Source organism: Nocardia implantans, assembly GCF_035544775.1.
GTDB classification, from domain to species: Bacteria; Actinomycetota; Actinomycetes; order Mycobacteriales; family Mycobacteriaceae; genus Nocardia; species Nocardia implantans.
Window position 1 is genome coordinate 340,416 of the sequence record NZ_JAYKYQ010000001.1, and the last position, 230,686, is coordinate 571,101.

The following is a 230,686-nucleotide window of genomic DNA, read 5'->3' on the forward strand; positions in this document are numbered from 1 at the left end:
GACCCCGCCCTGATCGATGACGTGATCGGCGGCGTCGTCACCCAGTTCGGCGAGCAGGGCGCGAACATGACGCGGCGGGCCGCGCTGGCCGCCGGGTATCCCGAATCGGTCCCGGCCACCACCGTCGACCGGCAGTGCGGCAGCAGCCAGCAGGCGATCCACTTCGCCGCGCAAGGCGTGATCGCGGGCGCCTACGACATCGTGGTCGCCGCGGGCGTGGAGTCGATGGGCCGGCTTCCCATGGGCGCCAACTTGGTCGGTTCGGACGACATCTCCGGTGTCGGCTTTGCCGAGCGGTACCCGGAAGGACTCGTCCCGCAGGGCATCAGCGCGGAGCTGATCGCGGCGAAGTGGGGACTCACCCGCACCCAGCTCGACGAATTCGCGCTCGGCAGCCACGAGAAGGCCGCGCTCGCCACCAAGAACGGCCTGTTCGCGCGGGAACTCGCGCCGATCAACGGACTCGCCACCGACGAGGGCATCCGGGTCGGCAGCACGCTGGAGACGCTGGCCGCCCTGCGCCCGGCCTACTACGACCCGGCCATGGCCGCCCGCTTCCCGCAGATCGGCTGGGAGATCACCGCGGCGACCGCGAGCCAGGTCAGCGACGGCAGCGCGGCGGTGCTCATCATGACCAGCGAGCGCGCGAAGGAACTCGGGTTGAAGCCGCTGGCCCGGCTGCACAGCTTCGCGGTGGCCGGTGACGACCCGCTGCTGATGCTCACCGCGGTGATCCCGGCGACCAGGAAGGTGTTGCGGCGGGCGGGTTTACAGCTGTCCGACATCGACCTGATCGAGATCAACGAGGCGTTCTCGCCGGTGGTGCTGGCCTGGGCGCACGACACCGGCGCGGATCTGGCGAAGGTCAACGTCAACGGCGGGGCGATCGCGATCGGTCACCCGCTCGGCGCGTCCGGCGCCCGGTTGATGACCACGCTGGTCCACGCCATGCAGGACCGCGGCGCCCGCTACGGCCTGCAAACCATGTGTGAGGCAGGCGGTCTGGCGAACGCGACCATCGTGGAGCGGCTGAGCTGATCCGGTTCACCACCGGCGCTGCGTGTTCGTGACGGTTCGACGCGAGCACGCAGGCCGGTGGCGCGGCCTGTCCCGGACACGCTGTGTCGCAGCGGGCAGCTAGAACGAAACGAGTATCACCGCGATCAGGAAGCCGACCAGCCAGGATTCGAGGATCAGCGGCACCGCGATCAGCGGCGTCCAGGCGATCGGCCTGCGGTCGCGCACTTTTTCCAGAGCGGAGACGACCGCCGCGAGCACCGAAGCCGCGATGCCCGCCCAGGCGATGACTTGCGCCCACCACAGATATCCGGCGCCCCCGCCCTCGGGTCCGTCGCGCAAGAGCACTTCGTAGAGCGGGACGAAAGCGGCCATCACCCAGCCGAATCCGAGGACGACCACCGAACCCGCCGCCACGCGCAGGGCATCGGCCGTTCGCCGCCGCAGGTGCCACGCCATTGCATCAGCATGACTGCTCCACCTGCGCACGGCATCTCAAACGCCGGTGTAGACCTGGGAGGCCAGGGCGAGGCCGCCGGCGAACGACAGCACGATCAGCACCATCGCCAGCACCGGCCAATACCACATGTACCAGCGCTTGACCGCGGCCAGGATGAGCATCCCGGTCACGCCTGCGATCGCGATCGCCGTCCCGCCCCACGACACGGCGAAGGCCCAGCCGAGGTATTCGGTGCGGCAGTTGTCCTGACCGCACGGATCGGCGGCGAAGGCGAAGAAGACGGTGAAATAGGCGGCGGCCAGTCCGAGGACCACCGCGACGCAGTACAGCACGACGGCGAGCACGACGTCCCAGGTCCGCACCGGCCGCTGCCCGGCGGGCGGCCATGACGGCGTGCCGTGCGGCCGAGGCTGCGGAATGCCGGTGTGGATCATGACGCCAACGATCCCGTCTCACACGCCATGCCGGCTCCGGGAAACTACTCGAGTGTGCGTGCGCAATCCCCCGGTCCGCCGTGGCGGCCGCATAAGCTGATCGGCGATGAGCGACTCCGCAGCGCAGAACGTCGTCTACGCCATTCCGATGCGCACCCGCTTCCGTGGCATCACGGTGCGCGAAGGGATGTTGATCCACGGGCCGCTCGGCTGGGGCGAATTCTGCCCGTTCCCCGAGTACGACGACCGGGAGGCCGCCGCGTGGCTGGCCACCGCTCTGGAGCAGGTGACGACCGGCTGGCCCGAGCCGGTGCGCGACCGGATACCGATCAATTGCACGGTGCCCGCCGTCGACCCGCAGCAGGCGCACGCGATCGTGGCCCGATCCGGCTGCCGCACCGCGAAGGTGAAGGTCGCCGACCACCCGGAATCGCTCGCAGAGGATCTGGCCAGGGTGGAGGCGGTGCGTGACGCGCTCGGCAGCAACGGCGCGATCCGGGTCGACGCCAACGCGGTTTGGGACGTCGGCACCGCGGTGCGCCACATTCGGCAGATCGACAAGGCCGCAGGTGGGCTGGAGTACGTGGAACAGCCCTGCCGCACGATCGAGGAACTCGCCGCTGTACGCCGCCGCGTGGACGTGCGCATCGCCGCCGACGAATCCATCCGCCGCGCCGAGGACCCGATGCGCGTCGCGGTCGCCGGTGCCGCCGATATTGCCGTCCTCAAATGCACGCCGCTCGGCGGAGTCCGCCGCGCCCTGCAAGTAGCCGAGGCGGCAGGGCTGCCCTGCGTGGTCTCGTCCGCTCTGGAAACCAGCGTCGGCCTGGCCGCACAGCTGGCGCTGGCGGGCGCGCTCCCCGAACTCGACTTCGCCTGTGGTCTGGGCACTTTGAGCCTGCTCACCGGTGACGTTACCCGCGGCTCGCTCCGGGCGGTCGACGGCTACCTCCCCGTCCTGCGCACCCCGCCCGAGCCGGAACCGGCACTGCTGGAAAGCCATCGCCACCCCGACGCCGACCGCACCGCCTGGTGGGAGGACCGCTTGGCCCGCGTCACCGCTTTGCTCCCGCACACGTAACGGCGCGAGCCCCACTGCTCGGCGTCCGACCTCCCTCGCGAGAGATGGAATCGACGCGCACAGAGCGCGCGACGCCCCGTAACCGGCTGTTCCTGCCCACACGGTCAGCCAGGCTCACCCGATGCGGACGCCGCAGCCGAGCATCGTCGCACGCAAGAGCAACGCCGCCTCGGGGCCGACGACGCCGTCCACGAGCTCCACATAGCGGTCGCAGAACTCCGGGCCGTGCGCGGCCACCGACCCCGCAGCGGGGTCCAGGTGATGCGCCAGTTCGTGCAGGATCACCAGTTCCCGCAGCGCCCAGGCCGTCCCGCCGGTGTGCAGCGGAACCGCGAGGACCGCGTCGGCCGCCTCGTAGTGCGCGGCAGTCGTCCCGGCGCGCGCACGAACGCGCACCGCCACCGCGGCCCGTTCCCAGCGCGCTCGAACCCAATTCAGCGCCAGCACCTTGTCCGTATAACTCTGCACCGATTCCACCGAGGCGAAGCGGCGCTCGATAGGCAGCGTGAGCTGCGAGCCATAGAGTTCGACGGTGCGCACGCCGTGCTCGTCCGCGCGATCGAACACACCGCGTACCAACTGCTCGGCGTCGTAGACCTTGGCGCGCTGGCTGTCGCGCACGGTCATCGAAGCGCGCCCGATCTAGCGGCGGCGCGCATCGACCGGATCGGGATTCCCGCCGGACACGCGCGGGCATGGTCGCTCGATCGTGCCCAGCAGCCCGCGATGTTCACGCTGGTCAACCGCCCTCTGAGGAGGTCAGCTTCCTACGGGGAGCGGGCAGTTCGGGAGAGGTGCCGATCCGGGCCGCCCGGCCCGCGCGATCCCCCGCCGCCCGCGCCGCCGCCGAATGCCCGGCCGACGCCTGCGGCCCGCGCCAGGTCCCGCGCGCCTCCGACGTCTTCGCGTAGAAGTCCGTGAGCTCGATCTCCTTGTTCCGCAGCGCCAGCGCCGTCCCGGCCGCGTCGGCGTCCCCCGGCACCACTTCGGCTTCGACCTCCGCCTTCACCTCCGACAGCCGCCTGCCGATCCGCGCGGCGAAGGCCATCTGGAAATTCAACCGCGCTGTCACACCCGCGACCGGCGCCTGCACCCTGCGCCGGACCTGTCGGCCCCAGCGCTTCTCCACCACGATCTTCTCGACGGTGGCCGATCGGTAAGCGCCCGACTTGATGTACTGGTCGGACGCGCGCACCATCTGCACGAGCAGACTGGCGTAGAGCGCCTCGCAGGTATCGATATCGGAGTCGAACCCGTAGGCGTACACCTGCGTCGAAGTCCGGGCGACGTCGCAGCGCACGTCGTTCGCGGCCGCGATGGCGACGAACAGCTGGACATAGGTGCGCAAACCGCGTTTGCCCGGCTCGCCGATCGGGATGATCCGCTGCACGGGCGTCGGCCTGCGCTCACGTCCGGCGATGTGCGCCCGCGCCACCGCGAGATCGATGGACGACTTCGTGGCCAGCCGCTGAGCCGCGGCGAGAAAGGCTTCGGCCTCGTGTTCGTTGTCGGTCGACTCGGCCTTGCGCAGCAGCCCACCGATGCGCGTGAGCATCCGATCGGGAACCGCGTTCGGCGAAGACATCGCGCCCCAGCCTAGTGGGCGACTTGCGGCCACTGTCCCGCACACCGGATCGACACCATGTATCTTGCCTTGTGCACCGGCAGGGTGTGCTGCCGCTCACGAACGATCCTGGAGTGTTTGCGATGGCTGTGAAGAAGGTGACGTCCCTACGTTCGTCGCTCGTACCGCGGGCCGCGGTGGCCCTCGCCTCGGTCGGGCTGCTGACCGCGACGTTCACCAGCGCCTGCTCCAGCGACAGCGGTGGCAGCCCGATCAGCCAGAACCTCACCGGACGCGGCCCGATCACCTACGTCGAGGGCAAGGACACCACCGAGACCGGCGCGGTCAAGCAGCTGATCGAGCGCTGGAACGCCGCGCACCCGGACGAGCCGGTGACGTTCAAGGAGCAGTCGAACGACGCCTCCCAGCAGTACGACGACCTGGTCGAGCACATGCGCTCCAAGCAGTCCAACTACGACGTGGTCGCCCTGGACGTGCCCTGGACCGCCGAGTTCGCCGCCAAAGGCTGGATCCAGCCGCTGAAGGACTCCTTCGCCATCGACACCAGCGCGCTGCTGTCCCCGCCGGTCGCCAGCGCGACCTACAACAACACGCTCTACGCCGCGCCCCGCAACACCAACGGCGGCCTGCTGTTCTACCGCAAGGACCTGGTGCCCAACCCGCCCAAGACCTGGAACGAGCTGCTGGCCCAGTGCCCGATCGCGCGCCAGCAGAACATCGGTTGCTACGCGGGCCAGTTCGCGCCCTACGAGGGACTGACCGTGAACGCGGCCGAGGTGATCAACGCCTACGGCGGCAGCTTCGTCGGCGCCGACGGCAAGACCCCCACGGTGAACAGCCCGCAGTCACGCGCCGGACTGAAGGTCCTGGTCGACGCCTACAACAACGGCGACATCCCCAAAGAGGCCATCACCTTCAAGGAGCCCGAGTCCAGCAACGCCTTCGCGCAGGGCAAGCTGATGTTCCTGCGCTCGTGGCCGTCCACCTTCGGTGACGTCGGCGGCGAGGCCTCCGCGGTGAAGGACAAGTTCGCGGTCGCCCCGCTGCCTGGCGAGAACGGCGTCGGCGCCTCCACCCTCGGCGGCTACAACGCGGCGATCAGCGCGTTCTCCAAGAACAAGGCCACCGCGCTGGACTTCCTGCGCTTCCTGATCAGCGAGGACGCGCAGCACATCGTCGCGGCGGGCGCGCTGCCGTCGGTGCGCGCGTCCATGTACGACGACCCGGCGCTGATCGCGAAGATGCCGTACCTGCCCGCGCTCAAGGATTCCATCGCCAGCGCGGTGCCCCGTCCGGTGACGCCGTTCTACCCCGCCGTGAGCAAGGCCATCCAGGACAACGCCTATGCTGCCTTGAACGGAACCAAGTCCGTCGACGACGCGATCACCGGTATGCAAAAGGGCATCGAGACCGCGGGATCGTGAGCGGTTGAACGCAACGGACCCGACGAACCCGCAGGAGAGAAACGGTGTCGGATCCTTCGGGAACGGCGACTAGCGTGCCGAAAGACGAATCAGTTCCGGCCAGGCGCGGCCCGGCCGCCAGGCTGGCCCTCGAGCTTCGCCGCTCCGGAAAAGCCTGGGTGTTCGTCACCCCCGTGCTGATCGCCCTCGCGGTCGTCATCGGCTATCCCGTGATCCGGGCGCTGTGGATGTCCTTCCAGAAGGACTCCGGGCTCGACCCGGCGACCGGCATGTTCGTCGAAGGCGGCAACGCCGGATTCGCCAACTACACGCACTGGCTGCTGCAACAGTGCCAGGTCGCGACCGGTGAGACGGTGCCGTGCCCGACCGGCAACCTCGGCTCGCAATTCTGGCTTGCCATCGGGGTCACGCTGTTGTTCACCGTCGTCACCGTCGCGCTGGAAGCCACACTCGGCCTCGGCATGGCCATGGTGATGGGCAAGACCTTCCGCGGCCGGGCGCTGCTGCGCGCCGCCGTGCTGATTCCGTGGGCCATCCCGACCGCCGTCACCGCGCGGCTGTGGGAGTTCATGTTCCAGTACGACGGGGTGGTCAACCGCGTGCTCGGCACGCACATCCTGTGGACCTCCGACCCGTGGCCCGCGCGGATCGCGGTGATCGCGGCCGACGTCTGGAAGACCACGCCGTTCATGGCGCTGCTGCTGCTGGCCGGTCTGCAAGTGATCCCGGCCGACGTGTACGAGGCGGCTCGGGTCGACGGCGCGTCGGCCTGGCAGCGGTTCACCCAGATCACGCTGCCGCTGCTGAAGCCGGCCCTGCTGGTCGCGGTGCTGTTCCGGACCATGGACGCGCTGCGGATGTACGACCTGCCCGCGATCATGACGCTGGGCAACCCGTCCACCCGCACGGTGTCGATCCTGGTGGTCGATCAGGTCCGGCAAGGCCCCAACAGCGCGGCCGCGTTGTCGACGATCACCTTCCTTTTGATCTTCGCCGTGGCGTTCGTGCTGGTGAAGATCCTGGGCGCGAACGCGGTTCGCACCCAGGAAGAACAGCGGGAGGCGCACTGATGTCCGTGCAGACAGCGGAGAAGGCCGTGACCGGGAAGCCCGCCGCGGCGCAGGTGCCGTGGACCAAGCGCCTCGGCTCCGTGCGCCTGTACCTCGGCGCGCTGATCGTGCTGGTCTGGGGCCTGGCGCCGTTCTACTGGATGGCGGTCACCGCGTTCCGCGATCCCGACTACACCTTCGACAACACCCCGTGGCCCACCCACATCACGCTGGAGAACTTCCGCAACGCGTTCGACACCAGCCGCGGCAACGACTTCGGCAAGGCGCTGATCAACAGCATCGTCATCGGCTCCATCACGACCGCGATCGCGTTGGTGATCGGCGTGCTGGCCGCATACGCCCTGGCGCGGCTGACCTTCCACGGCAAGTACGTGGTGTCCGGGCTGATCCTCAGCGCATCGATGTTCCCGGTGGTCGTGCTGGTGACCCCGCTGTTCCAGCTGTTCACCAATCTGGGCTGGATCGGCGAGTACCAGGCGATGATCATTCCGAACATCTCCTTCGTGCTGCCGATGACGGTCTACATCCTCGCGTCCTTCTTCGCCGAACTGCCTTGGGAACTCGAAGAAGCCGCGCGGATCGACGGCGCCACCAAGCTGCAGGCCTTCCGCTTGGTGATGCTGCCCTTGGCCGCTCCCGCCGTCTTCACCACCGCGATTCTCGCGTTCATCGCGGCGGTCAACGAATACCTGCTGGCCCGTTTGCTTTCCAGCGACAAGACCGAACCGGTCACCGTCGCCATCGCCCGCTTCTCCGGCAACAATCCGCTGGTGCAGCCGTACGCGGCGATCATGGCGGCGGGCACCATCGTCACGATCCCGCTGGTCATCATGGTCCTGATCTTCCAGCGCCGGATCATCTCCGGCCTCACCGCGGGCGGCGTGAAGAGCTGAGTTGTTTGGCAGCGCCTGCGGCGCTGCGTGTTCGCGGCCCCTTCATGGCTCGCGTTTGCGCGACCGCCGCTTGCTCCTTCGTCGCGTACGCGGCGGCCGCGCAAACGCGAGCCGGGCCGCGAACGGAACAGGCTCGGTCTCGCTTCGCTCGAAACCCGTAGTCGAGGTGGTGTGGTGACGTTGTCGGGAAGGCTACAGATGGACGGTTTCGCCAGGATTCCGTAGCAAAGTTGGGGTCTCGACGCGTGAAGTCGGACGGCCAGAGGTTGGCCGCACGTCGCGGGCTTCTACGACTGCCCTTGGCACCAGGACGGACACTGCGGTTGTGAGGCGAGCCCGAATGTGCTGACCTTCGATTAGTCACCGGACCTGCACGCGCCTGTTCCCGGACTGCACATGGGGTGTCAACTGCTCGGGAAGTGGAAAGCCGGTGGTGGATGGAGGCGGTAAACTCTGCGTTCGACGCTCTTTTCCGTACGTTCGTGCAGGTGAGTTCGTCCGACGCTCCGGGAGGAGATGATCGTGAGCTCGTTCCGCAGACCGCGTGAACGCAGGCGTGGCGCCAAGGGGGCTCCTCCGACCGCGCCGTATGCCTCGATCGCGGGCTGGCGGGAGCGGCCGAACACGCGGACGCGGCGCGAACGCGAGGCGGCCCGCCGGAAATCGCGACCGCCCGTACCGCGCCCCGCCCAGCCGGATCGTCCCCCACGTAGCCGGGCCGAGCGTATCCGCCGCCTGCTGCTGGCGTTGTTCATCCTCTTCGGCGTGGTGCCCGCGCTGGTGTCCGTGCTGGCGTATTGGAGCGCCGAGATCCCGGATCCGAATGCGGTGCAGACGAACCAGATCGCGACCGTGCTCGCCGCCGACGGCAGCACCGTGCTCGCGAGAATCGTCCCGCCGGACGGGAATCGGACGCCGGTGCCGTTGTCCGATGTGCCGCGCCCGGTGCGCGACGCGGTGCTGTCGGCGGAGGACCGCAATTTCTACACCAACCCCGGCTATTCGACGTCCGGCTTCCTGCGCGCCGCGCGGGACAACCTGCTCGGAAAGGACAACGCGGGCGGCGGCTCCACCATCACCCAGCAGTACGTCAAGAACGCCTTCCTCGGCTCCGAACGCACGGTCACCCGCAAGATGCGCGAGCTGATCATCGCGGCGAAGATGGCGCGGCAGTGGAGCAAAGACGACATCCTCGCCGCCTACCTCAACACCATCTACTACGGCCGCGGGTCGTACGGCATCGGCGCCGCGGCCAAGGTCTACTTCGACAAACAGGTGAATCAGCTGACCCTCGCCGAGGGCGCGGTGCTCGCGGCGCTGATCCGGACGCCATCGATCCTGGACCCGGAAACCCACCTGGCGGACCTGAAGGCGCGCTGGCGGTACGTGCTCGACGGAATGGTCGAGATGGGCGCGCTCGCGCCGGGCGATCGGGACGCGACCGTCTTTCCGCCGATCATCCCGCTCACCCAGATCCCGGACGAGAACGTGGCTCGCGGCCCTGAGGGCCTTATCCGCAACCAGGTGGTGCGCGAGCTGCGTGACTCCGGCATCAGCGAACGCGATTTGAACAAGGGCGCGCTGCAGATCACCACGACCATCGACGCCAAGGCGCAGCAGGCGGTGCTCGGCGCGGTGCGCGACCGGCTCGGCGGGCAGCCGCAGGAACTGCGCGCCGCGGTGGTGTCGATCGACCCGCGCTCCGGCGCGGTGCGCGCGTACTTCGGCGGCTACGACGGCATCGGCTTCGACTTCGCCCAGGCGCCGTTGCAGACCGGCTCGGCGTTCAAGATCTTCGCGGCGATCGCCGCGCAACAGCAGGCCATCCCCCTGACCCGCGTGCTGGACAGTTCCCCGGTGACCGACCGCGGCACCCGCATCACCAACGTGGACGGCGAGTCGTGCGGCAAGTGCACCATTGCCGAGGCGCTCAAACGCTCGCTGAACACCAGCTTCTACCGGCTGACCATGACGATGTCCGACGGCCCTCAGGCCATCGCGGACGCGGCGCACGCGGCGGGCATCCCGGAGGAGCTTCCCGGCGTCGCGGGCAAGACCCTCACCGAGGACGGCGGGAAACCGCTGAACGGGATCGTCCTGGGACAGTATTCGGTTCGCCCGATCGACATGGCCTCGGCCTATGCCACGATCGGCGCTTCGGGCGTCTACCACCAGCCGTATTTCGTCCAGCGCGTGGTGACCGGTGACGGGCGGGTGCTGCTGGATCGCGGCGAGCACAAGGTCGGCGAACAGCCGCCGTCGGGTCAGCAGCGCATCGCCAAGACGATCGCGGAGAACACCGTCGAGGCGATGCTGCCGATCGCGGCCTACTCCAACGGGCACGCGCTGAAGGACAACCGTCCCTCGGCCGCCAAGACCGGTACCACGCAGTTCGGCAGCGACCGGAACAAGGACGCGTGGATGATCGGTTTCACGCCGTCGCTGTCGACGGCGGTGTGGATCGGCACCGATCAGCCCCAACCGATCCGCACCGCGCGCGGAGCCGACATCTACGGCTCGGGCCTGCCCGCCGACATCTGGAAACAGGTCATGGACGACGCACTCGACGGCATGCCCATCGAGCAGTTCCCGGGAACGCAGGCCCCGGGCCGGCCGAATCCGAGCAAGCCGCCCTCCGGCGGTCCCTATGACATCCTGAATCCACCGCAGCCGTCATCGCATCGCGAACCGGTCGTCATCATCCCGCCCAGCCCGCAACCGCCCAGGGAGGTCGAGATTTTCCCGGGCCTGAGCATTCCGGTTCCTGGATAGCGATGATGCTGTGACCTTCCGTGGCCCGGCGGAACGCATGACATGGCAGCATCGTTTGCCAGAGTGAGAGCGAACAGCGAGTGCGTCGGAACGGGCCGACGCCGAAACCGCGAAAACGATGCGGAAGGATATGCGCCCGAGCGACGACAGCGCGGCGCGAGCGAAGGGCCCGGAGGCGGTAGCCTGCGTCACCACGGAGGGCACCGGGACCGACGCCGATTGAGGACAGACGAGACATAGGGGCTACGCCGGTGGATTTCAATGTCGTTGACCAACCCGAGACGCTGGTGGCGGGAACAGTGCTTCGCAGCCCCGCGCTCGCGGTCGAAGGACCGCGCCGCGCGAAAGTCGAAGAGGCGTGGAAGCGCAACCTGGCCCGCAAGCTGCCCGGACCGCCGACCACGGCATATGTCGACCACGCGCCGGAGATCAATTCGTACCTGACCCATATCGTCGGCTACCGCTGCCACAGCTTGGCCGACCTGGAACCCGGAGACGTGCTCGCCCGCGTGCCCGCCGGGCGTTTCGCCCGGTTCATCGCCAGTGGGGACGATCTCGGCGACACCATCGTGAGCATCTGGCGAGCGGTGTGGGACGCGGAGGCCGCGGGGCGGCTCGTACGCGCGTATACCGGCGACTGGGAACACTATCCCGACGCACGGACGGTGGAAGTTTTCGTGGCGGTGGCAGACGATCAGGGCAACGGGTAGGAACAAGACAGTGGACTTCGAGATCGTCACTCTGCCCCAGAGCATGGTCGCGGGCCTGACCGTCCCGCTGGCCGGCCGCGAGGTGACCGCGCGTGACCTCGACCTGGTGAACTTCACCTGGGATCGCTATCTGGCGCGGGAGAAGAACGTGCCGCGCGTGGCGGCCTACATCGGCCAGAACGATCACGCCGTCGCCGTGCTCGGCTACGAGATCGGCGGGATGGACCAGCTGGACCCCGGCGACGTGCTCACCATCATCCCGCAGGGCCGCTACGCCAAGTTCGTCGTCGCCGACAAGCCCTACGACCTGCTACGCACCGCCTGGGCGCAGGTGGCGAAGGCAGAGAACGCGGGAACCATCACCCGCTCCCACACCGCCGAGGTGGAGCGCTACACCGGCCCGGCGTCGGTGGAGGTCTACGTCTCGCTGGACTGACATGACAGCCGATTGTGTACACGTTCGCGTGTACGCTTTCGGTATGTCGGAGATCAGCATTCGGGAGCTTCGTGCCAACTTGGCCGCGCACATCCGCGAAGCGGAAGCCGGTGAGCAGGTGATCATCTTGCGAGACGGTGCGCCCGCCGCGGCCCTGGTACCGCTGTCCATGGTGGAGGCATTCGACGCGGCCGAGGACGAGATCCTGGCCCGCGAAGCAGAGGCGAGGCTGGCGACCGACGAGCCGACCTTCACCATGGCTGAGGTACTCGCCGACCTCTTCGAAGACGACGCGAAGTGAAGTATCGCTTCCGATTCCTGGACTCGGCGCGCCGGGAACTCCGGGCAATCGAGCGACCGGATGCGATGCGGATCCTCACGGCCCTGACGGCGCTGGGCGACGACCCGTACGCTCCGGGTTTGGACGTGAAGAAGTTGTCCGGTCACCACGACCTGTTCCGTCTGCACGTCGGCAGATACCGGGTCGCGTATAGGGTGGACAACGGCGTGCTGGTGATCCTCGTTGTGAAGATCGGCTGGCGCAAAGACGTCTACCGGGGCTGTAGTCGCCGAAGCAGGTCGGCCGAGGGCTTTCGCCGTCGGCCGACCTCTTGCCGGTGCGGTGCCTACTCCGCGCCGATGATGAAGGCTTCCAGCTGGGCGCGCGCGATGTCGTCGGCGAGCTGCTGCGGCGGGGACTTCATCAGGTAGGCCGAGGCCGGGATGACCGGTCCGCCGATGCCGCGGTCCTTGGCGATCTTCGCCGCGCGCACCGCGTCGATGATGATGCCCGCGGAGTTCGGCGAGTCCCACACCTCGAGCTTGTACTCCAGGTTCAGCGGCACGTCGCCGAAGGCGCGACCCTCCAAGCGGACGTAGGCCCACTTGCGGTCGTCGAGCCAGCCCACGTGATCGGACGGGCCGATGTGCACGTCGTTGGCGCCGAGCTCCTTCTTCAGGTTGCTGGTGACGGCCTGGGTCTTGGAGATCTTCTTCGACTCCAGACGCTCGCGCTCGAGCATGTTCTTGAAGTCCATGTTGCCGCCGACGTTGAGCTGCATGGTGCGGTCTAGCTGCACGCCGCGATCCTCGAACAGCTTGGCCATCACGCGGTGGGTGATGGTGGCGCCGACCTGGCTCTTGATGTCGTCACCGACGATCGGGACACCGGCCTTGGTGAACTTCTCCGCCCAGACCGGGTCGGAGGCGATGAATACCGGCAGCGCGTTGACGAACGCCACGCCCGCGTCGATGGCGCACTGCGCGTAGAACTTGTCGGCCTCCTCCGAGCCCACCGGCAGGTAGGACACCAGCACGTCGACCTTGTTGTCCTTCAGCACCTGCACCACGTCGACCGGCTCGGCCTCGGACAGCTCGATGGTCTGCGCGTAGTACTTGCCGATGCCGTCGAGGGTCGGCCCGCGCTGCACGACGACATCGCTCGGCGGCACGTCGGAGATCTTGATCGTGTTGTTCTCGCTGGCGAAGATCGCCTCGGCCAGGTCGAAGCCGACCTTCTTCGCGTCCACGTCGAACGCGGCGACGAACTTGACGTCGCGAACGTGGTACGGACCGAACCGCACGTGCATCAGACCGGGGACGGTCGAGGACTCGTCCGCGTCCTTGTAGTACTGCACGCCCTGGACCAGCGAGGAGGCGCAGTTGCCCACACCCACGATGGCGACGCGAACCTCTGTGGCGTTGTCAGCCTTCTTGACGTCACTCATGGCCGATATTTCCCTCTTTCTGTGGTGCCGCCTTCGTCGATTGCTCCGCCGCAATCAACTCGTTGAGCCAGCGCACTTCGCGCTCGCTTGATTCGAGTCCGAGTTGATGGAGCTGCCGGGTGTAGCGATCCAGCGACCCGCTGGCCCTCTTGATCGCCTCCCGGAGCCCCTCTCGGCGCTCCTCGACCTGACGCCGCCTGCCCTCCAGGATCCGCATCCGCGCTTCCGCGGGAGTGCGGCTGAAGAAAGCCAGATGAACGCCGAAGCCGTCGTCGGTGTAGTTCTGCGGTCCGGTGTCGGCGAGCAGCTCGCTGAACCGCTCCCGCCCGGCCGGAGTCAGCTGGTAGACCCGCCGAGCACGGCGGGTCGCCGCGCCCGCGGGTATCTCCTCGGCGATCAACCCGTCCGCCTGCATGCGGCGCAGCGTCGGGTAGAGCGATCCGTAGGAGAAGGCACGAAACGCCCCGAGCAGGCCGGTCAACCGCTTGCGCAGCTCGTACCCGTGCATGGGCGCTTCCAGGAGCAGCCCGAGGATTGCCAGCTCGAGCACCGGGCTTCACCCCCTGACTGTGTTCAGACCTAACCGATGGATGCGACTTTCCACTATATCGGAGCGATACATCTGTGCACAGTCGTCGGCCTTGTGCGGGCGACGGGCGAGGTCAGGAGGGTAGGAAGACCGCGAGCGGCTCGCCCGCGAAAGTGGCCGTCAGGTATCCGGACGAGCCGCCTTGGCCCTTGACGTAGATCTGCAGTACCGGCCCCAGGTCGACCGGGCCGTTGGAGCCGAAATTCACGATGATGTGGGTGACCGCGCCGTCCGGGGCGCGCATCGTCTGTGGCGCACCGGCCAGCAGGCCGGCGACGGCAGGCACGTCGATCGCGCCGAGGTCGAAGCTGCGCTCCCGTGCTCGGCGATCCGATGTCCGCGAGGCTCGGAAGTCACCGTTGTAGTAATAGTCGGCGGTCTCGGACGCGCTGCCGGGCTTCTGCCGGTCCACGCTGGCATGCCGCGGGTGCAATGTGACCTGGTCGGCGCTCATATCACCGAATTCGGCCCGGTACTCCGCGAGGAAGTAGGCCAGCCCGGCACCGGTGGTCAGGTCCGGAACGTCCTGCGAGAACCCGGGAAGATCGACGCCGCAACGGCTGATCCCCCCGACCATGGCACCCGCCACCAAGGCGACGACGACCACCGACAGCGGAGCCAGCCAGCGGCGCGGACGCCGCCGGTCCACCCGGACCACAGGGGCGTTCGCCAGCTCATCGGGGATCTGCAGGTCACCGATCAACGCGTCGAGCTGGCCGAAGGACTTCGCGCGCATCGCACGGGCGGTCCGCGCGGCGTGTTCGTCGGCGGTCAGCTGGCCGTCGGCCAGCGCGGCATCCAGCAGCCCGCAGACGTCGGCGCGGTCGGTATCGCGGGCACGGATGTCGCTGTATCGGGTCGTCACCATCGCCTCATCCCTTGAACGGCCACACGCGCCGCACCTCGCCCGCCGAGGTCATCACGAAATGGCCGCTCTCTTGGACGGAGTTGCTCACGTGGACCTCGATGACCGGCTGACCGGCGGGAACGCCGTACCCAGCGTACGAACTGCTGTCGTTCACGCTCACCTTGAAATGCGACACGGCGCCGCCTGGAACTCGGGTGGTGGCGGGAGCATCGGCGAGGGCGCGGCCGATCGCCTCGATGTTCAGTGCGCTCAGATCGACCGATGGGGTATCGACCTTGCGCGTGGTGATGTCACGGGACTGCCGGAAACCCCCGCGGTAGTCGTACTCGATCTTCCGGTTCGGCTGACCTGGCACCGCACGGGCGAGCAAGGCGAGGTCGTCGTGCATGGTCAGCTCATCGACCTGGAGATCACCGAATTTCCGCTGGTAGTTGCGCAGAAATGTGGCGATTCCCTCGGTGGTGACCAGACTCGGCGTCGCGACCACCACCGGCTGCACCGCCCCCAGTTCCACCGGAGGGGCTTGCGCCGCGGATCGCGGCTCCGCTTCCCGGGTGACCGCGAGGAATCCGCCACAGGCGGCCAGCACCGCGGCCACGGCGACCGCCGCCCGATACCACCGACGCCGATGCGAACGCGGCGGTCGCGGCGCGGGGGCGACGCCGTGGGGCCGCTGGAGATCCGCGATCAGGTCGTCCAGATCTCCCAGCGTGCGGGCTTCCGCGGCGAGTTCGGTGAGGGCCTCGTGCTCTTCCGCCGACAACTGTCCGTCGGCGCGGGCGGCGTCGAGCAGTTCGCGCGTAGTGGCGCGATCGGCATCGCGCGCTCTGGTGTGACCGGGATAACTTCCGCCGGATCCGGAGCGGCGCAACACTTTTCGCGTGACCGACGGGCGCTGCGCGGCGAACCCGCGCGCGGCGGACGGGGCTTGCAGATCGGCGGTGAGCGCGGCCAGTTCGCCGAGCGTCTTCGCCGCCGCCGCCTGCGCGATCCGGTCGTGGTACTCGTCGGCGCCGAGCTGGCCCTCGGCGTAGGCGGCGTCCAGAAGACCGGACGCGGCGGCGCGGTCGAGATCACGCGCTCGCGTGCGCCCGGATGCTGCGGTGGACACAGACGGATCGTAGTCCGGACAGCGGCGCGACGCGCTGGATCGGCCCGTCCGGGACCGGTCAATCCGCATCAGCCCGGGGCAGCCCGATTCAGACACCGCTACTCTGGTTCTCGTGCGAATTCAGCGGCAAGTTGTCGACTACGCCCTGCGGCGCCGGTCGCTGCTGGCTGACGTCTATGCGGGCCGGGTCGATGTCGCCGAGGTGTGTGATGCGAATCCTTATCTCTTGCGTGCGGCGAAGTTCCATGGCCGGGGGAGCGAGGTCACCTGCCCCATCTGCCGGAAGGAACAGCTGACCCTCGTATCCTGGGTCTTCGGCGACGGCCTCGGGCCGGTCGCCGGATCGGCTCGCACACCCGAGGAGCTTGCGCGACTCGCCGAGACGCGCGAAGAATTCTCGGTTCATGTCGTCGAGGTATGCCGGACCTGCAGCTGGAATCATCTGGTGCAGTCCTATGTCCTCGGTTCCGCGCCGGCACCGCCGCGCCGCCGCACCGGGACACGCGCGAACCGGCGCACCGCCGCCGAATGAAATGCCTGGGTCGTCCCCGGCGGGTGACTCGCGGAGCCGGCATGCGCCCGCCACGGTGACGACTACCGCTGATTGCCACCTGGACCGCTACGAGTTATGGAGATCTTGTCAGTGAATTCGCCCTACGAGCCCTACGGCGATGAGCCACATGGCGGTCGTCCTCCGCAGAGTTCACGTCCAAGTCCCAACCCGTACCAGAATCCCCGTCCCGGCCCGCCCCCCGGCGCCCGTCCCGGCCCGCCGCCCGGTGGCCGCCCCATCCCTGGCGAACCACGCGGCCCCCAGCCGCCGCGCCGTCCTGTTCCCCCGCCGAACGGGCGTCCTCCACAGGGTGGCCGTCCGCCCCAGCCGGGCCGCCCCCCGCAGCCGAACCGCGCGCCGGGCGGCGCTTCCGCCCCGCAGGCGACCCAGCGGATCCAGCGGCCCGGCTCGCTGAGCGATGCGGTGAACGAGCGCAACCGGCGCGGCCCCGCCACGGGCCCGCGTCCGGTCACCGGCGCGCGCCCGGCGGTGGACCGCGAAGGGCGTCGCACGCCCGGCAGCGGACCGAGCACCGGCGAACGCAGGCAGGCCGCGGGAGGCCCACCGTCGGGCCCGCCGCCGCGCCGTGGCGGCAGCGGCGGCTCCGACGGGCCAGGAAGGCGGCAGCCCGCGCAGCAGAAGAAGTTCCCCTGGCGGATCGTGCGCCGCACCCTCTACGTCTTGATCGCGCTGGCCATTCTGCTGCCCAGCGGCATCTTCCTGGCCGCGTACACCACGGTGTCGGTGCCGCAGCCGGGCGACCTGAAGACCAACCAGGTGGCGACCATCCTCGCCTCCGACGGCACCACGGTGCTCAGCAAAGTGGTTCCTCCGGAAGGCAACCGGACCGACGTCACCATCGACCAGATCCCGCCGCACGTGCGCAACGCGGTGATGGCCGCCGAGGACCGCGACTTCTACACCAACCCCGGCTTCTCGATCTCCGGCTTCGCGCGCGCGGCCAGGGACAACATCCTCGGCAAGGAGAGCGCGGGCGGTGGCTCGACGATCACCCAGCAGTACGTGAAGAACGCGCTGGTCGGTGACGAGCACTCGCTGACCCGCAAGATGCACGAGCTGGTCATCTCGGCCAAGATGGCGCGGCAGTGGAGCAAGGACGAGATCCTCGCCGCGTACCTGAACACCATCTACTTCGGTCGCGGCGCGTACGGCATCGACGCGGCGGCCAAGGCGTACTTCGGCAAGCCGGTGCAGGAGCTCACCGTCGCCGAGGGCGCGGTGCTCGCCGCCACCATCCAGCTGCCGTCCAGCCTGGACCCGGAGAAGAACCCCGAGGGCGCGCGAACCCGCTGGAACTACGTGCTCGACGGCATGGTCTCCGGCGGCAACCTGAGCGCGGCCGAGCGTCAGGGCCTGCAGTACCCGCAGGTCGTCCCCCTCGCCTCGACCAGGGACAAGGAGCAGGACTCCGGCCCCGAGGGCTTGATCAAGACCCAGGTGCTCAAGGAACTCGGCGCGGCGGGCATCAGCGAACAGCAGCTGAACACCGCAGGCCTGCAGATCACCACGACGATCGACCCGAAGGCCCAGCAGGCGGCGGTCGACGCGGTGAACAAGAACATGGACGGTGAGCCGGAGAATCTGCGCACCGCCGTGGTCTCGGTCGACCCGCGCACCGGTGCGGTTCGCGCCTACTACGGCGGCAGCGACGGCCAGGGCTACGACTTCGCGAACGCGGGTCTGATGACGGGTTCCTCGTTCAAGGTCGTCGGCCTGGCCGCGAACCTGGAGCTGGGCATCCCGCTGTCGCAGATGTACGACAGCTCGCCGCTGACCGTGAACGGCATCAAGATCTCCAACGTCGAAGGCGAACAGTGCGGCATGTGCACCATCGCCGAGGCGCTGAAGCGGTCGCTGAACACCAGCTTCTACCGGATGGAGCTGGACATGCAGAACGGCCCGCGCAAGATCGCCGATATGGCGTACAAACTGGGCATGCCGGAGACCATCCCTGGGGTCGGCAAGACGCTCACCGAAGCGGACGGCTCCGGGCCCAACAACGGCATCGTGCTCGGCCAGTACCAAGCGCGCCCGCTGGACATGGCCTCCATCTACGCGACGCTGGCCGCCTCCGGCGTCTACCACGCGCCGCACTTCGTGTCGAAGGTCGTGACCGCCGACGGCCAGGTCCTCCTCGACCGTGGCGAAGTAGCCGGTGAGCAGCGCGTCTCCGCCGCGGTGGCCGACAATGTCACCGCCGCGATGAAGCCCATCGCCGCCTATTCGCGCAACCACGGCTTGGCCGGCGGCCGGGAGTCGGCGTCCAAGACCGGAACCGCCCAGCTCGGGGATACCGGCGAGAACCGGGACGCCTGGATGGTCGGTTACACCCCGTCGCTGTCGACCGCGGTGTGGGTCGGAACCGAGCAAGGTGACCGTCTGCGCAACGCCAGTGGCGGCATGATCTATGGGTCCGGCCTGCCCTCCGACATCTGGAAGGCCACGATGGACGGGGCCCTGAAGGGCACTCCGAACGAGAACTTCCCGAAGCCGGCCCCGATCAAGGGACAGGCCGGCGTCCCGGAATGGTCGGCACCGTACACCCCGCCGTCCACCGTCGAGTCGCCGTTGCTGCCCCCGGTGGTGGTCGCGCCGACCCAGGTCGAGATCCTGCCCGGCATCACGATCCCCGTTCCCGGCGTTCAACCCGCTCCGCAGCAGCAACGGCCGCAGCAGCAGCGTCAGTCGGAATCGGGCCCGCTGCCCGGCCAGCCGGTCGCACCGACGGATGGCTCATCGCCATCGGCTACCGGTGCACCACGCCCTGGCAACCAACGCAGTGACAATTCCGGTCAAGACGAGAACTCGAACGGAACACCGTCGACACGCAGCAGATAGTCGATGAAGAGTCGGGGGGGGGCCCCCCGAGGCCGGCCCCCCCCGCCCCGGAGCCCCAGGGAACCCCCACCCCGCCCCCATTTTGCGGTGGCGGGGGGGGGCCCCCCCCCCGGGGCCCCCCCCGACTCGGCTCAGAAGCCAGGTGATCCGCTCACCGTCGATTCGAGCGAATGGGATCACCTATTGGGTGTCTTGTACCAAAAGCCGTTCGGGTCCTGATAGCAGTCCTCGAAAACCCCTTTGTCGCTCAAGCAGTCGGTGAACTTCCAGTAGCCCCGCAGGACCACCCAAGAACCGTCCGAAATCTGTACGCACTTGTCGGCGATCCCTTTCCCACCGAGGCACGCCGCGTAGGACGGATGCCCCGCGCTCGCGTTACCCGCGAATCCGACCAATGCAGCACCGGCAACAACCGCCGAGACAAACAATTTCTTGAACATTTCCACCCCTATCTCCGCGATCGACGCGTCCTCCAAGCACGCCGACGGATCTTCACTCTAACAACCGATCAACGGTCGCCCCAGCGAATATGCGTTCACAGCTGCCCTCTTGGCGCGGGCGATGCCGAACGAGCACGGATCGAGTCGGCCCCGGGCCTGAGCCGAACGCAGGGTAGCCTCGGGTTCCGTGACCGATCAGCAGCTGGTGGAGCCACGGAGGAATGGGAGGGCACCGCTGTCGGACCAGATGGCGCCCGGCGGGGCGTACTACGCCGCCCCTGCTCCGCTCGCTTCTGATCTCCGATCGGCCGACGCGCGGGACCGGCCGAGTCGCAATGATTCGCTCGCCGCGCAACTGTCCACGGTGATCGGCGGGCCGGTCGGTGATCACGCGCTGATCGGGCGGGCGCGGTTCTGGACGCCCATGCGGGTGCTGATGGCGTTCGCCGTGGTGTTCCTGGCGCTCGGCTGGTTCGGCAAGGCGGGCTGCATCCAGCAGACCACCGGCGCGGACGGTCCGACGCTCGACTGGAACAACGGCCGCCAGTACGTGGCCATGTGCTACTCGGACACCGTGCCGCTCTACGGAGCCGAGCGGCTGAACGAAGGCGCCTTCCCGTACAAGAAGCAGTGGACCGAGCAGACTCCCGACGGTGGGCGGGAGACGCGGTACATGGAATATCCCGTGCTCTCGGGGCTCTATCAGTATCTCGCGATGCGGATCGCCAAGAGCTGGGACGCCGCACCGCTGCCCGGCGCGCTTCAGGTGGTGATCTACTTCAACGTCGTCGCGATCGGCCTCGCGATCGCCTGGCTGATCACCGTCTGGGCCTCGGCGTTGCTGTCCGGCCGCCGGGTCTGGGACGCGGCGTTGATCGCCTGTTCGCCGCTGGTGATCGTGCATGCCTTCACCAATTTCGACGCGCTCGCCACGGCCTTCGCCGCGACCGGTCTGCTCGCCTGGGCCCGGCGCAAGCCCGTGCTGGCGGGAGTTCTGCTCGGTCTGGGTGGCGCGGCCAAACTGTATCCCCTGCTGCTGCTCGGGCCCATCCTCGTGCTGTGTCTGCGTACCGAGACGATGCAACGCACCCTGCGCACGCATCTCGGCCTGCGGATACGCGACATCGACGGCTGGCCGACCTTCCTGGCGTGGATCCGGGAGACCCCGTACCGCATCCAGTTCCTCAGCGCCAGGCCGATCGGCGCCGCGTCCGTCACGATGTGCGCCGCGCTGGCCACCTGGCTCGCGGTGAACCTGCCGATCGCCGCGCTGTTCCCGAACGGCTGGCAGGAGTTCTTCCGGCTCAATACCACCCGGCACGCCGACCCGGACTCGATCTACAACGTGATCTCATCGTTCACCGGTTGGCCCGGCTTCGACGGCGCACTGGCCTACGGCGAGCAGCCGGCGATCCTGAACGTCGTCTCGCTGCTGGCGTTCGTCGCGGCCTGCGCGGTGATCGCCTACATCGGCCTCACCGCGCCACGACGGCCGCGGCTGGCGCAACTGTGCTTCCTCGTGGTGGCGGCGTTCCTGCTGACGAACAAGGTGTGGAGTCCGCAGTATTCGCTGTGGTTGGTGCCGCTCGCCGTCCTGGCGCTGCCGCACCGGCGCATCCTGCTGACGTGGATGACCATCGACGCGCTGGTCTGGGTGCCGCGGATGTTCTACTACCTCGGCTTGGACCGCAAGGGCCTGCCCGAACAGTGGTTCACCGGCACGGTCGCGCTGCGTGACTTGGCGGTGGTGGGGCTGTGCGCCCTGATCGTGCGCCAGATCTACCGCCCGGAGGAGGACCTGGTGCGTCGCGACTTCGTGGACGACCCGGTCGGCGGCGTCGTCGACCGCACGCCGGATCCGCTGCTGCCCTGGCTGCCGGGACCGTTGCGGCCGCGACCGGCGCTCGCCCGGAGCTGACCGGCCGCCGCCGGTTCAGGCGTTCACATCGTGCGCAGGAAGCGCGCCTGCCGCTCCGGCTCCTGCGGCAACAGGTCGAGGTCGAGTTGCCACGCGCTGCCGGTCCACGGATCGAACAGCGGTGTGTCGCCGATGGTCGGCAGGTGGCGGCACGACTGCGACAGCATCGCCACGGTGGTGTCGGCCGAATCGGATTCGTTCGCGCCGACGATCACGATGGACAATCCGATCAGCTCGCCGCGCGTGATCAGCGCGCCGATGCGCTGCGCGTCCGAACTCTGGTAGCCGTGCGGGAAGTCGGCGGCCAACAGCACCCGATGTTCGGCGGGCGGCGTGAAAGCGCCACTGGTGTAAGCCAATTCGGCCAGCTCGGCCGCGTCGACGAGCGTTTGCAGCCGCGCCGAGATGTCGGCGTGATCGGTGATCGGCGGACCGTTCAGCACGGGAGCGAGCAGGCCGGTGAAGCCGCCGAACGCGTCGGTCAGGTCGATGATGTCCACCAGCGTGCGCCGCTGCGGCGCCGTGGCGAGCAGTCGCGCCAGCAGCGCGCCCACCACGGGCGCGACCGCACGCGTCGACTCGGCATCGATCCACAGCGGCCGGTTCAGCGGCACCGGAACGCAGTACGGGATGCGCAGCGGCCCACGGTCGAGCGCGTACAGCTCACCGAGCCGGATGCCGTCGCTCGGCGCGGGCTTGTCCCAAGCGGGCGAGTCCCAGGACGCCAGGGCGGGCGGCAGCACTCGGTCGGCCTCGGCGAGTTCACTCATCAGCTGTTCGGCATCGCGCTGGTGGTTGCGCTCGGCGGTGGCGACGAGTTCGTCGTGCCGTTGCTGCGCGGCGGTGCGCGCCTGTTCGGCCGCAGGAGTGTTCCTGGTAGCCGGATCGGAGACGGCCAGCGACAGTTCGTGATCCAACCGCTTGGCCGCGTACTCCCGCGCCGAGACCAGCGCGGCGGACGACCGCGCGGCGTCTTCGAACACCATCCACAGCCGTTCCAGGCCGTGACCGACTTCGAGCGGCGCACCGGCGGCCGCGATCTGCGCGTCACCCGCCAGTGGACCGGCCATGGTGTGCGTGCCGGGCCCATCGGCCTGCTCCGGAGCCGCACCGTCGACCTCGACGCCGTGTGCGGTGAGCAGCACCTCGAGCCCGCCCGCGTAACCCTGGCCCACCGCCCGCAACTTCCACGCCGGACCGCGCCGATACACCTCCAGGCAGATCAGCGCGGTCTCACCGGATGAGGGGGTGATCGCGAATTCGGCTGTCGTGCCGTCGTTCTCGGACAACGTCGCGGTGACCGGCCCGAGTCCGCCCGCTCGCGCGGGTGCGGCCGGGTCGGCGCTGACCACCAGCAGCACGGCCTTCGCGTCCGCCCGCACCTCGGTGAGCGTGATGGTGACCCCGTCGGCCGCCAAAGCGACCCCCGCCGTGGCGGGCTGGTTGTAGAAGACGAAGTCGTCGCTGGAGAACACTTTCAGGTTCTCGGCGACCACCAGCGCGGAAACGTCGAGGGCAGCCTCGGCTTTCGCACTGAAACGAACGACCTCACCGGTCAATGGGATGTTCTGACCGGCCTGCAGTTGAATCACCGTATCCGCCCCGCTGTCCGCCGCCGGTCAACCGTTGACGAGGAACCGGCCGAGCTGCGGCACCGCCTCACCCGGATGCTTGGCCTGGAAGCCCTCACCGAGCGCCTGCAACTTCCAGTCGCTGCCGACCCGGTACAGCTTGGACATGGCCATCGCGGTGAACGGCATGCCGCCCGCGAGGGTGTATCTGGCGAGTTCGCCGTTGTTCGTCCCGTCGACCAAGCGGCAGAACGCGTTCTGCACCTGTTCGAAGGTGTGGCCCTTGTAGGAGGTGACGATGAACAGCAGGGTGGTGACGTGCGCGGGGACGCGGGTCAGGTCGACCAGGATCACCTCGTCGTCGCCCTCGCCCTCGCCGGTGAGGTTGTCGCCCTGGTGGCGGATCGAACCGTCCTTGGAGGTGAGCTGGCCGTAGTAGGCGACGTCCACCGGGTTCATATCGGCGAACAGGATGACCGAGGCGTCCAGGTCGATGTCGACCGTGCGGTTGCCGAACATGCCGCGGCTGCGCACCGGATCCCAGCCGAGACCCATCTTCACGAAGGTCAGCGCGGCGCCTTCCTTGCGCAACGTCACCCGCTGGCCCTTGACCAGGCTGACCGGGCGGTCCTTGCTCAGGCTGACCTCGGCGGGCTGCTGCTGCGGAGGCTGGCCGGGCGGCGGATAGCCGGGGCCGGGAGCGGGCGGCGGCGGGTAACCCGGGCCGGGGGGCGGGTAACCGGGACCGGGCGGCGGATAACCGCCAGTCGGCGCGTACTGCGGCGCCTGCTGCTGGGTCGGATAGGCCGGTGTGGTCGGCGGCGGATAGTTCGGCGGCTGCTGAACCGGCTGCTGCGGAGGCGGCGGCGGGGCCTGCGGAGCTTGCGCGGGCTGGGCGGGAGCGTCATCGACCGTCACACCGTGATCGGTGACCAGCGCGGCGAAACCACCCGCGTAGCCCTGCCCGACCGCCCGTACCTTCCACGCACCCTGGCGTCGGTACAGCTCGAGCGCGATCACGATCGACTCGGTGTTCAACCCTTCGATCCGGTACTCGTACAACTGATTACCGGCCGCGTCCGACACGATCGCGGTCGGGGCGGGGAACATGCCGAAATTGCTGTTCGCGTCGTCGAGGGTGATCACGGCACGGATCTGGTCGATGTCGGCGGGCACCGCGTTCAGCGACACCGCCAGCGACGCGGGCTGGCCCGCGGGCGCGGGCTGCAAATTGACACCGGGGCCGCTGGGCTGGTTGAAGAAGACGAAATCGGCATCGGAACGGACCTTGCCCCGCTCGGTGACCAGTAGTGCCGACAAATCCGCCGGCGCCGTGAGCTGGACGGAGATCACCACGTCGTTGGTGGCCAGCGGACCGTTCTGGCCCTTGGCGAGAGTTGCGGACAAGTTCGACCCTTCGCTTGTCGGTGCGTTCGCCTCACACTCTACGAGAAACGCGCTGCGGGCCGCTCGAATCGAACGGCCGCGCTGCCCCGGCGCCCCAGCGAGCATCGGTTAGGGTGACGGCACGCAGATGGAATACGGCGGTCACACCGTGTTCCCGATCGAGACAGCAGGCAAACATTCCATGGCGCAACTGTTCGAGCAATCGAAGAAGGTGATCGAGGCCCATCTGGCCGGCACCAGTCTCCGCGCGATTTCCGGTTCGATGATCGCCTACGAGGGGAACGTGCAGTTCAAGGCGGCCGGCTTCGGCGGAGGCGACGGCGTGCTCGCCGGGCTGAAGCGCCGGGCCACCGGCGAGAAGCTCTCGCTGATGGAGTGCGCCGGGCACGGACGGGTGTTCTTCGCGGTCAACGGCCAGCACGTCACCGTCGTGAACCTGAACAACGAGACCTTGCAAGTGGAATCGCAACAACTGCTCGCGTTCGCCGGGAACCTCCGCACCGATGTGCGATTCGCCGGGTTGCGCGGTGCGTCCACCGGGCAGGGCCTGTTCACCACGACGGTCTCCGGCCAAGGCCAGGTCGCGCTGCTCTCGGCGGGTGGTCCGCTCATCCACCTGGAGGTCTCGCCGCAGTACCCGTTGATCGTGGACCCGGACGCGTTCGTCGCCGCGCGCGGAAACCTCAACCAGTCCTTCGTCACCGATGTGTCCTGGCGCAGTTTCGTCGGCCAGGACGCGGGCGAGGCGTTCTCGCTGCGCTGGGACGGCCACGGCGTGGTGTCGATCCAACCGGCGGAACGGTAGAGGCGGATGTTCGAGAAGGTCAACGGCAAAGTCGTCAAGGTCGACGTCGGGATGGCGGGCGGTGTGGTCGCCCGCAGCGGCGCGATGCTGTTCTATACCGGCGCTGTCTCCTTTGCTCCGCATCAGATTCCGGGGGCGCAGGGGATGGGGGGCATGGGCGGGCTGATGGGTCTGGCCGGCCGCGCGATGGCGGGCGAGCACGAACGCACCATGCTCGCTCAGGGCAACGGAGTGGTCCATTACGGATTCGCCGGTCTGGAAGTGCACGTGGTGCACATGCAGCCGGGCGCGACCCTGCGCGTCGAGGCTTCGCGGCTACTCGCCAACACCGCCGGGCTGCAGAGTTCGGTGGTCTCGGTGATGAGTTCGGGCGGCGGAGGCGGCGGTGGCCTGATGGGCGCGCTGCGCGGCGCCGCGTCGGGCGCGCTGACCGGCCAAGGCCTGTTCACCACCCAGTTGTCCGGGCAGGGCGCCGCGGTGCTGCTCGCGCACGGCGGCTTCCTGGAACTGCAAGTGGGCGGACCGAATCCGATCGTGGTCGATCCGCAAGCCTTCGTCGCCGCGTACGGCAATGTGCAGACCGAACTCAAGGCGGCGCTGAGCTGGCGGGACGCCGTCGGGCGCGGCTCCGGAGAGGCGATGCAATTGCATTGCGCCGGTCAGGGCGTCGTCTACGTGCAGGCCTCCGAAGAGAAGTTGTGAGCATGTCCCAGATCTTCAGCCCCATGAATCTCGGTGAGAGCGACAACATCCCGGGAAACAACTACGCCTATTGCATCGACATGAACAAGCCGTGGTTCATGCGCAAGGGCGCGATGATCGCCTACTACGGCGACATCCGGTTCCAGGCGCTCACCCACGGGTTGCAGGGCGGACTGCTGCACATGGTGTCGCAGCAGTTCTCGGCGCCGCTGTTCACCGGCGACTACGTCGTCGCGGAGGGGCACGGCAAGCTGATCATCGGCGACCGCGGTTACGACATCAATTCCTACGATCTCGAGGACAACGGCAACCTGACCATCCGGGCGGCGAACCTGCTGGCCTTCGAGCCCGGCCTGTCGCTCAACCAGTCCATCGTGCCCGGATTCCTCACCTTGATCGGTACCGGCAAGTTCCTCGCCTCCTCCAACGGGCCGGTGATGTTCGCGGAGCCACCGCTGCGCGTCGACCCGGAGTCGCTGGTCGGTTGGGCGGACTGCCCCTCCCCCAGCCACCACTACGACGAGGGGTGGATCTCGAACTTCCTGGCCGCCGGCGCGGCGCGCTTCGGCGTGAACTCCGGTGAGGAGCGCCAGTTCGAGTTCACCGGCGCGGGAACCGTGCTGATCCAGTCCAGCGAGAAGGTGCTCAGCGACTCCGTGCTGGTGCGCACCATCGAGGGCCAGATCCAGAGCGGGATCACCGTCGGCGGCCTGCAACGATTGCAGGGAATCATCGCGCAGCAGTTGGCCGGGCATCAGCAGTACTGAAACGCGGAGGTAGCGCGATCGGGTACCCGGATCGCGCCGCCCACTGCGGCCGCGGGCGTACCGCGTATTCACTCGCAAGGCGGATTCGCGGCCCGCTGTCGATATCCTTCATTTCCGGCCTCGATCACGTACCGGCGTAACCGTGTGCGAACAGCTGTCCGACATCGGCCGTGACTTCGATGTTCACGCCGGAATCGCGTCGGCCCAGCGAAACGGCCTACCTCGGCACGCTCGGGACTGTCTGTGCGTGGCAGCGACTGAGCCGGGGGCACGAACCGCGTCGGAGCAACTTCGCCGCCTGCGCGTTTACTCACGGAGAGAGAAGGATTCGCGACGGGTCGGTGAACTCGTATCGATCTCCGCCGTGGGTGGTGACGGTCGGCGGAAAATCGAGGGATGGCTGACTTGGCGCTCTCGCCGCAGCGTCGCACGGCGCTGACGGACCTGGTGCGAGACGAATCCTCTTTCGCGACAGCGTATCCACGAGTTGCCGACTACTGGTCCACCGCGGGCCGGTTGCCCGGCACCGGTGACGAGATCGCCGACGCCACATTCGACTTACACCTTCTGCACTACATGACCGGCGGCGCGAGCACGAACCCGTACTGGGACATCGTCGCCGCCGCGGTGTCGCCCGGCCCGGCGGAACGGGCGAACCGCGCCGAGGTGAACGGTGGGAACCCCAAAGGCAGTGCACGACTGGCCTATGCGCAGATCGTGTTGCAAGCCGCGTACGCCTACGCGATTCCCTCCCCCGCAACGCTGCGCTGGGTCGGCGACGTCGCCCAGGGCAGGCCGATCTTCGAGGTCGGAGCCGGACGCGGTTACTGGGCGCATCAGCTCACGCGAATCGGTGTGCCGACAGATGCTTTCGACTCGCATCCGCCCGACCGTGCGACGAACTCGGCGTTCCCGGCCGCGGCAGGACAAACCGCGACCTGGCATCCCACCGCGACGCCGCCGTCCACACCGGACGATCTGGTCGCCGCGCACGCCGACCACGCGCTGTTCCTCTGCTGGCCGCCCGGCTGGGAGAACCCGATGGCCTCCACCACTCTCGCCGCCTACCAGGAGGCGGGCGGGTCGTCGCTGATCTACATCGGCGAGGCCCGCGGCGGGCGCACGGCCGACAGCGCGTTCTTCGACCTGCTCGAGAAGGAATGGACCCTGCTCGACCAGGACCCCGGCTATGTCTCCTGGTGGAATCTCGGTGACCGCGCGCAGTGCTGGCAGCGACGGTGACGGGTCAGCTCGCCCGCAGGAATTCCCACGGGTCGTGCGCGCTGATCAGGGTGACCTCGTCCCCGTGATCGCGGTGTAGTTCGCGCAGCCGCGCCTGGGTGCCCAGCCGCAGGTCGTGGTGGACCTCGGAGCTGGTCTGCACCATATCGAGCACCGGGTGCGGCTGCGGGGCGGCGTCGAGTTCGCGATGGTAGTAGTACGCGTCACCGCAGTGCAGCAGCCAGCGGTCGCCGTCTCGGACGGCGACTCCCGTGTGGCCTGCGGTGTGCCCGCCCAGCGGGATCAGCTGGAAGTCGCCGGGCAGGTCCTTCGGTTGAATCGCGTTGAAGCCGAACCATTGTCCGGTCGGTTCCGACGGGTAGGCCACCCAGTTCGGATCGTGCGCCCAGTGCGCGGAGCGGTAGCGGAAGCTCGGCGCTTCGGCCTGCGCCGCCGCCAGTTCGGCCGCGAGGACGTGGACCCGCGCGTGCGGGAAATCGGGCAGTCCGCCGCAGTGGTCCACGTCGAGGTGGGTGAGAATGATGTGCCGGACGTCGGCGGGGTCGTAGCCGAGCCGCTCGACCTGCCGGATCGCGGTCTCGTCCTCGGCGAGCACGGGCTGGGCCATCGCCACCCATTGCGCCCCGAGCGTGCCCGCCGGGTCGCGCACGTCGTCCAGCCCGATCCCCGTCTCGATCAGGACCAGGCCACTGGATGCCGTCTCGACCAGCAGGCAATGGTTCACGGCGTTGGCGGGCGCGGGTCCGTCGTAGGTGGCCTCGATCTGCCGAACCGATCCGCAATTGAGGTGGTGAATCGTCATGCGAGCTAGTCTGTGACTTGAAGCGCGGTTCAAGTCAAGGAGACGAGATGACCGACGTCCTGCTCGATATCGCCGAGGTCGGCGAACGAACCGGCCTCGCCCCCTCCGCCCTGCGCTTCTACGAGAAGCGCGGTCTCATCGCCGCGACCGGCCGCAACGGCCTGCGCCGCACCTACCACCCCGACATCCTGAACCGCCTAGCCCTCATCTCCTGCGCCCGAGGCGCCGGTTTCACCCTCGCCGAAATCGCCCGCTTCCTGCGCGCCTCCCCCTCCGACGCCGAACTACGCGCCCGCATGGCCGAAAAAGCGAACCAACTGGACGAGGACATCACCCGCCTCATCCGCATGCGCGACAGCCTCCGCCACGCCGCCACCTGCACCCACGACCCCCTGGTCGAATGCCCGGACTTCAAATCCACCTTCGACCCCGCCGCCGACGTGGTGTGAGTGCACGAGCCCGTCCGACCGAGAGGATCCGTCACATGATCGAGGGGCGATATCACCAGCCGAGCAGTACACCGATGCCGTCCTGGCTATTCGGAAGGCGTCGGGGCTGCCTTGATGAACCAGTTGATGATTTCCTCGCCCGCGAGGATGCCGGTGGCTCGGGTGACGGTGAGGTTGGGGTGGGTCCAGTTGAGTTGTTCGAGTTCGCCGTGGCGGGGGCGGATGGCGGAGTCGGCCGCGCGCAGCATTTCGGCGTCGAGGGCGCCGTCGCCCGCCGCGAGGGTGCGGGCGTCGTCGGCGAGTTCGCCGCTTTCCCAGAGGCGCTTGCGCACCTCGTCCACCGCGCGGCTCTTGCAGACGGCCTGCGGCATGGTGTAGATCTTGCGGCCCTGCTGGGACGCGGACCAGCCGCGCGGACGGCACCAGTCGTCCCACTCGGCCAAGAACCCCTCGGGAACCTCCTTGGGCTTCACCACCAGGTAGCAGAACAGATGATCGGCCACGCGGAACTTGGTGACCCAGGAGTCATCGATGCGGGTGTGCAGTTCCTTGCTCACCTCCGACAGCGTGGCGCCCCCCGCGCGAACCTGGGCGTCGATGCCGATGCGCCAGCTCAAATCGGGCACGCCGTCGACCAGGATGTTCCCGCCGTTGCTTGTGATCGCGTAGCGCCACGGCGCTCCGGGCAGGCGGATGCGGTCGAACTGTTTGATGGTGCGGGTGGTGGTGGGAACGACGGCGGCGGGTTCGGTCAGGGTCTGCATCCGTAGCGCCGCGGTGGTGGTCATGAACGACAGCGGCGCCCCTTCCAGATGCTCCACGCAGACCGTCGGCACGTCGGCGGTGGTGCTGATGGCGTTACGCGAGTAGATCATCGTCCGGTCCAGGTCGGTCGCGATCAGCGCGCGTCTTCGGCGGGTCGGCGTGGATAGGTTCACTGCTGCACATCCTTGATCAGTCCCATGCACGAATATGCCAGGTCGGCGACGACTTCGACCGGGACGCCCCTGGCCGAGGCCAGCATCCTGATGTGCGCGTGCTCCGGCGCGTCCGCCTCGCGTACCAGCACCCGCCACGGCACCCGCCGCAGCAGCACCCGTGTGGTCTCGCCGACCCCTGGCTTCACGAAGTTCACGCTGGGAATGCCGTATCGCTGCTGTACCTGCTCCACCGACGTCCAGCCGGTCCAGGTGGGCGTCCGGTCGCTCGCGCGGATCGCGGCCACCTCGGCGGGCACCCGGTCGCGCACCGCGTCGAACGCGCCGCTCACGGTGTCGAGCAGACGCCCGGACACGTCGTCACCGGCCAGTTCGCGGTAGAACTTGGCGCCGTGGAACTCGCCCGGCCCGATCAGGGTGTCGTTCAGGACCGTGCGCGAAACCAAGCCGGAGACCGTCGAGTTCAGGCAGGCCGACGCGATGAGGAAGTCGTCGCGGGTGCCGTAGGTGCGCACGCAGTGCCCGGGATCGGCCAGCACCGCCAATTCGTCGTCGAACCGCGGACCGCCCGCGGCATGGTAGGCGTCCAGCGCTTCGGTCAGCTCGCGGGTGATCGCGCCTTTGCCGGTCCATCCGTCCACGAAAACGACCGAGGACGGATCGTGATGCTCGGCCAGATAGTCCAGCGCCACGGCGTCGATGCCGCGATCCCGCACGATCGACACCGCGTAGTGCGGCACCTCCAGGCTCGGGCGCCGCGCCCGCAGCCAGCGGCGCATCAGAATGCCGACCGGCGTGCCCGCACGCGCCAGCGAGACCAGGACGATGTTCTCGCCGCGCTCGGCGATCACCAGCTCCGACACGGTCGCCACGGCCAGCGCGAGCCGTTCGGCGCTGGCGGCGAGCACCTCGTCGAACAGCGCCCGGTACGACGCGTCGGGCTGGTACTCGATCGGCAGCGACTCCGCGTAGTGCGCCTTCCCGGCCTGGATCCGCCGTTCCCGCTCGGCGATGTCGGCTTCCAGATCGATATCCGACAGGTCTTTCAGCAGCCAGGAGACCTCTTCGGCCGCGTAGGAGCCGAACTCCGGTCCGTGCAGTGGGGCCGGTAGCGCGCCCACCTCGGTGCTCGTCATACCCGGCTCCCGTTCGACTCCATGCGCTCGGCGTGCAGCCGCCGCGGGTCCGCTTCCGGCAGCACCGCGAGCAGGACGTCGGCCCCGGAAGCGGTCAGCACGTCGATCAGCCCGTGCTCGGCCGTCAGCTCCGCGGTATCGGCGGGCGAGTCGACCACGACGACGAGCACCGGGTCGGCGGCCGGGCCGTCGCCCTCGGCGCCACTGTCGACGCCGTCGTCCGAGATCGCGACGGCATCGCCGTGCGACGAACCGGTGAGCAGCGTGCCAAGCCCCGCGAGGTCGGCCTCGAACAAGTCGAGCGAGGTCGCGGGCCACTGCGCGTTGTACAGATAGCGCGGCGCGGCGTCGCCCGGTTCGGGCGCGACGAACCGGAATCCCCGCCGCAACGGATACCCCGGCTCGTCCAGCACGTACGCGGGCGATCGCGTGGTGGTCTGGAAACGCGTGGACGTCCCCGACTCGGCGAGCAGCGCCGCCAGCCGCAGGGGCAGGTACATCAGCTCCTCGTGCCCGAGCACGATGACGTTCCGGCCGGGGAAGTCGGCGTCGAGCCGAGCGGCCAGCGCCCGTCCCGCGTGCGCCAGCGCGGCCTCGAACGCGCCGGTTTCGGAGGCGAGGATGCCGTGCCTGCCGCCCTCCGGCACAGCGGCCGGCCAGGGGAGTTCGACTCTCCCGAACGAACCGGTGTGCCCGGCGGTCGGGTTCAGCCGAGGTTCGGGAAGCGCGCCGACCGCGTCCACCAGCCCGTCGGGCAGCGACGCGCGGCCGGTGGCGAGGCACACCGTGTCGATGCGCGCCCCGAGTTCGGCTGCCACGGCATCGAATCCAGCCCGCTGGGCATCGGTGCGCAGATCGACCAGCGACGCGAGCACATAGTGCGTGCGGGGCGCGAAGGCGTGCAGTGCCCGCACCGCGTCGATCGCGGTGTCACCGGTGGAGATCTCGTCGTCCACCAGCACCAGCGGCAGATCGTTGACGAAGATGTCGGCCGGCGCCGGTTGCAGCAGGTGGGAAGTGGCGTGCGAGTGTCCCTCCTCGAACCCGGCGAGCGTCGTCGCGTGCGGCACCGCGCGCCGGGTCGAATGCAGATAGCAGCTCGCGCCGATCCGCGCTGCCACGCAATGGCCGAGACCGGTTGCGGTCTCGGCGAATCCGAGCACGACGGCTGGGCGCTCACCGAGCACCGCGCGGACCAGATCGCCGAGGTGATCGCCCGCGCCGAGCACCACCCGCGGATCGGTCGGCAGGTGCTTGCCTAGCACGGTGGAGACCAACAGGTGCGCCCTGCGCCGATTGTTGTGGCGCACTCCCGGCCGCACCAAGGCCGTGATCGGCAGCCGCGCGGTGCGCAGCCGGTCCGGTGCGCCGCTGGTGTCGTGATGCAGTTCGATGCCGAGAACTTTTGTCGCCCAAGGTGTTCGGTTGTCGAATTCGGTAGCGGCCCGGCTCATACGGTGACCAACGCCGTCAGCAGATCCACGAACGACACTCCCTTGTTCGCCACGCCGAACACCCGCGCGCGCAGCAGTGTCTGCCGCGCCCAGCTGCGATGCGGCCGCATCTCGTTCATCTTGTTCCGGTAGCCGGAGGCCGCAACGCCGCCGACGTCGTCGCGCAGGATGTCCAGCGCGTCCGAGTACTCCTCGTGCGTCACCACCGACAGCGCGTGCACGGCCGCAACGTGGGACGGGTGGATCACCGTCTTGCCCTGGATGCCGTTGGCCCGGTCCAGTGTGATCTCCCGCAGCAAACCGTCCAGATCCCGGCTGACCAGGTACTGCCGGAACGGCACCGCGTCGGATTCCTCGAACGGCGCGGTCCGCAGCAGCGGACGGAACATCCGTTCGTGATCGGCGAAGTACTCCCACACCGGCCCCGTGATGACGAAACCGGTCCCGTCCGCGCGCCCGAGGTAGTTCACGATGTCGGCGATCACGTCGGCGACCACGCGCACGTCGTAGATGGTCAGGTCGCGGTCGCGGCGGATGCCGAAGGTCGAGCACATGTCGGTCGCGCCGACCCGCACCGCCAGCACCCGGTCCCGGTGCGCGGCCAGCAGCGCCGCGATCTGGGTCAGCTCGTAATCGCGGGTCTCCCGGTGCACCAGCCCCGCCGACTCCAGCACCGGCATTCCGTACAGCGGCCGGTCCACCCGCTGGGCCGCCACGTTCAGCGCGTTGAGGTACTTCGGCCCGGTGACGCTGTCGAACTTCGGGAACACGAACCCGGTCAGCACCTTGGCTCCCGGCCCGAGTTGCTCGATGAGCTCGGTGATCGTGTCCGCGTCGCGCACCCGCACGAACAGCAGCGGGTTGGCGTCGTGGCTGCCCGCGAGCAGATCCAGCGCGGCCACGGTCTGGCGCTTGGCGTACTCCACTTCGTGATCGGCGACCGCGTCCTCGAGGTCGATCACCATCGAACACACGCCGTGCGCGGCGCGCCTGCCGATCGTCTCCGCGAGATCGGGCCTGGTCGCCGGCGCGTACAGCGTGGCGCCGAGGCCGATGGCGAGCAGCTCGCGATCGGTGTCGTCGTCGCCGAACGCCTCGGGCTGCCGGTGGAAAAGACGCCTCGCCTCTGGGCCGTGCAACTGCCGGAAGTGGCGCAGCGGCATTCGCTTCCGCAGGGAAACCTCCTGCTGGACGGCGATGCCTGCGGTCATCGTTGCCCCATCCTCATTCTCGTCGTGGTCCTGATTGTTTTCTCATTCGATCCACTACCCCGGCTATGAATTCGGTGACGGCATCCAGTTCCGCCACATAGGCCCAGTAGTCGGGGTGGCGCCCCGACAGTGTTTCGCTGATTCGGTCGATTCGCGCCGCTTGCGCGTCGAGGACCGAACCCCATTCGGCGACCAGCCCGCGGCTCACCGCGAGCATCTGCGCGTCCCGCAGCCGGAATCGTACGGCCTTGGCGTGTTCTTGCGGGTCGGACCGGATCGCACGCAGCAGGGCCAGCCGCTTGGTGACGGCGTCGACTCGCTGCTCGGCCTCGGCGAGGAACCCGCGCGCGGATGTGGTCAGTTCAAGTGCAAACTCCGGATTGTTCTCTGCCGCCGCCGCACGCGCCCTGCCCAGGGCCGCGTCCGCGGCCTCGATGGCTCGCTGGCTTTCCCGCTCATTGTTAGCCAGATCGGCCGAACTCGCAGCATTGAACTCGCGCAGCAGCGCCGAGAACGCGGGCGCAACGCCTTCGGCCCTGGTCCGGACGGCGGCAATGCGGGTTGTCACCGACGATATCGCGGTGTTCGCCGCCGCCGCCCGAGATGGCGCCTGCGCCAAAGCATCCGCCAGCTCCTTGGTGACCGTCTGGAGACGGATCGCGGCCTCCCGCACGGTGCCACCGGGTGCGTCTGAACCCGCCGCCTCCAGTGTGACCAGCGCCTCATCGACCGCGGCGGCGTGCCTGCGCACCGAGGGATAGTCCGCGAACTCCGATTCGGCGGCCCGCCCGCGCACACCGGCCGCGTCGGCCTTCACCCGCTGGACCAACTGCGGCACCGCGCCGAGCACCGCCACCGCCTCTTCCAGCTTGCCCTGGTCGCCGCGATAGAACTCGTCGACCGCCCGCGCCGCGTCGGTCAGTTGCCGCACCGCGGCGTCGACGCGTTGCCTGCCCTGCGGCACCGGAGGGCCGCCCTGCTGCGCGGCGTCCAGCTCCGTGCTCAGCGTCAGGTACACTTCCGCGGCGCCATAGCACCTGTGGCGCACCGGTTCCCAGCGCGCGCCCGTGCGCCGCTCGGGGAAGATCTGCTCGGCCGCGTGCACCGCCGCCTCGGCCGCGCTCTGGCGGCGATCCATGTCCAGGAACGCGGTCGCGAGCGTCGTGCGGGCATGCTCGATCCACTCGTCGTTTCCCGACGAACGGAACCATCCACGCCTCCGGCCTGCCACGCCCCGATGGTAGGAGATGTTCCTGTTCGCCGGGGGTTACGCGGGTTCCTACGCAAGTTCGCGGAAACCTACTACTGTCGATGGCGTCCCCGGCGATTCGGACATGCTGGGAACCAATGACGGACTATTGAAAGGGAATCCCGCATGGGTGTCAGTTTGTCCAAGGGCGGCAATGTCTCGCTGACCAAGGCGGCGCCTAACCTCACCGCTGTTGCGGTCGGCCTGGGGTGGGATGTGCGGACCACCACCGGCACCGACTTCGACCTCGACGCCAGCGCCATCGCCACCGGCGCGGACAAGAAGGTCCTGTCCGACCAGCACTTCGTCTTCTTCAACAACCTGCGTTCCCCCGAGGGCTCGATCGAGCACGCGGGCGACAACCGGACCGGCGAGGGCGAGGGCGACGACGAGGTCATCAACGTCGACCTGGCGAACACCCCGCCCACGATCGAGAGCATCTTCTTCCCGGTCTCGATCTACGACGCCGACTCCCGGTCGCAGTCCTTCGGCCAGGTCCGCAACGCCTACATCCGCGTCGTGGACCGCAGCAACGGCGAGGAGCTCGCCCGCTACGACCTCACCGAGGACGCCTCCACCGAGACCGCCATGGTCTTCGGTGAGCTGTACCGCAACGGCGCGGAGTGGAAGTTCCGCGCGATCGGCCAGGGTTACGCCTCCGGCCTCGCGGGCATCGCCCGTGACTACGGCGTGAACGTCTAAGGAACACTTCGCCGTTCACAGGGGGCCCGGCTACGGGCCCCCTCGTCGTGCGACCCAGGCATGCCGGCGCCCTGGGAGCAACGTTGGACAACCGGCGATCCAGCGGCCACCCTGGTAGCAACCGTCGCCGCCTCGTTCTTCACTCACGAAAGGTCCCAGCGTGGTCCTGCGCATATTCGGCATGTCCCTCGTCGTCACGGTGCTGTCGCTCGTCGTCGCCGTCGTGTACGGCGGACCGACCGCCCTCGCGCTCGCCGCGATCCTCGGCATCCTCGAGGTGTCGCTCTCGTTCGACAACGCCGTGATCAACGCCACCGTCCTGGAACGGATGAGCGCGTTCTGGCAGCGCATCTTCCTCACCATCGGCGTGCTGATCGCCGTGTTCGGCATGCGGTTGGTCTTCCCGCTGGCGATCGTCTGGATCACCGCGGGGCTGGATCCGGTCCGGGCCTTCGACCTGGCCCTCAACCCGCCCCCGGACGGCGCCCTGACCTTCCCCGACGGCAGCCCCAGCTACGAGAAACTGCTCACCGACGCGCACCCGCAGATCGCGGCGTTCGGCGGCATGTTCCTGGCCCTGCTGTTCCTCAACTTCATCTTCGAGGAACGCGACATCACCTGGCTGAGCTGGCTGGAGCGGCCGCTGGCCAAGGCGGGCAAGCTGGACATGCTCTCCGTGGTGGTCGCGGGCGCGGGCCTGATCCTCACGGCGGAGTACATCGCCGACGAGGCGCACCGCTCCACCGTCCTGGTGGCGGGCCTGCTGGGCATGATCACCTACATCGCGGTGGACGGCCTCGGCTCCATGTTCCACACCGAGGAGCACACCGAAGGCGGCCCGTCCGAACTGGCCAAGGCCACCGGTAAGGCGGGCTTCTTCCTGTTCCTCTACCTGGAGGTGCTCGACGCGTCGTTCTCCTTCGACGGCGTGATCGGCGCGTTCGCCATCACCTCCGACCCGATCATCATCGCGCTCGGCCTCGGCCTGATCGGCGCCATGTTCGTCAGGTCGATCACGGTGTACCTGGTCCGCAAGGGCACGCTGTCGGAGTACGTCTATCTGGAGCACGGCGCGCACTGGGCGATCGGCGCGCTGGCGGCGATCCTGCTGGTCTCGATCGGCGTGCACATCAACGAGATCGTCACCGGACTGGTCGGCGTCGCGTTCATCGGCGCGGCGTTCATCACCAGCATCGTCCGCAACGGCCGGGCAGACGAAGAGGAACTGGACAGCGAACGGGAACCGACGCCGGTAGGCTGAGGCCTGGCAAGCAGCCGAAGACCCGTTGCGGCAGCGGCCCCATCCCGAAGGATGGCCGCTGCCGCTCTCGTTTCCACAGAGGGGGGATCGCGCCATGGGGATCAACGACAACCCCGGCGGCGTCAACCTGTCGAAGGTGACTCTGTCGAAGGCGACACCGAGCATCAACCTGACCAAGCCCGGTGAGCAGCAGGGCACCATGCGGGTCAACCTGAACTGGTCGAGCGGCCCGCGAGGATTCTTCCGCCGCGCCAAGGCCATCGATCTGGACCTCGGCTGCCTCTACGAACTGTCCAACGGCGCCAAGGGCGTCGTCCAGGCGATCGGCGGCAACTTCGGCACGCTCGAGGGCGAGCCCCACATCCGGCTCGACGGCGACGATCGCAGCGGTTCGGCCGCGGCGGGCGAGAACCTGCACATCGATCTGTCCCGGCCCGAACTGTTCCGGCGCATCCTGATCTTCGCCTTCATCTACGAGGGCGTGCCCAACTGGGCCGCCGCCGACGGTGTGGTGACGCTCTATCCCACCGCCGGTCCGCAGGTCGAGGTCCGCCTCGACTCTCCGGTGGACGGCGCCCGCTCGTGCGCTATCGCCCTGCTGCAGAACCAGGGCGCCGGGATCACCGTGCACCGGGAAGTGCACTACGTCCACGGCGCCCAGCGCGAACTGGACCAGGCCTACCAGTGGGGCATGCAGTGGCAGGCGGGGCGCAAGTAGGTCAACGCGTCACCGGCGCCGGCTGCCGCCCGACCACCGGCGACGTCGTCGGCTTGCGAGCGGCGAACACCAAGCCGACCAGGCCGACAGCCAGCCCGGCGACCGTCAGCGGTCGCAGCGGCTGATCGATCAGCAGCCAGGCCAGGATCGCGGTCACCGCGGGCGTCGCGAAGAACAGCTTGCCCACCCTGGTCGCGTCCCACCGGCGCAACATGGCGTTGAGCAGCAGGAACGCCGCCATGGAGTTCACCAGCACCATCCAGGTGAGCGACCCGGCGAACCGGCTCATGTCCGACACGTGCACTTGGCCCGACAGCCAGGCCAATGCCCCCGCGATCGGCGCGCTGACCGCCACGTGCAGCGCCGTGGCCGCTTTCGGATCGACGGCGGGTGTGAACCGCTTCTGGTACACGGTGCCGATGCTCAGGCCGAGAAGACCCGCCACGCACAGCAGCAATCCGGTCAGGGAGAAGTGGGATCGGTCGAACACGGCGAGCGCGACTCCGATACCGCCGATGCCGAAACCGAACCACTGCCGCATCGTGACGACTTCGCCGATCAGTCCGGCGCACAGAGCGATGACCACCGGATTCAAGCCCTGCACCAGCGCGATCACCGCCGCCGAGACATGTTCGGCCATCGCCGTGTAGAACGCGCCGAACTGGACCATCTGCATCAGCAACCCGGCGACGAGCACGTGACGCAGCTGGGCGCCTTGCGGCCAAGTCGCCCGCGCGATGCAGGCGTAGGCCGTCAGCAGCACGCCCGCGACGGCGAAGCGCACGAACAGCACGAACAGCGGCGGCGCGGCGCCTACCCCGATCACCCCGGCGATGAACGCACTGCTCCACAGCAAGACGAACAGCGGCTGCGCGGCCACCGTCGCGAATCGGTTCTGCACGGAACCTCCCTTGAATAACCACCTTGGGCGGTTATCACCGTGGCACCCGGCCCACTAACCTGTCAAGACGGTTACTATGAGCACGTGTTCACCTTCGTGAGCGGCAACCTCGCCCTGGACTTCGCCGGCACCGTCAAGGGGCGCTCGACCACGTTCGAGGACGTCCTCACCAGCCCCGCGGCGCTGGCCGACTGGTTCGTCGCCGCGGGGCTGCTCGACAGCCCTCCGCTCAGCGACGCCGGCACCCTCGCGCGGGCGGTGCGCCTGCGCGAGGCGGCCTACCGCATGGCGCTGGCCGGCACCCGGGACAGCGCCTTCGATGAAGCCGACCGCCGGACCGTCAACGAATTCGCCGGCAGCGCCCCACCGGCGGTCAGCCTGCGCGCCGATGGCACGGTCGTCCGCTCCGGCGACGCGGACGCGGCCTTGGCCGCCGTCGCGCGATCCGCGATCGAGCTGCTGGGCAGCAGCGCACTGGTCAAAGAGTGCGGTCGCACCGCATGCACCCGGCTGTACGTGGACACTTCCCGCGGCGGCTCACGCCGTTGGTGCGACATGACCCTGTGCGGCAACCGCGCCAAAAGCGCCGCCTTCCGCGCCCGGCACGGTGGGCACTAGACCACCGGGACCAACTTGCGCGAGCCGGGCTGCGGCACATGGGCAGAGGTCGAACGAGTTCCGCGCGGCGCCGCCCACAGGAAGACGAAGAAGAAGACGATCAGCAGACTCGCGCGCCCCCACACACCGAATTGGACGATGCGCTCCATCAGCTCGACCGAGGTGCCCTGACCCATCGAGTAGAAATAGCGGAACACTCCGATGCCGATGGCCGCGTCGGCGACGAGATAGCTGCCGATCAACCACCAGGGAATCCGGAGCAGCACCAGGAACGGCACCAGCCAGAGGGTGTACTGCGGGGAATGCACTTTGTGGAGCAACAGGAATCCACACAGCATCGCACCGCTCACACCGACCCAGGGAAATACGCCGGTGGTCAGATAACGCCGCCAGCCGAGCACCATGGCCAGCGCGAACGCCGCGAGCACCAGCACGGGCGAGGCGACCGAGACCACCTGCTGGAACGCCGCCTCGCTGCGCGCGTCGGGACCGAACATCGGCCGAAGTCCCCAGTACCAGATCGAATTCGTGGTGATGTCGGCCTGACGCAACTGCTGGAACGTGATGGACGCGCGCCAGCCCTCGTATCCCACCAGGGCGAACGGCAGGTTGACCACGACCACGGTGCCGATCGCCGCGGCCGCGGTGAGCAGAGCGCCACGGACGTCCGGCTCGCGATCACCGCCCTCCGCGTCGCGCTCGCCACCGCCGGTCAGCACGTAGGCCAGCAAAGGCAACACGAAGATCCCCGGATACAGCTTGAGGCAGAATCCGAGCCCGAGCAGCACCGCGGCCGCGATGCCTCTGGTACGCACGGAGTAGCGGGTCAGCGCCGACATCACGTAGACGGCCGCGACCGCCGTGCACACGACCGGAAGCTCCCAGTTGTGGAAGGCATACAGGACCAGCGGCGGTCCGGCCGCCCACAGCAGGGCCGCGCCCCCGGCCAGACGGGCCAGCATCCATGCGGTCAGCAGCGCGAAGGGCGCCAGCAGCAGCGCCGAGTAGCGCAGGAAATCGGCGTCGTTGTCCGCGCCGACCGCGCCGATCCACATCAGCACGCCACTGAGCACCGGATACTCCACCGCGCCGCCGACCAACGCGCCGCCGTCGGTGATGCCGCCGCTCACATATGGAAAGACGTGCTCGTTGATATCCCGGCCGAGCCAGAGGAATTGGATGTCGGAATAGCAGACGTCCGAATCCTTGACGACGTCGAAAACCGTGCTGCGCCCGTCCCGGTCGAACGGCGCACCCGCGCAGCGCGCCTTGTTCGCATAGGCCAGCGCGAGGACCAGGCCGCAGAGCAGCACCACCACCACGGCGAATGCCGCGCGGCGTCGCACACCACCCGCGGGCAGGTCGCTGGCGGCGAGTCCGGTCGGCATGGATCCACCCTAAGCGGACGCTCCCGGGCGTGGCGCCGTTCCCCTTCCAACGGATGTGAACGCGGCCGCCCGCCGCATGGCGCCGGGGCGGCTCGCCGGGGTGATTTCACTGCTCAGCCGCCGCTCATGTAGCCTGTTCGGGTTGCTGACGCAACGACCCTCCTGCCACGGACCGTCCGTGGCCGTTTCCTAGTCCACAGGAGGTGATTGGTCCGTGCGTCATTACGAAGTGATGGTCATCCTCGATCCGAGCCTGGACGAGCGCACTGTTGGTCCGTCGCTGGACAACCTGCTCAGTGTCGTTCGCACCGAGGGCGGCAAGATCGACAAGGTCGACATCTGGGGCCGCCGCAGGCTCGCCTACGAGATCGCCAAGCACGCCGAGGGCATCTACGCCGTGGTCGACCTGACCGCCGAGCCCGCCACCGTGAGCGAACTCGACCGCCAGCTCGGTCTCAACGAGTCGGTGCTGCGCACCAAGGTTCTGCGCCACGACAAGTAGTCCGGCAACCCTCGTTTGCGTCGGAGCCTGTGCCTAGGCTCTAGCGCAACAGCGAGACGCGGACTGCACACCGAGCAGGAGGAACCACATGGCAGGCGACACGGTCATCACCGTCATCGGAAATCTGACGGCCGACCCGGAGCTTCGATTCACACCGGCGGGACAGGCGGTGGCGAATTTCACCGTCGCGTCGACTCCCCGTGTGTTCGACCGTAATTCGAACGAATGGAAAGACGGCGAAGCGCTGTTCCTGCGCTGCAATATCTGGCGCGAGGCCGCGGAGAATGTCGCCGAAAGCCTGACCAGGGGTTCCCGTGTCATCGTGAGCGGACGACTCAAGCAGCGCTCTTACGAAACCCGCGAGGGTGAGAAGCGCACGGTCGTCGAGCTCGAGGTCGACGAGGTCGGTCCCTCGCTGCGCTACGCCACCGCGAAGGTCAACAAGACCAGCCGCGGCAGCGGAGGCGGCGGCTTCGGGTCCGGCTCCGGCGGCGGTGGCGGCTATGCCTCCTCCGGTGGTGGCGGTGGGCGTTCCGGCGGTGCCGAGGACGACCCGTGGGGCAGTGCGCCCGCGGCAGGCTCCTTCGGGGGCAGCCGCATGGATGACGAACCGCCGTTCTGAGAACGGCCACAACGGCCCGGCCGATTCGGGCCATCACTGATTACGGAGTACAAGACCATGCCTAAAGCGCCCGCGCGCGAAAAGGTGCTGAAGAAGAAGGCTTGCTCGTTCTGCAAGGAGAGCAAGACCGGAAGCGTCACGATCGATTACAAGGACACGGCGTTGCTGCGCAAGTACGTCAGCGACCGCGGCAAGATCCGCGCCCGCCGCGTCACCGGCAACTGCGTGCAGCACCAGCGCGATATCGCGGTTGCGGTCAAGAACTCGCGTGAGGTCGCCCTGCTGCCTTACGTGTCGACGGCTCGCTGAGAAAGGGAGGCACGCCAATGAAGTTGATTCTTACCGCTGATGTGGACAACCTCGGTGCCCCCGGCGACACCGTTGAGGTCAAGGACGGCTACGGCCGCAACTACCTGCTGCCGCGCGGCCTGGCGATCGTGGCCAGCCGTGGCGCGCAGAAGCAGGTCGAGGGCATCCGCCGGGCGCAGGAAGCCCGCCGGGTGCGCGACCTGGACCACGCCAACGAGCTGAAGCAGGCCATCGAGGGCCTGGAGTCGGTCTCCCTGGCGGTGAAGACCGCCGGCACCGGCAAGCTGTTCGGCTCGGTGACCCAGTCGGACGTCGCCGCGGCTGTCAAGGCGGCGGGCGGCCCCGTCGTCGACAAGCGCAGCATCGAGCTGCCGAAGGCGCACATCAAGACGACCGGCAAGCACGGCATCGCGGTGCACCTGCACCCGGACGTGGTGGCGAAGTTCGACCTGACGGTCACCGCCGCCTGATTCAGGGCATCACGTCGAGGACCACCCCCGTCTGTGGACGGGAGTGGTCCTCGATTGTGCCCGCTGCTAAGCGCTGATTAGTAGCCAATCATTTGCCGAATGAGCGAGAGCGTCATTCGGGACAATCTGGGCGCCATCGCGTACTCCACCGGCGCCCGGTTTACCCAGCCTGTGGATTACTGGCGGAACCGACCGTTCGCAATGTGATTCAGGTCATATGCGGCTCACGTGCTGTTAACCCAACACGCCCGGCTGTTCAACTTGGACGACACGCCGGTGCTTTCTTAATCCACACCTGGAAAAACGTGGAAGCCCATGTCTATCTGCGTATTTGACCTTGTCGGACTGGGTTTTCCCCAAGTTGTACACAGGGGGTGCACACGGTTGGGTGAACTCTCCCCAAGTTATCCACAGCTGTGTGCACAGGACGGTTTGGTGCCCGCCCTGCGGGTCGCCTAGGTTCGTCGCATCGCTGCGCGCCGACCGCTCCCCAGCGCGCGCACGGACCGGTGCCGCGGCGGTAGCTGGAGCCCTGGTCAACGGCTTGGACGAACGTGTCGGTGCCCGGGAGTAAAACGAGTCGACAGGGTGCATCCCGGTCGCGGGGTAGAGAGGACGGTCGAGTCTGGTGACAACCACCGATGACCGCGGGCACACGGATTTCCCGCCCGAACCTCCCGGCGAAGATTTCGGTCGCCAGCCTCCGCACGACATGGCGGCCGAGCAGTCGGTGCTCGGCGGCATGCTGTTGAGCAAGGACGCCATCGCCGACGTGGTCGAGGTGCTTCGGCCCGGCGATTTCTACCGCCCCGCCCATCAGGCCATCTACGACACGATCCTGGATCTCTACGGGCGCGGGGAGCCCGCCGACCCGGTGACCGTCGCCGCGGGCCTCGACCGCCGTGGCGAGCTCAAGCGCATCGGCGGCGCGCCCTATCTGGTCACGCTCACCCAGACCGTGCCAACCGCGGCCAACGCGGGCTACTACGCCGAGATCGTCGCCGAGAAGGCCATTCTGCGCCGCTTGGTCGAGGCGGGCACCCGCATCGTCCAGTACGGCTACGCGGGCGCCGACGGCCAGGACGTCGCCGAGGTGGTCGACCGCGCCCAAGCCGAGGTCTACGAGGTCACCGAACGCCGCACCAGCGAAGACTTCCTCCCCCTCGAAGAATTGCTCCAGCCGACGATGGACGAGATCGACTCCATCGCCAGCCGCGGCGGCATATCCCTCGGCGTCCCCACAGGTTTCACCGAACTCGACGAAATCACCAACGGTTTGCACCCGGGCCAGATGATCATCGTCGCCGCCAGGCCTGGAGTTGGTAAATCGACGCTGGGAATGGATTTCATGCGCAGCTGCTCGATCAAGCACGGCTTGGCGAGCGTCATCTTCTCACTGGAGATGAGTCGCACCGAAATCGTCATGCGGTTGTTGTCGGCGGAGGCGAAGATCAAGCTCGGGGATATGCGGTCCGGGCGGATGAGCGACGACGACTGGACCAAGCTGGCGCGGCGGATGAGTGAGATCAGCGAAGCGCCGCTGTTCGTGGACGATTCGCCGAACCTGACGATGATGGAAATCCGCGCCAAAGCGCGACGGCTCAAACAGCGCCACGATTTGAAACTCGTGGTGGTGGATTACCTCCAGCTGATGACGTCGGGCAAAAAGGTCGAATCCCGTCAGCAGGAAGTCTCGGACTTCTCCCGTAACTTGAAACTGCTGGCCAAGGAACTCGAAGTGCCGGTGGTCGCGATCAGCCAGCTCAACCGCGGTCCCGAACAGCGAACCGACAAGCGCCCCATGGTGTCCGATCTCCGCGAATCGGGCTGCATGCCCGCCAGCACCCGCATCCTCCGCGCCGACACCGGCGACGAGACCACGCTCGGCGACCTGCTGTCGAGCGGGGAGCGGCCGTTGGTGTGGTCGCTCGATGAACGGATGCGGATGGTTGCCCGACCGATGGTGAAGGTGTTCTCCAGCGGGCGCAAAGAAGTGTTCCGCCTGCGCCTGGCATCGGGCCGAGAAGTGGAAGCGACGGGAAACCATCCGTTCTTGACCTTGGATGGCTGGATTCCGCTCGAGAAGCTGTCGGTCGGCGACCGACTCGCCACTCCTCGTCGGGTACCGGAGCCGGTACACACGTCGCGGATGCCCGATGCCGAGGTCATCCTGCTCGCCCACATGATCGGCGACGGCTCCTGCGTGAAGCGGCAGCCGCTGCGCTATGCCAGCGTCGATGAGGAAAACCTGGCGGCGGTCACCGAAGCAGCGACGCATTTCGGCGTTACCGTCGCTCGTGACGACTATGCGGCAGCGAGGGTCACGACGCTTCGGCTGCGCGCTCCGAACCGACTTGCGCGCGGCAAACGCAATCCGGTTGCCGCGTGGCTGGATGAACTGGGACTGTTCGGTCTGCGCAGCTATGAGAAGTTCGTACCCAAGCGCGTCTTCGCGCTTCCGAATGATCAGATAGCATTGTTCCTGCATCATCTCTGGGCAACGGATGGCTCCGTGCGCTGGGATGCGAAGGGACGTCAGGCGAGGATCTACTACGCATCCACCAGCCGCCGCCTGATCGACGATGTAGTCCAATTGCTGCTGCGCTTGGGCGTGCACGGCCGCATCAAAAAAGTCACCAAGTCCGGCTACCGGGATTGTTGGCATCTCACTATCGACGGCGCGGAGAATCAGACGATCTTCCTGCGTGACATCGGGGTGCACGGCGCACGGGGGCAGTCCGCCCGAGCAGCCCTTGCCCAATTGGAGCCGATGACACGCAATACCAACGTCGACACGGTTCCCCGCGAGGTTTGGTCGAAGGTTCGTACGCTGCTGAGCGCCAAGGGCATGACGCACCGCGAATTCTCGGCGGCGATGGGTTCACGTTTCTGCGGATCGACGATGTGGAGGCACTCGCCCAGTCGATCCCGGCTGGCTCGGGTGGCAGCAGTGCTGGAAGACGCAGAAATCGAAATGTTCGCCACGAACGATGTCTTCTGGGACAAGATCGTCGACATCACCAGCCTCGGTGAGCAGGACGTCTACGACGGCACCGTGCCAGGAACACACAATTTCGTCGCGCAGGGAATCTCGGCGCACAACTCCCTGGAACAAGATGCGGATATGGTCATCCTGTTGCATCGTCCCGATGCTTTCGAGCGCGACGACCCGCGCGGCGGTGAGGCGGACCTTATTCTCGGCAAACACCGTAACGGTCCTACCGCGACAATTACTGTCGCCCACCAATTGCATTTGTCGCGGTTCGTGGACATGGCGCGCGGCTGAGTTCTGCCGGCGATGAGCATCGGGGCGCCGTGTGCGTCCCGATGACCTCGCGGCGCGGCGTCGTCGCCGGTCGACGACGCCGCCGAGCGGTGCTCCGACGCGCTGGGTAGGCGGAAGACGCTTCGGGGTTCGAACCCTTCCATCCGGCATCAAGTAACGCTCAGGGCCCCGGCCACGACGTCCTCGGTGACGTATGGCCCGTCGGGGGGCTTGTCCGTCCACTTTGTCGGTGTATGGAATGGGAATCAGGACATGGCTCTTCGCGAGTTCTTCGCGCGGCATCGTATCGCTTCGGCGGTGGCCGCACCGGCGGCGTTGGGAGTGGCGGCGGTCGTCGTCGCCTCGTTGGCGCTGACCTCGACGCCGGAAACCAGGGATACGCGGCTCACGACGTCCGTCACGGAATGCCGCGACATGGTCACCATCTCGGTGGCCGGTCGCAACGACACTCCGGTGGAGGGCACCACCAAGATGCTGGTGGACGCGAACGGCAACCCTTTGCCCGCGGCGCTGTCGGGCGATCACAGCAGCGAGTGGGTCGATCCGGTGGTCAACGCACCCGCCGACGACGTCGATCCGGACGCGTACGCCGCGGTCTACATCGCCTATCCGGCGAATATGTCCACCTATGAGGACGCCGTCAACGCCGGTGTCGAGAACACCGAACGGGTGATGCGGGAGATCGCCCAGGCGTGCCCCGACACCAAGTTCTCGATCGTCGGATACAGCGAGGGCGCCGACGTCGTCCGCCGTGTCGCGATGAAGATCGGCCATCAGGAACCCGGCCAGGACGGCGCCTACGGGATCGTGGACCCGGACGACGTCGTCGGCGTCGTCATCCTCGCCGATTCGGGCCGGTCGGCGGGCGACGGGCCGTTCCCCGGATCGAAGGACCCGTTCGGCAATCCGGACGGCTTCGACCAGAAATATCAGAGCGGCGCCAACCCGGTCCCCGGACAGGGCGCGGTGCAAGGAACCAGCGGCGACTTCGGCGCGCTCAACGGCAAGATCGCGTCGTTCTGCTCCGACGGCGATCTCACCTGCTCGGCGCCGCAGAACATCTCCCTGCTGCAGTTGGTGGTCAATGTCGGCAGGCAGTTGAACGTCGACGCGCTCGAGCGCGACGGGCTGACGCCCGCGACCGGGCAGGACGTCGCCGTGGTCCTCGGCCGGATCGCGATGGCGGCGTTCGCGGACATCCAGTCGCAGCCGAACTGGATGCAGAGCGACGAGACCTTCCTGCAGGTGCTGTTGCGGGTGTCGGATCCGGCGTACAAGCCGGGGGAGAAGAAGGCTCCTGCGCAGGCGGAGGCGATTTCCACGAACGAGATGTCGCCGCTGGCCTACCTGCCGCAGAAGGTGCTCAACGAGATCGTCGGACTGATCGTGACGAACCAGAACACCATCCCGGTGATCCTGAGCGACCCGTACAACCTCACGCTCGGGCCGAACCACACCGGTCACCACTTCGACTACTGGGACGACGCCGATCCCGCCGCGGGCAAGCCGCTGACCTCGGCGGAGTACGCCGCCGCCTGGCTCACCCACCTGGCGAAGCAGGCGCAGGCCGGCAAGCAGGTCGACCCGACGTCCAAGCCGCAGGCGGCGGATCTGGCCGCCGTGTACAAGGCGGTGGAGACCACCTCGGCGGCTCCGACGACCGAGCCGGCCAAGGCGTCGACCACGTCGCCGAAGCCGACCAGCGCCGCGCCCACGACGACCAGCGCCGCGCCGACGACGACCGGTACCACGGAGCGGCCGACGGCGGCGCCGAGCTCGAGCACCACTTCGGCGCCGGTGGTCACCACGCCGCCCGCTCCGGCTCCGGTCGCGGCTCCGGTCGAGACGACCAAGCCCACCACCACGGAATCGACCACGACGACAACGCAAGCGGCGCCGACCACGACCGCGAAACCGTCGAACTGATCGACCCACGGGCCGCGATCACAGCCTCCAGGCGTGGTCGCGGCCCTCGGCGTCTTCGCTCAGACCAAGCCGCCGTTGGCGCGAATGATCTGGCCGTTGACCCAGTGGCCGTCCGGACTGGCCAGAAACGCCACCACGGCGGCGATGTCGGCCGGTGCGCCGAGTCGTTGCAGCGGCACGGCGTCGGCGAGCCGGGCGATGGTGGCGTCGTCCTTTCCGTCCAAGAAGAGGTCCGTTGCGGTCGGGCCGGGCGCCACCGCGTTGACCGTCACGTCCCGGCCGCGCAATTCGCGCGCCAGGATCATGGTCAGCGCCTCGACGGCACCCTTGCTGGCGACGTAGGCCCCGTACGTCGGAAACGCGGTTCCGACGACCGAGGTGGAGAAGTTGACGATCGCCCCGCCCGGCCGCAGTCGGCGCGCCGCCTGCTGGTCGACGACGAAAGTGCCGCGAATATTGGTCCGGTGCAGGCTGTCGAGCACGGCCAGATCGAGCTCGGCCACCGGCGCGAGATGCATCCGGCCCGCCGCGTGCACCACGACGTCGACGCCGCCGAATTCGCTTTCCGCCCGGTCGAACACCGCGGCCATCGCGGATTCGTCGGCCACGTCCCCCTGTGCGGTCAGCGCCACGCCGCCCGCGCCGCGGATCTGTTCGGCGGCGCTGTCGGCTTCGGCGGCATTCGACGCGAAGTTCAGCACGACGGCGCACCCGTCACCGGCGAGCCGTTCGGCGCACGCGCGGCCGATGCCGCGCGAACCGCCCGTTACCACTGCGACTCGGGCAGGCCCGCCGCTTGTGTTGGCCACCGGTTGCCGTTCCTTTCGTTCGCCGAAGCTGGGAGACGCCCGCCACCAGGACGAACGACTGTTGACGGGTTTTCCTGGGAGTGGCCAACCCTAACAGCGTGGTCATGCGGATTCGCCCGCCAACGCGCGAGGGGTGCGGCGTAATCGGACGCACCGTTGGCGTACCGCCCGACGGCCTCGTCAGTCGGGCACGCCCCGGAGGTGACGGCCGAGCACTTCGATGCGATGACGCTGGATCTGCGTGAATTCCTCGGGGTGATGGATCTCCACGCTCAGCCGCCCGTCGAACGTGCTGATGACACAGGTGCCGCCGCCGGGTTGCTGCGGGCGGCGTCCGGTCAGATCCGGCTTCGCGAGCATGGCGGAGTGGAAGTCGTCGATCCGCAGCTCGTCCTGTTCCGGTAGCGGCGGGATGGTGCCCCAGTTGGTCGCGATGACCACGCCCGGCAGAGCCGGGCGCGGCGCCGCCGCCATGTCGGGGATGCTCAACGGGGTGCGCTGCACGATGCCGGCGGACAGGCCCGCGTGCAGCGCCGCGCCGATGCCGCGGGCCGATTCCACCAGCGTCACGTCGGATGCGGGGGAGAGGTAATTGGCGAACCCGAGAACGTTGGTCCCTTCGGTGGCGCCGATTCGCGGGGTGACCCTGGTCCGCAGGTCGACGGAGTACAGGTAGAGCAGGCCGGTGAGCGGCAGTTCGCGAATCTGGGCTTCGGTCCGCAACAGCGCGGCCGACACCAGGCCGTGCACCGTGACGTTCTCGCGGTGCCCGACGGCGACCAGCGCGGTGGTCTCCTCCCGGGTGAGCAGGCATCGGGTGGTGCGCAGCGTCGGGTAGTCGTCGTCGCGCGGCGGCGGGACGTGCGGCGTGGCTGCGGTGTTCGCGGCGCCGGGCAGCGCCATCTTCTCGATGCCGCGCGCCGCGAGCAGGCGCTCCACCGGGTCGGGGAACGCGTGTACCGGCGCCTCGGGGGTGGCGCCGCCGACCGCGGCCCGATACCCGGCCCAGAATTCGGTGACGATGACGAACGCGTGGAAGGCGTCCGCGATGCTGTGATGGATCACGAGGGTGACGCTCGCGGTATCGCCGTCGCGCACCACGCAGAGTCCGCAGACGCCCGTGCGCTGATCGAATTTCGCTCCGGTGAGCGCCGATTCGGGATTGCCGTCGGCGACGAAGATCTGCGGCGTGGCGTCCGTCGCGACGAAGACGCGACCGCCCTCCGCGGACGACTCGATGCGGGCGCGCAATATCGGGTGCGCCCTGGTGACGGACTCGAGGGCCGCCGTCAAGGCGGGCAGGTCCAACCGGCCGGATACCCGTGCCGCGTAACCGATGAAGACCTCGCCCGCGGCGAACATCTCCTCGCTCGGGGCAAGCCGGCGGATCACGTCGACCACGATGATGTCTTCCCTTCGTTCCGGGCGAAGACTAGCCCGAACAGCGTTGTCCGCGCGCACCATTCGCTCAAATAGGACTAATGGGACACGGATCCGTGCTCACCGGCCTTACCGGGGACGGGAAACCGGATCTGTCGGATGATCCGATCACCTGAATAAGCTCGCAGTGGTCGAAAGCGAGCGGAGCATGTTCCCAACCCCCGACACCGAGTCGGTCACCGTCGGTCCGCATCGCGGAGCGGTCGCGCGATGACCCGCCGCGGGTGGGCGCTGTTCCTGGCGATGGGCGTGATCTGGGGCGTGCCGTACGCGATGATCCGCGTCGCGGTAGTGGATCTCGATCCGATCGTGGTCGCGTTCGGCCGCACGCTGATCGGCGGTTTGCTGCTCCTGCCGGTCGCGCTGTACACCGACGCGCTGGCGCCGGTGTTCCGGCGGTGGCGGCCGCTGCTGCTCTACACCCTGGTGGAGATCACCGGGCCGTGGTTGCTGATCGGGTACGCCGAGACCACGCTGCACAGCTCGACGGTCGGCCTGCTGATCGCGGCGGTGCCGCTGATCGCCGTGGTGATCGTGACCGCGCTCGGCCACGACCGGTTCGACGCGCGCCGGGTGGCCGGTCTGTTCGTGGGGTTCGCCGGTGTCGCCGCGCTCGTCGGCTTGGACGTCGACCTGGGGAATCCGGCCGCGATCGCCGCGATCGGGCTGACCACGGTCGGCTACGCGGTCGGCCCGATCGTCATCAATCGCGCGCTGGCCGATCTGCCCCCGCTCGGTGTGGTGACCGCATCGTTGCTGCTGGCGGCGGTGATCTACGCGCCGTTCGCGGGGTGGCTGCGCCCGTCGCACCTCACCGCAGACGCGGGTTGGTCGGTGCTCGGGCTCGCGGTGGTCTGCACCGCCGTGGCGTTCCTGTTCTTCTTCGCGTTGATCGCCGAGGTCGGCCCTGCCCGTGCCACGGTGATCACCTATATCAATCCCGCGGTGGCGATCCTGCTCGGCGTCACGGCGCTCGGCGAGCCGCTGACCGCGGGAATGGCGATCGGCTTCCCGCTGGTCATCCTCGGTTCGGTGCTCGGAACCGCGCGCGGGCGCGGCGAGGCGAGCACGGACCTCGCCGCGCCCCCGGCACCAGAGGCCGCCGTCCCATTACCCGAGAAGTAATCGCCAGGAGGGGCGGCACTGCCGAGAATCGGTTGCGCGCCGCGTGATCGCGCGGCGGGTGTGCGAAAGGACTTCTCGTGTCAGTCACCGTGCCCGCCACTCGAGCGGTGGTCGAAGAGTTGTTGCGGCGAATCGCTTCCGGAGACCCGGACGCGGTGGCCGAGTTGTACGCCGAAGACACCGACTGGCAGCTCGATTGGCCGGAGGCGGAGCACGGCCGCGCGGCGACGCCCTGGATCCGGCACCGTCGTACCCGCGCCGACGCCGCCGAGCATTACCGCTCGCTCGCCGAACACCATGTGCCGGAGGACGTGGACACCCGGGTCGAGCGGGTGCTGGTCGACGGTGCGGACGCCGTGGTGCTCGGGGAGATCCGGCAGACCGCCCGCCGCACCGGCCGCGCCTATCGCGCGCGGTTCGCGTTGCATCTGACGGTGCGAGACGGTCTGATCGTCCGGCACCACGTCTACGAGGACAGTCTCGCGGTCGCCCAGGCATTCGATCCGGGGGAGTAGGTAATACGCTGCTCGGGATGCTGCATCCGACGGAAGACTTCGCAGACGAACATCCCGACGTGGCCGTCACCCGCGCCGCCTACGACGACGTCGCCGATCTCTATACCGAGCTTTTCCGGGACCACCTCGCCGGCGCGGTACTCGACCGCGCGATGCTCGGCGCGTTCGTGGAGTCGGTGGCGCGCAAGGGTTCCGGGCCGATCGCCGATCTCGGTTGCGGCCCCGGACGGCTCACGGGCCATCTCGCGTCGTTGGGGGCCCAGGTGTTCGGCATCGATCTTTCGCCACGCATGCTGGAGCTGGCCCGCGCGGAACATCCACAGCTGCTTTTCGCGCAAGGGTCGGTGGAACAGCTACCCATAGGCGACGAGGCGCTCGGCGGCATCGTGGCGTGGTACTCGTTGATCCACCTTCCGCCGGATCGCGTGCCGCACGTGTTGAGCGAGTTCCATCGGGTACTCGCAAACAAAGGGCACGTGTTGCTGGCCTTCCAAACGGCAGACCAGCCGGATGCGGTGGAAGCCTTCGACCACAAGGTGACTCGCGCCTATCGGTGGGCGCCGAAGCGTCTCGCGCGCCTGCTCGGTGCCGCCGGGTTCACCATGATCGCTCGGATGGTGCGCGAGCCGGATCCCGAGGAGCGGTTCGGGCAGGCCTACCTACTGGCCGCGAAGGTTCGGTGACATACCGAACACGTTCCATCCGGTCCGGGTGAGTCCGTCTCCGGGTAGGTTTGTCGTGTCGCGGCGGCTTCACGGCTGCGCGGGCCCGCCGACAACGTGGTCGATCGAACTCCGAACATCTTCACCATGTCGTCAGGGGGCGACTCATCATGGAATTCATCGCGCCGGTCGATGCCGTCTTCTTGCTCGCCGAATCCCGGGAACAGCCGATGCACGTGGGTGCGCTGCAACTGTTCGAGCCGCCGGAGGACGCCGGGCCGGATTTCGCCGCACAAGTGCACGACAGACTGGTGGGCAACACCGACGTCGATCCGGCCTTCCGCAAGCATCCCGCCACGATCTTCGGATCCCCGCAGATGGCGTGGACCTATGCCGACGACGTGGAACTCGACTATCACGTGCGGCGGCTGGCCGTCCCTGGGCCGGGGCGCATGGACCAGCTCGTCGAGCTGGCCGCCGGGCTGCACAGCAGTCTGCTCGACCGGCACCGCCCGCTGTGGGAGTTCCATCTGATCGAAGGGCTCGCCGACGGCAGGTTCGCGCTGTATTCGAAGATGCATCACGCGTTGATCGACGGCGTTTCCGCGCAGCGTCTCCTGCGCCGCACGCTGACCAGCGATCCGGGCTCGAGTGTCACACGGGTGCCGTGGCACCTGCCTCGGGGCAGGCGCGGGACGCGGTCCGGTACGGGGAGCGCGGCGCGCAATCTGGTCGCCGCCGCCACGTCCGGCGCGTCGGTGCTGCGTGCCGCGCGCACCGCGCTGGCGCGCCAGCAGCTGACCCTGCCGTTCGCGGCGCCGCGCACCATGTTCAACGTCCCCATCGGCGGCGCGCGCCGCGCGGTGGTGCGGTCCTTGCCGTTGGAGCGGTTGCAGCAGGTGAAGAAGGCGACCGGCGCGACGCTCAACGACGTGGTGCTCACCATGTCGGCGGGCGCGCTGCGACGGTATCTGCTGGAACGCAACGCCCTGCCGGACAAGCCGCTGGTCGCGATGGTGCCGATGTCGCTGCGCGCCGAGGACGACGAGGAGACCGACGGGGTGAAGGTCGGCGCGGTGCTGTGCAACCTCGGCACCGACATCGCCGATCCGCTCGGCCGCCTCCAGGTGGTCGCCGCGTCGATGCGCGACGGCAAGGACGTGTACCGCACGCTGTCGTGCAACCAGACGATGGCGTTGTCGGCATTGATGCTCAGCCCGCTGGCCCTCAATCTCGTGCCCGCGCTGATCCCGTGGACCAATCCGACCTTCAACATCGTGATCTCCAACGTGCCGGGGCCGCGCGAGCCGATGTATTGGAACGGTGCGCGGCTGGACGCGAGCTACCCGCTGTCGATCCCGTTCGACGGCCAGGCGGTGAACATCACGCTGACCTCCAACGCGGGCAATCTCGACTTCGGCGTGGTCGGCTGCCGCCGCAGTGTGCCGCAACTGCCCCGTCTGCTCGATCACCTGGAGGCCTCGCTCGCCGAACTGGAGCGCGACACCGCCTGACCCGGCAGCGCATTCCGCAGAAAACTAGAACGTGTTACTGTCGAGGCATGGTGCAACGGCCAGTCGACGAAGCCGCAGCCGCTTCATGGCGATATCAGCGGCTCGCGGCGGACTCGACGCGCGGCGACCGAGCCGAGCCGAGCGCCACTTATGCAACTCGTTCTAGTACATCTGCGCCGCGCCGTTCGCGGCGGAGCAGTTAGGGAGACCAGCACGCCATGCGTACCGAAATCTGCGAACGGCTCGGGATCGAATTCCCCATCTTCGCCTTCACCCACTGCCGCGACGTGGCGGCCGCGGTCAGCAACGCGGGCGGACTCGGCGTGCTCGGCGCCGTCGGCTTCACCGCCGAGCAGCTCGAGGTCGAGCTGGCCTGGCTGGACGAGCACGTGCAGGGCGTCTACGGCGTCGACCTGGTGATTCCCTCGAAGTACGAGGGCAAGGGCATCGATGGGCTGAGCCCGGAGGAACTCGAGGCCAAGCTGGCCGAGTTGGTCCCGCAGGGGCACCGCGACTTCGCGGAGAAGATCCTCGCCGACCACGGCGTGCCCAAGCTGCCCGAGGACGAGCACCACAACCAATTGCTCGGCTGGACCGCCACCACCGCGGGGCCGCAGGTCGAAGTGATCCTGCGGCATCCGAAGGCGAAGCTGGTCGCCAACGCCCTCGGCACCCCGCCGGAGGACGTGATCAAGCAGGTGCAGGATTCCGGCCGGTTGATCGGCGCGCTGTGCGGTTCGGTCAAGCACGCGCTCAACCACAAGCGCGCGGGCCTTGACTTCGTGGTGTGCCAAGGGACCGAGGGCGGCGGTCACTGCGGCGAGGTGTCATCGATGGTGCTGTGGCCGCAGGTCATCGACGCCGTCGGCGACCTGCCGGTGCTGGCCGCGGGCGGCATCGGCAACGGCCGCCAGGTGGCCGCCGCGATGGCGATGGGCGCCGCGGGCGCGTGGACCGGCTCGGTGTGGCTGACCGTCGAGGAAGCCAACGTTCCGCCCGCCCAGATGCAGACCTACATCGACGCCACCAGCCACGACACCGTGCGTTCGCGCGCATGGACCGGCAAGCCCGCCCGCATGCTGCGCAATGACTGGACCGAGGCGTGGGAGCGGGCCGACACCCCGGATCCGCTGCCGATGCCGCTGCAGATGATGGTCGCGCTGGACGGCGTGAAGCGCGGGCACCGCTATCCGGAGGCCGCCAAGGACGTCAACTTCAACCCGGTCGGCCAGATCGTCGGCATGATGAACCGGGTGGAGCGGTCGGCGGACGTGGTCAACCGCCTGATCCAGGAGTACGTCGAGGCGTGCGAGCGTCTCAACAAGCTCAACGGCGGAGCCTGAGTCCCGGCATAGGTTCCGAGGCGGCGATGCCGCGCGGTGCGGCCGCGCGGCGTCCAGCCGGTGGAGTCCGGGATGATCGCACCGGCGTCGAGGCGGCCACCCTCGCGCCGATGCGATCGCCGGTGCACGGCTTCGGGTCGATCGCACGGCACAGCAGGGCTCGCCGCTTGTGCTGCCGCTCAGACGTTTCGGCGCGGTCGGTCCTTCCACCGCAGGCCGAGCACCTTTGTCGATTCGGGATCGATTCATCCCATTCGCACCATGCGGTGTCTGGGTCGGATCTCGGCGCAGAACCCGGCGGCAGGGACATTTTGGAGGCCCTGAGCGGACTGGGTCGAGAGAGCCGCCCAAGCACGTCTCAGACAGATTGTGCAGCGTACGAAACGGCTAGGCGGTCGCGGCCCGATGCTCGTCGGCGCTTTCCTCGACGCCGACCACCAACTCCTCGAAGCGCGCGACGACCTTCTCGTGGTACATGCCGAACAAATCCTCGAACAGCGCCAGCTGAGCCTCGCTCGGCCCCGATCCGGAGTCCCACACCGCGGCCAGCGCCCGCCAGACCAAGACGTGCAGATCCGGCGCGCCCGCGAAGTACGCCTCGACCGCCTCCGGCACCTCGAGCACCGTCTCGCCGATCGAGTTCAAGATCGCGCGCTGCATGGGGAGTCCGAGCGCGGTCAGCAGCCTGCGCACGAGCGCGACCTCGAGCGCGAGCATCTGCCGCAAATCCGGATCCTGCTGACGCGCTATGGCTTCGAGTTCGTCGATGGTGGATTTCGTTTCGGCCGAATCGATCCGCTTTTCCCCGCCGGTGTAGGCGAGCAGCGCCTCCAGCACGAGATTGCGCTCGACATCCACGAGGTCGCGGAACATCTCCATCGCGATGTCGGGCATGGGAATCGAGAAACGGAACAGCTGGCGGTACACGTCCACCCCGCCCGCCTCCCTGACGTCACGGATCGTGAATCCCTTGCCGCGCCTGGCTTCGACGAAACCGTACGACTCCAGCCTGCCCAGGGTCAGCTGCGCGGTCGCGCGGTTCATGTCGAACTCCTCGGCGACCTGACGTACCGACGGCATGAGATCCCCCGGTTGATATTCCCCTGCGGCAACCCGGCGCGCCAGCTCGTCGGCAACGTCGGCGACCACCGTCTGGGATCCCATCGAAGTCACCTTTCGACTACTTTCGAAATACGTCCCAGACAGTCTAAGCCCTACTGTCCGGTACTGCACCTGTGTCACACTTGTGCCCGCGACTGTGAGGTGAGTCATGACCATCCGGCCCATCGGAGAGCGCCCCGAGGAGGGGGCGGCGGGCAAGCGATCCCGGCTTTTCGCGTCGCGTTCCCACGGTAAACCACCTGTTCACGGTGCTGTTCGCGGGGCCAAGCTCGCCGCGCTGCCGATGGCGTTCGCCGGAAGGCAGGCCGCGGGCCTCGGCAAGCGGGCACTCGGCAGATCGGCCGAAGAAGTCAATCGCGACATTCAGCTCCGCACCGCGCAGCACATCTTCGAGGTGCTCGGGGAGCTGAAGGGCTGCGCCGCGAAGCTGGGGCAACTGCTGGCCATCTACGAGCTGGCGCTGCCCCGGGAGCTGGCCGAGCCGTACCGGATCGCGCTCAGCAGGTTGCAGGACGCCGCGCCCGCGATGCTGCCGCACACCGTCCACGCCGCCATGGCCGAAAGCCTCGGAGCGCGATGGCGTTCGTATTTCCGCGCGTTCGACGATCGGCGCGCCGCCGCGGCATCGCTCGGCCAGGTGCACCGCGCGATCTGGCACGACGGCAGACCGGTCGCGGTCAAAGTGATGTATCCCGGCGGCAGGCAGGCGGTGGCGCGCGATCTGGACCACCTGCGTCGGATCTCCTATCTCGCCGCGGTTTTCCTGCCTGGCGCGGACATCGCGGCGGTGACCGAAGCGATCTGCGCGTCCGTCGCCGGGGAACTCGACTACGCGGCGGAGGCCGATCATCAACGCGCCTTCGCCGCGGCGTACGCCGACGATCCGGACTTCTACGTGCCGAATGTGATTGCGCAACAGGGCGACGTGCTGATCAGCGAGTGGCTCGACGGCACGCCGGTGCCGCGCGTCGTCGCCTCGGGCACCAAGGCCGAGCGCGACCGGGTCGGCATGCTCATGGTCCGCTTCGTGACTTCGGGCTGGGCCAGGCACGGCCTGCTGTACGCCGATCCGCATCCTGGCAATTTCCGCGTGCTTGCGGACGGCAGGCTCGGCGTGATGGATTTCGGCGCGTGCTGCGCTTGGCCGCCGGAGGGCTTCGGCGAATTGACGCTCGACTGCTGCAAAGCGATATTCCGCGGCAGCCCTGGCGATCTGGCGGACGCAACGCGCAGACACGGGTTCGTGGAGAACGGACGCGCACTCGACAGCGATGCGCTCTACGCCGCGATCACTCCGTGCGGCGAGCCCTTCCGGCACCAGACCTACCGCCTGACCACCCGCTGGTTGCGCCGGCAAGTCCTGCGCGCCACCAATCCTCGATTGACCAACGTGGTCCGGCAGATGACCATGCCCGCCTACTTCACGCCGTTCGCCCGCTCGTTCCTCACGCTGGTCGGCGTGCTCGGTCAACTGGAGACCGAAGGTCCCTATCGCGACGAAATCGTCCGCTGGATACCGGAATTGAGCGAGGCGTTCGTCTCGGACGAGACAGCGCGGACGGCCGCGCAGACGGTGGATCTCGCCGCCGCGCGGAGGAGACGCGCCGAGGTGGGCAAGCGGGATGTGCCAACCGGGTAATTCGGATCACACTGTGACACAAGGGAGTTCGACCCAGAGCACGTTGATGCGTCGCGAACGCGAAAAATAGGCCATTCTGTCTGAGACAAGTACGATCGCATGGCCCGGTGGTCGAAAATTCAACGAGTCACCGCCGCAGCCACGCGCGCCACTGCGGAGCGATGAGCGCGGCCATCTCCTGGTAACCAGCGGCCCCCGGATGCGCCCCATCGCCCGCGCGGACGTCGGCGGACCACACCGCGCCGGCGCGCAGGGGTTGGTGCACCCGCACGTACGGCACGTGCGACCCGGCGCAGACCTGGGCGAACCGTTCGTCCAGCGCGGCGGTGCGGGCGTTGTGCTCGTCGTCGGCGATCGGCGGCGGAGCGACCATCAGCACCGGCCATCCCCGCTCGGCCGCCTGCGCGATCAGCTCGCCGAGGTTGGCGACCGATTCCTCGGGCGCCACCCGCGAACCGCCGTTCTCGTGCATGGTGTCGTTCACGCCGAACGACAGCACGACCCGCGCGTCGACACCTTCCGGCAGGCGGGGCGCGCACTCCGCGCGGAAGCGCCGCAGGATCTCGGCCGAGGTCTGTCTGCGCACCCCGAGGTTGTAGGCCGTCAGCGGGACCCCTTCCGCGTGCGCGAGGGACACCAGCCTGCCCGCCCACCCCAGAGAACCCGGGTCGCCGACACCGGCGACGAACGAATCCCCCACGAAACACACACGCAGATCACGGCTCACCCGCGTGATCCTGACAGGCCGGGACCGGCCCGCGAGTTCCGGGTACGGGCAATATGATCACGGAGGTTCGACCGGGAGGGAGTTATGGTGACAACCGAGCCGGAACTCGCGACACCGCCGGTTCCGCAGTGGTTCGCAGAGTTGTTCGCCCATCGACGCTGGATCCGGCGCAGCAGGCCCTTTCCGCACGTGTACGCCCGCGACGTGTTCGTTCCCGAGTTCTATCGACGGCTGGCCGAGGAAGTGGATCGGGTCCGCGCGCGGCGTCCCGAGTTGTTCGCGCCGGTCGCCGCCGGCTACAGCGCCGACGGAATCCGGCTGGCCGATCTGCGCGACGGCCCGCTCGCGGTGTTCTCCTCACGGGAGTGGCACGACCTGGTCGCCCGGCTCGGCGGCGTCGAAGCGACCGGTGACGTCGAAGGGTCGTTGCACCACCACGGTCCGGGCAGCCCGTTCGGCTGGCCGCACAACGACTTCAATCCGGCCTGGTTCCCCGGTCCGCCGCCCGGACCAGGCGAAGTGCGCCTGCCCGACGCCACCGTGCATACCAAGACCGGCGCACGCGCGCCCGGCGTCGTCGCGCGCGAAACCGTGCGCGCCGTCGCGGTGCTGTTCTATTTGGGCAATCCGGGGTGGGCACCGGGCGACGGCGGCGAGACCGCGCTGTACGACCACGTCGCCGAAGGGTCGGCGCTACCGTCGGTGACCCTCGTCCCGCCGCTGGACAATTCGCTGCTGCTGTTCGAGGTCACGCCGCGCACCTGGCATACGTTCGCGGGCAACAACGTCGACGACCGCAACAGCGTGGTGATGTGGGTGCATCGCACCAGGGCGGACGCCGAGCGGCGCTGGGGAGGAGACAAGATTGTCCACTGGTGAACGCCGCGTCTGCCTGCTCACCGGCGCGAGCGGCACCCTGGGCGACGCCTTCTGCCAGGCCTACTACCGCGACTACGACATCGTCGCCGTGTGCCGCACCCGCACACCCGCGGTGCCGTCGCAGCTGGAGTGGTACGTCGATCCGCTGGCGCCGGACGCGGCGGTGCCGGAGAACGATGCCCGCGTGTTCGTGGTGCGATCCGATCTGACCCAGCCGGGCGAAGTGGAACGGGTGGTCGACCTGGCGCTGGCCCGGTTCGGCCGGGTGGACCTGCTGGTGAACAACGCGGCGCACGTCCGGCTGCACCCGGGCGGCATCGTCGACGGCGACGCCGGATTGGAGGACTTCGATCCGCATTTCGCGCTCAATGTCGCCGTGCCACTGCGTTTCGCGGCGCGCTTGGCGCAACGATGCTGGTTGCACGCGGGCCAGGAGAATCGCGCGCGCAATCGCAACATCGTCAATGTCTCGAGCATTTCCGGCTCGGAGGTCTATCCCGGGCAGACGCTGTACTCCGCGTCGAAGGCCGCGCTCAACCAGCTGACCCGCCATATCGCCGCCGAGTTCGCCGAGTTCGGGGTGCGCGCGAACGCCATCGCCCCCACCACTTTCCCGGCATTGGTCCCCACCGAGCAAGTCGCGCGGGCGATCGTCGAGCTGGACGCGAGCGCGGTGTCCGGTGGGGTGTACGGGGTCGGCGTCGAGCCGGAGCGCGCGGACGGATCCTCGCTCCGGCTCGCCGGACCGTGATTACTCGCTCGATGCGAGGCCGGTGGCCTGCTCCGACAGCGTCCAGAGCCGTCGCGCGAGATCGGCGTCGAGCGCCTGCTTGTTCTTCGGCGGCTCCACATCCAGCCGGTGGAAGTACTGGCCGTTGATCGCCGCGCCGTCGGCGGTGGTGGCCAGGTGCACCAGCGGCTCGGCGCCCTTGTCGGGCTGGAGGAAGAACGGACGCCCCAGCGGCGAGCGGATGAACCAGCCGAGGCCCAGCGGCGCGTTGTCGTAGACGCGGGTGGCGACCGCGCCGGGGTGGAAGGCGGCGGTGGTGAGGCCGGTGCCCTCGGTGCGGCGGGCCAGCTCCCTGGTGAACAGGATGTTCGCCAGCTTGGACGCGCCGTACGCGCCGAGCTGGTTGAACGAGCCGGTCGGCGCGTTGGCGGTGTCCAGGTTCAGTTTCGCCATCCGGTAGGTCGTGCTCGCGGTGTTCACCACCCGCGCCCGCGCCTGGATCAAGCGCTCCAGCAGCAGGTTGGTCAGCAGGAACGGGGACAGGTGATTGACCTGGAAGGTGAGTTCGTTGCCGTCGTCGGTGACCGTCCGCTTCGGCCACGCACCGCCCGCGTTGTTGGCCAGCACGTCGATCCTCTGGTACCGGTCGAGCAGTTGATCGGCCAGTTTGCGCACGTCGTCGAGCCGGGCGAAGTCGGCGACGAACGGCTGCGCGCCCGCCTTCGCCGCCACCTCGGCGGTTCGCTCCGGCGATCGGCCGACGACGGCGACGGTGGCGCCGCGCGCGGCGAGCCGCTGCGCCGCGGCGGCGCCGATGCCCGAGCTCGCGCCGGTCACCACCACCGTCTTTCCCGTGAGGTCCTGGTCTTGTGTCTGTTCCCGCGCTGCCATCGCTGCCTCTCGCACATCGGTTTACGTGACCCGATCGTCTTCGGCTCGCGCCGGTTCGGCAAGCACCGACGCGCGGGAGTAGTGCTCGGCGATCTCGTCGCTGGTGGTGAGCCACACTCCCGGGTGGCCCGCCACGTAATCGAGTGCCTCGTCCAGGTACTTGATCCGGAACGCCTGCCCGATCACGAACGGGTGCAGGGCCAGCGCCATGACCCGCCCGCTGCCGGCCGACTCGGCGTAGAGCTGGTCGAGCTGATCGCGCACGATCCGCACGAACTCCGGACCGCTGGTGGCCTTGCCGAGGAACAGCGTGTTGTCGTTGAGTTCCACCGAGTACGGGACGCTGAGCAGGCCGGGTACCGACAGCGGATAGGGCTGGTCGTCGTTGGTCCAGTCGAGGACGTAGCCGAGGCCGAGTTCGGCCAGCAGCGACGGGGTCTGGAAGGACTCGGTGAGCGCGGGCCCCATCCAGCCGCGCGGCCTGCGCCCGGTCGAGCGTTCGATGGTCGCGACCACGTCGGCGAGGTAGGCGCGCTCCTCGTCCGCCGGAACGTCGGGCTGGAAGATCGAGTTGTTCTTCCCGTGGGCGACCCACGCCCAGTCCCGCCGCACCCCCGCCGCCACGATCTGTGGATTGTGTTCGACCACATCCGAATTGAGCAACGCGCTGGCCCGGATGCCGTGCCGGTCGAGCACATCGATGACCCGCCAGATGCCGACCCGAGGCCCGTAGTCGCGCCACCCGTAGTTCAGCGGATCCGGCGCGAGACCCAACGTGCCGGGAAAGATGCTCGTGGACGGCCGATCCACCTGATAGTGCTCGACATTGAGCCCGACATAGAACGCCACCCTGGCGTCACCGGGCCACCGCAGCGGCGGACGATCGACGATCGGGCTGTAATCGAAGAGTTCGTTGTCCATGCCCTCATGCTGAAACTTGACACTGGTGTGAGGATCAACCGTGGCGGGAGTGACGTGCGGCACACCGCGTCGCCGGGCGGAAGACGGCAGCGGTTCCGCGAGCCTCAGCGCGTGCACCGGCCGGTATCGTGCAGCGAACGCAACAACTGATCTCGTACGCACCTGGGCAACTCATCGGGACGCCCAGAAGGGGAGTGGCGCCCGACGCAGACCTGGACACGAATCTCGCGGCTCTCGACCGGTACGGCCCGGAGAGCCGCGGAGGCGGGGAGCGGCTCCAGCGCCACCCAACCAGTACGGCCTGAATACCCGGAGAGGCGGACCAGCATGCGAGTGGACGGGCGGGAGATCCCGGTCACGGGAAGCCTGCTACAACCGCTGATCCGGCGCACCAGTGACATCGTCCGGGTGGTCCTCGCAACGCTGTGGGTGGCGGTCGTGATCGCGGCCTCCTTGATCACCCGACCGGAATGGCTGGCCCTGGAACGCTCGGTCTCCAACATCGTCGGTTTCCTCAATCCGGACCAGTCGAACCTGGTCTATCTGGTCTACGGCATGGCGATTCTGGCGCTGCCGTTCGCGATCCTGATCGAGCTGATCATCGGCAGGCAGTGGAAGCTGCTCGCCGGCTACGCCGCGGCCGGCGTCGTGGCGGGCTTACTGCTGTCCATCACCGGCACCGGTCTGTCCGCGCCGAAATGGCATCTCCAAGTGCCGGACCGGCTGGACACCTTCCTGTCCCAGTTCCTCGACGATCCGCGTTGGATCGCGATGATCGCCGCGATGCTCACCGTGGCCAGCCCGTGGCTGCCCATCCGGCCGCGACGCTGGTTGTGGTTCCTGCTGCTGGCGTTCGCGCCGATCCACCTGGTGGTCAGCACCGTGGTGCCCGCGCGGGCGATGTTCGGGCTCGCGGTGGGCTGGCTGGTCGGCGCGGTGATCGTGCTCGTGGTCGGCACGCCGGCGCTGGAGGTCCCGCTGGACGCGGCCGTCCGGGTGCTCGCCCAACGCGGTCACACGGTCACCGGATTCACCGTCGTGCACCCCGCGGGCCGCGGGCCCTTGGTGCTCGCCGCCGCCATCGAAGGGCCGGAACGCGAGCTGATCGTCGAGCTGTTCGGCAAGAATCAGCGCAGCTTCGGCGCGCTGCGCCAGGTGTGGCGCTGGCTGACCTTCCGCTCCAGCGAGACCGCGGCCATCCACGGTTCGATGCACCGCGCGGTCGAGCACCGCGCGCTCATGGCGATCGCCGTCGCCGACCTCGGGCTCGGCAGTTCCAGCCCTGTCGCGGTCGCTGCGCTGTCGCGTGGCTGGATGCTGTACGCGCTCACCCAACCCTGCGGCACGGCGCTCACCGAACAGTCCGCCGAAGTGCTGCCAGGGGTGTGGCAAGCGCTGGACGCCTTGCAGCGCAAGCAGATCTCGCACGGCGACCTGCGGCCGATCGATATCCGCGTCGCCGACGGCGTCACGCTGTTCGGCGGCTTCGGCAACGCCGAATACGGAGCGTCGGACGCGCAGCTGCAATCCGACATCGCCCAGTTGCTGGTGACGACCACCGCGACGTTCGGCAAGGAGCCGGCCGTGCGCGCGGCGATCGAAACCATCGGCGAAGCCCGGGTACTCGCCGCGGCGAGCCGGTTGACCAAGTCGGCCATACCGACCGGCATCCGCAAAGCGGTTCCGGAGTGGAAGACCGCGCTGTCCGACGCCCGCGAGGAGGTGCGCAAACAGACCGGTCAGGACCGGATCGAAGCCGAGCAGATCACCCGGTTCTCCCGCAAGCAGATCATCCAGCTGGTGCTGCTGATCGGGCTGGTGTACGTCGCCTACCCGTTCATCAGCGCCGTGCCGGCCTTCTTCACCCAGCTGCGCACGGCGAACTGGTGGTGGGCGCTGCTCGGTCTGCTGGTCTCCGCACTGACCTATGTCGGCGCGGCGGCGGCGCTGTGGGCGTGCGCGTTCGGCGCGGTGAACATCCGCAACCTGCTCGTCATGCAGGTCGCCAATACCTTCGCGGCCACCACCACGCCCGCGGGCGTCGGCGGACTCGCGTTGAGCGTGCGGTTCCTGCAGAAGGCCGGGATCGGCACGGTGCGCGCGACGGCCGCGGTGGCGCTGCAACAGGCGGTGCAGGTGATCACGCATATCGGCCTGCTGCTCGCGTTCAGCATCCTCGCGGGCACCTCGGCGGACCTCTCGCATTTCGTCCCGGATGCCACCGTGCTGTATCTGCTCGCCGGCGTCGGGGTCGGGATCGTCGGCGCGTTCATGTTCGTGCCGAAACTGCGCCGCTGGCTGAACAACGCGGTCCGGCCGCAGTTGCAGGAGGTCATCGGTGAACTCGCGGAGCTGGCCCGCGATCCCAAACGGTCCGCGGTGATCATCGGCGGATGCGCGGCGCTCACCGTCGGCATGGCGGGCGCGCTGTGGGCCAGCGTGCAGGCGTTCGGCGGCGGCACCACTTTCATCACCGTCACGATCGTCACCATGATCGGCGGCACGCTCGCCGCCTCCGCGCCGACGCCGGGCGGTGTCGGCGCGGTCGAAGCGGCGCTGATCGGTGGTCTTGCCGCCTTCGGCCTGCCCGCCGAAATCGCGGTGCCATCGGTGCTGCTCTACCGCGTGCTCACCTGCTGGCTTCCGGTGTTCTGCGGCTGGTTCGCCATGCGATGGCTGGCGAAGAAGGACCTGATCTAGGCGGGTTTGACGGCCAGCAGGACGCCGGTCGCTGGGCGCACCGTGACGAACTCGATCTCGTCGAAGCCGTTCGCGCGCAGCACGTCCCGGTACCGGCGGATGTCGACAGCCGCCAGCGGGTCACCGTGGTCGTGCGAAGTGTCGTGGGCGCGGTGGGCGGCGAAACGCGCCATGACGCGCACAGCGGCGGAGAGCACGGGTCCGGTCGGATGCGCGTCGGCGAGCAGGAGCCGACCCCCCGGCCGCAGTACCCGGAACATCTGCGCGAGCGCGGCGGGACGTTGTGCCGCGTCGATGTGGTGCATCGCGAAGGTCGAGACGACCAGGTCCGCCGACGCGTCGGGCAATGGCAGCGACTGTGCCGCGCCGACCTCGAATCGGCAGTTCGGCAGGTCGCGTGCACGCGCGGTCGCGTAGTCCACCATCTGCCGTGCGGGATCGATGCCGACCACCCGGCCTGCCCCGTGAGCCAGCAATCGAGCGAAATCGCCTGGCCCGCAGCCAACGTCGACGATGTCGGCGCCCGGGGCGGGCCGCGCCAGGCGGGCGAGGCGGGCATTGAGGCGGTTGGCGCCGCCGAGCAAGGTCACCTCCTTGAGGAGCCGATAGCGCCGCGGCTGCGTGAGCAAGATACCGACGTCGTCGGCGCCGTCGTCTCGGGAGGGGATACGGGACTTCTGTTCGTTTTCGGCCATGTGTTCAGGATCCCGCTCCCAGACCGGGATCGCCAGGCACAATGTGGTGAAAACCGTCCGGAATCGGACGGAAGCGAGACATTCGTTCAGGAGAGAAAGTGCCGTCGAGCGGACACAGCACAGCTGACCGCACCGATCGCCGAGTCCGGCGCACCAGGGACTCGCTGCATCGGGCTCTGGTCGAGCTCATGATCGAACGCGGCTACGACCGGATCACCATCAGCGAGATCTTGACCCGCGCCGACGTCGGCCGCTCGACCTTCTACGCGCACTATCGCGACAAGGACGATCTGCTGCTGCGCAGCTGCGCGGAGTACTTGCGAACGGCGATCACCGCGGCGAACCCGGGCGTGCAGGACGATGATCCGCTCGCACCGGTGCACACGTTGTTCCGGCTCGCCGACGGAAGCCCCGAGGTCTACCGGGCGCTGCTGCGCCGCAAAAGCGGGGCCGTGCTCCTGCGGACGACCATCGATGTCGTGACGGAAGTATTGGGCGAGCGGCTGCGCGAGCGACTGCGACTTCCACCCGCGGAGGTCGCCACGACGGTCACCTTCCTGTCTTGGGGCGTGACCGGCCTGCTCAACGCGATCGCCGAGGCCGATCCGCCGCTCTCGGCGGACGAGGCCTATCGCCGTTTACTGCTCCTGGTCGGCCCCGGGCTGACCAGCCGGGTCGGCGGCGCTTCGGCTGGTTCGCCGAGCTCTTAGCGGACCTCTCCGTTGGACCGCGCATCAGAGAGCATCGGCCGATTCCAGCGACCGCGCCTCTGCGGGCCGACTGCTCGGGAAGAGAAGCTGCTCAGCCGCCGATCAGTTGCAGCGCATCCGCGGCGCGCACGCTGCCCGCGGTGACGAGCTCCAGATTGGCCAGCGCGGCCTCGTGGGCTTCCGGGGTGGCGGCGGCCAGACAGTCGGCCACCGGATGCACCGTGAAGCCGAGATCGGTGCCGTGCCGCGCGGTCTGCTCGACGGTCAGATTGGTGGCGACGCCCGTGACCAAAAGCGTCTCGATCCCTTGATCGGTCAGCCACCGCGGCAGTTTGCTGCCCGCCAGGCCGGAGAGTTTCTGGTTGTCGAAGACTTCCGTCGGCTGCGCCGCCATCTCCGGAATGATCGCCGCCCCCGGCGATTCCGGACGGAACTCGGTCTGCGCCGCGCCGACCGAGCGCATGAATCCGGTGTTGCGCACCAGTTCGCCCTCACCGATCGGAATGGTGAACCGGGTGAAGACCACCGGCAACCGAGCCGCGAGCGCCGCGGCGTGGAAGTCCGTCGCCCGCGCCACCACACCCGAAACCGCCACGGGCGCGGCCAGCATGGGACCGAAGAAGCCTTCGGGCCGAATGACATTCACCTGCCAGTGCAGCGCCAGAACGGCGGCGCGGATGCGTCGGATCGCCATGCGACGACCTTACGCACCCACGCCGCGCGCATTGTCCGATTCACGTGAAACCGAACTCACCGCACGCTCAGGACGAATACTCCTCGCGCAACTGGACTTTGACCACCTTGCCGCTGGCGTTGCGCGGCAGCTCGGGCAGCAGCACCAGATCCTTGGGGTGCTTGTAGCGCGCCAGGTTCTCGTTGAGGAACGGCTCCAGCTCTTCCAGGGTCAGCTCGTCGTCCGGGTCGTGCAGGGCGACCACCGCGACCGGCACCTCACCCCACTTCTCGTGCGCTCGGCCGACCACCGCGGCCTCCCGGATCTTGGGGTGCGCGAACAGGACGTTCTCCACCTCGGCGCAGTAGATGTTCTCCCCGCCGGAGATGATCATGTCCTTCTTGCGATCCACCACGTAGATGAAGCCCTCTTCGTCCTGGCGGACCAGGTCGCCGGAGTGGAACCATCCGCCAGCGAACGCCTCGGCGGTGGCCTCCGGCTTGTTCCAGTAGCCCTGCATGAGCGTGGGGCCGCGGTAGACGATCTCGCCGACCTCACCGGGCGCGACGTCGTTCATCTCGTCGTCGACGATCCGCGCCTGGATGGTCGGGATCACCTTGCCGACCGAGCCGAGCTTGCGGATCGCGTCCTTGCCCTCCAGCACGCAGGTGATCGGCGACATCTCCGTCTGGCCGAACACCGCGACGTTGAACGCGTTCGGGAAGCTCTCGGCCATCGCGCGCAGCACGGTGTCGGAAGCGGGCGCGGCGCCCCAGCTGAGCACCTCCAGCGCGAGCTTGCGGTCCTTCACCGTCGGGTGGTCGCAGACCAGCTGCCACTGCGCGGGCACGCAGAACGCGGAGGTGGCCTGCTCCCGCTCCAGGGCGTCGAGGAACTCACCGGCGTCGAAGGCGCCGAGCGGATGCAGCACCGTCTTCGAGCCGAGCATGAAGGCCGGGGCGAGGCTGCCGAGCCCGGCGATGTGGAACAGCGGCGACGTGCACAGGCCGACCGAGTCCGGCTCCAGCGCCAGCGCCCGGATGCAGGTCAGCGCCTGGGCGTTCATGTTCGCGTGGGTCAGCACCGCGCCTTTCGGGCTGCCTGTGGTGCCCGAGGTGTACATGATGAGGCTCGGGGTGTCCTCCGGGATGTCCAGCGGAGTGTGCGGCTCACCCTCCTCGGCGATCAGGTCGTCGTAACCGATCGCACCGTCGCCGGACGCGCCGCCGATCACCACGAGGGTCTCCAGGGCGGGCGCCTGCGCCCGCACGGCGGCGGCCAGCGGCTGCAGCACGGTGTCGGTGACCACCGCCTTGGCTCCGCTGTCGCCGACGATGTAGGCGACCTCGGGCGGCGTGAGCCGGAAGTTGACCGGGACCGCGATCGCGCCGAGCGCGTTGATGCCGAACACGGCCTCGAGGTATTCCGGGTAGTTCAGCGCCAGGATCAGGACCCGGTCGCCGAACCCGACGCCACGACGCGCCAGTCCGTCGGCGAACTTCAGCGACCGCTCGTGCAACTGCCGCCAGGTGGTGTCCGCGCCGCGGAACCGGAGCGCGACCGCGTCCGGGCGCATCTGCGCGTGCACGGCGAGCTGGTTGTTCCAGTGGTTGCGCCGCGACCTGATCGGCTCGTCGAGCGCTGCTGCCCCGGTGGTCATTGCCACGAACTCCTCTCGGACCGCCATCGGCCCGCCGGGATGTCCGACGGCGGCGACGGGCTGAATCGCGTGCAGAATAACAACTAACTTAAACGCCCGGCAAGAGATTGCGGAATGAATCGGGGTTAATCAGCCCGACCGGGGTCACACGCACGGGTCCGGATCTTCTAGCAGGCCATTTGCGTAACTGTACGCCGATGACGAAGGCGAAGCAGCGTCGAGGAAGATCATCGAATATGCGAACGTCGGCTCACTTGTGAGTTGAAGGCGGAGCGATTCTCGTGTCACCATCGACGCCAACGGGCGAACCGGCACGCCCGCGCGAGGTATAGGAGAAGCGCAATGCTGCGGACCAGGTTCACCGAGAAGTTCGGGGTGGAGCACCCGATCGTCCAGGGCGGCATGATGTGGGTCGGGCGGGCCGAGCTCGTCGCGGCCGTCGCCAACGCGGGCGGGCTCGGCTTCATCACGGCCCTGACCCAGCCGACCCCCGACGACCTGCGCCGCGAGATCGCGCGCACCAGGGAGCTGACCGACAAGCCGTTCGGCGTGAACGTCACCATCCTGCCGTCGATCAACCCGCCGCCGTACGCGGAATACGTGCAGGCCATCATCGACAGCGGGGTCAAGATCGTCGAGACGGCGGGAAGCAACCCCGAGCCGTTCCTGCCCTACTACAAGGACGCGGGCATCAAGGTGCTGCACAAGTGCACCAGCGTGCGGCACGCGCTGAAGGCCGAGCGGATCGGTGTGGACGGGGTGAGCATCGACGGCTTCGAATGCGCGGGCCATCCCGGTGAGGACGACGTTCCCGGCCTGGTGCTCATCCCGGCCGCCGCGCGGGAGCTGAGCATCCCGATGATCGCCTCCGGCGGCATCGCCGATGCCCGGGGCTTGGTCGCCGCGCTCGCCCTCGGCGCAGACGGCGTCAACATGGGCACCCGGTTCCTGTGCACGCAGGAGTCCTCGATCGATCAGAAGGTCAAGGAGAAGATCGTCGCGAACTCCGAGCGCGACACCCAGCTCATCTTCCGCACCATGCGCAACACGGCGCGGGTGGCGGACAACGAGATCAGCCGCAAGGTCGTCGAGATCGAGAAGTCCGGCGGCACCTTCGACGACGTGCGGGATCTGGTGGCGGGAGCGCGCGGCCGCCGCGTGTTCGAAGAGGGCGACCTGGACGCGGGCATCTGGTCGGTCGGCCTGTGCCAGGGCCTGATCCACGACATTCCGACCTGCGCCGAGCTGATCGGCCGCATGGTCACCGAGGCCGAGGAGCTGATCACCGCTCGCCTGGCCGAGACCGTGGTGGTGGGCTGACCCGCGCTACCGGGCCGCGCGGGCGGTGACGGCCGCGTAGTCGTGGCTCGCGACGAGTTCGATGCCGTCGGGCAGCGCGTGCAGGCGGTGGATCGTGGTGAAGGCGGCGTCCCGGTCGGCGTCGAACAGCTTGCCCGGCATCGGCGCCTTCTCCCGCAGCAGATCGACCTGCAACTTGCTCCAGACGGCGTCGCCCGCGAACAGCACGCGGGTGCCGTCGTCCACCGCGAGCAGCACGCCGATGCTGCCCGGGGTGTGGCCCGCGAGATCCACCAGCAGCACCGAACCGTCGCCGAACAGGTCCTTGCTGCGCGGGAAGGTCAGCACCGGGGGGCCGTCCAACTCGAAACGGTCGAAACGGCGCCCCCGCAGCGGGCCGCGCGCCACACCGGCCGGCGCGTGCGGGCCGCCCATCGCCCAGTCGTACTCGACTCCGGGCAAGCGGATCTCCACCGAAGCGGGCAGCTCGAGCAGGCCGGAGACATGATCCCAGTGCAGGTGGGTCGGCACCACGAAATCGATGTCCTCGCCCGCCAGGTCGTGTGCCGCGAGCGCGTCGGACAGCCCGAGCACCGGCTTGTCCGGCGCGACGAGCAGCGGTACCGGGAACGGCAGTTCGGGCAGCACCCGCTCGTGCACGCCCGCGCACAGGGCGGGATCGACCAGGAAACGCGCCTTCGGATGCTCGACCAGGAACGCCGCCATCGACAGCCGCATCGCCCGCAGGCTGCGCACGCCCTCGGCCACGATCGTGGTCGGCGCGGACATGGTGGCCTGCGTCAGCACGGTCAGCCCGACCGTGGCGCCCGGGGCGGGCGGCGGCACCACTTCGAGGTTCGCCAGCAGGGCCGTGTCGGGGCGGCGCGGCCGCAACAACCGGCCCGGCGTGGCCGCCAGCGCGGCGCAGCAGCGCAGCAGGGTGGGCAGAGTCGGCGTGCGCTCGGCACGGGTGGCGGCACCGCTGTCCGGTTCGGTCACGATGCCACGGTATGTGATCACGCCGGTTCGCGAAAGAGCCGGGCAGGCAGCGGATATGCGTCCTTGCTCAGGGCCGATTCTCCGGCATAATCGCGGGGGTACCGTTCTCGAGCGGGTGACGACAGCCGGGGAGACGGGGAGGGAGGACGCGATGCGGCCCGGTCTTCCGGACGGGCACGGTGGTGCACAGCAGCACGACGGTTCGCTCGGCGGTAGCCGACGCACCGCGCTGACTCGCGCCGCCGTCCTGGCGGTAGCGGATCTACTAGGCGTCGACGCCGCCTCGGTGTCGACCAACTCGCCCTTTTCCGATCTCGGCCTCGGTTCCACCCAACTCGCGAGGCTGACCGCCCATCTCGAGGACGCCATGGGAGTCGAGGTTCCGCTGACCGCGATCTACGACCATCCGGACATCGAGCAGCTTGTCGAGTATCTCGCGATGCGATGAGCAGCGCGGCTACTGCTTCCGTCGGCTCGCATCCCCCCGTCTCCATCATCGGCATCGGCTGCCGGCTGCCGGGAGCGGCGAGCGTCGCCGAGTTCTGGCAGCTGTTGACCGAGGGCACAGACGCCACGTCCACCCCGCCCGCCGGGCGGCTGGGCGCGCGGCGTGGCGGGTACCTCCGCGATGTCGAGTCCTTCGACAACGACTGGTTCGGCATCTCCGACCGCGAGGCCGCGGTGATGGACCCGCAACAGCGGCTCGCGCTGGAAGTCGCGATCGAAGCGCTCGACGACGCGGGGATCGGCTATCGCACGCGGGGCTCCGGCGCGGCCGTCGTCTTCGGCGCGTCGGGGTACGACCACGGCATCGCGGTGCTCGGCCGGGCGGGCCACGACGCCCCCTTCGCGGTGACCGGGTCGGCGCTCAGCATCATCGCCAATCGATTGTCGTACGTGCTCGACCTGCACGGGCCGAGCCTGGTGCTCGACAGCGCCTGCTCGTCCTCGCTCGCCGCGGTCGACCTCGCGGTCCGGCTGCTCGCCGACGACGCCGTGCCGTTCGCCATCGTGGGCGGCGTCAATCTCGTTCTGCTGGAACACACTTCGAACTATCTGGCCGAGGGTGGCTTCCTCTCACCCGGCGGGCGGTCGACACCGTTCGACGTCTCCGCCGACGGCTACACCCGCGGCGACGGCTGCGCCGTGGTGATTCTGCAGCGCAGCGCGGACGCGATACGCGAGGGCAACCGGGTGTACGCGGAGATCGCCGGAAGCGCCGTGGGATCGGACGGACGCTCCAACGGCATCTACGCGCCGAACGGACGCGCGCAGCAGGAGACGCTGCGCGCGGCGTGGGCGCGGGCCGGATGCCCGCCGAGCAGCGCGGACTACATCGAATGCCACGGCACCGGAACGCCTTTGGGCGACGCGGTGGAGGTCGGCGCGCTCGCAGCCGCGCTCGGCGACGGCGCGGACGGTCCGGTCTGGATCGGTTCGGTGAAGTCGAACATCGGTCATCTGGAGGCCGCCGCCGGAATCACCGGGATGGTGAAGACCGCGCTGTCCATCCACCACGGGGTGATCGCCCCGACGATCAACGTGCACACCGAGCACCCGCTGCTGCGTCTGGCCGAGCGCGGCCTGCGCGTACCCACCGAGCCGGTGGACTGGAGCCGGGTGCCCGCGCCGGAGCGCGTCGCCGGCGTCAGCTCGTTCGGATTCGGCGGCACGATCGCGCACCTCGTGCTCCGCGGCGTCGCGCGGACCCGGTCGGAAAACGACGCGCGCTTCCCGATCCTGCTCCCGCTCACCGCACGCGACGACGAGGAACTGCGCGAACGCGCGCTGCGACTGGCCGACGAACTGGACCGGGCGCGGCCGTCCCTGCCCGAGTGGGCCGCCGCGTCGGCGCGAGCGCTGCCCGAGCAGGCCAGGGCCGCGATCCTCGCGCACGATCACGCCGACGCGGTGCACCGGTTGCGCACGCTCGGAGGCGGCGACGCGGCGCTCGGCATCGTGGCCAACCGTCGCCGTGGCGGGCTGCTGTTCCTCTTCTCGGGACAGGGCGGCCAGCATCCCGAGATGGGCCGGGCGCTGGCGGCGCGGTACCCGGTCTTCGCCGCCGCGCTCGCCGAGGCGACCGACGCGATCGTGACGGCGGGCGGACCGCGGGTCTGGACGCCGCGGCACGGTTTCACCGCCGCGGGCGAGACGCAGGCCACCGACCTGGTGCAGCCCGCGTTGTTCGTCTTCCAGGTGGCATTGGTGAAACTGCTGGCGGCGTGGGGCATCCGGCCCGATGCGGTGGCGGGTCACAGTCTCGGCGAGATCGCGGCGGCTGCGGTGAGCGGCGCGCTGAGCCTCGCGGACGCGGCGCGCGTGGTGGTGCTGCGCAGCGCGACCTTGGCGCATCTGGACGGGCGGGGCGCGATGGCGGTGCTGGAGGCGGCGCCGCAGGACGCGGCCAAACTCGTGGAGCCGATGCGGTCGGAAGTGGCCGTAGCCGCGATCAACGGCCCGAGGTCGGTGGTCGTGTCCGGCACACCGCGCTATATCGACACGCTGGTGCGGCGGGCCACGCGGCGCGGAATTTTCGCGCGCAGGCTCGCGGTCGACTTCGCCGCGCACAGTCCGCAGGTCACCACCGTGCTCGCGCCTTTCGTCGCGGCGTTGAGCGAGATAACCCCGCTTGCGCCACGGCTGCCGGTGTATTCGACGGCGCGGCGCGGCGCGAAACTCACCACCGCCGCGATGGACCGCGACTACTGGGCGGAGAACGCCGCGGGCACGGTGCAATTGGCGGCCGCGCTGGAGCGTGCGGCCGAAGACGGCATCTCCACCGTGGTGGAAATCGGCCCGCATCCGGTGTTGCCGGCGGCGGTGCGAGAGTATCCGGACTTCCGCGACGGCACGCATGCCGTGGCACTGCGCGACGACGAGGTGAGCGGCTTCCTGACCGGCGTGGCCGGGTTGTACCTGGAGGGGAGGCCGATCGACTGGTCCGCGCTCGGCGCCTTCGGCACGCCGGCGCCGCGGCGATGGCGCAAGCGGAGATTTCCGCTGCTGACGGCCGGGCCGGCGAGCGCGCATGTCCCCGAATCCGCCTTCACGGCAGAGGATCTGACCGACCACGTAGTGCAGGGTGACAACATCGTGCCCGCCGTCTTCTGGCTGCGAAGACTGCTGCGACTGGCCGGGGACACCGTCGGCTCGGCCACCCTGGCGGACTTCGCCGTGCACGAGAAGACCGATCCGGGCGTCCTGCCCGAGGTCGTCTATCGCGGGCCCGGCGTGGAGGAAAGCGTGCGGGCGGAGGTCACGGGCACCGGGACGCTGGCTTCGGCCCGGCCCGCCGGTGACCCCACACCCGCGGATATCGTCGCATGGATGCGGGTGGTCGACGCAAACCGGGCCGCTCGGCATCACATGCGCGTCATCACCACCGGCGTCTTCTATCAGGAATTGCGCCGCAGGCGGCTGGAGTACGGTCCCCGGTTCCGCACACTGCGCGGCATCGCCGCGGGCGCCGGACGCGCGCTCGGCCTGTTCGACGCCGCCGAATTGCATCGCACCGCGACGCTGGACGGCTGCCTGCACGTGCTCGCCGCCGCGGTGTTCGACGAATTGCCCACGACGTCGATACCGCTGCCCATCGGCATCGACTCGGCCTGGCTGTCGCGTGAACCCGATCGCCACGTGCTCGAGGTGCACGCCCTGGTCCGCGAGCGCGGCGACACCGGACTGATCGGCGACGTCATCGCGACCGACCAGCACGGTGTGCCCTGTCTGGCTCTGTCCGGTGTACGCATTCGCTACGCCGATCCCGCTGACGAGGACGGGCTCGGCGTCCTGCGCACCGCGCCCGCCGGAAACGCGACGCGCAAAGCGCCCTTCCGCCAGGAGACCTGGGAGTCACGCGACCTCCGTTCGCTCGGCGACGCGCCTGAAACCCGCGTACGAAGGGCGGTGGTGGTCGGCGCCTCCGACCTCGCCGTCCGGCTCGCTCGCGCGCTCGACGCCGAGCTGCCGACCGAACGGATCGCGCGCGAGCCGGACGACGCGAGCCCGCTGGTCGGTGCGGTGCTGGCCGGGCGCACCGGAGGCCACGCCGTGGTGGCCGTCTGGCCCAACGGTTCCGGCGCGAGCGAGGGTGATGACGTCGCGGCGGCGGCCGGTCGTGTCCTCGAACTGCTGCAACTGATCGCCGCCCACGACGCCACCGCTTCCGTGACAGTCGTACTGCCGCAGGCGGACACGGCCCGCTCACCTTCGCGGTCCGATGAAGCCACGGTGACGGCCTCGGTCGTCCCCGCGGCCATCGCCGGGCTGGTGCGCTCGCTGCAACTGGAGACCGGTCGCACGGTGCGCCTGGTCTGGGCCGATCCCGATCCGAGGAACCTGCCGCTGCTCACCCGTCTCGTGACGACCACCGACAGCGCCGTGCCCGACGAGCTGCGCCTGTCGGCGGGCGAGATCGCGGTGCGGCGCTTCACGCCCGCGCGGCCGCGCGCCGTGCCCGCCGTCGGCATCGACGCGAACGGAACCTACGTCGTCACCGGCGGGCTCGGCACGCTCGGCTCGGTCGCCGTGCGCTGGTTGCTCGACGCGGGCGCGCGCGACGTGGTGGTGCTGACCAGGGCGCCGCGCCCGGTGCCCGCCCTGCTCGACGGCTTGGAGGACCGCATCGTCGTGGTGCGCTGCGACGCCGCCGACCGGGACGACCTGGCCAACGCGCTCAGTGACATCAGGGCCTCCGACTCGGTGATTCGCGGCGCCGTGCACGCGGCGGGCGTGCTCGAGGACGCCGAGTTCGACACGATCACCACGGGGCAGCTGGCCAGAACGTTCCTGCCCAAATCCACTGCCGCAGGCAATCTGATCGAGCTCACCGCGACCGACGCCACCGATTTCGTGTTGTTGTTCTCCTCGGCCACCGGCGCGCTCGGTGCGCCGGGCCAGGCAGCGTACGCCGCCGCCAACGCGGCGATGGACGCTCTCGCCCAGCGTGATCCGGGTAGACGGATCGTGAGCGTCGGCTGGGGGCTCTGGGATTCCGGCCTCGCCGCGGCGGCGGGCGGCGCGAACCATCTCCGGCGTGCGGGCGTCGGCGCGTTCGACCTGCCGGGCGGAAGCGCCATACTGTCCCAGGTCCTGCGCTATGACGGCCCATACCTGCTGGCACTGGAGCACACGCCGACGACAGACACTTCCCCGATCGCGATGCGATTGACGAATCTGCTGGCGCCCGTATCCCGTTCCGATCCCGCGCCCGCGCCGGCCGCGAGCGAGCGCACACCCGAGCCCGCCGAACCACTGACCACGATCATCCGCCGCATCCTGGCGAGCACGCTCGACCTGCCCGCCGAGCATATCGACCCCGCGGCCGACTTCAACGACCTAGGACTCAGCTCGCTGCTCGCGATCGAGATGCGGCGAAACCTGGAAGCGCGCCTGCGCGTCCGGATCGCGACCGCCGAGTTGTTCAAGCACCCCACCATCACCGCTCTCGGCGCCGCCCTGCTGGATCGGGTCGCCGCGAACACCGGAGACACCTCGTGACCCACGCCGACCACCCGGCGGCCAACGGTCTCGCCACATCGGTGGCCGCATGGGCCGCCACCCGGCCGGACGAGCCGGCCTTCACCGAATTGCGTTTCCGCGTCCACGACCGCAAGCCCGTCACGCTGACCTACGCGCGCTTGCATGCGGCGGCGGGCGCGCTGGCCGCGCGGCTGCGGCAGGAGGGCGCCCCCGGCGACCGGGTGGGCATCCTCTGCGCGCACGGCGTCGACTACGCGGTGGCGTTTCTCGCCTGCCTGTACAGCAATCGGGTCGCAGTGCCGCTGTTCCCGGCCGCGGGCGCGCGCAACCGCGACCGCCTGCATGCCGTCTTGGCCGATGCCAGGCCCACGCTCGCCCTGCTCTCCGCGCACGACGAGATCACCGCACCAATCCTGGGCGACGCCCTCGGCCGCGTGCTCACCTTGCCCACGCATCCGGCTGTGCCGGAATGGGATTCGGCCGCGCACACCTCGGTGGCGACGGCGAGCACGGCCGCGCGCCGCGCGGGATCACCGGATACGCGGTTCGTCCCGCCGGGCGCGAATTCGCCCGCGCCGGTGATTGATCCGGTGTGCGACGAGCTGGCCTATGTGCAGTACACCTCCGGATCGACGAAGTCGCCCGCGGGCGTCCGGGTCACCCACGAGAACCTCGCGGCGGCGTTGACGCAGCTCGGGTACGCCGTGTCGGTCGCGAAGGACAGGCCGATCGTGACCTGGTTGCCGTTCTTCCACGACATGGGTCTGATCCTCGGCCTTTCGCTGCCGCTGTTCCTCGGCGTGCACGGCATCACGCTGGCTCCGGCGGAGTTCGTGAAGCGCCCCGTCCGCTGGCTGCGCGCGATCGCCGACTATCGCGCAGGCACCACGGGATGCCCCAACTTCGGATTGCAGCTCGCGGTGTCGGGCACCACCCCCGCCGAACGCGCCGGGCTGGACCTGTCCGGATTGGACCTCGTGCTCAACGGCTCGGAGCCGGTCCGCGCCGACGCACTCGCCGAGTTCACCGAGACCTTCGCTCCGTACGGATTCCGTCATCACGCGCACACCCCCGGCTTCGGCCTGGCCGAGGCCACCCTGACGGTCACCATCTGCGATCAGCGCGAGGACCCGGTATGGCACCGTTTCGACCGGGCCGCACTGTCGGAAGGACGCGCGGTCGTGCAGCTGGCGGACACGTCCGAAACCACGGAGGGCGTGTCGCTGGTCGGGTGCGGCGCACCCGCCGGACAGCAGGTGCGGATCGTCGACCCGATGACCGGGGCCGTGCTGCCCGCCGGACGCGTCGGCGAGATCTGGGTGGCCGGCGACAATGTGTGCGACGGATACGCGGGCAGACCGGATGCCACGGCGGAGGTGTTCGGCGCCACGGTGCCGGGAAGCGCCGCCCGCTGGCTGCGCACCGGCGATCTCGGGTTCCAGTACGACGGCCAGCTCTACATCGCGGGCCGCCGCAAGGACGTCATCGTGGTGGACGGGCGCAATCACTATCCCGCCGACATCGAGGCGACGGTGCAGGCATGCGCGCCCGAGATCCGGCCCGGGCACGTGACGGCGTTCGGGTACGACGACGGGCTGCGCGAAGACCTGGTCGTGGTGGCCGAACTCGGTGCCGTCGATGGCCGCGAGCCGCTCGAACTCTTCGCTTCAGCCCGGCGCATCCGCACCGCGGTTGCCGCGACTCACGAGGTGATGCCCGGTGCGGTACTTCTTGTTGAGCCGGGACGAATCCCCAAGACCAGCAGCGGAAAACTCCGCCGCGGCGAATGCAGGGCGCGTTACCTGGCGGGCCGCCTCGATCCGGTGGCCATGATCTGACCACCCTGCTTCCGTTCAGTGCTCGTCTCGACCCATGAGACGGTCGGTCTCGCGACGCTCACGCTTGGTCGGCCGTCCCGCACCGCGGTCGCGGCGGGGCAAGCTCGCCAGGATTTCGCGCGGGGGCGGAGGCGGACTGCGATCGATCAGGCACTGCGCGGCGATCGGAGCGCCGACGCGCTTGGTGATGATCCGCTCCACGATGACGATGCGCTCGATGCCGCCCACACGGACGCGCACCTCGTCACCGGTACGCACCGGCTGCGCGGGCTTGGCCGTCGCGCCGTTCACCCGGACATGCCCGCCACGGCAGGCCTCCGCGGCAGCGGACCTGGTTTTGAACAGGCGCACCGCCCAGGTCCACGAATCGACGCGGGCCTGGGTCGCGGTGCTTTGGATGCCGGATTCGGCGCGGGCCACTCGTTAGACGATACGGCGTGCGGTGACCACCATGTCGGGGCGCAGCGGCGTGTAGGACACCGGCGTACCCGTCTGTACGGCGTTCAGGAGCTTGTTGTCGCCCGCGTAGATGCCGACGTGACCGCCGCCGTTGGTGATGACGATGTCGCCCGGCTTCAGCTCGTTGTAGGCGACCGGAGCGCCGACGTGCGACTGCTCGAAGCTGGTGCGGGGCAGCTCGACGCCCGCCTGGCGGAACGCCCACTGGACCAGACCCGAGCAGTCGAAGGAACGGGGACCCGCCGCGCCCCAGGAGTACTGGGCGCCGACCTTGGTCTTGGCGGCGTCGAGGGCGATGTCGCCCGGGCTGTTGTTCTGCTGCTGGCCGAACAGGCCCGGCAGCATGGGCGCGAAATTGGGGGCCTGGGGAGCGACCTCTTGCGGCGCCTGGGCAGGGGCGGCGGGAACGGCCGCGAGCGCCTGCTGGATCTGCTGATTGAGCTGCTGAACCGGCTGTTCCCACTCCTGCGGAACGTCGAAATTGCCGACACCGGGAACGTTGATGGTCGCGGCCATGGCCGGAATCGCAGGCATGGCGCCGGTCGCGGCCACCGCACCCATGACAATCGCGCCCTTGACGGAATTCGGAACCCGAGAATCCCGTTGCAAGCTGTGTTTACCCACCGAGCTACGTCTCCGATCTTACTGCTCTCCCGCCGACCGGGTTAGCTGACGGGTTCGGGCCGGGAGAGCGGCCCTACCTCGCGGCCGGAATCGGCCTCGAGGATTCACCCCAGACGAACCTGTGGGTCCCCGGCACGACAGCCGAGACCGATTGGCCCCGACAGCCGTTAAGGCGGTAACTAGTGGCGCCGTTTCTCTTACGAAGCGACTGGTTCCACTAAGTCACGAAGAGATTACGGTGCCGACGCGATGTTGTCCAGCGCACAGAGCTGCATCTTTTCCATCACGGCGGGAACGCCGATCGGATCGGCGGAAAATCGCCGTCGGGCGAAGGTCACGAAGCGGTCTCGCCGCCCTGGGCGAGGACACCGAACGGGGACGCCTCGCCTGTCCAACCGCCCGGCTCAGCGTCGCGTCCCGTGCACCGCGCGTTCGAGTTCGTCGATCCTGCGGCGCGCCTCGGCCAGCTCGACCTCCAGCTTGCCGAGCGCCATGACCAGCGGACCGACCGCGAGATCGGCGACCAGCTGGGGATCGTCGTAGCCGCGCTCGATCGCGATGAGGATGTTGGACCGGATGCGCTCGGCCACCGTGGCGCCCGCCGGAACGTTCCAGGATCCGACCACCTCGGCGAGGTCAGCGGTAGGTGGTTCGTCGGACATGCCCCTCCGTTCCCGCGCCGCCCTGCCGCGCGACCATTCTGGCGAACCGCCACCAGCCTAGAGAACCGGCGGCGAGAGCAATAGTGCAATACGAAACGCTAAGGCTTTCTAGAACACGCCGTAGATGCGCCCAGATTATCCGGACGAAACGCGCTACGGTGTCGGGGCATGGACCCCGTGCGGAACCCGTATGCCCCCGGCGCGGGACAGCGCCCGCCCGAATTGGCCGGGCGCGACAAACAACTCACGGCTTTCGACATCGTGCTCGAACGCGTCGCGCGTGGTCGGCCGGAACGCAGCGTCATGCTGACCGGCCTGCGCGGCGTCGGGAAGACGGTGCTGCTCAACCAACTTCGCTCGGCCGCGATATCGCGAGGTTGGGGCACCGGCAAGATCGAGGCGCGTCCGGACCAGGAACTGCGCCGCCCACTGTCCTCGGCGCTGCACATGGCTGCGCGTGCGATCGCGACGGCGCACCGCAATCCGGAACGGGTGGACGACTTCCTCGGCATACTCAAGGCTTTCGCGCTGCGGGCCACCGCGGACAAGGGCATGCGGGAGCGCTGGCAGCCCGGCATCGACGTCCCCGCGGTGAGCGGCAGGGCCGATTCCGGCGACATCGAGATCGATCTGGTGGAACTCCTGGTGGAGGCCGCGGCACTGGCCGCAGACATCGGCGTCGGCATCGCGATCTTCATCGACGAGATGCAGGATCTGGGTCCCGCCGACATCTCCGCGATCTGCGGCGCGTGCCACGAACTGAGCCAGGACGCCGCGCCGCTGATCGTGGTCGGCGCGGGCCTGCCCCACCTGCCCGCGGTGCTGTCCGCCTCGAAGAGCTATTCGGAGCGACTATTCAGCTATCACCGCATCGACCGCTTGGACCGGGAATCCGCCGATCAAGCGCTGATCGCGCCCGCCCGGCGCGAGGACGTGAAATTCACCGACGAGGCGCTGGACGCGCTGTACAGCAAGGCGGATGGCTACCCGTATTTCGTACAGGCTTACGGCAAGGCCGTGTGGGATCAGGCGCCGGAGAGCCCGATCACGGCCGAGGACGTGGAGGTGGCATCGCCCGCGGCCGAGGAAGAGCTCGCGGTCGGGTTCTTCGGTTCCCGCTACGAGCGGGCTACGCCCGCCGAGCGGGAGTACATGCGGGCGATGGCCGACCTGTCCGGCGACGACGGCCCGGTGGCGACCGCGGCGGTGGCCAACGAACTCGGCCGCAAGCCCGCTTCGCTCTCACCCGCCCGCGACGGCCTGATCAAGAAAGGTCTCATCTACTCCGCGGAGCGCGGCACGATCGGGTTCACGGTGCCGCATTTCGGCCGGTATCTGCGCTCGGTCTGAGCCGGGCCGGCCCTGCGGGCAGCGGTGGATTGCTGCCTATTCGCCCCTCTTTCAAGATCGCTAGATATTCGTAGATTTATCTCGACCAGCGGGCCTACCGGTGAGTAACAAACCCTCCTACACTCGAATGTGATCCTGATCACGCCCGAGGGAGGACATCATGGCGACAGCCGCGAAAGTCGACGCCACCGAAGAACAGGCCCGCGCACTGGTCGAGGAGTCCCGCGAAACGAGCTGGGCCAAACCGTCCTTCGCCAAGGAGATGTTCCTTGGGCGTTTCCGGCTCGACCTGATCCACCCGTATCCGCAGCCCGGCCCCGAGGATGCCGAGCGCACCGAAGCGTTCCTGTCCCGGCTGCGCACGCTGTGCGAGTCCATGGACGGGTCGGTGATCGAAGCGGAGGGCCGGATCCCGGACAAGTACGTCAAGGGCTTGGCCGAACTCGGCTGCTTCGGCCTGAAGATCCCGCAATCGTACGGCGGACAAGGGCTGTCCCAGTTCGGCTACAACCGAGCGCTGATGCTGGTCGGCTCGACGCACCCGAGCCTCGGCGTCCTGCTCTCCGCGCATCAGTCCATCGGGGTGCCCGAGCCGCTCAAACTGGCTGGCACCGACGAGCAGAAGGCCGAGTTCCTGCCCCGCTGCGCGGCCGGGGCGGTCAGCGCGTTCCTGCTCACCGAGCCCGACGTCGGCTCCGATCCTGCCAGGATGGCCAGCACCGCGACGCCGACCGACGACGGTGAGGCCTACCTGCTCAACGGCGTGAAGCTGTGGACGACCAACGGCGTGGTCGCCGAGCTGCTGGTGGTGATGGCGCGCGTGCCCAAGAGCGAGGGGCATCGCGGCGGCATCTCGGCGTTCGTGGTCGAGGCCGACTCACCGGGCATCACCGTCGAGCGCCGCAACTCCTTCATGGGCCTGCGCGGCATCGAGAACGGCCTGACCCGTATGCACGACGTCCGGGTGCCGAAGCGCAACCTGATCGGCCGGGAGGGCGACGGCCTCAAGATCGCGCTCACCACGCTGAACGCGGGCAGGCTCGCCATTCCGGCGTTGTGCACCGCCGCCGCCAAGTGGTCACTGAAGATCGCGCGGGAGTGGAGCACCCAGCGGGTGCAGTGGGGCAGGCCGGTGGGCGAGCACGCGGCCGTGGGCCAGAAGATCGCGTTCATCGCGGCGACCACGTTCGCGCTGGAAGCGGCGCTGGATCTGTCGGCGACCATGTCCGACGAGGGCCGCAACGACATCCGGATCGAGGCGGCGCTGGCCAAGCTGTGGGCCAGCGAGATGAGCTGCCGGATCGCCGACGAACTCGTGCAGATCCGCGGCGGCCGCGGCTACGAGACGGCGGCGTCGCTCGCCGCGCGGGGCGAACGGGCCGTCCCCGCCGAACAGTTGGTGCGCGATCTGCGGATCAATCGCATCTTCGAAGGGTCCAGCGAGATCATGCGGCTGCTGATCGCCAGGGAGATGGCCGACGCGCACATGGCGGCGGCGGGCGCGCTGGTCGACCGCAAGGCCGAGTTCAAGGACAAGGCGAAGGCCGCGGTCGGCGCGACGGGTTTCTACGCCAAGTGGTTCCCGCAGCTCGCGGTCGGCGCGGGTACGGTGCCAGCGGCCTACACCGAGTTCGGGGTGCTGGCCCGGCATCTGCGCTTCGTCGAGCGCAGTGCGCGCAAGCAGGCCAGGTCGCTGATGTACGCGATGGGCCGCTGGCAGGCGGGGCTGGAGTACCGGCAGAACTTCCTCGGCCGGATCGTCGACATCGGCGCCGAGCTGTTCGCGATGTCGGCGGCCTGCGTGCGCGCCCATGCCTTGCGTGCCGCGGACGCGCCGGAGGGCAAGGCGGCCGAAGAACTGGCCGACACCTTCTGCAGGCAGTCGCGGCTGCGCGTGCGCGAGTTGTTCGACGCGCTGTGGGAGAACACCGACGACGACGACCGCACCCTGACCCGCGGCGTGCTCGACGGCCGCTACGAATGGCTCGAGGACGGCGTGCTCGACCCGAGCGAGGGAACCGGCCCGTGGATCGCGGAGTGGCAGATGGGGCCGTCGACCGAGCAGAACCTCCTGCACCCGTTCCTGCCGTCCACACGCCCCGGCGCGAAGGCCTGAGTGGCAGCGGACCCGCCGCGCGCCCGTCAGTGGCCGGGGCGCGGCGGGCTTATCGCCCACTATTTGCCACTATTGAATTTTCCCTAGAAAGCCGCAGATTCTTCTCGCGGGTCGCGAACCAAGGTGGCCCGTTAGTGGTCAGCTAGCGTCCGTGGTTTTTCCTGTGCGCGTGGCGACAGCTGCCCCATCCACCGGCGGCGTCGGTTGGACAACGTGTGCGTAACGGCAGGTGTAGGGGGGTAACGGCGCGGAAATCCAGTTCGACAACTGGGCAGGAGACGCCGAACATGCGCCTCGCCCACAGGAGGGTGCCATGTCCACCACCATCGCCCGCCGCGCCGCCGATCACGACGGCCACCGCGTCACGGTGTCGGCCGCAGACGGTGTCCCCCTCGCGGTCCGCGTCTTCGGCGCCGACGACGCCCTCGCGAGCGTCGTCTTCGTGCACGGCCACTGCCTGCGCACCGAATCCTGGACCTCCTTGCGCCAGCACCTCCTGCGGCAGTGGGGCGACGACGTCAGGATGGTGTTCTACGACCATCGCGGCCACGGCGAGTCCGGGGCGGCGCATCCGTCGACCTACACCATCGAGCAACTCGGGCACGACCTCGACACCGTGCTGCGGACGGTCGCGCCGACCGGTCCGGTGATCCTGGTCGGCCACTCGATGGGCGCGATGGTCGTGCTCGCCTACGCGCGGCTCTACCCGCAGGCCATCGGCACGCGGATCGCGGGCGTCGGGTTGCTCGCCGGCGCGGCCGCCGGGATCACCGAGGCCGGGCTGGCGCGCCTGCTGCATCGGCGCGCGGTGAACTCGCTGCAAGCCGCCGTCACGCACGCCCCGCGGGTGATGCAGGCGTCCCGGCGCCTGACCCGCCGCCTCTTCGCGCCGATCCTGCGCGAGGCCGAATTCGGCGCCGGGAAGGTGAACCCGCGGATGGCCGCGCTGGCCACCGCGATGCTGAACGACACCCCGCTGGTGACCATGGCCGGATTCCTGCACTCGCTGATCACCTTCGACGAAACGGCGACCCTGCACCACCTCGGCGCCGTCCCCGCGCTGGTCCTTGCGGGTTCGGCCGACCTCATCTTCCCCTTCGCCCACTCCGTGGCGCTGGCCTCGCAGCTGGCCGGTGCCGAATTGGTCCGCCTGGAAGGGGCCGGGCACAGCGTGCTGCTCGAACGAGCCGACGAGGTCGCGCTGTCCATCGTCGGGCTCGCCGAGCGCGCGTTCGCCGTAGCGCGGCCCGACGCCGGCTACGCCGCCGCTGGCTGAGCTTCGGCAATCCGGCGGCAACCAGCGGATTTCTCCCTCGCACGAGCCAGGAACAAATTCTTTCGGTACTGTGTTGTAGATCACGTTGTGTGGTGGGTCACACGGCTGGGTGCAGCGCGGTCCAAGGCAAACGGGCAACCGTGCGTCACTGCACCGAGTTCGCATGTCCGCCAGGGAATCAGGAGGTATCGATGACTCGCAGCGAATTCGCGGAACTACGCTACGCGGTCGGCCAGCTCCGGCAATCCATCGGCGTACTCCGCAGCCAGTACGGTGACGCCAGCACGGTGCGGCGGTTGGAGAACGACCTCGAGCGGCTCGTCATCGACGCCGACGAACTCGAGCAGTCACCGCCGCCCGAGGTGCCGCGCCGGACGCAGGACGTCATCTACGTACCGGACAGCAAGTCCGACGAGGCCGCGTGGATGGGCGCGCAGGACGAGGGGCTGGGCTTCCACTCCCGTCCGCGGACGAAGTAGTCCCCGGTGGGCGGCGGGGTAGCCGCCCACCGCGGCGTCCATGCCCGCTACGGCGGCGCTCAGGGCTTCCATCCAGCGCCCACGCCGAGCGCGAAGACACGGCAACGCTGTGAGCGTTCTGAGCACGTCGGCGTTCGAGGCCGCACCGGCCCGCCGCGGCACACCGTGTGCCGCGTCCGTCACGGCGTCGGGCATGTCGCGTCCGCCCCGGGACAGGTCACGACAGGCCACGTCGCATCCACCGCGACACAGGTCACGACCCATCCGCCCCGGCATCGGGCATGCCGCGTCCGCCCCGGGACAGGTCACGCCGCCTCTGTCGCGGCACCTGCCGGGCGACGGTTGAAGAGGCAAATCCGGCGCTCCCATTCGCCCTGCTCGAAACTCATTTCGCTGCCTCGGACTTCGAAAAGTCCGGTTGGCCCGGAACTTCCGGGAGACATACCTGAGCCCTGCCCGATGTGGCGTAAATCATACGGTTGACGGCGGGGCGGGTTTGTCGAGACCCCGCTCGATCAATAGCGGACGTGTCGTATGGTGCTCAGCATCACATTCGATTGCGGAGGTACCGATGACCACCCGCACACAAGATCAGCGAGGCATCCCCCTGTGAGTGCCGCACCGACCGCCGCCCCCGAAGCGGGCACCGGCGTATTCAGCAGAACAAGGGCCCGGATCTCGGATCGCACATTGCGCACCGACCGATGGTGGATCCCCCCACTCGTCACGGTGCTCGGGCTCGCCGCGTTCGTCATCTACGCGACGATCAGATCGTATGTGCGTACGGCATATTGGGTTCCTGACTATCACTATCTGACCCCCTTCTACTCGCCGTGCCTGAGCACTTCCTGCGTCGAGGGCTCCAGCCATTTCGGCACCCCCTTCGGCGAGCTGCCCGCGATCCTGCCACTGGGCTTCGTGGTGCTGCCGTTCCTGCTCGGCTTCCGGCTGACCTGCTACTACTACCGCAAGGCCTACTACCGGTCGGTGTGGTTCTCCCCGCCCGCCTGCGCCGTGGCCGAGCCGCACGCCAAGTACACCGGCGAGACCAAGCTGCCGCTGATCATCCAGAACGCGCATCGCTACTTCTTCTATGTGGCCGTGGTGGTCTCGCTGATCAACACCTATGACGCCGTCGTCGCCTTCCACGGCAAGACCGGCGGCTTCGGTTTCGGCCTCGGCAATATCGTGTTGCTGCTCAACGTGATCCTGCTGTGGGCCTACACGCTGTCGTGCCACTCGTGCAGGCACATCGCGGGCGGACGGCTCAAGCACTTCTCCGCGCATCCGGTGCGCTACTGGTTCTGGACTCAGGTCTCCAAGCTGAACACCCGGCACATGACGCTGGCCTGGACCACCCTCGGCACGCTCGTGCTGACCGACTTCTACGTCATGTTGGTTGCCAGCCAAACGATTTCGGATCTGCGGTTCATCGACTGACCGCCTCATCGAGGAGTTTTTCTGCATGGCAGAAGTGGAACGGCACAACTACGACGTCGTCGTGATCGGAGCGGGCGGCGCCGGACTGCGGGCGGTCATCGAAGCCAGGGAGCACGGCCTGTCCGTCGCGGTGGTGTGCAAATCGCTGTTCGGCAAGGCCCACACCGTGATGGCCGAAGGCGGCTGCGCGGCGTCGATGGGCAACGCTAACGAAAAGGACAATTGGCAGGTCCATTTCCGGGACACGATGCGCGGCGGCAAGTTCCTCAACAACTGGCGCATGGCCGAATTGCATGCCCAGGAAGCGCCCGATCGAGTGTGGGAACTGGAGACCTACGGAGCGCTGTTCGACCGGACGCCGGACGGTCGCATCAGCCAGCGCAATTTCGGCGGCCACACCTACCCGCGGCTCGCGCACGTCGGCGACCGCACCGGCCTGGAGATCATCCGCACCATGCAGCAGAAGATCGTCTCGCTGCAGCAGGAGGATTTCGCCGAGACCGGCGACTACGAGAAGCGCATCAAGGTCTTCGCCGAATGCACCATCACCGAATTGCTCAAGGACGGTGACCGCATCTCCGGCGCGTTCGGTTACTGGCGCGAATCCGGCCGCTTCATCCTGTTCGAGGCCCCGGCGGTGGTCCTTGCGACCGGCGGTATCGGCAAGTCCTACAAGGTGACCTCCAACTCATGGGAGTACACCGGCGACGGGCACGCGCTGGCACTGCGGGCGGGCGCGACGCTGATCAACATGGAGTTCCTGCAGTTCCACCCGACCGGCATGGTGTGGCCGCCCAGCGTGAAGGGCATCCTCGTCACCGAGGGCGTGCGCGGCGACGGCGGGGTGCTGAAGAACACCGAGGGCAAGCGGTTCATGTTCGACTACATTCCGCCGGTCTTCAAAGGGCAGTACGCCGAGACCGAGGAAGAGGCCGACCAGTGGCTGCGTGACAACGACTCCGCGCGCCGCACACCGGACCTGCTGCCGCGCGACGAGGTCGCCCGCGCCATCAACGAGGAGGTCAAGGCCGGGCGCGGCACCGAGCACGGCGGCGTCTACCTCGACATCGCTTCCCGGATGCCCGCCGAGGAGATCGTGCGGCGGCTGCCTTCGATGCACCATCAGTTCAAAGAGCTCGCCGACGTGGACATCACAAAGGAGCCGATGGAGGTCGGCCCGACCTGTCACTACGTGATGGGCGGGATCGAAGTCGATCCGGACACCGGTGCGGCCACGGTGCCCGGCCTGTTCGCCGCGGGCGAGTGCTCCGGCGGCATGCACGGGTCCAATCGCCTGGGCGGGAACTCGCTGTCCGACCTGCTGGTGTTCGGTCGCCGGGCCGGGCTCGGGGCCGCCGCCTATGTGGAACAGCTCGGCGAGCGTCCGTCGGTCGCGGAGGACGACATCACGAACGCCGCGCGGGCCGCCGTCGCGCCGTTCGATCCGCCCGCCGACGGCAAAGGCGAGAACCCCTACACCTTGCACACCGATCTGCAGCAGACGATGAACGACCTGGTCGGCATCATCCGCAAAGAACACGAGGTGCGCGAGGCGATCGACAAGCTCGCCGAGCTGCGCGCCCGGTTCCGCCAGGTGACCGTGGAGGGCCACCGCCAGTTCAACCCCGGCTGGCATCTCGCGCTCGACTTGCAGAACATGCTGCTGGTCAGCGAATGCGTGGCGCACGCGGCGCTGCTGCGGACCGAGAGCCGCGGCGGTCACACCCGCGACGACTACCCGTCGATGGACCCCGACTGGCGGAACAAGCTGCTGGTGTGCGCGGTGGATCCGGACACGGCCGGCGACCCGATTCCCGGTGTCACCGTGACGCGCAAGGATCAGATCCCGATGCGATCGGACCTGCTCGCCCTTTTCGATCTCGGCGAGCTCGAGAAGTACTACACCCCGGATGAACTCGCCGGGCACCCGGCCGCGGCCGGGCATTCGACGGAGCGAGAGGCGTAACGATGGGTTACGACGCCAAATTCCGCGTATGGCGCGGCGATCTCGACGGCGGAGAACTGCAGGATTTCACCGTGCTGGTGAACGAGGGCGAGGTGGTGCTCGACATCATCCACCGCCTACAGGCCACCCAGGCGCCCGATCTGGCCGTGCGCTGGAACTGCAAGGCGGGCAAATGCGGTTCTTGTTCGGCCGAGGTGAACGGGCGGCCGCGGCTGCTGTGCATGACCCGCATGTCCACCTTCACCCAGGACGAAGTGATCACGGTGACGCCGATGCGCACCTTCCCCGTGATCAAGGACCTCGTGACCGACGTGTCGTTCAATTACGAAAAGGCGCGCGAGATCCCGTCTTTCACGCCACCCGCCGATCTCAAACCGGGCGAGTACCGGATGAAACAGGTCGACGTGGAACGTTCACAGGAATTCCGCAAGTGCATCGAGTGCTTCCTGTGCCAGAACACCTGTCATGTGGTTCGTGACCACGAGGAGAACAAGAAAGCGTTCGCCGGACCCCGCTATTTGATGCGGATCAGCGAATTGGAGATGCACCCGCTCGATGTCGGCGACCGGACCGAGCTCGCGCAGGACGAGCACGGGCTCGGGCTGTGCAACATCACCAAATGCTGCACCGAGGTCTGCCCCGAGCACATCAAGATCACCGACAACGCGCTGATCCCGATGAAGGAACGGGTGGCCGATCGCAAGTACGACCCGCTGGTCTGGCTGGGCAACAAACTGTTCCGCCGCTAGTCGCCGGACAACCGGCCGGGGCGATCCCCGGCCGGTCGGCGCACCCTTACAACATGGCCACGACACCGAGGGCCACCACCCACACCAGCAGGCCGACGAGCAGCGCCGACAGCAGCGAGCTGGTGAGGACGAAGACTCCGACCGCCGATACCGCGAACAGCAGCGCGACGATCAGCCATTCCACCCAATCGTCCGGCCGCAATTTCCGGTACCGGGGATGGGAACTCTTGAGCCCACGGTCCACAGACATTGGGCTACCCGTATCCGGCCTCGGCAAACGTCTTTCCGTTGCCGAAAATGTGTCATTCCGTGATCTCGAAGGCGGGCGTGCCTCAGCGTGGCCGGTCGAACTCACCGTCCTGCACCCCGGCGGTGAAGGCGGCCCACTCTCCCGGCGTGAAGATCAACACCGGGCCCTCGGGGTCGTTTCCGTTGCGCATTCCCACATGCCCGTCGGCGAGCAGGGCCACTTCGACGCTGTCGTTTCCGGAACCGTCTCCGGCTTTCCGCCACGTGGCGCCGGTCAGGTCGATGTTCGCGTTGCCTTGAATGCTCACGAAACGGACTCCTTCGCTGTCTGCCGTGGGGAGACGTACGGACCGAGAACCCAGCACCATCGCTGGACATACGCACGCGCGCCCGATAGTACCGCCGCCGCCGGGCGGGCACCGGCGAAAAGGCCGGTACCCGCCCCACGATCCGGTGGAATCTCCCGGTGCGGCCCCCGCCCTCAGCGGCGGCGCGGCGCGGGCTCCGCCCATGCCCGAATGGCCGCGACCACCACTCGCCCGGACGGCCGAAACCTGTTGCGCGGCGGCACGATCCAGGAGCGGATCGCGCCGACCGACGCCGTCGGGGACGGCAACGCGATCGTCGACCCGGTGCGCGACACCGAGACGTTGAGCCGGAACAACTCCGCGAACAAGCGCGTATCGTTCTCGGGCAGATCCGGCGCGATCAGGAAAGTCCAGCGATTGGAGCGGGGATGCGCCAGAATCGGGCCGAGCCGCACGCTCTTGCTCTGCATGTGCGCCTTGACGGCCTGTCCCAGGCCGCTCGGCATGGTCAACGCCCACACCGACCCGGCGCGCATCACGATCCGGCCGAGTTCGGGCGGATCGACGACGGCGGGCAGATCGCACTCCCGCCGGTAGAACTGGCATCTGGATCGCGGTGTATCCCCCAGTGGCCTCTGCTCCACTGACAACCCCCTGCAGTTGTGTGGTTCGACGATGAGGTGCGCGCCATTGCGAACCCCTTCGGCTATCGCTCACGTACCGATGTGAATGCGGCGACGGCCGAGTGTGGCGCGACAACCTCTAGTTTTGCTTTTCCCCGCCCCGCACCGACTGATAAAGAAGGGGCAAAACTGCGGAAAAGTGAACGCGCGGAGGGATCAGTGCCAGGTGTGGTCGGTCAGCGGGGTGCGCGGGCCGAACTTCGGCTTGTGGAAGTGGCCGCTGATCTCGAGCAGGCGGATCGCCCGGTAGCGATGCGGGCGTAGCGGTTCCAGATATTCGACCATCGCGTCATCATCGATGGGACGGCCGAGCAGCGTCCAGCCGACCGCGGCGGCGAGGTGGTAATCGCCGACCGACAGCGCGTCCGCGTCGCCGAAAGCCCGCTGCGCGATCTCCGCGGCGGTCCACACCCCGATACCGGGGACACTGCGCAGCATCCGCGCCGCCTCGACCGGATCGACCCGGGCCGCGCGCTCCAGCGAATCGGCGATTCGAGCCGCGCGCACGATGGTCTGGGCACGCTGCGGTCCGACATTGGCGCGGTGGTAGACCCAGGAGGGGATGCGCCGCCAAGCGTCCGCGTCCGGCGGCAACCGCATACCCTCCGGCACGGGGCCCGGCGCCGGTTCGCCGTACTGCCGCACCAGTTTCCGCCACGAGGCCCGTGCGGAAATTGTGTGCACCTTCTGTTCCAGCACCGACGGCACCAGCGCTTCGAAGACCAGGCCGGTGCGCAGCATGCGCAGGCCAGGAAAGCGGCGGTGGGCATCGACGAGCTTCGGATGATCCGGGAGGAATGCCGAGACGTCCTCGTCCAGGCAGAGCATGTGCTCGAGACCCGCGAGGAATTCCGCCGCGCCCGGACCCCACGCGTGGGCCTGCACGGTGAACGGATCGGACTGGGCCAGGCGGTAGGTGACCGGACCGGTCGGCAGCCGGGAAGCATGCCAGTGCGCGCCGTCGGCCGTCACCCGGTGGCACGGGTCGCCCGCGCCGCGACCGAGGGGGGCCAGCGTGCAGGCCAGATCGATCGGCCGATCCGTGGTCACGGTCCGGCTGGCTCCCGGCTCGACCGTCACGCTGCGCACCGGAATCATTCTGCCCGGTGCGCCGCGCGGCGCCGCGTCCGCCTCCGCCGGGCGGGGCGGATTATCATCTGAGCCACACCAAAGGCTTTTCATACCGATCGCACATAATTATGGATTCGTAATACGATGTAACGGCACGAGATTAGCGGCGATATTGTTTTAGTTCGGCAAATATCTGGCTGTAGCAATGACGGAGGTTCTCTGATGATCACCAATGTGCTCAACTGGTTGCTCAACGCCTGGGGTGGGGTTTTCGCGGGCAGCTCGGGCTACCAGATCCCGCCTGGCACCTTGCCGTTCGGCAGCTGAACCACGCGGGCGCCCACCGGCCCGTCGGCGGGCGCTCGAAAGCTCACCCTTCCAGCAGGAATTGCGCGATATGGCGCGCCCGTCGCCCGGAAAGGGCAGCGGCCTGCGTGCGACAGGAGAAGCCGTCGGCGAGGAAGAGCGCGTCCGCGCCCGCGGCGCGCAGGGCGGGGAGCATGCCGTTCTCGGCCACCGCGACCGAAATGTCGTAATGGCCCGATTGCATTCCGAAATTGCCCGCCAGCCCACAGCAACCGGTGATTTCCGTCACCGTCACACCCATGCGGGCTAATAAACGGCGATCGGCATCGAATCCGAGAATCGCGTGCTGGTGACAATGCGGTTGAACGACCACGCGCCTGCCGGTCCGCCGCGGCGGGCGCCAGGTCGGCTGTTCGGCGAGGAACTCGGCCAGGGTGCGCACGGCGGCGGCGGTCCTGGCCGCTCTCGGATCGTCCGGCAACAGTTCCGTCAGGTCCGCGCGCAGGACCGCGGTGCAGGACGGCTCCAGCCCCACGACCACGCCGCCCGCGTCGACGTGCTCCTGCAACGCGGTCAGCGTCGCCCGCAACCGCGCGCGGGCGCCGTCGAGCTGACCGGTGCTGATCCAAGTGAGTCCGCAGCAGACGCGCCGCTCGGGGATCCGCACGCGGTAGCCCGCCGCGGCCAGCAGCCGTGCCGCGGCCAAGGCGATCTCCGGGTCGAACGCGTCGGTGAAGGTATCGATCCACAGCATCACCTCGCCGGAGACACCGCTTCCGACCCGCTCTTCGGGCGCGTAGGCGGACTCGGCCAGCCGGTCGCCTTCGTCCAGATCGCGCCAGATGCGGCGGAAGGTGCGCGGGGCGAGGCGCGGCACGTCGCGGCGCGGGTCGATGCCCGCGGCCCGCAACCCGGCTCGGCGCAGCGCGGTCCGGCCCGCGAGCGCGTTGACGACCCGCGGCATCCGGCTCGCGACGGACAGCCATCGAGGCAGCCAGCCCAGCGCATAGTGATCGACGGGCCGGAGCCGGTGGCGGTAGCGGCGATACAGCGTCTCCGACTTGTAGGTGGCCATGTCCACACCCGCGGGGCAGTCCGACCGGCACGCCCGGCAGGACAGGCACAGATCCAGCGACTCGGCGACGGCGTCCGACGACCAGGGCAGCGCGCCGCGCGCCACCTCTTGCAGCACCCTCGCCCGCCCGCGGGTGCTGTCCTTCTCGTCCCGGGTGGCCTGGTAGGACGGGCACATGAAACCGCCGTCGGCGCGACATTTGCCGACGCCGACACAGCGATGGACCGCGACGCCCATATCGCCGTCGTCCTCCGCGAGCAGGTAACCCTTCGACGCGGCGACGCGACCGAGTCCGGCCAGCCGCAGGTCGGCGTCGATCGGCCGCGGTGCGACAAGCACGCCGGGGTTGAGGATGTCGCCGGGGTCGAACAGCGCTTTGTACCCGGCGAAGACCTCGAGCACCGCGGGGGAGTACATCGCCGCGAGCAACTCGGAGCGAGCCCGGCCGTCACCGTGCTCGCCGGACAGCGAACCGCCGTGCCGGACGACCAGCTCCGCCGCGTCGAAGAGGAAGGCGCGGAAGCGGTGCGGCGCGTCGGCGATCGGGAGATCGAGGCGGACATGGATGCAGCCGTCGCCGATATGCCCGTACAGCAGCCCGTCGACGCCGTGCTCGCGGGTCAGGTCGGCGAAATCGCGCAGGTAGGCGCCGAGCCGGGCAGGTGGGACGGCAGCGTCCTCCCAGCCGGGCCAGGCCGGCTGCCCGTCCGCCGTGCGGCCGGCCAGCCCCGCCCCGTCGGCGCGGATTCGCCACAGTGCCGCGGCGATGCCTGGATCGGTCACGATCCTGCTGTCCACCGCGCCCGCCGTCCGGCACAGCCGCTGCGCGGCGGCCAGCGCCTCGGCCCGCGTCGCGCCCGCGGTCTCCACGAACAGCCACCCACCGCCGCGCGGGAGGTCGGGCACCGTCCCCCGGTGCGCCCGCACCACGTCCACCAGCCGCGCGTCGATGCCCTCCACCGCGATCGGCGCGCAGGCCAGCACGGCGGCGACGTCGTCGGCCGCGGTGGCGATGTCGGGGTAGCCGAGCACCGTGAGCACGGTGGCCGCCGGCAGCTCGACCAGCTCCACGGTCGCGCCGAGCAGCAGGCCGCAGGTGCCCTCGCTGCCGACGAACGCCTTCGCCGCCGACGCGCCGCGCTCGGGCAGCAGGTGTTCCAAGCCGTAACCGGATGCCTGGCGGTCGAAGCGGCCGAGATCGGTGCGCAGCACCGCGAGATTGGCCCGGCTGAATTCCGCGAGACCAGGCACCGCGGACAGGTCGGCGGCCAGCGTGCGCTCCGTGCAGGTGCCGTCCAGGATGCGCAGCTCGCGCACCGTGTCGGAAGTGCGGCCCCACGCGACGGCGCGCGGTCCGCACGCGTTGTTGCCGATCATGCCGCCGAGCGTGCAGCGGTTCTGCGTCGAAGGGTCGGGCCCGAAGCGTAAGCCGTGCGGACGGGCCGCGCGCTGCAACTCCGACAGGACCACGCCCGGCTGCACGGTGGCCAGGCGCTGGTCCGGATCGATCGACACGACCCGGTTCATATGCCTGCTGAAATCGAGCACCAGCCCGGGGCCGATCGCGTTGCCCGCCACCGACGTTCCCGAGCCGCGCGCGGTCACCGGCAGCCCCTCGGCTCGGGCGAATTCCAAGGTATTCGCTACGTCGTCGTCGGTACGGGGGAAGACGACCGCCGCCGGGAGGACCCGATAGTTCGACGCGTCGGAGGAGTACTCCGCCCGCCGCCGGTCGGAGGTGTCGACCGCACCATCGATCCTGCCGCGCAGGGCCGCCATCCGGTTCACTGTGTTTATTCTTCCAGCGCCTGCGGCGCTGGGTGTTCGCGGCCCTCTTGTGGCTCGCGTTTACGCGACCGCCGCTTGCTCCTTCGTCGCGTGCGCGGCGGCCGCGCAAACGCGAGCCGGGCCGCGAACGGCGGATGCTCGGTCTCGCTTCGCTCGAAACCGGTGGTGGGGGTGCGCTGGGCGCGTCGGTTGCGGAGCCTGCCGCCCAGGTGCGCGATTCACAGTGGCCGATGACAGGGCGGTCGGCACGCGTGGCCGACCGCGGACAAGGTGGTCCTGGAGACCACCGACCCTGACGGTGAAATATTCGCCCACAGCGTCACCCACTGGGCGCGCCGATTGCCAAGCCCGCTGCGCGAGTGCACGGCCCACAGCGGCCGACGACAAGGCGATCGGCACGCGTGGCCGACCACGGACAAGGTGGTCCTGGAGACCACCGACCCTGACGGTGAAATATTCGCCCACAGCGTCACCCACTGGCGCGCCGATTGCCAAGCCCGCTGCGCGAGTGCACGGCCCACGGCGGCCGATGACAAGGCGGGCGGCACGCGTGGCCGACCGCGGACAAGGTGGTCCTGGGGACCGCCGACCATGGCGGCACGTGTTCGTCTACGGCGTCGGACCTCTACAGGCGGTGCGAAAGGATTGTGGCGGCGCTGGCTGTCCGGCGTTCCAGGCCCATGCGGTCGTGCCGGCTGCTCGCCGGATCGAGACTTGGGGGAAGCGGCGCATCTGTGCGTGCACGCTCGGCGGTATGCGTCGGTGACGAATGCTTCGCCGACACGCCGCGCCGATCGCCCTCCGCCGTTCCGAGGCGGGCATGCCGGCGGCGTTCGCCGGGTGTTCGCCGCGCCGGTTGCGCCAACGTCATTCGCGTCAGGGGCGGTGGGAGGTTCGGGGCCTCGGCCGGTTTCGCTGTGGGCGGAAACCCTCGGCTGACGGAATCGACTTGAACTCAACCATTGTTGAGGTCTTAGTGTCGGTGGCCAGGTCTTGGATGGGTGGGGAGCGAAGAGGGAGTACGACGTGAGCATCGAATCCGTGGCGTGGAGCCAGATGTACCGGCGGGCGAACGCGCCGCAGGAACAGCGGCCGTTCCGGCTCGCCACCGCGCGGCGCATCCTGCGGTTCGCCGCGCCGCACCGGCGGCGGATCGGCGCGTTCCTGCTGTTCAGTGTGGTGTCGGCGGTGCTCGCGGTGGCGACGCCGGTGCTTGCGGGCCGGGTCGTCGACCACATAGTCGGCGGGGCGGCGCCACGGGTGGTGGTCGTTCTCGCGGCGGTGATCGGCGTGCTCGCGGTGTTCGACGCGGGGCTCGGGGTCGCGATCCGGTGGATGTCGGCGCGCATCGGTGAGGGGCTCATCCTCGATCTGCGCACCGCCGTGTTCGACCACGTGCAGAAGATGCCCGTCGCCTTCTTCACCCGCACCAGGACCGGCGCGCTGGTCAGCCGCTTGAACAACGATGTGATCGGCGCTCAGCGGGCGTTCAGCGACACCCTGTCCGGCGTGGTGGCCAACCTGGTCACCCTCGCGCTGACCCTCGGGGTGATGATCAGCATCTCGTGGCAGATCACCTTGCTCGCGCTGGTGTTGCTTCCGGTGTTCGTGTTCCCGGCGCGCCGGATGGGCAACCGCCTGGCCGACTTGCAGCGCGAAGCCGCCCGGCTGAACGCGGCGATGAGCACCCAGATGACCGAGCGGTTCTCCGCGCCGGGCGCGACGCTGGTCAAACTCTTCGGGCGGCCGGAACAGGAGTCCGACGAGTTCGCGCTGCGGGCCCGCCGGGTGCGGAACATCGGCGTGCGCACCGCGATGCTGCAAACGGTCTTCGTCACCTCGCTCACCCTGGTGTCCGCGCTGGCGATCGCCTTGGTGTACGGCCTCGGCGGCTGGTACGCCCTGCGCGGGCAGCTGGACGCGGGCGCGGTCGTGGCGCTGTCGCTGCTGCTGACCAGGCTCTACACCCCGCTCACCGCACTGGCCAGCGCCCGGATGGAGATCATGGCCGCGCTGGTGAGCTTCGAGCGCGTCTTCGAAGTGCTCGATCTGAAGCCGCTGATCGAGGACGCGCCGGATGCGAAACCGGTTCCGGAGGGCCCGGTCGCGGTGGAGCTGGACGCGGTGAGCTTCGGCTACCCGTCGGCCGACAAGGTGTCGCTGGCCTCACTGGAGGACGTGGCGAATCTGGACACCCGCGGCGGGGTGCAGGTGCTGCACGACGTGTCGCTGCGCGCCGAGCCCGGTCAGCTGGTCGCGCTGGTCGGCTCGTCGGGCGCGGGCAAATCGACCATCGCGCAGCTTGTCTCCCGTCTCTACGACGTCGACGCGGGCGCGGTGCGGTTGAACGGCGTCGACGTGCGCGAGGTGACCACCGGATCGCTCCGCGACACCGTCGGCCTCGTCACCCAGGACGGGCACCTGTTCCACGACACCATCCGCGCCAATCTCCTGCTCGCGCGGCCGGAGGCCACCGAGGACGAACTGTGGGACGCGCTCGAGCGCGCCCGGCTGCGCGACTTGATCGCGTCGCTGCCGGACGGGTTGGAGACCGTGGTCGGCGAGCGCGGCTACCGGCTCTCCGGGGGTGAACGCCAGCGCCTGACCATCGCCCGCCTGCTGCTCAAGCAGCCGCGTGTGGTGATCCTGGACGAGGCGACCGCGTCGCTGGACTCCACCTCGGAAGCCGCCGTGCAGGAGGCGCTGTCCGAAGCGCTGGAGGGCAGGACCGCGTTGGTGATCGCGCACCGGTTGTCCACCATCCGCGCCGCCGACCAGATCCTGGTGCTGGAACAGGGCCGGATCGTGGAGCGCGGCACCCACTCCGAGCTACTGAACGCCGATGGCCGCTACGCGGAGCTGTACCGCACCCAGTTCGCCGAGGAACCCGTCACGGCCGCGGCCTGATCCGTTGTCGGGCTAGCTCGCCGTCTGGTCCGCGGTACAGGTGGTGTCGGCCTCCGGCAGGGTTCCCGCGCCGAAGTAGGCGTTGATCGCGTTGTTCACGCAACTGCTCAGCTCCGGCCGGAACGTCATGTGAATGCGGACGTCTTGCAGGCTGACCAGGCGCGACGCCGACAGGTACTGGTGCAGCCGGACGCCGTGCGCATAGGGAGTGCGCGGATCGCCCGTCGCCTGCACGATGAGCGCGGGCACGGCGTTGCGCACCACGGTCGGCGGCTCCACCGGGCGCGGCCAGAAGGCGCACGGCTGGATATTGCCCGCCAGCGCACCGAACACCGGCTGCGTGGCGCGGTTCTCCTCGATAGTGCGCCAGTACCAGAGCGGATCGATGGGCGCGCTGACATCACCGCAGGCGATCTCCGCGAGGACGGAGTTCTCGTTGTCGCGCAGCGCCGCCACGATGGCGCGCAGCCGTGGCGTCTGCGCGGTCGTGGGCGGACCGCCCGCGGCGTCGGCGAGTTCGCGCACCGTCGCGGCCAACGGCTCGTTCAGCCGGAAGTTCCACAGCAAGGCGTGCAGGATGAACGGCAACCAATGGTCGTCGATCGCGAATCCATCGATGACGATCGGCCTGCGGTTGGCGATCCGGACCAATTCCTCGATCTTCGCGCGCACCTGCTGCGGCGTCGCGCCGAGCCGGAACTGCTCGTCCCTGGCGGCGGCCCACACCGCCCAATCGTCCAAGGCGATTTCGTCGGCGGGTCCCCAATCCTGGACCAAGCCCGTCCAGTACCGATCCGGGTCGATCGCGCTGTCGAGCACGATCCGATCGCTGCGCTCGGGGAACATCTGGGTGAACACGGCCCCGAGGTACGTGCCATAGGACAAGCCGTAGAAGTTGATCTTCTCCTCGCCCAGGGCGGCCCGCACGACGTCCATGTCCCGCGCCGTGTTGCGAGTGGTGAACTGCGGCACCAACTGCGGATCACGAACGACGCAGCTCGCGGCCATGCCCGCGGACTGAACGGTGTCGTGCGCGAAGCCCAGCGGATCCAGGCCCGCCGACCGGACCATCTCGCCGACCGGCCAGCCGCACCGCGGGCTCGAGGTGGATTCGCCGACGCCGCGCGGGTCCAGCCCGATCAGGTCGTAACTCGCCAGCACGTCCGGCGACAGCACGTCGCCGAGCAGATCCACACTGTCCAGGCCCGGCCCGCCGGGACCACCCGGATTCGACACCAGGATGCCCCGCCGCCGCGCCGGATCGCTCGCCTTCACCCGGGATATCGCCAAAGTGATCGTGCGACCGCCCGGCTGCCCGTAGTCGAGCGGCACGACGACGTTCGCGCACTCGCCACCGGCCTTGTCCAGATTCTCGACGCCGCACGGCTTCCACTCCAGCGGCTGGTGATAGAAGCGGTCCAAGCCGTTCGCGCGCGAGTCGTTCACCGGATCGGCCCGGCCGTACGCGGGCGCGGCGAGCAGCGCGGACGCCGCCACTATCGACATCGAACGCCAGAACAGATTCGCGGACAAGGAAGTTCGCCTCTCGACCGGAGCGAGCACGGAGATGATGCGGAAGAACCGTATCGGATCGGTGCTCGCGACGGCGGCAACGACTTCCCCCGCGCGGCGGGGTCGGGTCACGACCGGTGCCGGGATGTCGGCGAGGCCCTGCGGCTTCCCCCGCGCGGGGTCCGGTCGAGGTCAGCCGCAAGATCGGCGCGCCTGTCGCATCTGGGCGCGTCACCGCGCGACGCCGCTTGCGCCGGAGCCGAGGACCTTCGGTCAGAACTCATTCATGACGCCGAGCACGGTGCGCCCCCGATGGCTGCCGTCGCGGATGGAGTGCAGCACTTTCTCCACATCGGTGATCGGCGCGTAGTTCTGCAGCGCCGAAAGATGCTGCGGGCGTAGTTCTTTGCCGAGCTGTGCCCAGACCTCCCGACGGCGATCGATGGGCAGGTTGACCGAGTCGATGCCTTCGAGGGTGACGCCGCGCAGGATGAACGGCATCACCGTGGTGGGCAGCTCAGGTCCGCCGGTGAGCCCGCTCGCCGCGACCACGCCGCCGTAACCGATGGCGCTGAGCACGTAGGCCAGCGACGCGCCGCCGACGCTGTCCACGGCCGCGGCCCACCGCGCCTTGGTCAGCGGCCGCGGCTTGGCGTTCGGGTCCTCCGGCAACCTGCCGATCACCTCGTTCGCGCCGATCTCGCTGAGCAGATCGTTCGCGTCGGTCTTGCCCGTGGACGCGATGACCTCGAAGCCGAGGCCGGAGAGGATGTCGATGCTCACGCTGCCGACTCCGCCGGTCGCGCCGGTGACCAGCACCGGGCCCGCGTCCGGCATGAGGCCGCGATCGAGCAGGGCCTGCACGCTCAGGGCAGCGGTGAACCCGGCGGTGCCGAGCGCGGCGGCGTCGCGCAGGCTCAGCCCATCCAGCTTGACCACCCATTCGGCCGGCACCCTGGCGTATTCGGCGAAGCCGCCGTTGTGCGAAACGCCGATGTCGTAACCGTGTGCGATCACCTGGTCACCCGGCGCGAAATCGTCGTCGGCGGACTCGACCACCTCACCGACGAGATCGATGCCGGGGACGATCGGGTAGTCGCGCACCACACCGCCGCCCTTGGTGATCGCCAGACCGTCCTTGTAGTTCGCGCTCGAGTAGTGCACCTTGATCGTCACGTCACCCGGCCCGAGGAAATCCTCGCCGACCTGCTGCCGGGTCAGGACGATCCCGCTATCCGATTCGTGTGCCACCATCGCCCAGAACTCCATGCGGACGAGCATACGAGCGTAGGGACGGGTCCGGGAGCTACTGCGGCAGGAGTTCCAGCCGCACGCCGAGCAGACGAACCGGGCGGTCGAGGTCGAACCGTTCGACGATGCGCAGCGCCGTCTCGGCGATTCGCGCGACGTCGATGGTCGGTTCGGGCAATTTCTCCTGTTTGCTGCGGGTGTAGAAGGTGTTCGTGCGCACCGTCACCGAAACGCGGGTGCCGATCCGGCCCGCCGCGGCCATCTCCTCGGCGACCTCGGTGGCCAGCCGCGCGACCTGGGCGCGGATCTCGCCGGGATCGGTCAGATCGTGCGGGAAGGTCTCGGATTTGCTGCGCCCGATCGGGATTCGCGGTTCGGTCGTGACGTCCGTATCTCCTTTGCCGTGGCCGAGCACCCAGAGATACGGACCGGTGTTCGGCCCGAATTCGGCGGCCAGGCGATGCCGGTCCGCCGCCATCAGCTCGCCGACAGTCCGAATGCCGAGTTCGGCGAGCCGGGCGGCGATGCGGCTGCCGATGCCCCACAACGCGTCGGTCGGGCGGTGGGCCATGACCTCGGTCCAGTTCGCGGCCGTGAGCCGGAAGACGCCCGCGGCGGCGCCCGCGCCGGCGGCGGGCTCGGCCGAGGACTTGCCCGCCGACTTGGCGAAGCCGGTCGCGAGCTTGGCGGTGAGCTTGTTGTCCCCGATGCCGATCGAGCAGGTCAGCTCGAGTCCGGCGATGGCGTCGCGCACCTGCCGCGCGAGGGCTTCCGGATCGTCGGTGTCGGCGGCGAGGAACGCCTCGTCCCAGCCCCACACCTCGACCCGTCCCGGAAACGTCCGCAACAGGGCCATGACTTCGTCGGAAGCGTCCTCGTATGCGGCCATGTCCAAGGGGAGGAACACGCCGTCGGGACACTTGCGCTGGGCGCTGCGCAGCGGCATCCCGGCCCGCACGCCGAACGCGCGCGCCGGATAGGACGCGCAGGTCACCACCTTGCGCGGCTCGCTGGGATCGCCATTGCCGCCGACGATGACCGGCAGTCCCCGCAGTTCCGGGTGACGGCGGAACTCCACCGCCGCCTGGAACTGATCGAGGTCGACGTGCAACAGCCATCTGGCCACATGCCGTTCTTACCGCAGGGGTGCGACACACCGGTCTGGATTGCGCCGATCGCCCGCCGACCGGCAGCACCGCGCCCTCGCGCACCCTGCCATTGCGAGGCCGCAAAAACAGAACTAAATTCTGGTCATGAAGATTCGAGATCGGTTGCTCTTGGCGGCCGAGCGCCAGTTCGCCGAGCACGGCGCCCTCGACGCGACGCTGACGCAGATCCGCGCCGCGGCGGGCGCCAGCGTCGGCGCGCTGTATCACCATTTCCCGGACAAGTCCGACCTGTACCGGCAGGTCTGGGCCAACGCGCTGGCGGACTATCAGGAGCATTTCTGGGCGGTGGTCGGTGACAGCGCCGACGCGCGCGAAGGCGTCGTCGCCGGCGTGCACGAGCACTTGCGCTGGGTGAGCGAGAATCAATACCGCGCCACCGTGCTCACCGCGGCGCGGCCGCCAGGGGTGCGCGAGAGCGAGGGCAATCGCCGCTTCATGTCCGACGTGACTCGGTGGTGGCGCACGCACGCTGGGTACGGGGCGGTGCGGGATCTTCCGATCGACCTTGTCTACGCGCTGTGGCTCGGCCCGGCGCAGGAATACACGCGCCAGTGGCTCGGCGGGGAAATGCGCCTCGCCCCCGATCGAGTCGCGGGGGAACTCGCGGATGCCGCCTGGCTCGCCCTCGCCGCCGACCGCCCCAGAGCCGCGAAAGAGATGTCCCGATGACGACCACCATGACCCTCGACCTCGACAGCGCCAAGAAGATACTGGCCGCACAGCCCTTCGCGAGCCTGGTCGGCACCGAGATCACCGCGTTCGGCGACGGCGCCGCGACCCTGGTCATCCCATTGCGCCCGGAATTGACCCAGCAGTTCGGCTATGTGCACGGCGGCGTGCTGGCGTACGCGGCCGACAACGCCCTCACCTTCGCCGCGGGAACGGTGCTCGGCGCGAACGTGCTCACCGGCGGCGTCACCATCACCTACCTGCGTCCCGCCGCGGGCGAACGATTGCGCATCGAGGCAACTGTCACGGGGGCGACGCGCCGCCAAGCGGTGGCCCACTGCGAGATCTACGCGGAAAGCCGTGACCGCGAACCGATCCTGTGCGCGGTGGGCCAAGGCACGACGCGGCTCGCGGAAACCGACCTGACCGGCACGAACGGCTCGTAACCTCGCATCGAGCGACGGCCCTTTCGCAATACGAAAGGCCGGGCACGGAATCGTTCCCGTGCCCGGCCCGTCAGCCCAGGTCAGGCAGTCGCCGCGAAGGCGGGCCCCAACGCGGGCTCGGCCACCGGCTCGATCGCGTAGGCCAGGATGTCGGCCACATCGGCGACCGGCCGGACGTCCAGCGCGGCCAGCACCTCCGCCGGTACGTCGTCCAGGTCCGGCTCGTTGCGCGCCGGGATGAACACCGTCTTCAATCCGGCCCGCTGGGCGGCGAGCAGCTTCTGCTTGACGCCGCCGATCGGCAGCACCCGGCCGTTCAGCGTGACCTCACCGGTCATGCCGACGTCCGATCGCACCTGACGGCCCAGCGCCAGCGACACCAGGGCGGTGACCATCGTGACGCCCGCCGACGGTCCGTCCTTGGGCACGGCGCCCGCAGGGAAGTGGATGTGGATATTGCGATCCAGCACCGACGGCTCGATGCCGATCTCCTCCAGGTGCGAACGCACGTAGGTCAACGCGATCTGCGCCGACTCCTTCATCACGTCGCCGAGCTGGCCGGTGAGCGTCAGCGAGCGCTCGCCCTCGGCGGCGTTCGCCTCGATGTAGAGGACGTCGCCGCCCGCGCCGGTCACGGCCAAGCCGGTGGCCACACCGGGAACGGCCGTGCGTTCCACCGAGTCCGGGGTGAAGCGAGGACGACCCAGGTAATCCTTCAAGTCGTCCAGACCGATCGTCAGGGCCCCCGCGCCGACCTTCTCCTCGTAACCCAGTTCGGGGTCGTACCCCGATCCGGCCTCGCGCTCCGACAGCCGCGTGGCCGCCTTGCGCAGCGCTTTGGCGATCAGCCGCTCCATCTGCCTGACCCCGGCCTCCCTGGTGTAGTTGGCGGCGATCTCGCGCAGCGCCTCCTCGGTCACCGACACCTCGTCGGCGGTCAGGGCGTTGCGCTCCAGCTGCCGCGGCACCAGGAAGTCGCGCGCGATGGCCACCTTGTCGTCCTCGGTGTAGCCGTCGACGGTGATCAGCTCCATCCGGTCCAGCAGCGGGCCGGGGATGGTCTCCATGACGTTCGCCGTGGCGATGAACAGCACGTCGGACAGGTCCAGGTCGAGATCCAGGTAGTGGTCGCGGAACGTGTGGTTCTGCGCCGGGTCGAGCACCTCGAGCAGGGCGGCCGCAGGGTCGCCGCGGAAGTCGGAGCCGACCTTGTCGATCTCGTCCAGCAGGACGACCGGGTTCATCGAACCGGCTTCCTTCATGGCCCGCACGATCCGGCCGGGCATGGCGCCGACGTAGGTGCGGCGGTGCCCGCGGATCTCGGCCTCGTCGCGCACGCCGCCAAGAGCCACGCGGACGAACTCGCGGCCGAGAGCGCGCGCCACGGACTCGCCCAGCGAGGTCTTGCCTACACCGGGCGGGCCGACCAGCACCAGCACCGCGCCGGACCCGCGTCCGCCGACGACCTCAAGGCCGCGGGCGGCCCGGCGTGCGCGGACGGCCAGGTACTCGACCATGCGGTCCTTGACCTCTTCCAGGCCGTGGTGGTCGGCGTCCAGCACCGCGCGAGCGGCCGAGACGTCGGTGCTGTCGGTGGTCTTCACCGTCCACGGCAGCTCGAGCACGGTGTCCAGCCAGGTCCGGATCCAGCCGGATTCCGGGCTCTGATCGCTGGCTCGCTCCAGCCTGCCGACCTCGCGCAGCGCCGCCTCGCGCACGGTGTCGGGCAGATCGGCTTGCTCGACGCGGGTGCGGTAGTCGTCGGCGCCGTCCGGCTCGTCCTCGCCGAGTTCCTTGCGGATGGCGTTGAGCTGCTGGCGCAGCAGGAATTCGCGCTGGCTCTTCTCCATGCCCTCGCGCACGTCTTCGCTGATCTTCTCGCTGATCTCGGCCTCGGCGATGTGCGCCTTGGTCCACTCGATCAGGGTGGTGAGTCGCTCGGCCACGTCGGGGGTCTCGAGCAGTTCGCGCTTCTGCTCGGAAGTCAGGTACGGGGCGTAGCCCGCGGTGTCGGCGATGGCCGACGGATCGGTCAGCTGATTGACCGCGTCGATGATCTGCCAGGCCTCACGGCGTTGCAGCACCGAGACGACCAGCTTCTTGTATTCCGCGGCCAGTTCCTTGGTGCGGCCGTCGGCGGCGGGCGTCTCGACCGGCTCGGCCTCGACCCACAGCGCGGCGCCGGGACCGGTGACCCCGTGCCCGATCTTGGCGCGCCGTTCGGCCTTGAGGACGGCGGCAGGAGCGCCGCCGCGCATCCGGCCGACCTGTTCGATGGTGGCGACCACACCGTAGGTGGCGTAGCCCTCGGTCAGCCGCGGCGCGAGCAGCACGGCGTCGGTCTTGGCGGCGCGCGCGGCGTCGATCGCGGCCTGCGCGGATTCGTCCAGTTCGATGGGCACGACCATGCCCGGCAGCACGATCGGATCGGTGAGGAACAGCACCGGCAGGTTCTGTGGTGTAGTCACGTTCTTCGACCCTTCCAAAAGTTGAGCGATGCCTACTCAACCCCGGGGCGAGTGGGTTTGTTCCGCCCCGACCGGTCCGTTCGCTGACGGCGAAGTCGCGGCCGGCTTCGCGTTGACACCCCGTCCAAGGCAATGAGAACGTTGTGACCTTGGTATCTCATACCGGCGGTACCGCCGGATCGGCTTAGGGAGTCCCATCGATGTCGTCGCTCGCCGCTGGCGTGTTCATCGACTGGGAAAGCCTGACCGGGCAGCCGAAGTTCGTGGTCGACCTGATCACGTTCCCGATCTTCAGCGCGCTGGCGGGATGGCTGACCAACTGGACCGGCGTGCTGATGCTGTTCTGGCCGATCGTCTTTCGCGGCATCCGCATCCCCGGTCTGCACGTGCTCTACCCGTATTTCCCGCGCCGGGTGCAAGTGCTGCCGACCTTCTCCGGTGACGGCCGCCGCCTCGGATTTCAGGGCTTCATCCCGGCGCGCGCGGAGAAGATGGCCAGCATCTGCGTGGACAAGGCCCTGATGCGGATCGGCAGTCCCAAGGACTTCATCCACGAACTCGATCTCGACGGCATCGCCGACTACATCGCGGTGCTGGCGCGCGAGCAGGTGCGCCCACTGGTGGACGAGCTGATGTACCGGGAGAACCCCGACCTGTGGCGTACGGTGCCGCGCGCGGCCAAGCAATTGATCTACCAGCGGGTGGATCGGGAACTGCCCGCGCTGTCGCGCCGCGCGTTCGCGTCGCTCGGCGACAACGTCGACCAGTTGATCGGCATCAAGGGCTTCGTGATCCGCTATCTGCAGGACAACCCGGCCATCCTCAAGGACCTGACCACCACCATCGCGGCGCCCGAACTGCGCTTCATGGTGCGCATCGGCTTGCTCGGCGCGCCCTTCGGCGTGCTGCTGGCTCTGTACCTGCATGTGCACCAGCAGATTCCGGTGCTCGGCTGGGTACCCGGGTGGGTGATCGTCCTGCTCGTCTCGGCGGCGATCGGCGTGATCGTGAACGTCATCGCGGTGAAGATGGTGTTCGAGCCGGGCGACCCGCAACCGAGGTACAAGTACCTGTGGAAGCAAGCGCTGCTGGCGAAACGGCAGCCGCAGGCGGCGACCGATCTGGCGCACATCCTGGCCTACCAGGTGCTGACGCTGCCGAATCTGTCCAAGGAGCTGCTCGACGGCCCGAACGGGGACAAGACCAGGCAGTTGCTGGAACGCTTGATCGCCGACGAGATCAACCGTCAGCTCGGGCCGACCACCACACTGGTGCGGGCGGCGCTGGGGCGTCGTCAGTTCGACAACCTCACCGTCGGCGCGGCGGGCGCCGCCGTCGGCTTGGCGCCGACCCTCGTCGAGGACGAAGAGTTCACCCGGGAGCAGGCCAAGACCATCGATGAGTTCGCCGCGCGTAAGCTGCGGCGGCTCACTCCGGGGGAGTTCATGGAGATGTTCTACGCGTCCGTCGAGCAGGACGCCTGGCTGCTGTATCTGCACGGCGCGGTGCTCGGCCTCGTCGTCGGAGCCGCCCACCTGCTCCTTTTCGGCTGGTAACGGGCCCGTCGTCCCCGAGATAAAACAAGCATGCTTGCCTTTTTTTGGGCTCGCTGCGATGCTGGACCACGGTGGCGCACGAGGCGGTGGGCCCGGACGGCAGGGGCACAGATGGCTGACCTAGAGGCTTTGCTCGGCGATTTCGCCGACGAATGCGCGGACCTGGAACGACTCGTCGCCCCGCTGGCGCCCGAGGAATGGGCCCGCGCCACACCCGCGCCCGGCTGGACCATCGCTCATCAGATCGGGCACCTGGCCTGGACCGACGAGATCGCGACGATCGCCACCGCGGACGCAGCCCGCTTCCAGCAGTTGCTGACCGAGGCCGGGCCGCGCGCGCTCACCTTCGTCGACGAGGCCGCGGAGAAGGCCGCGACCGAACCGCCCGCCGAGCTGCTCGACCGCTGGCGGCGTGGGCGCGCCTCGCTCGCCGCCGCGCTGCGCGCCGTGCCCGCCGGCGCCAAACTGCCGTGGTTCGGCCCGCCCATGAGCGCCGCGTCGATGATCTCCGCCCGCATCATGGAGACCTGGGCGCACGGACAGGACGTGGCCGATGCGATCGGGGTGCGCCGCTCGCCCACGGCGCGACTGCGCACCGTGGCCCATATCGGCGTGCGCACCAGGAACTTCGCCTACACCGTGCACGGAAAGAACCCGCCCGCAGCGGATTTCCGGGTGGAGCTCACCGCGCCGGATCGCACCATCTGGTCCTGGGGACCGGAGGACGCCGAACAGCGGGTGACCGGACCGGCGCTCGACTTCTGCCTGCTGGTGACCCAGCGCCGCCATCCGGACGACCTGGCACTCGTCGCGTACGGCGAGGACGCCGCGGAATGGCTCACCATCGCACAGGCTTTCGCGGGTCCGTCGGGCGAGGGAAGGACGGCGGGCCAGTTCACCTGACCCGCCCACACCCGACCCGATCGACGATGATGCGGGAGCGGGCGAGCGCCACACTTGGGTGCGCCGTGTTCATGTCGACGGCCGGACGCCGTTGGCCGGGTGTCTCGAGGTGGCAGTCGAGAATGGCGCTCGCCAGCTATCCGATATTTACCCGCCCGTGCGCTCCCGGAAACATCCGCGCAAGACAGACCGGGGCGCGTCGGCTCGTGCCCCCGCCCGCGCCCTTTGTGATCCTGCTCTCTCCGATGCGGTATGCCCCACGACCGCACAGGTAATCTGGTCGCGCGTACAGCTTTCCACGGTGCTGGTCGCCTGTGGGGAGCGGCGTCGCAGGGAAAGGAGCGCATCGTGACAGCACACCGGCCTGCCCAGGTCGCACGGCATGCCGCCGTCGTGCTCGCCGGTGCGGCCAGCCTGAGCCTGACCGTCGCGGCGGGCGCGTACATCGTCCACCAGATCGCCGATACGCAGCGCCCCGATACTCCGATCGCCGCGCCGGTCACCCCGGCCGCCCCGGATGAGCCCCGCCACGGACACGGCAGGGACTTCGATCCCGTGCTGACCGGCAACAGTTTCGTCTTGTCCGCAACGGTTTCCGAGTCCCATGTCGCCGAGCCGGAACAGGTTGAGCAGCAAGCTGCTTCGCTTACCACACCTCCTGCCCGCACCCCGGTGGGCGGTACGGTCCGGATCGGCGACGCCTACGTCGGGGCGCGAGTCGCGGAGGGCGAGGCCGACACGGTCTCGGTCACCGTGGACACGAATGCCTTGACCATGCTCACGGGTCTGCTGCACTCCGATTCCAGGCCGGAGCCGAATGCGGGCAACGTGACCACGATGCGCACCGATCTCGATACCCAGCGGGGCGAAGTGCGAGTGGCGTTCTCCGACCCGAGTCTGGGCGAGCACGGCGTTCAGCTGGATCGTCACCCCGCCCCGAAGGGAACCGACGAGCGCGCGCCCGCGCGCGGTGCGGCGGATTCCACCGTGGTGTGACCCACCGCTTACCCTGCTCGGCATGAGCGCCTACGACTTCTGCGTCATCGGCGGCGGCATCGTCGGAGTGGCGACCGCGCACCGGATCCTGGCGCGCCATCCCGGTGCCAGCCTGGTGCTGCTGGAGAAAGCAGAGCGCCTTGCCGTCCATCAAACCGGGCACAACAGCGGCGTCATCCACTCCGGCATCTACTACCCGCCGGACAGCCTGAAAGCCAGGCTGTGCCGCCGTGGTGCGCGCTGGACCAAGGAGTTCGCGGCGGCACACGATATTCCACACCGGGTCTGCGGCAAGTTGCTGGTCGCCACAGACGACGCCGAGTACACGCGCATGCTCGCACTGCACGAGCGATCCGTCGTCAACGGGGTGGATGTCGAGCTGATCGACGCCGCCGAACTCGCGCGGCGAGAACCGAACGTCACCGGTGTCGGCGCGCTCTTCGTCCCGGACACCGGTATCGTCGACTTCACCGCGGTGACCGAAGCGCTGGCCGGGGAAGTGCGCAGCGCCGGAGGCGAATTCGTGTTCGGCGCCGAGGTCGCGACGCTCACCGAGACATCGGACGCCGTGACCGCCGCCGGACCGGCCGGCTCGTGGACGGCGCGTCGCCTGGTGGTCTGCGCGGGGCTGCAAGCCGACCGGATGGCACGGGCGGCCGGACTGCGCACCGACTTTCGCATCGTTCCCTTCCGCGGGGAGTACTACCAGCTGCCGCAGGAACGCAACGGCCTGGTCAGCACGTTGATCTATCCGATTCCCGATCCCGAATTACCTTTCCTCGGCGTGCATCTGAGCCCGACCATCGACGGAACGCTCACCGTCGGCCCGAACGCGGTGCTCGGCCTGTCCAGGGAGGGCTACCGCAAAGGCAGCGTCGACTTGCGCGACGCACGAGAAGTGCTCGGCTTCAGCGGCTTCCACCGCGTCGCCAAGGCGAATGTGCGCACGGGACTGCGTGAGCTGCGCAATTCGCTGTTCAAGCGGGGATACCTGGCACAGTGCCGCCGCTACTGCCCGGAGCTGACCCTCGCCGATCTGCTTCCCCGGGAAGCCGGAATTCGCGCACAGGCGGTCTTGCGCGACGGCACCTTGGCGCACGATTTCCTGATCGAACGCACCGAGCGCTCGGTGCATCTGCTCAATGCCCCCTCACCTGCGGCGACCTCGGCCATGCCGATCGCGGAGCACATCGTCGATCAGCTCTGAACAGGCGTGCGAGGCCGGTTCTCCCAAGCAACCACTCGGTCGCAATCTTGCGATTGCATGCACCAAATCGCCCAGAGCTCTCGAATAAAGAGGACAGCTGTAGTACTTTTGACGCCAGTCGTGGGACAGGGAGGGCCTATGGGCCACATCAAGTACGCGAGTGACGTCGGAGCGCCTGTCGAGGTCGCTTTCAACTACACCGACAACCATCTCTTCGTACCGGATTGGATGTTCGGCATCGCGGACTTCGTACCGACCGGCGACCGGGACCGCGGGCTCGGCGCGGTGTTCGCCGTCAGCAGCCGCCTCGCGCTCTGGCAACCGACCACCACCTGTGAGATCACCGAATACCGCCCCAACGCGGTGATCGGGTACACCCTGCGCGGGCGTTTCTCCGGCACGCTGCGGCTGCGCTTCGACCCGCTCGGTTACGGACGCTCGGTGCTGACCTCGGAGGCGGAGTACAGTCCGCCTCGCGGGGCACTCGGGCGTCTGGGCGCAGGCTTGGTGGACGCCGCCGTGAAATCGGCGTTGCGGCGCACGGAGTCGCGGCTACGAAGGGAGATAGAAGAATTCCACGGTACCGATCTTGTCGGTCGGATTGCGTAGGGTGCCAGCCATGATCATCGTGAGCACCGACGGATCCTGCCTCCGCAATCCCGGCGGCGCCATCGGCTGGGCTTGGGTCAATCATCAGGGCTCTTCGGCGAGTGGGGGAGCCGCGTCGGGAACCAATCAGGTCGCGGAGTTGCGCGCGGTGCTGGAAGCGATCGTCGCCCATCCCGGATCCGAACCCCTGCTCATTGAGAGCGATTCGCTCTACGCCATCAAGTGCGCCTCGGAGTGGGTGTCGGGGTGGCGACTCAACGGCTGGCGCACCTCGACCGGTGGCGCGGTGAAGAACGTCGAACTCGTCCGGCAGATCGATCAGGCCATCGCGAGCAGGCCGGGCCCGGTCCGGTTCCGCTGGGTCCGCGGGCATGTCGGCAACTACTTCAACGAACAGGCCGATGCGCTGGCCGGAGAAGCGGCTCGGCAGGCCGCGGTCACCGCGGCTGTCGCCGAGGCGAACACCGTGGAAATGCTCGCGGTGACTGTGGAGGAAACGCCGACGGCGCCGGAAGCGCCGAAGGACAAGGCCGCGGGGAAGGCGGCCGCGCCGTCGGCGCCACAGGCTTTGACGCTGTTCTGATCGCGCGGCGAAGCGCCGCAGGCTGCCCGAATGACCTCCGGCGGTGGTGGCTCGGCCCACCGCCGGAGGCGCTCGGCTAGTTGCCCGGCTGCGGTGCGGGCTGACCAGACGGTGCGGGCTGCGGAGTGCCGCCCGGCGCCGGAGCACCGCCCGGTGCGGGAGCGCCAGGCAGGCCGGTGCCCGCGCCCTTCAGCATCGGCGAATCGAGCTTCTCGACCAGCCACTTGTCGCCCGACTTCGACAGCTGGGCGATCACCACGACGAACTGCCGCTCGGGGTTGGCCTGAGTGAAGTTGGTCCGGTACTGCGTGAGGGTCACCAGCACCTTGGCCGAGGTCTTGTCACCGGACTGGTAGCCGCACTGCACGTCGTCGACCCACGACTTGACCTGCGCCTGCACCATGGCGTCCTTGAGCGCCTTGGTCGCGTCGTCGAACTCCTTGAGGAACTCGCCCGAGGAGCCCGCCTTCACCGTGGCGAAGTAGTCGTCGAGGTTCTTGGAGTAGTCGTAGACCGAGACGTCCTTGCCGAATTCGCACGCGGCGTTGGTGGAGTCGCGGATCGCGTCGAGCTTGTCGCCGCGGTCCTTGCCCTGCAAGAAGAAGACCACCACCGCGGTGATCGCCGCGACCGCGAGCACGCCGGCCACGAACGCGGCCACCAGCGGAAGCGACGTGGACTTCGCGGGCCGCGCGGGTGCGTCCTTGCGGGACTCGCCCTTCGCTGTCTGTTGCTTCGCGCCTGCCTCGGCCTTGTCTGCCTTCTCCGCCTTGGACAGGTCGGGCGTCGCCGCGCCAGCGGCGTCCTGCGACTTCCCGGTCACCGCGTCGGTGTCCTGGTCGGAGGCGGCGGCCGTGGTCTCGGCGTCCTTGCCGGTCTCGGCGTCGTCGGTAGACATCGATAAAACCTGCACTTTCCCGGCGCGCGTCGGTGCGCACCGATTGGCTTCAGTGGTCCGCGACAGCGAACCTCGAGCGTTCCACCGGCGAGTATGCCCGGCCGGCGGGATGACCGCAGGGCCGGGTACGTCTCACCGCACCGGAGGCAGCGTCCGCTCGTTCGGATCCACACCCGGCGGCATGTGCGCGCCGTTGTTCGGCACGTCCGGCCGCGGAGCGTTGGCGGCGCCGCGGATCTGCTGACCCGGCGGCGGGTTCTCACAGTAGTTCCACTTCGGGATCGTGCCGTCCTGCACGACCTCGTTGCGGATCTTCGGGGTGTTGTAGGTGCAGAACGGCCGCGGCCAGATGTCGATCATCGCGTGGAACTCGCCGTCGTGCGCCGGAACGCCGAGCGCTTCGCCACCGACCGCGAGCGAGGGGAACAGCGCGCGCAGCGCGGGCAGCCGCAGCTGCGCCGCTTTCGTGATCGCCTGGAAATTGGTGGCCAGGCTGGTGATCGGATCGGCCGTCTTGTCCACCACCGCACCCAGGCTGGTGAGCTGGCCCGGCGCCTGCTCGAGCACTCGTTGCAGTTCCGCGTTGGCGTTGTTGAACTGCTCGAACAGCACGCCGGAGTTGCGGGTCAGCGTGGCCAGATCCGGTTGCGCCATGGACGTGGTGTTCGCGATGGTGCGCAAGTTGGTGATCAGGTTCGTGGTCTGCGGCAGCAGCGAGTCCAGGCCCGCCATCGCCAAGCTGATGCCGTTGACCAACCCGCGCAGCTGATCCGGGCCGCCGCTGAGCGCGATGTCCAGCTCGTTGAGGATGACCTGGAAGTGATCGGGGTTGATCTGGGCGATCAGGGCGCTGGCGTTGTCCAGCACCGACCACACCGGCGTGGGCGTGTGGATCTTGTCCGGATTGAACTTGATCACCGCGCCGTTGGCCAGATACGGCCCCTGCTCGGCGTTCGGCCGGAAGTCGATGTACTGCTCACCCGCACCGGACAGCGCCTGCACCGCGATCTGGGTGTCCACCGGGATCTTGTACTTCGACTCGATCTGCGCGGTGGCGGCGATGGACTGGCCGCGATCGGTCAGCTCGATCGAGGTCACCTTGCCGATGCGCCAGCCGCGTAACGTCACGTCGTTGCCGGGCTGCAGACCACCGGAGCGGTCCAGATTCACCGTGACCGTGTAGTCGGACCGCAGCGGGTTCACCCGCATGACGTTGATCATCAGGTACGCGGCGCCGACCAGCAGCACGAGCACAAGACCCAGGTTCGACAGGAAGATCTTGCTGCCGAACAGCTTGCGCGCGGAGGTCATCGCTGTCCTCCCGCCACTCGGCTCTGGACCAGTTGCAGCACCTGGATCAGGCTGCCCGCGAAGTCCTGCAGGTCGTTGAGGTCCTGGATCTTGCCGTGCTCCGGATCGGTGAGCGCGCTGATGTCCAGGTTCGTCGCGGTCGCGTAGACCGCGAAGCTGCTGCCGCGGAAGGTCGCGTCCACCTTCGGCCGGATCACCCGCAGCCGGTCCAGCAGGACGCCGAAGCCGTCACCGGTCTTGGCGATCGCGTCCATCAGCTGACGCGTGTTGTCCAGCAGTCCGTTCAGGGTCTCGGTCGAGGTGTTCGCGTAGTCGCCCAGGGCGGCGCTGGTGGTGGACAACTTGGTGAGCAGATCGCCCAGGGCCCGGTTGTTCTCGGCGATGGCGCCGATCATCTGCGGCAGCGTGTCGGCCACCTCGCCGAGTTCCGACCGCCTGCCCTCGATGGTGTTCGCGAGCGTGCTGAACTCGCCGAGCACGCTGTCCACCCGCGCGGAGTTGGCGTTCAGACTGCCGACGACGCCGGTCATCTCGGTGATCAGGTGAGCGAGCTGCTCGCCCCGGCCGCCGACGATGGAGTCCAGCTCCGAGCCGAGCTTGGAGAGGCTGGCGATGCCGCCGCCGTTGAACAGCATGGAGACCGAGATCAGCAACTGCTCGACGGTCGCGCCCGCGGAGGTGCTGTCGATGGTGAGGGTGTCGCCGTCGTGCAGCATCGCCGCCCCTGGCTCGGTCTTCGGCTTGGACACCGCGACGAACACGTCACCGAGGGGAGTGGCCTGCCGCAGCTCCGCCGTGCTGCCCTCGGGCAGCTCGATGTCCTTGCGGATGGTCAGGTCGACGATGGCCTGGAAGTTCTTGGTCTTGATGTCGGTGACCACCCCGACATCCGAACCGCCGATCTTCACCTTCGCCTGGTCGGGCAGGTTCAGCGCGTTCTCGAAGACCGCGTGGATGGTGTAGGTCTCCCCGCCCTGGCCCGGTTTCGGCAGCGGCAGCTTCTCCACGGTGAGCCCGCAGCCGGAGGTGACCGCCACACCGGCCACCGCGGCGACGGCGACCAGCGCCCTGCGTGCCTTGATCGTCATTCGGTACGTCATTTCGTCAGTCCGAGCAGTGCGGCGGTGAGCCCGTAGTCGGGTCCGAAGTCCTGCATGTTTCCGGTGCGGCAACCATCGGCCTTCATCTGGATGCGTTCGCAGAACAGGCTGACGATCTCACCCGACAGCGCGGTGCCGATCACCGCGTGCAACCGGACGTGCCCGTGCTCGCGGTCGATGATGTTGTCGACGTTCTGCATGACCATCGGCGCGAGGTCGGCGACCTCGGTGAGGCCGTAGGCGTTGTCGCGCAACTGCTGGGTCACGTTGGTCAGGCCGGACATCGTGCCGGACAGCTGATCCTGGTACTGCGTCAGCGTGGTGCTCGTGTTCCGCAGGAAGGCGAGCAGCTGATCCAGTGTGGCCTGCAAACCGGGAGCCTGTTCGGCGAGCAGGCCGGTCATCTGGGTCACCCGGTTGCTGAAATCGCGCACCGACTGGTCGTTCTCGGCCAGCATGGTGGTGAGGTCGTTCAGCTTGATGATGATGCTGGAGATCGCGTCCTTGTTGTCGACGCCGACCCTCAGCGCGCTGGACAGCGCGTTGAGGGTGTCGCGGATCTTCTCGCCGTTGCCGTTGAGCATCGGGTAGAGCACCCGGCCCGACAGCGGGCCGATGCCCTCCTGACCCGGCTCCGGCTTCAACGCGGCCGCGAACTGGTCGATGGTCCTGATCATCGTGTCCAGCTCGACCGGCGTCTTGGTGCGGGCCTTGGGCAGATGATCGCCGTCGGACAGGGTCGCGCCCCCGGTGTAGACCGGGGTGAGTTCGACGTGCCGGTCGGTCACGATGGACGGCGAGACGATCGCGGCGATGGCGTCTTTCGGGATCTTCACGTCCTTGTCGATGGACATGTGCACCTCGACCAGCGTGCCCTTCGGGACGATCTTGTCGACCTTGCCCACGTCGAGCCCGAGCACCGTGATCGGGTTGCCCTCGTAGATGCCCGCGATGTTGTCGAAGTCGGCGGTGATCTGCAGGGTGTTGCCCAACGCGTCGTTCACCGAACTCGGCAGCAGCGAGCAACTGCCTACCGTCAGTGCGGCGGCGCTGATCAGGACCGTCTTCGCGACGGCCGCCAGCGGAAAGCCCGTGCGGAATCTCATCCCTGGCACCCCTCGATGACTTGGGCGAAGCACAACCAGTTGTCCGGGAACAGCCACGGCAGGCCGACATCGCCGTACGGACCGCTGCCACCCCAGGAGTTCGCCAGGTAGCGCAGGGTCGGCGGCATGATCGACAGCATCCGGTCCAGGTTGTCCTTGTTCTTCTGCAGGCCCTCGGCCATGGTGTTCAGCTGCTGGATGGTCGGGCCGAGCTGATCGTTGTTCTCCGCGCCGATCGCCTCCAGCTGCTTGGTCAGCGTCGCGACGTTGTCCAGCAGCTGGCGCAGCAGCGCTTGGCGCTCCATCACCCGGTTGGCGATGGCCTCGCCCTGGGTGATCACCAGCAGGATGCTGTTGCGGTTGTCGCCGAGGATCTGGGTGACCCGGTCGAGGTCCTTCAGCAGGGTGTCGACCTCTGCCTTGCGGCTGTCGATCACCTTGGCCAGCGCGCCGACGCTGTCCAGCGCCTGGGCGGTGAGCTGGGGCGAGCCGTTCATCTGCTCGTTGATCAGGTTCAGCGAGTCGGCCAGCTTCTTGGTGTCGAGCGCTTCGAACTTCGGGGTGCCGACCTGCACCACGTCGGCCAGGTTGTACGGCACCGAGGTGTTGGAGACCGGAATCCGCTTGCTCTTCAGCCCCGAGCCGTCGCCCGGCTCGAGGTCGACGTACCGCGCGCCGAGCAGCGTGGCCATCTTGATCGACGCACGCGCGTCCGGGCCGAGTTTCACGTCGTCGCTGACGCTCAGCGTGAGCAGCACGTGACTGCCCTCGAGTTCGGCGCCGACCACCCGCCCGGAGGACACCCCGGCGATGTTCACCTTGTCGCCGACCCTGATGCCCGCGGCCTGCACGAATTCGGCCTTGATCGACTGCTCGCCGACGCCGATCAGCTTGTAGACGCTGGACACCAGCAGCAGCACCACGATGAGGGCGCCGCCGATGATGCCCAACCAGAAGTACCGGTTGCTGTCGAACCTGGACCTGAGTTTCGTCATCATGGGCGGCACACCGCCGAGTGCGAGGTGCCACCGATCTGGGAGAACAGACCGCGGGGGAACAGCACGCCGTAGAGCGACACGTCCAGGCCGCACAGGTAGGCGTTGGCGTAACCGCCCTCCGAGGTGTGCCTGCCCGCCGCCGACAAGACGTTCGGCAGGTCGATCGCGGCTTGATCGAGCTTGGCGCCGTTGTCCAGCAGCAGCGTCAGCGCCGCGCTGGTGGAGTTCTGCGCGTTGCGCAGGCTCGGCTGGATCCGGTCGAGCATGCCGACCACCGACGTGGTCGCGCTCGCGATCTGCTCGGTGGAGGCGAGCAACGACTGTCCTTGTTCGTACAGCCCGCCGATCAAGGCCCGGGTCTGGGTCACCAGGGTCTCCAATTCATCACCTCGTTTCGCCAACCCCGACATCACGCCCGACAGGTTGGTGATCACATCGGACAGGATCGCGTCCCTGCGCTGGAAGTCGGTGGCCAGCTGGGCGGCCTGGACGATGAACGCGCTCAGCGAGACGCCGTCACCCTGCAGTGCCTGGATGAACGTCTCCGACAGCCGGTTGACCTGCTCGGGCTGCAACACCTGGAACAGCGGCTGGAACCCGTTCAGCAGACCCGACACGTCGAACGACGGCTCGGTGCGATCGATCGGGATGGAACCGTTGTTCTTCAGCGGCGCCGGATTCGACGCCTTGCCCGGAGCCAGCGCCACGTACCGCTGACCGATCAGGTTCTGGTAGCGGACCAGCGCTTTGGTGTCGTTGTAGATCGTCTGGTCCCGCTGCACCACGAAGGTGACCTTGGCGACCGACTTCTTGAGGTTCGCGTCGCGGCCCAGCTCGATCTTCTCGACCTTGCCCACCCGGACGCCCGCCATGCGGACGTCGTCGCCCTCGTGCAGGCCGAGCACGTCGGAGAACGTGGCGGAGTAGGTGTAGGTGTCGCCGCTGACGATGCGCGCCAGCGTGTTCCACACCACCACCGTCACCAGGATCGATACGATGGCGAAGATGCTGAATCCGATCAGCGGCTTGCGAATGCTCATCGGCCGGCACCGTTGTCGGACACCTGCATGGTTCCGCCCTTCAGGATCGTGCTCAGCAGCAGGTATTCGGCTGTGGTCGGCTGGCGGCCGAGCAGCGCGGTGATCGCGGCGTCACCCCGGTAGGAGATCGGCGCCGCCGACGGGGCGCCCTCCGGCGCCGCGGCCGGAGCCGCGGGGGCCGGGGCCGGCGGGAGCAGGCCCGGCGGCAGCATCGGGAACAGGCCCTCGAGCGGGGTGCCCGCGAACGGGGCGGGGGCGCCGCCGGTCGGGGCGGCCGCCGTGGCGCGGTTCGGATCCGGGGTGGTGACGCCGGGGATCAGCGGCAGACCGGGCATCGGCACCACGGGAGGAAGTCCGGCGGCCGAGGCCAGCGCGCGCGGCTTCAACTGCTCCGGCAGCTCGCCGACATCGGCGACGGCGGGAGCGGTGTAGCAGCTCGGCCCGACCATGTCGCCGTAGCGCGGGCAGTCGGCCACGGTGTAGGGCCGGTACGGGGTGAGCGTGATGCCCGCGTCCCAGACCTGCTGCTTCTGCGGACCCCACTTGAAGGTGGTGTCCATCCGGCGCATGGTCTCGCTGAGGTTCAGCAGGCTCCTGGTGATCGCGTCCGGGTCCGCGGCGAGCGCGCCGAACATGTCGTTCGTGCCCGCGGTGACCTCGATGCCCACATTCGGGTTACGGGCGAACAGCCCGTTCACCGTGTCGATGGTTCCGCTGGTGCCGGTGATCAGCGAGACCAGCTCGCTGCGCCGGTCGGCGATGGTGCGCGCGGTCTGCACCGAGCTGCCGAGCACGTCGACCAGCTCGGGCGCGGACTGGTTGAGCGCGTTGAACGACGCGGAGAAGTCGCTGAGCAGCACACCGAGATCGGGAATCGACTCGTCGACGGCGAGCAGCCAGCGGTCCAGCCGCTCGACGGTGGAGCCGGGCATCCGGCCGCTGCCGTCCAGCGCCTGGGACAGGGTGCCGAGCACCCGGCCGAACTGCACAGGGTCGATCTTGTCGAGGATGTTGCGGACCGTGGTGAGCGTGTCCTGCAGCGCGATGGTGCCTTTGCTGCGGTCCTCCTCGATGACCGAGCCTTCGTGCAGGTACTGGTCGGCGGGACCATTGAAGACGAGTTCGACGGAGGTGACGGCGAACAGGTTGCTCGGCACCACGCGAGCGGTCACGTTGGCCGGGATGTCACCGGCGAACTCCGGCTTCATCTCGATCCTGACCTTCTGCAGCTCGCCCTTGGCCGCGACGTCGACGGTCTTCACCGCGCCGACGAGCACGCCGCGGAACTTGACGTCGGCCTGCTCGGGCAGACCGTCACCGGTGGTGGTCAGGTTCGCGGTGACGTTGACCTTCTCCTGGAAGTACCCCTTGTAGCGCAGCATCAGGACACTGAGCACCAACGCGAACACGACCAGACCGCACACGCCTGCGATGAGCAGCTGCCGCATCGTGGGCCCGCGCCCACTGGGATCAATGATCATGTGGTGTCTACCCCGAGATACGGATGCCGGGGTTGACACCCCAGATCGCCAATGTCATGAACAGGTTCGCGAAAACGACCGCGATGATGCACATCTTGATCGCGCGGCCCGCGGCCACGCCGACGCCCTCGGGGCCACCGGAGGCGAAGAAGCCGTAGTAGCACTGGATGAACGTGGTGATCGCGACGAACAGGATCGCCTTGATCAGCGAGTAGATGACGTCGGTCGGGACCAGGAACTGATAGAAGTAGTGCTGGTAGGTGCCGGTGGCGGTGCCGCCGATCAGCTGCACGGTCAGCGAGCAGGAGACGTAGGCCATCGTGAGGCCGAGGCAGTAGAGCGGGATGATGGCGACCATCGCCGCGAACATCCTGGTGCTGATCAGATACGGCAGCGGCCGGATGGCGATGGACTCGAGCGCGTCGATCTCCTCGGAGATGCGCATGGCGCCGAGCTGCGCGGTGAACCGGCACCCCGCCTGGGCGGCGAAGGCCAGCGTCGCGAGCAGCGGGCCGAGTTCGCGCGTCGTCGCGAACGCCGAGATCGCACCGGTGATCGGACTCAGGCCGAGCAAGTTCAGCGAGTTGTAACCCTGGATGCCGACGGTCATGCCGCCGAACGCGCTCAGAATGACGACGACGCCGATGGTGCCGCCGCCGACGACGAGATTGCCGTTGCCCCAGGTGACGTCCGAGAGCAGGCGCCACACTTCCTTGGGGTAGTGCCGCAGCGCCAGCGGAATCGAGCCGATCGAGCGCAACAGGAAGAACACCTGGTGGCCGAGCCTGGCGAGCCAATCGACCGGAGCCTGCGCGGATTTCCGGAACGCTTGCAGCGGCCGCAACAGCGGCGGTACATAGGTTGATGACACCGGCTCAGACCACCTGTGACGGGAATAGTGCGTTGTAAACCTGGGTGATGATGAGGTTCACCCCGAACAGCATGATGGCGGAGCTCACCACCGCGGAATTCACCGAGTTCGCGACACCGCCGGGACCACCGCGGGTGTTCAATCCGGTGTCGCACGCGATGATTGCCGCCAGCAGACCGAAAATGAGCGATTTCGCCAGCGCGACAAGCAGATCGGTGGTCACCGCGAACGAAGAGAAGGTGCCGACGTAGGAACCCGGCGTACCGTTCTGCGCGAAGATATTGAAGATGTAGCCGGTCAGGAAGCCGACGAAGACGACGAAGCCGCACAGCAGCACACTGACCAGCATCGCGGCGCCGAGGCGCGGAGCGACCAGCCTGCGCATCGGATCGACGCCCATCACCTTCATGGCGTCGATCTCCTCGCGAATGGTGCGCGAACCGAGATCGGCGCAGACCGCGGAGCCGACGGCGCCCGCGATCATCAGCGAGGTGACCAGCGGGGCGCCCTGCTGAATGATGCCGAGGCCGTTGGCCGCGCCGATGAACGAGGTGGCGCCGACCTGTCCGGCGACCGAGCCGACCTGAATGGAGACGATGACGCCGATCGGGATGGCGACCAGCAGGGTCGGCGCCGCGGAGACACTGGCCATGAAGGCGCACTGCCGGACGAACTCCCCGAACGGGAAGCGCTTGCGGAAAATCGAGACGAACAGTTCGGCGACCGCGGCGAAGCCCATCGTGATCTGCCTGCCGAAGGTCTCCAGCGATCGCTTGGGATGATCTTGCCAATAAGATCTCGTCCAATCGACCGCACCACTGAACCGTGACCCTGATGGTGGACTCTCGGTCGACTGCACTGGCTGATCCTCCTCGACGCCGGTTGGTTGCCCCGACGACTCGTTTGCTTGACGCACCTTACTACGGAGTAGTGCAGAACACACCATCCACTTGTGATCGCAGTCATAGATGTCTGTCACCGCCGCGGAAAAGCAATGGTTGAGGCGCAGAACATTGGGAACGACCCCAAAGGTGACCAGTCGAGCTCTGGCACAAGCTACAGCCGAACTGCGGGAATGCTCGATCGCTTCCGGCGATTCGGCGAATTACTTCGGATAATTCTCATCGAAAATCAGATTTGTTTCCGGAGACCAACGCGACGTCTCCTTACTATCACCGAGACACTAACGGTCACCCGCTTTTCACAATTGCGATAGCTAATCGCTATTGGGCGCATAAGATACATTTGGTCACGGTTGTATGAAAGTGGATTGAAGCGCAGGGCAGTGGGGACAACCCCCGTAGTGGTGACGCGCCCGAGACCGATTACTGACACGATGGGTGCGACAGATTGATATCGTGCGGGCTTCCGACGTCTGGAGGGACATGTTCAGCAAACTCGCCAAGGTGGCCAATGCCGCCTTCGCCGTCGCCCTGGGCGCGGCGCTGCTCGGCACGGGCACAGGGGCCGCTAACGCCGACCCGGGCCCGCCGGTGTTGGGCGGTGGATCCGGCATCATCATCGACAACCAGTTCGAGTGCACGGTCACGACGGTCGGCCACGACAACGCGGGACGTCTGGTCGGCCTGACCGCGGGTCACTGCGGCGACCCCGGCGCGCAGGTCTACGCCGAAGCCGATCGCGGCTCGGGCGTGATCGGCCGTTTCGTGTACTCCAACCACGATCTGGACTACGCCGTCATCCAGTTCGATCCGGGCAGGATCACGCCGGTGAACCGGGTCGGCAACGTGACCATCACCAATCTCGGCGGACCGGCCAACTTCCCGCAGATCGTCTGCAAAGAAGGGCGCACCACCGGCAACACCTGCGGTATCGCCTGGGGCGACATCTTCCGGACGAACGTCGAGACCTGGAGCCAGATGTGCGTCGTGGAAGGCGACTCCGGCGCGCCGGTCGTCGTCGGTTCGACGCTGGTCGGCATGGTGAACGCCTACCTGGCCATCGCGTGCTTCGGTCCCGAGGTCGGGACCAACATGAGCGCGATCATGGCCGACATCAACGCGCGCGGCGGCGTCGGCGCGGGGTTCCTCCCGATCTGAGCGCCGGCGACACGGCGATGAGCGGCCCGGACGCGAGCTACGCGTTCGGGCCGCTGATTTTTTCGCTCGGCGCCACCGCGGGGCCCGTGACCGCGCACTGCGGCATGCAATCGACGCTGTCGAGGGTGGCTGCGTGCCGCACCGGACGCAGCAGCACGGCGGCGAGCACCGCGCCGATCACCAGCAGCCCGGCGCACAGCCACATCGCGGTGGCGAAACCGTCGTCGAAAGCCGCCGGATCACCCAGCGCACCCGAGATGCCCGCGAGTCCGGGCAGCGCCGCCACCGCGAGCAGTTGCGCGGTGCGCGCGACGGCGTTGTTCACACCGGAGGCGATGCCGGCCTCGCTCGCGGGCACCGCGCCGAGCACGGCGCCGGTGAGCGGGGCGACCAGCGCCGCGAGCCCGAGCCCGAAGACGAGAACACCGGGCAGCACATCGGTGAAATACGTGGTGTCGGGTCCGATCCGCAGCAACAGCACCAACCCCGCCGCAGCCAGCAGCGGTCCCGCGGTCATCGGGATGCGCGGCCCGTGCCGCTGCGCCCAGCGCCCGGCGGGAGCCGACAGCGCCAGCATGATCAGCGTGATCGGCACCGTCGCGACGCCGGACATCAGCGGCGTGTACCCAGCGACCAGTTGCAGTTCCAGCACCAGCAAGAAGAAGACGCCGCCGAGAGCGGCGTAGACCGCGAGCGTCACGAGATTCGCCGCGGTGAACACCCGCGAGCCGAACAGCGACGGAGGCACCAGCGGGTGGTCGCTGCGCAGTTCGATCGCGACGAAAGCCAGCAGCAGCACGACACCGGCGCCGATGAGCACGGGCACGGTGTCGATCAGTCCGAGAGTCAACGCACCGAGAGCCAGCGCCACCACGAGCGCGCCGGGCACGTCCAGTTCCGGGGCGGCGTCGGGATCGCGGCTCTCTGGCACGTGCCGCAACGCGACCAGCACGACGACGAGGGTGAGCGGAACGTTCAGGAAGAAGATGGACCGCCAACCCGCGAGCTCGATGAGCCAGCCGCCGAGGAACGGCCCCAGCGCGCCCGCCACCCCGCCGAAGCCCGACCACAGGCCGATCGCGGCGCCTTGATCGCGGCGATCGATGGACGATGAGATCAGCGCCAGACTGCCCGGCGTGAGCAGCGCGCCCGCGACGCCCTGCAGGATCCGCGCCGCGACCAGCAGTTCGATGGAGGTCGCGACACCGCACAGCACCGATGCGACCGCGAAAGCCGCGGTTCCCCAGACGAAGACTTTGCGGCGGCCGAGCTTGTCGCCGAGCGAGCCGCCGAGCAGGATGAACGACGCGAGGGTGAGGGTGTAGCCGTTCAACGTCCACTGCAACCCTGCGACATCGGTCTCCAGCGATTCCCCGATCCGCGGCAGCGCGATGTTCACGACCGTCGCGTCGAGCGAGGCGACCGACGAGCCGAGGATGGTGGCCAGCAGGATCCAGCGACCGGTGCCCGACCGCAGCCGCGGTAGCTCGGTGGTGCTCACCCACCCAACCTAGCGGCAGGCAAGCGTTGGGAAGTCCGGCTCAGAGTTCCTGGACGCAGATGACGAAACGGCGCTTGTCGTAGACGTATCCCGTGCCGCTGCCGCAGACGTTCACGTCGTCGGCGCTGTCCACGCGCTTGACCACCTTGACGCCCTTCACCGGCGACGAACCGGTGCAGTCGATGCGCTTGGGGTCGTCACCGCCGACGTCCATGCAGCCGCCGACCACCCAGTCGATGTCCAGGCACAGCGCGCCCTGTTCGATGCCGTTGATCGTCTCGGCGTAGTAGTTGTCGGCGTCGCTGCTGCACTGCGAGCTCTTCGCCGCCTTCGCGATCACCTTGTAGTTCGACTCGCGGCTGCCGCACGACGCCTTCTCGATGGTGGCGTTGGTGGTGGTGCCGCCGAGCTTCACGCAGTCGCCGATGCTCGCGTCGAAATCGGTGCTTCCGCTCGGCTTGCTCGTCGTCGGCTTGCCGGTGCTCGGCGTGGGCTTGCCCGAGGACGGCTTCGGCGTGTTGGTCACCGACACCGCGTCGATCGTCCCGTCCACCGCGGGCTGTGCGGTACCGCTGACCGTGGAAGTACAGCCGACCAGCGACAATCCGGCCGCGACGGCCAGTCCGGCGAAGGCGAGACGCCCCCAGGTCAGTTGACGAGACACGTACAGTCCTCCCGAGCTGTAACGCCGGCGAACTCACGCCCCCGTAATCCGAAGTTGCCTTGGCTGCGCTTGAAATACCACGCCATGAATACACCATCGACCGAGCGCCCGTCGAGCCGGAGCCGGAAACGAATCGCGGCCAATGGCTCTGGGTATGGTGGGATTTCTGGTGTGAGAGGAGCCCCCCGGTGAAGCTGATCAGCGCAATCGTGTGTTCGACCGCGGCGATCGGAGGCTCCCTGGTCGTCCCTGGCATGGCCGCCGCCGCCGACGTGCACTGCCGATCGGAAGGCGGAACCGATATCACCCGCATCAATGGGGAGACGGCCTGCCGCGCGGCGACCGATGACTACGGCCTCGCCACGGCCAGCGGGATCGACGGGGTCGGCTACGCCAACGCGACCTCGGGCGCGACGGCCATCGGCATCGGCGCGGCGGGGGGCGTCGGCGCGAGCGAGGGCGCGGGCGGGGTTCCCGTCGCGCTGGGCTTCGGCCCTGATGCCGTCGCGATGACCTCGACCACAGCGCCGGGCGTGCGGACGTTCGCGATCTCGATCGCGCTGGAAGGGTCGCGAGCGGGGGTGGAGACCGCCGAGCAGGCGGTCGTCTGCCTGGGCGCGGCGGCCTTCGCGTGGAACGCCGACAGCGGCGACGCGTGCATTGCGACGCCTTTTGGGCTCTGGCAGACCCATTGAACGGGTTACCCTGGTTGACCAGCCCGGATAACGGCGGTCAGGAGGTGACCCCATGGTTTCGGCAATGGCGGCGGACGATTTCGAGCCCGCCGATGCGCCAGGCGGGAAGCTGGCCGCGCCGCACGAGATGCTGGTCGATCCGCGTTTCATCCGGCTGGCCGATCAGTTCTTCGGCCTGTTCGCCCAGCCCGCTCGCGGCGGCGGGGCGCTGGCGGTCTACCTCGACGGCAAGCCCGTGGTCGACATCTGGGCAGGCTGGGCGGACAAGGAACGGCGCTGGAACGGCGATACCGTCGCGCTGACCTTCTCCACCGGCAAGGGCGTTGCGTCCACCGTCGTGCACCGCTTGGCCGAACGCGGGCTGATCGACTACGACATCCCGATGGCCGAGTACTGGCCGGAGTTCGCCGCGCACGGCAAAGACGACATCACCGTCCGTGACGTGCTCTGCCACCGCGCCGGTCTGCACCGGGTGCGCGGCCTGGTTCCCGGGCGGGAAGGAATCCTGCACTACGACGCCGTGGTCCGTGCGCTGGCCGACAGCCCGCCGGACCCCCGCCGCATCCGCACTTCCGGCTATCACGCGATCACCTTCGGCTGGCTGGTCGCCGAGCTCGTGCAACGAGCGACGGGAACGCCGTTCACCGAGGTGCTGCGCACCGAGATCGCCGAGCCGCTCGGCCTGGACGAGTACTGGTTCCGCGTTCCGGAATCCGAACGGCACCGGATCGCCAAGATCTATCGCCACCTCGGCCCGCCGGGTGTCCGCTGGAACACCGCCTCCTCGGTGCTGTCCTGGGTGCGGCCGGTGCGCGGGCTGGCCGAGGCGGGGATGCCGGAGAGCTTCGACGAGCTGGTCCGCGATCCCCGCGTGCACGACTCGGTGATGCCGGGCTGGAACGGCGTGTTCTCCGCGCGCGCCCTGGCGCGGATGTACGGCGCGCTGGCCAACGGCGGCATGGTCCACCCGACCGGTTCGGACCGGAAGACGCGCGGCCCCGAGCAAGGCGGGCGGTTCCTGGCCCCGCGGACGATCGAGACCATCAGCCAGGTGCAGCCGACGCACAGCCGGGACTACGTGCTCGGCGTGCCGATCCACTTCACGCTCGGCTACCACCGCCCGGTCCTGATGTCCAAGCAGCAGCCACGGCACGCGTTCGGCCACTACGGCGTCGGCGGGTCCGGCGCCTACGCCGATCCGGATCTCGGCATGTCGATCGCGTTCGTCACCAACGGGCTCGGCAGCATGGTGACCGCGCTCGGCGACGCCAGGCTCGCGCGGCTGGCGGCGACGGCGCAGGCGACGGTGCGCAAGCACAAGCAGACCGCTGGCTAGCGGCGAACCGCCGCGGCCGCGGCCTCGTGTTCTCGACATGGAGGTGCGCATGCCACGAACCGAGGCGGGTGCCCGCCGCGGCGGACCGCGTGTGCCGCGCGCGACCGTACTGCACGCGTTGGCCGCAGGGGCCGATTTCGACCGGTACTTCCACTGGCGCAGGGCGCGGGAAGGCGACCCGTTCTATGTTCGATTTCCCGGTTTCGGCGCGGTGCTGTTCACCGGGACGGCGGTCGGCGCGAGCGAGCTGTTCCGTTTGCCGGTCGATGGCTCCGAGCCGCCGCGTCCGAATCCGATCGAACCCATGGTCGGCGCCGCCTCGATGATCCTGGCTTCGGGCGAGCGCCATCGCCGCGACCGCGCCCTGCTCACCCCCGCCTTGCACAGTGCCCGGGTACGGGAGCACGGCGAGCTGATCCAGGAAGCCACCGAGCGGGAACTGGCCGGGGAGAGCGGTCAGCGGTGGGCGACGGGCGCGCGCATCGACGCGCGGGCGGCGGCGCGGGCCCTCACGCTGCGCGTCATCGCGACGGTGGTGTCGGGTGCGCGCGACCCGCGGCGGCAAGCGGAGTACACCGCCGCGATGAGGGACTTCCTCACGGCGTTCTCCGGGCCGTTGCTGCTGGTGCCCGCTCTGCGCCGCGGGCTGCACGGGCACGGTCCGTGGGACCGGTTCCGCGCCGCGCGCGAGCGATTGGATCGGCTGATCAGAGCCGATATCGCACACCGGCGCGCGCACCCCGCCGCATCGCCCGCCGACCTGCTCGATCTGTTGCTGTCCGTCTACCCCGACGACGACGAACTGTGCGAGCAGATCCGCACCTTGCTCGTGGCCGGGCACGAGACCACCGCGACCACCCTGGTCTGGGCGCTGTTCCGGCTGCACCGCGCACCCGAGGCACTGGGCAGGCTGCGGCGGGAGTTGCGGGACGCGGGTCGGGACGCGGGCCCCGCGGAGCTGGCCGCGCTGCCCTACCTCGACGCCGTCTGCCAGGAGACGTTGCGGCTGCACCCACCGGTGCCGATCGTTCTGCGCCGGCTGACCGAGCCCTTCACGCTGCGCGGCGTCGGGCTCGCGCCCGGCGACACCGTGGGGATAGCGGTGCCATTGCTGCACTCCGATCCCGAAGTGTGGACCGACCCGGGACGCTTCGACCCGGGACGCTTCGTGGAGCGCCGCTACCGGCCGTTCGAGTTCGCGCCGTTCGGCGGCGGCCATCGGCGCTGCGTGGGCGCGGCCCTGGCGGACTACGAGTTGCGGATCGCGCTGGCCACCATCCTCGCGCGGGTACGCCTGCGACTCACCCCGCGGTACGCGCGCGGACCGGTCCCGCTCTCCGTGCCGCACAATATCGCGAGCGGTCCGCATCGTCCGATTTCGTTCGACGTGATCAGTGAGCTTCGTCACTAATGAGTTTGCTGTGAGCCATCTTTCGGGAATCGAACGCCTCCGGCCGCGGAGCGCCCGATCCGTCGTGACCGGCAGATTTGCCCGCTTCGATACCCGATCGACGTCTTTGTGATCCATACCACTACAAGCGCGTGTGCCGAATCATTCTGAAACGCCGGTAGCTTCCACACGCGCCGGGACGGTAGGAATGGACGACGGGTCGGGCCCTCGATACCAGTGGGGCGCTCTTCTGGCACCGTGCTGAAATGAAATATCTCGCTGCGCGGCGTACGCGTGCGCGCGAGAGATGGAATGGACGAGAAACCTATGCATGCCGCTTTGCACACCGGGTCGTCGCCTGCTCCTCGCAAGGGAGCGCGGCTAGCCCGCCGGATGCGCGAGGGCGTCCTGCTGTCCGCCGCGATCGCGGCAGCCGGTGTTCTGCTCGTCGCGCCTGCCCAGGCCGAACCGCTCCCGGGGATCGGCACCGGCTCGGCCGCCGCCGCCACCGAGCCCGAACCACAGGCGAACTTCGCTCCGCCCTCGATCAACATCGCCGACGGCGAGGTGGTCGGCGTCGCACAGCCGATCATCATCACCTTCAAGGAACCGGTGACCGACCACGCCACCGCCGAGAAGGCCATCAAGATCACCTCCTCGAAGCCTGCGCCAGGACACTTCTACTGGCGCGGCGACAAGCAGGTGCGCTGGCGGCCGGACGAGTTCTGGCCGGACAACACCGACGTGCAGGTGCAGGCGGGCGGCACCACCAGCTCGTTCCGCATCGGCGACGCCTTCGTGACCACCGCCGACGACACCACCCACACCATCACCGTCACCCGCAACGGCGAGGTGGTGAAGGAGATGCCCACCTCGATGGGCAAGCCCAAGCACGAGACGCCGAACGGCACCTACATCGTCGGCGAGCAGCTGCGCAAGATGACCATGGACTCGTCGACCTACGGCGTTCCGGTCACCGACCCCGAGGGCTACAAGCTCGAGGTCGAGTACGCCACCCGCATCTCCAACAGCGGCATCTTCGTGCACGCGGCCCCGTGGTCGGTCGCCCAGCAGGGCGTGTCCAACGCCAGCCACGGCTGCCTGAACGTCAGCACCGAGGACGCCAAGTGGTTCTTCGAGAACGCGCGTCGCGGCGACCCGGTGATCGTGCAGAACACCCAGGGCGGCACGCTCAGCGCGAGCGACGGTCTCGGCGACTGGAACTGATCATTCGGTAACCCCTGATCGGCGCGAAGCCGAACATTACGATCAATTGCTCGAAGTAGCCGATCGTAGTGTTCGGCTTTTGCTCTACTTGGCCCGTGCGCGAGAAGTTCAGCGCGGCGGCGGGCGAACGTAACCGGCTGTTTGCTCCGGTCCGTAGAGTCACCGCCGTGCGTACCAGGCCGGAGCGAGTACTGCCGCAGCCACCGGGACGCGGTCTGCGGCACCGCCCCTGGCGGGACTACGCCCTGTTCCTGGTCTTGGTGCTGCCGAACCTCGCGCTTCTGGCGCTGTTCGTCTACCGGCCGCTGATCGACAACATCCGGCTGTCGCTGTTCGACTGGAACATCTCCGATCCGGTCGCCACCTTCGTCGGTTTCGACAACTACCGCGAATGGTGGAGCAGGCCGGATTCCTGGGACATCGTCACCAACACCGTGGTGTTCACCCTCGCGGCGGTGGTGGGCAGCATGGCGCTCGGTCTGGCGCTCGCGCTGCTGCTGGATCGGAAGCTGTTCGGCCGCAACGTGGTCCGCTCGGCGATCTTCGCGCCGTTCGTCATCTCCGGCGCCGCCATCGGCGTGGCCTTCCAGTTCATCTTCGATCCGAGTTTCGGCCTGGTCCAAGACGTGCTGCACCGGCTCGGCGTGCACGAGGTGCCGGATTTCTACCAGAACCCGCGCTGGGCGCTGTTCATGGTGACGGTGACCTACATCTGGAAGAACCTCGGCTACGCCTTCGTCATCTATCTGGCCGCGCTGCAAGGCATCCGGGCCGACCTGATGGAAGCCGCGCAGATCGACGGCGCGAGCCGCTGGACGACGTTCACCAAAGTCCTCCTGCCGCAATTGCGCCCGACGACCTTCTTCCTGTCCATCACGGTGCTGCTGAATTCGCTGCAGGTCTTCGACATCATCAACGTGATGACCCGCGGCGGACCGCTCGGCACCGGCACCACGACCATGGTCTACCAGGTCTATCAGGAGTCCTTCCGCAATTTCCGGGCCGGTTACGGCGCGACCGTGGCGACCATCATGTTCCTGGTGCTGCTGATGGTGACGCTGGTGCAGGTGCGTGTCATGGATCGGGAGCAGCAGTGAATCGACAGCGCGCGGTGACGCTGCTCGGCTACGGCGCGATGGCGTGCGTGCTGATCATCGTGGGCGTTCCGCTGTTCTGGATCTTCATCACCTCGTTCAAAGCGCGGCCGGACATCTACGTGCAGCCCGCCGTGTACTGGCCGCACAGCTGGCACCCGGAGAACTACCGTGAGGCCACAACGACGTTGCCGTTCTGGACTTTCCTGCGCAATTCGCTGATCGTCACCGGCATCGTCTCCGCGGTGAAGTTCGTGCTCGGCGTGTTCAGCGCGTACGGCCTGGTGTTCCTGCGCTTTCCTGGCAAGACGGTGGTGTTCCTGGTGATCATCGCGGCGCTGATGGTGCCCAACCAGATCACCGTGATCTCCAACTACGCGCTGATCGCTCAGCTGGGTTGGCGGAATACGTTCCAGGGCATCATCATTCCGCTCTGCGGTGTCGCCTTCGGAACCTTCCTCATGCGCAACCACTTCCTCTCGCTGCCCTCCGAGGTGATCGAGGCGGCGCGGATGGACGGCGCCAACTGGTGGCGGTTGCTCACCCGGGTGGTGCTGCCGATGTCCGGGCCGACCATGGTCGCCTTCGCGGTGGTGACGCTGGTCAACGAGTGGAACGAATACCTGTGGCCGTTCCTGATGGCCGACGACACAACGGTCGCCACCCTGCCGGTCGGCCTGACCCTGCTGCAGAACACCGAGAACCCCAGCGTCACCAACTGGGGACCGGTCATGGCGGGAACGCTGCTGACCATGCTGCCGATCCTCGTGGTCTTCCTGGTGCTGCAACGCCACATGATCAAAGGCCTCACCTCCGGTGCGGTCAAGGGTTGACAAGGAGAAACCACGTGTCCACTGCACAGTTCCCCGCGCTGACCCGGCGCGGATTCCTCGGGCTGACCGGCGCGCTCACTGCGGGCGCCGCGCTGACCGCGTGCGCGGGCACCGGAGGCGGCGGCAAACAATCCGGCGACGCCAAGACCCTCACCTTCTGGTCCAACCACCCGGGCACATCGAAAGAACTCGAGGCCGAGCTCATCCGTCGCTTCCAGGACAAGCACCCCGACCTGACGGTGCACCTGGTCGACGCGGGCAAGAACTACGAGGAGGTGTCGCAGAAGTTCAACGCGGCGCTGTCGGGCGGTGACCTGCCCGACATCGTGGTGCTGTCCGACGTCTGGTGGTTCAACTACGCGCTGAACGGCACCATCGAACCGCTCGACGGCCACTTCGCCGACGCGGGCGTGCGGCTGGACGACTACGTCGACTCGCTGGTCGCCGACTACCAGTTCAACGGCAAGCACTACGCGCTGCCCTACGCCCGCTCGACCCCGCTGTTCTACTACAACAAGGACGTGTGGAACCGGGCCGGCCTGCCCGACCGCGGTCCGCAGAGCTGGCAGGAGTTCGACGAGTGGGGGCCGAAGGTGCAAGAGGTGGTCGGGGAGGGCAAGCTCGCGCACGGCTGGGGCGATGTGAAGAACTACCTCGCCTGGACCTTCCAAGGCCCGAACTGGACCTTCGGTGGCGCGTATTCGGACAACTGGACGCTGAAGTTCACCGATCCCGGCACCATCGCGGCGGGCACGTTCCTGCGCGACATGATCAACACGAAGAAGTACGCGGGCATCAAGCCGCAGATCGCGGTGGACTTCGGCACCGGCGTGATCGCCTCGACGATCGCCTCGACCGGCGACCTGCGGGGCATCCAGAAGAACGCCGAGGGCAAGTTGACCGTCGGCACCGCCTTCCTCCCGCATCCGAACGGACCCGGCGTCACCACCGGCGGCGCGGGCCTCGCGATTCCGGCGCGCCTGTCCGACGAGCGGAAAGTGAACGCGCTGAAGTTCATCGAGTTCGTCACCAACCCGCAGAACACCGCGTACTTCTCGCAGGGCACCGGCTACATGCCGGTGCGCAAGTCGGCCGTGGACGATCCCAGCCAGCGGGACTTCCTGGCGAAGAATCCGAACTCGAAGGTCGCGATCGATCAGCTGCCGCTGACCAAGTCGCAGGACTACGCCCGCGTCTTCGTGCCGGGCGGTGACCAGATCATCGGCACCGGCTTGGAGCAGATCGGTCTGCGCAACGCCGACGTCGCCGCCGCGTTCGCGAACGTGACCAGCCAGTTGCAAGCGATCATCGATCGGCAGATCACGCCCAAGCTGCCGAAGTAGCGCCCGTCCCCGAGGAGACCGACAAGCATGGCCACCGTGCAGTTCGACAGCGTGACGCACCGGTACCCCGGCGCGCAGGCACCGGCCGTCGACCAGCTCGAACTCGACATCGCCGACGGTGAGTTCGTCGTGCTCGTCGGTCCGTCGGGATGCGGCAAGTCGACCAGCCTGCGCATGCTCGCTGGGCTGGAATCCGTTGCGCGCGGACGCATCCTGATCGGCGGCAAGGACGTCACCGGGTTGCCGCCGCGGGCGCGGGACGTGGCGATGGTCTTCCAGAGCTACGCGCTGTATCCCAACATGACCGTCGCGCAGAACATGGGCTTCGCCCTGCGCAACGCGGGCATGAACAAGACCGACACGCTGGTGCGGGTCCGCGAGGCGGCGAAGCTGCTCGAGCTCGAGGACCTGCTCGATCGCAAACCCGCCCGGCTGTCCGGCGGGCAGCGGCAGCGCGTCGCCATGGGGCGCGCCATCGTCCGCCGGCCCCAGGTGTTCTGCATGGACGAGCCGCTGTCCAACCTGGACGCGAAACTGCGGGTGAGCACGCGCGCGCAGATCGCGGCCTTGCAGAAGCGGCTCGGCACCACCACGGTGTACGTCACCCACGACCAGGTCGAGGCCATGACCATGGGCGATCGGGTGGCGGTGCTGCGCGAAGGCAAGCTGCAGCAGATCGCCGCGCCGCGCGTGCTCTACGACGATCCGGTGAACACCTTCGTCGCGGAATTCATCGGCTCGCCGGGCATGAACCTGCTGGAAGCGCCGGTGCGCGACGGTGCGGCGGGGCTCGGCGACCTGCGCGTTCCGCTGCCGCCCGCCGCGAGATCCCGCGACCGGGTGGTGGTGGGGGTACGGCCGGAGTCATGGGAGGTCACCGCCGAACCCGCCGACGGCCTTGCGGTCGACGCCGAGCTGCTGGAAGAACTCGGCGCGGAGTCGTTCGTCTACAGTCACGGCATCGCCGCGGACTGGAGCAGCCGATCCGGGAAGGTGGTCGCGCGCGTCGACCGCCGCTTCCAGGTGCGGCTCGGTGACCGGCTGTACCTGCGGCCCCGGGCGGAGGACGTCTTCTTCTTCGACGCCGCGACCGGGGACCGCCTGCGCTGACCGCAGCGCGGCCGAGACGGTCGCAACGGACAGCCTCGGCGCCGGGAATCACCAGATCTTCACGCGCTCAGCGGGTTCCAGATACAGCGCGTCGCCGGGTTCGACGCCGAACGCCTCGTGGAAGCTGTCGATATTGCGCACGACCGCGTTGCAGCGGAACTCCGGCGGCGAATGCGGATCGGTGGCCAGACGCCGGATGGCCTCCTCCGTCCTGGCTTTCGTGCGCCATACCTGCGCCCACCCGTAGAACACCCGTTGCAGGCCGGTGAGCCCGTCGATCACCGGCGCGGCGGCGCCGCCCAGCGAGATCTTGTACGCCTCCAGCGCGATGGACAGGCCGCCGAGGTCGCCGATGTTCTCGCCGATGGTGAACTGGCCGTTCACCGTGTGCTCGTCCGGCAACTCCTTGGGGGAGAGCACGTCGTATTGCTCGATGAGAGCGGTCGTCCGCTTGGCGAATTCGGCGCGGTCCTCGTCGGTCCACCAGTCCACCATGTTGCCGTCGCCGTCGTACTTCGCGCCCTGGTCGTCGAAGCCGTGCCCGATCTCGTGGCCGATCACCGCCCCGATGCCGCCGTAGTTGGCGGCGTCGTCGGCGTTCATGTCGAAGAACGGTGGCTGCAGGATGGCGGCCGGGAAGACGATCTCGTTCATGCCCGGGTTGTAGTAGGCGTTGACCGTCTGCGGGGTCATGAACCACTCGTCGCGGTCGACCGGACCGCCGAGTTTGTTCAGATCCCGATCGTGTTCGGCCGCGTAGCCTCTGCGGTAGTTGCCGACCAGGTCGGCCGGGTCGATCACGAGGCCCGAGTAGTCCCGCCACTTGTCCGGGTAGCCGATCTTCGGGGTGAACTTCTCCAGCTTCGCCAGCGCGGCGACCCGGGTGCCCTCACCCATCCATTCCAGTTCGGCGATATTGCGGCGGTAGGCCTCCTGCAGATTCGCCACCAGCTCGACCATGCGCGCCTTGGCCTCCGGCGGGAAGTGTTCGGCGACATAGAGTTTGCCGACCGCCTCGCCGAGCAGGTCTTGCACCAGCGTGACGCCGCGCTTCCAGCGCTCCCGGTTTTCCTGGGCGCCGGTGAGCGTGCGGCCGTAGAAGTCGAAGTTCTGCTCGACCACGGCGTCGGTCAGGTACGGCGCACGCGAACGCAGCACTCGCCAAGCCGCCCACGCCTGCCAGTGCGCGAGCGGCTCTTCGGCCCACAGCCGCGCGAACGTGCGCACGTAGTCCGGCTGGTTGACCACCAGCTCGGCGAACAGCTCGGGCCCCGACGCGTCCACGCCTTCGGCCAGCGCGTCGGTCCACGCGACCCAGTCGAACTCGGGGTTGTCGGCGGCCAGCGCCTCGAAGGTGGTGAGGTTGTACCTGAGCTCGGCGTCCCGCCTGCGCACCACGTCCCAATGGCCTGCGGCCAGTTTCCGCTCCAGCTCGAACACGCGCGCGCCGACGGTGCCGAGTTCGTCCGGCAGCAGGCCTGCGACCTGCGGGTCGGCGGCGGCCAGGGCGAACATGCGGTCGATGTGCGCGATGTACTTCGCCCTGATCTCGGCGAACTCGTCCTGCCGGTAGTACGACTCGTCGGGCAGGCCGAGGCCGGACTGGGTGGCGTGCGGGAGATAGCGGTTGGAGTCCTTGTCGTCGGTGTCGACGTAAACGGCGACCGCGCCACCGATGCCGGTGCGCTGCAACCGGCCCAGCAGCGCCGCGAACGCCCCCTTGTCGCCGACCTCGGCGATCGCCGCGAGTTCGGCGGCGATCGGCGCGAGCCCGGCGGCGGCCACCGCGTCGGTGTCCATGAAGCTGGAGTACAGGTCACCGATCTTGCGGGCCTCGCTGCCTGGTTCGGCGTCGGTGGCCGCGGCATTCTGGATGATCGCCTGCACATCCAGCTCCGCCTGGTCGTACAGCGCGCGGAAGGCGCCGTCCACCGCCCGGTCGGCGGGGATCTGATGCTGCGCCAGCCACTTGCCGTTGACGTGCGCGAACAAGTCGTCCTGCACCCGCACGTCCTCGTCGAGGTAGGACAGATCGATACCGGAAGGACGGGTCAGTTCGGAAGTCACGGTGTCCAGTATGCCGACAAGCGCGCCCGTCGGCCGTGGGCGAGGACCACGAGCCGTCCTTCCGAGCCTGGTCGCAGCGATCGACGCGGGGAACGTGCGAGGCCGCTCATCCGCCTCCGGCCGAGCGTTGGTGGGTGTGCGCCCTACGGGGAATCAAGCGGGCAAGACGACCCGATCGAATTCGCCGTCATGCGCGCCGAGCAGGAAGGCATCCCACTCCTCCGGTGTATAGACGAGGGTGACACCGCCGTAGGTCAGTGCGGTGTGCCCATCGGCTGCGGGGTGCGCGCTCAGTTCGCCGTCCGATCGCCCGTGAGTGCGCACCGCGTCGAGGAACGCGGTCCATTCGGCTGCCGTGACGGTGATGACGGGCTCTCCGGCGGGGCGGTTCGCCGGGTCGCGGCGATATTTGCTGTCCCGGATGAGCACCGCATCACCATCGAACCTGACCTCGACGCATTGGTTGCCGTTGTTCGATCTGGTCGATGTGAACCAGCCGGTGCGTACCGGCCGTACGGTGCTGGCCATGGGCAGGATTTTACACGCGGGAATAGCGCCTGATCAGGGCCAATGAGTCCGCTCGCGAGAGCGACTGCTCCATCGCCCGCAGGTAGGCGAAGCGCAGATCGCGGACCAGATCCGGGTCTTCCACCGCCCCGCCGAACACCGCGCTCTCCACCCAGCCGAACGTAGGCAACTGCTCGCCGGCGAAGTCGATGAGGTGGAAACTCGATCCGCCGAGCACCGCGCCCGCGGTGGCCGCGAACGGGATCACCCGCACCTCCACGGTGTCCAGTTCCTCGATCAATTCGGCCAGATAGGTCAACTGTCCGCGCAGCACGTCCGGACCTCCGGTCTGCTGCAACAGCGTGCCTTCCCCGAACACGGCGGTCAGCTCCACCGGATCCGCGCCGCGCAGCCGCTCCTGGCGCCGCATCCTGATCGCGACCAACTGTTCGACCTGGACCGGGCGGATCATCACATCGGCGCTGATCAGCGCACGCGCGTAGTCCTCGGTCTGCAACAGGCCGGGCACGACGAGGCTGTCGTAGCTGCGGATGCTCTGCGCGCCGTATTCCATGCCGTACAGCCGTTGCAGCTCGGGTCCGATCAGCGCCGAGGACTTCGCCCACCAGCCGCGCTGCTTGCTGGCCTCCAGCAGGGCCAGCAGTTCCACCCGTTCCTCGGCGTCGACGTCGAGCAGTTCGAGGACCGGGCCGATGGTCTTGGCGGTGAGCACGCGCCTGCCCTTCTCGACGTGCGACCAGTTGGCCGGGGTGAAGCCCACCCGCCCGGCGAACCCCGCGGAGTCGAAGCCGCGCTGTTCCCGCAGTTCACGAAGCCGAAGCACCAGCTCCCAGCGGGCAACGGTCGGCGAGACGGGTGCCATGTGACGGGATGCTACGCCCCCCTCCGGCGCGCGGCGCGGTGACTATTGTCAAGCGACTTGCCCAGGACTAGGGTCGAGACAGCGATCGATTCTTCCGAGCACGCGTCCCCACCACTGCGAGGCGAGGTTGTTCGTCATGGGTACATCGCGCATCGAATCGGGCAGGCATCTCGCGTCCACGGATTTTCCTTCGATCGAGGACGCGTTCGCTCGCTGCCGTCGCTATCGCGACGAGCACGGGCTGTACGCACTCGTGGACCCGATCCTGGGTCGCATCATGCTGGAGGTCGGCTCGGTGGGAGCGGTCGTGATGCCCGCCGCGTTCGGCCGCCGGGTGCTCGAGCGGTTGGCCGCCGGACCCGAACCGCGGCCGGGCCCGATCATCGCGCATCCGCGCGCCCACCGCTGGACCTTCCTCACCGGCCCCACCGACAACTCCTACCTGGACACCGCCCTGTTCGCGGACCTGTTCCGGATCTGCGCGTCGATCGCGCTGCCTGGCAGCCACATCGTGCTGCCGTCACCCGCCGACGAGCACGGCGGCTACCGAACCTGGGTCGTGGCGCCCGACGGCGACTTTCGCCGTGCCTTCGCCGAGGTGATCGCCACGACCCTGGCGTGCGCCGCGGCTACCGGGGCGTCGGCGCGGGCGCCGGAGTGAGGGTGACGCTGTACTTGTCCTGCAACTTCTGATTCCACTCGCGCTCGCACTGCTCGATCTTGGACTGATCGTTGTTCGCCTTGTTCACGCAGTCGATGAAGTCTTTGCCACCCGAGTTGACGAAGAAGCTGTAACCCACGACGGTGAGCAGCACGGCGCCGATGATGCCGAGCGCGCCGAGGACGATGCCGGTGATCGCCATGCCCATGCCGCCCGCGGTGCCCGCACGCGCTTTGAACACGGCGACGATGCCGAGGATGACCGCGAAGATGCCACAGGCGTAGCCGCCGATCACCGTCCAGAAGAACAGCAACGCCAGGATGCCGAGCACCAGCGCGGTGATCGCCAGGCCACGGCCCTTCGGCGATTCCTGCCAGTAAGCGGGCTGGCCAGGGTACTGACCGCCCGGGGGCTGTGGATATTGCCCCGGCGGCGGGTACTGGCCGGGCGGCGGGGGCGGATATTGCGACATGGACTTCCTCTCCGTCGGTGCCTCGCGATGCTCGGTCCGGACGAGGTTGGCCCGGGGGTGCGCGGCGGTCGCCTACTGATCGCACTTCCCGCGGACGGATGTTAATGCCGACCGGCTACTGGGCGCCGAGCCGTGCGTGCATCTCCCAAACCAACACTTCCGAAGGCTGCCGCGCGACCACCCGTTGTCCGCCCGACCTGGTCAAACGCACCGCGTCCCCCTCGTACAGCGGGCCGACGCCCTCCATGTCCACCTCCCCGCGCGCCACGAACAAATGCAGATACGGCGCATCGGGTAGGTCGATCACCTGCTCGGCGCCCGGCTCCGCGCTCGCCATGCGCGCCACGTGCAGCGCCGAATGGCTGCTGTTGATGGCGATCGCGGTGCGATCCCGGTAGCGGGGCAGACCCGATGCGACCGTGACCAGACCACCTTTCGCCAGCTCGTCGTCGATTTCGAGCTGCTGGTAGCCGGGGGTCAGGCCCGGCTCGTCCGGCACGACCCACATCTGCACGAAATGCACCGGCTGCTCGTGTTCGGCGACGCGGCCGTCCAGACGCCACGAGTCGTTCTTCTCCGAATGCAGGATGCCGGTGCCTGCGCTCATACGCTGGGCCAGGCCGGGATAGATGACGCCGCTGTGCCCGAGCGAATCCTGATGCACCAGGCTGCCGCCGAGCACCCAGGTGACGATCTCCATGTCCCGATGCGGGTGGGTGTCGAAGCCTTGGCCGGGGGAGACGATGTCCTCGTTGTTGACCAGCAGCAAGCCGTGGTGGGTGTTGTCGGGATCGTAATGTTCCCCGAAGGAGAACGAATGCTTCGAATCCAGCCAGGAGACCCGCGTCTTCATGCGGTCGCCGCCACGGTGGACATCGATGTGTGGTGTCGTGAGTGTGGACATCATGGTCCTCCTCTCGGGACCGTGCACCGATCGCCATTCAGGGTAGGAGCACTTCCACCGCGGTACTCCACATTCCTAGTAAATTGTGCCGCACTCGGCATTTTACGCGAGCGACCGGAAGGTGAACGGGAGGCGAGCAGAACCAACCGGTACGTCGAAACGTCGGGCCACCTCGTCGGATATCGCGGCCCGTCCCCGATTGCCAAGCGCCACAACGACAACCGGAGGTAGCGACGTGCTCGACCCCGATGACCTCGCCCTGATCGAACAGCAACTCCGCAGCGAAGCGCACCGCGATGGCATCGCGCATTTCGTGGTCGGCGTCGCCGTGTTCCGCGCGGGCAGGCTTCTGGTGGTGCGCCGCGTGGCCGACGACTATCACGGCGGTATGTACGAACTGCCCGGCGGTGGCGTCGAATCGGGGGAGACATTCGCCGAGTGCCTCGCACGGGAATTGCTCGAGGAAACGGGGCTGCGGCTGCGCGCGGTCGTCGACTTCCTCGGCGGATTCGATTACGCCACCAGGACCAAGTCGAAAGTGCGGAAATTCAGCTTCGTGGTGGCGGCCGAACCGGGCGATGTGGCCCTCGCGCCGGGCGAGCACGACGCGTTCGCCTGGATCGACGCGGACTCGGTGGACGAGCTGCCGATGGCGCCGGACATGCGCGCGACGGTCAGCACGCTGTTCGACCGCGTCTGACCCGCCATCGGCGCCGACGCGCGCGTGTGCGGCCCAGTCGGCGAACACAGTACGCTCGCCAACGTGTCGACTGGTCACGCCGATGGCCGCACTCCCGCGGAGCAACGGCCGGGTGGGCTGCGCGCAACACTTCGGCAGAGTTCGGGCGTGTCGCGGCTGGCCGTGGTGCGCTTCGCCGGGCAATTCGGCGACGGGATGTTCCAGGCGGCGCTGTCGGGGGCGATTCTGTTCAACCCCGAGCGGGAGACCGATCCGCTGGCCATCGCGGCGGGCTTCGCGGTGCTGCTGCTGCCGTATTCGCTGATCGGGCCGTACGCGGGCGCGCTGCTGGATCGCTGGGACCGGCGCACCGTGCTGTTGGTCGCCAACGTGCTGCGCGCGGTGCTGATCGCGCTGGTCAGCGGAGGACTGCTGGCCGGAGTCGGCGAGACGCCGCTGCTGTTGCTGGCGCTGGCGGTGGTCGGCGTCAGCAGATTCGTCCTTGCGGGCGTCTCGGCCGCGCTGCCACGAGTGCTGGCCCAGGCATGGCTGGTGTCGATGAACTCGGTGCTGGCCACCGTCGCCTCCGCGTGCGCGGGTGCAGGCGCGGCCGTCGCGGTGGGCGTCATCGGACTGATCGGGGCGGGAGACTTCGCCTCGGCGGTCGCGGTGGCGATCAGCGGCATCGGGTCACTGCTCGGCGCCGCCCTGGCGGCGGGGTTCCGGCCGCGCGTGCTCGGCCCGGCCCCCGGCACGGCGGCAGGCGAGAACACCGTGCACGCGATCGCCACCGGTCTACGTACCGGGGCCACGGCGGTGTGGGAATCGCGGGCGGTCACGACGGCGATGCTGGGCATCGGCACCCATCGGATCGTCTTCGGCATGAATACGCTGATCATGGTGCTGGTCCTGCGCCAGACCCCGGTGGACGGCTCCGGACTCAGCGGCGGCCTGGTCGGATTCGGCGTCACGATCGCCGCCACCGCCGCGGGCATGCTGGTGGCCGCCGTCGCCGCGCCGCTGCTCATTCCCCGGCTGGGACGGGCGCGCACCGTGGTCGCCGGTCTGATCACCGCGATGCTCGTGCAATTGACGCTGGTCACGCCGATCGCGTTCGCCGAATCCGGCGCCGCGGCGCAGCGTGCGCACGAACTTCTTCTGATCGGGGCGTTCCTGCTGGGTCTCGCCGGGCAGACGATCAAGCTCACCGGTGACGCGACCATGCAGATCGACATCGATGACGCCCGCCGCGGCCAGGTGTTCGCGTTGCAGGACACGGTGTTCAACGTCGCGTTCGTGCTGGCGATCGCGGTGGCGGCCCTGATCGTTCCGGACGACGGCCGATCGGCGATCGTGGTGCTGGCCGGAGCCGCGATCTACGCCGCGGGAATCGTGGCCATCGCGGTGAACACGCGCCGCCGCGCGGTCAGCTGAGCGACGGGTCGTCGCCGCAGTCGCGCCGGTCGCGGTTCGACCAGTGGGCGAGGTGCTCGGGCAACGCACCCGCTTCCGGCAGATCGGGCTCAGGCGGCGAACCCGATGATCGTGCCTGGCCGAGTAGATGATCCGGCCCGTCGGCGTCCGTGCGCACGATCCAGTCCAGCGGCTCGTTCGCCGTATCACCGGGCAGACCGGTGATCTGGTGGTTCCACGTGCCGAGGCCGGTGGGATCGGTGAAGAAATGGTCGAGCACGCCGTCGTCGTCGAGATCCAGCGCGGCGATGCCGGCGCGGCCGCAACCGGCCGCGTCCCACAGCGCGTCGTCGGCGATGCCGTCGCCGTCGAAATCCAGGCGCACCGCGTCGGCGGTGCCCGCATCGCCGAGGGTGAGGTCGGCCTCGCTGGTCCAGACGTGCACGGGTCCGTCACCGGTACCGAACACGTACTCGATCTCGTTCATACGTCGTTGGACGCACGCGGCGCGGCGCCGGTTCCATCGCGCGGAGCTTTTCCTTCGCCGTCCCCCGTTCGCGGTGGTTGTTCCGGTAAGTTGGCACGTCAGCAGCCGACCGACAGGAGTCAACACGACATGGGTTCTCCGGTGCACCACCTCGACGCGGTACGAGAACTGCTGAGCTCCGCCGAGTCTCGGTCCACCGCCGGGCATCCGATCGCCTGACGAGCGCGACAGGGCCGGCCTGATGCGCGCATCCGGAAGCAGATCGCCTTATGCACCCGCCTTCTTCGGCGCACTGCTCGCAGGCGCCTTGGCCGTGCCTGCGCCCACCGCGCAGGCCGCACCCTTTCCGTGGGCGCCACCGCCGGTCAACAGCTGCGGTGAGGTCGGTTTCGATCCGCTCAACCGCGAGCCCGATCCCGCGCAGCCGCCGCCACCACCGCTGCCGCCGCAGATCGACATCCCTGTGCCGATCCCGGAACTCACTCCGGTCCCGGTGCCCGACCCACCGCAGGACAACACGCGGATCGTCCCGGAACCGCTGCCGGAGAATCCGTGCGACAACCCGTGCCCCGACATCAGGGACTACCCCGAGCATCCCGAGCCCGATCCCGATCCCAGCCCCACGCCCGAGACCGGCGCCGACGAGAAGACCGGTTCCTCCGGCTCGGCAGCCGGACCCGATTCGGGCAGTGGGTCGGGCTCCGCATCGGGATCCGGTTCGAGCGATGGCTCCGGCTCTTCCTCCGGGTCCGGCTCTCCGGTCAAGCTGCCGCGCATCGAGTTCAAGCCGGAGACCGAGCCGATTCCCGTCCCTGTGCCCGGCGGTCCCGGTGAGGAGCCGCAGCCCGCGCCGCCGCAGGTGGTGCATCCGGCCGAGCCAGGCCCGCTCGCGGCCGCGGTGGCCGCGCCCGCGGTCGAGTCGGTACGGCTGGTCGGGCAGGTGACCGGGCACGGCTCGGACAACCGCACCGACATGCGCTGGCAGGTCGACGGCACCGATCTCGGCCTGATGTGGGAGACCCGACCCGGTGAGGTCGCCGTGGTGTTCGGGGACACCTTCGGCAAGGGCTGGGGTGTCGGTGGCGCGGGCAACGACGACCAGGACTGGCGCAGCAACGTCATCGGTTTCAGCACCGACCGCGATCTGGACGACGGCCTGACGCTGGACACCTTCGCGCAGGACAGCCGCTGCCACGCGGCGGAGATCCTGGGCAGTCGCAAGGTCAAGAACTGGGAGACGACCACCATCCCGACCTCCGGGTTCGCCGTCGGTGACCGGCAGTACCTCAGCTACATGTCGGTGAACCGATGGAGCCGCATCCCGGGTCTGTGGTGGACCAATTACGGCGGCCTCGCCTATTCCGACGACCGCGGGCGCACCTGGCGCAAAGACCAGCACGCCAAGTGGGAGAACCTGTTCGGGCTCGGCAAGTTCCAGGTCGCGGCGATGGTGCCGCAGGGCGACTACGTCTACATGTTCGGCACGCCCAACGGACGCATCGGCACGATCGCGCTGGCGCGCGTGCCGAAGCACCAGGTGCTGAACAAGTCCGCCTATCAGTACTGGGTCGGCGGCACCTGGGCGCCCGCCGCCGAGAATCAGGCCACCCCGCTGGTGCTCGGCATCGCCAGTGAACTGTCGGTGCGCTACGACCGGGAGACCGAACAGTGGCAGATGGTCTACCTGGATTCGGCGCGGGGCGCGATCGTGCTGCGTACCGCGGCGAGCCCGCAGGGCGCGTGGACGGACGCGATACCGCTGGTGTCCACCGCCGACTACCCGAAGTCCTACGGTGGCTTCATCCATCCGTGGTCGACCGGCGAGGACCTGTACTTCATGCTCTCGGCCTGGGACAGCTACAACGTGTATCTCATGCACGCCCGGCTGCGGCCGAACCCGGGTCAGCCCGCGCGCACGAATCGCACCGGCTGACCTGGCCGCGTCTGCGCGATGGCGTCGACGTCGGCATCGACGACCACCGCGATCACCGGATAGCCGCCGGTGATCGGGTGATCGGCCAGGAAGACCACCGGTTGTCCGCTCGGCGGCACCTGGATCGAGCCGAGCGCCATGCCTTCGGTCGGCAGTTCGCGGGTGACTTTCCTGGTCAGCGGTGGCCCGACGCGGCGTTCCAATCGGGCGCCGATCCGGTCGGTGTCGGTGGAGATCGCCCATTCGCCCGCGAACAAGGCCGCGGCGTCGGCGAACCAATCGTCGCGCGGACCGAGCACGGCGCGCACAGTGACCACGCCCGCGGGTAATCCGGCGACCGGGGCGAAGTCCACAACCGGGATCGTGTGCGGAGAAGACCCGACCGGGAGACGATCACCCTTCCGCAAAGGTTCCGGCCCCAAGCCGGACATCGTGTCGCGACTGCGGGAACCGAGCGTCTCCGGCACGGCGATGCCGCCGCGCACCGCGATATAACTGCGCAGTCCGACGGACGCGTAGCCGAGCCGCAGCTCCTGTCCCGGTTCCAGTTCCAGCACACTCGCGTGACCCACGGGCCTGCCGTCGACGGTGGCGGGGGCAGGGGCGCCGGTGACCGCCAGCATGACGTGCTCTTCCGCGTGCAGCGCTAGACCGCCGAGCAGCACTTCGACGGCCGCGTGCCCCTCCGGGTTGCCGACCAGCCGATTGGCCAGCCGCAGCGACCCGCGGTCCGCCGCTCCCGCTGGACCGACGCCGGAATCGAACCAGCCCGGCCGCCCGAGATCCTGGATGGTCGCCAGCGGGCCGACCGCTTCGACGACGATCATCAGCCGTCCCTCGCGTCGAGGAATCGAACCGTGGCGCCCGCGCGGATCAGCGCGGGCGGGTCGCGCTCGGCATCCCACATCCTGAGGTCGGTGGTGCCGATCAGTTGCCATCCCCCGGGGGTGCTCCTCGGGTACACCGCGCTGTATCCACCCGCGAGGGCGACCGCGCCCGCCGGAATCGATGTGCGCGCCTGCGCTCTGCGCGGCACGGACAACCTTCCGTCCGGCGCTTCCAGATAGCCGAAGCCCGGCGCGAAACCGACGAAAGCGCACCGCCACAGCGTTCCGGTGTGCGCCGCGATCACTTCCGCGGTCGTCACCTCCAGCATCCGGGCCACATCGTCGAGGTCGGCGCCGTCGTAGCGCACCGGAATCGACACCGGTTCGGTGCGGTGGCCGGAGGATGTTCCACGGGAAACAGCGTCCGATCGCTCGGCGTCCAGGGTGACCAGCAGCGTGGTCAGCGATCGGCGGACCGCTTCGGCAGCCCGCGGCGAATCGAGCGTCAGGAGTACCGTTTCCGCGGCCGGAAGCAGATCCTGCACGCCGGGTACCTGGCGCTCGCGCAGGGCGATGACCAGCGCCGCCACCATGTCGCGGCGATGCGGAGTGACCAGCAGCGCCCGGTCACCTGCCGACCGGATCGCCTCCTCGGCCGCCCGCCGCTGCGCGTGGGTCACCGCGCCCGTGGTCTTCATCTCCTCACCTCTAGCCGAAGGGCTCCACCGGCACCCCGACTTCGTCCAGCGCGGTGCGGATGTGGCGAGCCATCTCCACCGCCGCGGGCGAATCGCCGTGCACGCAGATACTGGCGGCGCGCACCGCGACCTCGCCGGAACCGTCCGCGGTGCGCGCGGCTGCGGACTTCGCGATCGAGATCGCCTGAGCCACCGCCTCTTGCGGACCCAACACCGCCCCCGGCGTGCCGCGCGGCGCGAGCGAGCCGTCGGGGGTGTACGCGCGGTCGGCGAACCCTTCTCCGACGAAGCGCACCCCGGCGGCTTCCGCGGCCGACTCCAGCTGGGTGCCGGCCGGGCCGAGCAGGGCCAGCCGCGGGTCGTACTCCGTCATCGCGGCCAGTACCGCGTCGGCCAATTCTCGATCGCGCGCAGCCGAGTGATAAAGAGCCCCATGCGGTTTCACATAGCGCACCCGGTCACCGGCCGCCTTCGCGAAAGCGTCGAGGCCGCCGATCTGATACAGCACCTCGTCGCGCAGTTCCCCGGGTGCTACGGCGATCGCACGCCGACCGAAGCCGGCCAGATCGCGGTAACCGACGTGGGCGCCGATCCGCACTCCCTTCGCCACCGCGAGCGCGCACGTCTTACGCATGATCGCGGGGTCGCCCGCGTGGAATCCGCAGGCGATGTTCGCGCTGGTCACGATGTCGAGCATGGCGGCGTCGTCGCCCATCGTCCACGGGCCGAAGCCCTCGCCGAGATCACTGTTCAGATCCAGCGCCATCTGCGTCCTCCCAGCGGTGTGTGACCATTTTCGATTCTCGTGCTCCAGCGTTGCCGCGGGCAAGGACCGCGGGTCCACGCGACCTGGGTCACAACCCACCGGTCTCGGGCCGCGCGCCAAGTACGCTCGATCCAATCATGGCCACGTATTTCGATCCGAAGTCCTGGTCGCCGCTGCGGGCCGTCGATCTCGGAAAGCGCCTGTTCGATCAGTCCTGGCTGGAGCAGTGGGTCACGCTCAGCACGGCCTGGATGGATCCGGTCGCCGACCTCGGTGCCGGCACCGTCACGGCGCTGCTGCCGGACGTGCTGATGACCATGCTCAGCGAGGGCATCCTGAGCCGGTTCGGCGGACAGGAAGTCAGCGCCACCCTGCTCGGTCACGATCTGCACGCCACCCTGCAGGTGTTGAAGGTGCGCAGGCGCGGCGCGCACTTCCAGACCAAGACCGTGCTGTCGCGGCTGCGCTGGGACGATCACCCGATCGAGTCCGTGACGGTGATCGCCCACGGCGTACGCCTGATCCCGGGCGTGCCGACCAAAGTGCGTACCGCCCGGCTCGATCTGATCGGCACCGTCACCACGGCGGCGCTGGTCGGATGGCTCAACACCCAGCCGTTGGACTGGGAGCTGGACGTGCACCCGAGCGGGCTGATCCGGGCCAGGCACCGCCGTCGGCTGGTCACCGCCCTGGTGGACGCGACGGTCACGGACAACCGCCTGGATATCGCGGTGCGCCGGGTGACCTGGCTCGGCTTCCGTGTCCCGCGGCGCATGATCGACGTGCCCGCCCTACCGCTCGAGCAGCTGCCGAAGAACGCGCGGATCGTACGCGCCGCACGGGAGGGCGACCTGATCCGCTTCCGGGTCGAGCTGCCGGAGATCTCCGGGTCCTTCGACCTGGCCCAGATGCGCTCGGCGATCCTGGCCGGCACCACCCTGATCGTCTTCTGACCTGCTCAGCCCTGCGTCTTCCACCACTCGAGCAGCGCGGCCTCGGCTTCGTCCCGGCTGAGCGGGCCGTGGTCCAAGCGCAGTTCTTTCAAGTGCCGCCAGGCCCGGCCGACCTCAGGGCCCGGGGGCAGGCCGAGCAGCTCCATGATCGCGTTGCCGTCCAGGTCCGGGCGGACCTTGGCCAGATCCTCCTGCTCGCGCAACCGCTCGATCCGCGCTTCCAGCTCGTCGTAGGTGGCGCGTAGCGCGGCGGCCCTGCGTTTGTTGCGGGTGGTGCAGTCGGCCCGGACCAGTTTGTGCAGGCGGGGGAGCAGCTCGCCGGCGTCGGTGACGTAGCGGCGCACCGCGGAGTCGGTCCACTGGCCCTTGCCGTAACCGTGGAAGCGCAGGTGCAGGAACACCAGCCGGGCGACGTCCTCGGTGAATTGCTTCGGGTACTTCAGCGCGCGCATCCGTTTGCGTACCATCTTGGCGCCGACCACCTCGTGATGGTGGAAGCTGACGCCGCCGCCCGGCTCGTTGCGCTTGGTGTCCGGCTTGCCGATGTCGTGCAGCAGCGCGGCCCAGCGCAGCACCAGGTCCGGGTCGCCCTCCTCCTGGTCGATGGCCTGTTCGAGCACGGTGAGCGAATGCCAGTAGACGTCCTTGTGCTGGTGGTGCTCATCGATCTCGAGCTTCATCGCGGGCACCTCGGGAAGCACCCGTTGCGCCAGTCCCGTCTCGCACATGACGTTGATGCCGTCGATCGGATGCGCGCCGGCGATCAGCTTGTCCAGCTCGACCCGCACCCGCTCGGCGGTGATGCGGTCGATCTGATCGGCCATCGCCGTGATCGCGGCGCGCACGCGGGGATGCGGCTCGAACCCCAGCTGGGAGACGAACCGCGCCGCCCGCAGCATGCGCAACGGATCGTCGTTGAACGAATCCTCCGGCGCGGCAGGCGTGTCCAGCACCCCGTCGAGCAGGGCGGTCATGCCGTCGAGCGGGTCGACGAACTCCAGCGCGCCGTCCGCGCCGATCTTCACGGCCATCGCGTTCACCGTGAAGTCGCGGCGCACCAGGTCTTCCTGGAGGGAGTCACCGAAGGTCACCTGCGGGTTGCGCGACACCCGGTCGTAGCTGTCGGCGCGGAAGGTGGTGATCTCCAGTTGCTGACCGTCCTTGGCCGCGCTGACCGTGCCGAACGCCAGACCTCCTGTGTCCCACAGATGGTCCGCCCACCCGCGCAGGATGCCCTGCACCGCGTCCGGCCGCGCGTCGGTGGTGAAATCCAGGTCGGTCCCCAGCCTGCCGAGCACCGCGTCCCGCACGCTCCCGCCCACCAGGTACAACTCGTGCCCCCGCGCCGCGAACATCTCACCCAGCGGCGTCAGCACATCCGACAGCCCCCCGAGCGTCACCGCCGCGGCGGCCAGCAATCGGGTACGTCTATCCAGCACAGCGTCCTGGGACCTCGGCGCAACCACGAATGAGCAGCTTACCGAGCCATGCCAACAGCGATGGCAGCCAAGCCCCACGCAGCAGCCCAGATATATAAGGACACCGACATGAGCCCAGCCAGCGGCGTACGCGCACCCCGCAGCCTCCCGTCGAATCCGTCCACCGGCTACTCAGCCCAGCTCACCCCACGATCGTGGGGCGAAGCGAGACCGAGCACCTGTCACGCGGGCATCGTTGCCCCGACCGAACGAGCACCCTCTCCGAACCGCGCACCCCGCACACCCAGGCCCGACAATCGAACGCGCTCAGCTCACCTCCACCACGACTTTCGAGCGAAGCGAGACCGAGCATCCGCCGCGCCGAAGGCGTGGCCAAAACAACACAGTAGGATTGCCAGGTGTCTCCGGCCGATCGTGCGAACAGTCGACGCCGCCAGCCTCGGCGCCGCGGTTCGGCCGCCAATGCCGCCAATGCCGCGAAGCCACGGATGCGCACGGTGCGGGAGACTTCGGCGGGTGGACTGGTCGTAGACGGCCTCGACGGTCCTCGCGAAGCGCGCAGCGCGGCCCTCATCGGACGCACCGATCGTCGCGGGCGGTTACTGTGGTCGCTGCCGAAGGGACATATCGAAGAAGGTGAGACCGCCGAGCAGACCGCGATCCGCGAGGTCGCCGAGGAGACCGGCATCAACGGTGTCGTGGTCGCCGAACTCGGCAGCATCGATTACTGGTTCGTGACCGATGGTCGGCGGGTACACAAAACGGTGCATCATTATCTGCTGCGTTCGGTCGGTGGCGAACTGTCCGACGCCGACGTGGAAGTGACCCAGGTTGCCTGGGTTCCGTTGAGTGAACTGGATTCTCGGCTGGCCTACGCCGACGAGCGGCGGCTGGCGGAGATGGCGAACAAGCTGATCGACCGGATGGAGACCGGCAAGCGATGACGCGTGGACTGTTCCGGATCTTCGTGGCGGTCCTGACCATCCTCGGCCCGGTGACGACGCTGCCACTGCTCGATTCCGCGGCGGCCGGAGCGCAGCCGACCGGGTCCGGCACCTCGACGAATCCCAAATTCTTGAAGCTGTCCCTCGATTCGGTGACGCCGACCACAGTCACCGCGGGCAGCGATCCGGTGCTCACGGTCGCGGGCACGGTCACCAACATCGGCGACCGTGTGGTGGACGACGTGAGCATCCGGGTGCAGCGGGCGGCGGCGATCACCACGCCGGTCGGCTTGCGCGCCACTTTGCGCCTCGACGAGGTCAACTACGACGTGAACGGCGACTTCGAGGACGTGGCGGAGCGGCTGAACCCGGGGCAGCGCAAACAGTTCACGTTGAGCATCCCGCTGCGTTCGGAGACCGGCGCCACCTCGTTGCGGATCACGGAGCCTGGCATCTACCCACTGCTGCTGAACGTCAACGGGGAACCGGCTTACGGCACGCAGGCCAGGCTCGACGACGCCAGATTCCTGCTCCCGGTGCTCGGCGTGCCACCCGCTCCCGGCGACGAGGCTCCGGTGCCCGCGCCCACCGACGCTCCGGTGGCGACCACGCTGCTGTGGCCGCTGGCCGACCGGCCGCGGCAGGTCGGGGGTCATCCCGGCAGCGTGGACGGCAAGGTGGAGCTCACCGACGACGAACTGGCCGCCTCGCTCGGCAAGGGCGGGCGACTGGATCAGTTGCTGGCCGCGCTGGAAGGGACGTTGACCACGAGCGGGGGCCGCAACGCCGAGCTGGCCTCGGCGGTGTGCCTGGCCGTCGACCCCGACCTGCTGCTCACGGTGCGCGCGATGACCAGGGGTTATCGCGTGCTGGCCAGCCCGTCCGATCCCGATGGCGCGACCAGGGCGGGCGCAGGCGCCGAGCAGGCCCAGACCTGGCTGGACCGGTTGCGCGCGCTGGCCGGGTCGATGTGCACCGTGGCGCTGCCGTTCGCGCAGGTCGATCTCACCGCGTTGGCTGCGGTCAACGATCCGGCGCTGTCCGCGCGCGCGCTCAACGAACCCGCCGAGATCATCGATTCGATCCTGTCCACCCGATCGGTGCGCGGGGTGAGCCTGCCGGATTCCGGCAGCATCGATGAGGGGGCGGGAGCCCTGTTGAGCAGTCACGGTTTCGGCACCGCCGTGCTCGCCTCGACGGCGGCCGTTCCGCAGGGCAGCGTGGACTGGGCACAGTCGAGCAGTGAGAGCGGCCGGTCCACCGCCGGTGCGAACGAGGCGCTGTCCAGCGCGGACGCGGCGGTCCCGGAAGTGGTCCGGCTGCCCGACATCACCGCCAGCCAACCGGCCGGACCGGCGCCGCAGGTCACGGGCAGTCCGGCGCCCGCAGCGAGTGCCCCCGCGCCCGCCGCCGACCCCGCTCTGCACGCGGTGACGTTCGACATCTGGTCCGCGACCGCGCTCGCGGCGGTGGGCTCGAATCCGCCGACCCCGCCGTTCACCCCGTCCCGGGTGCGCTACGACGTGACCAACGATTCGCGCGCGGCGCGCTTGCAGGACGCTCTCGGCGCGATTTCGTGGAGCGCGCTGCATCCCGAGGCCAACCGGTCCCGGTCGCTGCTGCTCGTCCCGCCACAGCAGTGGGGCGCGAACCGGGACGAGGCGACCGCACTGCTGCGGCAAGTCGACCAGATGCTGCGCGGCAACCTCGCCACCGCGCGTCCGTTCCACGATCTGGTGGCGCTGCCGCCGGATCCGCAGCCCTATCAGCTGGACTACCTGACGCAGGCCGCGCAGGACGCGGTGCCGGACCGATTCCTGCCGCCGGTGCGCGAGCAGAGCCGCCGGATCACCGAGATGATGCGCGCCTTGGTGGACGTGCCCGAGGCCGAACCGACGCCGCACGACTTCCTGACGCCGCTGCGTGACGACCTGTTGCGGGTGCTCAGCCTCTCGGATCGGCGGGCGGGCGATGCCGCCCCGCCGGACACGTTCGCCCAGCGTCGGCTGGACCAGAACACCCGCACGATGGACAAGCTCTATCGCTCGGTCACCGTGCTGCCGCCGGGCGGGGTGTACACGCTCGCGTCCGAGCAGAGCCCCCTGCTGCTGGTCGCGCGCAACGATCTGCCGGTGGCCATCCGGGTCAAGTTCCGGATCGAGGCGCCGAACGAGACGAAGATCACCGATCCCGGCGAACAACAGCTCCCGGCCAACGGGTCGCGGTCCTTCCAGATCCCCACGGAGGTCAGCGACAGCAGGAACCTCGTCATCCCGATCTCGCTCACCACGCCGGAGGGCGTCGCGCTCGGCAATCCCACCCAGGTCTCGGTGCGTTCGAATGCCTACGGCAAGGCCTTGGCGATAATTACGGGATGCGCCGCACTCCTGCTGCTCCTGCTGGCCGGCCGCCGTTTGTGGCGCCGGTTCCGCGGGCAGCCCGATCCGGCCGACGAGGGCTTCGATCCGAGCACCAGGCGCCGGGTCAACCGCTACCGGCGTGCACGCATGCGCGTACTGCGGGCGCAGGAACAAGAGCAGGAGCAGTTGCAGGAGACGCGGTGACCGATCCCGCTTCGACTGGACCGGGTAAACCGCCGCGACCTGCGTCGATGCGGGGTACCGCGTTGTCGTGTGGCACGGTGGAGGACAATCACGGTGTTGCCGAGCCGGTGCGATCCGGACCGGGACCACTGACAGAATGTTCGCCGATCACGGCGAACCATTGCGGCGAGCCGCGGCTCACCGCACCGATGGGGGTGCGGATATCCCGGCTGGTACAGGAGGCATGATGAGCGACGATGACATATCGGCTCATCGCCCTCGACCAAGCGACCGGCTCGACGGGCCACCGGTTCGCCGGGCGCCGGCCGCGCCGTGGGAACGCGGCCCCGCTGCGGCCGAAGCCGAACACCAGGGTGTGAACGGCGGTCAGTACGACGACGGCCAGGCGCCGAGGGTGCCGCAGATCAGTCGTCCTCCGGCCGCGCCGCAGCCGCGTCCTGGTCAGCACATGGCGCCGCCGCCACCCGCCGGGCAACCGAGGCCGCCCGTGCCGCCACCGCCGCGTCCCGGGCCGGTACCGAACCCACGGCAATATCCCGCTCCGCCGCCGGCGGCCGGACCCGGCCAGCCCCGGCCGGTCCCGCCCGGCCCCGCTCGCCCTGGGCCCGCGCCTTCCGGTCCGCCCGCAGGCGCGCGGCAGGCTCCGCCGCCTCTCCCGCCGCGGGCGCCGCAGCCCGGAGCGATCCCGGCTGCTCCACGCCCTCCGCAGTCCGGCGCCATTCCGGCTGCTCCACGCCCTCCGCAGTCCGGCGCCATTCCGGCTGCTCCACGCCCTCCGCAGTCCGGCGCGATCCCGGCTGCCCCGCGGCCCCCGCAATCCGGTCCGATCCCGGCGGCGCCACGCGCACCCCGTTCCGGAGCGATTCCGGCTGCCCCGCGGCCCCCGCAATCCGGTCCGATCCCGGCGGCGCCACGCGCACCCCGTTCCGGAGCGATTCCGGCTGCCCCGCGGCCCCCGCAATCCGGTCCGATCCCGGCGGCGATGCCCGCCGTCCCGCCGGAATCCGATCGGGTGCCGCCGCCGCGCTACGCCCCGTCGCAGCCGCAGCAGTTCCCGCCGCCGCGGCAACGACCGGCCGCCCCGGTCCGGCACGAGCCCGCGCAACCGGATCGCCCACGGACGAGTGAGTGGCCGGCCGCCACCGCCACCGAGGAGCCGCCGAAAGCGGAGGCTTCGAAGCAGAGTGCGACCTCCCGGCTGCTGAGCGATTCGGGGTCGATCGCGTTCGCGACGCTGATCAGCCGGATCACCGGGTTCGGCAAGCAGCTGCTGCTGCTGACCGTGCTCGGCCCCGCCATCGCCAGCGCGTTCACCGTGGCCAGCCAGATCCCGAACATGATCGCGGAACTGGTGCTCGGCGCGGTGCTCACCGCGATCGTGGTGCCCACGCTGGTGCGCGCGGAGCAGGAGGATCCCGACCGGGGAGCGGCCTTCGTCCGGCGCCTGGTGACCGCGGCTTTCGTGGTCCTCGCCGCTGCCGCGCTGCTGGCGACCGCCGCGGCGCCGGTGCTGACCACATACGTCTTCCTGCCCGACGACGGCCAGGTCAACACCGCGCTCACCACGGCGCTGGCTTTCCTGCTGCTGCCGGCGATCCTGTTCTACGGCATGTCGGCGCTGCTCACGGCGATCCTCAACACCCAGCAGATGTTCAAACCCGGCGCATGGGCTCCGGTGCTGAACAACCTGGTGGTCCTCACCGTGCTCGGGTTGTACGTCGTGATGCCGGGTGAGATCACGCTGGACCCGGTCCGCATGAGCGACCCGAAGCTGCTGGTGCTCGGCGTCGGCGTCACGCTGGGTGTGGTGGTGCAGGCGGTCAGCCTCGTTCCGGCGATCCGCAGGGCGGGCATCGACCTGCGGCCGCTGTGGGGTATCGACGATCGCCTCAAGCAGTTCGGCGGCATGGGCGCGGCGATCATCCTGTACGTCTTGATCAGCCAGGCGGGTTTCGTCTTCGCCACCCGCATCTCGGCGCACGCCGACGAGGCCGGCCCGGCGATCTACAACAACGCGTGGCTGCTGCTGCAACTGCCCTACGGCGTGCTCGGCGTCACGGTGCTCACCGCGATCATGCCCCGGCTGAGCCGCAACGCCGCCGCCGACGACACGCCCGCCGTGGTCGACGATCTCTCCGCCGCCACCCGGTTGACCATGATCGCGCTGGTCCCCGTGGTCACGTTCTTCACGCTGGCCGGTCCGCAGGTCGGGCAGGCGCTCTACGGCTACGGCAATTTCGGATCCGACGCCGAACGTCTCGGACTCGCGGTCAGCTGGTCGGCGTTCGCGCTGATCCCGTACTCGCTGGTGCTGATCCACTTGCGCGTGTTCTACGCCAGGGAGCAGGCGTGGATTCCCACCTGGATCATCCTCGGCATCACCGCGGCCAAGATCGTCTTCTCCGCGCTGGCCCCGGTCGTCACCGACGCCGAGCACGTGGTGGTCGCGCTCGGCGTCGCCAACGGGCTCGGCTTCGCGGTCGGCGCCGTGGTGGGCGGTTTTCTGCTGCACCGCAGTCTCGGTGACCTGCGCATGGCGAACGTCGGCCGAACGGTGACCCGTGTCGTACTTGCGTCACTCGCGGGCGGCGCGGTGATGTGGATCGTGGACCGGGTACTCGGCCTGGATCGGTTGACCGCGTCCTTCGGCGGACCCGGTTCGCTGATCCGGGTGGCGATCACCGCGATCGTCATGTTCGCGGTGGCCTTCGGCCTGATGCGACTCGCCGGTATTCCGGAGATCGTCGCCATCACCGTGTCCGTCTCGCGGCGCCTCGGCTGGACCCCGCCCGCGCCGGAACTCGACCTGGAGAGCCCGGTCGAGGATCCGTACGTCACGCAGGTGCTGCGCAGGCCCGACCCGTACTTGGCATACCCGCGGTTCGATCCGTACATGGACGCCCAGACCATGGTGCTTCCTGTGATCAGACCCGATGCCGTTGACCGCACCGGCATGGGTGAGTTCCCGTACCCTGTTCGGCAGAGAAGCACAAGTGGCGAATTCGCCGGAACCTCGACATACCAGGGCGAAGGAGGACCGAGGGTGAGCGACGACGCGGTGGGCGGCGTCCCAGCCGCCGATTCTTCTGCGACCACGCCCGGCGGACTGTCCACCGATGTACCGCCGACCGCGGGGGAGCCGTTGGATCCCGCGTACGCGAACAAGGAACCGGGCACCGCCGGGCCGGAGCAGAACGCGGCGAGGCCGCAGGACAACCAGCTGCCGCCGCGCGATCCGATGTACGACACCGGGATGATCCCCGTCGGCTCGCCGGAGATGCCGCCGATGGGTGGCGAGAATCTGGGCGCACGGCGAATCCCGCGCGGTCCCAAGCTGATTCCGGGCGCGTCGGTGGCGGGCGGCCGTTACCGCCTGCTGGCCAGTCACGGCGGCGCCCGCGGCCTGAAGTTCTGGCAGGCGCTGGACATCAAACTCGATCGTGAGGTCGCGCTGACCTTCGTCGACGCCGACCAGAAGGCGACGGAGAACTCCGGGCAGGACGGTCCCCAGGCGATCCTGTCCAGGACGCTGCGCCTCGGCCGGATCAACTCGCCCGGCCTCGCCCGCGTGCTCGACGTCGTGCGCGGCAGCTCCGGCGGCATCGTGGTCGCGGAATGGACGCCGGGCCGTTCGCTGCGCGAGATGGCCGAGACGGTGCCTTCCCCGATCGGTGCGGCACGCGCCATCCGCGCCCTCGCCTCGGCGGCCGAGCTGGCGCACCGCGGCGGCGGATCGCTGTCCATCGACCATCCCGATCGGGTGCGCATCAGCGCCTCGGGTGACGCCGTGCTCGCCTTCCCCGGCACCTTGTCCGACTCCGACGCGCAGTCCGACGTACGCGGTCTCGGCGCGATGCTCTACGCGCTGATCACGGCCCGCTGGCCGATCCGCTCGGGCGGTGTCAGCGGCGCCGCCGCGACCGTCGGCGGCCTGCGGCCGGCCGATTTCGGCCCGGACGGCACGCCGGTGGAACCGCGCCAGATCCGTCCCGAAGTGCCGTTCGAGATCTCCGCGGTCGCCGTGCGCTCACTGGAGTCGAACAAGGGCGTACGGACGGCGGCGACGGTCCAGCATGTGCTGGAGCAGGCTTCGGTGGTCGATCAGAAGACCGATTTCATCCCGGTGCTGCGGCTCGGCCAGCGCGCTCCCGCCAATATGGACGACTCGCTGGCCGATCCGGAACTGCTCGCGGCCGAACGCGAACGCTCCCAGCGGATGATGTGGATCATGGTCGGCCTCGGCATCCTCGCCGCGCTGGTGGTCGGCGTCGTGATCTGGTGGATGGTCAGCGTGTTCGCGCCGAGCGCGTCCGACGCGCCGCTGAACGAACAGCGCAATATCGGCCTGACGACGAACAACCAGCCAGCGCCGACGCCCGCCGCCGCTGGTCCCGGCCTCACCTCGACGGGTGTGCCGGTCCCGGTGACGGGCGTATCGGTGTTCTCGCCGGAGGGCACCGCCGACGGTGTCGCCAACGTGCACGCGGTGCTGGACAACGATCCCGGCACCCAGTGGCGCACCGATCAGTACTTCCAGCAGTTCCCGGCACTCAAGAAGGGGGTCGGTCTGCTGGCCACGCTGCCGGCCCCCGCGAAGCTCACGAACGTCTCGATCAACTCGCCCAGCGCGGGGACTTCGGTGGAGATCCGCACTTCGCCCACCGGCTCCCCGACGCTGGATCAGACCCAGCTGATCGGTTCCGCCCGGCTGGACGACGGCGTCACCGACATCCCGGTGCGCGCCGATCAAGCCGCCCGCTACGTGCTCGTCTGGATCACCGGACTGGGGAATTCCGGAGGACAGTTCCAGACCGCCATCGCCGACATCCGTTTCGACGCCGCGCCGTAGCCGGTCCGGGCCGCGCCTTCGGCGGTGCGAGCCCCCTCGTAACGCGGTATCGAGCGCCGCGCAATCCTCCGTATCCGGCCCGATCACTTGGTTGCTGCCAAAACGTTACGGGCGATATGATCTTCGAGCGCTCTCAGCAGGGGAGCTTCCCAGGTTCTGGCGTTTTCGTTCCTGGATGCTGCGAAGTCTCGGTGATGGTCGACCATGCCCGTTGCCGCCGTGAGGGCTGTCCAAGGGGTTGGCATTGTCGTCGGAAGTGAACGAGGAGCTCGGCAGGGGGGCGTCGCAGCCGGTGATGTTTCGCGAGCGTTCCCCCGAACTCGGTGAACGCACCGACGTGGAGTTGTTGCGAGCGCATGTCGCCGGTGAACGGTACGCGTTCGCGGAGTTGCTGCGCAGACACAACGATCACCTGTGGCAGACCGCGCTGCGCACCTCCTACACCCGGGAGGACGCGGCCGATTCACTCCAGGACGCGCTCTTGTCGGCACATCGCACCGCGGGCTCGTTCCGGGCGGAAGCGGAAGTGCGCAGCTGGTTGCACGCGATCGTGGTGAATGCGTGCCTGGACCGGATCCGGCGCAACAAGACCAGGCGCGCGTTGTCGCTGTCGCCGGAATCGTTGCCGGAGCCGAAGGACACCCGCGACGAGATGGCCGAGGCGGAGATGTCGTTGGTCATCGACCGGGCATTGTTCTCCTTGCCGCCGGATCAGCGGACCGCACTGGTGGCGGTGGATGTGGAGGGGTATAGCGTGGCCGAGGCGGCGGCGTTGCTCGGCGTGCCCGAGGGGACGATCAAGAGCCGGTGCGCTCGCGCACGGCAGCGGTTGAAAGAGCGATTGGATTTTCTGCGTGATCCGGGGAACCGGGGGTAGTTGGGATGCGTCATTAACAGTGACGAACCACTGAACGAATCAGAGACAGGCCCCGTCGGCGAAGGGGTCCCCGCGATGTCCGATGCGAACAACGGAGGTGCGATGGCTACCGAGTCCGTGCCGGAGCCTCCGTTCACGCCCGAATTCCTGGCCGACCTGCATGCCGGCAACGTGACGCCGCAGCAGCGCGAGCGGTTGTGGCCGAGCGTCTCGCGCGACCAGGAGGCGGTGCGGTATCTGCACGCGCTGGACGAGGTGAGCGCCGAACTGCGTGCCCTGGGCCGGGACGAGCGCATCGTCCATGCCATGCCGGACGACGTGGCGGCCCGCCTCGCTCGGTTCGTCGACGAGCTGGAGCCGCCCGATGGCGCCACGGTTCATGGGCTTGCGTCCCGACGGGTGATCGAAACCACCGGCGAGGCAGACGTTTCCGAATCGACTCCGGTGGCTTCGGACGAGCGTCGCCGCGGCAGGTTGCGCTGGTTCGCCGCGGCGGCCGCGGCGATCGTCGCGGTCGTCGGCGCGGGCGTCTGGGTTTCGACAACCCCCGGCGGTGACGCCCCCGCGCCCACCGCCCAGCCGACCACCGGCAACGACGACTGGGGCGACGATCTCACCGCCACCGTGGCCCTGGGCGCACTGGGCAGGCACAACGTCACCGGAGCGCTGGCCGGCTCGGACGCTTTGGAGCGTTGCGTACGGGCGAACGGTCTCGACCGCACGATCCTGGGCTCGACCGACATCCGCTTCCAGGGCGGCAACGCGGTGCTCATCCTGCTCACCGGCCCCCAGCAGCCCGAGATCACCGCGGTGGGGCGGCCGCCCAAGATCACCGCGCTGGTCGTCGGAACCGGTTGCGGCACCGGCGATCCACAACGGAAGGCGCTGCAGGACATCGGCTGACCTTGCGATCTGGACCACGTGGGCGGTGTGACGCCGCCGACGCGGGAACAACAGCCATTACCCTGTTGTTGACCGACACGTCCGAATCGAATCTCCCCGGAAGGGCCCCATGAGCGAGCGTAGCGAGCAAAAAAGCGACACCGGCGCGCCAGTTCGCGATCTGATCATCATCGGCTCCGGCCCCGCCGGCTACACGGCCGCCGTCTACGCTGGCCGCGCCGAGCTCCAGCCGCTGCAGTTCGAGGGGACCCAGTTCGGCGGTGCGCTGATGACCACCACCGAGGTCGAGAACTTCCCCGGTTTCCGCGGCGGCATCATGGGCCCCGATCTCATGGAGGAGATGCGCGAGCAGGCCAAGCGGTTCGGCGCGGACATCCGCACCGAGGACGTGGAGGCCGTCGACCTGAGCGGACCGATCAAGAAGGTCGTCGTCGGCGGGGAGACCTTCCAGGCCTACGCCGTCATCCTCGCCATGGGCTCGGCCGCGCGCTACCTGAACGTTCCCGGCGAGCAGCGGTTGCTCGGCCGCGGTGTCAGCGCCTGCGCCACCTGCGACGGCTTCTTCTTCAAGGGCCAGGACATCGTGGTGGTCGGCGGCGGCGACTCCGCGATGGAAGAGGCGACCTTCCTGACCAAGTTCGCCTCCAGCGTGACCATCGTGCACCGACGCGAGGAGTTCCGCGCCTCCCGCATCATGCTGGAACGCGCGAAGGCGAACGAGAAGATCAAGTTCGTGCTCAACGCCGAAGTGGCCGAGGTGCACGGTGAGAACAGCGTCACCCACCTGACCCTGCGTGACACCCGCACCGGCGAGACCTCCGAGCTGCCCGCCACCGGCCTGTTCGTCGCGATCGGCCACGACCCGCGCAGCGAACTCGTCAAAGGCCAGGTCGCCTTGGACAGCGAGGGATACGTGCTGGTGAAGGACCCGACAACCGCGACCGACATCCCCGGTGTCTTCGCCGCGGGCGACTTGGTCGATCACACCTACCGGCAGGCGATCACCGCCGCGGGCACGGGCTGCCGCGCGGCCATCGACGCCGAGCGCTGGTTGGCCGAGCAGGGCGACATCACGTCCAACACCCTCGCCCACGCGGGTGAGTCGGTGGCCGCCAACTGAGCTCGCGCCGGACGAGCCACACACTTTCGTCTCGCTGTATCGCAAGGAGAACAACCATGTCCGAGTCCGCCAACACGGTCACCGTCACCGACGCGTCCTTCGCCGACGACGTGCTGCTGAGTGAGAAGCCCGTCCTCGTCGATTTCTGGGCCGACTGGTGCGGCCCGTGCAAGATGGTCGCGCCCGTCTTGGAAGAGATCGCGGGCACGCACGCGGACAAGCTGACCGTCGCGAAGCTGGACGTGGACGCCAACCCGAGCACCGCCCGCGATTATCAGATCCTCTCGCTGCCCACTATGATGCTGTTCCGCGGCGGTAAGCCGGTCAAGCAGATCGTCGGAGCGAAGGGCAAGGCGGCTCTTCTGCGCGAACTCGAAGACGTCATCTGAGGGCGCGCCGTAGGATGCCTGGACCCGGGGATTGTCGAAACCCGGTCCGGGTCTGAGACAATCGACCGACGTTCCGGTCGTGCGAAGGTGTAGCCCATCGCATGAGTGGGTAACCCGCGGGTTGACGGAAGGAAAGGGCTCTCACGCATGCACCGACTTCGTCACGGCGATTCCGGTCCAGCCGTAGCAGAGGTTCGGAGCACCCTGGCAAGCCTCGGGTTCCTACACGCGCACATCGCGGCCGACAACGCGGACGCACGCGAGTATTGGAAGGACACCGAGGTCTCCTTCGACCATCACCTCGACTCCGCGGTTCGCGCGTTCCAGCAGCATCGCGGTCTGCTCGTCGACGGCGTGGTCGGCCCGGCGACCTACCGGGCACTGAAGGAAGCGTCGTATCGGCTCGGCGCGCGCACGCTGATCTATCAGCTTTCCGCGCCGCTGTACGGCGACGACGTGGCCACGCTCCAGCGCAGGCTGCAGGACCTCGGCTTCTACGTGCACCGCGTCGACGGCTATTTCGGTCCGCACACCCATGACGCGCTGACCGCCTTCCAGCGGGAGATCGGACTGTCGGCCGACGGCATCTGCGGCCCCGACACGCTGCGCTCGCTGGATCTGCTCGGCGCCAGGGTCACCGGAGGCAATCCCCACCGGATCGCCGAGGAAGAAGTCGTGCACCGGGCCGGGCCGCAGCTGACCGGCAAGCGGATCGTCATCGATCCCGGTCTCGGCGGCCCGGACAAGGGTTGCGCCGTGCCCACCGAGTACGGCGACGTCTACGAGTCGGAAATCCTGTGGGACCTCGCCAGCCGTCTGGAGGGCCGGATGGCGGCCACGGGCATGGAGACTTTCCTGTCGCGGCCGTGGGGCGCCAACCCCACCGACGCCGAACGTGCGGAAACGTCCAACGCCTTCGATGCCGATCTGATGATCTCGCTGCGCTGCGCGGTCAACCCGAGCCCGCTGGCCAACGGCGTAGCCGGGTTCTACTTCGGCAACTCGCACGGCTCGGTGTCCATGATCGGACAGGTGCTGGCCGGGTTCATCCAGCGCGAGGTCGTCGCCCGAACCTCCTTGCAGGACTGCAGGACCCACGCGCGGACCTGGGACCTGTTGCGGCTCACCAAGATGCCCACCGTGCAGGTCGACATCGGTTATCTGACAAACGAATACGATGCCTCGGTACTCACCAATCCGCGCATGCGCGACGTGATCGCCGAAGCCATCCTGATCTCGGTGAAGCGGCTGTATCTGCTCGGACAGGACGATCAGCCCACCGGCACATACACTTTCGCGGAACTGCTGGCCGAGGAGCTGGCCGCAGCCGACCGCATGTAGCCCATCGGTCTTTCGTAAACCCAAGCGCCCCCTGCCCTTTCGATCGGTAGGGGGCGCTTCGGCATTCAACTCAACGAGCTCCGATCCGGGTGGGGGCGGTCATCGACGCCGCCGCGAGCAGCTGATCGAGGGCCCGTTCGACGTCTTCCTTCCAGCCGTGATCGGAGGCGAGCTCCAACCGCAAGCGCGGGAAGCGGTGATGCGGGGCCACGACCTCGAAGCCGACATCCTCCAGGAAATCGGCGTCGATCATGCAGCTCTCGGGTGAGCATTCGGTGCTCGCGCCGGCCGGGCCCGCGTTCTTGATCGGCGCGACGATCCGCTCGAGCAGCGTCATCGAGCCGGACCGGTCCGACAGCGCCTGCGTCGTCGGGTCGGTGCGGATACCGAACGCCTCCAAGGCGCGCACGCCGCGGCGCACCAGATCGGCCACCACGGCCTGCACCAGGCGGTGGGAGATATCGGCATCCTGATAGGGGAATTCGGCCCGCAGCGTGGTCAGCAGGACCGCGTCCGGGCTCACGGGGGAGGTGGGGAATAGCGTCGCGCGCGGCACGGCACTCGGCGGCGCGTAGAAGGCGCAGCCCGCGACGTTGCCGTCCACGTGCGCCACCTGCCCGCACGAACCCCACTCCAGCATGACCGTGGACAGCCAGGCTTCCTTCTCGAACATCGGATCGCTGAAGTTGCGCGAGTCCTCGGCCACCGCGGGGTCCATCTCCCAGAAGACACAGCGCCGCGCATGCGCGGGAAGCTTCTCCAGTCCGCCGAGGGTTAGTGCTGTGACGCTGGTCGACACCGCTCTGCTCAGCCTCCAGCTGTCCGATTCATCCACGCTCACGTCGCATCAATGTTTGCTCGCCAGCAAGAATAAGCGATCAACGGGAACCTGCCTCATTCCATGTCGCTGTGCTGTTGGTCGGAAGAACTTGTGTTGCTCCGCCGGGAGCGATCTACGCTCCACGGCCGCGCGGAACCGTGCCGTCACAGTGACGTTTCGGCCGGGAACCCGCACCTATCGAAACCACAAGTTGAATTTCGTCACTTCTGTCACACTCAGGGTGCGTTCCGCTCCATCAGGGCGACGATCCGTTCGAGGTCTTCGACCGACCCGAACTCGACGACGATCTTGCCTTTGCGCTTGCCCATGCTCACCAGGACCCGGGTGTCGAAGGAGCCGGACAGTCGATCGGCTACGGCTTGTAGGCCTGGCATCTCGATCGGCTTGCGCCGGGCGACGGGAGAGGGCGCGGCCGCGTCCTGCTCTCGGTTCGCCAACATGACGGCTTCCTCGGTAGCCCGGACCGAGAGTCCCTCGGCGACGATTCGGGCGGCGAGCACCTCTTGAGCGTCCGCACCCGCTTCGAGACCGAGCAGTGCCCGCGCGTGCCCGGCGGACAGTACGCCCGCCGCGACCCGGCGCTGCACCGGGATCGGCAACTTCAGTAGACGGATCATATTCGTCACGACCGGGCGAGAGCGGCCGATTCGAGCAGCCAATTCCTCGTGGGTGACGTCGAATTCCTCCAGCAGCTGCTGGTAGGCCGCCGCCTCTTCGAGCGGGTTCAGCTGCACCCGGTGGATGTTCTCCAGCAGAGCGTCGCGCAGCATGGACTCGTCCGCGGTCTCCCGGACAATCGCGGGAATCGCGGTCAGGCCCGCCTCCTGACAGGCCCGCCAACGTCGCTCGCCCATGACCAGCTGATAGCGGTCCACGCCGGGTTCGGTCCGGCGCACCACGATCGGCTGCATCAAACCGAACTCGCGGATCGAATGCACCAGCTCGGCCAGTGCGTCTTCTTCGAAGACCGTGCGCGGCTGCTTCGGGTTCGGCTCGATCTGGTCCGGCGGGATCTCCCGATAGACCGCGCCGCCGGCTTCCAGATCGGCGTTGTCGGCCGGATCGGGTACCCGATGCAAGTAGGTGGAGGGAGGCTGCGGCCCGACGGGGTCCAGACCGATGACACTCGCCGCAGCGCTGCTGAGGCCCGGTGCTGCCGTCGGTGTCGTCGGGATCAGCGCGGCGAGACCGCGCCCGAGCCCACCCTTCTTCGCCTGACTCATCGGTCTACCGACCCCTTCCTCGTTCCGCCACCAAACCCGATCGTGCCGAGCTCCGGCCCGGCCTGCCGAGTCACTCCGCCGACTTCGCGGCGACGCGCGGGGCCACCGCGCGGGCCGCCATCTCGCGTCCGGCGTCCAGGTAGCTCATCGCGCCCCGGGAGCCTGGATCATAATCGAGCACCGTCATGCCGTAACCGGGTGCCTCCGACACCTTTACGCTGCGCGGAATCACCGACCGCAGCACGACGTCACCGAAGTGCCCACGGACCTCCTCGGCGACCTGGTCGGCCAGTTTGGTGCGGCCGTCGTACATCGTGAGGATCACCGTCGAGACGTGCAATTCCGGGTTCAGGTGCGCCTGCACCAATCCGATATTGCGAAGCAGCTGACCGACACCTTCCAGCGCGTAGTACTCGCACTGGATCGGAATCAGCACCTCTTTCGCCGCGACGAGCGCGTTGACCGTCAGCAGGCCCAAGGAAGGCGGGCAGTCGATCATCACATAGTCGATGTCGTATCCGGCGATATTCGCCTCTTGGATCGCGGCTTTCAGGCGTCCCTCCCTGGCCACCATCGAGACGAGTTCGATCTCGGCGCCCGCCAGGTCGATGGTCGCGGGGATGCACAGGAGTCGCTCACTGTGCGGGCTCGTCTGGATGGCATCCCGGACCGAGACCTCGCCGATGAGCAGTTCGTAGCTGGAGGGGACACCCGAATGGTGCTCGATGCCCAGGGCGGTACTGGCGTTGCCCTGCGGATCGAGGTCGATCACGAGCACCGTCATCCCTTGATGCGCCAGAGCCGCCGCAAGATTCACGGCGGTGGTCGTCTTCCCGACGCCGCCTTTCTGGTTGGCGATCGTGATGATCCGTTGCTCATGAGGTTTCGGCACAGTCGCCTTTCCTGGATGGAGGATCTGACTCGCACGTTGGGCTTCGGCGGCTATCGGGGTCTCGCTCGGAGAGATGTGTCCGAACGGTGTACTTCCGAAGGCCTCCGTGTCGAAATTGCTGGAGTCCAGCATCCCCGGCACACGCGACGCTGTTTCCCGTGAAACATTCGCCGGACCGCTCGACATAGACAGCTCCTAACCCGAGAAACTTCAGAACACGCGCGCGACGGAACGGGTCGGCGTCGTATCTGCAACAGCCTTTGTCGGTTCGAACACGATGCACAACCGGCTTCGCGGCGCCCGATCGACCGAGCGGAGCTGCTCGCCGCTGGACAACCAGATCCCTCGTGGCACCTACGCTCACGCCCGACGCCCACTAGCTTGCCAGCACCGAGCGGTTTAAGAAAGCTGAATCGCGGCGAGGCGCAAAGCGACACGCAAAACCGCATGAATTCGCGCCGACACGCGGGGTGTTTCACATGAAACATTGCCCCGGGCCTTTGCGCGAGACGGTCGCCGTCGTGCGAACTGACGTCCGCCCGGAGCGTTTCGGGCAAGGGGATCGAACGGCAACTACGAGTGGCCATCCGCGACCAGCCGAGCCGAACTGTGCGCCGAGGCCGTGGAGACGCTGTCCATCTCCACACGAGATCCGATGGACTCGCACCGATTCACGTGAAACCTACTCAGCGCGACTTCCGGTGCGCTCAGAACTTTCCCGCTTCTCCCGCACGCGCAGGCGGCTCTCCGGGCTTGATTCACGTGAAACGCCCCGGGGGGGTGACTACTCAGTCGGTCAGAAACTCGCGCTGTTCCTTAGTGCAGCGTCGGCCCGCAGGGTCTGGATTCACGTGAAACATCCCCGGGCCGACGGCTACTCAGGTCGGTTAGCAACTCGCGCCGTTCCCGTGAGCAGAGACCGCTCGGCGGCCGGGCTTTGATTCACGTGAAACCTTCAGCGACGCATGAGCACCTCTCGATAGCTGATGCTCAACAGATCCCGCGTCGGGATGCCCCGCGCCGCTTTGATTCACGTGAAACATCGGCAGGTTGCGTGTGTGGGCGAGCTACAAGACGGAGGCGTAGTTGTATCCGTATCCCACGCCCGAACGGCAGACGCCTTCGCACTATGCCCCGAGTGCACGCGTACACCCAGGCGAACCGCCACGAGGAATCTCGCGCGCATTGCGCCCAACCGAACCGTTCCGTCAGGGTGACGAAACGTGCCCGGGTCCAGGGTCTAATGCACCGCCGCCGCGAACGGTGCTTCTACTTGGCCTTGCGTGCCGCACGCTTACGCGCACGCTCTGTCGTCGCGGTGCGAGCCGTCTTCCCGTCACGTTCGACCGCTCGTTCGGCACGACGCCGGGTGGCTCGCTCGGCGCGGGGGAGACGCTCCGCACTGATCACCATCGTGGGGGTCGTCACCAGACCGACGCCGCATTCGAGCACGACCGCGTTTCCTGCTCCGGCCTTCGCCAGCGCATCGCCATCACGTTCGAGTTCCTCGGCCGCGCTCGCACCCTTGAGGGCGAGCATGTGCCCGTGGTCGCGGAGGAGAGGGAGGGACCACTGGGCAAGTTTCGCGAGCGGGGCGACCGCGCGCGACGTGACGACATCCGCGCCACCGGCTTCCTTCATCACGCCGGACTGCTCCGCGCGTCCTCGCACCACGGTCACGTCCAGCCCCACCGATTCGATGAACTCACTCAGGAAGACGGTTCGGCGCAGCAGCGGTTCGACCAAGGTGATCCGGAGGTCCGGCCGCGCGATCGCGAGCGGGATACCGGGCAGGCCCGCACCGCTACCGATATCGACCACGGACGCGCCCTCGGCGATCAACTCGCCGAGCACCGCGCAGTTGAGGATGTGGCGATCCCAGAGGCGAGGCACCTCGCGCGGGCCGATCAACCCGCGCTCCACGCCCGCGGTGGCGAGCGCCGTGCGATATCGACGCGCGAGATCGAGTCGGTCGCCGAAGACGGTGGCCGCCGACGCGGGTGGCTCCAGCTCCGCGGGTTCCGCGGTGGTTCCACCGAGATCTCGTTCCACGTGAAACATCCTTCCGAACTCGGGTCGGTCTACGAGCGAGCTATCGGGCTCCGGACACGAACAAGGCCCCCGGTCCGAAGACCAGAGGCCCTATCCAACCACTACCCCTCCAGGCTGCGAAACATGCCGCCCGCTCCGGGGATGCCCGCGTCTCAGCCGGGAACGACCACCACGTGCCGGTTCGGTTCGACGCCCTCGCTCTCGCTGCTGACGCCCGCCACAGCCGCCACCGCGTCGTGCACGATCTTGCGCTCGAACGGAGTCATCGGCGCCAGCGACTCCGGTTCCCCGGATTCCAGCACGCGCTGCGCCGCGGCCGCGCCGAGTTCGCTCAACTCCGAGCGCCGCTTGGCCCGCCACCCCGCCACGTCCAGCATCAGCCGGCTGCGCACTCCGGTCGCCTGCTGGACAGCGAGACGAGTCAGCTCCTGCAGCGCGTCGAGCACCTCGCCGTTGCGTCCCACGAGCTTCGTCAGATCACGGCCGCCGTCGATGCTCACGACGGCGCGATCGCCTTCCACGTCGAGATCGATATCGCCGTCGAAGTCCAATACGTCGAGCAACTGCTCGAGATAGTCGCCCGCGATCTCACCTTCCTCGATGAGCGCTTCCTCGGCATCACTCACGACATCGCCGGTGTCCGCTCCGGCGTTCGCCGTCGTCGTCGCCACGGTGGCGTCCCCTCCGTCGGTCTCAACAGTCATTTGATTTCCTTCATCTGCTCATCGCGCGCGCCGGGCAATCGCCGCCGGGCGGTATTCGCGATCAAGGGGTAGCTCAGCGATCGAGGTGGGCGGCTCGGCCCACCGATAATGCGATCAGCGCTTGCGCTTCTGGTTCGCCCGGCCCCGGTTGCCCGGCCGCTTCTGCCCGGCCGGACGCCGCGGGCCGGCCGACTGCTTCGCCGGCTTCGCGGTGCCGTTCGTCGAGGCGACAGCACCGTCCTCGTCCGCTGCGGTGTCGGCAGCGGCGGCGGGGGCCTGCTTCTTCTTCACGTTGACCGGTTTGGCGCCGGGCTTGGGCGCGTTCTGCGCGCGCTGCTCCAGCTTGGCCTGCTTCTTGGCTTCCTCTTCCTTCGCCATGCGACCGAACACGAGGTGCTGCTGCCCGTAGGTCCAGATGTTGTTGGACACCCAGTACAGCAGGATGGCGATCGGCAGGAAGGGACCACCCACGAGCACACCGAGGGGGAACACCCACAGCGCGAGCTTGTTCATCATCGCGGCCTGCGGGTTGGCCGCGGCTTCCGGCGTCTGCCGCGCGACCGACGCACGCGCGTTGAAGTGGGTCGCCACACCGGCGATGACCATCAAGGGGATCGCGACGAGCGCGATGCTCAGCTTGCTCGGCACGCCGCCGTAGTCGGCGAAGGCCTGCAGCTGGGGGGTGGGGATGGTGATCCAGGCCGAGATCGGCGCACCGAAGATGCGGGCGGCCAGGAAGGACTGGACGTCGGTCGCGCTGAAGACGTAGTTCGCGGTGTTCGCGTTCTGCTCCGGCGTCATGCCCAGCTGACCGATGCCGTGCCCGGTGCGGTTGAACGAGCGCAGCACATGGAAGAGCCCGAGGAACACCGGCACCTGAGCGAGGATCGGCAGGCAGCCCATCAGCGGGTTGAAGCCGTTCTCCTTCTGGAGCTTCTGCATCTCGAGCGCCATCTTCTGGCGGTCGTTCTTGTACTTCTTCTGCAGCTCCTTGATCTGCGGCTGCAGTTCCTGCATCTGCTTGGTGGTGCGCACCTGTTTGACGAACGGCTTGTAGAGCACCAGGCGCAAGGTGAACACCAGGAACACCACGGCCAGCGCCCAGGTGAGACCGTTGTCCGCGCCGAACGCGAACCCGAAGACCCGATGCCAGAACCAGAGGATCCAGGACACCGGGTAATAGATGAAGTCGAGCACGGCTCTATGCACTCCCGTCGTTCGTGTCGCCGATCACCGCGTGCGGCGATCCTTTACAAGCTTTCGGCTCCGACCGCGGTCCGGCGGGCAGGCTCGTCTCCTGCGACGTCGCGTCGGTCGCTGCCCCGTCCGCCGGCTCGGCGCCATGCGTGCTCCGCTTCCGCTCCGGGACGGGATCCCACCCACCAGGGTGCCAGGGTGCGCATTTGGCCAAGCGCACGACCGTCAATACGAGCCCCATCAACAGGCCCCGAGTGCGCAGTGCGGTCACCGCGTACTCGCTACAGGTCGGGGTGAATCGGCACACCGGCATGCGGGTGGGGGAGACGTAGGTCCGATAAAGCTCGATCGAAAAGATCAGCACGTTCGCAGGCAGTCCGGCGATTTTCGCCCAGAGGCTCATGCCGGGCCGCCCGTCGACATACCCGCCTTGGCGCCGACGCCGAGCTTGCGCAGTGCGGTGCGCAACTGGCGCAGCAGGTCCTCCGACGACGCGGTCGCGGCGCCGGGAAGCGCGCGGATGACGACATCGGTCTCGGCGGGCACTTCGTCGACCACCTGGGCGCACATATGACGCAGGCGGCGGGCGACGCGATGTCGAATCACCGCGTTGCCCACCGCCTTGCTGACGATCAACCCGAAGCGCGGTCCGCCTACGCGGACCAGCACATCGCCCGGGATCTGATCGTGTCGTCCATTCGCGCCCACGACTCCGTCATACCCGTGTGCGAGCGCATGCACGACCAGATCACGCCTCCCGATTCGCTGGCCGCGGCGCACCGTCCGGGAGAAGTCGGCACGATGATGCAACCGATACGGCTCAGGCAACACCCGAGCGTCCGAGAGCGAGGATCAGGCAGTGAGGGAAGCGCGGCCCTTACGGCGACGCGCCGAGACGATGGCGCGGCCCGCACGGGTGCGCATCCGGAGGCGGAAGCCGTGAACCCGCGCCCGACGACGGTTGTTCGGCTGGAACGTCCGCTTGCCCTTGGCCACGGTCAACACTCCTCGAGTAGGCGGGCACCGAGTAGTGCCCGAAGTTGTCGGTGATACGTGTATTGCGCGAATGAATCGCAGGTCTGGTCATCATCGGCGCGCGTCGGTCCTGGCGCACAGTCGGTCGATCACGACCTAAACGCGGTCAGCACAAGACCGCCACCGCACCAAGGGGTGACTGTACGAGGGTACTGATCGGCTCGGGACGGGTCAAACTCGGCCCACCCCTTCGCTCGCCTCCGGTGACCAGGCCGAATCGGGCTCGCCGGACTCGGCGTTCCGGTGACGACCGTGAGTTCGTCCACACCCCTAGCCATCGCCCGCCCCACGCCACTAAGGTACTTAGCCAGGCGATTGCTGCAGAACCGCAGGTCGTGGCGTTGCCCTTCCCGCGCGTGTGCGCGTTCCACAGCTCCCCAGGGTTCTCCACATCTGTGGATAATTGTGTGGAAAGACCCCTGGAGTGGCATATTCGTAGGGCCGACGGTGCCACGCCGCTGTCCAGATGGGGGACCCGGGCAGCGTCCGAACCGGTTACGGACGTACGCAGGATCACGGGACCGACCCCGAGCATCACATTCCCCGCGTGCCCCGGCCGTCTGCTCCTATCGACCTACTCCGGGGAGGAAACTGCATGGACGACGAGCAGAACGTGCTGGCCACGGTGTGGCCCGAGGTGGTCACCGAGCTGACCACCGGGTCGCCCGACGGCGCCATTCCTCCGGTGACCCGAGCACAGCAGGCCTGGCTCAAGCTGGTCAAGCCGCTGACGGTCGCACAGGGATTCGCGCTGCTTTCCGTGCCGTCGTCGCTGGCACAGGAGGCCATCGAACGCGATCTGCGCGAGCCCATCCTCCGCTCTCTCGGCCGCCGGCTCGGCCCTCAGGTGGAAGGACTCGGCGTGCGTATCGCCGCCCCGACCACACCGACCGTCGACCGGCAGAGCAACACGCCGCGGCACGCACGGATGACGAGCAGGCCGGAGCGCACTCGGGAGGGACGGGCTCCGGCCGCCTACCCGGGTTCGGAATTCCCCGGACGCGATGCCTACCCGGGGCCGCGTTATGCACAGCCCACCGACTTCCCCGCGGCGTCCGGGTACAACGACGGCTCCGACTACCCCGGCGCCGAGTACGGGCAGGACTTCGCCGCGCCGGAGGAGTACCGCCAGCCGGAGTACGCGCACGCCGACTATCCGCCGCGCGGCGAGTACGCCACGACGGCCGAACTGCCCATGATGTCCGGGCAAGACGCCGCGCCGCGCCGCGAACCCGGGCTTCCGCCGCGACGGGAGCCTGCCATCCCGCCGGGGCAGGAGTCACTGTTCACGCCCGAGCCGTCGCCGGCCGGTGTGCGCGGCCCACTGCGTGCGCCGATGCGCGAGACCGCCGACGACGACACGGGCCTCGCGCACGAGCCGGTGCGGGAGCCGGTGGGCGACCCGCGCGGCGAGCAGGACGACGAGCCCGTGGTGAACGTCCGCAACTCTTGGCCCACCTACTTCGCCAAGTCGCAGGAATCGCCCACTCCGTCGACGTCCTCGGCCAGTCTCAATGCGAAGTACACTTTCGAGACCTTCGTCATCGGCGCGTCCAACCGCTTCGCGCACGCCGCGGCGGTCGCCATCGCCGAAGCTCCGGCTCGCGCCTACAACCCCCTTTTCGTCTGGGGCGCTTCGGGATTGGGCAAGACCCATCTGCTGCACGCGGCGGGCCATTACGCACAGCGGCTCTTCCCCGGCATGCGGGTGAAGTATGTCTCGACCGAAGAGTTCACCAACGACTTCATCAACAGCCTGCGCGACGACCGCAAGGTCGCGTTCAAGCGCCGCTACCGCGAAACCGACATCCTGCTGGTCGACGACATCCAGTTCATCGAGGGCAAGGAAGGCATCCAAGAGGAGTTCTTCCACACCTTCAACACACTGCACAACGCGAACAAGCAGATCGTCGTCTCCTCGGATCGCCCGCCCAAGCAGCTGGCCACGCTCGAAGAGCGGTTGCGGACGCGGTTCGAATGGGGGCTGATCACCGACGTCCAGCCGCCCGAGCTGGAGACACGCATCGCCATCCTGCGCAAGAAGGCGCGGATGGACCGGCTCGATGTGCCGCACGACGTGCTCGAGCTGATCGCCAGCCGGGTGGAGCGCAACATCCGCGAGCTGGAGGGCGCGCTCATCCGGGTGACCGCCTTCGCCTCGTTGAACGGCCAGCCGCTGGATCTTCCGCTGGCGGAAGTGGTGCTGCGCGATCTGATGCCGGACACCGCCGCCCTGGAGATCAACGCGGCCACGATCATGGCCGTCACGGCGGAGTACTTCAACACCACGCTCGAAGAACTCACCGGTCCCGGCAAAGCGCGGCCGCTGGCCCAGGCCAGGCAGATCGCCATGTACCTCTGCCGCGAGCTGACCGACCTGTCCCTGCCGAAGATCGGCCAGGCGTTCGGCCGCGACCACACCACGGTGATGTACGCGGAGAAGAAGGTGCGCAAGGAGATGACCGAGCGCCGCCGCGTCTACGACCAGGTGCAGGAACTCACAGCCCGGATCAAGCAGCGCTCCCGCTGAGCCTCATCCACACCTGAGCACCGCCCCTGACCTGGGGCGGTGCTTTTTTGTGGGTTGTGGATTCCTCGAGGAATCCTTGTGGAGTCCTCGAGGAATCCACCGGTTTGTCCACCGATTCGTGCACAGGTCGGGGCGACCGCCCCCGCGGGTTGCCTCACAGGGCGAATTCAACAGTTTCCCCAGGCAGACTTGCGCACATCCGCTGACCAGGGAGTGTCCGGATCTGGCCCTGTGGAATCCTCGAGGAGTCCGTGTGGAGTCCTCGAGGATTCCTCGAGCTGTCCACGAATCCGTGCACATGTGTGCACAACCGGGTGAATTCGGTGGAACAACTCGAGGAGCGCTCGAGGATGAATCCGGGACAACCTCGGAACCTCCACAGACGCCCGGTGTTCATCCTCGAGACACTCAGCGGTCATCCCCACGGCACCACGCCCCCTGAACAGCGGTTTCGGCCGCAGTCCACAGAATCCACAGCGCCTACTACTACTTCAGTTCTTCTCATTAGAGATCTCTCTTCAAAACAGGGTGTGTGGAAAGTCGGCCGAGCGACGCACGTCGCGGTGCGCTCCCGGTTTCCGGCAAGGACGACGGGACAGACCCGGACCCGGATCGCGGTTCTCGTGTCCGATCGCCATGGGGCTTCACGCGCTTCGCGGCGCGCCCTCCTCGATCCGTTCTCGCCTGCCCCACTCGCCTTCGCTCACGCTCGGCCATCCGCGGCACCGGAGGGTCGGGCTAGGTGCACGTCCCTCGCGCGGGTACGGTTTGATGTCGGTCGCCTGTGCCAGACTTCGAGGGCGGCCGATTCGGCAGGACCCTTTCGAGCACCGACACTGACGAGCCGACAACAGATCACGGAACCGGGAGAGGACAGATCGGGCCATGGAGCTTGCAAGCATGAAGTTTCGGGTCGCCCGCGAGGATTTCGCCGAGTCCGTCGCCTGGGTGGCGCGCAGTCTTCCGTCCCGGCCGCCGGTTCCGGTACTCGGCGGCGTGCTGCTGGTCGCCGACGAGGACGGCCTGACCGTCTCCGGTTTCGACTACGAGGTCTCCGCCCAGGTGCGCGTCGCGGCCGAGGTCGCAGGCCCCGGCCAGGTGCTGGTCTCCGGACGACTGCTCGCCGACATCACCAAGGCTCTGTCCAACAAGCCCGTCGACGTCTCCGTCGACGGCACCCGCGTGCTGATCACCTGCGGCAGCGCGAAGTTCTCCCTGCCGACCATGCCGGTGGAGGATTATCCCCAGCTGCCCGAAGTTCCCGAGCAGACCGGTGCGCTGAGTGTGGATGTTTTCGCGGAGGCGGTCGGCCAGGTCGCCGTCGCCGCTGGCCGCGACGACACCCTGCCCATGCTGACCGGTATCCGGGTCGAGATCGAAGGGGCGCAGGTCGTGCTCGCGGCCACCGACCGGTTCCGCCTCGCCGTCCGGCACATCGAATGGCAGCCGGCGCGGGCCGATATCGAGACCTCGGTGCTCATTCCGGCCAGAACGCTCTCGGAGGCCGCCAAGACGCTCGGCCCCTCCGACGCGCCCGTCCAGCTGTCCCTCGGCACCGGCACGGGGTCGGACGGCCTGCTCGGCATCGTGAACGCGGGCCGCAGGACCACCACCCGCCTGCTGGACGCGGAATTCCCCAAGTTCCGTCAGTTGCTCCCCAAGGAGCACACCTCGATCGCCACCCTGGCCGTCGCCGCGCTCACCGAGGCCATCAAGCGCGTCGCGCTGGTCGCCGAACGTGGCGCGCAGGTGCGGCTGGAGTTCTCCGCCGACGGCCTGCTGCTGTCCGCGGGCGGCGACGACGCGGGCCGGGCCGAGGAGTGGCTGGAGGCGGATTTCCGCGGCGAATCCCTGACCATCGCGTTCAATCCGGGTTATCTCATCGACGGTCTGTCCGCGCTGCACGCCGACCGGGTCACCTTCGGCTTCACCACGCCGAGCAGGCCCGCCGTGCTGCTGCCCGCCTCGGAGGAAGAGCCGGAAGTGCTCGACTCCGGATCGTTCGCGGCGCTGTCGAGCCCGTACATCTATCTGCTGATGCCGGTCCGGCTCCCGGGCTGATCGCCTGTGCACGACCTGGTTTCCGGCGGATCCGCTCCGCGTGATCCAGCGCGAACGAGCGGTGACGACGCTGGAAACCGCGCAGCGACGTCGGAGGAATCGACCTCCGCACCGTTGAGGACGCACTTTATCCACAGGTGTTCCACAGGGCCGTGGCTCGCCGCGCGGTCTGCGCAAGCTGCGGAAGCAATGCGTCGAACTGCGGGAATGTTCGCTTCGACGCAGGCAGGAGCGCGATAGCGGATGTTCGTCCGAGCGCTGTCGCTGCGTGATTTCCGCTCGTGGGAGCATGCGGAGCTGGAATTATCCCCAGGTCGAACCGTTTTCTTGGGATCGAACGGCAACGGCAAGACGAACCTGCTGGAAGCGATCGGCTACCTGGCCACGCTCGGGTCGCATCGGGTGGCTTCGGAAGCGCCGTTGATCCGCACCGGGACCGAGCGAGCCCGGATCGGCGCCACGGTGGTCAATACCGGCCGCGAACTGCGCATCGATGTCGAGCTCAATCAGGGCAGTGCGAACCGCGCGCAGATCAACCGCTCACCGGTCCGCCGGCCCCGGGAGATTTTGGGGATCCTGCAGACGGTCCTGTTCGCTCCGGAGGATCTCGCGCTGGTTCGCGGCGATCCCGGCGAGCGCCGTCGATTCATGGACGAGTTGTGCACAACTCGGCTCCCCAGACTGGCCGCGGTTCGCGGCGACTACGACCGGGTGCTGCGCCAGCGCTCGGCGCTGTTGAAAACCGCGGGGCGGCAAGCCAGGTCGAAGGCCGATCTGAGCACTCTGGACGTGTGGGACGGGCACCTCGCCGCGCACGCGTCCGTCCTGCTCGCCCAAAGGCTGCGGTTGGTGCACGATCTCGCGCCCTATCTCGCCCAGTCCTATGCGTCGATCGCCCCCGAATCGCGGCCCGCCTCGATCGCCTATCGCAGCGCAGCGCTGCCTCAGGAGTTCTTGGATCCGGCCAGGCCGCCGCGCCCGGAGGACACCGAGGAGCTCGAAGCGATCCTGCTGCGCGAACTCGCCGCCGCGCGACCGAGGGAACTCGAGCGCGGTGTCTGCCTGATCGGTCCGCACCGCGACGAACTGGATCTGATCCTGGGCGATTCGCCCGCGAAAGGTTTCGCCAGTCACGGGGAGTCCTGGTCGTTCGCCCTGGCTCTGCGCTTGGGAGCGTTCGAACTGCTGCGCGCCACCGGCGCCGAACCGGTACTGCTGCTCGACGACGTGTTCGCCGAGCTCGACCGCCGTCGCCGCGCCGCGCTGGCGGCCGTAGCTGCGGGCGCGGAACAAGTGCTGATCACGGCGGCCGTGCCGGAGGACGTGCCCGCCGAACTCGCCGCCGTGCCGCTGCGCGTCGAGACGGCCGGCGGCCCCGACGGCCGTGTGTCGCGGATCCTCGCCGCGGACCGGCCGGGCGACTGCGATTTCGACGGCGAGCGGCGGCACGAGCATGCCACGCCTTCGGCAACCGAGGGCGAAGGCGATCCGGTCACCGGTTCGACCGAGTCGCAGGCGCCGTAGCCATCCGCAGGCGAAGTGCGCAGATCGCCATCCACCGCCCAGGTCCACTACAGTGACCTGTCGTCGATAACGCCGATCGAGTTCTCAACAGCTGAGACCGATTCCCCAACACCTGTGGAAAACTCGTCCGATCATGACTGCCCCACTCTCTCCGAACCTGCGTCAGCAACAGCTGAGCAAGTTGAAGAACTTTGCCGCAAAACCGCCGTTTTGGGCGTGGAACAGGCTATTCGCCCGGGTGTCCTCGGTAGGAATCGGACCGGATCCGGGGGGCTGGCAATCTCGAGCAACGGTTGGGGACAACTTGATCGAAGCTGGGGACAAATCATCGGACACGGAGGCAGGAGGACGATGAGCGATCAGTCCGGGGAGCCCGGATCCGCGGGATCGGAACCCGAATTGCGCGGAATCGACCTCGCGCGGCGTGCCCTGGAGGAAGCGCGCGCGGCGGCACGGGCGAGCGGAAAATCCGTCGGCCAGGGGCGCTCATCGCCGCAGCGCAGGCTGCGGACGGGCGCCCGCAGGCGCACCGGCTGGTCGGGCGCGGGTCCGGACGACCGCGATCCACAGCTTCTGTCCAAGCTGGCCGGCTCCATCGCAAGAAGTCGCGGCTGGTCGGGGAAGGTCGCCGAAGGCATGGTCTTCGGTCGCTGGTCGGGAGTGGTCGGGGAGGACATCGCCGCGCACGCCACGCCGGTCACCCTGAAAGACGGCGTGTTGAGCATCTCGGCCGAATCGACCGCATGGGCGACTCAGCTGCGCATGCTGCAGAGCCAGATCCTCGCGAAGATCAATGCGGCGGTGGGCCAAGGCGTGGTGACCTCGCTGAAGATCTCCGGTCCCGCCGCGCCGAGCTGGCGCAAAGGAGAGCGTCACATCAAAGGTCGCGGACCGCGCGACACCTACGGCTGATCACGGTGGCAAGTACCTGATACTGGGTGTTACGTTTATCTGGAAGCGGCGTTTCACGTGGAACGCCCCGGTTCGACGTCCCCGGAAAAGCCTCGGCGTCGGATCGAAAGCGTCCGCGCAGAAGGAATCTCGATGACGATCACCACCTCGGTCGGCCCGTTTCCCGCGACCTCGACCCGTACGGTTCGCCGGGGCGACGTGGAGCTCGCGGTCTACGAATGCGGCAATCCCGAGGGGGTGCCGGTGCTGCTGATCCACGGCTGGCCCGATACCCATCTGCTGTGGAGCAGGGTGGCGGCCCTGCTCGGCGGGCGTCATCGCGTGATCGCCTTCGACAACCGGGGCGCGGGAAACAGTTCGGCGCCGGAAGCGGTCGAGGCCTACCGGATCGAAGAGCTCGCGGCCGACGTCCGCGCGGTCATCGCCGCGGTCGCGCCCGGTGAACGGGTGCACATCCTCGGACACGACTGGGGGTCGGTGCTCGGATGGGAGGTCGTGGCCGCCTCGGACGCCGCGTCGGTGATCGCGTCCTTCACCTCGGTGTCCGGCCCGAATCTGGATTTCCTCGGCGCGTATCTGCGTGGTCCGCTCACCGCGGCGCGGCTGCGCGGCGCGCTGGCCCAGGCCGTGGCATCGGCCTACACCGTCGCCTTTCAGATTCCCAAGCTGCCGGACCCGGTTCTGCGCGTGCTGTCCGGCCGCTGGCCGCGTTTCCTCGGGTTCTTCGACGGTCTGGATCCCGCCCTGGTGGAGACGGCGCCGACGCTGCGCACCGATATGGTCAACAACCTGAAGCTCTATCGCGCGAACATCCGGACCCGCCTGCGCCATCCGCGGCCGCGCCCGATCGGAGTGCCCGTTCAGTTGATCGTGGCCACCGGCGACCGCGCCGTGCGGCCCGTGGCGAACGCCGAGGCCGACCGGTGGGTGCCGCGGCTGAGCCGGGTCGAGATCCCCGCGCGGCATTGGTCGCCGATCTCACACCCGGCGGAGCTGGCGCGCCACACCGCCGCGTTCATCGCCAGGATCGACGCCGCTGCCTGATCCCCGCGCCTCGAAACCGCCACCTGTCAACGCATCTCTCAGCCCACTTCTGATGGATCGAAACCGGCGGGAGGCGCAACCGAGTCGCCGAATTCCGATTTCTCGCATCTACGCCGCCGTGAGGGGTGTCGGAGGTGGGTTGTAAGTTGGCTGTACCAGTAGGATGGTGACGTAACTAGCGGCGATACCTTCGGCGCGTTCCGCACAGTCCGCGCGTGGACCCTAATTCTCCAGCAGGCATCACCAGGGCCCCACGTGTGCTGTCCGATCGCTCTATGCCGGGATCAGCAAGTAAGGAGAGCTACCGACCAGTGGCTGCCAAAGACTCCAACGCATCGGGTTCGACCAGAGCGACCGGGAAGCAGGACTACGGTGCCTCCTCCATCACGGTACTCGAGGGACTCGAGGCGGTTCGCAAGCGTCCGGGCATGTACATCGGCTCCACCGGTGAGCGCGGTCTGCACCACCTGATCTGGGAGGTCGTCGACAACTCCGTCGACGAGGCGATGGCCGGATACGCGACGAAGGTCGAGGTCACCCTGCTGGCCGACGGCGGCGTCGAAGTGATCGACGACGGCCGGGGCATCCCCGTGGAGATGCACGCGCAGGGCATCCCCACCATCGAGGTCGTCATGACCCAGCTGCACGCGGGCGGCAAGTTCGACTCCGAGTCCTACGCGGTGTCCGGCGGTCTGCACGGCGTCGGTATCTCCGTGGTCAACGCGCTGTCGACGCGGCTGCAAGCCGAGGTCGACACCGGTGGGTACCACTGGACCCAGGAATACAAGGACGCGAAGCCAGGCAAGCTCATCCAGGGGGAGCCGACGAAGCGGACCGGCACCACCATCCGGTTCTGGCCGGATCCGGAGATCTTCGAGACCACCACCTTCAACTTCGAGACCGTCGCGCGCCGGTTGCAGGAGATGGCGTTCCTGAACAAGGGCCTCACCATCGTCCTCACCGACGAGCGGGTCAGCGACACCGAGATCACCGACGAGGTGGTCAGCGAGACCGCCGAGGCGCCCAAGCACGCCGAGGACGCCGCCGCGCCCGCCGAGCACAAGGTGAAGTCCCGCACCTACCACTACCCGGGCGGTCTGGAGGACTTCGTCCGCCACATCAACCGGACCAAGCAGCCGATCCACAACTCGGTCGTCGCGTTCACCGGCAAGGGCACCGGCCACGAGCTCGAGGTCGCGATGCAGTGGAACTCCGGTTACTCCGAGTCGGTGCACACCTTCGCCAACACCATCAACACCCACGAAGGCGGCACGCACGAAGAGGGCTTCCGCGCGGCGCTGACCACGGTGGTCAACAAGTACGCCAAGGACAAGAAGCTCATCAAGGAGAAGGACGGCAACCTCACCGGTGACGACATCCGGGAGGGCCTGGCCGCCATCGTGAGCGTCAAGGTCGGCGAGCCGCAGTTCGAGGGCCAGACCAAGACCAAGCTGGGCAACACCGAGGTGAAATCGTTCGTGCAGCGCACCTGCAACGAGCACCTCACGCACTGGTTCGAGGCCAACCCGGCCGACGCGAAGACCATCGTCAACAAGGCGGTGTCCTCGGCGCAGGCCCGCGTCGCCGCGCGCAAGGCCCGCGAGCTGGTGCGGCGCAAGTCCGCCACCGACCTCGGCGGGCTGCCTGGCAAGCTGGCCGACTGCCGGTCGAAGGACCCGAGCAAGTCCGAGATCTACATCGTGGAGGGTGACTCCGCCGGCGGCTCGGCCAAGTCCGGCCGCGACTCGATGTACCAGGCGATCCTGCCGCTGCGCGGCAAGATCATCAACGTCGAGAAGGCGCGTATCGACAAGGTCCTCAAGAACAACGAGGTCCAGTCGATCATCACCGCGTTCGGCACCGGCATCCACGACGAGTTCGACATCAGCAAGCTGCGGTATCACAAGATCGTGCTGATGGCCGATGCCGACGTCGACGGCCAGCACATCTCCACGCTGCTGCTGACCCTGCTGTTCCGTTTCATGCGTCCGCTGGTCGAGCACGGGCACGTGTACTTGGCGCAGCCGCCGCTGTACAAGCTGAAGTGGCAGCGCAGCGAGCCGGAGTTCGCCTACTCCGACCGGGAACGCGACGGCCTGCTCGAACGCGGACTCGCCGCGGGCAAGAAGATCAACAAGGACGACGGCATCCAGCGCTACAAGGGTCTGGGCGAGATGAATCCGAAGGAACTCTGGGAGACCACCATGGATCCCAGTGTCCGGGTGCTTCGTCAAGTGACGTTGGACGACGCGGCCGCGGCCGACGAGTTGTTCAGCGTGCTGATGGGCGAGGACGTGGAGGCCCGCCGCAGCTTCATCACCCGCAACGCCAAGGACGTCCGCTTCCTCGACGTGTGATCCCGCCCGAGGCGCGGCCGATGGCAAGGCGCCCGGCAGTTTCGCACGTCAGCCCCGTTAAGGAGACTTCATGACCGACATCACCCTGCCACCGGACGGTGCGGGCGACCGCGTCGAACCGGTCGACATCCAGCTGGAGATGCAGAACAGCTACATCGATTACGCGATGAGCGTGATCGTCGGCCGCGCGCTGCCCGAGGTGCGCGACGGCCTCAAGCCGGTGCATCGCCGGATCCTCTACGCCATGTACGACAACGGGTACCGGCCCGATCGCGGGTACGTGAAGTCGGCCCGCCCGGTGTCGGACACGATGGGTAATTACCATCCGCACGGCGACTCGGCGATCTACGACACCTTGGTGCGTATGGCGCAGCCGTGGGCGATGCGTTACCCGCTGGTGGACGGCCAGGGCAACTTCGGCAGCCGCGGCAACGACGGCGCCGCGGCCATGCGCTACACGGAGTGCCGCCTGACGCCGCTGGCGATGGAGATGCTGCGCGAGATCGACCACGAGACGGTCGATTTCATCCCCAACTACGACGGCAAGACGCAGGAACCGGTGGTCCTGCCGAGCCGCGTGCCGAACATGCTGATGAACGGCAGCAACGGCATCGCGGTCGGCATGGCGACCAACATCCCGCCGCACAATCTGACCGAGCTCGCCGACGCCATCTACTGGGCGCTGGACAACCACGACGCCGACGAGGAAGCCACCCTCGCCGCGTGCATGGAGCGGATCAAGGGTCCGGACTTCCCGACCGCCGGCCTGATCGTCGGCACCCAGGGCATCCACGACGCGTACACCACCGGCCGCGGCTCGATCAAGATGCGCGGTGTCGTGGAGATCGAGGAGGACAATCGCGGCCGCACCACGATCGTCATCACCGAGCTGCCCTACCAGGTCAACACCGACAACTTCATCAACGCGATCGCCGAGCAGGTCAAGGACGGCAAGATCGCCGGGATCGCCGACATCCACGACGAGTCCTCCGACCGCGTCGGCCTGCGCATCGTGGTGACGGTCAAGCGCGACGCCGTCGCCAAGGTCGTGCTGAACAACCTGTACAAGCACACCCAGCTGCAGACCAGCTTCGGCGCCAACATGCTGTCCATCGTCGACGGCGTGCCGCGCACGCTGCGCCTGGACCAGATGATCCGGTTCTACGTCAACCACCAGTTGGACGTCATCATCCGGCGCACCAGGTACCTGCTGCGCAAGGCCGAGGAGCGGGCCCACATCCTGCGCGGCCTGGTCAAGGCGCTGGACGCGCTGGACGAGGTCATCGCGCTGATCCGCCGCTCGGCCAACACCGACACCGCGCGCACCGGCCTGATGCAGCTGCTCGACATCGACGAGATCCAGGCCACCGCGATCCTGGACATGCAGCTGCGGCGGCTCTCGGCGCTGGAGCGGCAGAAGATCGTCGACGATCTGGCCAAGATCGAAGCCGAGATCGCCGATTACAAGGACATTCTCGACAAGCCGGAGCGGCAGCGCGCGATCGTGCGTGACGAGCTGGCCGAGATCGTGGACAAGTACGGCGACGAGCGGCGCACCCAGATCGTCTCCGCCGACGGCGACGTGGCCGACGAGGATCTGATCGCCCGCGAGGACGTGGTCGTCACGATCACCGAGACCGGCTACGCCAAGCGCACCAAGACCGATCTGTACCGCAGCCAGAAGCGCGGCGGCAAGGGCGTGCAGGGCGCCGGCCTCAAGCAGGACGACATCGTCAAGCACTTCTTCATCACCTCGACGCATGATTGGCTGCTGTTCTTCACGAACAAGGGCCGGGTCTACCGGGCCAAGGCCTATGAGCTGCCCGAGGCCAACCGCACCGCGCGCGGCCAGCACGTGGCCAACCTGCTGGCCTTCCAACCGGACGAGAAGATCGCCCAGATCATCCAGATCAAGTCCTACGACGACGCGCCGTACCTGGTGCTCGCCACCAAGAACGGCCTGGTGAAGAAGTCGAAGCTGACCGACTTCGACTCCAACCGCAGCGGCGGCATCGTCGCGGTGAATCTGCGCGACGAGGACGAATTGGTCGGCGCGGTGCTCTGCTCGGCCGACGACGACCTGCTCTTGGTCTCCGCGCTCGGCCAGTCGATCCGGTTCTCCGCCACCGACGAGGCGTTGCGTCCGATGGGCCGCGCCACCTCGGGCGTGCAGGGCATGCGGTTCAACGACAGCGATGCCCTGTTGTCGCTCAACGTGGTTCGCGACGGCACCTATCTGCTGGTCGCCACGTCCGGCGGCTACGCGAAGCGGACCGCGATCGAGGAGTACACCGCGCAGGGGCGCGGTGGTAAAGGCGTATTGACCATCCAGTTCGACGCGAAACGTGGCACCCTGGTCGGGGCGCTCATCGTCGACGACGATGATGAGTTGTACGCGATCACCTCCGGGGGCGGCGTCATCCGGACGGCGGCGAAGCAGGTTCGTAAGGCTGGACGACAGACCAAGGGCGTGCGATTGATGAACCTCGCGGAGGGCGATACCTTGCTTGCGATCGCGCGCAACGCCGATGAGCCCGATCCCGATCAGGTCTCCGGTGGCGGCGACACCGGCTCCTCCGAGAAGTAACCCAACAGCGGCGGCAACGAACGGATCTAAGGATTCCCATTGACCACTCCGAATCAGCCGAATGACGAGCGGCACCAGACGAACGGTGTGACCGAGCGGATCGCACCGTCACCGATCCCGCCGCGGCCGATCCCACGGCCGGTCGCCTCGGCCGAGAACGGTCAGGGCCAGCCCAGCGGCGGTCAGCCCGGCGGTCACCCCGGTGGCGGCCACCCGGGTGGACCGCAGCCCGGTGGCCCGCAGGGCCAGCCGAACGGGCCGCAGGGCCAGCCGAACGGGCCGCAGTCCGGCGGGCATCCGGGTGGACAGCCTGCCAACCAGCCCGGCGGCAACCAGCCGAACGCGCAACCACACGAGATTCGCGACCAAAAGGGTGATTTCGCGCCGCAGCAGGGAGCGCCGGACCAGGCTCCCGGGGGTGACGGCCAGGATCGCTTCGACCAGAAGACGACGCGGATCCCCAACCAGGCCCCGCAGTCCGCGCCCGAGAACGAGGACAAGCAGCCGGTTGGCGCCACCAACGGCGGACAGCAGTCGCCGTATCAGGACGGGTGGGCGCAGCTGCCGCAGCGGGAGCCGCAGTCCAACCTGTACCGGCCGGGACAGGCCCCGGTCACCGGTCGCCCGACTTCCGGCGGCGCGGGCGCCGGCCTCGGCGGCAGCACGTCCAACGCGCGTACCACCGCCGACCTGGCGGCCAAGGCGGCGCGCAAGGAAGCGGCGATGGTGAAGTCCGTCGGTATCGACGGCCCCACCCGCAGCATCGCCCGGCCGGAACTGATCAAGGACATGCCGGACCTGTCCGAGATCCGCCATCCGCTGCCCCAGGCCGAAGCCGCGGGCCCGCAGTCAGTGCCGGTGTCGCCAGCGGTTCCGGTCGCGGTCGCGGCGGTCGCCTCCGGCGAGCCGCTGCGGGCCACCGTGCAGATCCGCCGCATCGATCCCTGGTCGACGCTGAAGATCTCGCTGGTGATCAGTGTGGCGATGTTCTTCGTGTGGATGCTGGCGGTCGGCCTGCTGTACATCGTGCTCGAGGGCATGGGCGTGTGGGAGCGGCTGAACAACACGTTCACCGACATGGTCTCCCAGGACAGCGGCTCGGTCGGCCTGATCGACGCGGGTACCGTGTTCGGGTACGCGGGCGTGATCGGCTTGATCAACGTCGTGCTCTTCACCGCGCTCGGCACCGTTGGCACCTTCATCTACAACCAGTGCTGCGACCTCGTCGGCGGCATCCAGGTCACTCTGGCCGACCCCGACTAGAGCCACCGCACTCCGGACGGCCGGTACTCGCCCAGCGGGCTGGTACCGGCCGTTCCTGTCGGTACGGGGCTGAGCGCGGGACAGCGGCGCTCCACCGCCGCCAACCGGGCCCCGGTAAGGCTCCTACCAGCCGTTTTGGTTCCGCGGATAGGTGTTGTGTAGTCTCTACACGTCGTTGTTCACCGCGAACAACGCGAACTACGGGCCTATAGCTCAGGCGGTTAGAGCGCTTCGCTGATAACGAAGAGGTCGGAGGTTCAAGTCCTCCTAGGCCCACCTCTGGTGCCAGTTCAGGCACATTCCTGTACTCGATCCCTCGTCATCGCCTATCACTTTCGACGCGGAGACCATACCCTCGCACTCGCTCGTCGGCGCCGAACTGGTGATGGAAGCGAGCGAGTCCGGCAAGTCGCGGAGGGCTGAGTCCTGCGCCGTCTATCCGGCGGGGTGGGTGACGACAGCTACGCCGATTGGCTGATGAAGCACCACAGGGCGAGCGCGGGATGGTGCGGACATCCGAGACTCCTTGCAGGTTGAGTGGTGCGGTAGGTCTTACTGGCAGAACTGGGGACCCTGGTTCATGAGCATCAGCTTGATGATGGTGCACAGGATGCTTCCGGGACCGCTGGCCGATCCGCTCTCGCCGGCCACCGCGGAGACGGAGGGGGCGGGTTGCGGAATCTCGGCCTGCGCCGTCGCGGCGGGTGACAGCACAGCCACGGTCAAGAGAGCGCCGATGGTGAGCCGAGTGATTCGAGTCATCGAATCTGCCTTCCTTCCTTGAGGTTTCGGTCCGCAGATGCGTACCACCCAGACCATCGTCGGCTCCGCGCCCGTCGTTACCACGGTGTTATCCAGCGACCGTCACGGCGTCATCCGGTAGGCGAGCTCGACCTTCCGGAAACCTGCCGCTGGGTGCATCGCTGTAACACCCGTGGCAGGCGTTTCGACACCTTTTGACAACAGTTGGCGGACAAGAACATTCGTATCGGGTGGGATGCCGAATCCCCCGGATCCGGCGCGCCGGTGATCGCGGGCGTGAAACGAATGTCGAAACCCTCAGCTGCGCAACAACATCCGAGGGGTGCGCGATGAACGTCAATTTATCGGCCGTGGTGTCGCTCGCGGCGACCGTTGTGCTCACGACGGCCGCGTGCGGTCCCGACTCGGGGACATCGGCCGGGCCCGTGACGTCGGCGGGGCGTACGACCACCGCGTCACCGGCGGGTCCAGCGGTGACGCCGGAACGCGCTCCAGGGGCCAAGGCGGCCCCCGGATCACCCGCCGCGACGACCCAGTCTCCCGTCGCGGAACAGGCGCCGGAAGGTAGCGGCCACGGCCTGTGCTTCGACGCCAACTCGGCGCTCGCGGCGTCCTCGATCGCCACATTGGCGGCCCCTCCCGGCGGGTCCTGGACGGTCCAAGGGGCGAGCGAGGATCCGATCGCGGCGGGATGTACCGGCGTGCTGTCCTGGATGACGGTGGACTGGCCGGGAATTCATCCCGGCACACACGTTCTGTTCTTCGCCGGCGGAAAGTATCTGGGGACCGCGAGTGCGCGGCCGTACGCGTACACCACAGTGCTTGGCAAGACCCGCGACACCGTGTCGGTGCAGTACCGCTGGCCGGAGAAGAGCGACCCGCTGTGCTGCCCACAGGGCGGGCCGAGCGTCGTGACGTTCACGCTGACCGGCGGCACCGTGCAGGCGAACGGTCAGTTCCCGCCGGACAACTGATTCACTGCCCCGGATCGCTGGTACTCGCTTCCTTCCGACGCGAGCCCCCGCGCGTGGTTGCGCCGCTGTGAGAGAAGAAGGCCCATGCTCTTTGCGAGCATGGGCCTCGAACGTGGAGCCTAGGGGAATCGAACCCCTAACCCCTGCCTTGCAAAGGCAGTGCTCTGCCAATTGAGCTAAGGCCCCGTGCGTACAGTCGCCTGAAAACGGTACCTTCTCGCCGCTGACATGGTCAAAACGGCGGGTTGTCGCGTCAAGGTGAGCGCCGCCGGCGGTACGAACGCCTCAGGCCGCGTCAGCGCCTTTCAGCACGTCATCGAGGGAGGGCAGCGGAAGCGAGCAGATTTCGCGCGCTTCGTCGTCGGGGACGCCGAACATCCGCAGCAGGTCCTCGGTGACCTGATCGGTGGCGGCGGCATCGTCGCGGTCGGGGTGGTCGTGCAACAACTGGCCGAGGCACAGGGCGGCCCCGGCCACGATCGTCATGGCCAGTTCGGGGTCCCGGGTCCGGAACCGGCCGGTGCGCGCGGCGGCCTCGATATCGCGGCGAGCGCGCGGCGCGAGCCCCTTCCCGGACGCACTGAGCGTCAGGCCGTTGTTCAGCAGCACCTTGCTCATGGTGGGGATTCGCCGGTGCAAGCGGCCGGTCAGCCGGAAACTCTGCGCGAAGACCTCGGCCGGATCGTCCATGCCTTCGGTGAGGGCGTCGAGCACGGCGCCGTGCTTCTCGAGCGCTTCCTCCACCGCTGCCTGGAACAGATCCTCCCGACTCTGGAAGTGGTTGTAGAACGACCCCATTCCGACGTCGGCGGCCTGGGTGATCTCCAGGATGGGCGCGTTCAGCTTCCCGCTCGCGATGAACGACTGGGCCGCGGTCAAGAGGGCGGCGCGGGTGCGGGCCTTGCGGCGCTCCAGGCGATTGCGTTCCACCCCGGTCCGATCCGTCATGCCCACTCCTTTCCCTGTCGGTACGCCGCCGATGATAGCGCCTTACTCAGTTATGACGAATTCATCATGAACCGGCCTCGGGCCTTTCTGGGCGGGCTTCGGGCGCCGCAGTAGGGTGGAAGTCATGAAACTTCTTCTCACCGCCGGTGTCGTGGTTCTGGTTCTCTTCGGCATCTCCAAGCTGCGCCAGCGCGGCGACGCGGACATGTGGCACGAGGTGACCACCCGCTGATCCGCCTTTGCACGGCAGGGGGTAGGGCAATCGAGGGAACACGGGCGCAGCGGCCCGGCGGGGCGATGGAATTCCCCGCCGGACAGCCGGAACTTTGTGTCCAATTGGACACAAAGTAGAAGCGGCACAACCGGGACAAGGCGCCGCAATCAGGCGATATTCGCCGATACTGTGCCAGACTGACCCCGCACAGTAATGCACTCCTCACCCTCGGAGGAACGTCTATGACGAATTCTGTTGCGCCACTCGAATTGCCCGAACCTCTGGTCATCACGCTGGGGAATCTCAAGGGCGGTGTCGGCAAAACGACATCAGCGTTCTTCTTGGCGAGCTACTTCGCTTCGGTGCACGAATCGCGGGTGCTCGTGATCGACGCCGACCCGCTCAGCCAGACCGGATACTCCTGGTACCGGCGGCTGGTCAAGGGGGGAATCGAAGTGCCGTTCCAGCTGGTCGCGTTTCCTTCGCGGCATGTCGGCGACTGCATCACCGACAATGCCGCCGATTTCGACGTCGTCATCGTGGACGCCGGGGGTGAGTCGGCCGATATCTTCAAGGCCGCCGTTCCGGAGAGCGACGAACTCCTGCTGTTGACGAGTGTGAGCCCGTCGGAAGTCAAACGCGTGCCGAGCACGTTCAAAGCCGCCGAGGAGGCGGCGGCCGACACCGACCGGGAAATCCGGGTGCGGGTGTTGATGACCAAAGTCCCGGTGATCATGAAGAAAGGGGTCAATGTCTCGACCGAATACCGTGCGCAGCGCGGGCATTTGGAAAGCGCCGGGTACGACGTATTCGATTCCTATTTGAGCGCCTGGAAATGGTACCGGGAGGCGGCGGACGGGGAGGTGGGGGAGGGCGCCGAGAATCCGATCGAGGATCTGGGGGAGTATCGCAAGGTCGGCGACGAGTTACTGAGCGCGTATCGCGTCCTCATCGAGGTGCCCGCCTGATGCCTCCACAACGCAGGAAGGGTTCGATCGGCGGGGCCAATCCGCTATCCGACGGCGCCGAGCACACGCCACCGGTGTCCCCGCTGCGCGATGCCGAATGGCGGCGGTCGAGGCCGGTGAGCCCGAATGTCTTGACCATGCCGGTGCCCGATGCCGGTGACGGACCGCTGAGCGATCGGGAACGAGCGCAGTTGACCGCGTGCGAGTCGTCGATCGACACGTTGCGCATCGCGTTCTGGGCGGCCGGGCGCGCGCTGCAGATCGTGCGGGACGGCCGGCTCTACCGGGACAGCCACGACACCTTCGACGACTATGTGGAACAGCGGTGGGATATGCAGCGGTCCTACGCCCACAAGCTGATTCGCGCTTGGCCGCTCGCCGCGCGGCTGCATCCGATCGCGCCTGCGATCAACGAAGGCCAGGTGCGCGAGCTGTTGCCGGTGGCGGCCGAATACGGCGAAGAAGCGGCGGTGACCGTATACACCACCGTGGCGGCGTGCGCCGAGGCGAAGGTCACCGCGGGAAAACTCCGGCAAGCGGTGGCCCTGCTGCCCGAACGCTATGACGAAGAGGTGGTGGTCGAGCGCCTCCAGGCGTGGCTGCGCGGCGAACTGCCGGGCGAGGGGGCCGATCGTGCGGCCGACATCTTCACCGCGATGGAATCCCGGCTGGCGGCGCTGACCAAGCGTGTGGTCAAAGGATCCAGCGACGACCCGCGCGCGGCCCGCGAATTCGCGGCCAAGCTCCGGACGATCGCCGAACAGATCGAGGAACAGATCACCGCGTGAAAAAAGATTCGGCAATGGGCCCCGCTTCCCTGCGGGGCCCATTGCGTATCGAGGAACGAATTGCACGCCGAAATTATGAATACGTCTCAACGCACCGAAACGAGTTATTGTTTCGTTATGAAAATAAAGGTGTGTTGTGCTTTACGTGATGCAAGCTATGCCGAAAGGTGAACACTCGGATCGGATCCGCTGGACTGACGAAGCACCGTGATGGTTTTCGAATCAATTCGAGGTCTTTGGTGAAGTCGGTCGCGCCGTGTACGGCGCGTCGTATGGCTCCGCCGGAGGCCGGCGATATGAGCATCGGAGGACCGCATCATGGCATCATCGACCGACGACCGATATCTCCGCTACCTGCGGCGCGCTGTGCTCTGGGCACTCGCCACCGGAGCGGCCGCACTCATCGGCGTGCTGTGCAACGCGGGGGAGGCATCGGCCCAGCCGGTGACCATTCCCGGCGTGGGAACGTTCGAGATTTCCGACGATATTCCACTTCCCGGATCGCCGGAGAAACTGCTCCGGAACAACGCCATACTCGCCGTCGACGGAATCGAGAACGTCGCGGCCGCTCCGGTTCCGCAGATTCAGATCGCGCCCGCCACTGTGGGCCCCGCGATCGAGTCCCCCTTCTCGGTGGACATCCCCGTGCTCGAGCTGCCGATGCCGACGATCGTGCCCGCGATCGAAATTCCGCTGATCGGTGTCCTTCCGGAGATCGAGATCCCCTTCCTCGGCGACATCCCGCAGATCATGCCCCGGGCGCCCACCCCGCCCGCGGCCGTGATCCCGCAGAAGTCCGCCGGTGAGATGGCAGTCGACGCGGCCAAGACCAAGATCGGTTCCGAGTACAGCTACGGTGCGGTCGGCCCCGACTCCTTCGATTGCTCCGGACTGGTGCAGTGGTCCTACGAGCAGGCCGGCGTCGAACTGCCACGCACCAGCTACGACCAGCTCGCCGCGGGAACGCCGATACCGCTCGACGATCTGCGCCCCGGCGACATGGTGTCGTTCTACGGCGGAAGCCACTCCGCCCTCTATGCAGGCGACGGCAAAGTCATCCACGCATCGACATACGGAACGGGCGTGACCACTTCCCCCCTCTCCTCGATGCCGGTGAGCGGAGCCCGCCGATTCTGACTCCCCGAAACAGCCGCACCGCCGCTTTCGGTCAGGGAGAGACCGCCGCCGCTTCCAGCGCGGCCAGCGTCTCGGCATCCGGCCAGTGACGAATCTCGTAGCGGCGAGGCGAGAGATCCGGGACCGGAGTGAGGCCGGTCAGTCCCACGACAGCATCGAACGGGACTTCGAAAAGACGCTCCAGCTCACCTTGGTCGTCACGGCAGAAGGCGACGTAATCGGCTTCCGGGAGCAGGTACTCGACACCCTCCCCCCAGACGGTGATCGTGAAGGGACCGTTGTCGCCATGGCCGTACATGACCGAACCGACGTAGGCGGGCTCGAGGTCGTAGGGCGTGAACTCCAGATCGCGTTCGACGATCTCGTTGAGAATCCGCGCCTGCGCGTCGTATTCGGTGACCGCCAAACCGCATCGGGCGCGCTGCACGGCGGGCAGGTGGCGATGGGCGGGCGAACGATCGAGCGGGATGATCGCGCCACTGTCGTCCACGGTGTACCCCTGCGGCGAGATCGGGCGGGCCGCGTCGTGGTACTGCTCTTCCACCACCTCGAAGATCGGCTCCAGATCGTCGGCGCCGGTCGCGACGATGAGCGTGTCGACATCGGGCATGAACGCGATGGGTGCTCGGTTCCCGAAACCGGAACCGGCGAGCCAGCCGGGGAGCAGCGGCCATGACGTGCAGTAGCCGTCGCCGTCGTCGACGAATTGCAGGACGCCGTCTTCCTCGAAGTCGGTGAAAGCCACTATCGCGGCGAGGTTTTCGCGTGCGGCCGTGAATACCTCATCGGAACTCACGCCCCACTCGCGCAATGACGCGTAGGTGACGATCGATCGGGTCTGGGGCATGTCGATGGCAACCATCTCGTCCACGAATGGGAAAGCCGAGCGCGCGATCGGCCGCGACTCCGGTTCGACGCCGACGCCGAAACTGTTGGGGCGCAGAAGCGGTCGCAGCATGGACCGCGCCGCGGGCCAGTCGGGCGCGGGAGCGCGCAGCTCACGCACGGCGGCACAGTGCTGGGCGACCCGGGCCTCACGCTCGGCCGCATCGAGTTCGCGGGTTTCCCGAAAGATGTTGTGCAGGTCGAGAAAGAGGTCGCCGGTTCGTATGGCGAACTGGTCCGGGTCGTATTCGGCTTCCGTTTCGTCCAGCGTGGAAAGGTGTTGCATGACGAGCGCGGCGAAGGCGGCGGCTTCGTCTTCGATGTTCTGCACGCGGCCACGGTAGTCGGGGAGCCGGGCCGATGCCCCGCGGTGGCTTACCGTGTGAGGGGACCGTGCCGATCCAGATGCAGGTAGGTGAAGCCGGTGACGAGCAGGCACACGACGGTGGCGGTGATCAGCATGGCCCAGCCCGCGACCACCAGGCTCAGCAGTCCGCCGAGCAGTGCGCCGAGCGAAAAGCCGGCGTAGAGCAGGAAGTATCCGAGCCAGTCCGCGTAGTCGCCACCGCTGAGATGGCGTTCGACGCCCTGGCCCAGTTTGACCAGCGTCCCGGTGACGTAACTGAGCGGCACCGACACCTCACCGTTGCGTACGAACGACGTGTTGAGCGCGCCGACGCCGAAGGCGACGAACATGATCGGCAGCAGGCCGATCGGCCTGCTGGAGGTCTGGTATTCGAGAATGTCGATGACCGACGCCAGCGCTAGGCAGACCGTGGTCAGCAGGGTGGGTCCGTGCGGATGCCCCGACCAGTAGCGTCTGCGGCACCATGAGGCCACCACCACGCCGGACAGGAACGACAGCAGCAATCCGGCGGCCGCCAACGCCATATCCGTTTCGTCGTGGAAATATCCGAGCACGGCCCGTTCGGTGTTGCCCGTCATGAAGGTGACGAAATAGCCAGCCGTATGCATGAAGGCCGCCGCACCGATAAGCCCGGCGAGCGCCGCCAGTACCCATGACAGTCTGGCTTCGGAGTCGAATAGTGCCCTTTTGCGACTTTCTTCCAGTTCCGGCACAGGTCCAACTCCTTCCGGTACGGGCGACAGTTCAGTCAAGCAGGCTCGGGTACGGAATCCGACCATGCAGCGCCGACCGTTGCCCACCGATCGCTGGTGCTTCGAGACGAATCGGGCGGCGTATGGTTGGGCGCGGCGCCCGAGTACGCCGTCATATCCTGGCCGGCGGGATGATGCCGGTTCGGCCTCCGCGGTGTGCGGAGCGAGCGCACTCCCGAGCGAGTCGGTGCTCGGTTACCGTGCAGAGGTGGATACTCTGCTCGACTTCCTGCTGACCGAGCCGGTGGCAGCCGCGCCGCTCGACGATGTCACCGCGGCGTGGACGCGGCATCGAGTGGCTGCGAAACGATTCGAGCAGCCGGTAGAGGTGGCCGTCGCGGGCGGTTTCGGAGCCGACCGGCTCGGATTCGCCTTTCTGTCCGGCTATCAGGAGGCGCTGCGGACGCTTGTTCCCGACCTGCCGGAGGACGAGCTGGTCGCGATGTGCGCGACCGAGGAAGGCGGCGGTCACCCAGCCGCGATTCGCACCACGCTCACCGAGCGGGACGGCGCCTGGCTGCTCGACGGCACGAAGTCGTTCGCGACCATGGGCTCCTACGCACGGCGGTTGGTGGTGATCGCCAGTGTCGGCGCGGCGCCGGACGGGCGGAATCGGTTGCGCGCCTGCACCGTCGAGACGAGCGAAGCAGGAGTGCGCCTGACCGATCATCCCGCGCTGTCGTTCGCGCCCGAGGTGCCGCACGCCTCGGTAACCCTGACCGGCGCGCCGGCGGTGCCGCTTCCCGGTGACGGCTATCTCGACTATCTCAAGCCGTTCCGGACGATCGAGGACATCCACGTGCTGGCCGCCGCGCTCGGCTGGCTGGTGCGGGTGGCCCGGCTGTCGGAATGGCCGCGCGCGAGCAGGCAACGGCTGTTGACGCTGGTTGCCGCCGTACGGGGCCTCGACATCGATGCGCCGAGTGCGGCCGGGGTGCACATCGCCCTCGGCGGCGTCTTCGATGCGTTCGGTGACCTGCTGGCCGAGATCGAGCCCTTGTGGCAGTCCGCCGACCCCGTGACCCGGCAGCGGTGGGAGCGGGACCGGCCACTGCTGGCCACCGCTGGGCGCGTGCGCGCGCAGCGGCTCACTGCCGCGTGGCGGATGGTGGAACCGGGTGGCGACGAAGCGGGAACAGGCGCCTGAGCTGCGCCGAAAATGGGGAGCGGGCCTCGGCGAAGGGGGGGAGTTAGCCGAGGCCCGCGTAGGGTCGGCCCGGGGGGGAGGGGCCGACGTGAACGATGCTACTCGATGATGTGCGTTTGTGTGCGCGTGGGGACGGCGGGGTTTCCAAGTTTTTTCGGGTCGGCTCACTTCCGGACGCCGCATCGCGGTTGTCACCGGCCCGTTGGTGGTCCAGGCGGCTCGTGGCGGTTGGCTTGTTGTTTGCCAAAAGGCTTGTGAATAAAGCGTTTACACGTACCCGGCACGATATGACCTGCTGAGGCGCCGCATCGCGCGCAACATGCCGACCGGTCGCCGCACGGAAGAAATCTGCGACAACGTCCGGGCGTGTCGGTCCTTCTGGCGCGGCGGCACCCGCACGCGGCGGCCGAACATGTCGTACCCCGATGCGAACATGTGTTCGTGGTCACCGACTGGACTGTTCGCGCGGCGCGCCCCCGCTCGTCGCGCCGGCGCGCGTGCGCGATCCCGCCGACCGAGTACGGGTCGCAGGCGATTCGGGTAGCCCGCTACGCGCGCTGCGATACTCGTGCGCGGGGGATCATCGAACCGGTCGCATTCCGATCCGGTACCCCCGAGCACCGACTGGATCGGAATGCGGCCTTCTCGCGTCGCACGAGTCTTCCGCTGGCGGCCGGCAGATATCCGGAAAGAAATCGGATGAAATCGTCGGCGGCCGGGACAATACTGTCTCGGGTATCGGTCGGTCGTCCGTTCCAGCGAATTGATCGGCGCCCGGACATCATGGCGTCGCACCGATGCGCATCGAACTCGTCAACCTCAGGAGAATCATGCCCGACGCAATAGTCGCCGAGGGTCTGGTCAAGCGCTACGGCCAGCTCGTGGCCCTCGACGGACTCGATCTGCGGGTCGAGGAAGGGACCGTCACCGCACTGCTCGGACCCAACGGCGCGGGCAAGACCACCACCGTCCGAGTGCTCACCACCCTGCTGGTGCCGGATGCCGGGCACGCGACGGTGGCGGGAATCGACGTGCTGCGCGATCCGCAGACGTTGCGTTCCCGTATCGGGGCATCGGGGCAGTATGCCGCGGTCGACGAATACCTCACCGGTTTCGAGAATCTGGAAATGGTGGGCCGTCTGTATCACATGGGGGTGCAGCGAAGTAAGGAACGCGCGCGCGAATTGCTCGAACGCTTTCGGCTCACCGACGCCGCCGACCGGCCGGTCAAGGGTTATTCCGGCGGTATGCGCCGTCGTCTCGACCTGGCGGGCGCGTTGGTCGCGAATCCACCCGTGCTGTTCCTCGACGAGCCCACCACCGGACTGGACCCGCGTGCGCGCCTCGATCTCTGGGACGTCATCGAAGAACTGGTCGCAGGCGGGACCACGTTGCTGCTCACCACGCAGTACATGGACGAAGCCGATCGGCTCGCCGATTCGATCGCGGTGATCGACCACGGCAAGGTGATCGCCGAGGGCACCGCCGACGAACTCAAGACCATGGTCGGCGGCGACCGCATCGAGCTGACCGTCGATCGCGCGGACAATCTGGCGACGGCCGAGGCCGCGCTGAAGAATCTCGCCGACGGGGAGATCCATCTGGAACCGGCGTTGCGCCGGATCATCGTCCCGGTCTCCGACGGATCGCAGGCGCTGGTGGAGGCGGTCGGGCGGCTGGCGGAGCACAGCGTGCGGATCCACGATGTCGGTCTGCGCCGACCGTCGCTGGACGACGTCTTTCTCACCCTCACCGGTCACGAAGCGGAGACGATCGCGGACGGTGACGCGGCGAACGACAAGCTGGAAGCTACGGAAGGAACGATCCGATGACCGCGACGGCACCGGCCCGGCCCGCGCTGGGCGCCCGACTGTCCATAGTGGTCAGCGATAGTGTGACCATCGCGAAACGCAACGTCATCAAGATCAAGCGAGTGCCCGACGTGCTGATCTTCTCGACGCTCTCGCCGATCATGTTCGTGCTGCTGTTCGCCTATGTCTTCGGCGCGGCCATCGACGTGCCCGGCCTCTCCGGCGGTTACCGCGAGTTCCTCATCGCGGGCATTTTCGCGCAGACCGTGGTGTTCGGCGCGACCTTCACCGGTGCCGGGCTTGCCGAGGACATGCAGAAGGGCATCATCGACCGATTCCGCTCGCTGCCGATGGCCTCGTCGGCGGTGCTGGTCGGCCGGACGATCAGCGATGTGGTGATCAACGTGGTCAGCCTGACGGTCATGTCGCTGACCGGACTGATCGTCGGCTGGCGCATTCGCGGGTCGTTCCTGGACGCGGTGCTGGCTTACATCCTGCTGCTGCTGTTCGCCTACGCGGTGTCCTGGATCATGGCCGTGGTGGGGCTGTTGGTGCGAGCGCCGGAGGTGTTCAACAACGCCAGCTTCATGGTGATCTTCCCGCTCACGTTCATCGCCAACACATTCGTGCCCAGCGAGAAGCTGCCCACGGTGCTGCGCGTGATCGCGGAATGGAATCCGGTGTCGGCGCTGACCCAGGCGACGCGTGACCTGTTCGGCAACACCAGCCCGATCGCGCCGACGGGTGACGCCTGGTCGTTGCAGCACCCGGTGATCACCTCGCTGGCCTGGGTGGTGGTGATCATGGTGGTGTTCGTGCCGCTGGCGTTGCGTCAGTACAAGAAGACGGTCAGTCGCTGATCCGCCGAGCCCGAGTCAGCGATCGGTCTCCGCGCCGGCTTCCGCCAGCGGGGTCGGCGCGGAGCCGTTGCGCGAGTATCCGATGCGTGGCGGCGCGGGCGCGGGTTCGGGCGGCTGCGGCCGTCGGGTGCGGACCAGATACGCCACACCGCCCGCGAGCGCGACGGCGGCGGCGAGCAGAAGCCGATTACGTGAACGCGAAGAGACATGCAGGCGCCCAGAGGTCATGGGACCACTCTATGCACAGCCCGGCGATTCGCGCAGGAGCCCCAGCTCACACTGCCGTCCGGCCCAGTTCCGCGGTCGCATCGCCGACCGTGGCACGATGGGCGGCGTGACCTCACCGAATCAGACATCCGTGGCAACGCTGCACACGAATCACGGCGATATCAAGCTCGCGCTTTTCGGTAACCACGCGCCAAAGACGGTCCGCAACTTCCTTGGCCTCGCCGACGGTTCGGCGCCGTACACCACCGCGAACGCCAGCGGAGGCAACAGCGGCCCGTTCTACGACGGCGCTCTCTTCCATCGCGTGATGGCGGGTTTCATGATTCAGGGTGGCGATCCCACCGGCACCGGCCGCGGCGGCCCCGGCTACGAATTCGGCGACGAATTCCACCCCGAGCTGCGGTTCGACCGGGGCTACCTGTTGGCTATGGCCAACGCGGGGCCGGGCACGAACGGCTCGCAATTCTTCATCACCGTCCGTCCGCAGCCGCACCTGAACCGCAAGCACACGATCTTCGGTGAAGTGGTGGACCCGGATTCCAGGAAGGTCGTCGACTCGATCGCCACCACCAGGACCGATCGCAACGACCGGCCGCTCGAGCCTGTCGTCATCACCAAGATCACGATCGAATGAGACTATGAACCCCCAGCCGCCCGCACCCACGTGCGTCCGCCATCCGAATCGCCCGACCGGCCTGGCCTGCACGCGGTGCGGGCGGCCGTCCTGTGCGGAGTGCCTGCGCCCCGCGGCCGTCGGACAGCACTGCGTCGACTGTCTGCGCGCGGAGCAGCGCAACGTCGCGCCGGTGCGGACGGTCTCGGGCGCGGCGGCTCCCCGGACGTCAGCGCCTTATGTCACCTATGCGCTGATCGCGATCAACGTGGTGATCTATGCGATCACCGCCGCCCAGGCCAAGAGCTTGATGGACAACCAGCTCGGCTCCGCGCTGTTCTTCGACTGGGTGCTGTACGCACCGGCGGTCGCGGACGGCGAATGGTGGCGGGTGATCGGCTCCGGGTTCCTGCACTACGGTCCGATCCACCTGCTGCTGAACATGTTCGCGCTGTACGTGGTGGGCCGGGATGCCGAGCTGGTGCTCGGCCGGTTGCGCTATCCGGCGGTGTATCTGGTCTCGCTGCTCGGCGGGTCCGCCGGGGTCATGCTGTTGGCGCAGAACAGCCTGACGGCGGGTGCGTCCGGCGCGGTGTACGGGCTGTTCGGTGCGATCACGATCATTCTGCTCCGGTTGCGGCAGAACCCGAATCAGATGCTCATCATCATCGGCATCAACGTGTTCATCAGTCTGTCGCTGCCCGGCATCTCGCTCTGGGGTCATCTCGGCGGCCTGGCCGCGGGCACTCTCGTGACCCTCGGCATCCTGTTCCTGCCGGCCTGGCTGCGCGTGCGCACTCCGCAAGCGGCTCGGACGGTTGGCTGGATCGCGGTGGCGCTGGTCGCGATCGCCGCGCTGGGGCTGGTGGTCGTTGGCGCGATCACTTCCACTGCCTGACAGCGGGATTCGCTTCACGTGAAACATTCGCGGCCGGGTGCCGAATTTCCCGGCCGCGGCGTGTTCAGCGGGTTTTGTCCTGAGTGAGCCGCATGGCCGCGACCACGTCTCGATAGACGAGTTCGGGATTGGCGCCCAGGTCCCAGCGGCCGAAGATCAACAGCCGGTCCGCGCCGTCGCGCTGGACGTCGAGTTCCAGCATCGGCATTTTGCGCCCCAGGCGTCGATAGCTCACGACGCGGGCGCGGATGATCTGCTCCGGGGTGTATTCGTCCGGTCCCGTCAGCGTGCGGACGACCATGCGTGGCCGCGCACCGGGCGCCACGGACAGTCGCGGGCGTTGCCGGAATCCGAGCGCGGCGAGGGCGAGCAGTCCGGCGGCCGCCAACCCGACGAGCAGGCGGCTCGCCGCCTCGGTGCTGACCACCGCCGCGACCGCCAGGGCGACGCCGCCCACAGCGACGGCGACCAGCGCGGGGGTGGGCGTGGTCCAGGCCAGGCTCGGTTCGTCGCGGTCCGGCCGACCGGGCACCGCGGACTCCGAACTCACCGCACTCCCCAATCGCTCCTCGAGTTGTCCACAGGCTCATCCACAGGTGTGCATGAATGACACGTCTGTAATCCGGTCGCTGTCGTCGCTCAGCGCCAGCGCATCGTCATGATCAGGCCGACCACCATCAGGCCGAAGCCGATCAGGAAGTTCCAGGCGTTGAGGTCGTTCATCCAGCTGATCTGCTCGGCCGCCAAGTAGTAGACCAGCAGCCAGGCCAGCCCGGCGAGCATGAACCCGAGCATGATGGCGACATACCAGACCGGCGACGGCCCGGCCTTCACCTTCACCGGGGTCCGGCTGGCGGGGTTGATCGTGTAGTCGGTCTTCTTACGGACCTTCGACTTGGGCATGACGTCCTCGTATTCGGCGTGCAGGTCGTGGTCTCTAGGCTATCCCAACAGATAATGGATGCGACGCGGTGCCGGGCGGGCACGTAATCTCGATGCCATGCGTGTTCTGGTCGTCGACAATTACGACAGCTTCGTCTTCAACCTGGTGCAGTACCTCGGGCAGCTGGGTGTCGAAGCGGTCGTCTGGCGTAACGACGATCCGAATCTGGCCGACGTCGGCGCGGTGGTCGGAGACTTCGACGGCATCCTGATCAGTCCAGGCCCCGGCACTCCCGACCGCGCGGGCGCGAGTATCCCGTTGGTGCGCGCGTGCGCGGAGGAAAGTGTCCCGCTGCTCGGTGTGTGCCTCGGCCACCAGGCGATCGGCGAGGCGTTCGGCGCCACCGTCACCAGGGCTCCCGAATTGCTGCACGGGAAGACCAGCGACGTCTTCCACATCGGCGCCGGCGTGCTGGCCGGTCTGCCCGATCCGTTCACCGCCACGCGGTACCACTCCCTCACCGTGCTAGAGGAGACCCTGCCGGAGGAGATCGAGGTGCTCGGACGCACCGAGAGCGGGATCGTGATGGCCATGCGGCATCGCACCTTGCCCATCCACGGGGTGCAGTTCCATCCGGAATCGGTGCTCACCCAGGGCGGGCACCGGATGCTGGCGAACTGGCTCGGCGTGTGCGGCGAGCGTCCGGCCGAGGGCTTGGTGCGGACGCTGGAGGCGGAGGTCGCCGCGCTGGTGCTGCAGTGACCCGTCCGCATGTGCTGCTGTCGGTCGCGATGAGCATCGACGGGTACATCGACGACGCGAGTCCCGAGCGGCTGCATTTGTCCGACGCGGCGGACTTCGACCGGGTCGACCAGGTGCGCGCGGACTCCGACGCCATCCTGGTCGGGGCGCAGACCCTGCGCAGCGACAATCCGCGACTGCTCGTGGGCAGCGCAGAGCGCAGGGCGGCCCGGCTCGCCGCGGGCAAGCCGGAATATCCGTTGAAGGTGACGGTCTCTGCGAGCGGCGAGCTGGATCCCGAGCTGCGGTTCTGGCACCACGGCGGCGGCAAGCTCGTCTACACCACGGCGGCGGGCGCGGCGAAACTCACCGCCCGGCTGGCCGGACTCGCCGAGGTGGTCGATCTCGGCACCGAACTGGACTTCGCCGCGCTGTTGGACGATCTCGGCCGCCGCGGTATCGACCGTCTCATGGTGGAGGGCGGCACTCGCATCCATACCGCGTTCCTCGCCGCCGATCTGGCCGACGAACTGCACCTCGCGGTGGCCCCGATCCTGGTGGGTGACGTAGCGGCCCCGCGCTTCCTCGATCCGGCCGATTTTCCGGGCGCGCCGCACCGCAGGATGCGACTGACCGGCGTGACGCAAGTCGGCGATGTCGCCGTGCTGCGGTATCTGCCGAAGGCCGACCGGACCTGACGCGGGAGTCGTCCCTCGGTAGCGGAGCGACCCACCGCGGACGGCGGGTTCACCGCCCGCGGCCGGTCGGCTCACATGGCACCTCGAGCGGGCTGTGGGTAACCACGGTGGGCCTTGCCGAAGTGCGTAGAAGTAGCCGGGAGGGCGGCGGGCGCCGCTCTCCGCGCGGTGGGAAAGCTACGGACGCCCGTAGACGGCGGTCACGAACTCGCCGAGCTGGTTGTCGTCCAGATGCCTGGCCAAGTCCGCTTCGCTGATCATGCCGACGAGCCGCTTGTCCTCGATCACCGGCATGCGCTTGACCCGGTTGCTCTCCATTTCATCGAGGACTTCCTCGATGTCGGCGTTGGCATCGACCCACCGCGGCGTCGCTTCGCACAGTTCTTCGACCCGGCAGTCCGCGGGGGTCTTGCCCTGGGCGATGCACTTCACCACGATGTCGCGGTCGGTGACGATGCCGCACATGCGCTCGTTGTCGTCCGAGACGATCAGCGACCCGACGTTGAGCTCGGCCATGGTGCGTGCGGCTTGCTCGATGGTCGTATCCTTGCCGATCCACTGAACGCCCGGTTTCATGATGTCCCTGGCAGTGGTCATGAGCTACCTCCTCGTGCTCAGCTGCGCTGATTGGGATGGAGCAGCATCATTCTCCCGCAATTCACACCGGATGGTCTCGTTTTCCGGATACCGCCGATCACGGCGGGCCGAGCACTCCCACCCCGACCAGGATGGCGCTGTTCTTCTGGATCGAACTGCCCGCGGACGGTTGCTGACTGAGGATGCGTCCGACGCTGCCCGCGTCGAAGGTTCCCTGCGGCGACTGGCTGATCTGACTGGTGCTACCGGTCCAGCCCTCCGCCCGCAGCTTCTCCACCGCCTGCGAGACGGTCAGGCCGACCAGCGACGGCATCTTCAGGTCGCCCGCCGATACCTGCACGGTGACCGTCGAGCCCTTCTCCGCGTTGCTGCCACCGGCCGGGCTCGAGGCGACCACCTCGCCCTTCGGCTTGGAGGACTGCACCTCCTGCACGACGACCTTGAAGCCGTTGCCCTCGATGTTCGGCTGCGCCACGTCGATCGTCTGGCCGACGACGTAGGGAACGCGAACCGCTTCCGGGCCGGTGCCGATCGTGACGACGACCTCCCAGTCGACGTCGACCTTCGAACCCGGCGACGGATTCTGCTCGATCACCTGATCCTTCTCGGCGATGCTCGACGGTTTGCGCTCGATGTTCGGGTTGATCCGCAGGCCTTTGGAATTCAGCACCTGCTCGGCCTGCTCCTGGGTCAACCCGGTGAGCTTCGGCACCTGCACCTGGGCGGGCCCGGAGGACACCTGCACCGTGACGGTGCTTCCCTCGTCGATCCGCGAGCCGCCCAACGGCTGCGTCGCGATCACGTTGCCCGTGGCGACCTTGCTGTCGGGCTTCTGCTGGATCGCCACGGTGAAGCCGAGCTTCTGCAACGCGTCCTGCGCCTGCTGGGAGGACTTGTTGGACAGATCGGGAACCGCTACCTGGTCCGGTCGGCTGCCCGGCCCGAGCAGCACCCAGAACAGGGCGAAAGCCACGGCGACCGCCGCGACCGCGCCGAGTGCGATGTAGGCGGTCCGGCGCCGGCCGTTCGGCTCGGCCGGGTCCTGCTCGGCGGTGTCGTCGTTGCGCTCGACGGTGCGGTAGTTGCGCGGCGGCGGCTCGTCCGCGCCCATCATGGTGGTGCGGTCCTCGTCGGTCATCACCATGGGAGCGCTCGGCTTCTGGCCGCCGAGCACCCGGATCAGGTCGGCGCGCATCTCGGCGGCGGTCTGGTACCGGTTGGCCGGGTTCTTGCTCATCGCCTTGAGCACGACCGAGTCCAGCTCGCGCGGCACCCCCGAGTACACGTGCGACGGCAGTCGCGGGTCTTCCCGGACGTGCTGGTAGGCGACGGCGACCGGCGAGTCACCCGTGAAAGGCGGCTCGCCGGTGAGGATCTCGAACAGCACACAGCCGACCGAGTAGACATCCGAGCGGGCGTCCACCGTCTCGCCGCGCGCCTGTTCCGGCGAGAGGTACTGCGCGGTGCCGATCACCGCCGCGGTCTGCGTCATCGGGTTGGAGCTGTCGGCGATCGCGCGCGCGATGCCGAAGTCCATCACCTTCACCGCGCCGGCACGGTTGATCATGATGTTGGCCGGCTTCATGTCGCGGTGCACGATCCCGGCCTTGTGGCTGAAATCCAAGGCGGCGCAAACGTCCGCGATGATCTCCATCGCGCGCCGCGGCGGCAGCGGCCCCTTGCCGCGCACGATGTCGCGCAGCGTGTCGCCGTCGACGTACTCCATCACGATGTACGGCAGCGGGCCGCCGTCCACCTCCGCCTCACCGGTGTCGTACACCGCGACGATGGCCGGATGATTGAGCGCGGCCGCGTTCTGCGCTTCCCGCTTGAACCGCAGGTAGAACGTGGGATCGCGGGCCAGGTCTGCCCGCAGCACCTTGATCGCCACGTCTCGGCTCAGCCGGACGTCGCGGGCCTTGTGCACCTCGGACATGCCGCCGAACCCGATGATCTCGCCCAGCTCGTAGCGAGACGAGAGGTTCTTCGGGGTCGTCATGGCAGTCCTTGCGAAGAAGTGGCGGATCCGCTGCGAGTGGCCGAAGGCCCCCGGGCACCGGGAATCTCCGGGAATGGTATGTCGAGGGTCGGGATGCGTGGGCGGGTCGCGGTGGCCGTGGGCGCGGTGGTCGTCGGCTTCGTCGTGCTCGGTGCCGTGGTGGTCGGCGGCGCGGTGGTCGTCGTTGGCTCCGGTGTCGTGGTCTTCGGCTCGGTGGTGGTCGGTTCGTAGGTTTCGGTTTCCACCGGCGCGGGCGCTGGCTTGGGGGTGGTCGTGGTGGCCACCGGCGGGGCAGGCTTCGGATTCGGTGCGAACGTCGTGGTCGGCGATGGGGTGGAATCGGGGTTGGTGTCGCCGCCGAAGAGCAGGTAAGCCGTGAGCGCGGCGAGCAGTACGGCGCCGACGCCGAGTCCGGTGAGCCATTTCTGAGTGGTGCTGAAACCCTTGCCGCCACCGGGCGGTTGATCGGCCGCGCCGCGGCTGAGCACGGTGGCCGGAGCCGCGACCGTGCCGGCGCGATTCGCCGCTCCTACCGCTCCTGCCGCGGGCGTGGAGTAACGCACCGTCGCCCCGTCGAAGTCGGACGGCGTCGAGGGGATCACGGCGGTCGGGCCGGGCGGGAGCACGCGCGTCGCGCCGGTCAAGGGCGCGGCGGGGTGCATGCCACTCGGCGGCGGCGGACGGCGGCCCGCCCGCACCGCGGCGACCGCGTCGGCGAACTCGCCACCGCTTGCGTAGCGGCGCGCCGGGTCCTTCTCCATCGTGATCTCGATGAGTTCGCGCACGTTGCCGGGCAGGTCGGCGGGCATCGGCGGCGGCGTCTCGCGCACGTGCTTCATCGCGACGGTTAGCGCGCCGTCGCCGGTGAACGGCCGCTGTCCGGCCAGCGCTTCGTAACCGACCACGGCGAGCGAATAGACGTCGCTGGCCGCGGTGGCGTCCTCGCCGACCGCCTGTTCCGGCGCGATGTACTGCGCGGTGCCCATCACCATGCCGGTCTTGGTCACCGGGGAGGCGTCCACCGCCTTGGCGATACCGAAATCGGTGATCTTCGCCTGCCCGGTCGGGGTCACCAAAATGTTGCCCGGCTTCACGTCGCGATGCACCACGCCCGCGCGGTGCGCCACCTCGAGCGCGCGCCCGGTCTGCTCGAGCAGGTCGAGCCCCTGGGGGACCGACAGCCTGCCCAAACGGTTGAGCACCGTGTTCAGCGGCTCGCCCTGGACGAATTCCATGACCAGGTACGCGATCTCGCTGCCCTGCGGGTCGATGGTCTCGCCGTAGTCGTAGATGCCCGCGATACCGGGGTGATTCAGCTGGGCGGTGGTCTTCGCCTCGGTGCGGAATCGATGCCGGAACGTCGGGTCGGCCGAGAACTCCGATTTCAGCACCTTGACCGCGACCCTGCGGTCCAACCTGGTGTCCAGCGCTTCCCAGACCTGGCCCATGCCGCCGGTCGCGATCAGTCGCTGCAGCCGATACCGGTCGGCGATCATCGCACCGTTGTTCAGCATCGAGGTCCCCGTACCTTCACTCGCACATCCATATCGTTCAGCCCCCTCGAAGACCGGCGTCGAGAACCGCGCGAGCCACCGGCGCGGCGACCGAACCACCGGTCGCGGCAAGCGCCCGGTCCCCACCGTTCTCCACGATCACCGCGATGGCGATCTTCGGGTTCTGCGCGGGGGCGAACGCGATGTACCAAGCATGCGGCGGCGTGTTGCGCGGGTTGCTCCCGTGCTCCGCGGTGCCGGTCTTGGACGCGATCTGATAAGGGGTCCGGTTACCTCCAGCGGTGTTGCCCTCGGACGCGATCATCATGTTCGTCACGGTCGACGCTACATCGGCGCTGACGGCTTGGCCGACCGAGACCGGCTTGGTCTTCGACAGCTCGCTCAGGTCCGGGCCCTGCAACTGATCGACCAGGTACGGCTCCATCCGGACGCCGCCGTTGGCGATGGTCGCCGCGACGACCGCGTTCTGCAGCGGGGTCAGCGCCACGTCGCGCTGCCCGATGCTGCTCTGGGCCAAAGCGGCGTCGTCGGAGATGGTGCCGACGGTGCTCTCCGCCACCGGCATCGGGATCCCGCGGTGCGGGCCGATGCCGAACGCGGCCGCCTCGTCCTTGAGGGTCGCGGCGCCCACCTTGACGCCGAGTTCGGCGAAGGCGGTGTTGCACGAGCGCCGGAACGCCTCGAGCAGCGAAGCGGTGGGGTTGGGACCGCACGTGGAGCCGTTGTAGTTCTCCAGCGTGGTGCTGGTGCCCGGCAGCGTGATGTTCGGCGCGGCGGTGAACTGGTCGTCGGGCGTCGCGACGCCGTTGGCCAGCGCGGCGGCGGTGACCACGACCTTGAACGTGGAGCCGGGCGGATAGGTCTGCGAGATGGCGCGATTCAGCATGGGATGGTTCGGATCCGCGCTCAGGGTTTCCCACGCCTGGGTGCCGCGCGCGCCGTCGTGCCCGGACAGCAGGTTCGGGTCGTAACTCGGCGTGGAGACCATGGTGAGGATCTTGCCGGTGCTCGGCTCGATCGCCACCACCGAACCGGTGTAGCCCTTGCTGGTCATCTGGTCGTAGGCCACCTGCTGCATCACCGGATTGAGCGTGGTGAGCACGTTGCCGCCGCGCGGATCCCGGCCGGAGATCAGGTCGACGAGACGGCTGCCGAACAGCTGACTGTCGGAGCCGTTGAGCACCGAGTCCTCGGCGCGTTCCAGTCCGGTGCTGCCGTACTGCATCGAGTAGAAGCCGGTGGCCGGCGCGTACGCCGCGGGCTCGCTCGGGTACGTGCGCAGGTACTTGTAGCGGTCATCGGTCGCGACCGAGCTGGCCAGCACGGTGCCGCCGGCCGAGATCTGCCCGCGCTGACGGGCGTACTCGTCCAGCAGCACCCGGGAGTTGCGTGGATCGGAGCGCAGATCGTCGGCCTTGATCACCTGGACGTAGGTGGCGTTCGCCAGCAGCGCGACGACCATCACCATCACCGCGATCGCGACTCGGCGTAGTGGAGTGTTCATGTCAGCGGCCCCGCCTCCGGTCGCCCGCCGTCGCGCCGCAGCAGTTCGGTCTGCGCGTCGGCGATCGGCGCCGGTTCCTTCTTGCGCACCGGGGCGGGTGCGCGGGCGGCGTCGGAGATCTTGATCAGCAACGCCAGCAATGCGTAGTTGGCCAGCAGCGAAGATCCGCCGTAGGACATGAACGGGGTGGTGAGACCGGTCAGCGGAATCAGCTTGGTCACACCCCCGACCACGACGAACAGCTGGATCGCGATGGTGAACGACAGGCCGGCCGCGAGCAGCTTGCCGAAGCTGTCGCGCACCGCGAGCGCGGTGCGCAGTCCGCGCACCACGAACACCAGGAACAGCGCCAGCACCGCGGCCAGCCCGATCAAGCCGAGTTCCTCGCCGATCGTGGTGACGATGAAGTCGGTCTTGGCGAACGGCACCTGGTTCGGCCTGCCGCTGCCGAGGCCTGTGCCGGCCAGACCGCCGGTGGCCAGGCCGAACAGCGATTGCGAGATCTGGTAGCCGGTGTTGTTGTAGTCGTCGAACGGGTGCAGCCAGGTCTCCACCCTGACCCGCACGTGGCCGAACAACTGGTAGGCGAAGACGAAGCCGAGCGCGAGCAGTCCGCCGCCGATGACCAGCCAGCCGACCCGTTCGGTCGCGATGTAGAGCATCACCAGCACCGTGCTGAAGATCAGCAGCGAGGTGCCGAGATCCTTCTCGAACACCAGCACGCCGATGCAGACGACCCAGACGGCGAGAATCGGGCCGAGGTCGCGGCCGCGCGGGAACTCCATGCCGAGCACGTGGCGCCCGGCGGCGGTGAAGATCTCGCGCTTGGCCACCAGCACCGAGGCGAAGAAGATGATCAGCAGGATCTTCGCGAACTCACCCGGCTGGACGCTGAACCCGGGCAGCCTGATCCAGATCTTCGCGCCGTTGGTCTCGGAGAACGCGCTGGGCAGCAGCGCCGGGATAGCCAGCGCGACAAGGCCGATGAGGCCGAGGGTGTAGCTGTAGCGGGCCAGGGTGCGGTAGTCGCGCAGTGCGATCAGCAGTGCGATGAACACGATCGTGCCCAGCGCGGTCCACAGGATCTGCTGATTGGCGTCGGGCGACGGACTCGCCCACGAGTTGTAGGCGGCGGTCTGCTGGTCGGCCAGGTCGAGGCGGTGGATCAGCACGAGGCCGAGTCCGTTGAGCAGCGCCACGATCGGCAACAGCAGCGGGTCGGCGAACGGCGCGAACCGCCGCACGGCCAGGTGCGCCACACCGAACAACGCCAGGTAGGCCAAGCCGTATTTGGCGATGTCCAAGGTGATCGACTGTTCCTGACTGGCCTCGACCAGGAACAGGGACACGGTGGTGATCACCGCCGCCGCCCCGAGCAGCAACAGTTCGACGTTGCGCCTGGTGCTCGGCGGTGGCGCGGGAGCGAAGCCGCCAGGGGGACTGGGAAAAGCCCCGGCCGACGGCGGTGCCGGCGCGGACATCAGTCCGTCACCCGGCAGTTCTCCCCCGCGGTCTGGGGGGCGGGCGATGTGCTGGTCGGCGCGGCGGGAGTCGACGTCGTCGGCGTCTTGATCTCGGTGCCCCTGGCGTCGCCCTGCTCGGGCGCGGGGGCGGGCGCGGGCGCGCCGGTGGCCGGAGCGGGCGGAGCGCCGTTGGGCGCGGGCGCCGCGGTCTCGGCCGGCGACGGAACGACTCCCGGCTGCGGCGCTGATTCCTTGACCGCGCACGGCGGCAGCAGTTCGCGCTGGGCGAGGTAGGTCATCGAGTCCCTGGCCTTGTCCAGCGATCCGGGCGGCAAGCCCTTGTCCACCTGGTCGCGGCCGGTCTGCTTGAGATCGGTGACCTTCAGCGGCTTGCACGCCGACGGCACGTTCTCGCCGGGCTCGGTCAGGGTGAGTTCACCGTTGCGGGTCACGCATCCGACCAGGTTCACGTCGTGGATCGAGTAGCCGAGGATCGAGCCGGGCAATCCGCGCAGGATCACCACCGAACCGTCGTCTGCCCCGACGTAGTAGTTGCTGCGGATCATCTTGTAGCCGACCACGAGACCGACGCAGACCGCGACGACGAGCGCCAGCGCGAGCACGATCCAGCGCAGCCGGTGCGACTTCTTCGCGGGCGGCTCGGGCGCGGCGGCGGCCCGGCGCGGCGCGGCGCGCGGCGGGCGCAGCGCCGAGGCCCGGCCCGCGGCGGTGTTCGGCGGCGGTGTGTCCTCGTCGACGCCGGACGCGGCGCCCGCGACGATCGGGTGGCTCTGGCCGTAGTCCAAGTCGATGACGTCGGCGACGACGACGGTCACGTTGTCCGGGCCGCCGCTGCGCAACGCCAGCTCGATGAGCCGGTCGGCGCACTCGTCGGTGCTGCCCTCGCGCATGGTGTTCGCGATCGTCTCGTCGCTGACCACGTCCGACAGACCGTCGGAGCACAGCAGGTAGCGGTCACCCGCGCGGGCTTCGCGCATGATCAGCGTCGGCTCGATCTCGTTGCCGGTGAGCGCGCGCATGATCAGCGAACGCTGCGGGTGCGTGTGCGCCTGCTCCGGTGTGATCCTGCCCTCGTCGACCAGCGACTGGACGAACGTGTCGTCCCGGGTGATCTGGGTGAGCTCGCCGCCGCGCAACAGGTAGGCGCGCGAGTCGCCGATGTGCACCAGGCCGAGTTTCTTGCCTGCGAACAGGATCGCGGTGAGCGTGGTGCCCATGCCGTCGAGCTCGGGCTCCTCCTCGACCTGATCGGCGATGGCCGCGTTGCCTTCTCGGGTGGCCGCGTCGAGCTTGCCGAGCAGATCGTCGCCGGGTTCGTCGTCGTCGAGATGGGCGAGCGCGGCGATCATCAACTGGGACGCGACTTCTCCCGCGGCATGGCCGCCCATGCCGTCGGCGAGTGCGAGCAGCCGGGCGCCCGCGTACACGGAGTCTTCGTTGTTGCCTCGGACGAGACCGCGGTCGCTGCGCGCTGCGTAGCGGAGAACAAGTGTCACGATCGCAGCTCGATCACTGTCTTGCCGACACGGACGGGCGTGCCGAGTGGAACACGGACGGCGGTGGTGACTTTCGCGCGATCGAGATACGTGCCGTTCGTCGAGCCGAGGTCCTCGACGTACCAGTCGTCACCACGCGGAGACAGTCGCGCATGCCTGGTCGAGGCGTAATCATCGGTGAGTACCAGCGTGGAATCGTCCGCACGCCCGATCAGCACCGGTTGGGTGCCGAGCGAGATGCGGGTGCCGGCGAGTGAACCCTGAGTCACCACAAGAAATTTGGCGCCCTTCTGGCCCCGGCTGAAGGAAGGCAGCACCGCGGAACCGCGTGCGGCCCTGGGCTGAATCCGAATGCCGGATGCCGCGTAGATGTCGCTGCGCAAGGTGCGCAGCACAGCCCACACGAACAACCACAACAGCAGAAGGAACCCCGCACGGGTCAGTTGCAGGATCAGTCCCTGCACGGCGCTCCACCTCCTGTTCGACCGTGTACGTCGGTGCCGTAGGTGCGGTTCGACCACCCCCACCAGCCTGCTGGTCTTGCCGGCCCCGGTGTCGGCGCCGCGCGTGTGTTGGCAGCATCATAGGGCCGTCGGTCGACTTCGATCACGATACGACCGACGAATCCCTCGAGAGCCATGTCGTGACCTGCACCGCGAGCTTACGGGATCAGACGATGCGGATCAGGATCTCGGAGTGCCCGGCACGGATGACGTCGCCGTCGGCGAGCTGCCAATCCTGCACGGGGGAGCCGTTCACCAGGGTGCCGTTGGTGGATCCGAGATCGGACAACATCGCGGTCTGCCCGTCCCAGCGCACCTCGATGTGCCTGCGCGAGACGCCCGTGTCGGGCAGGCGGAAGTGCGCGTCTTGGCCGCGGCCGATGATGTTGCTGCCTTCCCGCAGCTGGTAAGTGCGGCCGCTGCCGTCGTCCAGCTGAAGTGTCGCGGAGTAGCCCGAACCGGCCTGCGGCGCGGCGCCGTAGCCTTGTCCGCCCGCGTAGCCCTGCGGCGCGCCGTACCCGGGTTGCTGGGAGTATGCCTGACCGTAGCCGCCCTGGTCGTCCTGGCTGTATCCGCTTTGGTCGGCGTAGTTCGGGTCGCCGTAGCTGGGATCGGTGTACCCCGACTGACCGTAGCCGGGCTGACCGTAGCCTGGCTGGCCATAGCCCGGCTCGGCGTAACCCTGCTGGCCGTACCCGGGGTCGCTGTAGCCTTGCTGGCCGTAAGCCGGGTCGGCGTAGCCCTGCTGGCCGTAGCCGGACTCGCCGTAGCCTTGCTGGCCGTAGCCACGCTCCCCGTAGCCGCCCTGCTGGCCGTAGCCGGACTCGCCGTAGCCGCCTTGCTGGCCGTAGCCGGACTCGCCGTAACCGCCCTGCTGGCCGTAGCCCTGGCCGCCCTGGGGGTAGTCGTAGCCGTTCTGGTAGTCGCCGTAACCCTGCTGCGCGTCCGGAGCCTGGTAATCCGCCCCGTACGCGCCGCCGCGGCCGTAGTCGTCGCGGTACGCGCCGTTCTGCGGGCCGCCGCGTCCGGCAGGCGGTGGTGCGTACCCGCGGTTGCGTGGATCGGACTCCGCGGGCTCACGGCTCGGGTCGTAGCCTGAGTTCTGCGTCATGGGGCCAGCTCCTGGTTGCGGGTGTGCAGGTCGTTGTGGCGGTGATTCGGGGCCGCGAGCCGCGCTGGCTCTGTGTCCGACGTCGGGATCGACGCGGCCACTCGCCCTGAACTGTCCGGTGTGCAGCGTAGGTGATGCCTCGAACGCCACGTGTACTTCGCCGTAGGTCTGCCAGCCTTGCTCGCGGATGTAGTCCTGTAGATGTTTGGCGAACGCGCGGGTGGTGAGGTCGTGGTCGGCATCCAGCTGCTGGTGATCGGAGGTGTTGATCGTGATCACATAGCTGTTGGGTGCCAGCAGATGCCCGCCGCCCAGGTCCTGGACATGATCGGCGGCCTCGCGTTGCAGCGCCGCCTCCACCTCCTGGGGCACGACACTGCCGCCGAAGACTCTGGCGAACACGTCACCGACGGCGCCTTGCAGGCGACGCTCGAATCGCGAAACGATGCCCATCTCGGCCTCCCTTCGGTGCGCGTCTCTTCCTGATTCGTAACAACGACACGCGTGTATGGCGTGTCGTTGATCGACCACGTTCATTGCATGATATCCACGATCGTCCACACCTGTAACTCTTGGCGACGGCCCTGGGTTCCCGGACCCGTTCAGCCCCCCGGTCAGGCCTCTGAAATGGCGATTTCGTATCCGGCGCGCGGCCGTGATACTGTCTCCCAGTCGCTCGGGCGAGTGGCGGAATGGCAGACGCGCTGGCTTCAGGTGCCAGTGTCCTTCGGGACGTGGGGGTTCAAGTCCCCCTTCGCCCACAGACGAGAAACCGCGCATCAGGTGCTGATGCGCGGTTTTTCTTTTGCCCACGCAGGGGTGTGACCGACGTCGCCGCGCCGCCGGTCAGCGCCTTCCCACCGCGGGTGGCAGTCCGTCAGGCCACCGGCCCGTGACGGTCGAGGAAGCGTTGTTCGAACGCGGCGATGAATCGCCGCTGGTCGACCGACGACGACGAGTGCGCGAACTCGCCGTCGTCGGCGAGGTAGAAGATCGCTCGGGGAGGCTGCGCGTTCTCCCGCGCCGGCACGTGCACCTTCCAGCCGAAGCGGAAGCGGTCGGCGGTCAGTTCCGACAGGGGGTAGCCGGTGGTGTCCAGCTGCCGTCCGGTGATGTAGTCCCGCACCCGGCTGATCGCCTGTTCGGCGGGCATCGGCTCGGGCAGCGTCGACCGCAGCCCGGCCACCGAGAACTGGTAGAGCGCGCCGTCGATGTCGTAACGGTCGTCGTCGCCGAAGACGGCGACCAGCTCCGCCCGCGTCACCCTGCCCGCCTCGGCGGCGGACAGCAGCGCGTCGACCGCGTCGGTGTCCGTGTTCTCCGCGCATAGCCCAGCCACGATCTTGATCGTCGTGTCTCGCGTCCATATGCCCGGCACCGCGGGCGCGCACTCCCGTGCGGACGGTGACTGTCCGCGGTACCAGCGCCCCGCTTCCCACCAGTAGCAGAACGACAGCAGGCCGGAAGCCGCCCGCGGATTCAAAACGGGGTCGGCGACCCAGTCCGGCGCGCCGCCGTACAACTCCGGCATCGGCGCGCCCGCGTTGTACACCGCGTCCAGGGTCGGCGCGTTCCAAACTCCGCCGGAGAGCACGGCTCGTCCGGCGGGGAGCGCGTGCAAGGTCGACCCACCGCGCGCGGTGCCTTCGAAGACACCGACCCAGGGCAACATCCGCGGACCCCACTCCGACTTCGCCGCAACGAAGGCCGCGGCGATGGTCGTCCAACGGGCCCACATCTGCGGGAACGGAGGGAACTCGTTCTCCGCGAGTACGGCCCACACTCCTTCGGCCCGGTCGGCACGGGCTCGGGCTGCGGCCTGCTGTGGGGTGCGCCGCTGCCGGTCACCGTGGCCGATATAGGCGGCCAGCCACACCGGTACTTTCCGGCGGGGATACGCCTCGAGGTCGGCGCGGTATGCCTCCGGGACGAACAGCTGGCCGTCGGGGAAAGGTTCGTCGCCGTAGTCGTAGGTGACCTCGACCTCGCCCGAACTCGTCATCGCCATCACCAGCCGCCACCACGGTTCCGCACCGGAGCCGGCCGCGAGCGCGCGGTGCTCCCGCACGAGGGCGAGCACCGGCTCCGGCGGGTCCACCGGCATCACTTGCTCCCCGACCGTGTAGACCAGCTGGGCGACCTCGCTCACCACCGTGACCGCGAACACCGCGTCCACCCGCTGCCACCCGGTCGGCGCGTGCGCCGCCAGCGCGCGAGCCAGCGGGTGCTCGGCGGTCAGCCCACCGGGTTCGTCTGCCACGTCGTCCTCCATGTCGATATCGAGCCACTGATCTCGCCGCACCGAGCGGCGTTCCTCCGCGGTGGCAACGCGAACGTCGAAGATAGCTTGCTTTCAGGGTCGCCAGGAGCGAAGAATTTCGAGCTCGGCGCGCGGCGGCAGTAGATCGGAGTGCCCGGACAGCTGGCGCATCTGGATCACTGCCTCACTGAATTCGGTCTCGATGAATTCGATCAGTTGCGGGGTGAGTCGGCCCGCAGCGGCCAGCGGCGCCAGTTTGACGGTGTCGTTCATGACCCGCTTGAACTTCTCGACGCGGGCGAATCCGACCATGTCGGGACCGCCGAGTTCGTAGGGCACCTCGATCTCCGGGACGAGATGGCCCAACCTGGCCCAGTCGTAGGCGCTCGGACCGGTGACGACGAGTTCCCAGTCGATCAGCGTTATGTGGAGATCGTCGCTGATGAGGAAGTTCCCCCCGTTCGGGTCGCCGTGCAAGATGTGGTGGCGGGAGTCCCGCATCGATCGAGCCTCATCTCTCAGCGGCTCGAAGGGATTTCCCCGCAGCAGGCCGAACTCGTCGAAGAGGCGCCCGAAGCGGGCGTAGTGCGGTCGATAGAAATTGTCGGTGTACCAATCGATATGGTTCAGGTACCACCCGGCGGTGTCACCCGTCGCCACGCCTGGCGGTGTCAGTCGAGCCAGCAGCGGATGGTTCTCCGGCATCGCGCGCAGCTGCTCGTGGATGTTCGCGAAGGTGCGCAGTATCAGAGCCTGATGTGACCGGATCGTTCGCCGGTCGGCTCGCCGGAACGTCTCGGCGAGATTGTGTCCTCGGGCGAGCCTTTCGATGAGAATCGGCGCCGATTCGTCGACGACGCGCCCGTCCGGCATGCGGCCGTCGAGGACTTTCAGCAGTTGCGGTGCGTTCCGAACGTATTGCGAGATGACAGGCAGGGTTCTGTGCTCGGGTCCGAAACGTGGATCGTAGCTGCCGGTATCCGGTTGGCCGATGCGCAGGACCAGGCCGAGGTCTTCGAGGACGACCGTCGTGTTGTACGTTCCCGACAGCGCATCGCGCAGCACGGGTTGTGCAGCTCGGTACACCGTCAGGCCCTCGTCGTGAGTCATGGTCCATCCGAGGCTGCCCCCGACGGGCCGGTATTCGTGCGCGGGAAGCAGCTGAGACAGATCGCGCACGCTGGTGGGGGTCTCCATCAGCGGAGCGGCTGATCGGCCGGAGGCGTCGGGTGCGGATTCGATATCGGCGCCGTGCCCGACCGTGATCAGCCCTATGGTCTTCGGATCGTCGTTCTGGTCGCGGTGGGGGTTGAGCGTGTACACATTTTCGGTGCCGATCCTGAGCTGACTGGCGGTGGGAAGCCGGTCGCCGGCCGAGCCGGGAACCAGAACGATCTGGTCCACGGCTCGGCTCAGCAGCAGGGTATCTGCGGCCGAGCGCAGCACACCGATACCGTCGCCGTGCCCGATCGCGGTGAACAGCTGGGACCTTCGCGACCAGCTTTCGTCGCTGCCATCCGAAGCCAATTCGCGAGTCGCGTCGTAGGTGAGGAGTTCCCGCGCCACGATGTCCCCGGCTACGGCGCGGGCGTCGACGACGGCGTCCTGTGCCATCGCGCCCGGCTCAGCGGTGCGCGAAGGCGCCCCCGCACCACGCGGTGATCCGGCAGTGAACATGATGGCTACGCGGGTGTCGGCGGGCGCATGCCGCTTCGCTTTCTCGTACTGCAGGCAGGCGTGCACCGACCACTGCGCCAGATCGGTAAGCGGGGTGTCGGCTCCCGCGACGTTGAACGCGATGAACGATGCGGCATCGGCCTCGCCGATCGAGACGACAGCCCGGCCCGTTCCGCCTCGTGTGACGGGGTCATAGGAGACCAGCAGCACCGGTGGCGCGGCGGAGCCGGGGACGGCGAGTCCGTGGGCGCTGCGTCCGATCTCTGCCAGCTGTGTGCGCAGTACGTCGAGCTCACGTCGGCGCTCGGGCGGGAGGCGGGAGGACTCGAGGTCACGGGCGAGCGACAGCCGATTCGCCAGGTCCCGCGCCCGATAAGGGATGCCGCCGACAGCGCCGATGATGTGGGGATACCGCCTCAGCACCGCCAACTGCATCTGCGACACCCAGAAGTCCGTGGCTCCCGCCAGCAGGCTGCCGATCGGAACGCCCCCGCTGATCCATCTTCCGAGCGCGATCCACCATCGCATGTTCCTCCCGACGCTGTCGAAGGTGCTCCGGAAAAGATCGACGGAATCGATGGGGGCCAACAATGACCGAATACCGCCCTCCGGTGCGCCTGCGATCTGTAGCAAGTGCTCCGCGGTTGCGGTGAGGGCACGCTCGTCGTCGGTGATACGCCAGTCCCAAGGCGCATCGACATCCAGACGGTGCCGCGCAAGGGCGTAATCGATACCCGGACTCTGACTACCCAGCCCGTGCAGTGCCCGCATTCCCCAGCGGAGAGATCGGACGATGGAGGACTCGAATGCTTCGTGGAAATAGTCCGAAAGCACATCGTGTATGCGTCGCGCGCGGTTTTCGGGTGATCGGCGGGAGTCCGCGAGGATGATGTCTTCGTACAGTCTGTGTACGTTGTCGGAAGCGTCCCGCAGCGCGTGGCGGGCGGAGCTGTTCGTGAAGCGGGTGCTGGCCTCGGCCAGCAGACTGTCGGCCTGCCTCAGGTAGTCCAGCCCCAAGGCGGAATTGCTGGTGGGTAGGAGGTAGAACGCCGCGTCGAGCAGGTCGGGCACCGCGACGGCGACCGTCGCGGCGAACAGCCGGTCCGAGCCGGTGCGCGCTCGATCGAGCGCAACGGCGTGGACGGGCAGCGACTCGAAGATCGTGGCGTACTTCGGTGAGAAGAGCTCGCTCGATCGCAGCTGGAGCAGCGTATTCATGACATAGGCCCACTCGGTGACCATTCGAGCCATCGTCGGGCTGCGCACTTGGTCCCCCAGGAAGGACTTCACAAGGCGCACATGTTCCGTGTCGAGGGCGTCCCCCGGCCGGAACGAACCTTCCTCGCGCCAAACGCCGTGCCGGTCGGCTTCTTCGATATCGCGTGCTATCTGCGCGATATGCGCTGGGACCGTATGGTGCATGGCAGCCACCGACCAGCGGTGCGCACCGGACGTGCGGATCACCGCGAACGCGGCGTCGAGCACGGCGGTCATGGCTGCATGCAGGTCGGAGACGGTGCGCCGGCTTGCTCGCAGCCACGGCGCGGTAGCGAACAACTCCCGATAGGTGGTAGGCGTGGTGGTGGGAACGCTGTCGCCGAAGCGGCGAGTCGCTTCCGCCACGATCGCGCCCAACAGGCGTGCGGGATTGATCACCTGGTCGGTCAGTGTCGGCGGATCGCCGCGATGAATGGCCGAGATCAGTTCGGTGACCGTGCGGGTGAAGCCGGTCAGCAGCTGGTGGAGGTTGTCGTCGGTGAGACGTGCGGCCCAATCCTTGAGGTCGCTGAATGTGGCATCGACACGGAAGTTCGACAGCGCGGCCCTCGCGATTCGCTCGCTTCGTCCACCACCGAACGCTCCGCCGTCCGGGTCATCCGGATGCGCGGCATGTGCCACCACGCCGTCGGGCAAACCGCGAAAGGGATCGGCCACCGCCGCGGCCGGGCCGAAACCGAGCCCGTCCAGACCGCGGGCACGCTGCGGTGGAAGGTCCAGTGCCGTAGCCGGATCGAATACCACCTGCGGATAGGTGCCCGGGCGGATCTCTTCTGCCCGTTGGGCGATCCTCTGGCCGTGGCCCAGAACTCGCGGATCAGCCGGGGGCGCGGGACGGTTGGCGGTGTGCGGAGTGGCACCGTCGCCTGCGGGTCCAGGCGGAACGAGCAGTTTGCGCTCACCCGAGCTGCTGTGCGCGGCCGGTAGCAAGGCAGCGGCGTTCCGGCAGGCCGCGCAGTTGTCCAGGTGCTCCTTCACCTCGGCGCCGACCCTGCGGCCCAGGCCTCGGAGTGCCCAGGCGCCGAGCCGCTCCGTTGTGGTGCGGCAGGACTCCGGTAGGTAATGGGTCAAGTCGTGGAGCAGTACCCTGCCCGCCGCCACACCTTGACGGCGCAGGTACGGACGGACGACATCGTCCAGGTACCGCACTTCCAGCGGTTTCGTGGCGATCTTGTCGAAGATGGCGATCGTCAGATAGCGGGTGAGCAGGAATTCCGGCGACTGCGGCTCCAGCTCACGGCAGCCGGGGAAGTGCAGGGTCCACAGCGCGTCGTGGTTGAACATCAGCCACAACGCGTATTCCTCCGGCGTGAGCACCGGGTCGCGCCCGGACACCAGCAGTTCGTAGCCTTCCGCGTAACGCCCCGCCACCATGAGGTTGTGGCCCTCCGCGCGCAGCAGTCGTCCGCCGTTGTAGGCCATCTTTCCCTGGCGAATCAGCTTGGTCTGCGGTAGCTCGTCCCCGGAGACCGCCGCCCAGAACCGCCCGAACGGCGTTCTCTCCTCCGCGTTGGCGGGGGACGCCTCCCGTACCTGCGTGTCGTGCCGCATGGTTCGGTTCTTCCCGGCGTCGATCGGCCCACGGCCCGGAATGACCCGGCGTTGCTCGATGGTGGCCGGTCCAGGAGTCGCATTGGGGGCTCCGAGCAGTCGCTCGGCTGCGAGCGTCAACCGGACGGCGGCGTCGACGCCCGCATAGAGTGGCGTGCGCCGCAACGCCCGCCGCCTCATCCAGGCCTTCCGCTCCGCACTTTCGATCCATGCCCGGCCGGACAGCTCTCCTTCCCGAGGCATCGGGAATTCCCAGAAGTAGTGGAAGATCTCCTTCCACGGGCGCAGGCGTTCCATGAGTTCTTCGAGCGACGGATCGGCGGGTATCACGTACGCGGCGGGCACGATCAGGCTGTCGGTGGGGTCGGCTGGCACGATCAGGCCCGCGGGCGATGTGCGGATACCGCCGCTGGTGAAGCCGCGCCCAGCGGGTTGCCCGCCGTTGCCGCCGGTGCGGGATGCGCGGGCGGCCGTCGAATCCGCTGCGGCAAGCGGTCTTACGTCGAATGACGGTCGGGGTTGCCGACCGGGGCGTACGAACGCGTGCGCGTCCGGTCCCACGTTCGGGCCGAAGGCGTGGAGCATGCCGGGGTCGAACCGCTGCCCAGGCGGCGTGGTCTCGACCCGCGGCCGCGCGGTGGCGCCCGGTGCACGGCCCGGTGCCGACCGCACATTCGAATCATCGGCCCCCGCATCGGGTGAGACAACGTCATCGTTTGGCCGTCCCGGTCGATCTGTCTCCGGTCCGGGTGTGCGCCCGGCCGGGTCCGTGCCGGATCCGAAACCGGGATTCAAGCGCACGGTGATGAACCGTGGACGGTACTTCGAGACGTCGCCGATGACGCCCTCGAAGTCCAGGCTGTTCACGTTGTAGCTGACGATCAGCGTGTCTCCGGACCGGAGGTCGGGATGTTCATGCGCGTTGTATGCGTACACGTTCCGGTCGCCGTAGGTTCCGTCGATGCCGGCTTCGGGGGCTCGGTACACCACGGTCGGTGTGGTGAACGGGCCGGTGGGCGCATCCGAGAGATACGCGCGGATCTCCGCGCTGAACGGGACGCTGGTGTCCTGGGTGATCAGCAGGTAACGGTCGCGCCATCGGGTGACGCTGTACTCGTTGGCGACGCCCGACAGGAGGGGCGCGGAATCGCTTTCCTCCGGCGACCAGCCTTCGCCGTCGAAGAACTCCCATGGTGCGCGAAGGTCGTCGCCGAGCACCCTGGCCACGTGCATGTACTTGTCGCCGCCCGAGTCCTTGGTGCCGTAGACGTAGGTGTGGGTGCCGTCGTAGTCCAGCCACGCCGACCACATGACCCCGGTCCGAGATGGCATCGGGGTGAGGTCGATCAGCCCGAGGTTCTCCGCGTCGAATCTGGCGAGCCGGTTCTCCTTCCAGGAGATGCCCCACATGAGATCGTCCGGGTCGGTGTTGACGAACCGAACCAGCATGACGTTGAGGACGTTTCCCGTGACGTATCCGCCGCCGACCCAGAACATCTGCCCCTCCGGCGCCGGCACCACCGCGGTCGGGGCATCTGCCGTCCCGCCATGAACGGTCGACATCCGGCCCCGGTCGTCCACGACGAAGGTGTTCTTCACCATCGGGCTCGTCGCGGGTCTCGACCCGTCGGGGTGCACGGTGCCGAGGAACGTGTCGGAGAACATCCACAGCTGCCTGCCGTCCGGCAAGCGCCGGGAGTACGTGCTGTCCGCACCGGTCCAGCCGCCGCCGGTGTCGCCGTATGTCGCCAGCGCGGCCGTGAGTTCCGTATGGGGGACCGCTTCCAGGATCAGCCCCGTCCCGGATTCGGCCGTATCCGAGAGTCCCGACGCGTTCGCGTCTCGTCGTGCTTGCTCCGGCTGCGAGCGGTCGGCGGACTCGCTCGCCGCACGCCGTTCGGGAGTCAGATGCTTCATCAGCAGCGCATAGAGCACTCGCTGCCCATCGGTCGGCTCTTCTGTCCGCACGACTTCGACGACCGACTCTGCGAGAGCCGCTTCCTCGTCCAAGTACAGATATCGATGCGGAGACTTGTCGTCGTCGCGCTGGGCCGCCCGGCGGCTGAACCGGGAGAATTGAGATCCGAGCCACGGCCCGAAATCCTTCTTATAGCCGTGTTGCCCGCTGGCCTTTCCTTGCAGCCAACGAGTGAGCAACGCGGGAAACACATCATCCAGAATGGCGCTACCGGCATCGGCGACCATGACCGTTGCGAAGCGATACATCGCCTCGTCATGAGTGCGGTGAACACCATATCTGAATCCCGCTACCCGATCCGTTGGGTACTCGTTACGCAGGTACTCTCGGTTGAAGACTATTTCTTTCGGATCCTCGCCCTGCATGGCCCTGATGGACAGGTTCATCGACCGAAAAGTCACTGACCGGATTTCGACGTCGGGGAAAACGTCCCATATGGCGTGCAGTCCTCTGAAGAGCGCACGCACTTTCTTCCCATCGGCATCCGAAAAGTCGGCCCCTATCACCGGGATGCCGCGTTCGGCCGCGAACGTCGCCGCGAGATCCCGCGCGTTCTCGGATCCTCTGCCCCACTGGATCCGCGCGTGCCGGGCGACCTCCGGCAGAGCGGTCTGGAGAAGATCCAGCGACGTCGGATCGCTACGCAGCTGCGCGAACAGCAGCCGATGCAGTGTCCGTGCCGCGTCCGAAGCGTTGCCCCGTCCGTTGACTTCCACCTCCGCGACCGCCGCTCGCGCGGCCTGCCAGACATCGAAACGGCTCGACAGACTACGTCTTCTGAGGTGAATCCGGCTTCGTGGCTCGAAGACGGAATCGCCCAGCTGGCCGCGTAACCAGTCCTCGAAAGCGGTGTCCTGATCGCCGTTGCGATCGGGTCGCGAGCCGAGGTAATGCGAATACAGATAGTCGAAAGCGCGTTCTCGCACGACGCCGACTCCGGCGTCGACCAGGACGGCACCGATCGCACCGACGATCGAGCCATAGAGTTGTTCACCTGCGGACTCGGACGCGGAGCCGAGCAGCCGCGGGTCCACGGTCATCGAATCGATGAAAATCTGGCCGCTCTCGTCACGATGGACCGCCACATGGATGCCTTTACCGCCGCCGACTCTGCCGACCGCGACGACGGCACCGCTGCGTGCGCTCAACTTCCGGTATTCGGTGAACATGTGGTCGATGCCACGAGCCACATCCCGGGCCCGCTCTTGCTCATCGAAGCCGGACAGCTCTACCCGCCACGTCCGCCGCAACCACACGGCGACTTCGACAGCCGTACCACTGCGCAATACCTCCACGCCCGACCGGTCCTGGGGCCCGCCCACCGCGTCTTCCAGGAGTTCAGCGGAACGGTCGGCACCGAGCTCCGCTTCGGATCGGTCGCTGTTGTGCTCGAGCCGCACCGTCTTGCCGTGGTGCAGGTCGCCGCCCGCGCCAACGGGGTCATCCGCGATGATCCGGAGGTCGTCGGGGATGTAGCCCAGCTCTCGAATCCTGACGAACCTGGCCAGAGCTCCCTCGACACTACCGTGGTGCAGACCGGCGTCTTCGAACGCGGCCCGCATGTGGTCGATGTCCACGGCGCGCATAGCGTCCAGAACTTCTGGTTCGAGTGGATGTTGCTCCCCTTGGTGGGCGGCGACGAAGGGGGAATCGATATCGATGTCGAATGGATCGGCGGAAACGGGAAACGACCAAGCGTGGTCGATGGCGAGGAGGTCGCGCTGGACGCCGCGCTTGACGGTGCGCCAGTTGCCCCGGCGGTCCGATTGGCCGATGGTGGCGTCGATAACAGCCACCTGCTGCTGCTGTACGACCGAATACTTGTCGATCGCCTCGCCTGGTGTCGAAACGACGAACTGCTGGATCATCCCTGGCCCCGAGCTGTCTTCCGGGCCGATGACTCCCTCGGTGCGCGCGGTCGCAGGTATCCGCCCGAAACCGACGATCTCACTGAAGCGGTAGGCCGCTACCTCGTTGGCGGTGTAGGTGTCCAGTTCGGGGTTGACGCTTTCGGCCTCCTTATTCGCCCCCGCTTCGGGTTTGTAGATGTTGATTTCACCGTCGCTGGAACGCATTTTGCGGACCACCGAACTGGTGTTCCCCTTGTCGGGGAACTCGACATCGGTGATCAGGCGCCGGGCCGCCATGGTCGCTTCGGCGACGCTGGGTTGGTAAAGGGCGCGCGGTGGTGCGGGGCCGGGCGAACGTGTTGTCGCGGCGGGGTTTTCCGGCCCGGTGCGGTCGGCTCCGGTGTGGGGGTCGGTCGTCGCCGCGGTCGAATCATCGCCTCGGTTCGAGTGTGGTCCAGCTGTCGCGGTGGTCGGTGGTTCCTCGGCGACTTGCGGTTCAGGAGGTTCCCCTGCGGGCGGACCGGCGTCCGGCCGAGTACCGTCGTTCGGCGCGGGTCTGCCGTTCTCGTCGAAGAACATCGCGCGCACGCCAGGCAGTTCCGGTGATCCCAGCGGCAGATGGTGGTTGGCCCGCAGCACGCCTTCGCCCGGATTCCTGACCTCGATTCGGGCCGTGCCGCTTTCGGTAGCGCGACGCACCAGCAAGTAGGAGCGGCCGTCCTCGACTACCAGCGCCGATACTCCGTCACGATGGCTGTCCGGTGAGTGGTCCCAAGCGCGAAGCTGGGTGATGACCTCCCCGACATCGGTGAAATGCCGCAGCTTGTGGCCGGTCGCGGTCTCCAGTACGTCGGCTGCGCTGTCCTGTGGGCGGAGCCCGGCAGGCACCTCGATGTCGGCGCGGCCCGTGACATCCCTGAAGTCGTGCAACAGCAGCAGAACACTGCGGCCTTCCCCGACCACAGCGGCCTGTCGCTTCGCCCACTGTGCCAACGTCGGCGCAGGTGACGAACCATCACGCGTGACTGTCAGCCAATGCAATATCCGCGCGGGATCGGTCAATGTTGAGGAAGATCCCACCGCACCGGCCCTGGCCCCTTCCGGTACTCCCTCGACCGGATTGAACGTTGCTGTCTCGGAATGCGGATCGGACAGCAGCGCGTATGTGGGAAGAAGTGCGAGCCATTCGGTGAATTCGACATCCGCCGGGATCAGCTCCGAATCACGATAGAGCGCATAAGCCGACCGCAACAACGCCATCGCAGGAGCATGGAGCATCCAGTTGCCATCGTCCACGACCACGTGAATGAACTCGTGGTGGATCAACTGGTAGATCAGGTCTTCGGCCGACTCCGCATAACGGTGGTTGGAGACCTGCTCCGCCCACTCCCGCCGTACTTCCGGGTCGGTGAAGATCCTGCGGTTGACCGTGATCGACGTGTAGTGATCCTTCGCATCCGGAGTCGTGGTGCCGAAACTCCGGGTCAGGCCGAACTCCTCGATGTCGTCGAACGTTACGTCCCGTAGGGCGAACCGGCTGCCGTACTCCGCTATCCGGTCGCGCAGCGCGCGGTCGACGGATTCGACGGCTTGCGCCGGGACGACCGAGTCCTCCCATCCCACAATGCGGATGTGGTGGTCGTCGTACAGTTTGCGCACGATGCGGGACTTGGCTGCGAGATCACCTTGCGGCGGCGGCTCGTCGACAGCGCCGTCGGCGTCCGATCGCGGCTCGTCGAAGCGAGCCCAGATCTCGCCCCACTGTTCGACGTCGGACACGGTGGCCGAGTCGAGCAAGGTCCGTACTCCTGCCTCGACCTGAACGTCACTGAACAGCGGAGCGTGCCAGGTGAACAACTCGTCGTCGGGAGATCGTTCGGGACGGTACTGTTCGATTTCCAATGCCATGTACAGCGAACGGGCATCGGCCTGGGTGGACAGCCGCAGCATCAGCTTCGCCTTGATTCCGTGCAGGGCTCGCTCTTCGTCCCACTGCGAGACGCCAGCTCGCTGCAGCGCGCGGGTATAACTCGTCATATACCTGACCGCGTTGAGCCCGGCCGCTCGTACCAGCTCGGCCGCGGCCTCGATCTGGGCCGTATCCCGCCAGTTGTGCTCGCGCAGCATGTCGCCGACCGCTGTCGCCACCGTCTCCACGTCCTCATCTGTCGTCAAGCCATCGGACGCGAAGAACGGCAGGAAATCGAGGTTGAGTTCGGGACCCAGTGGTCCCGCGGTCGTCGGGAGATCGCGTACCGCGGCGGCGGCAGCCTCATCCGGCGAGGGATTGAACAGCAGGTCCGAGTAACGCACCTGGTTCCGCACCACTCCGGCGCTCGGCGGGTTCTGCGGATCGGGCCGGTTACCACGGGCAAAGCCACCGCCGTCGATGTGCGGCTCCGCGAGTCTGTCCGTCCGTTGGTGTCTCGGCACCCGGCCGCCGCGGTCCCAAGGCGCTCCGCGGTCGTCCAAGGGGTTGACGAGGTCGGGAACGTTGCCGATCATGTTCGTGCGGGCGGGCGCCGGGTTGGCCGGAGCATCGTCGGAACGCGGTTGGTCACGGGCAGCTTCGAATGCCGCGATCGCGGCGGCCGCGCGAGGCTCGCGCTCGGGCACAGCGGCGGTATCGGACGTGTGGCTTCGCAGCCAATCCTGTAGTTCCGGTTCGTAACGACGACCTCCACGCCCCCATGGCCCGGGGCCGAACTCGACACGGACCGAATCGTCGTCGTCGGGCGCGGTCGGATTGCCGGACCTGGACAGCTGTGCTGCCTCGGCATCGACCGTCGAAACCCGGACGGTTTCGACCATCGGCCAGGACCGGTACGGCCAGAATGTGAACACTTCGGGAGATCCGTCGACGCCCAAGCGCCCGGTCGCCACTGCCACATGACCGAGTCCATCGAAGAACACCAGGTCGCCGCGGTGCGGCAGTATGGTGTTCGGCCTGTCGGCGTGGTACTCGTGTACGCCGTGCGGCGCGAGGAACAGCAATGACAAATTGCCGTGCTGGCCCACTTCCTCCGCGGTGATCTCCGTGCCGTCCTGCCATTGCATCGCCGTGCCGCTCGCCTGCGGGACGGCAATCGTGTTCCACCACTCGAACCGGATGTACGACTGCAGATAACCACGGTCGAGCACCTGGGCGAGAACGCCACCGTACAGCGGCAACTTGATGCAGTTCATCATGTTGTTCACGGTGACTGCCGGCGGGCGGGAATCAGGCGTGGCCGTGAGCGCCCAGCGGTCGAATCCGTGGAACTCGAGTGGGAGTTTTCCACTGGCCCAGATCGCTTGTCTGCCGAGTAGTTGTGTTTCGATCACGTCCGCGACGATGGATCCCGCTTCGGCGGGGGTGAGATCCTCGGGGTAGGCGATGGTCGGTACCTCGGGGACGGTGAGTTGTCCGGGATCCACAGTTATCGGCGCACCGGCTGCTCGGTGCTTGGCCGCTGCCTGTTCCAGAATCGCGATCAGCGACATTCGGTCGGTGTGACCGACATCTGCGGTCGCCGCCTTGAACTCCTGTAAAGCAGCCGGATCGTCCAGATAACGCCGGTATGCCCCGGAGAGCACGTCGTCCGGGCCGAAAGGCAAGCCTGCGGTCCTCTCCCGCAGGGTATGCCACGCACGCTCGCGCGCCCGCACGGCGGCCTTCCGCAGTTGTTCGGTCAGCCAAGCGGCGGGCACCTGCGCAGCGGGGCCCGACGGCTCGCCCGTATCCGGCGCATCCTCGCCGGCAGGTGTCGTCGCCCGCGGTTTTGCGGATCTGTCTTCGGCGACGGGCAGCTCCGATCCGGCTTTCCCACCTCGGGTGAATCCACCACCGTCTATGTGTGTTTCCGCGATCCGTTCGATCCGCTTGTGCCTGGGCACCGGGCCGCCGCGATCCCAGGGTGCGCCGCGGTCGTCGAAGGGGTTCACCAGGTCGGGAACGTCCCCGATCAGACCTGCAGGCCGGGGGGCAGCGGGTTCGGGCACACCGGTGGTCGAGGCTTCCGGTTGCTTCGCCGGGGCGGGCGGATCTGCGGAATCCAATTCATCGGGCGCCTCCGAAGCGTCTGAGGCGCGCCGGACTGCGATCGCGGTGAGCACCGTGCTGCCACTGACGCGGAATCGCCCGGAAAACAGCGGCGAGGTGGACGCGTCCGATCCGGCGATCACCGGAAGTACTTCGAAGGAGCCGGAATCGGGATGCGCGGGATCCGGGCGGAGGACGACCTCGATTTCGTTGTGGCTCAACTCGGTCTCGGTCAGGCCGGACTGCACGTCTATCGCGTTGTCCTTGGCGGAAGCCAGCACCTGAGTCCAATAGATGCCGGGATGCGCGGAGGATAGTTCCCGCAGGTGCGAACGTTCTCGGTGTCGTGTGATGCTCGGGATCGCGGCTCGGCTGACCGGTTCATGATCCTTGGCATCGAGACCGATGGCGCGGTACATCTGGCCGGGGGCGGCTGCCACAGCCGCATATCTGCCGGTGCCGGCGGTATCACCCACCAAATCCGCAGGCCAGCGTGGTTTTCCGGTGGGCCATGACGGAAGCGGCTCGTTTTGCAGTCCCAGATCACCTAGCAATTGCTCGGCGGCCAGCCGCACCGTCAGCGCCGGGCTCCGTCCGCTGTCGAGGATTTCGGCGGTGTGCACATCGGCGGGCAGCACCTGCCGGAGGATGGGCTGCCCGGTCGGCTCGGTGGTGACCTCTCCGATGCTCCCGTTCGGCGCATGGTGGGACGGACTGTGCTCACGGGCCTCGGTCACGATCCCGCCGTTGTCGACAGTGACTATTCCGAGACGAATGGCCTTCATGACCATCGGTAGCTGTCCGGGGGCCCCCAACTCCGCACCGATTCGAGCGGAATGGCGCTCGACGGTCTCTGGTGTCACCTTCCGTTCCCGCGCGATCTGCTGGGCCGTCTTTCCTTCGGCCAGCAGCTGAAGCAGCTTTCTGTCCTCGTCGGACACAGTGAAAAGAGTCGATTCCTCCGTGCCGGTATCCGTCAGCAGGCCCCAGCGCTTGGCTTCGACCACGGTGGCGATCACGCCCACCGTACCGAGCTTCTTGGCGGCGCTGGCGCGGTAATTGGTGACCGTCTCCGGCCGCAGCCCCAGTCTTTCCGCAATCTCATTGCGCGACAGGCCCTGAAGGGTCATATCCAGCACCTCGACCTCGCGAGGCAGAATCCCGATGTCGCCCATCGGCTTAGCTCGTTTGCGGGGGCCGTCCGCCGGGGATCCGGTCGTCGAACTCACTGCCGCGGCGGACGCCGACGTGGCGTCGATGAGTCCCTCTCGCGGCCCTGGCCCGGCGGCCGGACGGTCCTGCTCCGCGAGCCGCTGCTCGTCCGGTACCTCGGAGATCTCGTGTTGCGGCTCTGCCTCCGTCCTATCGCCGGGTGTGCCCCATTCTCGGCCGTCGTCGGGGTTGTGGTGAAAGGCCAGTGCGGGATCGAGTCCCGGAAGCCCGCGCATGTGGCCGAATGGTCGGCGGCGTTGACGGACCGGCGGCAGGTCGAGCGCCGCGCGCTCGTCGACGATGTCGTGGAAGTTCACTTCCGGGCCGGGGTGCGTGCCATCGCTTCCGCGACCCCCACCGGCCGTAGTTCGTTTCCAAGGCGTAGGGCTGCTGGGTTTGTCCTGCGCGAGCGGTGCGGTACCCGGCCGGGACGACGAAGCGGCGCCGCTCCACGGTGTCTGCCTGCGCTGCTCCCCACGGGATTCCTGGGCCGGCGCGTCTTCGGTCGAAAGCCTACGGCGGTGGGCGTCGAAGATATCCTCGAGAGAAGCTGAGTCCCGAGCCGGGAGGCCCCAGAATCGGCGGGCTATGGCGTAACTCGTCGCGTACTCCGCGATTCTGTGGGGGTCCGGTCGCGGCTGCGAAACCAGTTCCACCGCGCCGTGAACGGCTCGACGGACGTGCAGCAAGCTCGCGTAAATCGGCATATTGGGTGGTCTGAGGCGCGACGGCACGTAATCACCGGCCCCGCGGTGGTTCAGCCACGCCCAATCCAACGCCGGATCCCCGATCAAGGCTCCCGCCCAACCTGTTATCGCCGCGATCCGGCCGCGATCGATCCGGATGTGCTCTCTGCCGAGACTCCCGTGCAGCACCTCGAACCGCGCCGGGATCATGAAGATCGCGCTCTCGAGTACCGCGGCCAACGGGTCTCGGCCGGGGATCTCCAGGTCGGTGAACATCTCGGCCCAACCCGCTTGCCGATATCGCGAGAATTGATCGGTCCACTCATCGGCGAGAAACCGCAGGAATCCCTCTGTGTCCCGATCCTCCGGGAATCCGGGAAGCCACTGTCGCAGCGGTTCCACCGGTACTTCGCCCAGCGCTCGCCGCAGCCCTTCGATACTGCGCAGCACCATGGCGCGCAGCCGATCGAACTGGAAATCGGACACGACGGCGCCCGGCGGCCGCTGCTCGATGAGCGCCGGCGTCGAAGAATCCAGCACCCGGCCATCCGGGAGCCGGACGTCCGTCAGCAGGTGCAGAACCTTGCGGAACCGCTGGACGTGGGGCGGCATCATCTGCCACAGCCGATGCTCCGGAAAGAGCGGTCCGCCATCGGCCGCGGACGCATCCGGGATACGCACGATGAAATCACCGACCGTTGGATTTCCACTGCGGACCGCGGCTTCGAACAGTACGTGGGCCTCGTATCGAGTCATCCGGTATCCCGAGTCGCCACCCATATACCGGTACTGGTCCGCAGGGCCGACGACGCGAAGCGGCGGTGCGACTCCTTCGCGCTGTACGAAGGTCACCCCCTGCCGGTCCGCGGCTTCCAGAACGCGACGCTTGGTCTCCGGTGCGAAACCTCCCGCACCGCGCAGCACCTTCTCGGCAGTACTCTGACTGACCCCTGCCTCGCGGGCGACATCGCTCGTGGTGGCCGTCTGGAGCAGGCCTCGGCTCGTATAACTCTCGCGCAGCTCCGCGGGAACCTTCTGAGCCAGGAATTGGGCCACACGGTACACCCGCATGTAGATCGTCTTCGGCTTGATGCCTTGCGCGGCGGCCATTTCGTTGACAGTCCGTCGTTGTATGAAGAACTGCTCGAATGTGTTCTGGTAGAGCGGATCGAGTCCCCGCACATAAGGCGCCAGCACAGCCGTGTCGTGCCGTTGCGCGGCCCGCGTGAGCATCACCGCCTCGTGGTCGGTGAGCAACACACCACCGGTGAGCAACGTGGCCAAGGCCGGGACGATCTCCTGGTGCAAGGTGGCCTTGAGTCTTCTGGGCGAAGTGTCCAGCGCCTTCGCCGCTTTTCCAGGTGGCGCAGTGCGCAGCAGCAGGAGAGCGGCGATCTCGCGCTGTCGCTCGGGAAGCATGGGGATATGCCGCTCGAGTTCGGCCGGGTCCGCCTCCTGGACGGTCCGCCATTGCTGCTGGCGCTCGGCACTCCGTCCACCCGCGACCACACCGAGTTCTCCGGCGACCACCTCGACCACGCGCTGCGCGGCCCTGCGCTCCAATTTCCGAACCGTTCGTGAGCCCCAAGAGGACGGCATCGATTCGGCGATCTGCGTCGCCGACTTGCCCTGCTCGAACCGCCAGACGAGGACCTTCCGATGGTCGGGCGGCAATTGGCGCACAGCACGCAGTACCGTCGCGCGATCGGCTTTCGCCAGCAGTCCGCCGCGCGGACCCGATGCGGTGTTTCGCGAGCCCACGTACGAGGCCCATATCCCGTCCCGCAGCCGTTCGTATCTTTGCTGCTCGACCAGAACATTCCGCGCGATGACTCCGAGCCACTGCTTGATGTCCTGTCCTTCACGCAGCTGCCCGATCCTCGCGGCAGCACGAGCGAATACCTCGTCGGTCAATCCCTCGGCCGCCGCTCGATCGCCATCCACTCTGGCCGCCATCCACTGGACGATCGGCTCCGCCAAGTCTGCCCGTAGCCGGTCGAACGCGACGCTGTCGCCATTCCGAGCCGCGCGTACCAGCGCAGGCGAGTCGGGCACTCGCCGGCCGGAGTCGTTCGGGGCCGTCGGCGATCCGGTGGTCCGAACGACTGTCCCGTCCGGCGTTCGATCCGGTTCGCCGCCCCGTCCCGGCTTCTTGAACGCCCACGCCTTCGGGTCCACCTTGTCACCGAAGGCGTTCATCATGCCGGGATCGGTCCGCCGCGCGCCGTTGCGATCCGGACGGTGGACATCGAGTGCGTCATCCGGCCGGACCGGACCGTTTGCGGGCGCAGCGGTGGGCGGCTGGGGAATACGGGCGCCGGGTGCCCTGGTCTGTTGCCAAGGTGTCGGGCCCGGTTTGCTCGTCGCACCGGATTCAGCGGCGCTCGGCGGGCGATCCGAGTTGTCCGATGGGCGCTGGCTCGACGGCCCGCGCGGGTTGCCGGAGTAATCGGAGGCCATCGACCAGGGGATGCCTGCCTCGGCCAGGGCTGTCTCCAGTCGGTCGTCCGGCGGCTCCCGATGGAAAACCACATGGTCGATGTCGGCGATCGTGACACCACCGTGGATCTGGGCTTCGATGTAACTGTTGCGAAGGAACCTTTCGCCCGCATAGTCGCGGTCGATGCCTTCGAGTCCGAAATAGGCGAGTTCGCCATGGTGGCTCGGCGTAGCAGCGAATGATTCGGGCTGGGGATCGGTGACGCTGCTCGGAATGGCCTTCACGCCCCATGGACTGCCGACGCTCGCCGTAGTCCTCGACGCGACAGCGGATTTCAGTACGACGTCCACGCCGCCGTACTCGTCTGCCACTTCGCCCTCGTGCTCCCACGAGCCACGGGTCGTACGGACGCGTGCGTACACCGGCCGCGATTCCGCCGCGAGATCGAGCGCGTATCCGAACAGTTCCCGTTCGAGCTCTGCCCTGCGCTCCAACTGCACTCGGCCGATCACGCTTCGGGCCGCGGTCTCGAAGACGGTCTTGAATCTCCGGCTGTCGATGACCTTGTGCAGCGTCATGGCTCTGACCCGAATGACGATGTCGCCACTGAACGCACGCCGCAGCTCCGCTGTCATCAGCGCGCGCAGCTCATCGGCCGTGATTCCCAACTCCTGGGCCAACGCCGCGGCCCTGCGCTCGTTGCCGACGTAACGCTCGGCGTAAGCACGCTCTCCGTCGTCGGGAATGAGTCGTTGCGCCTCGGCTCGCAGTTCCCGCGCCCGCGGATCGCCGGCTTGCTCGGCATCGAGAATCCGCTGCCACAGCTCCATCGCTTCGTCGCTCGGCCTGCGGAACTCCGGCACTCGACTGTCGACAGTCGGCCGGCCGTCCACATCGTGCGTGATTTCGGGCTGCTCGGTCGTCCCAGTCCCAACCCCTCGTGCCGTGACCGGGATAGGGGTGCCGTGGACCGCCCTGAGACCGGCCATGCTGAAATCCGGCCCCGATTCGTCGAACTCGAACCAGGTAGCGGTTTCACCGTCGGATTGCCCGTACCGGTGCGTCATCAGATGGAGTTTGCTCAGGGTGTATATCTTCGCGAAATCCGGGATTTGCACCGATGGTTCACCGTCCGAGCCGGTTATTTCTACGCGCATGATCCGGCGGCCCGGAGTCCCGGTCTTCGCGGCCGTGATTTCCGCACCGTCGGTCAACCCGGTATACATCGCTGCCAGGTCCAAGGTCAGCTTGATGAACGAACGAGCATGGTCGTCGTTGGCCCAGTCGTCCACGAAGGCTCGTACGTCACCCTCCAAGATCTGGCCGGACAACGCATTCCGCTGACTTCTGTGCGGTACGGTCAGGTGAATTTCGGTGGTCTCTTCGGCGTGTCCTTGCGGTGGCTCATGTGGTCTGTACTGCCAGTCGAACTCCGGCTCCGGGGCCGGGGTGAATTGTGCGATGTACGCATCTTGTTGTGACGCGGTCAGTCGTACCGCGGGGCCCCACCCGACGATCTCCCGATCGGCATCGGGCAGCCAGAAACTATCGGTGTTGCCGAGGTGAAGCAAGAAATCGGATCCCCACCGTGGGAACTTCCCGCCGGCACGCCGGAATTCCTGTAGATCAGCGATAAACGTTTGATCTTGGAGATCCAAACGCTCCACGATGCCGTTGATGGGACCGTCTTGGCCGGTGTCCCCACCCCAGATCGAGATGGATTTCGTCGTGAAACCGGCTTCCCTCAGGCGGGCATGTAACGGCATCCCGGATGTTCCGGTAGTTCGCTGCCATATTTCCTGGTCCTCGGTGATGTGATCCATCCCGATCTGGACCGCGATAATCGCATCGGGGTCTTCCGCCACGATCTGGGAAATTGTCTTGGTGATGTGCGACTCGCGAATATCCCGCAACGGCGATCCGTGTTCCGAACCGGGAATCCTGACGTCGAACGGTACGATTTTTATTCCTTGGGCCGACATCGCCCACACGAGACCGAGGTATCCGTCCCGGGCCGGACCGAGTTCGACGCCGGAAAGGTCCATCGGTATACCGGCGTTCACCGCATCGATGGCCGGATGTGGCGGCGCCTCGATGCCGAAGTGCGTGACACCGGCACGGCGCAGCGCTGCAGCCTGCCGCTCGAGGAACACTCGTCCGGATATGTTGCTGTGATCTTCACCGAGCAGGAGGATCTGCGTATCTCGCGTCAGCGCCTGCCAGTCCACCGGTTGCCTCTGCTGCACCGCATGCCCGAGAA

Annotated in this window: 186 protein-coding genes, 3 tRNA genes, 1 pseudogene and 1 riboswitch (2 of these 191 only partly in view); of the genes and pseudogenes, 101 read left to right on the plus strand and 89 right to left on the minus strand. The window is 68.1% G+C overall.

What is annotated here, in order from left to right; translation table 11 throughout:
• Positions 1-1,038, plus strand: partial view of a thiolase family protein gene (locus U3653_RS01620; protein ID WP_195081008.1) — the 3' portion only. It extends 135 nt beyond the left edge of the window; 1,038 of the gene's 1,173 nt are visible here — the last part of the coding sequence; its start codon lies off the left edge, out of view; the stop codon is at positions 1,036-1,038.
• A 99-nt stretch (positions 1,039-1,137) separates the two neighbouring features.
• Here the strand turns inward: U3653_RS01620 and U3653_RS01625 are convergent, their stop codons facing one another.
• Positions 1,138-1,476 (minus strand): hypothetical protein, encoded by a 339-nt coding sequence (locus tag U3653_RS01625; protein WP_195081009.1) that lies wholly within the window; start codon positions 1,474-1,476, stop codon positions 1,138-1,140.
• A gap of 36 nt (positions 1,477-1,512) precedes the next feature.
• Positions 1,513-1,911: a hypothetical protein gene (locus U3653_RS01630; protein WP_195081010.1), complete on the minus strand. Its 399-nt coding sequence runs from the start codon at positions 1,909-1,911 to the stop codon at positions 1,513-1,515.
• Between the two features lie 106 nt (positions 1,912-2,017).
• Between U3653_RS01630 and U3653_RS01635 the strand changes: the two genes are divergently transcribed.
• Positions 2,018-2,992, plus strand: coding sequence for an o-succinylbenzoate synthase (locus U3653_RS01635; protein WP_195081011.1), 975 nt, complete (start codon positions 2,018-2,020; stop codon positions 2,990-2,992).
• 114 nt (positions 2,993-3,106) lie between these two features.
• On the opposite strand, the gene U3653_RS01640 is transcribed toward U3653_RS01635, so the two are convergent.
• Both U3653_RS01640 and U3653_RS01645 read right to left on the minus strand, forming a co-directional pair.
• Positions 3,107-3,619: a TIGR04338 family metallohydrolase gene (locus U3653_RS01640; RefSeq protein WP_195081012.1), complete on the minus strand. Its 513-nt coding sequence runs from the start codon at positions 3,617-3,619 to the stop codon at positions 3,107-3,109.
• 112 nt (positions 3,620-3,731) lie between these two features.
• The gene (locus U3653_RS01645) at positions 3,732-4,577 is read right to left on the minus strand and encodes a DUF2786 domain-containing protein (RefSeq protein WP_195081013.1); all 846 of its coding nucleotides are present in this window, start codon (positions 4,575-4,577) and stop codon (positions 3,732-3,734) included.
• A gap of 122 nt (positions 4,578-4,699) precedes the next feature.
• Here U3653_RS01645 and U3653_RS01650 point away from each other — a divergent pair, with 122 nt between their 5' ends.
• The 8 genes from U3653_RS01650 (at position 4,700) to U3653_RS33220 (ending at position 12,593) form a co-directional block, all read left to right on the plus strand.
• Positions 4,700-6,001 (plus strand): ABC transporter substrate-binding protein, encoded by a 1,302-nt coding sequence (locus tag U3653_RS01650; protein ID WP_195081014.1) that lies wholly within the window; start codon positions 4,700-4,702, stop codon positions 5,999-6,001.
• A gap of 44 nt (positions 6,002-6,045) precedes the next feature.
• Positions 6,046-7,071, plus strand: coding sequence for a carbohydrate ABC transporter permease (locus tag U3653_RS01655; protein ID WP_195081015.1), 1,026 nt, complete (start codon positions 6,046-6,048; stop codon positions 7,069-7,071).
• Positions 7,071-7,964: a carbohydrate ABC transporter permease gene (locus U3653_RS01660; protein WP_323124623.1), complete on the plus strand. Its 894-nt coding sequence runs from the start codon at positions 7,071-7,073 to the stop codon at positions 7,962-7,964. The genes U3653_RS01655 and U3653_RS01660 overlap by 1 nt, the downstream gene beginning before the upstream one ends.
• 516 nt (positions 7,965-8,480) lie before the next feature.
• Positions 8,481-10,736 carry a transglycosylase domain-containing protein gene (locus U3653_RS01665; protein ID WP_195081016.1) on the plus strand — a complete coding sequence of 752 codons (2,256 nt, stop codon included), beginning with the start codon at positions 8,481-8,483 and terminating at the stop codon, positions 10,734-10,736.
• A gap of 251 nt (positions 10,737-10,987) precedes the next feature.
• Positions 10,988-11,446, plus strand: a complete 459-nt coding sequence (locus U3653_RS01670; RefSeq protein WP_067796079.1) for a GyrI-like domain-containing protein — start codon at positions 10,988-10,990, stop codon at positions 11,444-11,446.
• Between the two features lie 10 nt (positions 11,447-11,456).
• The gene (locus U3653_RS01675; protein WP_067796076.1) at positions 11,457-11,882 is read left to right on the plus strand and encodes a GyrI-like domain-containing protein; all 426 of its coding nucleotides are present in this window, start codon (positions 11,457-11,459) and stop codon (positions 11,880-11,882) included.
• Between the two features lie 43 nt (positions 11,883-11,925).
• On the plus strand, positions 11,926-12,183 hold the full coding sequence (locus U3653_RS01680; RefSeq protein WP_195081017.1) for a type II toxin-antitoxin system Phd/YefM family antitoxin: 258 nt from the start codon (positions 11,926-11,928) through the stop codon (positions 12,181-12,183).
• Positions 12,180-12,593: a type II toxin-antitoxin system RelE family toxin gene (locus tag U3653_RS33220; RefSeq protein WP_195081018.1), complete on the plus strand. Its 414-nt coding sequence runs from the start codon at positions 12,180-12,182 to the stop codon at positions 12,591-12,593. The genes U3653_RS01680 and U3653_RS33220 overlap by 4 nt, the downstream gene beginning before the upstream one ends.
• On the opposite strand, the gene U3653_RS01685 is transcribed toward U3653_RS33220, so the two are convergent.
• The 4 genes from U3653_RS01685 to U3653_RS01700 all read right to left on the minus strand — a co-directional run bounded on the left by U3653_RS01685 (position 12,509) and on the right by U3653_RS01700 (position 16,177).
• Entirely contained in the window at positions 12,509-13,609 is a 1,101-nt protein-coding gene (locus tag U3653_RS01685; protein WP_195081019.1) for an inositol-3-phosphate synthase, read from the minus strand. The genes U3653_RS33220 and U3653_RS01685 overlap by 85 nt on opposite strands.
• On the minus strand, positions 13,602-14,159 hold the full coding sequence (locus tag U3653_RS01690) for a PadR family transcriptional regulator (protein WP_195081020.1): 558 nt from the start codon (positions 14,157-14,159) through the stop codon (positions 13,602-13,604). The genes U3653_RS01685 and U3653_RS01690 overlap by 8 nt, the downstream gene beginning before the upstream one ends.
• 112 nt (positions 14,160-14,271) lie before the next feature.
• A complete protein-coding gene (locus tag U3653_RS01695) occupies positions 14,272-15,066 on the minus strand; it encodes a DUF1707 SHOCT-like domain-containing protein (protein WP_195081021.1) in 795 nt (264 codons plus the stop codon).
• 4 nt (positions 15,067-15,070) lie between these two features.
• Entirely contained in the window at positions 15,071-16,177 is a 1,107-nt protein-coding gene (locus U3653_RS01700; protein ID WP_323124624.1) for a DUF1707 SHOCT-like domain-containing protein, read from the minus strand.
• A 112-nt stretch (positions 16,178-16,289) separates the two neighbouring features.
• On the opposite strand from U3653_RS01700, the gene U3653_RS01705 reads away from it, so the two are divergent.
• Both U3653_RS01705 and U3653_RS01710 read left to right on the plus strand, forming a co-directional pair.
• A complete protein-coding gene (locus U3653_RS01705) occupies positions 16,290-16,709 on the plus strand; it encodes a DUF5318 domain-containing protein (RefSeq protein WP_063016743.1) in 420 nt (139 codons plus the stop codon).
• A gap of 444 nt (positions 16,710-17,153) precedes the next feature.
• The gene (locus U3653_RS01710) at positions 17,154-19,589 is read left to right on the plus strand and encodes a transglycosylase domain-containing protein (protein WP_435406537.1); all 2,436 of its coding nucleotides are present in this window, start codon (positions 17,154-17,156) and stop codon (positions 19,587-19,589) included.
• Positions 19,590-19,765: 176 nt separating this feature from the next.
• On the opposite strand, the gene U3653_RS01715 is transcribed toward U3653_RS01710, so the two are convergent.
• On the minus strand, positions 19,766-20,035 hold the full coding sequence (locus U3653_RS01715) for a hypothetical protein (RefSeq protein WP_323124331.1): 270 nt from the start codon (positions 20,033-20,035) through the stop codon (positions 19,766-19,768).
• A gap of 241 nt (positions 20,036-20,276) precedes the next feature.
• Here U3653_RS01715 and U3653_RS01720 point away from each other — a divergent pair, with 241 nt between their 5' ends.
• Positions 20,277-21,947 (plus strand): glycosyltransferase family 87 protein, encoded by a 1,671-nt coding sequence (locus U3653_RS01720; protein WP_195079853.1) that lies wholly within the window; start codon positions 20,277-20,279, stop codon positions 21,945-21,947.
• 23 nt (positions 21,948-21,970) lie between these two features.
• Here U3653_RS01720 and U3653_RS01725 read toward each other — a convergent pair whose 3' ends face one another.
• Both U3653_RS01725 and U3653_RS01730 read right to left on the minus strand, forming a co-directional pair.
• On the minus strand, positions 21,971-23,539 hold the full coding sequence (locus U3653_RS01725) for a TerD family protein (protein ID WP_195079475.1): 1,569 nt from the start codon (positions 23,537-23,539) through the stop codon (positions 21,971-21,973).
• A 27-nt stretch (positions 23,540-23,566) separates the two neighbouring features.
• Entirely contained in the window at positions 23,567-24,925 is a 1,359-nt protein-coding gene (locus tag U3653_RS01730) for a TerD family protein (RefSeq protein WP_195079476.1), read from the minus strand.
• 181 nt (positions 24,926-25,106) lie between these two features.
• Between U3653_RS01730 and U3653_RS01735 the strand changes: the two genes are divergently transcribed.
• From U3653_RS01735 to U3653_RS01750, 4 genes are all read left to right on the plus strand, one after another.
• Entirely contained in the window at positions 25,107-25,730 is a 624-nt protein-coding gene (locus tag U3653_RS01735; RefSeq protein WP_195079854.1) for an AIM24 family protein, read from the plus strand.
• Between the two features lie 6 nt (positions 25,731-25,736).
• Entirely contained in the window at positions 25,737-26,432 is a 696-nt protein-coding gene (locus tag U3653_RS01740) for an AIM24 family protein (protein WP_195079477.1), read from the plus strand.
• 2 nt (positions 26,433-26,434) lie between these two features.
• Complete coding sequence (locus U3653_RS01745; RefSeq protein ID WP_195079478.1) at positions 26,435-27,199, plus strand: AIM24 family protein; 765 nt, start codon at positions 26,435-26,437, stop codon at positions 27,197-27,199.
• Between the two features lie 396 nt (positions 27,200-27,595).
• Complete coding sequence (locus U3653_RS01750) at positions 27,596-28,441, plus strand: hypothetical protein (RefSeq protein WP_195079479.1); 846 nt, start codon at positions 27,596-27,598, stop codon at positions 28,439-28,441.
• 4 nt (positions 28,442-28,445) lie between these two features.
• Here the strand turns inward: U3653_RS01750 and U3653_RS01755 are convergent, their stop codons facing one another.
• Entirely contained in the window at positions 28,446-29,243 is a 798-nt protein-coding gene (locus tag U3653_RS01755) for an MBL fold metallo-hydrolase (protein ID WP_195079480.1), read from the minus strand.
• 47 nt (positions 29,244-29,290) lie between these two features.
• Between U3653_RS01755 and U3653_RS01760 the strand changes: the two genes are divergently transcribed.
• Positions 29,291-29,692 (plus strand): MerR family transcriptional regulator, encoded by a 402-nt coding sequence (locus U3653_RS01760; RefSeq protein ID WP_195079481.1) that lies wholly within the window; start codon positions 29,291-29,293, stop codon positions 29,690-29,692.
• Between the two features lie 86 nt (positions 29,693-29,778).
• Here the strand turns inward: U3653_RS01760 and U3653_RS01765 are convergent, their stop codons facing one another.
• From U3653_RS01765 to U3653_RS01785, 5 genes are read right to left on the minus strand one after another with little or no spacing between them, the layout of a single operon-like run.
• Entirely contained in the window at positions 29,779-30,567 is a 789-nt protein-coding gene (locus U3653_RS01765; protein ID WP_195079855.1) for an HAD family hydrolase, read from the minus strand.
• Between the two features lie 59 nt (positions 30,568-30,626).
• On the minus strand, positions 30,627-31,766 hold the full coding sequence (locus tag U3653_RS01770; RefSeq protein WP_195079482.1) for a cysteine protease StiP family protein: 1,140 nt from the start codon (positions 31,764-31,766) through the stop codon (positions 30,627-30,629).
• Positions 31,763-33,220, minus strand: a complete 1,458-nt coding sequence (locus tag U3653_RS01775; protein ID WP_195079483.1) for a phosphoribosyltransferase domain-containing protein — start codon at positions 33,218-33,220, stop codon at positions 31,763-31,765. The genes U3653_RS01770 and U3653_RS01775 overlap by 4 nt, the downstream gene beginning before the upstream one ends.
• Positions 33,217-34,431 (minus strand): HpcH/HpaI aldolase/citrate lyase family protein, encoded by a 1,215-nt coding sequence (locus U3653_RS01780; protein ID WP_195079484.1) that lies wholly within the window; start codon positions 34,429-34,431, stop codon positions 33,217-33,219. The genes U3653_RS01775 and U3653_RS01780 overlap by 4 nt, the downstream gene beginning before the upstream one ends.
• A 13-nt stretch (positions 34,432-34,444) precedes the next feature.
• Positions 34,445-35,569, minus strand: coding sequence for a hypothetical protein (locus tag U3653_RS01785; protein ID WP_195079856.1), 1,125 nt, complete (start codon positions 35,567-35,569; stop codon positions 34,445-34,447).
• Between the two features lie 237 nt (positions 35,570-35,806).
• Between U3653_RS01785 and U3653_RS01790 the strand changes: the two genes are divergently transcribed.
• From U3653_RS01790 to U3653_RS01800, 3 genes are all read left to right on the plus strand, one after another.
• Positions 35,807-36,382 (plus strand): TerD family protein, encoded by a 576-nt coding sequence (locus U3653_RS01790; RefSeq protein ID WP_067808425.1) that lies wholly within the window; start codon positions 35,807-35,809, stop codon positions 36,380-36,382.
• A 160-nt stretch (positions 36,383-36,542) separates the two neighbouring features.
• Positions 36,543-37,643, plus strand: a complete 1,101-nt coding sequence (locus U3653_RS01795; protein WP_195079485.1) for a DUF475 domain-containing protein — start codon at positions 36,543-36,545, stop codon at positions 37,641-37,643.
• 94 nt (positions 37,644-37,737) lie between these two features.
• Positions 37,738-38,361, plus strand: a complete 624-nt coding sequence (locus U3653_RS01800) for a TerD family protein (RefSeq protein ID WP_195079486.1) — start codon at positions 37,738-37,740, stop codon at positions 38,359-38,361.
• Between the two features lies 1 nt (position 38,362).
• On the opposite strand, the gene U3653_RS01805 is transcribed toward U3653_RS01800, so the two are convergent.
• Positions 38,363-39,262, minus strand: coding sequence for a DMT family transporter (locus U3653_RS01805; protein WP_323124333.1), 900 nt, complete (start codon positions 39,260-39,262; stop codon positions 38,363-38,365).
• An 84-nt stretch (positions 39,263-39,346) separates the two neighbouring features.
• On the opposite strand from U3653_RS01805, the gene U3653_RS01810 reads away from it, so the two are divergent.
• On the plus strand, positions 39,347-39,880 hold the full coding sequence (locus U3653_RS01810) for a CGNR zinc finger domain-containing protein (protein WP_195079487.1): 534 nt from the start codon (positions 39,347-39,349) through the stop codon (positions 39,878-39,880).
• On the opposite strand, the gene U3653_RS01815 is transcribed toward U3653_RS01810, so the two are convergent.
• Positions 39,877-41,268 carry a hypothetical protein gene (locus tag U3653_RS01815; RefSeq protein WP_195079488.1) on the minus strand — a complete coding sequence of 464 codons (1,392 nt, stop codon included), beginning with the start codon at positions 41,266-41,268 and terminating at the stop codon, positions 39,877-39,879. The two genes, U3653_RS01810 and U3653_RS01815, sit on opposite strands and share 4 nt — an antisense overlap.
• Positions 41,269-41,482: 214 nt before the next feature.
• Here U3653_RS01815 and rpsF point away from each other — a divergent pair, with 214 nt between their 5' ends.
• The 6 genes from rpsF to U3653_RS01845 all read left to right on the plus strand — a co-directional run bounded on the left by rpsF (position 41,483) and on the right by U3653_RS01845 (position 48,383).
• Entirely contained in the window at positions 41,483-41,770 is a 288-nt protein-coding gene (rpsF, locus tag U3653_RS01820; protein ID WP_039803204.1) for a 30S ribosomal protein S6, read from the plus strand.
• 88 nt (positions 41,771-41,858) lie between these two features.
• The gene (locus U3653_RS01825; protein WP_067808436.1) at positions 41,859-42,392 is read left to right on the plus strand and encodes a single-stranded DNA-binding protein; all 534 of its coding nucleotides are present in this window, start codon (positions 41,859-41,861) and stop codon (positions 42,390-42,392) included.
• A 57-nt stretch (positions 42,393-42,449) separates the two neighbouring features.
• A complete protein-coding gene (gene rpsR, locus U3653_RS01830) occupies positions 42,450-42,701 on the plus strand; it encodes a 30S ribosomal protein S18 (RefSeq protein ID WP_067808438.1) in 252 nt (83 codons plus the stop codon).
• Positions 42,702-42,718: 17 nt separating this feature from the next.
• On the plus strand, positions 42,719-43,171 hold the full coding sequence (rplI, locus tag U3653_RS01835; protein WP_067808439.1) for a 50S ribosomal protein L9: 453 nt from the start codon (positions 42,719-42,721) through the stop codon (positions 43,169-43,171).
• Between the two features lie 628 nt (positions 43,172-43,799).
• Entirely contained in the window at positions 43,800-46,457 is a 2,658-nt protein-coding gene (locus tag U3653_RS01840; protein ID WP_195079489.1) for a replicative DNA helicase, read from the plus strand.
• A gap of 252 nt (positions 46,458-46,709) precedes the next feature.
• Positions 46,710-48,383, plus strand: coding sequence for a cutinase family protein (locus U3653_RS01845; RefSeq protein ID WP_195079490.1), 1,674 nt, complete (start codon positions 46,710-46,712; stop codon positions 48,381-48,383).
• Between the two features lie 59 nt (positions 48,384-48,442).
• Here U3653_RS01845 and U3653_RS01850 read toward each other — a convergent pair whose 3' ends face one another.
• Positions 48,443-49,192 (minus strand): SDR family oxidoreductase, encoded by a 750-nt coding sequence (locus U3653_RS01850; protein ID WP_195079491.1) that lies wholly within the window; start codon positions 49,190-49,192, stop codon positions 48,443-48,445.
• A gap of 180 nt (positions 49,193-49,372) precedes the next feature.
• Positions 49,373-50,593 (minus strand): phthiocerol/phthiodiolone dimycocerosyl transferase family protein, encoded by a 1,221-nt coding sequence (locus U3653_RS01855; protein ID WP_195079492.1) that lies wholly within the window; start codon positions 50,591-50,593, stop codon positions 49,373-49,375.
• Between the two features lie 249 nt (positions 50,594-50,842).
• Between U3653_RS01855 and U3653_RS01860 the strand changes: the two genes are divergently transcribed.
• The 5 genes from U3653_RS01860 (at position 50,843) to U3653_RS01880 (ending at position 55,791) form a co-directional block, all read left to right on the plus strand.
• The gene (locus U3653_RS01860) at positions 50,843-51,757 is read left to right on the plus strand and encodes a DMT family transporter (RefSeq protein ID WP_195079493.1); all 915 of its coding nucleotides are present in this window, start codon (positions 50,843-50,845) and stop codon (positions 51,755-51,757) included.
• Between the two features lie 77 nt (positions 51,758-51,834).
• Entirely contained in the window at positions 51,835-52,272 is a 438-nt protein-coding gene (locus U3653_RS01865; protein WP_195079494.1) for a nuclear transport factor 2 family protein, read from the plus strand.
• A 17-nt stretch (positions 52,273-52,289) separates the two neighbouring features.
• Positions 52,290-52,955 carry a class I SAM-dependent DNA methyltransferase gene (locus U3653_RS01870; protein ID WP_195079495.1) on the plus strand — a complete coding sequence of 222 codons (666 nt, stop codon included), beginning with the start codon at positions 52,290-52,292 and terminating at the stop codon, positions 52,953-52,955.
• Between the two features lie 149 nt (positions 52,956-53,104).
• Positions 53,105-54,448 (plus strand): WS/DGAT/MGAT family O-acyltransferase, encoded by a 1,344-nt coding sequence (locus U3653_RS01875; RefSeq protein ID WP_195079496.1) that lies wholly within the window; start codon positions 53,105-53,107, stop codon positions 54,446-54,448.
• A 218-nt stretch (positions 54,449-54,666) separates the two neighbouring features.
• Entirely contained in the window at positions 54,667-55,791 is a 1,125-nt protein-coding gene (locus U3653_RS01880) for an NAD(P)H-dependent flavin oxidoreductase (protein ID WP_195079497.1), read from the plus strand.
• Between the two features lie 387 nt (positions 55,792-56,178).
• Here the strand turns inward: U3653_RS01880 and U3653_RS01885 are convergent, their stop codons facing one another.
• Positions 56,179-56,955, minus strand: coding sequence for a GntR family transcriptional regulator (locus U3653_RS01885; protein WP_195079498.1), 777 nt, complete (start codon positions 56,953-56,955; stop codon positions 56,179-56,181).
• 106 nt (positions 56,956-57,061) lie between these two features.
• Here U3653_RS01885 and U3653_RS01890 point away from each other — a divergent pair, with 106 nt between their 5' ends.
• The gene (locus tag U3653_RS01890; RefSeq protein WP_323124334.1) at positions 57,062-58,552 is read left to right on the plus strand and encodes an ABC1 kinase family protein; all 1,491 of its coding nucleotides are present in this window, start codon (positions 57,062-57,064) and stop codon (positions 58,550-58,552) included.
• A gap of 127 nt (positions 58,553-58,679) precedes the next feature.
• Here U3653_RS01890 and U3653_RS01895 read toward each other — a convergent pair whose 3' ends face one another.
• The gene (locus U3653_RS01895) at positions 58,680-59,279 is read right to left on the minus strand and encodes a DUF459 domain-containing protein (protein ID WP_195079499.1); all 600 of its coding nucleotides are present in this window, start codon (positions 59,277-59,279) and stop codon (positions 58,680-58,682) included.
• A gap of 84 nt (positions 59,280-59,363) precedes the next feature.
• On the opposite strand from U3653_RS01895, the gene U3653_RS01900 reads away from it, so the two are divergent.
• On the plus strand, positions 59,364-60,158 hold the full coding sequence (locus U3653_RS01900; RefSeq protein WP_195079500.1) for a 2OG-Fe(II) oxygenase family protein: 795 nt from the start codon (positions 59,364-59,366) through the stop codon (positions 60,156-60,158).
• A complete protein-coding gene (locus tag U3653_RS01905; protein ID WP_323124335.1) occupies positions 60,145-60,909 on the plus strand; it encodes an SDR family NAD(P)-dependent oxidoreductase in 765 nt (254 codons plus the stop codon). The genes U3653_RS01900 and U3653_RS01905 overlap by 14 nt, the downstream gene beginning before the upstream one ends.
• Here the strand turns inward: U3653_RS01905 and U3653_RS01910 are convergent, their stop codons facing one another.
• Both U3653_RS01910 and U3653_RS01915 read right to left on the minus strand, forming a co-directional pair.
• On the minus strand, positions 60,910-61,779 hold the full coding sequence (locus tag U3653_RS01910) for an SDR family NAD(P)-dependent oxidoreductase (RefSeq protein WP_195079501.1): 870 nt from the start codon (positions 61,777-61,779) through the stop codon (positions 60,910-60,912). It abuts the gene before it with no gap.
• A gap of 21 nt (positions 61,780-61,800) precedes the next feature.
• A complete protein-coding gene (locus U3653_RS01915) occupies positions 61,801-62,700 on the minus strand; it encodes a polysaccharide deacetylase family protein (protein ID WP_195079502.1) in 900 nt (299 codons plus the stop codon).
• A gap of 327 nt (positions 62,701-63,027) precedes the next feature.
• Between U3653_RS01915 and U3653_RS01920 the strand changes: the two genes are divergently transcribed.
• Complete coding sequence (locus tag U3653_RS01920) at positions 63,028-65,400, plus strand: lysylphosphatidylglycerol synthase transmembrane domain-containing protein (protein WP_195079503.1); 2,373 nt, start codon at positions 63,028-63,030, stop codon at positions 65,398-65,400.
• On the opposite strand, the gene U3653_RS01925 is transcribed toward U3653_RS01920, so the two are convergent.
• The gene (locus U3653_RS01925) at positions 65,397-66,095 is read right to left on the minus strand and encodes a class I SAM-dependent methyltransferase (RefSeq protein ID WP_195079504.1); all 699 of its coding nucleotides are present in this window, start codon (positions 66,093-66,095) and stop codon (positions 65,397-65,399) included. The genes U3653_RS01920 and U3653_RS01925 overlap by 4 nt on opposite strands.
• Positions 66,096-66,193: 98 nt before the next feature.
• On the opposite strand from U3653_RS01925, the gene U3653_RS01930 reads away from it, so the two are divergent.
• The gene (locus U3653_RS01930; protein ID WP_323124336.1) at positions 66,194-66,805 is read left to right on the plus strand and encodes a TetR/AcrR family transcriptional regulator; all 612 of its coding nucleotides are present in this window, start codon (positions 66,194-66,196) and stop codon (positions 66,803-66,805) included.
• A gap of 91 nt (positions 66,806-66,896) precedes the next feature.
• Here U3653_RS01930 and U3653_RS01935 read toward each other — a convergent pair whose 3' ends face one another.
• Positions 66,897-67,499, minus strand: coding sequence for a cysteine hydrolase family protein (locus tag U3653_RS01935; protein WP_195079505.1), 603 nt, complete (start codon positions 67,497-67,499; stop codon positions 66,897-66,899).
• A 67-nt stretch (positions 67,500-67,566) separates the two neighbouring features.
• Positions 67,567-69,138, minus strand: a complete 1,572-nt coding sequence (fadD5, locus tag U3653_RS01940) for a fatty-acid--CoA ligase FadD5 (RefSeq protein WP_195079506.1) — start codon at positions 69,136-69,138, stop codon at positions 67,567-67,569.
• 342 nt (positions 69,139-69,480) lie between these two features.
• Here fadD5 and U3653_RS01945 point away from each other — a divergent pair, with 342 nt between their 5' ends.
• Positions 69,481-70,458: an NAD(P)H-dependent flavin oxidoreductase gene (locus tag U3653_RS01945; protein ID WP_195079507.1), complete on the plus strand. Its 978-nt coding sequence runs from the start codon at positions 69,481-69,483 to the stop codon at positions 70,456-70,458.
• A 6-nt stretch (positions 70,459-70,464) separates the two neighbouring features.
• On the opposite strand, the gene U3653_RS01950 is transcribed toward U3653_RS01945, so the two are convergent.
• Complete coding sequence (locus U3653_RS01950) at positions 70,465-71,436, minus strand: MBL fold metallo-hydrolase (RefSeq protein ID WP_323124337.1); 972 nt, start codon at positions 71,434-71,436, stop codon at positions 70,465-70,467.
• Positions 71,437-71,551: 115 nt separating this feature from the next.
• Here U3653_RS01950 and U3653_RS01955 point away from each other — a divergent pair, with 115 nt between their 5' ends.
• Genes U3653_RS01955 through U3653_RS01965 form a run of 3 tightly spaced genes read left to right on the plus strand, consistent with a single transcriptional unit; the run spans position 71,552 to position 78,758 of the window.
• Complete coding sequence (locus U3653_RS01955) at positions 71,552-71,884, plus strand: acyl carrier protein (protein WP_323124338.1); 333 nt, start codon at positions 71,552-71,554, stop codon at positions 71,882-71,884.
• Positions 71,881-76,938 (plus strand): type I polyketide synthase, encoded by a 5,058-nt coding sequence (locus tag U3653_RS01960; RefSeq protein ID WP_195079508.1) that lies wholly within the window; start codon positions 71,881-71,883, stop codon positions 76,936-76,938. Before U3653_RS01955 ends, U3653_RS01960 begins: the two co-directional genes overlap by 4 nt.
• The gene (locus U3653_RS01965) at positions 76,935-78,758 is read left to right on the plus strand and encodes a fatty acyl-AMP ligase (protein ID WP_195079509.1); all 1,824 of its coding nucleotides are present in this window, start codon (positions 76,935-76,937) and stop codon (positions 78,756-78,758) included. Before U3653_RS01960 ends, U3653_RS01965 begins: the two co-directional genes overlap by 4 nt.
• A 15-nt stretch (positions 78,759-78,773) precedes the next feature.
• Here U3653_RS01965 and U3653_RS01970 read toward each other — a convergent pair whose 3' ends face one another.
• The 3 genes from U3653_RS01970 to U3653_RS01980 form a co-directional block, all read right to left on the minus strand.
• Positions 78,774-79,178, minus strand: a complete 405-nt coding sequence (locus U3653_RS01970) for an RNA-binding S4 domain-containing protein (RefSeq protein WP_323124339.1) — start codon at positions 79,176-79,178, stop codon at positions 78,774-78,776.
• A 3-nt stretch (positions 79,179-79,181) separates the two neighbouring features.
• Positions 79,182-79,778 (minus strand): C40 family peptidase, encoded by a 597-nt coding sequence (locus U3653_RS01975; protein ID WP_195079510.1) that lies wholly within the window; start codon positions 79,776-79,778, stop codon positions 79,182-79,184.
• 78 nt (positions 79,779-79,856) lie between these two features.
• A riboswitch (cyclic di-AMP (ydaO/yuaA leader) is annotated at positions 79,857-80,026 on the minus strand.
• Positions 80,027-80,245: 219 nt separating this feature from the next.
• Entirely contained in the window at positions 80,246-80,503 is a 258-nt protein-coding gene (locus U3653_RS01980) for a hypothetical protein (protein WP_195079511.1), read from the minus strand.
• A 168-nt stretch (positions 80,504-80,671) separates the two neighbouring features.
• Between U3653_RS01980 and U3653_RS01985 the strand changes: the two genes are divergently transcribed.
• From U3653_RS01985 to U3653_RS02015, 7 genes are all read left to right on the plus strand, one after another.
• Positions 80,672-81,853, plus strand: a complete 1,182-nt coding sequence (locus U3653_RS01985) for a DUF8462 domain-containing protein (RefSeq protein WP_195079512.1) — start codon at positions 80,672-80,674, stop codon at positions 81,851-81,853.
• Between the two features lie 160 nt (positions 81,854-82,013).
• A complete protein-coding gene (locus U3653_RS01990; protein WP_195079513.1) occupies positions 82,014-83,969 on the plus strand; it encodes an acyl-CoA dehydrogenase family protein in 1,956 nt (651 codons plus the stop codon).
• Positions 83,970-84,282: 313 nt separating this feature from the next.
• Positions 84,283-85,245 carry an alpha/beta fold hydrolase gene (locus U3653_RS01995; RefSeq protein WP_195079514.1) on the plus strand — a complete coding sequence of 321 codons (963 nt, stop codon included), beginning with the start codon at positions 84,283-84,285 and terminating at the stop codon, positions 85,243-85,245.
• 191 nt (positions 85,246-85,436) lie between these two features.
• On the plus strand, positions 85,437-85,724 hold the full coding sequence (locus U3653_RS02000; protein ID WP_195079515.1) for an Rv0250c family protein: 288 nt from the start codon (positions 85,437-85,439) through the stop codon (positions 85,722-85,724).
• 609 nt (positions 85,725-86,333) lie between these two features.
• Positions 86,334-87,164 carry a succinate dehydrogenase subunit SdhC gene (sdhC, locus tag U3653_RS02005; protein ID WP_195079516.1) on the plus strand — a complete coding sequence of 277 codons (831 nt, stop codon included), beginning with the start codon at positions 86,334-86,336 and terminating at the stop codon, positions 87,162-87,164.
• 25 nt (positions 87,165-87,189) lie between these two features.
• On the plus strand, positions 87,190-89,130 hold the full coding sequence (locus U3653_RS02010) for a fumarate reductase/succinate dehydrogenase flavoprotein subunit (RefSeq protein ID WP_195079517.1): 1,941 nt from the start codon (positions 87,190-87,192) through the stop codon (positions 89,128-89,130).
• 2 nt (positions 89,131-89,132) lie between these two features.
• Positions 89,133-89,879: a succinate dehydrogenase/fumarate reductase iron-sulfur subunit gene (locus tag U3653_RS02015; protein WP_039803305.1), complete on the plus strand. Its 747-nt coding sequence runs from the start codon at positions 89,133-89,135 to the stop codon at positions 89,877-89,879.
• A 46-nt stretch (positions 89,880-89,925) separates the two neighbouring features.
• Here the strand turns inward: U3653_RS02015 and U3653_RS02020 are convergent, their stop codons facing one another.
• The 5 genes from U3653_RS02020 to U3653_RS02040 form a co-directional block, all read right to left on the minus strand.
• On the minus strand, positions 89,926-90,129 hold the full coding sequence (locus U3653_RS02020; RefSeq protein WP_323124340.1) for a hypothetical protein: 204 nt from the start codon (positions 90,127-90,129) through the stop codon (positions 89,926-89,928).
• Between the two features lie 82 nt (positions 90,130-90,211).
• Positions 90,212-90,436, minus strand: coding sequence for a DUF397 domain-containing protein (locus U3653_RS02025; RefSeq protein WP_323124341.1), 225 nt, complete (start codon positions 90,434-90,436; stop codon positions 90,212-90,214).
• 173 nt (positions 90,437-90,609) lie between these two features.
• Positions 90,610-91,080 carry a DNA-directed RNA polymerase subunit beta gene (locus U3653_RS02030; RefSeq protein WP_195079519.1) on the minus strand — a complete coding sequence of 157 codons (471 nt, stop codon included), beginning with the start codon at positions 91,078-91,080 and terminating at the stop codon, positions 90,610-90,612.
• A gap of 195 nt (positions 91,081-91,275) precedes the next feature.
• Positions 91,276-92,217 carry a DNA-3-methyladenine glycosylase family protein gene (locus U3653_RS02035; RefSeq protein ID WP_195079520.1) on the minus strand — a complete coding sequence of 314 codons (942 nt, stop codon included), beginning with the start codon at positions 92,215-92,217 and terminating at the stop codon, positions 91,276-91,278.
• A 343-nt stretch (positions 92,218-92,560) separates the two neighbouring features.
• Positions 92,561-95,350: an FAD-binding and (Fe-S)-binding domain-containing protein gene (locus U3653_RS02040; protein WP_195079521.1), complete on the minus strand. Its 2,790-nt coding sequence runs from the start codon at positions 95,348-95,350 to the stop codon at positions 92,561-92,563.
• A 1,035-nt stretch (positions 95,351-96,385) separates the two neighbouring features.
• Between U3653_RS02040 and U3653_RS02045 the strand changes: the two genes are divergently transcribed.
• Positions 96,386-98,266: an ABC transporter ATP-binding protein gene (locus U3653_RS02045; RefSeq protein ID WP_195079522.1), complete on the plus strand. Its 1,881-nt coding sequence runs from the start codon at positions 96,386-96,388 to the stop codon at positions 98,264-98,266.
• Positions 98,267-98,278: 12 nt separating this feature from the next.
• Here U3653_RS02045 and U3653_RS02050 read toward each other — a convergent pair whose 3' ends face one another.
• From U3653_RS02050 to U3653_RS02060, 3 genes are all read right to left on the minus strand, one after another.
• A complete protein-coding gene (locus U3653_RS02050; protein ID WP_195079523.1) occupies positions 98,279-99,799 on the minus strand; it encodes an alpha/beta hydrolase in 1,521 nt (506 codons plus the stop codon).
• A gap of 252 nt (positions 99,800-100,051) precedes the next feature.
• Positions 100,052-101,047 carry an oxidoreductase gene (locus U3653_RS02055; protein ID WP_195079524.1) on the minus strand — a complete coding sequence of 332 codons (996 nt, stop codon included), beginning with the start codon at positions 101,045-101,047 and terminating at the stop codon, positions 100,052-100,054.
• A 37-nt stretch (positions 101,048-101,084) separates the two neighbouring features.
• On the minus strand, positions 101,085-102,155 hold the full coding sequence (locus U3653_RS02060; RefSeq protein WP_195079525.1) for a DNA polymerase IV: 1,071 nt from the start codon (positions 102,153-102,155) through the stop codon (positions 101,085-101,087).
• Positions 102,156-102,282: 127 nt separating this feature from the next.
• On the opposite strand from U3653_RS02060, the gene U3653_RS02065 reads away from it, so the two are divergent.
• Together U3653_RS02065 and U3653_RS02070 are read left to right on the plus strand one after the other, a co-directional pair.
• Positions 102,283-102,867 (plus strand): TetR/AcrR family transcriptional regulator, encoded by a 585-nt coding sequence (locus tag U3653_RS02065; protein WP_195079526.1) that lies wholly within the window; start codon positions 102,283-102,285, stop codon positions 102,865-102,867.
• Positions 102,864-103,313, plus strand: coding sequence for a PaaI family thioesterase (locus tag U3653_RS02070; RefSeq protein WP_195079527.1), 450 nt, complete (start codon positions 102,864-102,866; stop codon positions 103,311-103,313). The genes U3653_RS02065 and U3653_RS02070 overlap by 4 nt, the downstream gene beginning before the upstream one ends.
• 80 nt (positions 103,314-103,393) lie before the next feature.
• Here the strand turns inward: U3653_RS02070 and lon are convergent, their stop codons facing one another.
• Complete coding sequence (lon, locus tag U3653_RS02075) at positions 103,394-105,721, minus strand: endopeptidase La (protein WP_323124364.1); 2,328 nt, start codon at positions 105,719-105,721, stop codon at positions 103,394-103,396.
• A 260-nt stretch (positions 105,722-105,981) separates the two neighbouring features.
• On the opposite strand from lon, the gene U3653_RS02080 reads away from it, so the two are divergent.
• From U3653_RS02080 to U3653_RS02105, 6 genes are all read left to right on the plus strand, one after another.
• Positions 105,982-107,337, plus strand: coding sequence for a DUF445 domain-containing protein (locus U3653_RS02080; RefSeq protein ID WP_195079528.1), 1,356 nt, complete (start codon positions 105,982-105,984; stop codon positions 107,335-107,337).
• Positions 107,338-107,448: 111 nt separating this feature from the next.
• The gene (locus U3653_RS02085) at positions 107,449-108,240 is read left to right on the plus strand and encodes a TIGR03084 family metal-binding protein (protein ID WP_195079529.1); all 792 of its coding nucleotides are present in this window, start codon (positions 107,449-107,451) and stop codon (positions 108,238-108,240) included.
• Positions 108,241-108,588: 348 nt separating this feature from the next.
• Positions 108,589-109,236, plus strand: a complete 648-nt coding sequence (locus U3653_RS02090; RefSeq protein WP_195079530.1) for a hypothetical protein — start codon at positions 108,589-108,591, stop codon at positions 109,234-109,236.
• 22 nt (positions 109,237-109,258) lie between these two features.
• Positions 109,259-110,443, plus strand: a complete 1,185-nt coding sequence (gene lhgO, locus U3653_RS02095; RefSeq protein WP_195079531.1) for an L-2-hydroxyglutarate oxidase — start codon at positions 109,259-109,261, stop codon at positions 110,441-110,443.
• A gap of 138 nt (positions 110,444-110,581) precedes the next feature.
• A complete protein-coding gene (locus U3653_RS02100; RefSeq protein WP_195079532.1) occupies positions 110,582-111,052 on the plus strand; it encodes an SRPBCC family protein in 471 nt (156 codons plus the stop codon).
• Between the two features lie 10 nt (positions 111,053-111,062).
• The gene (locus U3653_RS02105) at positions 111,063-111,635 is read left to right on the plus strand and encodes a ribonuclease H family protein (protein ID WP_195079533.1); all 573 of its coding nucleotides are present in this window, start codon (positions 111,063-111,065) and stop codon (positions 111,633-111,635) included.
• 76 nt (positions 111,636-111,711) lie between these two features.
• On the opposite strand, the gene U3653_RS02110 is transcribed toward U3653_RS02105, so the two are convergent.
• The 9 genes from U3653_RS02110 to U3653_RS02150 all read right to left on the minus strand — a co-directional run bounded on the left by U3653_RS02110 (position 111,712) and on the right by U3653_RS02150 (position 121,299).
• Positions 111,712-112,533, minus strand: a complete 822-nt coding sequence (locus tag U3653_RS02110) for a hypothetical protein (RefSeq protein ID WP_195079534.1) — start codon at positions 112,531-112,533, stop codon at positions 111,712-111,714.
• 132 nt (positions 112,534-112,665) lie between these two features.
• The gene (locus U3653_RS02115; protein WP_195079535.1) at positions 112,666-113,844 is read right to left on the minus strand and encodes an MlaD family protein; all 1,179 of its coding nucleotides are present in this window, start codon (positions 113,842-113,844) and stop codon (positions 112,666-112,668) included.
• Positions 113,841-114,932: an MCE family protein gene (locus U3653_RS02120; RefSeq protein ID WP_195079536.1), complete on the minus strand. Its 1,092-nt coding sequence runs from the start codon at positions 114,930-114,932 to the stop codon at positions 113,841-113,843. The genes U3653_RS02115 and U3653_RS02120 overlap by 4 nt, the downstream gene beginning before the upstream one ends.
• A gap of 8 nt (positions 114,933-114,940) precedes the next feature.
• Positions 114,941-116,050 (minus strand): MlaD family protein, encoded by a 1,110-nt coding sequence (locus tag U3653_RS02125; protein WP_195079537.1) that lies wholly within the window; start codon positions 116,048-116,050, stop codon positions 114,941-114,943.
• Entirely contained in the window at positions 116,047-117,045 is a 999-nt protein-coding gene (locus tag U3653_RS02130) for an MCE family protein (protein WP_195079538.1), read from the minus strand. The genes U3653_RS02125 and U3653_RS02130 overlap by 4 nt, the downstream gene beginning before the upstream one ends.
• Positions 117,045-118,088 (minus strand): MCE family protein, encoded by a 1,044-nt coding sequence (locus U3653_RS02135; RefSeq protein WP_195079539.1) that lies wholly within the window; start codon positions 118,086-118,088, stop codon positions 117,045-117,047. Before U3653_RS02135 ends, U3653_RS02130 begins: the two co-directional genes overlap by 1 nt.
• Positions 118,085-119,569: an MCE family protein gene (locus tag U3653_RS02140; RefSeq protein WP_195079540.1), complete on the minus strand. Its 1,485-nt coding sequence runs from the start codon at positions 119,567-119,569 to the stop codon at positions 118,085-118,087. Before U3653_RS02140 ends, U3653_RS02135 begins: the two co-directional genes overlap by 4 nt.
• Before the next feature lie 7 nt (positions 119,570-119,576).
• Positions 119,577-120,440 (minus strand): ABC transporter permease, encoded by an 864-nt coding sequence (locus U3653_RS02145; RefSeq protein ID WP_195079541.1) that lies wholly within the window; start codon positions 120,438-120,440, stop codon positions 119,577-119,579.
• A 4-nt stretch (positions 120,441-120,444) separates the two neighbouring features.
• Complete coding sequence (locus U3653_RS02150) at positions 120,445-121,299, minus strand: MlaE family ABC transporter permease (protein ID WP_195079542.1); 855 nt, start codon at positions 121,297-121,299, stop codon at positions 120,445-120,447.
• Between the two features lie 526 nt (positions 121,300-121,825).
• Between U3653_RS02150 and U3653_RS02155 the strand changes: the two genes are divergently transcribed.
• Positions 121,826-122,500 carry a S1 family peptidase gene (locus U3653_RS02155; protein WP_195079543.1) on the plus strand — a complete coding sequence of 225 codons (675 nt, stop codon included), beginning with the start codon at positions 121,826-121,828 and terminating at the stop codon, positions 122,498-122,500.
• Between the two features lie 37 nt (positions 122,501-122,537).
• On the opposite strand, the gene U3653_RS02160 is transcribed toward U3653_RS02155, so the two are convergent.
• Positions 122,538-124,001: an MFS transporter gene (locus tag U3653_RS02160; RefSeq protein WP_195079544.1), complete on the minus strand. Its 1,464-nt coding sequence runs from the start codon at positions 123,999-124,001 to the stop codon at positions 122,538-122,540.
• 40 nt (positions 124,002-124,041) lie between these two features.
• Positions 124,042-124,665: an LppU family putative lipoprotein gene (gene lppU, locus U3653_RS02165; protein ID WP_195079545.1), complete on the minus strand. Its 624-nt coding sequence runs from the start codon at positions 124,663-124,665 to the stop codon at positions 124,042-124,044.
• 188 nt (positions 124,666-124,853) lie between these two features.
• Here lppU and U3653_RS02170 point away from each other — a divergent pair, with 188 nt between their 5' ends.
• The 8 genes from U3653_RS02170 (at position 124,854) to U3653_RS02205 (ending at position 133,693) form a co-directional block, all read left to right on the plus strand.
• A complete protein-coding gene (locus U3653_RS02170) occupies positions 124,854-125,360 on the plus strand; it encodes a DUF6764 family protein (RefSeq protein ID WP_195079546.1) in 507 nt (168 codons plus the stop codon).
• Positions 125,361-125,424: 64 nt separating this feature from the next.
• Entirely contained in the window at positions 125,425-126,696 is a 1,272-nt protein-coding gene (locus U3653_RS02175) for a serine hydrolase domain-containing protein (RefSeq protein WP_323124365.1), read from the plus strand.
• A gap of 49 nt (positions 126,697-126,745) precedes the next feature.
• Positions 126,746-128,107 (plus strand): cytochrome P450, encoded by a 1,362-nt coding sequence (locus U3653_RS02180; protein WP_195079547.1) that lies wholly within the window; start codon positions 126,746-126,748, stop codon positions 128,105-128,107.
• Positions 128,108-128,413: 306 nt separating this feature from the next.
• A complete protein-coding gene (locus U3653_RS02185) occupies positions 128,414-129,313 on the plus strand; it encodes a L,D-transpeptidase (RefSeq protein ID WP_397069406.1) in 900 nt (299 codons plus the stop codon).
• Between the two features lie 167 nt (positions 129,314-129,480).
• Positions 129,481-130,410 (plus strand): carbohydrate ABC transporter permease, encoded by a 930-nt coding sequence (locus tag U3653_RS02190; RefSeq protein WP_195079549.1) that lies wholly within the window; start codon positions 129,481-129,483, stop codon positions 130,408-130,410.
• 38 nt (positions 130,411-130,448) lie between these two features.
• On the plus strand, positions 130,449-131,240 hold the full coding sequence (locus U3653_RS02195; protein ID WP_323124367.1) for a carbohydrate ABC transporter permease: 792 nt from the start codon (positions 130,449-130,451) through the stop codon (positions 131,238-131,240).
• A 14-nt stretch (positions 131,241-131,254) separates the two neighbouring features.
• Positions 131,255-132,583, plus strand: a complete 1,329-nt coding sequence (locus U3653_RS02200) for an ABC transporter substrate-binding protein (protein WP_195079551.1) — start codon at positions 131,255-131,257, stop codon at positions 132,581-132,583.
• A gap of 27 nt (positions 132,584-132,610) precedes the next feature.
• Positions 132,611-133,693, plus strand: coding sequence for an ABC transporter ATP-binding protein (locus tag U3653_RS02205; RefSeq protein WP_195079552.1), 1,083 nt, complete (start codon positions 132,611-132,613; stop codon positions 133,691-133,693).
• A 48-nt stretch (positions 133,694-133,741) separates the two neighbouring features.
• Here U3653_RS02205 and U3653_RS02210 read toward each other — a convergent pair whose 3' ends face one another.
• From U3653_RS02210 to U3653_RS02220, 3 genes are all read right to left on the minus strand, one after another.
• The gene (locus U3653_RS02210) at positions 133,742-135,760 is read right to left on the minus strand and encodes a M13 family metallopeptidase (protein ID WP_195079553.1); all 2,019 of its coding nucleotides are present in this window, start codon (positions 135,758-135,760) and stop codon (positions 133,742-133,744) included.
• A gap of 153 nt (positions 135,761-135,913) precedes the next feature.
• On the minus strand, positions 135,914-136,288 hold the full coding sequence (locus U3653_RS02215; RefSeq protein ID WP_195079554.1) for a DUF397 domain-containing protein: 375 nt from the start codon (positions 136,286-136,288) through the stop codon (positions 135,914-135,916).
• Positions 136,289-136,298: 10 nt separating this feature from the next.
• Positions 136,299-137,150, minus strand: coding sequence for a Scr1 family TA system antitoxin-like transcriptional regulator (locus U3653_RS02220; protein WP_195079555.1), 852 nt, complete (start codon positions 137,148-137,150; stop codon positions 136,299-136,301).
• A 136-nt stretch (positions 137,151-137,286) separates the two neighbouring features.
• Here U3653_RS02220 and U3653_RS02225 point away from each other — a divergent pair, with 136 nt between their 5' ends.
• Positions 137,287-137,811 carry a hypothetical protein gene (locus U3653_RS02225; RefSeq protein ID WP_195079556.1) on the plus strand — a complete coding sequence of 175 codons (525 nt, stop codon included), beginning with the start codon at positions 137,287-137,289 and terminating at the stop codon, positions 137,809-137,811.
• Here the strand turns inward: U3653_RS02225 and U3653_RS02230 are convergent.
• Together U3653_RS02230 and U3653_RS02235 are read right to left on the minus strand one after the other, a co-directional pair.
• Positions 137,780-138,283, minus strand: a complete 504-nt coding sequence (locus U3653_RS02230) for a DUF4190 domain-containing protein (protein WP_195079557.1) — start codon at positions 138,281-138,283, stop codon at positions 137,780-137,782. The two genes, U3653_RS02225 and U3653_RS02230, sit on opposite strands and share 32 nt — an antisense overlap.
• Positions 138,284-138,398: 115 nt before the next feature.
• A complete protein-coding gene (locus tag U3653_RS02235) occupies positions 138,399-139,187 on the minus strand; it encodes a pirin family protein (protein WP_195079558.1) in 789 nt (262 codons plus the stop codon).
• Between the two features lie 235 nt (positions 139,188-139,422).
• On the opposite strand from U3653_RS02235, the gene U3653_RS02240 reads away from it, so the two are divergent.
• Together U3653_RS02240 and U3653_RS02245 are read left to right on the plus strand one after the other, a co-directional pair.
• Positions 139,423-139,887, plus strand: a complete 465-nt coding sequence (locus U3653_RS02240) for an NUDIX hydrolase (protein ID WP_323124343.1) — start codon at positions 139,423-139,425, stop codon at positions 139,885-139,887.
• Between the two features lie 117 nt (positions 139,888-140,004).
• Positions 140,005-141,300 (plus strand): MFS transporter, encoded by a 1,296-nt coding sequence (locus U3653_RS02245; RefSeq protein ID WP_195079867.1) that lies wholly within the window; start codon positions 140,005-140,007, stop codon positions 141,298-141,300.
• On the opposite strand, the gene U3653_RS02250 is transcribed toward U3653_RS02245, so the two are convergent.
• On the minus strand, positions 141,293-141,766 hold the full coding sequence (locus tag U3653_RS02250) for a hypothetical protein (RefSeq protein WP_195079560.1): 474 nt from the start codon (positions 141,764-141,766) through the stop codon (positions 141,293-141,295). The two genes, U3653_RS02245 and U3653_RS02250, sit on opposite strands and share 8 nt — an antisense overlap.
• A 241-nt stretch (positions 141,767-142,007) precedes the next feature.
• Between U3653_RS02250 and U3653_RS02255 the strand changes: the two genes are divergently transcribed.
• Positions 142,008-143,699, plus strand: coding sequence for a glycoside hydrolase family 183 protein (locus tag U3653_RS02255; protein WP_195079561.1), 1,692 nt, complete (start codon positions 142,008-142,010; stop codon positions 143,697-143,699).
• On the opposite strand, the gene U3653_RS02260 is transcribed toward U3653_RS02255, so the two are convergent.
• The 3 genes from U3653_RS02260 to U3653_RS02270 are packed head-to-tail and all read right to left on the minus strand — an operon-like array spanning position 143,669 to position 145,990.
• A complete protein-coding gene (locus U3653_RS02260) occupies positions 143,669-144,526 on the minus strand; it encodes a 5-oxoprolinase subunit C family protein (protein WP_195079562.1) in 858 nt (285 codons plus the stop codon). The two genes, U3653_RS02255 and U3653_RS02260, sit on opposite strands and share 31 nt — an antisense overlap.
• Positions 144,526-145,224: a 5-oxoprolinase subunit B family protein gene (locus U3653_RS02265; RefSeq protein WP_195079563.1), complete on the minus strand. Its 699-nt coding sequence runs from the start codon at positions 145,222-145,224 to the stop codon at positions 144,526-144,528. The genes U3653_RS02260 and U3653_RS02265 overlap by 1 nt, the downstream gene beginning before the upstream one ends.
• A gap of 10 nt (positions 145,225-145,234) precedes the next feature.
• A complete protein-coding gene (locus U3653_RS02270) occupies positions 145,235-145,990 on the minus strand; it encodes a LamB/YcsF family protein (protein WP_195079564.1) in 756 nt (251 codons plus the stop codon).
• Positions 145,991-146,127: 137 nt separating this feature from the next.
• Between U3653_RS02270 and U3653_RS02275 the strand changes: the two genes are divergently transcribed.
• Positions 146,128-146,943, plus strand: coding sequence for a hypothetical protein (locus U3653_RS02275; RefSeq protein WP_195079565.1), 816 nt, complete (start codon positions 146,128-146,130; stop codon positions 146,941-146,943).
• 5 nt (positions 146,944-146,948) lie between these two features.
• On the opposite strand, the gene U3653_RS02280 is transcribed toward U3653_RS02275, so the two are convergent.
• Positions 146,949-148,382 (minus strand): CCA tRNA nucleotidyltransferase, encoded by a 1,434-nt coding sequence (locus U3653_RS02280; RefSeq protein WP_195079566.1) that lies wholly within the window; start codon positions 148,380-148,382, stop codon positions 146,949-146,951.
• Between the two features lie 398 nt (positions 148,383-148,780).
• Here U3653_RS02280 and U3653_RS02285 point away from each other — a divergent pair, with 398 nt between their 5' ends.
• The 8 genes from U3653_RS02285 (at position 148,781) to U3653_RS02320 (ending at position 161,369) form a co-directional block, all read left to right on the plus strand.
• The gene (locus U3653_RS02285; RefSeq protein WP_195079567.1) at positions 148,781-149,326 is read left to right on the plus strand and encodes an NUDIX hydrolase; all 546 of its coding nucleotides are present in this window, start codon (positions 148,781-148,783) and stop codon (positions 149,324-149,326) included.
• Positions 149,323-151,890, plus strand: a complete 2,568-nt coding sequence (locus U3653_RS02290) for a DUF6049 family protein (RefSeq protein ID WP_195079568.1) — start codon at positions 149,323-149,325, stop codon at positions 151,888-151,890. The genes U3653_RS02285 and U3653_RS02290 overlap by 4 nt, the downstream gene beginning before the upstream one ends.
• A gap of 982 nt (positions 151,891-152,872) precedes the next feature.
• Positions 152,873-156,739: a lipid II flippase MurJ gene (locus U3653_RS02295; RefSeq protein ID WP_323124344.1), complete on the plus strand. Its 3,867-nt coding sequence runs from the start codon at positions 152,873-152,875 to the stop codon at positions 156,737-156,739.
• 295 nt (positions 156,740-157,034) lie between these two features.
• Positions 157,035-157,616 carry an RNA polymerase sigma factor SigM gene (gene sigM, locus U3653_RS02300; protein ID WP_195079869.1) on the plus strand — a complete coding sequence of 194 codons (582 nt, stop codon included), beginning with the start codon at positions 157,035-157,037 and terminating at the stop codon, positions 157,614-157,616.
• A 102-nt stretch (positions 157,617-157,718) separates the two neighbouring features.
• A complete protein-coding gene (locus U3653_RS02305) occupies positions 157,719-158,519 on the plus strand; it encodes an RsmA family anti-sigma factor (RefSeq protein WP_195079569.1) in 801 nt (266 codons plus the stop codon).
• A gap of 109 nt (positions 158,520-158,628) precedes the next feature.
• Positions 158,629-159,639, plus strand: a complete 1,011-nt coding sequence (gene trxB, locus U3653_RS02310; RefSeq protein ID WP_067810229.1) for a thioredoxin-disulfide reductase — start codon at positions 158,629-158,631, stop codon at positions 159,637-159,639.
• Between the two features lie 56 nt (positions 159,640-159,695).
• Entirely contained in the window at positions 159,696-160,028 is a 333-nt protein-coding gene (trxA, locus tag U3653_RS02315; RefSeq protein WP_067810231.1) for a thioredoxin, read from the plus strand.
• Positions 160,029-160,175: 147 nt separating this feature from the next.
• The gene (locus U3653_RS02320) at positions 160,176-161,369 is read left to right on the plus strand and encodes an N-acetylmuramoyl-L-alanine amidase (protein ID WP_195079570.1); all 1,194 of its coding nucleotides are present in this window, start codon (positions 160,176-160,178) and stop codon (positions 161,367-161,369) included.
• Positions 161,370-161,439: 70 nt separating this feature from the next.
• Here the strand turns inward: U3653_RS02320 and U3653_RS02325 are convergent, their stop codons facing one another.
• The 9 genes from U3653_RS02325 to rpmH form a co-directional block, all read right to left on the minus strand.
• Complete coding sequence (locus U3653_RS02325; protein WP_195079870.1) at positions 161,440-162,168, minus strand: GNAT family N-acetyltransferase; 729 nt, start codon at positions 162,166-162,168, stop codon at positions 161,440-161,442.
• Positions 162,169-162,425: 257 nt separating this feature from the next.
• A complete protein-coding gene (locus U3653_RS02330) occupies positions 162,426-163,433 on the minus strand; it encodes a ParB/RepB/Spo0J family partition protein (protein WP_195079571.1) in 1,008 nt (335 codons plus the stop codon).
• Between the two features lie 70 nt (positions 163,434-163,503).
• Positions 163,504-164,457 carry a ParA family protein gene (locus tag U3653_RS02335; RefSeq protein ID WP_397069391.1) on the minus strand — a complete coding sequence of 318 codons (954 nt, stop codon included), beginning with the start codon at positions 164,455-164,457 and terminating at the stop codon, positions 163,504-163,506.
• A 1,137-nt stretch (positions 164,458-165,594) separates the two neighbouring features.
• The gene (rsmG, locus tag U3653_RS02340) at positions 165,595-166,386 is read right to left on the minus strand and encodes a 16S rRNA (guanine(527)-N(7))-methyltransferase RsmG (RefSeq protein WP_195079573.1); all 792 of its coding nucleotides are present in this window, start codon (positions 166,384-166,386) and stop codon (positions 165,595-165,597) included.
• 143 nt (positions 166,387-166,529) lie between these two features.
• On the minus strand, positions 166,530-167,081 hold the full coding sequence (locus U3653_RS02345) for a Jag family protein (protein ID WP_323124346.1): 552 nt from the start codon (positions 167,079-167,081) through the stop codon (positions 166,530-166,532).
• A 114-nt stretch (positions 167,082-167,195) separates the two neighbouring features.
• Positions 167,196-168,278 (minus strand): membrane protein insertase YidC, encoded by a 1,083-nt coding sequence (yidC, locus tag U3653_RS02350; protein WP_195079574.1) that lies wholly within the window; start codon positions 168,276-168,278, stop codon positions 167,196-167,198.
• 4 nt (positions 168,279-168,282) lie between these two features.
• The gene (yidD, locus tag U3653_RS02355; RefSeq protein WP_195079575.1) at positions 168,283-168,681 is read right to left on the minus strand and encodes a membrane protein insertion efficiency factor YidD; all 399 of its coding nucleotides are present in this window, start codon (positions 168,679-168,681) and stop codon (positions 168,283-168,285) included.
• Positions 168,678-169,109 carry a ribonuclease P protein component gene (rnpA, locus tag U3653_RS02360; RefSeq protein ID WP_195079576.1) on the minus strand — a complete coding sequence of 144 codons (432 nt, stop codon included), beginning with the start codon at positions 169,107-169,109 and terminating at the stop codon, positions 168,678-168,680. The genes yidD and rnpA overlap by 4 nt, the downstream gene beginning before the upstream one ends.
• Positions 169,110-169,130: 21 nt before the next feature.
• Positions 169,131-169,274 carry a 50S ribosomal protein L34 gene (rpmH, locus tag U3653_RS02365; RefSeq protein WP_006550910.1) on the minus strand — a complete coding sequence of 48 codons (144 nt, stop codon included), beginning with the start codon at positions 169,272-169,274 and terminating at the stop codon, positions 169,131-169,133.
• 1,477 nt (positions 169,275-170,751) lie between these two features.
• Between rpmH and dnaA the strand changes: the two are divergent.
• The 9 genes and pseudogenes from dnaA to U3653_RS02410 form a co-directional block, all read left to right on the plus strand.
• Positions 170,752-171,843 (plus strand): annotated as a pseudogene (dnaA, locus tag U3653_RS33365) (chromosomal replication initiator protein DnaA); the annotation flags it as partial.
• 885 nt (positions 171,844-172,728) lie between these two features.
• Positions 172,729-173,904 carry a DNA polymerase III subunit beta gene (dnaN, locus tag U3653_RS02375; RefSeq protein ID WP_195079578.1) on the plus strand — a complete coding sequence of 392 codons (1,176 nt, stop codon included), beginning with the start codon at positions 172,729-172,731 and terminating at the stop codon, positions 173,902-173,904.
• A 243-nt stretch (positions 173,905-174,147) separates the two neighbouring features.
• Positions 174,148-175,428: a DNA replication/repair protein RecF gene (recF, locus tag U3653_RS02380; RefSeq protein ID WP_195079579.1), complete on the plus strand. Its 1,281-nt coding sequence runs from the start codon at positions 174,148-174,150 to the stop codon at positions 175,426-175,428.
• Between the two features lie 351 nt (positions 175,429-175,779).
• The gene (locus tag U3653_RS02385) at positions 175,780-176,340 is read left to right on the plus strand and encodes a DUF721 family protein (protein ID WP_195079580.1); all 561 of its coding nucleotides are present in this window, start codon (positions 175,780-175,782) and stop codon (positions 176,338-176,340) included.
• 132 nt (positions 176,341-176,472) lie between these two features.
• Positions 176,473-177,384, plus strand: coding sequence for an alpha/beta fold hydrolase (locus U3653_RS02390; protein WP_195079581.1), 912 nt, complete (start codon positions 176,473-176,475; stop codon positions 177,382-177,384).
• Positions 177,385-177,695: 311 nt separating this feature from the next.
• The gene (gyrB, locus tag U3653_RS02395; RefSeq protein WP_067810250.1) at positions 177,696-179,741 is read left to right on the plus strand and encodes a DNA topoisomerase (ATP-hydrolyzing) subunit B; all 2,046 of its coding nucleotides are present in this window, start codon (positions 177,696-177,698) and stop codon (positions 179,739-179,741) included.
• Between the two features lie 70 nt (positions 179,742-179,811).
• Entirely contained in the window at positions 179,812-182,328 is a 2,517-nt protein-coding gene (gyrA, locus tag U3653_RS02400; protein ID WP_195079582.1) for a DNA gyrase subunit A, read from the plus strand.
• A gap of 39 nt (positions 182,329-182,367) precedes the next feature.
• Positions 182,368-183,591 (plus strand): DUF3566 domain-containing protein, encoded by a 1,224-nt coding sequence (locus tag U3653_RS02405; protein WP_323124347.1) that lies wholly within the window; start codon positions 182,368-182,370, stop codon positions 183,589-183,591.
• Positions 183,592-183,793: 202 nt separating this feature from the next.
• Positions 183,794-183,867, plus strand: a tRNA-Ile gene (locus tag U3653_RS02410).
• Positions 183,868-184,143: 276 nt separating this feature from the next.
• Here the strand turns inward: U3653_RS02410 and U3653_RS02415 are convergent.
• Entirely contained in the window at positions 184,144-184,353 is a 210-nt protein-coding gene (locus U3653_RS02415; RefSeq protein ID WP_195079583.1) for a hypothetical protein, read from the minus strand.
• A 329-nt stretch (positions 184,354-184,682) separates the two neighbouring features.
• Between U3653_RS02415 and U3653_RS02420 the strand changes: the two genes are divergently transcribed.
• On the plus strand, positions 184,683-185,327 hold the full coding sequence (locus U3653_RS02420) for an LppP/LprE family lipoprotein (protein ID WP_195079584.1): 645 nt from the start codon (positions 184,683-184,685) through the stop codon (positions 185,325-185,327).
• A 113-nt stretch (positions 185,328-185,440) separates the two neighbouring features.
• Here U3653_RS02420 and U3653_RS02425 read toward each other — a convergent pair.
• Together U3653_RS02425 and U3653_RS02430 are read right to left on the minus strand one after the other, a co-directional pair.
• Positions 185,441-185,513: transfer RNA gene (locus tag U3653_RS02425), tRNA-Ala, on the minus strand.
• 99 nt (positions 185,514-185,612) lie between these two features.
• Complete coding sequence (locus U3653_RS02430; protein WP_195079585.1) at positions 185,613-186,275, minus strand: TetR/AcrR family transcriptional regulator; 663 nt, start codon at positions 186,273-186,275, stop codon at positions 185,613-185,615.
• A 456-nt stretch (positions 186,276-186,731) separates the two neighbouring features.
• Between U3653_RS02430 and U3653_RS02435 the strand changes: the two genes are divergently transcribed.
• The 3 genes from U3653_RS02435 (at position 186,732) to U3653_RS02445 (ending at position 189,382) form a co-directional block, all read left to right on the plus strand.
• Positions 186,732-187,457, plus strand: coding sequence for a ParA family protein (locus U3653_RS02435; protein WP_195079586.1), 726 nt, complete (start codon positions 186,732-186,734; stop codon positions 187,455-187,457).
• Positions 187,457-188,245, plus strand: a complete 789-nt coding sequence (locus tag U3653_RS02440) for a hypothetical protein (protein ID WP_195079587.1) — start codon at positions 187,457-187,459, stop codon at positions 188,243-188,245. Before U3653_RS02435 ends, U3653_RS02440 begins: the two co-directional genes overlap by 1 nt.
• 660 nt (positions 188,246-188,905) lie before the next feature.
• Positions 188,906-189,382: a C40 family peptidase gene (locus U3653_RS02445; protein ID WP_195079873.1), complete on the plus strand. Its 477-nt coding sequence runs from the start codon at positions 188,906-188,908 to the stop codon at positions 189,380-189,382.
• A gap of 31 nt (positions 189,383-189,413) precedes the next feature.
• Here the strand turns inward: U3653_RS02445 and U3653_RS02450 are convergent, their stop codons facing one another.
• Together U3653_RS02450 and U3653_RS02455 are read right to left on the minus strand one after the other, a co-directional pair.
• Positions 189,414-190,598, minus strand: a complete 1,185-nt coding sequence (locus U3653_RS02450; protein ID WP_195079588.1) for a DUF1444 domain-containing protein — start codon at positions 190,596-190,598, stop codon at positions 189,414-189,416.
• Between the two features lie 44 nt (positions 190,599-190,642).
• Positions 190,643-191,347: a YoaK family protein gene (locus U3653_RS02455; RefSeq protein ID WP_323124348.1), complete on the minus strand. Its 705-nt coding sequence runs from the start codon at positions 191,345-191,347 to the stop codon at positions 190,643-190,645.
• Positions 191,348-191,594: 247 nt separating this feature from the next.
• Here U3653_RS02455 and U3653_RS02460 point away from each other — a divergent pair, with 247 nt between their 5' ends.
• The 3 genes from U3653_RS02460 (at position 191,595) to U3653_RS02470 (ending at position 195,204) form a co-directional block, all read left to right on the plus strand.
• On the plus strand, positions 191,595-192,533 hold the full coding sequence (locus tag U3653_RS02460; protein ID WP_195079589.1) for an acyl-CoA dehydrogenase family protein: 939 nt from the start codon (positions 191,595-191,597) through the stop codon (positions 192,531-192,533).
• A gap of 830 nt (positions 192,534-193,363) precedes the next feature.
• The gene (locus U3653_RS02465) at positions 193,364-194,365 is read left to right on the plus strand and encodes an ATP-binding cassette domain-containing protein (protein ID WP_195079590.1); all 1,002 of its coding nucleotides are present in this window, start codon (positions 193,364-193,366) and stop codon (positions 194,363-194,365) included.
• A complete protein-coding gene (locus U3653_RS02470) occupies positions 194,362-195,204 on the plus strand; it encodes an ABC transporter permease (RefSeq protein ID WP_195079591.1) in 843 nt (280 codons plus the stop codon). The genes U3653_RS02465 and U3653_RS02470 overlap by 4 nt, the downstream gene beginning before the upstream one ends.
• Positions 195,205-195,219: 15 nt before the next feature.
• Here the strand turns inward: U3653_RS02470 and U3653_RS02475 are convergent, their stop codons facing one another.
• The gene (locus U3653_RS02475; protein ID WP_195079592.1) at positions 195,220-195,432 is read right to left on the minus strand and encodes a hypothetical protein; all 213 of its coding nucleotides are present in this window, start codon (positions 195,430-195,432) and stop codon (positions 195,220-195,222) included.
• A 106-nt stretch (positions 195,433-195,538) separates the two neighbouring features.
• On the opposite strand from U3653_RS02475, the gene U3653_RS02480 reads away from it, so the two are divergent.
• Positions 195,539-196,066, plus strand: coding sequence for a peptidylprolyl isomerase (locus tag U3653_RS02480; protein WP_067810293.1), 528 nt, complete (start codon positions 195,539-195,541; stop codon positions 196,064-196,066).
• A gap of 4 nt (positions 196,067-196,070) precedes the next feature.
• On the plus strand, positions 196,071-196,943 hold the full coding sequence (locus tag U3653_RS02485) for a rhomboid family intramembrane serine protease (protein ID WP_195079593.1): 873 nt from the start codon (positions 196,071-196,073) through the stop codon (positions 196,941-196,943).
• A gap of 64 nt (positions 196,944-197,007) precedes the next feature.
• Here U3653_RS02485 and U3653_RS02490 read toward each other — a convergent pair whose 3' ends face one another.
• Together U3653_RS02490 and crgA are read right to left on the minus strand one after the other, a co-directional pair.
• Entirely contained in the window at positions 197,008-197,493 is a 486-nt protein-coding gene (locus U3653_RS02490; RefSeq protein WP_323124349.1) for a PH domain-containing protein, read from the minus strand.
• Positions 197,494-197,582: 89 nt separating this feature from the next.
• Positions 197,583-197,846 (minus strand): cell division protein CrgA, encoded by a 264-nt coding sequence (gene crgA, locus U3653_RS02495; protein ID WP_039803465.1) that lies wholly within the window; start codon positions 197,844-197,846, stop codon positions 197,583-197,585.
• Positions 197,847-197,943: 97 nt separating this feature from the next.
• Between crgA and U3653_RS02500 the strand changes: the two genes are divergently transcribed.
• Both U3653_RS02500 and U3653_RS02505 read left to right on the plus strand, forming a co-directional pair.
• The gene (locus tag U3653_RS02500) at positions 197,944-198,588 is read left to right on the plus strand and encodes an aminodeoxychorismate/anthranilate synthase component II (protein ID WP_195079594.1); all 645 of its coding nucleotides are present in this window, start codon (positions 197,944-197,946) and stop codon (positions 198,586-198,588) included.
• On the plus strand, positions 198,585-199,265 hold the full coding sequence (locus U3653_RS02505; protein WP_195079595.1) for a RibD family protein: 681 nt from the start codon (positions 198,585-198,587) through the stop codon (positions 199,263-199,265). The genes U3653_RS02500 and U3653_RS02505 overlap by 4 nt, the downstream gene beginning before the upstream one ends.
• Before the next feature lie 177 nt (positions 199,266-199,442).
• Here U3653_RS02505 and U3653_RS02510 read toward each other — a convergent pair whose 3' ends face one another.
• The 8 genes from U3653_RS02510 to U3653_RS02545 form a co-directional block, all read right to left on the minus strand.
• Positions 199,443-199,862: a CBS domain-containing protein gene (locus tag U3653_RS02510; protein ID WP_195079596.1), complete on the minus strand. Its 420-nt coding sequence runs from the start codon at positions 199,860-199,862 to the stop codon at positions 199,443-199,445.
• Between the two features lie 97 nt (positions 199,863-199,959).
• The gene (gene pknB / locus U3653_RS02515) at positions 199,960-201,861 is read right to left on the minus strand and encodes a Stk1 family PASTA domain-containing Ser/Thr kinase (RefSeq protein WP_195079597.1); all 1,902 of its coding nucleotides are present in this window, start codon (positions 201,859-201,861) and stop codon (positions 199,960-199,962) included.
• Positions 201,858-203,375, minus strand: a complete 1,518-nt coding sequence (locus tag U3653_RS02520) for a protein kinase domain-containing protein (protein WP_195079598.1) — start codon at positions 203,373-203,375, stop codon at positions 201,858-201,860. Before U3653_RS02520 ends, pknB begins: the two co-directional genes overlap by 4 nt.
• 37 nt (positions 203,376-203,412) lie before the next feature.
• On the minus strand, positions 203,413-204,879 hold the full coding sequence (locus U3653_RS02525) for a peptidoglycan D,D-transpeptidase FtsI family protein (RefSeq protein WP_195079599.1): 1,467 nt from the start codon (positions 204,877-204,879) through the stop codon (positions 203,413-203,415).
• The gene (locus tag U3653_RS02530) at positions 204,876-206,360 is read right to left on the minus strand and encodes an FtsW/RodA/SpoVE family cell cycle protein (protein ID WP_195079600.1); all 1,485 of its coding nucleotides are present in this window, start codon (positions 206,358-206,360) and stop codon (positions 204,876-204,878) included. The genes U3653_RS02525 and U3653_RS02530 overlap by 4 nt, the downstream gene beginning before the upstream one ends.
• Entirely contained in the window at positions 206,360-207,859 is a 1,500-nt protein-coding gene (locus U3653_RS02535; RefSeq protein WP_195079601.1) for a PP2C family protein-serine/threonine phosphatase, read from the minus strand. Before U3653_RS02535 ends, U3653_RS02530 begins: the two co-directional genes overlap by 1 nt.
• A complete protein-coding gene (locus U3653_RS02540; RefSeq protein ID WP_014980860.1) occupies positions 207,856-208,323 on the minus strand; it encodes an FHA domain-containing protein FhaB/FipA in 468 nt (155 codons plus the stop codon). Before U3653_RS02540 ends, U3653_RS02535 begins: the two co-directional genes overlap by 4 nt.
• 205 nt (positions 208,324-208,528) lie before the next feature.
• The gene (locus U3653_RS02545; protein ID WP_195079602.1) at positions 208,529-209,926 is read right to left on the minus strand and encodes an FHA domain-containing protein; all 1,398 of its coding nucleotides are present in this window, start codon (positions 209,924-209,926) and stop codon (positions 208,529-208,531) included.
• A 225-nt stretch (positions 209,927-210,151) separates the two neighbouring features.
• On the opposite strand from U3653_RS02545, the gene U3653_RS02550 reads away from it, so the two are divergent.
• Positions 210,152-210,234, plus strand: a tRNA-Leu gene (locus U3653_RS02550).
• 116 nt (positions 210,235-210,350) lie between these two features.
• On the opposite strand, the gene U3653_RS02555 is transcribed toward U3653_RS02550, so the two are convergent.
• Together U3653_RS02555 and U3653_RS02560 are read right to left on the minus strand one after the other, a co-directional pair.
• Positions 210,351-211,733 (minus strand): hypothetical protein, encoded by a 1,383-nt coding sequence (locus U3653_RS02555; protein ID WP_323124350.1) that lies wholly within the window; start codon positions 211,731-211,733, stop codon positions 210,351-210,353.
• A 93-nt stretch (positions 211,734-211,826) separates the two neighbouring features.
• A protein-coding gene (locus U3653_RS02560) for a DUF5005 domain-containing protein (RefSeq protein WP_195079603.1) crosses the window boundary here: on the minus strand, positions 211,827-230,686 show its 3' portion. The gene runs 6,742 nt beyond the window's last position; only the last 18,860 of its 25,602 coding nucleotides appear in the window; its start codon lies beyond the right edge, outside the window; its stop codon occupies positions 211,827-211,829.

What these genes read in the sequence shown, in the direction of transcription:
- U3653_RS01800 (WP_195079486.1), top strand. Translation starts at nt 37,738, where the DNA reads ATGGGGATCAACGACAACCCCGGCGGCGTCAACCTGTCGAAGGTGACT.
- lon (WP_323124364.1), bottom strand. Translation starts at nt 105,721, where the DNA reads ATGGTCGTGCCCATCGAACTGGACGAATCCGCGCAGGCCGCGATCGAC.
- U3653_RS01770 (WP_195079482.1), bottom strand. Translation starts at nt 31,766, where the DNA reads ATGACGAGCACCGAGGTGGGCGCGCTACCGGCCCCACTGCACGGACCG.
- U3653_RS02275 (WP_195079565.1), top strand. Translation starts at nt 146,128, where the DNA reads ATGGCCACGTATTTCGATCCGAAGTCCTGGTCGCCGCTGCGGGCCGTC.
- U3653_RS02530 (WP_195079600.1), bottom strand. Translation starts at nt 206,360, where the DNA reads ATGTCCGCGCCGGCACCGCCGTCGGCCGGGGCTTTTCCCAGTCCCCCT.
- U3653_RS01740 (WP_195079477.1), top strand. Translation starts at nt 25,737, where the DNA reads ATGTTCGAGAAGGTCAACGGCAAAGTCGTCAAGGTCGACGTCGGGATG.
- U3653_RS02465 (WP_195079590.1), top strand. Translation starts at nt 193,364, where the DNA reads ATGCCCGACGCAATAGTCGCCGAGGGTCTGGTCAAGCGCTACGGCCAG.
- U3653_RS02330 (WP_195079571.1), bottom strand. Translation starts at nt 163,433, where the DNA reads ATGAGTCAGGCGAAGAAGGGTGGGCTCGGGCGCGGTCTCGCCGCGCTG.
- U3653_RS02270 (WP_195079564.1), bottom strand. Translation starts at nt 145,990, where the DNA reads ATGGCGCTGGATCTGAACAGTGATCTCGGCGAGGGCTTCGGCCCGTGG.
- U3653_RS01995 (WP_195079514.1), top strand. Translation starts at nt 84,283, where the DNA reads ATGTCCACCACCATCGCCCGCCGCGCCGCCGATCACGACGGCCACCGC.
- U3653_RS01935 (WP_195079505.1), bottom strand. Translation starts at nt 67,499, where the DNA reads ATGGCGATCCGACGCATCCGCGCCGCCGTTCTGGCGCTGCACTGGCAG.
- U3653_RS01720 (WP_195079853.1), top strand. Translation starts at nt 20,277, where the DNA reads ATGGCGCCCGGCGGGGCGTACTACGCCGCCCCTGCTCCGCTCGCTTCT.
- U3653_RS01755 (WP_195079480.1), bottom strand. Translation starts at nt 29,243, where the DNA reads ATGACGATTCACCACCTCAATTGCGGATCGGTTCGGCAGATCGAGGCC.
- U3653_RS01750 (WP_195079479.1), top strand. Translation starts at nt 27,596, where the DNA reads ATGGCTGACTTGGCGCTCTCGCCGCAGCGTCGCACGGCGCTGACGGAC.
- U3653_RS02185 (WP_397069406.1), top strand. Translation starts at nt 128,414, where the DNA reads ATGCATGCCGCTTTGCACACCGGGTCGTCGCCTGCTCCTCGCAAGGGA.
- U3653_RS01960 (WP_195079508.1), top strand. Translation starts at nt 71,881, where the DNA reads ATGAGCAGCGCGGCTACTGCTTCCGTCGGCTCGCATCCCCCCGTCTCC.
- U3653_RS02020 (WP_323124340.1), bottom strand. Translation starts at nt 90,129, where the DNA reads ATGTCTGTGGACCGTGGGCTCAAGAGTTCCCATCCCCGGTACCGGAAA.
- U3653_RS02100 (WP_195079532.1), top strand. Translation starts at nt 110,582, where the DNA reads ATGGGCCACATCAAGTACGCGAGTGACGTCGGAGCGCCTGTCGAGGTC.
- U3653_RS02115 (WP_195079535.1), bottom strand. Translation starts at nt 113,844, where the DNA reads ATGACCTCCGCGCGCAAGCTGTTCGGCAGCAAGATCTTCCTGTCGAAC.
- trxB (WP_067810229.1), top strand. Translation starts at nt 158,629, where the DNA reads ATGAGCGAGCGTAGCGAGCAAAAAAGCGACACCGGCGCGCCAGTTCGC.
- U3653_RS02175 (WP_323124365.1), top strand. Translation starts at nt 125,425, where the DNA reads ATGGCGGCGGACGATTTCGAGCCCGCCGATGCGCCAGGCGGGAAGCTG.
- U3653_RS02080 (WP_195079528.1), top strand. Translation starts at nt 105,982, where the DNA reads ATGTCGTCGCTCGCCGCTGGCGTGTTCATCGACTGGGAAAGCCTGACC.
- U3653_RS02105 (WP_195079533.1), top strand. Translation starts at nt 111,063, where the DNA reads ATGATCATCGTGAGCACCGACGGATCCTGCCTCCGCAATCCCGGCGGC.
- U3653_RS02385 (WP_195079580.1), top strand. Translation starts at nt 175,780, where the DNA reads ATGAGCGATCAGTCCGGGGAGCCCGGATCCGCGGGATCGGAACCCGAA.
- U3653_RS01890 (WP_323124334.1), top strand. Translation starts at nt 57,062, where the DNA reads ATGACCATCCGGCCCATCGGAGAGCGCCCCGAGGAGGGGGCGGCGGGC.
- U3653_RS01870 (WP_195079495.1), top strand. Translation starts at nt 52,290, where the DNA reads ATGCTGCATCCGACGGAAGACTTCGCAGACGAACATCCCGACGTGGCC.
- U3653_RS02255 (WP_195079561.1), top strand. Translation starts at nt 142,008, where the DNA reads ATGCGCGCATCCGGAAGCAGATCGCCTTATGCACCCGCCTTCTTCGGC.
- U3653_RS02295 (WP_323124344.1), top strand. Translation starts at nt 152,873, where the DNA reads ATGCCCGCCGTCCCGCCGGAATCCGATCGGGTGCCGCCGCCGCGCTAC.
- U3653_RS02445 (WP_195079873.1), top strand. Translation starts at nt 188,906, where the DNA reads ATGCCGACGATCGTGCCCGCGATCGAAATTCCGCTGATCGGTGTCCTT.
- U3653_RS01630 (WP_195081010.1), bottom strand. Translation starts at nt 1,911, where the DNA reads ATGATCCACACCGGCATTCCGCAGCCTCGGCCGCACGGCACGCCGTCA.
- U3653_RS01680 (WP_195081017.1), top strand. Translation starts at nt 11,926, where the DNA reads ATGTCGGAGATCAGCATTCGGGAGCTTCGTGCCAACTTGGCCGCGCAC.
- U3653_RS01910 (WP_195079501.1), bottom strand. Translation starts at nt 61,779, where the DNA reads ATGGCAGCGCGGGAACAGACACAAGACCAGGACCTCACGGGAAAGACG.
- U3653_RS02140 (WP_195079540.1), bottom strand. Translation starts at nt 119,569, where the DNA reads ATGATCATTGATCCCAGTGGGCGCGGGCCCACGATGCGGCAGCTGCTC.
- U3653_RS02520 (WP_195079598.1), bottom strand. Translation starts at nt 203,375, where the DNA reads ATGCTGAACAACGGTGCGATGATCGCCGACCGGTATCGGCTGCAGCGA.
- U3653_RS01695 (WP_195081021.1), bottom strand. Translation starts at nt 15,066, where the DNA reads ATGGTGACGACCCGATACAGCGACATCCGTGCCCGCGATACCGACCGC.
- U3653_RS01785 (WP_195079856.1), bottom strand. Translation starts at nt 35,569, where the DNA reads ATGGATCGCCGCCAGAGCGCGGCCGAGGCGGCGGTGCACGCGGCCGAG.
- U3653_RS02130 (WP_195079538.1), bottom strand. Translation starts at nt 117,045, where the DNA reads ATGACGAAACTCAGGTCCAGGTTCGACAGCAACCGGTACTTCTGGTTG.
- U3653_RS02250 (WP_195079560.1), bottom strand. Translation starts at nt 141,766, where the DNA reads ATGAACGAGATCGAGTACGTGTTCGGTACCGGTGACGGACCCGTGCAC.
- U3653_RS01825 (WP_067808436.1), top strand. Translation starts at nt 41,859, where the DNA reads ATGGCAGGCGACACGGTCATCACCGTCATCGGAAATCTGACGGCCGAC.
- U3653_RS01735 (WP_195079854.1), top strand. Translation starts at nt 25,107, where the DNA reads ATGGCGCAACTGTTCGAGCAATCGAAGAAGGTGATCGAGGCCCATCTG.
- U3653_RS02510 (WP_195079596.1), bottom strand. Translation starts at nt 199,862, where the DNA reads ATGACCACTGCCAGGGACATCATGAAACCGGGCGTTCAGTGGATCGGC.
- U3653_RS01900 (WP_195079500.1), top strand. Translation starts at nt 59,364, where the DNA reads ATGGTGACAACCGAGCCGGAACTCGCGACACCGCCGGTTCCGCAGTGG.
- U3653_RS01885 (WP_195079498.1), bottom strand. Translation starts at nt 56,955, where the DNA reads ATGGGATCCCAGACGGTGGTCGCCGACGTTGCCGACGAGCTGGCGCGC.
- U3653_RS01875 (WP_195079496.1), top strand. Translation starts at nt 53,105, where the DNA reads ATGGAATTCATCGCGCCGGTCGATGCCGTCTTCTTGCTCGCCGAATCC.
- U3653_RS02420 (WP_195079584.1), top strand. Translation starts at nt 184,683, where the DNA reads ATGAACGTCAATTTATCGGCCGTGGTGTCGCTCGCGGCGACCGTTGTG.
- U3653_RS02040 (WP_195079521.1), bottom strand. Translation starts at nt 95,350, where the DNA reads ATGGCGGCCCTGCGCGGCAGGATCGATGGTGCGGTCGACACCTCCGAC.
- U3653_RS02335 (WP_397069391.1), bottom strand. Translation starts at nt 164,457, where the DNA reads ATGCTGGACTCCAGCAATTTCGACACGGAGGCCTTCGGAAGTACACCG.
- U3653_RS01640 (WP_195081012.1), bottom strand. Translation starts at nt 3,619, where the DNA reads ATGACCGTGCGCGACAGCCAGCGCGCCAAGGTCTACGACGCCGAGCAG.
- U3653_RS02290 (WP_195079568.1), top strand. Translation starts at nt 149,323, where the DNA reads ATGACGCGTGGACTGTTCCGGATCTTCGTGGCGGTCCTGACCATCCTC.
- U3653_RS02475 (WP_195079592.1), bottom strand. Translation starts at nt 195,432, where the DNA reads ATGACCTCTGGGCGCCTGCATGTCTCTTCGCGTTCACGTAATCGGCTT.
- U3653_RS02225 (WP_195079556.1), top strand. Translation starts at nt 137,287, where the DNA reads ATGGGTACATCGCGCATCGAATCGGGCAGGCATCTCGCGTCCACGGAT.
- U3653_RS02265 (WP_195079563.1), bottom strand. Translation starts at nt 145,224, where the DNA reads ATGAAGACCACGGGCGCGGTGACCCACGCGCAGCGGCGGGCGGCCGAG.
- U3653_RS01945 (WP_195079507.1), top strand. Translation starts at nt 69,481, where the DNA reads ATGCTGCGGACCAGGTTCACCGAGAAGTTCGGGGTGGAGCACCCGATC.
- rpsR (WP_067808438.1), top strand. Translation starts at nt 42,450, where the DNA reads ATGCCTAAAGCGCCCGCGCGCGAAAAGGTGCTGAAGAAGAAGGCTTGC.
- U3653_RS02010 (WP_195079517.1), top strand. Translation starts at nt 87,190, where the DNA reads ATGGCAGAAGTGGAACGGCACAACTACGACGTCGTCGTGATCGGAGCG.
- recF (WP_195079579.1), top strand. Translation starts at nt 174,148, where the DNA reads ATGTTCGTCCGAGCGCTGTCGCTGCGTGATTTCCGCTCGTGGGAGCAT.
- U3653_RS02320 (WP_195079570.1), top strand. Translation starts at nt 160,176, where the DNA reads ATGCACCGACTTCGTCACGGCGATTCCGGTCCAGCCGTAGCAGAGGTT.
- U3653_RS02120 (WP_195079536.1), bottom strand. Translation starts at nt 114,932, where the DNA reads ATGACGATCAAGGCACGCAGGGCGCTGGTCGCCGTCGCCGCGGTGGCC.
- U3653_RS01765 (WP_195079855.1), bottom strand. Translation starts at nt 30,567, where the DNA reads ATGATCTACTCGCGTAACGCCATCAGCACCACCGCCGACGTGCCGACG.
- crgA (WP_039803465.1), bottom strand. Translation starts at nt 197,846, where the DNA reads ATGCCCAAGTCGAAGGTCCGTAAGAAGACCGACTACACGATCAACCCC.
- U3653_RS02155 (WP_195079543.1), top strand. Translation starts at nt 121,826, where the DNA reads ATGTTCAGCAAACTCGCCAAGGTGGCCAATGCCGCCTTCGCCGTCGCC.
- U3653_RS02485 (WP_195079593.1), top strand. Translation starts at nt 196,071, where the DNA reads ATGAACCCCCAGCCGCCCGCACCCACGTGCGTCCGCCATCCGAATCGC.
- U3653_RS01685 (WP_195081019.1), bottom strand. Translation starts at nt 13,609, where the DNA reads ATGAGTGACGTCAAGAAGGCTGACAACGCCACAGAGGTTCGCGTCGCC.
- U3653_RS02305 (WP_195079569.1), top strand. Translation starts at nt 157,719, where the DNA reads ATGGCTACCGAGTCCGTGCCGGAGCCTCCGTTCACGCCCGAATTCCTG.
- U3653_RS02070 (WP_195079527.1), top strand. Translation starts at nt 102,864, where the DNA reads ATGACGACCACCATGACCCTCGACCTCGACAGCGCCAAGAAGATACTG.
- U3653_RS01760 (WP_195079481.1), top strand. Translation starts at nt 29,291, where the DNA reads ATGACCGACGTCCTGCTCGATATCGCCGAGGTCGGCGAACGAACCGGC.
- U3653_RS02500 (WP_195079594.1), top strand. Translation starts at nt 197,944, where the DNA reads ATGCGTGTTCTGGTCGTCGACAATTACGACAGCTTCGTCTTCAACCTG.
- U3653_RS02440 (WP_195079587.1), top strand. Translation starts at nt 187,457, where the DNA reads ATGCCTCCACAACGCAGGAAGGGTTCGATCGGCGGGGCCAATCCGCTA.
- U3653_RS02345 (WP_323124346.1), bottom strand. Translation starts at nt 167,081, where the DNA reads ATGACTGTTGAGACCGACGGAGGGGACGCCACCGTGGCGACGACGACG.
- U3653_RS01665 (WP_195081016.1), top strand. Translation starts at nt 8,481, where the DNA reads ATGATCGTGAGCTCGTTCCGCAGACCGCGTGAACGCAGGCGTGGCGCC.
- U3653_RS01790 (WP_067808425.1), top strand. Translation starts at nt 35,807, where the DNA reads ATGGGTGTCAGTTTGTCCAAGGGCGGCAATGTCTCGCTGACCAAGGCG.
- U3653_RS02435 (WP_195079586.1), top strand. Translation starts at nt 186,732, where the DNA reads ATGACGAATTCTGTTGCGCCACTCGAATTGCCCGAACCTCTGGTCATC.
- U3653_RS02180 (WP_195079547.1), top strand. Translation starts at nt 126,746, where the DNA reads ATGCCACGAACCGAGGCGGGTGCCCGCCGCGGCGGACCGCGTGTGCCG.
- U3653_RS02135 (WP_195079539.1), bottom strand. Translation starts at nt 118,088, where the DNA reads ATGAGCATTCGCAAGCCGCTGATCGGATTCAGCATCTTCGCCATCGTA.
- U3653_RS02215 (WP_195079554.1), bottom strand. Translation starts at nt 136,288, where the DNA reads ATGGCCAGCACCGTACGGCCGGTACGCACCGGCTGGTTCACATCGACC.
- yidD (WP_195079575.1), bottom strand. Translation starts at nt 168,681, where the DNA reads ATGAGCCTCTGGGCGAAAATCGCCGGACTGCCTGCGAACGTGCTGATC.
- lhgO (WP_195079531.1), top strand. Translation starts at nt 109,259, where the DNA reads ATGAGCGCCTACGACTTCTGCGTCATCGGCGGCGGCATCGTCGGAGTG.
- U3653_RS02470 (WP_195079591.1), top strand. Translation starts at nt 194,362, where the DNA reads ATGACCGCGACGGCACCGGCCCGGCCCGCGCTGGGCGCCCGACTGTCC.
- U3653_RS02110 (WP_195079534.1), bottom strand. Translation starts at nt 112,533, where the DNA reads ATGTCTACCGACGACGCCGAGACCGGCAAGGACGCCGAGACCACGGCC.
- U3653_RS01915 (WP_195079502.1), bottom strand. Translation starts at nt 62,700, where the DNA reads ATGGACAACGAACTCTTCGATTACAGCCCGATCGTCGATCGTCCGCCG.
- U3653_RS02195 (WP_323124367.1), top strand. Translation starts at nt 130,449, where the DNA reads ATGGCGTGCGTGCTGATCATCGTGGGCGTTCCGCTGTTCTGGATCTTC.
- U3653_RS02035 (WP_195079520.1), bottom strand. Translation starts at nt 92,217, where the DNA reads ATGATTCCGGTGCGCAGCGTGACGGTCGAGCCGGGAGCCAGCCGGACC.
- U3653_RS01860 (WP_195079493.1), top strand. Translation starts at nt 50,843, where the DNA reads ATGACCCGCCGCGGGTGGGCGCTGTTCCTGGCGATGGGCGTGATCTGG.
- gyrA (WP_195079582.1), top strand. Translation starts at nt 179,812, where the DNA reads ATGACCGACATCACCCTGCCACCGGACGGTGCGGGCGACCGCGTCGAA.
- U3653_RS02415 (WP_195079583.1), bottom strand. Translation starts at nt 184,353, where the DNA reads ATGACTCGAATCACTCGGCTCACCATCGGCGCTCTCTTGACCGTGGCT.
- U3653_RS02015 (WP_039803305.1), top strand. Translation starts at nt 89,133, where the DNA reads ATGGGTTACGACGCCAAATTCCGCGTATGGCGCGGCGATCTCGACGGC.
- U3653_RS02260 (WP_195079562.1), bottom strand. Translation starts at nt 144,526, where the DNA reads ATGATCGTCGTCGAAGCGGTCGGCCCGCTGGCGACCATCCAGGATCTC.
- U3653_RS01775 (WP_195079483.1), bottom strand. Translation starts at nt 33,220, where the DNA reads ATGAGCCGGGCCGCTACCGAATTCGACAACCGAACACCTTGGGCGACA.
- U3653_RS01990 (WP_195079513.1), top strand. Translation starts at nt 82,014, where the DNA reads ATGGCGACAGCCGCGAAAGTCGACGCCACCGAAGAACAGGCCCGCGCA.
- fadD5 (WP_195079506.1), bottom strand. Translation starts at nt 69,138, where the DNA reads ATGACCACCGGGGCAGCAGCGCTCGACGAGCCGATCAGGTCGCGGCGC.
- U3653_RS02390 (WP_195079581.1), top strand. Translation starts at nt 176,473, where the DNA reads ATGACGATCACCACCTCGGTCGGCCCGTTTCCCGCGACCTCGACCCGT.
- U3653_RS02525 (WP_195079599.1), bottom strand. Translation starts at nt 204,879, where the DNA reads ATGAACACTCCACTACGCCGAGTCGCGATCGCGGTGATGGTGATGGTC.
- U3653_RS02065 (WP_195079526.1), top strand. Translation starts at nt 102,283, where the DNA reads ATGAAGATTCGAGATCGGTTGCTCTTGGCGGCCGAGCGCCAGTTCGCC.
- U3653_RS01625 (WP_195081009.1), bottom strand. Translation starts at nt 1,476, where the DNA reads ATGGCGTGGCACCTGCGGCGGCGAACGGCCGATGCCCTGCGCGTGGCG.
- dnaN (WP_195079578.1), top strand. Translation starts at nt 172,729, where the DNA reads ATGGAGCTTGCAAGCATGAAGTTTCGGGTCGCCCGCGAGGATTTCGCC.
- sigM (WP_195079869.1), top strand. Translation starts at nt 157,035, where the DNA reads ATGTTTCGCGAGCGTTCCCCCGAACTCGGTGAACGCACCGACGTGGAG.
- U3653_RS01745 (WP_195079478.1), top strand. Translation starts at nt 26,435, where the DNA reads ATGTCCCAGATCTTCAGCCCCATGAATCTCGGTGAGAGCGACAACATC.
- U3653_RS02085 (WP_195079529.1), top strand. Translation starts at nt 107,449, where the DNA reads ATGGCTGACCTAGAGGCTTTGCTCGGCGATTTCGCCGACGAATGCGCG.
- U3653_RS01925 (WP_195079504.1), bottom strand. Translation starts at nt 66,095, where the DNA reads ATGGCCGAAAACGAACAGAAGTCCCGTATCCCCTCCCGAGACGACGGC.
- U3653_RS01985 (WP_195079512.1), top strand. Translation starts at nt 80,672, where the DNA reads ATGGACCCCGTGCGGAACCCGTATGCCCCCGGCGCGGGACAGCGCCCG.
- U3653_RS02125 (WP_195079537.1), bottom strand. Translation starts at nt 116,050, where the DNA reads ATGAGATTCCGCACGGGCTTTCCGCTGGCGGCCGTCGCGAAGACGGTC.
- trxA (WP_067810231.1), top strand. Translation starts at nt 159,696, where the DNA reads ATGTCCGAGTCCGCCAACACGGTCACCGTCACCGACGCGTCCTTCGCC.
- U3653_RS01845 (WP_195079490.1), top strand. Translation starts at nt 46,710, where the DNA reads ATGGCTCTTCGCGAGTTCTTCGCGCGGCATCGTATCGCTTCGGCGGTG.
- U3653_RS02430 (WP_195079585.1), bottom strand. Translation starts at nt 186,275, where the DNA reads ATGACGGATCGGACCGGGGTGGAACGCAATCGCCTGGAGCGCCGCAAG.
- U3653_RS01650 (WP_195081014.1), top strand. Translation starts at nt 4,700, where the DNA reads ATGGCTGTGAAGAAGGTGACGTCCCTACGTTCGTCGCTCGTACCGCGG.
- U3653_RS01920 (WP_195079503.1), top strand. Translation starts at nt 63,028, where the DNA reads ATGCGAGTGGACGGGCGGGAGATCCCGGTCACGGGAAGCCTGCTACAA.
- U3653_RS02545 (WP_195079602.1), bottom strand. Translation starts at nt 209,926, where the DNA reads ATGGGCATCGTTTCGCGATTCGAGCGTCGCCTGCAAGGCGCCGTCGGT.
- U3653_RS02235 (WP_195079558.1), bottom strand. Translation starts at nt 139,187, where the DNA reads ATGTCCACACTCACGACACCACACATCGATGTCCACCGTGGCGGCGAC.
- U3653_RS01975 (WP_195079510.1), bottom strand. Translation starts at nt 79,778, where the DNA reads ATGGGTGCGGTGGCCGCGACCGGCGCCATGCCTGCGATTCCGGCCATG.
- U3653_RS01780 (WP_195079484.1), bottom strand. Translation starts at nt 34,431, where the DNA reads ATGACCGCAGGCATCGCCGTCCAGCAGGAGGTTTCCCTGCGGAAGCGA.
- U3653_RS02230 (WP_195079557.1), bottom strand. Translation starts at nt 138,283, where the DNA reads ATGTCGCAATATCCGCCCCCGCCGCCCGGCCAGTACCCGCCGCCGGGG.
- rplI (WP_067808439.1), top strand. Translation starts at nt 42,719, where the DNA reads ATGAAGTTGATTCTTACCGCTGATGTGGACAACCTCGGTGCCCCCGGC.
- U3653_RS01660 (WP_323124623.1), top strand. Translation starts at nt 7,071, where the DNA reads ATGTCCGTGCAGACAGCGGAGAAGGCCGTGACCGGGAAGCCCGCCGCG.
- rsmG (WP_195079573.1), bottom strand. Translation starts at nt 166,386, where the DNA reads ATGTTTCACGTGGAACGAGATCTCGGTGGAACCACCGCGGAACCCGCG.
- U3653_RS01880 (WP_195079497.1), top strand. Translation starts at nt 54,667, where the DNA reads ATGCGTACCGAAATCTGCGAACGGCTCGGGATCGAATTCCCCATCTTC.
- U3653_RS01815 (WP_195079488.1), bottom strand. Translation starts at nt 41,268, where the DNA reads ATGCCGACCGGACTCGCCGCCAGCGACCTGCCCGCGGGTGGTGTGCGA.
- U3653_RS01980 (WP_195079511.1), bottom strand. Translation starts at nt 80,503, where the DNA reads ATGTCCGACGAACCACCTACCGCTGACCTCGCCGAGGTGGTCGGATCC.
- U3653_RS01645 (WP_195081013.1), bottom strand. Translation starts at nt 4,577, where the DNA reads ATGTCTTCGCCGAACGCGGTTCCCGATCGGATGCTCACGCGCATCGGT.
- U3653_RS02000 (WP_195079515.1), top strand. Translation starts at nt 85,437, where the DNA reads ATGACTCGCAGCGAATTCGCGGAACTACGCTACGCGGTCGGCCAGCTC.
- U3653_RS02205 (WP_195079552.1), top strand. Translation starts at nt 132,611, where the DNA reads ATGGCCACCGTGCAGTTCGACAGCGTGACGCACCGGTACCCCGGCGCG.
- U3653_RS02220 (WP_195079555.1), bottom strand. Translation starts at nt 137,150, where the DNA reads ATGGCACCCGTCTCGCCGACCGTTGCCCGCTGGGAGCTGGTGCTTCGG.
- pknB (WP_195079597.1), bottom strand. Translation starts at nt 201,861, where the DNA reads ATGACGACCCCGAAGAACCTCTCGTCTCGCTACGAGCTGGGCGAGATC.
- U3653_RS02055 (WP_195079524.1), bottom strand. Translation starts at nt 101,047, where the DNA reads ATGGAGTTCTGGGCGATGGTGGCACACGAATCGGATAGCGGGATCGTC.
- U3653_RS01635 (WP_195081011.1), top strand. Translation starts at nt 2,018, where the DNA reads ATGAGCGACTCCGCAGCGCAGAACGTCGTCTACGCCATTCCGATGCGC.